At 59.8% G+C, this 230,686-nt stretch carries 196 protein-coding genes and 7 tRNA genes (2 of these 203 only partly in view); 113 read left to right on the forward strand and 90 right to left on the reverse strand.

All coding sequences use genetic code 11. The features are described from left to right. Positions 1 to 1,296 carry the 3' end of a cobaltochelatase subunit CobN gene (locus O8W32_07180; protein ID WII08946.1) on the forward strand. The gene continues 2,229 nt to the left of window position 1, outside the view, so the window shows 1,296 of its 3,525 coding nt (coding positions 2,230–3,525); its start codon lies beyond the left edge, outside the window; it ends in the stop codon at positions 1,294 to 1,296. Here the strand turns inward: O8W32_07180 and O8W32_07185 are convergent, their stop codons facing one another. Genes O8W32_07185 through O8W32_07195 form a run of 3 tightly spaced genes read right to left on the reverse strand, consistent with a single transcriptional unit; the run spans position 1,297 to position 4,336 of the window. After that, positions 1,297 to 2,088: an ABC transporter ATP-binding protein gene (locus O8W32_07185; GenBank protein WII08947.1), complete on the reverse strand. Its 792-nt coding sequence runs from the start codon at positions 2,086 to 2,088 to the stop codon at positions 1,297 to 1,299. Continuing rightward, a complete protein-coding gene (locus tag O8W32_07190; GenBank protein WII08948.1) occupies positions 2,085 to 3,254 on the reverse strand; it encodes an iron ABC transporter permease in 1,170 nt (389 codons plus the stop codon). Before O8W32_07190 ends, O8W32_07185 begins: the two co-directional genes overlap by 4 nt. Positions 3,255 to 3,265: 11 nt before the next feature. Beyond that, positions 3,266 to 4,336, reverse strand: a complete 1,071-nt coding sequence (locus tag O8W32_07195; protein ID WII08949.1) for a hypothetical protein — start codon at positions 4,334 to 4,336, stop codon at positions 3,266 to 3,268. An 86-nt stretch (positions 4,337 to 4,422) separates the two neighbouring features. On the opposite strand from O8W32_07195, the gene O8W32_07200 reads away from it, so the two are divergent. The 10 genes from O8W32_07200 to O8W32_07245 all read left to right on the forward strand — a co-directional run bounded on the left by O8W32_07200 (position 4,423) and on the right by O8W32_07245 (position 12,871). Next, entirely contained in the window at positions 4,423 to 5,454 is a 1,032-nt protein-coding gene (locus tag O8W32_07200; GenBank protein WII08950.1) for a hypothetical protein, read from the forward strand. Then, positions 5,438 to 5,923 (forward strand): hypothetical protein, encoded by a 486-nt coding sequence (locus O8W32_07205; protein ID WII08951.1) that lies wholly within the window; start codon positions 5,438 to 5,440, stop codon positions 5,921 to 5,923. Before O8W32_07200 ends, O8W32_07205 begins: the two co-directional genes overlap by 17 nt. Positions 5,924 to 5,983: 60 nt before the next feature. Continuing rightward, positions 5,984 to 7,156 (forward strand): ArsA family ATPase, encoded by a 1,173-nt coding sequence (locus tag O8W32_07210; protein WII08952.1) that lies wholly within the window; start codon positions 5,984 to 5,986, stop codon positions 7,154 to 7,156. A gap of 2 nt (positions 7,157 to 7,158) precedes the next feature. Next, a complete protein-coding gene (locus O8W32_07215; protein ID WII08953.1) occupies positions 7,159 to 7,965 on the forward strand; it encodes a hypothetical protein in 807 nt (268 codons plus the stop codon). Continuing rightward, positions 7,962 to 8,567 carry a TIGR00296 family protein gene (locus O8W32_07220; protein WII08954.1) on the forward strand — a complete coding sequence of 202 codons (606 nt, stop codon included), beginning with the start codon at positions 7,962 to 7,964 and terminating at the stop codon, positions 8,565 to 8,567. The genes O8W32_07215 and O8W32_07220 overlap by 4 nt, the downstream gene beginning before the upstream one ends. Beyond that, complete coding sequence (locus tag O8W32_07225) at positions 8,564 to 9,850, forward strand: dihydroorotase family protein (GenBank protein WII08955.1); 1,287 nt, start codon at positions 8,564 to 8,566, stop codon at positions 9,848 to 9,850. The genes O8W32_07220 and O8W32_07225 overlap by 4 nt, the downstream gene beginning before the upstream one ends. Continuing rightward, a complete protein-coding gene (locus O8W32_07230) occupies positions 9,825 to 10,949 on the forward strand; it encodes a YkgJ family cysteine cluster protein (GenBank protein ID WII08956.1) in 1,125 nt (374 codons plus the stop codon). Before O8W32_07225 ends, O8W32_07230 begins: the two co-directional genes overlap by 26 nt. Before the next feature lie 156 nt (positions 10,950 to 11,105). Then, positions 11,106 to 11,276 (forward strand): 50S ribosomal protein L37e, encoded by a 171-nt coding sequence (locus tag O8W32_07235; protein WII08957.1) that lies wholly within the window; start codon positions 11,106 to 11,108, stop codon positions 11,274 to 11,276. Between the two features lie 83 nt (positions 11,277 to 11,359). Beyond that, entirely contained in the window at positions 11,360 to 12,712 is a 1,353-nt protein-coding gene (gene purF / locus O8W32_07240; GenBank protein ID WII08958.1) for an amidophosphoribosyltransferase, read from the forward strand. Between the two features lie 86 nt (positions 12,713 to 12,798). Next, positions 12,799 to 12,871: transfer RNA gene (locus tag O8W32_07245), tRNA-Ala, on the forward strand. Positions 12,872 to 13,349: 478 nt separating this feature from the next. On the opposite strand, the gene O8W32_07250 is transcribed toward O8W32_07245, so the two are convergent. Continuing rightward, positions 13,350 to 13,913: a hypothetical protein gene (locus O8W32_07250; protein WII08959.1), complete on the reverse strand. Its 564-nt coding sequence runs from the start codon at positions 13,911 to 13,913 to the stop codon at positions 13,350 to 13,352. Between the two features lie 298 nt (positions 13,914 to 14,211). Here O8W32_07250 and O8W32_07255 point away from each other — a divergent pair, with 298 nt between their 5' ends. Then, complete coding sequence (locus O8W32_07255; GenBank protein ID WII08960.1) at positions 14,212 to 15,651, forward strand: nicotinate phosphoribosyltransferase; 1,440 nt, start codon at positions 14,212 to 14,214, stop codon at positions 15,649 to 15,651. Positions 15,652 to 15,743: 92 nt separating this feature from the next. On the opposite strand, the gene O8W32_07260 is transcribed toward O8W32_07255, so the two are convergent. Beyond that, positions 15,744 to 17,087 (reverse strand): MFS transporter, encoded by a 1,344-nt coding sequence (locus O8W32_07260; GenBank protein ID WII08961.1) that lies wholly within the window; start codon positions 17,085 to 17,087, stop codon positions 15,744 to 15,746. A gap of 177 nt (positions 17,088 to 17,264) precedes the next feature. Beyond that, a complete protein-coding gene (locus O8W32_07265) occupies positions 17,265 to 17,981 on the reverse strand; it encodes a polyphosphate polymerase domain-containing protein (GenBank protein ID WII08962.1) in 717 nt (238 codons plus the stop codon). Positions 17,982 to 18,046: 65 nt separating this feature from the next. On the opposite strand from O8W32_07265, the gene O8W32_07270 reads away from it, so the two are divergent. From O8W32_07270 to htpG, 4 genes are all read left to right on the forward strand, one after another. Next, positions 18,047 to 18,898 (forward strand): hypothetical protein, encoded by an 852-nt coding sequence (locus O8W32_07270; GenBank protein WII08963.1) that lies wholly within the window; start codon positions 18,047 to 18,049, stop codon positions 18,896 to 18,898. Positions 18,899 to 18,974: 76 nt separating this feature from the next. Further along, a complete protein-coding gene (locus tag O8W32_07275) occupies positions 18,975 to 19,670 on the forward strand; it encodes a DUF4956 domain-containing protein (protein WII08964.1) in 696 nt (231 codons plus the stop codon). After that, the gene (locus O8W32_07280) at positions 19,655 to 20,998 is read left to right on the forward strand and encodes a CotH kinase family protein (protein ID WII08965.1); all 1,344 of its coding nucleotides are present in this window, start codon (positions 19,655 to 19,657) and stop codon (positions 20,996 to 20,998) included. The genes O8W32_07275 and O8W32_07280 overlap by 16 nt, the downstream gene beginning before the upstream one ends. A 90-nt stretch (positions 20,999 to 21,088) precedes the next feature. Next, the gene (gene htpG / locus O8W32_07285; GenBank protein ID WII08966.1) at positions 21,089 to 22,999 is read left to right on the forward strand and encodes a molecular chaperone HtpG; all 1,911 of its coding nucleotides are present in this window, start codon (positions 21,089 to 21,091) and stop codon (positions 22,997 to 22,999) included. Between the two features lie 195 nt (positions 23,000 to 23,194). On the opposite strand, the gene O8W32_07290 is transcribed toward htpG, so the two are convergent. The 3 genes from O8W32_07290 to putP all read right to left on the reverse strand — a co-directional run bounded on the left by O8W32_07290 (position 23,195) and on the right by putP (position 26,562). Next, positions 23,195 to 23,404, reverse strand: a complete 210-nt coding sequence (locus O8W32_07290; protein WII08967.1) for a hypothetical protein — start codon at positions 23,402 to 23,404, stop codon at positions 23,195 to 23,197. 96 nt (positions 23,405 to 23,500) lie between these two features. Then, positions 23,501 to 24,688, reverse strand: coding sequence for an InlB B-repeat-containing protein (locus O8W32_07295; GenBank protein ID WII08968.1), 1,188 nt, complete (start codon positions 24,686 to 24,688; stop codon positions 23,501 to 23,503). A 266-nt stretch (positions 24,689 to 24,954) separates the two neighbouring features. Next, complete coding sequence (putP, locus tag O8W32_07300) at positions 24,955 to 26,562, reverse strand: sodium/proline symporter PutP (GenBank protein ID WII08969.1); 1,608 nt, start codon at positions 26,560 to 26,562, stop codon at positions 24,955 to 24,957. Between the two features lie 622 nt (positions 26,563 to 27,184). On the opposite strand from putP, the gene O8W32_07305 reads away from it, so the two are divergent. The 4 genes from O8W32_07305 to O8W32_07320 all read left to right on the forward strand — a co-directional run bounded on the left by O8W32_07305 (position 27,185) and on the right by O8W32_07320 (position 28,832). Continuing rightward, positions 27,185 to 27,787 (forward strand): hypothetical protein, encoded by a 603-nt coding sequence (locus O8W32_07305; protein ID WII08970.1) that lies wholly within the window; start codon positions 27,185 to 27,187, stop codon positions 27,785 to 27,787. A gap of 22 nt (positions 27,788 to 27,809) precedes the next feature. Then, a tRNA-Arg gene (locus tag O8W32_07310) sits at positions 27,810 to 27,906 on the forward strand. Positions 27,907 to 28,084: 178 nt separating this feature from the next. Then, positions 28,085 to 28,259 (forward strand) — tRNA-Trp (locus tag O8W32_07315). A gap of 144 nt (positions 28,260 to 28,403) precedes the next feature. Beyond that, on the forward strand, positions 28,404 to 28,832 hold the full coding sequence (locus O8W32_07320) for a universal stress protein (protein WII08971.1): 429 nt from the start codon (positions 28,404 to 28,406) through the stop codon (positions 28,830 to 28,832). Between the two features lie 97 nt (positions 28,833 to 28,929). Here the strand turns inward: O8W32_07320 and O8W32_07325 are convergent, their stop codons facing one another. The 6 genes from O8W32_07325 to O8W32_07350 form a co-directional block, all read right to left on the reverse strand. Further along, positions 28,930 to 30,294 (reverse strand): PFL family protein, encoded by a 1,365-nt coding sequence (locus O8W32_07325; GenBank protein WII08972.1) that lies wholly within the window; start codon positions 30,292 to 30,294, stop codon positions 28,930 to 28,932. A gap of 4 nt (positions 30,295 to 30,298) precedes the next feature. Beyond that, positions 30,299 to 30,574 carry an ACT domain-containing protein gene (locus O8W32_07330; GenBank protein WII08973.1) on the reverse strand — a complete coding sequence of 92 codons (276 nt, stop codon included), beginning with the start codon at positions 30,572 to 30,574 and terminating at the stop codon, positions 30,299 to 30,301. Next, entirely contained in the window at positions 30,571 to 32,130 is a 1,560-nt protein-coding gene (cimA, locus tag O8W32_07335) for a citramalate synthase (GenBank protein ID WII08974.1), read from the reverse strand. Before cimA ends, O8W32_07330 begins: the two co-directional genes overlap by 4 nt. Continuing rightward, positions 32,123 to 33,130, reverse strand: a complete 1,008-nt coding sequence (locus O8W32_07340; GenBank protein WII08975.1) for a homoserine dehydrogenase — start codon at positions 33,128 to 33,130, stop codon at positions 32,123 to 32,125. Before O8W32_07340 ends, cimA begins: the two co-directional genes overlap by 8 nt. After that, a complete protein-coding gene (locus O8W32_07345; GenBank protein WII08976.1) occupies positions 33,123 to 33,623 on the reverse strand; it encodes a homoserine dehydrogenase in 501 nt (166 codons plus the stop codon). The genes O8W32_07340 and O8W32_07345 overlap by 8 nt, the downstream gene beginning before the upstream one ends. Before the next feature lie 114 nt (positions 33,624 to 33,737). Then, positions 33,738 to 34,970 (reverse strand): ISL3 family transposase, encoded by a 1,233-nt coding sequence (locus O8W32_07350; GenBank protein WII08977.1) that lies wholly within the window; start codon positions 34,968 to 34,970, stop codon positions 33,738 to 33,740. Between the two features lie 199 nt (positions 34,971 to 35,169). On the opposite strand from O8W32_07350, the gene O8W32_07355 reads away from it, so the two are divergent. From O8W32_07355 to O8W32_07385, 7 genes are all read left to right on the forward strand, one after another. Further along, positions 35,170 to 35,628 (forward strand): universal stress protein, encoded by a 459-nt coding sequence (locus tag O8W32_07355; protein ID WII08978.1) that lies wholly within the window; start codon positions 35,170 to 35,172, stop codon positions 35,626 to 35,628. 102 nt (positions 35,629 to 35,730) lie between these two features. Then, entirely contained in the window at positions 35,731 to 36,528 is a 798-nt protein-coding gene (locus O8W32_07360) for a nitrogenase iron protein NifH (GenBank protein WII08979.1), read from the forward strand. Next, the gene (locus tag O8W32_07365) at positions 36,528 to 37,310 is read left to right on the forward strand and encodes a cobalamin biosynthesis protein CbiX (protein WII08980.1); all 783 of its coding nucleotides are present in this window, start codon (positions 36,528 to 36,530) and stop codon (positions 37,308 to 37,310) included. Before O8W32_07360 ends, O8W32_07365 begins: the two co-directional genes overlap by 1 nt. A gap of 12 nt (positions 37,311 to 37,322) precedes the next feature. Beyond that, the gene (cfbE, locus tag O8W32_07370) at positions 37,323 to 38,534 is read left to right on the forward strand and encodes a coenzyme F430 synthase (protein ID WII08981.1); all 1,212 of its coding nucleotides are present in this window, start codon (positions 37,323 to 37,325) and stop codon (positions 38,532 to 38,534) included. Then, a complete protein-coding gene (cfbD, locus tag O8W32_07375; protein WII08982.1) occupies positions 38,531 to 39,616 on the forward strand; it encodes a Ni-sirohydrochlorin a,c-diamide reductive cyclase catalytic subunit in 1,086 nt (361 codons plus the stop codon). The genes cfbE and cfbD overlap by 4 nt, the downstream gene beginning before the upstream one ends. 4 nt (positions 39,617 to 39,620) lie before the next feature. After that, complete coding sequence (cobB, locus tag O8W32_07380) at positions 39,621 to 40,955, forward strand: hydrogenobyrinic acid a,c-diamide synthase (glutamine-hydrolyzing) (protein ID WII08983.1); 1,335 nt, start codon at positions 39,621 to 39,623, stop codon at positions 40,953 to 40,955. 72 nt (positions 40,956 to 41,027) lie between these two features. Next, the gene (locus O8W32_07385; GenBank protein WII08984.1) at positions 41,028 to 43,400 is read left to right on the forward strand and encodes a UvrD-helicase domain-containing protein; all 2,373 of its coding nucleotides are present in this window, start codon (positions 41,028 to 41,030) and stop codon (positions 43,398 to 43,400) included. Between the two features lie 2 nt (positions 43,401 to 43,402). Here O8W32_07385 and O8W32_07390 read toward each other — a convergent pair whose 3' ends face one another. Both O8W32_07390 and O8W32_07395 read right to left on the reverse strand, forming a co-directional pair. Then, positions 43,403 to 44,053, reverse strand: coding sequence for a bifunctional precorrin-2 dehydrogenase/sirohydrochlorin ferrochelatase (locus O8W32_07390; protein ID WII08985.1), 651 nt, complete (start codon positions 44,051 to 44,053; stop codon positions 43,403 to 43,405). A 5-nt stretch (positions 44,054 to 44,058) separates the two neighbouring features. Further along, positions 44,059 to 44,859 (reverse strand): nitroreductase family protein, encoded by an 801-nt coding sequence (locus tag O8W32_07395; protein ID WII08986.1) that lies wholly within the window; start codon positions 44,857 to 44,859, stop codon positions 44,059 to 44,061. 53 nt (positions 44,860 to 44,912) lie between these two features. Here O8W32_07395 and O8W32_07400 point away from each other — a divergent pair, with 53 nt between their 5' ends. The 4 genes from O8W32_07400 to O8W32_07415 all read left to right on the forward strand — a co-directional run bounded on the left by O8W32_07400 (position 44,913) and on the right by O8W32_07415 (position 49,554). Then, positions 44,913 to 45,563: an HD domain-containing protein gene (locus O8W32_07400; protein WII08987.1), complete on the forward strand. Its 651-nt coding sequence runs from the start codon at positions 44,913 to 44,915 to the stop codon at positions 45,561 to 45,563. Between the two features lie 330 nt (positions 45,564 to 45,893). Continuing rightward, entirely contained in the window at positions 45,894 to 47,543 is a 1,650-nt protein-coding gene (locus tag O8W32_07405) for an AAA family ATPase (GenBank protein WII08988.1), read from the forward strand. 227 nt (positions 47,544 to 47,770) lie between these two features. After that, positions 47,771 to 47,846, forward strand: a tRNA-Glu gene (locus O8W32_07410). Positions 47,847 to 48,192: 346 nt separating this feature from the next. Then, positions 48,193 to 49,554 (forward strand): ATP-binding protein, encoded by a 1,362-nt coding sequence (locus O8W32_07415; GenBank protein ID WII08989.1) that lies wholly within the window; start codon positions 48,193 to 48,195, stop codon positions 49,552 to 49,554. Between the two features lie 53 nt (positions 49,555 to 49,607). On the opposite strand, the gene O8W32_07420 is transcribed toward O8W32_07415, so the two are convergent. The 8 genes from O8W32_07420 to O8W32_07455 all read right to left on the reverse strand — a co-directional run bounded on the left by O8W32_07420 (position 49,608) and on the right by O8W32_07455 (position 55,681). Further along, positions 49,608 to 50,423 (reverse strand): tetratricopeptide repeat protein, encoded by an 816-nt coding sequence (locus tag O8W32_07420; protein ID WII08990.1) that lies wholly within the window; start codon positions 50,421 to 50,423, stop codon positions 49,608 to 49,610. 33 nt (positions 50,424 to 50,456) lie between these two features. Beyond that, positions 50,457 to 51,284, reverse strand: coding sequence for a tetratricopeptide repeat protein (locus O8W32_07425; protein ID WII08991.1), 828 nt, complete (start codon positions 51,282 to 51,284; stop codon positions 50,457 to 50,459). 1 nt (position 51,285) lies between these two features. Then, the gene (locus tag O8W32_07430; protein ID WII08992.1) at positions 51,286 to 51,996 is read right to left on the reverse strand and encodes a tetratricopeptide repeat protein; all 711 of its coding nucleotides are present in this window, start codon (positions 51,994 to 51,996) and stop codon (positions 51,286 to 51,288) included. 52 nt (positions 51,997 to 52,048) lie between these two features. Then, a complete protein-coding gene (locus tag O8W32_07435) occupies positions 52,049 to 52,510 on the reverse strand; it encodes a hypothetical protein (GenBank protein ID WII08993.1) in 462 nt (153 codons plus the stop codon). Between the two features lie 24 nt (positions 52,511 to 52,534). Continuing rightward, positions 52,535 to 52,843 (reverse strand): hypothetical protein, encoded by a 309-nt coding sequence (locus tag O8W32_07440; protein ID WII08994.1) that lies wholly within the window; start codon positions 52,841 to 52,843, stop codon positions 52,535 to 52,537. 175 nt (positions 52,844 to 53,018) lie between these two features. Then, positions 53,019 to 54,179, reverse strand: coding sequence for an FprA family A-type flavoprotein (locus O8W32_07445; protein ID WII08995.1), 1,161 nt, complete (start codon positions 54,177 to 54,179; stop codon positions 53,019 to 53,021). A gap of 163 nt (positions 54,180 to 54,342) precedes the next feature. Then, entirely contained in the window at positions 54,343 to 55,065 is a 723-nt protein-coding gene (locus tag O8W32_07450) for a tetratricopeptide repeat protein (GenBank protein ID WII08996.1), read from the reverse strand. Positions 55,066 to 55,141: 76 nt separating this feature from the next. Beyond that, positions 55,142 to 55,681 (reverse strand): hypothetical protein, encoded by a 540-nt coding sequence (locus O8W32_07455; GenBank protein ID WII08997.1) that lies wholly within the window; start codon positions 55,679 to 55,681, stop codon positions 55,142 to 55,144. A 154-nt stretch (positions 55,682 to 55,835) separates the two neighbouring features. Between O8W32_07455 and O8W32_07460 the strand changes: the two genes are divergently transcribed. After that, positions 55,836 to 57,770 carry a histidine phosphatase family protein gene (locus O8W32_07460; protein ID WII08998.1) on the forward strand — a complete coding sequence of 645 codons (1,935 nt, stop codon included), beginning with the start codon at positions 55,836 to 55,838 and terminating at the stop codon, positions 57,768 to 57,770. 74 nt (positions 57,771 to 57,844) lie between these two features. Here O8W32_07460 and O8W32_07465 read toward each other — a convergent pair whose 3' ends face one another. After that, positions 57,845 to 59,791: a WD40 repeat domain-containing protein gene (locus tag O8W32_07465; GenBank protein ID WII08999.1), complete on the reverse strand. Its 1,947-nt coding sequence runs from the start codon at positions 59,789 to 59,791 to the stop codon at positions 57,845 to 57,847. 334 nt (positions 59,792 to 60,125) lie between these two features. Here O8W32_07465 and O8W32_07470 point away from each other — a divergent pair, with 334 nt between their 5' ends. Both O8W32_07470 and O8W32_07475 read left to right on the forward strand, forming a co-directional pair. Further along, positions 60,126 to 60,497, forward strand: a complete 372-nt coding sequence (locus O8W32_07470) for a hypothetical protein (GenBank protein ID WII09000.1) — start codon at positions 60,126 to 60,128, stop codon at positions 60,495 to 60,497. 56 nt (positions 60,498 to 60,553) lie between these two features. Further along, entirely contained in the window at positions 60,554 to 60,982 is a 429-nt protein-coding gene (locus O8W32_07475; GenBank protein ID WII09001.1) for a hypothetical protein, read from the forward strand. A 173-nt stretch (positions 60,983 to 61,155) separates the two neighbouring features. On the opposite strand, the gene dcm is transcribed toward O8W32_07475, so the two are convergent. From dcm to O8W32_07510, 7 genes are all read right to left on the reverse strand, one after another. Next, entirely contained in the window at positions 61,156 to 62,256 is a 1,101-nt protein-coding gene (gene dcm / locus O8W32_07480) for a DNA (cytosine-5-)-methyltransferase (protein WII09002.1), read from the reverse strand. After that, entirely contained in the window at positions 62,148 to 63,278 is a 1,131-nt protein-coding gene (locus tag O8W32_07485) for a PD-(D/E)XK motif protein (protein WII09003.1), read from the reverse strand. Before O8W32_07485 ends, dcm begins: the two co-directional genes overlap by 109 nt. Then, a complete protein-coding gene (locus O8W32_07490) occupies positions 63,275 to 64,006 on the reverse strand; it encodes a hypothetical protein (protein ID WII09004.1) in 732 nt (243 codons plus the stop codon). Before O8W32_07490 ends, O8W32_07485 begins: the two co-directional genes overlap by 4 nt. 54 nt (positions 64,007 to 64,060) lie before the next feature. Then, on the reverse strand, positions 64,061 to 65,074 hold the full coding sequence (locus O8W32_07495; GenBank protein ID WII09005.1) for a hypothetical protein: 1,014 nt from the start codon (positions 65,072 to 65,074) through the stop codon (positions 64,061 to 64,063). Beyond that, a complete protein-coding gene (locus tag O8W32_07500; protein WII09006.1) occupies positions 65,071 to 67,056 on the reverse strand; it encodes a hypothetical protein in 1,986 nt (661 codons plus the stop codon). Before O8W32_07500 ends, O8W32_07495 begins: the two co-directional genes overlap by 4 nt. Before the next feature lie 4 nt (positions 67,057 to 67,060). Continuing rightward, positions 67,061 to 69,940, reverse strand: coding sequence for a hypothetical protein (locus O8W32_07505; protein WII09007.1), 2,880 nt, complete (start codon positions 69,938 to 69,940; stop codon positions 67,061 to 67,063). A 230-nt stretch (positions 69,941 to 70,170) separates the two neighbouring features. Then, entirely contained in the window at positions 70,171 to 71,385 is a 1,215-nt protein-coding gene (locus tag O8W32_07510) for an ISL3 family transposase (GenBank protein ID WII09008.1), read from the reverse strand. Between the two features lie 833 nt (positions 71,386 to 72,218). Here O8W32_07510 and O8W32_07515 point away from each other — a divergent pair. From O8W32_07515 to O8W32_07555, 9 genes are all read left to right on the forward strand, one after another. Continuing rightward, positions 72,219 to 72,602: a very short patch repair endonuclease gene (locus O8W32_07515; protein WII09009.1), complete on the forward strand. Its 384-nt coding sequence runs from the start codon at positions 72,219 to 72,221 to the stop codon at positions 72,600 to 72,602. An 853-nt stretch (positions 72,603 to 73,455) separates the two neighbouring features. Then, entirely contained in the window at positions 73,456 to 74,832 is a 1,377-nt protein-coding gene (locus tag O8W32_07520; GenBank protein ID WII09010.1) for a hypothetical protein, read from the forward strand. A gap of 57 nt (positions 74,833 to 74,889) precedes the next feature. Next, positions 74,890 to 75,999, forward strand: a complete 1,110-nt coding sequence (locus O8W32_07525) for an iron ABC transporter permease (GenBank protein WII09011.1) — start codon at positions 74,890 to 74,892, stop codon at positions 75,997 to 75,999. 2 nt (positions 76,000 to 76,001) lie between these two features. After that, the gene (locus tag O8W32_07530; GenBank protein WII09012.1) at positions 76,002 to 76,793 is read left to right on the forward strand and encodes an ABC transporter ATP-binding protein; all 792 of its coding nucleotides are present in this window, start codon (positions 76,002 to 76,004) and stop codon (positions 76,791 to 76,793) included. A 385-nt stretch (positions 76,794 to 77,178) separates the two neighbouring features. Next, positions 77,179 to 78,555, forward strand: coding sequence for a hypothetical protein (locus O8W32_07535; GenBank protein WII09013.1), 1,377 nt, complete (start codon positions 77,179 to 77,181; stop codon positions 78,553 to 78,555). Positions 78,556 to 78,597: 42 nt separating this feature from the next. Continuing rightward, positions 78,598 to 79,692: an iron ABC transporter permease gene (locus O8W32_07540; GenBank protein ID WII09014.1), complete on the forward strand. Its 1,095-nt coding sequence runs from the start codon at positions 78,598 to 78,600 to the stop codon at positions 79,690 to 79,692. After that, positions 79,692 to 80,501 (forward strand): ABC transporter ATP-binding protein, encoded by an 810-nt coding sequence (locus tag O8W32_07545; GenBank protein WII09015.1) that lies wholly within the window; start codon positions 79,692 to 79,694, stop codon positions 80,499 to 80,501. Before O8W32_07540 ends, O8W32_07545 begins: the two co-directional genes overlap by 1 nt. A gap of 178 nt (positions 80,502 to 80,679) precedes the next feature. Then, a complete protein-coding gene (locus O8W32_07550) occupies positions 80,680 to 82,833 on the forward strand; it encodes an AAA family ATPase (protein ID WII09016.1) in 2,154 nt (717 codons plus the stop codon). Beyond that, positions 82,830 to 84,134: a hypothetical protein gene (locus tag O8W32_07555; GenBank protein ID WII09017.1), complete on the forward strand. Its 1,305-nt coding sequence runs from the start codon at positions 82,830 to 82,832 to the stop codon at positions 84,132 to 84,134. Before O8W32_07550 ends, O8W32_07555 begins: the two co-directional genes overlap by 4 nt. Here O8W32_07555 and O8W32_07560 read toward each other — a convergent pair. After that, positions 84,127 to 85,254, reverse strand: coding sequence for a metalloregulator ArsR/SmtB family transcription factor (locus tag O8W32_07560; protein WII09018.1), 1,128 nt, complete (start codon positions 85,252 to 85,254; stop codon positions 84,127 to 84,129). The genes O8W32_07555 and O8W32_07560 overlap by 8 nt on opposite strands. Positions 85,255 to 85,420: 166 nt before the next feature. On the opposite strand from O8W32_07560, the gene O8W32_07565 reads away from it, so the two are divergent. The 3 genes from O8W32_07565 to O8W32_07575 are packed head-to-tail and all read left to right on the forward strand — an operon-like array spanning position 85,421 to position 88,742. Beyond that, a complete protein-coding gene (locus O8W32_07565) occupies positions 85,421 to 86,764 on the forward strand; it encodes a hypothetical protein (protein WII09019.1) in 1,344 nt (447 codons plus the stop codon). A gap of 53 nt (positions 86,765 to 86,817) precedes the next feature. Next, the gene (locus O8W32_07570) at positions 86,818 to 87,966 is read left to right on the forward strand and encodes an iron ABC transporter permease (protein WII09020.1); all 1,149 of its coding nucleotides are present in this window, start codon (positions 86,818 to 86,820) and stop codon (positions 87,964 to 87,966) included. Continuing rightward, a complete protein-coding gene (locus tag O8W32_07575; protein WII09021.1) occupies positions 87,963 to 88,742 on the forward strand; it encodes an ABC transporter ATP-binding protein in 780 nt (259 codons plus the stop codon). The genes O8W32_07570 and O8W32_07575 overlap by 4 nt, the downstream gene beginning before the upstream one ends. Positions 88,743 to 88,889: 147 nt before the next feature. Here the strand turns inward: O8W32_07575 and O8W32_07580 are convergent, their stop codons facing one another. Further along, on the reverse strand, positions 88,890 to 90,107 hold the full coding sequence (locus O8W32_07580) for a metalloregulator ArsR/SmtB family transcription factor (GenBank protein WII09022.1): 1,218 nt from the start codon (positions 90,105 to 90,107) through the stop codon (positions 88,890 to 88,892). Positions 90,108 to 90,235: 128 nt separating this feature from the next. Here O8W32_07580 and O8W32_07585 point away from each other — a divergent pair, with 128 nt between their 5' ends. From O8W32_07585 to O8W32_07605, 5 genes are read left to right on the forward strand one after another with little or no spacing between them, the layout of a single operon-like run. Then, entirely contained in the window at positions 90,236 to 91,603 is a 1,368-nt protein-coding gene (locus O8W32_07585; GenBank protein ID WII09023.1) for an ABC transporter substrate-binding protein, read from the forward strand. 47 nt (positions 91,604 to 91,650) lie between these two features. Next, positions 91,651 to 92,376 carry a class I SAM-dependent methyltransferase gene (locus tag O8W32_07590; GenBank protein WII09024.1) on the forward strand — a complete coding sequence of 242 codons (726 nt, stop codon included), beginning with the start codon at positions 91,651 to 91,653 and terminating at the stop codon, positions 92,374 to 92,376. Between the two features lie 52 nt (positions 92,377 to 92,428). Beyond that, positions 92,429 to 93,472: an iron ABC transporter permease gene (locus O8W32_07595; GenBank protein ID WII09025.1), complete on the forward strand. Its 1,044-nt coding sequence runs from the start codon at positions 92,429 to 92,431 to the stop codon at positions 93,470 to 93,472. Positions 93,473 to 93,476: 4 nt separating this feature from the next. Then, a complete protein-coding gene (locus O8W32_07600; GenBank protein ID WII09026.1) occupies positions 93,477 to 94,256 on the forward strand; it encodes an ABC transporter ATP-binding protein in 780 nt (259 codons plus the stop codon). Between the two features lie 57 nt (positions 94,257 to 94,313). Next, on the forward strand, positions 94,314 to 94,907 hold the full coding sequence (locus tag O8W32_07605; GenBank protein ID WII09027.1) for a tetratricopeptide repeat protein: 594 nt from the start codon (positions 94,314 to 94,316) through the stop codon (positions 94,905 to 94,907). 14 nt (positions 94,908 to 94,921) lie between these two features. On the opposite strand, the gene O8W32_07610 is transcribed toward O8W32_07605, so the two are convergent. Then, on the reverse strand, positions 94,922 to 96,220 hold the full coding sequence (locus O8W32_07610) for a putative DNA binding domain-containing protein (protein ID WII09028.1): 1,299 nt from the start codon (positions 96,218 to 96,220) through the stop codon (positions 94,922 to 94,924). 180 nt (positions 96,221 to 96,400) lie between these two features. Continuing rightward, the gene (locus O8W32_07615) at positions 96,401 to 96,745 is read right to left on the reverse strand and encodes a type II toxin-antitoxin system PemK/MazF family toxin (protein ID WII09029.1); all 345 of its coding nucleotides are present in this window, start codon (positions 96,743 to 96,745) and stop codon (positions 96,401 to 96,403) included. 738 nt (positions 96,746 to 97,483) lie between these two features. On the opposite strand from O8W32_07615, the gene O8W32_07620 reads away from it, so the two are divergent. Both O8W32_07620 and O8W32_07625 read left to right on the forward strand, forming a co-directional pair. Further along, the gene (locus O8W32_07620) at positions 97,484 to 97,834 is read left to right on the forward strand and encodes a hypothetical protein (protein ID WII09030.1); all 351 of its coding nucleotides are present in this window, start codon (positions 97,484 to 97,486) and stop codon (positions 97,832 to 97,834) included. Next, positions 97,825 to 98,535, forward strand: coding sequence for a hypothetical protein (locus tag O8W32_07625; GenBank protein WII09031.1), 711 nt, complete (start codon positions 97,825 to 97,827; stop codon positions 98,533 to 98,535). Before O8W32_07620 ends, O8W32_07625 begins: the two co-directional genes overlap by 10 nt. Here the strand turns inward: O8W32_07625 and O8W32_07630 are convergent. Together O8W32_07630 and O8W32_07635 are read right to left on the reverse strand one after the other, a co-directional pair. Further along, a complete protein-coding gene (locus O8W32_07630; GenBank protein WII09032.1) occupies positions 98,504 to 98,776 on the reverse strand; it encodes a hypothetical protein in 273 nt (90 codons plus the stop codon). The genes O8W32_07625 and O8W32_07630 overlap by 32 nt on opposite strands. A gap of 188 nt (positions 98,777 to 98,964) precedes the next feature. Further along, a tRNA-Ser gene (locus tag O8W32_07635) sits at positions 98,965 to 99,051 on the reverse strand. Between the two features lie 317 nt (positions 99,052 to 99,368). Between O8W32_07635 and O8W32_07640 the strand changes: the two genes are divergently transcribed. Next, the gene (locus O8W32_07640; GenBank protein ID WII09033.1) at positions 99,369 to 100,394 is read left to right on the forward strand and encodes a transposase; all 1,026 of its coding nucleotides are present in this window, start codon (positions 99,369 to 99,371) and stop codon (positions 100,392 to 100,394) included. 23 nt (positions 100,395 to 100,417) lie between these two features. On the opposite strand, the gene O8W32_07645 is transcribed toward O8W32_07640, so the two are convergent. After that, positions 100,418 to 101,185: a carbon-nitrogen hydrolase family protein gene (locus O8W32_07645; protein WII09034.1), complete on the reverse strand. Its 768-nt coding sequence runs from the start codon at positions 101,183 to 101,185 to the stop codon at positions 100,418 to 100,420. A gap of 110 nt (positions 101,186 to 101,295) precedes the next feature. Between O8W32_07645 and O8W32_07650 the strand changes: the two genes are divergently transcribed. Beyond that, a complete protein-coding gene (locus O8W32_07650) occupies positions 101,296 to 102,078 on the forward strand; it encodes an NAD+ synthase (protein WII09035.1) in 783 nt (260 codons plus the stop codon). Next, entirely contained in the window at positions 102,075 to 102,476 is a 402-nt protein-coding gene (locus tag O8W32_07655; protein WII09036.1) for a hypothetical protein, read from the forward strand. The genes O8W32_07650 and O8W32_07655 overlap by 4 nt, the downstream gene beginning before the upstream one ends. An 11-nt stretch (positions 102,477 to 102,487) precedes the next feature. On the opposite strand, the gene O8W32_07660 is transcribed toward O8W32_07655, so the two are convergent. Beyond that, on the reverse strand, positions 102,488 to 103,093 hold the full coding sequence (locus O8W32_07660; GenBank protein ID WII09037.1) for a transposase: 606 nt from the start codon (positions 103,091 to 103,093) through the stop codon (positions 102,488 to 102,490). Between the two features lie 24 nt (positions 103,094 to 103,117). Further along, on the reverse strand, positions 103,118 to 103,690 hold the full coding sequence (locus O8W32_07665) for a hypothetical protein (protein WII09038.1): 573 nt from the start codon (positions 103,688 to 103,690) through the stop codon (positions 103,118 to 103,120). A 243-nt stretch (positions 103,691 to 103,933) separates the two neighbouring features. On the opposite strand from O8W32_07665, the gene O8W32_07670 reads away from it, so the two are divergent. From O8W32_07670 to O8W32_07705, 8 genes are all read left to right on the forward strand, one after another. After that, a complete protein-coding gene (locus tag O8W32_07670) occupies positions 103,934 to 104,584 on the forward strand; it encodes an InlB B-repeat-containing protein (GenBank protein ID WII09039.1) in 651 nt (216 codons plus the stop codon). A 24-nt stretch (positions 104,585 to 104,608) separates the two neighbouring features. Further along, the gene (locus tag O8W32_07675) at positions 104,609 to 107,482 is read left to right on the forward strand and encodes a carboxypeptidase-like regulatory domain-containing protein (protein ID WII09040.1); all 2,874 of its coding nucleotides are present in this window, start codon (positions 104,609 to 104,611) and stop codon (positions 107,480 to 107,482) included. Between the two features lie 37 nt (positions 107,483 to 107,519). Further along, positions 107,520 to 108,365 carry a hypothetical protein gene (locus O8W32_07680; protein ID WII09041.1) on the forward strand — a complete coding sequence of 282 codons (846 nt, stop codon included), beginning with the start codon at positions 107,520 to 107,522 and terminating at the stop codon, positions 108,363 to 108,365. Beyond that, positions 108,362 to 109,729 (forward strand): AAA family ATPase, encoded by a 1,368-nt coding sequence (locus O8W32_07685; protein WII09042.1) that lies wholly within the window; start codon positions 108,362 to 108,364, stop codon positions 109,727 to 109,729. Before O8W32_07680 ends, O8W32_07685 begins: the two co-directional genes overlap by 4 nt. 87 nt (positions 109,730 to 109,816) lie before the next feature. After that, the gene (cbiD, locus tag O8W32_07690; GenBank protein WII09043.1) at positions 109,817 to 110,965 is read left to right on the forward strand and encodes a cobalt-precorrin-5B (C(1))-methyltransferase CbiD; all 1,149 of its coding nucleotides are present in this window, start codon (positions 109,817 to 109,819) and stop codon (positions 110,963 to 110,965) included. Continuing rightward, positions 110,962 to 111,999, forward strand: coding sequence for a cobalamin biosynthesis protein (locus O8W32_07695; protein ID WII09044.1), 1,038 nt, complete (start codon positions 110,962 to 110,964; stop codon positions 111,997 to 111,999). The genes cbiD and O8W32_07695 overlap by 4 nt, the downstream gene beginning before the upstream one ends. Positions 112,000 to 112,071: 72 nt before the next feature. Further along, positions 112,072 to 114,045, forward strand: coding sequence for a precorrin-6A reductase (gene cobK / locus O8W32_07700; GenBank protein ID WII09045.1), 1,974 nt, complete (start codon positions 112,072 to 112,074; stop codon positions 114,043 to 114,045). A 17-nt stretch (positions 114,046 to 114,062) separates the two neighbouring features. After that, positions 114,063 to 115,409: a cobyrinate a,c-diamide synthase gene (locus O8W32_07705; GenBank protein WII09046.1), complete on the forward strand. Its 1,347-nt coding sequence runs from the start codon at positions 114,063 to 114,065 to the stop codon at positions 115,407 to 115,409. 41 nt (positions 115,410 to 115,450) lie between these two features. On the opposite strand, the gene O8W32_07710 is transcribed toward O8W32_07705, so the two are convergent. After that, entirely contained in the window at positions 115,451 to 116,233 is a 783-nt protein-coding gene (locus tag O8W32_07710; protein ID WII09047.1) for a ZIP family metal transporter, read from the reverse strand. A 128-nt stretch (positions 116,234 to 116,361) separates the two neighbouring features. On the opposite strand from O8W32_07710, the gene O8W32_07715 reads away from it, so the two are divergent. The 3 genes from O8W32_07715 to O8W32_07725 all read left to right on the forward strand — a co-directional run bounded on the left by O8W32_07715 (position 116,362) and on the right by O8W32_07725 (position 120,039). Further along, positions 116,362 to 116,745 (forward strand): CopG family ribbon-helix-helix protein, encoded by a 384-nt coding sequence (locus tag O8W32_07715; GenBank protein WII09048.1) that lies wholly within the window; start codon positions 116,362 to 116,364, stop codon positions 116,743 to 116,745. Between the two features lie 138 nt (positions 116,746 to 116,883). After that, entirely contained in the window at positions 116,884 to 118,626 is a 1,743-nt protein-coding gene (locus O8W32_07720) for a hypothetical protein (protein WII09049.1), read from the forward strand. 108 nt (positions 118,627 to 118,734) lie between these two features. Further along, complete coding sequence (locus O8W32_07725; protein ID WII09050.1) at positions 118,735 to 120,039, forward strand: cation:proton antiporter; 1,305 nt, start codon at positions 118,735 to 118,737, stop codon at positions 120,037 to 120,039. A 176-nt stretch (positions 120,040 to 120,215) separates the two neighbouring features. Here the strand turns inward: O8W32_07725 and O8W32_07730 are convergent, their stop codons facing one another. Then, a complete protein-coding gene (locus O8W32_07730; GenBank protein WII09051.1) occupies positions 120,216 to 120,386 on the reverse strand; it encodes a preprotein translocase subunit Sec61beta in 171 nt (56 codons plus the stop codon). A 124-nt stretch (positions 120,387 to 120,510) separates the two neighbouring features. Here O8W32_07730 and lysS point away from each other — a divergent pair, with 124 nt between their 5' ends. Beyond that, positions 120,511 to 122,061, forward strand: coding sequence for a lysine--tRNA ligase (gene lysS, locus O8W32_07735; protein WII09052.1), 1,551 nt, complete (start codon positions 120,511 to 120,513; stop codon positions 122,059 to 122,061). Positions 122,062 to 122,224: 163 nt separating this feature from the next. Here the strand turns inward: lysS and O8W32_07740 are convergent, their stop codons facing one another. Both O8W32_07740 and O8W32_07745 read right to left on the reverse strand, forming a co-directional pair. After that, positions 122,225 to 123,313, reverse strand: a complete 1,089-nt coding sequence (locus tag O8W32_07740) for a DNA topoisomerase IV subunit A (protein ID WII09053.1) — start codon at positions 123,311 to 123,313, stop codon at positions 122,225 to 122,227. Then, positions 123,310 to 125,358 (reverse strand): DNA topoisomerase VI subunit B, encoded by a 2,049-nt coding sequence (locus tag O8W32_07745; GenBank protein WII09054.1) that lies wholly within the window; start codon positions 125,356 to 125,358, stop codon positions 123,310 to 123,312. The genes O8W32_07740 and O8W32_07745 overlap by 4 nt, the downstream gene beginning before the upstream one ends. Before the next feature lie 310 nt (positions 125,359 to 125,668). On the opposite strand from O8W32_07745, the gene O8W32_07750 reads away from it, so the two are divergent. Next, positions 125,669 to 126,325, forward strand: a complete 657-nt coding sequence (locus tag O8W32_07750) for a hypothetical protein (protein WII09055.1) — start codon at positions 125,669 to 125,671, stop codon at positions 126,323 to 126,325. A 554-nt stretch (positions 126,326 to 126,879) separates the two neighbouring features. Here O8W32_07750 and O8W32_07755 read toward each other — a convergent pair. Then, the gene (locus tag O8W32_07755) at positions 126,880 to 128,115 is read right to left on the reverse strand and encodes a zinc ribbon domain-containing protein (protein WII09056.1); all 1,236 of its coding nucleotides are present in this window, start codon (positions 128,113 to 128,115) and stop codon (positions 126,880 to 126,882) included. Between the two features lie 60 nt (positions 128,116 to 128,175). Next, a complete protein-coding gene (gene mutM, locus O8W32_07760) occupies positions 128,176 to 129,006 on the reverse strand; it encodes a bifunctional DNA-formamidopyrimidine glycosylase/DNA-(apurinic or apyrimidinic site) lyase (GenBank protein ID WII09057.1) in 831 nt (276 codons plus the stop codon). Positions 129,007 to 129,090: 84 nt separating this feature from the next. On the opposite strand from mutM, the gene O8W32_07765 reads away from it, so the two are divergent. Next, on the forward strand, positions 129,091 to 130,203 hold the full coding sequence (locus O8W32_07765) for a GTP-binding protein (protein ID WII09058.1): 1,113 nt from the start codon (positions 129,091 to 129,093) through the stop codon (positions 130,201 to 130,203). Between the two features lie 74 nt (positions 130,204 to 130,277). Here O8W32_07765 and O8W32_07770 read toward each other — a convergent pair whose 3' ends face one another. From O8W32_07770 to hemA, 6 genes are read right to left on the reverse strand one after another with little or no spacing between them, the layout of a single operon-like run. Further along, the gene (locus O8W32_07770; GenBank protein WII09059.1) at positions 130,278 to 131,063 is read right to left on the reverse strand and encodes a uroporphyrinogen-III synthase; all 786 of its coding nucleotides are present in this window, start codon (positions 131,061 to 131,063) and stop codon (positions 130,278 to 130,280) included. Continuing rightward, positions 131,060 to 131,806: a uroporphyrinogen-III C-methyltransferase gene (gene cobA / locus O8W32_07775; GenBank protein WII09060.1), complete on the reverse strand. Its 747-nt coding sequence runs from the start codon at positions 131,804 to 131,806 to the stop codon at positions 131,060 to 131,062. The genes O8W32_07770 and cobA overlap by 4 nt, the downstream gene beginning before the upstream one ends. Then, complete coding sequence (hemC, locus tag O8W32_07780; protein ID WII09061.1) at positions 131,806 to 132,666, reverse strand: hydroxymethylbilane synthase; 861 nt, start codon at positions 132,664 to 132,666, stop codon at positions 131,806 to 131,808. The genes cobA and hemC overlap by 1 nt, the downstream gene beginning before the upstream one ends. Next, positions 132,663 to 133,940 carry a glutamate-1-semialdehyde 2,1-aminomutase gene (locus O8W32_07785; GenBank protein WII09062.1) on the reverse strand — a complete coding sequence of 426 codons (1,278 nt, stop codon included), beginning with the start codon at positions 133,938 to 133,940 and terminating at the stop codon, positions 132,663 to 132,665. Before O8W32_07785 ends, hemC begins: the two co-directional genes overlap by 4 nt. After that, the gene (gene hemB / locus O8W32_07790) at positions 133,937 to 134,941 is read right to left on the reverse strand and encodes a porphobilinogen synthase (protein ID WII09063.1); all 1,005 of its coding nucleotides are present in this window, start codon (positions 134,939 to 134,941) and stop codon (positions 133,937 to 133,939) included. Before hemB ends, O8W32_07785 begins: the two co-directional genes overlap by 4 nt. A 6-nt stretch (positions 134,942 to 134,947) precedes the next feature. Then, positions 134,948 to 136,198 carry a glutamyl-tRNA reductase gene (gene hemA / locus O8W32_07795; GenBank protein ID WII09064.1) on the reverse strand — a complete coding sequence of 417 codons (1,251 nt, stop codon included), beginning with the start codon at positions 136,196 to 136,198 and terminating at the stop codon, positions 134,948 to 134,950. A gap of 312 nt (positions 136,199 to 136,510) precedes the next feature. Between hemA and O8W32_07800 the strand changes: the two genes are divergently transcribed. The 4 genes from O8W32_07800 (at position 136,511) to O8W32_07815 (ending at position 141,113) form a co-directional block, all read left to right on the forward strand. Then, positions 136,511 to 137,464, forward strand: coding sequence for an ABC transporter ATP-binding protein (locus tag O8W32_07800; GenBank protein ID WII09065.1), 954 nt, complete (start codon positions 136,511 to 136,513; stop codon positions 137,462 to 137,464). Next, entirely contained in the window at positions 137,464 to 138,282 is an 819-nt protein-coding gene (locus tag O8W32_07805) for an ABC transporter permease (protein ID WII09066.1), read from the forward strand. Before O8W32_07800 ends, O8W32_07805 begins: the two co-directional genes overlap by 1 nt. A 75-nt stretch (positions 138,283 to 138,357) precedes the next feature. Then, positions 138,358 to 139,608 carry a histidine--tRNA ligase gene (gene hisS, locus O8W32_07810; protein ID WII09067.1) on the forward strand — a complete coding sequence of 417 codons (1,251 nt, stop codon included), beginning with the start codon at positions 138,358 to 138,360 and terminating at the stop codon, positions 139,606 to 139,608. 146 nt (positions 139,609 to 139,754) lie between these two features. Continuing rightward, positions 139,755 to 141,113 (forward strand): ATP-binding protein, encoded by a 1,359-nt coding sequence (locus O8W32_07815; GenBank protein ID WII09068.1) that lies wholly within the window; start codon positions 139,755 to 139,757, stop codon positions 141,111 to 141,113. 21 nt (positions 141,114 to 141,134) lie between these two features. On the opposite strand, the gene O8W32_07820 is transcribed toward O8W32_07815, so the two are convergent. Both O8W32_07820 and O8W32_07825 read right to left on the reverse strand, forming a co-directional pair. Next, positions 141,135 to 141,626 (reverse strand): cyclophilin-like fold protein, encoded by a 492-nt coding sequence (locus O8W32_07820; protein ID WII09069.1) that lies wholly within the window; start codon positions 141,624 to 141,626, stop codon positions 141,135 to 141,137. Between the two features lie 39 nt (positions 141,627 to 141,665). Continuing rightward, positions 141,666 to 142,874, reverse strand: a complete 1,209-nt coding sequence (locus O8W32_07825; protein WII09070.1) for an ATP-binding protein — start codon at positions 142,872 to 142,874, stop codon at positions 141,666 to 141,668. Positions 142,875 to 143,339: 465 nt separating this feature from the next. On the opposite strand from O8W32_07825, the gene thrS reads away from it, so the two are divergent. Next, positions 143,340 to 145,097 (forward strand): threonine--tRNA ligase, encoded by a 1,758-nt coding sequence (thrS, locus tag O8W32_07830; protein ID WII09071.1) that lies wholly within the window; start codon positions 143,340 to 143,342, stop codon positions 145,095 to 145,097. A 62-nt stretch (positions 145,098 to 145,159) separates the two neighbouring features. On the opposite strand, the gene O8W32_07835 is transcribed toward thrS, so the two are convergent. From O8W32_07835 to O8W32_07855, 5 genes are all read right to left on the reverse strand, one after another. Then, positions 145,160 to 145,480 (reverse strand): heavy metal-binding domain-containing protein, encoded by a 321-nt coding sequence (locus O8W32_07835; protein WII09072.1) that lies wholly within the window; start codon positions 145,478 to 145,480, stop codon positions 145,160 to 145,162. A 103-nt stretch (positions 145,481 to 145,583) separates the two neighbouring features. Beyond that, positions 145,584 to 145,895 carry a heavy metal-binding domain-containing protein gene (locus O8W32_07840; protein WII09073.1) on the reverse strand — a complete coding sequence of 104 codons (312 nt, stop codon included), beginning with the start codon at positions 145,893 to 145,895 and terminating at the stop codon, positions 145,584 to 145,586. Between the two features lie 95 nt (positions 145,896 to 145,990). Beyond that, positions 145,991 to 147,106, reverse strand: a complete 1,116-nt coding sequence (locus O8W32_07845) for a uroporphyrinogen decarboxylase family protein (GenBank protein ID WII09074.1) — start codon at positions 147,104 to 147,106, stop codon at positions 145,991 to 145,993. After that, positions 147,046 to 147,861, reverse strand: coding sequence for a B12-binding domain-containing protein (locus tag O8W32_07850; protein WII09075.1), 816 nt, complete (start codon positions 147,859 to 147,861; stop codon positions 147,046 to 147,048). Before O8W32_07850 ends, O8W32_07845 begins: the two co-directional genes overlap by 61 nt. Before the next feature lie 218 nt (positions 147,862 to 148,079). Beyond that, positions 148,080 to 149,393: an ATP-binding protein gene (locus O8W32_07855; GenBank protein ID WII09076.1), complete on the reverse strand. Its 1,314-nt coding sequence runs from the start codon at positions 149,391 to 149,393 to the stop codon at positions 148,080 to 148,082. Between the two features lie 151 nt (positions 149,394 to 149,544). On the opposite strand from O8W32_07855, the gene O8W32_07860 reads away from it, so the two are divergent. After that, positions 149,545 to 149,958: an SPASM domain-containing protein gene (locus tag O8W32_07860; protein ID WII09077.1), complete on the forward strand. Its 414-nt coding sequence runs from the start codon at positions 149,545 to 149,547 to the stop codon at positions 149,956 to 149,958. Positions 149,959 to 150,055: 97 nt separating this feature from the next. On the opposite strand, the gene O8W32_07865 is transcribed toward O8W32_07860, so the two are convergent. Next, positions 150,056 to 151,999 carry a VWA domain-containing protein gene (locus tag O8W32_07865; protein WII09078.1) on the reverse strand — a complete coding sequence of 648 codons (1,944 nt, stop codon included), beginning with the start codon at positions 151,997 to 151,999 and terminating at the stop codon, positions 150,056 to 150,058. After that, positions 151,981 to 153,012 (reverse strand): ATP-binding protein, encoded by a 1,032-nt coding sequence (locus tag O8W32_07870; GenBank protein WII09079.1) that lies wholly within the window; start codon positions 153,010 to 153,012, stop codon positions 151,981 to 151,983. Before O8W32_07870 ends, O8W32_07865 begins: the two co-directional genes overlap by 19 nt. Positions 153,013 to 153,089: 77 nt before the next feature. Between O8W32_07870 and O8W32_07875 the strand changes: the two genes are divergently transcribed. Next, complete coding sequence (locus O8W32_07875; GenBank protein WII09080.1) at positions 153,090 to 153,407, forward strand: hypothetical protein; 318 nt, start codon at positions 153,090 to 153,092, stop codon at positions 153,405 to 153,407. 66 nt (positions 153,408 to 153,473) lie between these two features. On the opposite strand, the gene cobN (O8W32_07880) is transcribed toward O8W32_07875, so the two are convergent. Together cobN (O8W32_07880) and O8W32_07885 are read right to left on the reverse strand one after the other, a co-directional pair. Further along, the gene (gene cobN, locus O8W32_07880) at positions 153,474 to 157,226 is read right to left on the reverse strand and encodes a cobaltochelatase subunit CobN (protein ID WII09081.1); all 3,753 of its coding nucleotides are present in this window, start codon (positions 157,224 to 157,226) and stop codon (positions 153,474 to 153,476) included. 313 nt (positions 157,227 to 157,539) lie between these two features. Then, positions 157,540 to 158,397: an aldo/keto reductase gene (locus O8W32_07885; protein ID WII09082.1), complete on the reverse strand. Its 858-nt coding sequence runs from the start codon at positions 158,395 to 158,397 to the stop codon at positions 157,540 to 157,542. Positions 158,398 to 158,545: 148 nt separating this feature from the next. Here O8W32_07885 and cobN (O8W32_07890) point away from each other — a divergent pair, with 148 nt between their 5' ends. Then, positions 158,546 to 162,289 (forward strand): cobaltochelatase subunit CobN, encoded by a 3,744-nt coding sequence (gene cobN, locus O8W32_07890; GenBank protein WII09083.1) that lies wholly within the window; start codon positions 158,546 to 158,548, stop codon positions 162,287 to 162,289. 61 nt (positions 162,290 to 162,350) lie between these two features. Here the strand turns inward: cobN (O8W32_07890) and O8W32_07895 are convergent, their stop codons facing one another. Continuing rightward, the gene (locus O8W32_07895) at positions 162,351 to 163,085 is read right to left on the reverse strand and encodes an ABC transporter permease (protein WII09084.1); all 735 of its coding nucleotides are present in this window, start codon (positions 163,083 to 163,085) and stop codon (positions 162,351 to 162,353) included. Positions 163,086 to 163,112: 27 nt separating this feature from the next. Beyond that, entirely contained in the window at positions 163,113 to 164,033 is a 921-nt protein-coding gene (locus tag O8W32_07900; protein WII09085.1) for an ABC transporter ATP-binding protein, read from the reverse strand. A gap of 247 nt (positions 164,034 to 164,280) precedes the next feature. Between O8W32_07900 and O8W32_07905 the strand changes: the two genes are divergently transcribed. From O8W32_07905 to O8W32_07935, 7 genes are read left to right on the forward strand one after another with little or no spacing between them, the layout of a single operon-like run. Continuing rightward, entirely contained in the window at positions 164,281 to 165,210 is a 930-nt protein-coding gene (locus O8W32_07905) for an ABC transporter ATP-binding protein (protein WII09086.1), read from the forward strand. A gap of 50 nt (positions 165,211 to 165,260) precedes the next feature. Further along, entirely contained in the window at positions 165,261 to 165,962 is a 702-nt protein-coding gene (gene cobI, locus O8W32_07910) for a precorrin-2 C(20)-methyltransferase (GenBank protein WII09087.1), read from the forward strand. 1 nt (position 165,963) lies between these two features. After that, entirely contained in the window at positions 165,964 to 166,725 is a 762-nt protein-coding gene (cobM, locus tag O8W32_07915) for a precorrin-4 C(11)-methyltransferase (GenBank protein WII09088.1), read from the forward strand. 1 nt (position 166,726) lies between these two features. Then, on the forward strand, positions 166,727 to 167,470 hold the full coding sequence (gene cobJ / locus O8W32_07920; GenBank protein ID WII09089.1) for a precorrin-3B C(17)-methyltransferase: 744 nt from the start codon (positions 166,727 to 166,729) through the stop codon (positions 167,468 to 167,470). 33 nt (positions 167,471 to 167,503) lie between these two features. Next, the gene (locus O8W32_07925) at positions 167,504 to 168,130 is read left to right on the forward strand and encodes a precorrin-8X methylmutase (GenBank protein WII09090.1); all 627 of its coding nucleotides are present in this window, start codon (positions 167,504 to 167,506) and stop codon (positions 168,128 to 168,130) included. Positions 168,131 to 168,167: 37 nt separating this feature from the next. Continuing rightward, the gene (locus O8W32_07930) at positions 168,168 to 169,058 is read left to right on the forward strand and encodes an ABC transporter ATP-binding protein (GenBank protein ID WII09091.1); all 891 of its coding nucleotides are present in this window, start codon (positions 168,168 to 168,170) and stop codon (positions 169,056 to 169,058) included. Continuing rightward, entirely contained in the window at positions 169,055 to 169,810 is a 756-nt protein-coding gene (locus O8W32_07935) for an ABC transporter permease (GenBank protein WII09092.1), read from the forward strand. Before O8W32_07930 ends, O8W32_07935 begins: the two co-directional genes overlap by 4 nt. 511 nt (positions 169,811 to 170,321) lie before the next feature. Here the strand turns inward: O8W32_07935 and O8W32_07940 are convergent. From O8W32_07940 to O8W32_07950, 3 genes are read right to left on the reverse strand one after another with little or no spacing between them, the layout of a single operon-like run. Then, positions 170,322 to 171,155, reverse strand: a complete 834-nt coding sequence (locus tag O8W32_07940; GenBank protein WII09093.1) for a tetratricopeptide repeat protein — start codon at positions 171,153 to 171,155, stop codon at positions 170,322 to 170,324. A 9-nt stretch (positions 171,156 to 171,164) separates the two neighbouring features. Further along, entirely contained in the window at positions 171,165 to 171,608 is a 444-nt protein-coding gene (locus O8W32_07945) for a ribonuclease HI family protein (protein ID WII09094.1), read from the reverse strand. Next, the gene (locus O8W32_07950; protein ID WII09095.1) at positions 171,533 to 171,955 is read right to left on the reverse strand and encodes an aspartate 1-decarboxylase; all 423 of its coding nucleotides are present in this window, start codon (positions 171,953 to 171,955) and stop codon (positions 171,533 to 171,535) included. Before O8W32_07950 ends, O8W32_07945 begins: the two co-directional genes overlap by 76 nt. A gap of 307 nt (positions 171,956 to 172,262) precedes the next feature. Here O8W32_07950 and O8W32_07955 point away from each other — a divergent pair, with 307 nt between their 5' ends. From O8W32_07955 to O8W32_07970, 4 genes are all read left to right on the forward strand, one after another. Beyond that, positions 172,263 to 173,408 (forward strand): hypothetical protein, encoded by a 1,146-nt coding sequence (locus O8W32_07955; protein WII09096.1) that lies wholly within the window; start codon positions 172,263 to 172,265, stop codon positions 173,406 to 173,408. A 9-nt stretch (positions 173,409 to 173,417) separates the two neighbouring features. Continuing rightward, on the forward strand, positions 173,418 to 174,437 hold the full coding sequence (locus O8W32_07960) for an iron ABC transporter permease (protein ID WII09097.1): 1,020 nt from the start codon (positions 173,418 to 173,420) through the stop codon (positions 174,435 to 174,437). After that, positions 174,431 to 175,225, forward strand: a complete 795-nt coding sequence (locus O8W32_07965) for an ABC transporter ATP-binding protein (GenBank protein ID WII09098.1) — start codon at positions 174,431 to 174,433, stop codon at positions 175,223 to 175,225. Before O8W32_07960 ends, O8W32_07965 begins: the two co-directional genes overlap by 7 nt. Positions 175,226 to 175,454: 229 nt before the next feature. Then, positions 175,455 to 176,576: an IS110 family transposase gene (locus O8W32_07970; GenBank protein ID WII09099.1), complete on the forward strand. Its 1,122-nt coding sequence runs from the start codon at positions 175,455 to 175,457 to the stop codon at positions 176,574 to 176,576. 534 nt (positions 176,577 to 177,110) lie between these two features. On the opposite strand, the gene O8W32_07975 is transcribed toward O8W32_07970, so the two are convergent. After that, positions 177,111 to 177,186 (reverse strand) — tRNA-Asp (locus tag O8W32_07975). Between the two features lie 208 nt (positions 177,187 to 177,394). Between O8W32_07975 and O8W32_07980 the strand changes: the two genes are divergently transcribed. From O8W32_07980 to O8W32_08005, 6 genes are all read left to right on the forward strand, one after another. Further along, positions 177,395 to 178,510 carry an iron ABC transporter permease gene (locus tag O8W32_07980; protein WII09100.1) on the forward strand — a complete coding sequence of 372 codons (1,116 nt, stop codon included), beginning with the start codon at positions 177,395 to 177,397 and terminating at the stop codon, positions 178,508 to 178,510. Between the two features lie 36 nt (positions 178,511 to 178,546). Continuing rightward, positions 178,547 to 179,629 (forward strand): iron ABC transporter permease, encoded by a 1,083-nt coding sequence (locus O8W32_07985; GenBank protein WII09101.1) that lies wholly within the window; start codon positions 178,547 to 178,549, stop codon positions 179,627 to 179,629. Between the two features lie 113 nt (positions 179,630 to 179,742). After that, positions 179,743 to 182,970, forward strand: a complete 3,228-nt coding sequence (locus tag O8W32_07990; protein WII09102.1) for an InlB B-repeat-containing protein — start codon at positions 179,743 to 179,745, stop codon at positions 182,968 to 182,970. A 50-nt stretch (positions 182,971 to 183,020) separates the two neighbouring features. Further along, on the forward strand, positions 183,021 to 184,127 hold the full coding sequence (locus tag O8W32_07995) for an iron ABC transporter permease (GenBank protein WII09103.1): 1,107 nt from the start codon (positions 183,021 to 183,023) through the stop codon (positions 184,125 to 184,127). Beyond that, complete coding sequence (locus O8W32_08000; protein ID WII09104.1) at positions 184,124 to 185,182, forward strand: iron ABC transporter permease; 1,059 nt, start codon at positions 184,124 to 184,126, stop codon at positions 185,180 to 185,182. The genes O8W32_07995 and O8W32_08000 overlap by 4 nt, the downstream gene beginning before the upstream one ends. Positions 185,183 to 185,227: 45 nt before the next feature. Beyond that, positions 185,228 to 186,235: a CBS domain-containing protein gene (locus tag O8W32_08005; protein WII09105.1), complete on the forward strand. Its 1,008-nt coding sequence runs from the start codon at positions 185,228 to 185,230 to the stop codon at positions 186,233 to 186,235. Positions 186,236 to 186,247: 12 nt separating this feature from the next. On the opposite strand, the gene O8W32_08010 is transcribed toward O8W32_08005, so the two are convergent. The 3 genes from O8W32_08010 to ppsA all read right to left on the reverse strand — a co-directional run bounded on the left by O8W32_08010 (position 186,248) and on the right by ppsA (position 191,162). Next, on the reverse strand, positions 186,248 to 187,111 hold the full coding sequence (locus tag O8W32_08010) for a DUF362 domain-containing protein (GenBank protein ID WII10052.1): 864 nt from the start codon (positions 187,109 to 187,111) through the stop codon (positions 186,248 to 186,250). 83 nt (positions 187,112 to 187,194) lie between these two features. Beyond that, positions 187,195 to 188,607 (reverse strand): amino acid carrier protein, encoded by a 1,413-nt coding sequence (locus tag O8W32_08015; protein WII09106.1) that lies wholly within the window; start codon positions 188,605 to 188,607, stop codon positions 187,195 to 187,197. Between the two features lie 221 nt (positions 188,608 to 188,828). Next, positions 188,829 to 191,162 carry a phosphoenolpyruvate synthase gene (gene ppsA / locus O8W32_08020; protein ID WII09107.1) on the reverse strand — a complete coding sequence of 778 codons (2,334 nt, stop codon included), beginning with the start codon at positions 191,160 to 191,162 and terminating at the stop codon, positions 188,829 to 188,831. Positions 191,163 to 191,400: 238 nt separating this feature from the next. On the opposite strand from ppsA, the gene O8W32_08025 reads away from it, so the two are divergent. The 5 genes from O8W32_08025 (at position 191,401) to O8W32_08045 (ending at position 195,920) form a co-directional block, all read left to right on the forward strand. Then, positions 191,401 to 192,783 (forward strand): ATP-binding protein, encoded by a 1,383-nt coding sequence (locus O8W32_08025; GenBank protein WII09108.1) that lies wholly within the window; start codon positions 191,401 to 191,403, stop codon positions 192,781 to 192,783. Between the two features lie 178 nt (positions 192,784 to 192,961). Beyond that, positions 192,962 to 193,519 (forward strand): 2-oxoacid:acceptor oxidoreductase family protein, encoded by a 558-nt coding sequence (locus O8W32_08030; protein ID WII09109.1) that lies wholly within the window; start codon positions 192,962 to 192,964, stop codon positions 193,517 to 193,519. Continuing rightward, on the forward strand, positions 193,520 to 193,804 hold the full coding sequence (locus O8W32_08035; GenBank protein WII09110.1) for a 4Fe-4S binding protein: 285 nt from the start codon (positions 193,520 to 193,522) through the stop codon (positions 193,802 to 193,804). After that, the gene (porA, locus tag O8W32_08040) at positions 193,801 to 194,976 is read left to right on the forward strand and encodes a pyruvate ferredoxin oxidoreductase (protein ID WII09111.1); all 1,176 of its coding nucleotides are present in this window, start codon (positions 193,801 to 193,803) and stop codon (positions 194,974 to 194,976) included. Before O8W32_08035 ends, porA begins: the two co-directional genes overlap by 4 nt. Beyond that, positions 194,973 to 195,920 carry a thiamine pyrophosphate-dependent enzyme gene (locus O8W32_08045; GenBank protein WII09112.1) on the forward strand — a complete coding sequence of 316 codons (948 nt, stop codon included), beginning with the start codon at positions 194,973 to 194,975 and terminating at the stop codon, positions 195,918 to 195,920. The genes porA and O8W32_08045 overlap by 4 nt, the downstream gene beginning before the upstream one ends. A 210-nt stretch (positions 195,921 to 196,130) precedes the next feature. Here the strand turns inward: O8W32_08045 and O8W32_08050 are convergent, their stop codons facing one another. The 5 genes from O8W32_08050 to pyrB all read right to left on the reverse strand — a co-directional run bounded on the left by O8W32_08050 (position 196,131) and on the right by pyrB (position 199,138). After that, on the reverse strand, positions 196,131 to 196,868 hold the full coding sequence (locus O8W32_08050; GenBank protein ID WII09113.1) for a DUF92 domain-containing protein: 738 nt from the start codon (positions 196,866 to 196,868) through the stop codon (positions 196,131 to 196,133). 74 nt (positions 196,869 to 196,942) lie between these two features. Beyond that, positions 196,943 to 197,209, reverse strand: a complete 267-nt coding sequence (locus tag O8W32_08055) for a hypothetical protein (protein WII09114.1) — start codon at positions 197,207 to 197,209, stop codon at positions 196,943 to 196,945. Next, a complete protein-coding gene (locus O8W32_08060; protein ID WII09115.1) occupies positions 197,206 to 197,733 on the reverse strand; it encodes an AAA family ATPase in 528 nt (175 codons plus the stop codon). Before O8W32_08060 ends, O8W32_08055 begins: the two co-directional genes overlap by 4 nt. Then, a complete protein-coding gene (gene pyrI, locus O8W32_08065) occupies positions 197,730 to 198,209 on the reverse strand; it encodes an aspartate carbamoyltransferase regulatory subunit (GenBank protein ID WII09116.1) in 480 nt (159 codons plus the stop codon). The genes O8W32_08060 and pyrI overlap by 4 nt, the downstream gene beginning before the upstream one ends. Then, positions 198,206 to 199,138, reverse strand: a complete 933-nt coding sequence (pyrB, locus tag O8W32_08070) for an aspartate carbamoyltransferase (GenBank protein ID WII09117.1) — start codon at positions 199,136 to 199,138, stop codon at positions 198,206 to 198,208. Before pyrB ends, pyrI begins: the two co-directional genes overlap by 4 nt. Before the next feature lie 100 nt (positions 199,139 to 199,238). Between pyrB and O8W32_08075 the strand changes: the two genes are divergently transcribed. Next, positions 199,239 to 200,945 (forward strand): DUF5591 domain-containing protein, encoded by a 1,707-nt coding sequence (locus tag O8W32_08075; GenBank protein ID WII09118.1) that lies wholly within the window; start codon positions 199,239 to 199,241, stop codon positions 200,943 to 200,945. A 345-nt stretch (positions 200,946 to 201,290) separates the two neighbouring features. On the opposite strand, the gene O8W32_08080 is transcribed toward O8W32_08075, so the two are convergent. The 3 genes from O8W32_08080 to O8W32_08090 form a co-directional block, all read right to left on the reverse strand. After that, positions 201,291 to 202,172, reverse strand: coding sequence for a DUF368 domain-containing protein (locus tag O8W32_08080; GenBank protein ID WII09119.1), 882 nt, complete (start codon positions 202,170 to 202,172; stop codon positions 201,291 to 201,293). A 385-nt stretch (positions 202,173 to 202,557) separates the two neighbouring features. Further along, a complete protein-coding gene (locus O8W32_08085; protein ID WII09120.1) occupies positions 202,558 to 204,465 on the reverse strand; it encodes a VWA domain-containing protein in 1,908 nt (635 codons plus the stop codon). Next, entirely contained in the window at positions 204,447 to 205,481 is a 1,035-nt protein-coding gene (locus O8W32_08090; GenBank protein WII09121.1) for an AAA family ATPase, read from the reverse strand. Before O8W32_08090 ends, O8W32_08085 begins: the two co-directional genes overlap by 19 nt. Positions 205,482 to 205,647: 166 nt before the next feature. Between O8W32_08090 and O8W32_08095 the strand changes: the two genes are divergently transcribed. The 5 genes from O8W32_08095 (at position 205,648) to O8W32_08115 (ending at position 210,254) form a co-directional block, all read left to right on the forward strand. Then, on the forward strand, positions 205,648 to 205,794 hold the full coding sequence (locus tag O8W32_08095) for a hypothetical protein (GenBank protein WII09122.1): 147 nt from the start codon (positions 205,648 to 205,650) through the stop codon (positions 205,792 to 205,794). Positions 205,795 to 206,030: 236 nt separating this feature from the next. Then, positions 206,031 to 207,059 (forward strand): energy-coupling factor ABC transporter permease, encoded by a 1,029-nt coding sequence (locus O8W32_08100; protein ID WII09123.1) that lies wholly within the window; start codon positions 206,031 to 206,033, stop codon positions 207,057 to 207,059. Positions 207,060 to 207,070: 11 nt separating this feature from the next. Beyond that, on the forward strand, positions 207,071 to 207,916 hold the full coding sequence (locus O8W32_08105) for an energy-coupling factor transporter transmembrane component T (GenBank protein WII09124.1): 846 nt from the start codon (positions 207,071 to 207,073) through the stop codon (positions 207,914 to 207,916). Next, positions 207,913 to 209,064: an ABC transporter ATP-binding protein gene (locus O8W32_08110; protein ID WII09125.1), complete on the forward strand. Its 1,152-nt coding sequence runs from the start codon at positions 207,913 to 207,915 to the stop codon at positions 209,062 to 209,064. Before O8W32_08105 ends, O8W32_08110 begins: the two co-directional genes overlap by 4 nt. Further along, positions 209,061 to 210,254, forward strand: a complete 1,194-nt coding sequence (locus tag O8W32_08115; protein WII09126.1) for an ATP-binding cassette domain-containing protein — start codon at positions 209,061 to 209,063, stop codon at positions 210,252 to 210,254. Before O8W32_08110 ends, O8W32_08115 begins: the two co-directional genes overlap by 4 nt. A 71-nt stretch (positions 210,255 to 210,325) precedes the next feature. On the opposite strand, the gene O8W32_08120 is transcribed toward O8W32_08115, so the two are convergent. After that, a tRNA-Gly gene (locus O8W32_08120) sits at positions 210,326 to 210,398 on the reverse strand. A 131-nt stretch (positions 210,399 to 210,529) separates the two neighbouring features. Next, on the reverse strand, positions 210,530 to 211,222 hold the full coding sequence (locus tag O8W32_08125) for an aquaporin (protein ID WII09127.1): 693 nt from the start codon (positions 211,220 to 211,222) through the stop codon (positions 210,530 to 210,532). Between the two features lie 251 nt (positions 211,223 to 211,473). Between O8W32_08125 and O8W32_08130 the strand changes: the two genes are divergently transcribed. Then, positions 211,474 to 215,091 (forward strand): tetratricopeptide repeat protein, encoded by a 3,618-nt coding sequence (locus O8W32_08130; GenBank protein WII09128.1) that lies wholly within the window; start codon positions 211,474 to 211,476, stop codon positions 215,089 to 215,091. A gap of 51 nt (positions 215,092 to 215,142) precedes the next feature. On the opposite strand, the gene truD is transcribed toward O8W32_08130, so the two are convergent. The 6 genes from truD to O8W32_08160 all read right to left on the reverse strand — a co-directional run bounded on the left by truD (position 215,143) and on the right by O8W32_08160 (position 221,020). Continuing rightward, on the reverse strand, positions 215,143 to 216,453 hold the full coding sequence (truD, locus tag O8W32_08135; protein ID WII09129.1) for a tRNA pseudouridine(13) synthase TruD: 1,311 nt from the start codon (positions 216,451 to 216,453) through the stop codon (positions 215,143 to 215,145). A gap of 2 nt (positions 216,454 to 216,455) precedes the next feature. Beyond that, positions 216,456 to 216,716 (reverse strand): DNA-directed RNA polymerase subunit L, encoded by a 261-nt coding sequence (locus O8W32_08140; protein ID WII09130.1) that lies wholly within the window; start codon positions 216,714 to 216,716, stop codon positions 216,456 to 216,458. Between the two features lie 35 nt (positions 216,717 to 216,751). Beyond that, complete coding sequence (locus O8W32_08145; GenBank protein WII09131.1) at positions 216,752 to 218,584, reverse strand: ATP-dependent DNA ligase; 1,833 nt, start codon at positions 218,582 to 218,584, stop codon at positions 216,752 to 216,754. A gap of 43 nt (positions 218,585 to 218,627) precedes the next feature. Next, positions 218,628 to 220,166: a helicase-related protein gene (locus tag O8W32_08150; GenBank protein ID WII09132.1), complete on the reverse strand. Its 1,539-nt coding sequence runs from the start codon at positions 220,164 to 220,166 to the stop codon at positions 218,628 to 218,630. Positions 220,167 to 220,240: 74 nt separating this feature from the next. After that, positions 220,241 to 220,573 carry an iron-sulfur cluster assembly accessory protein gene (locus O8W32_08155; GenBank protein WII09133.1) on the reverse strand — a complete coding sequence of 111 codons (333 nt, stop codon included), beginning with the start codon at positions 220,571 to 220,573 and terminating at the stop codon, positions 220,241 to 220,243. Positions 220,574 to 220,636: 63 nt separating this feature from the next. Next, positions 220,637 to 221,020: a carboxymuconolactone decarboxylase family protein gene (locus O8W32_08160; protein ID WII09134.1), complete on the reverse strand. Its 384-nt coding sequence runs from the start codon at positions 221,018 to 221,020 to the stop codon at positions 220,637 to 220,639. A 386-nt stretch (positions 221,021 to 221,406) separates the two neighbouring features. On the opposite strand from O8W32_08160, the gene O8W32_08165 reads away from it, so the two are divergent. The 6 genes from O8W32_08165 to O8W32_08190 form a co-directional block, all read left to right on the forward strand. Next, positions 221,407 to 223,035, forward strand: coding sequence for a hypothetical protein (locus tag O8W32_08165; GenBank protein ID WII09135.1), 1,629 nt, complete (start codon positions 221,407 to 221,409; stop codon positions 223,033 to 223,035). 67 nt (positions 223,036 to 223,102) lie between these two features. Continuing rightward, positions 223,103 to 224,461 (forward strand): helical backbone metal receptor, encoded by a 1,359-nt coding sequence (locus O8W32_08170; GenBank protein WII09136.1) that lies wholly within the window; start codon positions 223,103 to 223,105, stop codon positions 224,459 to 224,461. After that, positions 224,458 to 227,670 carry an iron chelate uptake ABC transporter family permease subunit gene (locus O8W32_08175; protein ID WII09137.1) on the forward strand — a complete coding sequence of 1,071 codons (3,213 nt, stop codon included), beginning with the start codon at positions 224,458 to 224,460 and terminating at the stop codon, positions 227,668 to 227,670. The genes O8W32_08170 and O8W32_08175 overlap by 4 nt, the downstream gene beginning before the upstream one ends. Further along, entirely contained in the window at positions 227,663 to 228,469 is an 807-nt protein-coding gene (locus O8W32_08180) for an ABC transporter ATP-binding protein (GenBank protein ID WII09138.1), read from the forward strand. Before O8W32_08175 ends, O8W32_08180 begins: the two co-directional genes overlap by 8 nt. Before the next feature lie 85 nt (positions 228,470 to 228,554). After that, on the forward strand, positions 228,555 to 229,244 hold the full coding sequence (locus O8W32_08185) for a hypothetical protein (protein WII09139.1): 690 nt from the start codon (positions 228,555 to 228,557) through the stop codon (positions 229,242 to 229,244). Positions 229,245 to 229,746: 502 nt separating this feature from the next. Beyond that, positions 229,747 to 230,686, forward strand: the 5' portion of a protein-coding gene (locus O8W32_08190) for an acetate--CoA ligase family protein (protein WII09140.1). It continues 1,163 nt past the right edge of the window; only the first 940 of its 2,103 coding nucleotides appear in the window; the start codon lies at positions 229,747 to 229,749; its stop codon lies beyond the right edge, outside the window.

Below are 230,686 nucleotides of genomic sequence, written 5' to 3' on the forward strand. Positions count from 1 at the left end.
GAAGAGGGTCTGCTGACAGCACTGAACGGAGGTTACATCGAGGCCGCCCAAGGGGGCGATTCTCTGAAAGATCCGGAAGTCTTGCCATCGGGGCGCAACATCGTGCAGTTCAATCCTTTTCATATTCCCACGCAGGCAGCTTTCAAGAGAGGTGCGGATGCCGCCCGCGATCTCATAGACCAGTACCGCCGGGACAGCGGCAGATGGCCCCGCCGTGTGGCCCTGGTTCTCTGGGGACTGGAGACTTCCAGGACGCAGGGCATGACAATAGGGCAGATCTGCGGGTATCTGGGTCTCCGCATGGTCTCTCAATCGGGAGACTTCGTTTCCCGCTTCGAGCCCATTCCGATTGAGGAGCTGGGGCGCCCCCGCATCGATGTCACAGTATCCATGTGCGGATTCTTCCGCGATATGTTCCCCAATCTCGTCACGGGGCTGGCAAAGATCTTTGAGACGGTCGGGAAGCTGGATGAGCCGGAAGAGCAGAACTATATCAAGGCCGGCGACCGCAGAAACCTTGAATATCTCTCCGTCGCTGGCTATTCAGGAAAAGAGGCCGAGGATCTGGCCTTCTGCCGCCTGTTCGGTCCTGAAAGGGGAGAGTACGGAACCTCGGTCACTGCTGCTGTGAAAAGTTCCTCTTGGAAAGAGGAATCGGAGCTGGGCGGCATGTTCATTGACAGTCTCCGTTTTGCATATACTGCAGAACGCCGGGGAGAAGACATCGCCGGCCTCCTGGAACATAACTACAGTGCCGTCGATGTTGTATCTCAGGTAAGGGACAGCAAAGACCGCGAGATCATTGATCTCGATCACTATTATGAGTTCCTCGGCGGGCTTTCCAAGGCAGTAGAAGTGAGTTCCGGCGCCAAACCGGAGGTCTACGTAGTGGACGACAGCGGTCCGAGAACGAAGACCGAGCCCGCCGCCCGTTCTTTCGAAAGAGGTCTCAGGACCCGCCTTCTCAATCCCAAGTGGATAGACGGGCTGCTGAAAACCGAATATCACGGTGCCCAGAAGATCAACGAACGTTTCGAGAACACGCTCGGACTTGCCGCTACAGTAGGCTGCGTCAATACGGGGGCTTTCAGCGACCTTCTGTCACGCTATGTCCTAGACAAGAATACCAGAGACTGTGTGAAGGCCAACAACCCTTGGGCTTATATGTCCATGATCAAAAGGCTCTCGGAAGCTTACGAACGCGGATACTGGAAAGCTACAGACGAAGAGCTCAATGCCTTGAAGAAGGAGTTCGAGGATGTCGAAGGGGAGTTGGAAGATGTTTCTGACCGCTGATCAGGCACGATCTGCGACACGGTCGTTCCCGTCATCATAAGCACGGACGAACAGCCCATGGCGGTCTTCCATTATCTCTGCAGACACTCCGTAAACATCCATGATCATCTTCGGAGTTATGACATCCTCAGGTTTCCCGATATCGTAGACGCTTCCGTTGTGGAGCACCATCACCTTATCAGAATATCTGATGGCCAGATTGAGGTCGTGCAGAGCGACCACGAGGCACGATTCCCGCTCCCTGGTAAGTTTCTTCATGATCCTCATCGTATCCTGCTGATTGCGCAGGTCGAAAGAACTGGTAGGTTCATCGAAAACATAGAACGACGGACGCTGTGCCAGAGCGCGTGCGATGAAGGCGCGTTGACGCTGGCCACCTGAGAGATTCTCGATATTGATGCCTGAATATGCGTTGACGTTCATGTCGATCATGGCCTGGGCGGCTATCTCGAGATCCTCATGCGTGTATGACCATTCGACATAAGGGCGCCTTCCGATGAGGACGAGATCGTAGACCGTGCTGTGCCCTGCTGTGCCTATCGTCTGTGGGACATAAGCAACAAGTTTCGCCATCTCTTTCGGGTCCATGGCCAGAAGGTCCCTGCCGTCAACCGTTACCGTGCCTGCTTTGGGAGGGATGACTCCGCAGAGGGTCTTGATGAGCGTGGATTTTCCGCATCCGTTGGGGCCCAGAATCGTAAGCAGCTCTCCGCTTTCTGCTGTGAATCCTACGTCCTTGATTACGCAATGGGGTCCGTATCCTTGGGCAATGCCTTCTGCTTCCAGTTTCACAGCCTATCTCCCCATCTTTTCCCGCTGATCATCCAGAGGAAGAAAATCCCGCCGATCACATACATGATTATCCCCACCGGTATCTGCTCAGGCCTGAGAATCACTCTGGAAATCACATCCGATACCATCAGAATGGACGATCCCAGGAGGGCCGAGGCCGGGATCACATAGCGCGTGTCGTTCCCTATCACCATGCGGATCATATGGGGTGCCATGAGGCCGATGAATCCTATCACGCCTGTGAATGCGACGCAGGCGGCCGATACCAAAGTGCATACGATCAATCCGTTGCGGCGCAGCTTGTAAACATCAAGCCCTACGTTTCTGGCGATCTCATCGCCTGCCGAAAGGCTGTTTATGTCCAGCGAAATCTTCTCGAGATAGATCGTGCAAATGATGACAATCGGCGTAAGCACGATCACCGCGCCCCAGGTCGCGTTCCACATGCCGCCCATGAGCCAGTTGGTTATCTTGCGGAGCGCTTCATCATCGGAAACATACTGCGAAAGCGATATGCCGGCCGAGAAGAGATAGCTGATGACCACTCCTGCCAGGATGAGCGTGGCACGGGAAGCATTCTTCGAAGCGATTTTGAGCACCAGCAATATGCTCACCAATCCGAACATGAACGCGAAGGCCACCAGCAGTATGTTTTCCGCAGAGGTGCTGGCGAACCCGAGGTTCCATTCGTCGTGGAACCAGCTCCCGAAAAGCTCGGAGCCAAACACGATGGTCATAGCAGCACCGAACGATGCCGCTGTCGAGACGCCCAATGTGAAAGGGCTGACGAGCGGGTTTCTCAGCAGCCCCTGCATAACTGTCCCGGCAGCTGCCAGGCTGAATCCTGTCAGCAGGCAGAGGAGCGTCCTCGGCAGCCGGGAATTCATCACTATGTCGTCGTACCAATCTTTCGACGGGAGGTCTACCCACGCAGGGAATATGTGGTGGAACACGACGGCCAATGTATCGGAGAACGGGATGTTCACGGATCCGATGGCCAAGGAGCAGACGAAGGCTATCGCGGCCGTAACCGACATCAGCAGGATGAACTGCGTTTTGCGTTTCTTCGAGGCGCTGTAAGATCCCTCTATGCGGTCCTGCTCCCTTTCCGTCTCCTTTGCCTTGACGAGGCGGTCTTTTTCTGCGGCCTCAGCGTTTTCGTCCATCGGAAACCCGTTCAGACCAGCCCGCTTACCTCGACCAGTAAGTTCTCGGTCGAATAATCGAGGCCGAAAGCCTCGTTGATCTCTGTTATCTTCTCTTCTGCCGTTGTTCCGGTATCTGCGCCGAACGCCTGCGCGTACAGGATTTTGGAAACGCAGCAGAGGGCACCGTTTACACAATCCGTCGAGAGCGCATAGACATGTTTGTCAGTGAAGCAGCTCAGTTTGGAGAGGTCGATCCCGTTGCCCGAGTCGAGGAACTTCTGCAGATTCTCTTCCGGAGTGTCCATGGTATAGAGGAACAGATATTCCAGCCCATGCTCCTTGTCGAAGTTCAGGATGACTTCCGGAGCCTGGTTGAAGTATACGGTGTCCTTGACATTCGGGTCGATGATGTGCGTGTACGATTTACCGGAAACTTCTTCGATGGTCTTCACAGCGGCAGAGGCATGAGTATGGTAGAACCCGGACGAGCTCATATAGAGGCAGAAATCCGCATCCGAGGTTGACGAAAGGTCGAAGCTCTTCGCGTAATCGCCGCATTCGTTGAAGATCTTCATGTATTTTTCATAATTCGACTGAACTGTTTCAGTGGAGCCGAAGAGTTTTACGAGAATCTTGAGGTTATCCTCTATGACGTAGGGGTCGGTCAGGTCAAGGTAGATGACCTCTATGCCCATTTCCTTCAATGCTTCCGCATTGGATAGACCCATGGTCACCGGGGTCAGGATGACCCTTGAATCATGCTTGAGCATAGTCTCTCCGTCAGGTTCCGAGTAGCTTCCTATGTTGTAGCTGTTCTCGAAGAATCTGGAGAACGTCATCCCGTATTTCGAATCAAGGCCTCCTACCTGATCTTCGACTCCGAGGATCTTCAGGAACACAGGGATGTATTTGTGCACAACCGAAACATTCTCTATCGGAACTTCCACGGAATGCGAAAATCCCGCAGTATCGGTGAACGTGTATCTGTCTGCATCGTCGCTGCCGCCATCATCATCCGAATTCTGGCTGACTGAGATGGCGACTACAGCAATTGCAGCTACGGCAACCACTGCAATAATGGCTAGGTACTTGCTGTTCATCGATTTTGCAGGGTCAGTACACTATTTTAATTGTTGGATGAATAATCCAATATAATTTATACGTGCTTCACCTACAAAAATTCCATATGCTTTCGAAAACAAACATGTGCATCGCAGTTGTGATGGCAGTGGCCGTGGTCGGAGCGCTGGTCATTGCATACACCTATTACAACGACGATGATGACGGCGAGCAAGCAGATGTTTCGCTCATGGCGGACAACCTCGTCGACAACTATGCCAGTAAATTCGGAGATTTCTATGTTGCCGACGGTGCAACCTCGGACAGCGCGACTGTGATGACCGATACCGGTTCTGCGCGCCTGGCCCACACCCAGATCGTCTACAGGAATTCAGATAGCGCAAAGAGCGATTATGAGACCTTGGCCGCAGCAGTTGCCGCCAAAGAAGGATTCATGGGGGCCACCCCCTCCCAGATCACCGGCATCGATACCGATGGATTCGAGGGATTCACGGCATACAAGATCGATGTTCAGGTGGGCACCATGACCAAGTTCACCATAGTCTATTTTGCAGCCTATAGCGGGAATGTGGTATTGGACGGCACCAACAACGGGCTGTACCATGCAGGCTCGCTTGCCACAGATTCCGAGTTCAAGAGCGTGTTCTCTGCCATTCAAAGTTCTCTTACCCAGTCATGCTCCAGGAGCGCGGCAAACATGGCGGCATATGTCGACGAATCCTACTCCGGAGGATTCGGCGATTTCTATGTTGTCGACGGTGCATCGGCCGATACAGCGTCTGCGCAGGCCGACACAGGCTCTGCCCGTCTGCCCTACAGCACAGTTACCTTCACCCTCGCCGATGATGCTGAGGCCCAGTACAATACCCTCGCGTCAGTTGTTGCCGCCAAAGAAGGATTCATGGGAGCCACGCCCTCCGAAGTGACGGGGATCTCAGGATTCGACGGCATCACAGCATACAAGATCGACGTTCAGGTGGGCACCATGACCAAGTTCACCATAGTCTATTTCGCAGCCTACAGCCACGGTGTGCTGATTGATTGCAGTAACACAGGTCTGTACTTCGCAGGCAGCCTGGCCGGAGACAGCGACATCGCCTCCGTGATGCAGGCGATATCCGATGCAGTCTATGCATGAACCGGCAACGGATGCCCTTTTGCTGAGAGATAGGTTCCTCAAAAGCTACAGGGGGCCTTTCGGCCCCTTCACGGCCGATGAGGGATCTGACGCAGGGTATGCCTCCGCTTCCTCTCCTGACGGGGAAAGCACGACCGCGGTCGTCTTCGAAATTTGTGCGGATCCGATCCCGGAATTCGCATCCAAAAAGCAATTCATAGAGTCCAAGCGCAAACGCCTGGGCCCTATGGGCAAATTGAAAGAGTTCGTTACCCCGGCAGGTTTTGACGAGTCGTACGGAGGCATACTCAATTATCACCTTCTCGGGAAGACGGGCGGATTCTTCTTCTACACGGGCCGGAAAGGGGACGTTGTCATCTTCATACAGGCATACCATACGGCCGGAAAGGAAACCATATCAGATGCCGACCGCGACGGGCTGATCCAGGCCGTCTTCGACACCCTGGCACGACTGTCGCATTGGAAATAATCCTGTGAGGCGTTGAGTAGGCAGATTTACTTTTAATCCTCATGCTGCATCCATGCAGCTATGAGGCTCATCATCTACAACGGCAAGGGAGGCGTGGGCAAGACCTCTGTATCGGTCGCCACAGCGCTCCGTCTGGCACAGAAGGGCCACCGCACCATGCTCATGAGCGTGGACACCGCCCACTCGGTGGGGGATTCGCTCGATGTCAGGCTGGGCCCGGAGATTGTCAACGTGGCGCCCAACCTGGATGCCTTGGAGATCGATATCGTCCACGAGATGAAGACCAAATGGAACTCCATCAGCGAGTACCTTCAGGCCTTCATGCTCTCCCAGGGGCTGGACGGCATCACCGCCGATGAGATGGCCATCCTCCCGGGGATGGAGATGGTGGCGGCCCTGCTCTACGTCCTGACGTTCGAGAAGGAGGGCAGGTACGATGTCGTGGTCATCGATACCGCTCCGACCGGGGAGACCCTCAGGCTTCTCTCGTTCCCGGATGTCTCCAACTGGTACATCGACAAGGTCTTCGCCGTCGTCTCCAGGCTCATGGGGCTGGCGAGGATGACTATAGGACATATGGTGGACTTCCCGCTGCCGACCAAGGAGGTAATGGACTCCGTCATGGTGCTCAAGGACCAGATGAAGCAGGTCAAGAGGATCCTCGAGGACCCCGAGAACACCACCGTCAGGCTCGTCCTCAACCCCGAGAGGATGGCCATCAACGAGACCCGCCGCTCGTACTCCTACATGTGCCTGTACAATAAGAACGTGGAGTGCCTGATCGTGAACAAGGTCATCCCGGCGGACGCCGACGGGGAGTTCATGAAGACCAAGCTCTCCGAGCAGGACGGCTACATGAAGATGATCGATGAGTCCTTCTCCGGCCTGAAGGTGATGAAGGCATACCTCATGAACACCGAGGTCCGCGGGAGGGACAGGCTGTGCATGCTGGCGGACCAGATCTTCGGCGATTCCGATCCCATAGAGACCTACAGCTCGGAGAGCCCGATGAAGTTCTCCACCGGCCCGGACGGCCTCACCGAGCTCAGGATCAAGATGCCCTTCGTCCCGAAGGACCAGGTGGAACTTTTTAAGGGCAAGGAGAACACTATCATAATCCATGCAGGGAGCCAGAAACGCACCGTGTCCCTCCCGACATCCCTCTCCGGAGCGGATATCGTGGGAGCGGACTTCGGCGGCCAGGCCCTCATAGTGAAATTCAGGAAGGAATGACCATGGCAGACGGCGCGAACGACGAGGACATCAGGAAGTTCGAGGAAGAGAACAAGGAGATGATCGATAGGATCATCGCCAAAAGGAAGGCCGAGGAGGAGGCCGCCGACAGGGCCCGCTTCGAGGAGATGCGCGGGCGCATAGAGGAGCAGGAGAGGCGCGCCTCGGCGGACGAGAGGTACCGGGCGGCGATGGCCCGCGAGGCCGAGGAGGAGCAGCGCCGCACCGCCTACGACGATGCCGCCGACCGCGCCTACAGTGCGTTCGGGGACGCCAGGGACAGGGCGGCGGATTTCGCCCGCGACCAGGAGGAGTACGCCTACAGGCGCTCCCGCGAGGCCAGGGACCGCATCCGCGACAGGTACGCGGACGAGCGCCGCTACGCCTTCGATGCGGCGGACGAGGCGAGGGCGAACATCAGGGACGACGTTGACCGCATCCGCAGGTACGCCAACGAGGACATGGAGCGCGTGTTCAGCCCCTTCACCGACCCGAAGTTCCAGCAGCACCTGGTCGGGGCCGGCCTGGAGGCCTGGATGGCGCTCAACTCCCTTCTCAGGAGCAGCAACGCGCCCGAGTTCATGAAGGATTTCGCCGACAGCGCCGACCGCAGCAAGAACATCGAGTACTGCCGCAAGAACGAGTACTGCCGGAGCAAGAGGAACCCGGACGCGCCGCGCTACCGCGAGGAGAGCGGGAACGGCCGGACTGAAAGCGAGAGGCCCGCCGGCGGCCCCACACCCATATCGATCAACATCACGGACACTTCCGGGAAGAAGGAAAAGGACGGAGAGAGCAAGGAGGAATGAGCCTGCTCACGGACGACGAGGGGGCCGCCGTCGTCAGGGCGGCCAGGGCCATGGTGGAGGCCGAGGCGGCCGGCAGGGACATCGTCCCTCCGGAGGGCCTCCCGGCCTCCATGGATGAGAAGAGCGGCGTCTTCGTGACCCTGGAGAAGGAAGGCAGGCTCAGGGGATGCATCGGGATCGTCATGCCCGTCTATCCCGCCCGCCAGGCCCTGATGTACGCGGCGAGGGATGTCTGCCACGACCCCCGCTTCCCCGCGCTCAGGGAGAACGAGCCTGCCTTGTGCACCGTGGAGGTCTCGGTCCTCACCCCGCCCGAGAAGATAGAATATTCGGATCCCAGGGACCTTCCCGGGATGATCGTCCTCGGCAGGGACGGCCTGCTGCTGAACTGCCGGCGCAACGCCAAGTCTTGCCGCAGCGCCGTCTTCCTCCCGCAGGTCCCGGGGGAGCAGGGCTGGAACGCCGAGGAGTACCTCTCCAACCTCTGCGAGAAGGCCGGCCTGCAGGACGATGCCTGGCTCTCCGGGGTCATCGAGTTCAGCAGGTTCTCCGCCGAGGTGTTCTCCGAGGAGGCCCCGTGCGGGAAGGTCGTCAGGGTATGACCCAGGAGCCGGAGACCGTCCTCTGCGGCAGGATGTACCGCGGAGGGGAGCTGAAGTACACCGAGGTCGGGATAACCGACGGGAAGATAGTCACCGTCGGGAGCTTGGTGTCCGGAGGGGAGGACAGGATCGAGCTCGGGTCGAGCATGACCGTGCTCCCCGGGTTCATGGACCCGCACGTCCATTTCCGCGATCCTGGGATGACCCAGAAGGAGACCTTCTCCACAGGGTCCCTGTCGGCCCTCTGCGGGGGCGTCACCTGCGTCCTCGATATGCCGAACACCAAGCCGGCGGTCACGGACATCGATACCCTCATGCGCAAGAAGGCCGCGGTCGCCGGGCGCTCGTACACCGACTACGGGCTGTTCGCCGCCCTCACCCCGGGGTGCCAGGCATCTCTCCTGGCACCGTATGTGCCGGCCTTCAAGCTCTTCATGGGCTCCACCACCGGGAACATCCTCTTCAACGACGATTCGGAGATCCCGGACGTCATGGCGGAGGTCGCCCGCACCGGCAAGGTGGTCAGCGTGCATGCGGAGGATGATAATTTCATCGCGAAGGGCATCGAGGAGAGATGCTGCCAGGACCATCTCCGGGACCGCCCCGCCGAGGCGGAGTACTCGGCGCTCAGGCGCCTGGCGAGGTACTCCGGCACCAACAGGATCAACATCTGCCACTGCACCAACGCCCCCCAGGCCGAGGAGGCGCACCGCCTGGGCTTCACCACCGAGGTGGCCATGCACCACCTCACTTTCTACACCGGGAGGTACGAGAGCGCCTTCTACAAGGTCAACCCGCCCATCAGGGACAAGGCGTCCCGCGACGGGCTCCGGGAGCTGTTCAGGCGCGGGGGGATCGACATGTTCGGCTCCGACCATGCCCCGCACACCCTGGACGAGAAATCTGCTGATTTCGATTCGGCGCCCGGGGGCATCCCCGGCGTGGAGACCCAGATCCCCATGGCCGCCGAGATGGTGAGGTCCGGGGAGATACCCCTGCGGCAGCTGGTCTCCATGGGCGCCGAGAACCCCGGCAGGATATTCTCGCAGCCCAAGGGGAGGATCGAGCCCGGGTACGATGCGGACTTCGCGATCTTCGACATGCGCAGGGTCACCGAGATAGACGCCTCCAAGCTGCATTCCAAGGCCGGCTTCACCCCGTACCAGGGGATGCGCGCGGTGTTCCCCGATACCGTTATAATAAGGGGCCAGGTACAGGTCTCAGAAGGGGAGCCCTGCGCGGAGCCCCTCGGAAGGGATGTCTGTGGCCGATTACGTGGTTGATTACTCCGAGGTCGCCGGGAAGAAGGCGGAATGCATCGATGGCTGCGGCATGTGCTGCCTGTGCCAGCCGGAGGTACTGCCTTCCGAGCGCGTCTATTTCAAGGAGAACCATCCCAAGGACCTGGTGAGGACCAGGGGCCCCGAGCCCTACACCGCCCTCGCCCTCAAGAAAGGCTGCGGGTCCTGTGTCTTCCTGAACGGGGACCGGCGCTGCAGCGTGTACGATCACCGGACCACATACTGCAGGCAGTACCCGTACCATCTCTACGCCTCGGACCGCGTGCAGGTGGAGCTTGACCTCTCCTGCCGCGGGCTGTGGACCGGCCGCGGGGCCTCCGCCCTGGACGAGGCGAAGGCGATCGTGGCGGCCGCCTCCGGACGGCTGTCCGAAGCGGTGAAGGACGCGTCCGCGGTCTACGAGGAGTTCTACGCCAACGCCCGCGCCGCCGGGGTCATGGCCGATTCGTCCATGCTCAGGATGTCCGTCTCGGAGCACCTGGACGATTTCACGGACCTCGGGTTCATATCCCAGATCCTCGCCCTCTCGGATTCAGATTCCGAGATGTCCATCTCCGGGGCCCTCAGGGGAGCGGCCTACGACATCAACGACCTGAACGACGCCGCCCGCGCGGCCGCCATGGAGTCCCTGTCCTCGGAGGACCCGGTCAACCTTCCCGTGTACTGCGGCGAGGACCTCTCCTGGAACATATTCTCGGCCACCGAGACCGAGGTCGCATGGAATGTCCTGGACGGCGAAGGGAACCTGGAGAGGAAGGGGACGGCGTCACCCAAGACGATAAGGATCAACGTCCCCAACGACGAGGGGAGGAAGGTCCTCGCCGACTACATCAGGGTGCTCAACGGCCGCGACAGCTTCCTCGGGAGCGTCTACTGGCTCATCGACGCCGACGGGTATGCTGACGACATGGCCAACGCCTATTACGGGAGCATCGCCACCGCCGTCCTCGACATCCTGTGGAGGACCGCCCTCCTGGACAGGTTCTTCGGCACAGGCTTCGGGGCCAGGGGCATCAGGGACGCGGTGATCTTCTACGACATGGACCGCCTGGACGCGCCTGCCATCGGAGCGTTCGTCTGATCCCTGCCGGGGCCCCTTTTTAATAGGATAACCTTTAATACTGACTGCTTTATCGCATGCCTGATAGGCTGCGGCCATGGCGCACAGAGCGCCTGAAGGACGCGGAGACGGCACACCTGCGGGCGGGGCCGCATAAACGATAAAGGAGACTTCGAAATGGGAGCAGGTACAGCAGCACAGGGAAGGCACAACAAATTCAAGACCCACATCCCCTGCCGCAGGTGCGGAAAGCGCTCGTACAACGTCAGGAAGGGCTACTGCGCTTCCTGCGGCTACGGCAAGACCGCCAGGATCAGGTCCTACGAATGGGCCAAGATCCGCGACTGAAAAGATCGGGAGAAACTGTTCAACGGATCATCATGGGACCTCGGCATCACTGCGGAGTAGTCGGCATCGCTGCCGATCATAACGTGGTACCTTCTCTGCAGAAGGTCCTCATGATAATCCAGAACCGCGGACAGGATTCCGCGGGGATCTCCGTCTACGACGGGATGAAGATCAGCACGGTGAAGGACGTCGGCCTGGTCCAGACCGCGCTTCCCAAGAGCCGCATCGAGAACCTTTCCGGCAAGACCGGCATCGGCCATGTCAGGTACGCCACCACTGGCTCCAAGGGGATCGAGAACGCCCAGCCGATGACCATGGTGGCCTCGGCGGGCATGATCGCTGTAGCGCACAACGGCGACATCACCAACTATGACAAGCTGAAAGCGAAGTACATGGAGTCCGGGTCCGCTTTCCAGACCAGCTCCGATACCGAGCTCATCATCAAGATCCTCAGCAAGAACCTCGGGCAGAACGGGGACTACATCGCGGCCATCCGCGCCACCATGGGCGAGATCGGCTGCGCTTACGCCCTCGCCCTCATGATCAACGGGCGCCTGTTCGGGATCCGCGACCCCTGCGGGATCAGGCCCCTCATCATCGGGAAGCTGGACGACGGGTACATGGTGGTCTCCGAGAGCGCCGCCGTCGATGCCCTCGGCGGGGAGATCGTCAGGGATGTCATGCCGGGGGAGATAGTGGAGCTGACCAAGGACGGCATAAAATCCTATCCTCCCAGGATAAAGACCGACAGGGCGTACTGCATGTTCGAATGGGTCTATTTCGCGAGGCCCGATTCCGTCATCGACGGCATGTCCGTATACCAGGTCCGCAGGAACATCGGGAGGATCCTGGCCAGGGAGCACCCGTGCCCCGATGCCGACCTCGTCATGCCTATCCCCGATTCCGGGAGGGCGCACGCCATCGGGTTCTCGAACGAGTCCGGAGTCCCGTATGAGGAGGGCTTCATGAAGAACCGTTTCGCCGAGAGGACCTTCATCCTCCCCGACCAGAAGGAGAGGGAGAAGGCCGTTGCGACCAAGATGAACCCCATCAAGAGCACGGTGAGCGGCAAGAAGATCGTCATCGTCGATGATTCCATAGTCCGCGGCACCACTCTGAAACAGCTTGTCACCATGCTCAGGAACGCAGGCGCCGTCGAGGTCCATGTCAGGATCGGGTGCCCGCCGATCATCGCCCCCTGCTATTACGGGGTCGATATGAAGACGAGGGACCAGTTCATCGCCAACAAGCATGATGTCGAAGAGATCAGGAAGATAATCGGCGCCGACAGTCTCGGTTATATCAGCGTCCCCGGCCTGGTCGAGGCGTGCTGCAAGCCCGAATCGGAGCTCTGCCTCGCCTGCGTCACGGGCGGGTATCCTACCCGCATAGACGGCGAGGTCCAGCGTTTCCAAGCCCGTCTCGACACAGAGTGAGCCGGATACTGGCACTATGTTCTCCCAGCAGCCTCCGCGGCTTGAGAATCTATAAATACAACCATATAATCAAGGGTTCATCAACTGGGCAGGTAGATCAGTTGGAAGATCGCTACATTGGCATTGTAGAGGTCGTGAGTTCGAATCTCGCCCTGTCCACCTTTTTATCACATCGATCGACGTCTGCTGACCGTATTGTCAGTCCGTTCCGATCAGACTCTGTACAGATTCTGTTGCATGGCATCCATTCTCACGGTCCACATGTTCCAGAATGGATGTCTGGGTGCAGTGGGACACAATTGCGACGGGGAGGATCTGAAACAGACCAACATGGCCAGGGTCACGGACGGCGATGGGATATCGGTGATGTTCGCATGCCCCAGGAAGTATAGCCGATATGGCGGTGATGCAATAGACAGTGCAGAACATTAAAGAGATGGAATGCAACGGTTCATGTTCATGGACAGGGTTCGAGGCTATGGCCAATATATCTGCCTTTAAATTCAGGTGCATAACTAATGTTATTCTCTATTAGCGTGATTGTGGGCTTCATGTAATTTTACTTCTTTCAACTGTCTATTTGGTTTTTTGAATTTTTTCATTCAATTCACTATACGATTTGATCATCATAACAATATCAATGCGTTATCTGTATTGAGATATCATCGTACGTCTTATTCGCTGTTAAAATGACGAAGTCCAACGAGTCGATATCTTCCAACTTAATTTTTCCGTTCAAATGGAGCTCTATCACAGCCGTTCCGGATCCTCCGACAGTAATTACTTCTGGAGATCCATTGGCCTTCGCTATGTAGATGGAATGCCCACCGTCCGGCCACGCTCTAACGTAAGCATATTTTGATGAAGTGTCATCATTGAAACTGCATAGGACTTTGTCAACATCAAGTCCGGCAGGAATGGAGAATTCTACCCCCATATCATCCGCCCCACCTACGATCAAATCGGCAACGATGGTTGCACTCAGTGAGTTCTTGTCCCGTGTAAGGAAGATTATTCCCTCTACAGAAGTGCCGGCATCGGAACATGCCGCATCAAATTTAGTGAGCGATGCGAGTCCGTTATTGACTGGATTCCGATACTCGTGATATCCTTCATCCTTATCCAATGCAATATACGCGATTGTTGTTATCAGGAGTACAAATGATAAAATTGTAATGTATATTTTATGATTCTTCTTCATTATATCGCCTAATATCACTATTCATACATATTGGAATATACATCCAACAATATTTAATCGTATCGTAAAACAGAATTGACAGATCAATTGTGTTTTATATTTCCGAGTCAGTCATACGCCGTTATCTTCTTCTGATGTGCAGGAAATTCGGGCCATTTTTTTGATTATGGGTCGCCTTTCCGCCTCAAGAGATGCGGAAACGTTCGGTTGATTGAAGCGACCGCCGGCAGAAGCGGACACAGGTTCCGTTCTGTCCGTGCAGAAAATTAAAATCGGCCGGCGCATAGCCGCACTAAGCATGAACAAGGAAAACCTCTCGCTTCTCTGCGATTTCTATGAGTACACGATGGCCAACGGTTACTTAGAATCCGGGATGGAGGATAGGAAGGTCTGTTTCGACATGTTCTTCAGGAATGTGCCGGACGGCGGCGGTTTCGCCATCATGGCGGGGCTCGAGCAGGCCATAGAGCGCATCGAGAACATGCATTTCGAGGAGGAGGACATCGAGTACTTCCGTTCCAAAGGAGTGTTCTCCGAGAGGTTCCTGGAATATCTCAGGAAGTTCAGGTTCTCCGGCGACGTGTACGCGGTCCCCGAGGGCACGCCCATCTTCCCCATGGAGCCTATCGTCACCGTGGTCGCGCCCGCGCCGCAGGCCCAGATGCTGGAGACCCTGCTCCTGATGACGATCAACCACCAGTCCCTGATAGCCACCAAGGCCAACAGGATCGTCCGCGCCGCCGACGGGAGGGGCGTCGCGGAGTTCGGGTCCCGCCGCGCCCAGGGTTCCGAGGCCGCTATCCTCGGTGCTAGGGCGGCGTACCTCGGAGGGTGCGTCGGCACCGCCTGCACCCTGTCCGACGAGAGGTTCGGAGTGCCGGCGAGCGGCACCATGGCGCACAGCTGGGTCTTGATGTTCGACTCGGAGCTCGAGGCGTTCAGGCAGTATTGCCGGCTGTACCCGGACAACGCCGTCCTGCTGGTGGACACCTACGATGCCCTCGGGCGCGGTGTTCCTGATGCGATAAAGGCGTTCAAGGAGGCCGGCATAACCAAAGGCGGCATCCGCCTCGATTCCGGGGACCTCGCGTTCCTGACCAGGAAGGCCCGTGCCATGCTCGACGAGGCGGGGCTGCCCGGCATCAAGATCGTGGCGTCGAACTCCCTTGACGAGTACATCATCAAGGACCTTATCGAGCAGGGTGCCTGCATCGACTCCTTCGGTGTCGGGGACCGGCTGATCACCAGCCACAGCAACCCCGTGTTCGGAGGGGTCTACAAGCTCGCCGCCGTGGAAGAGAACGGGAAGATCGTTCCCAAGATGAAGGTCTCCAACAACGTCGTCAAGATCACCACCCCGGGGCTGAAGAGGACGTTCCGCCTCTTCTCCAAGAAAGACGGGAAGGCCCTGGCAGACCTCGTCTGCCTCGCGGACGAGGAGATCGACCCGTCCCGGCCGCTGACCATCTTCGACCCAGACGCTCCGTGGAAGAAGAAGACCCTGACCGATTTCACCGTCAGGCCCCTGCAGGTCAAGGTCTTCGAAGGCGGGAAACAGGTCTACCAGAGCCCCGAGCTCAAAGAGATCAGGAGCTACTGCGCAGAGCAGATCGGCACCCTGTGGGACGAGGTCAAGAGGTTCTCCAACCCCCAGACCTACTACGTCGACCTTTCCGAGAAGCTGTGGAAGCTCAAGCGCTCCATGCTCGATAACGGCGGGGTCTACAGGCCGGAATGATCCGGCGCGGCCCGCCGTCCCTCGGAGGGGAAGCGGGCCGGAAAACGGAGGAGCGGACGCTCCTCCGGAATAGGTTTCGGTGTTCTCAGGTTTCAGTCGCTCTTCTCTGTCCTCCTCCCGAGCTTCAGTCCTTCGTCCTCATGCCCCTTCTCGACCGAGAGCAGAGCGCACACAAGGGCTATCACCATCATGACGAACGCCATGAGCCAGAGGTCCTGGAACTCGCCCAGGGTCTTGTCGGATATCACGAACCCTCCGATGGTGATGAGTATCGCGCCTCCGGCGAAGGGGAACAGGTTCAGGGCCGCCGTCGACGTTCCGGCCATGGCCACCGGGAAGAGCTCCTTGATCTGCGCGTAGGAGACCACGAAGAACCCTCCGAAGAACCCGAACAGGAAGTTGATGGCCCCCTGTATCGCCATATTGTCCATGCCGTCGTTGCCGGCTGTCAGCCATATGACCGCCCAGACCAGGGTGTACACGGCCGTTCCGAACACCATGACCTTCTTCCTGGAATGGAACACGCGGTCGGACAGCATGCCTGCCAGGGGGCACCCGAACACCATCCCGATGCCGACCATGGTGACCATGAGCGACGCCTCGGTGTTGGAGAAGTCGTAGATGTTCTTGTAGAACGATCCGGACTGGGACGCCTGCCAGAGCATGATGGTCCCGTACATGAAGAAGAACCATATCGCGAGGGGCCAGAACTTCCTGCCCCCGCCGAACGTCAGCTTCAGGGCCTCTACGGTGCCCATCTTGGCCGAGGTGGACTCGGTGATAGGCTCCCCGGTCTCCTCGGAGACGATCTCCTCGATGCTCGGGAGGCCGAGCTCCGAGGGGTGGTTCCTGACGAAGTACCAGCAGAGCAGCGAGATGACAGCGGTGATGACGGCGAGGACCAGGTAGGTGTTCTGGATGCCCAGGCTGTCCATCATCACGACCATCGGCGTGGCCGCGGCGATCCCTCCGACGTTCCCGACCAGGAGCAGGACGCCGCTCATGGAAGCGAACTCGTTCTTCCTGTACCAGACGGCCAGGACCTTCATTATCGGAATGTAGACGACCGCTGCGCCGATCCCTATCAGGAACTTCCCGGCGATCATCAGGTCGAACTCGCTGAAAGTGTCGGCCAGAGCGCTCAGCACAGAGCCCAGCGCGATCAGCATGACGAAGATGCTGGCGGCCTTCCTGGGACCCATCTTGTCGGTGAGTATCCCGCTGGGTATCTGCATCAGAGTATAGGCGTATAGGTAGGCCGATGCGAGCAGGGCGATCGAGGAGGATCCCACCTCGAACGAGTCCTGCAGGGTATCGGATATCGCACCTCCTGTCGTACGGTGGAAGTAGACGAAGAAGTACGCGATAGCCAGGACAATGAAGATGATCCATCTGTAGGACAGCATCTTCGTCTTCTGAGCATCGTCTATTGTCATACATATTCCTCCATTGTATTTTTACGACGAGGCTATCCAACCTCGGACTGATATCAGAATGTGTGTAATTAACAGGGTTTGCGAACATGTCTCCAGTATGTTTGTCAATAATAATTGGAATATGATATTACTGACAGCCGACATGTAAAAACTCATTATCTGGGATATGCTGCGCGTTCAGTCGCAGAGCTCCCAGTCGACTCTGTCGAAAAGGAGCTTCTTGTACGCATTGCCGTACTTCGAGAAGGACGACCTGAAGATCCTGTTCTCGGACATGGTATGTGCCAGCCACAGCGGGATAGCGGTCGCGGTCTTGATCTCCATGAGGGTCCCTCCGGGGATGAGCTCGGTGCCTCCGGCCGGCAGGGATATGTCCAGGCCGTCCAGGCGGGCGGTTATGCGCTCGTCGAAGGTGATCCTCAGGTCGAGGGCATCGTCCAGCGGGCGCAGCGCCTCCCTCTCGTACGACAGGTACATCGCGGGGCCGAGGCCGGGGTAGTTCCTGAACATGTAGGAAATCTCCCTCCCCACCTGGGTATCGGGGCCGCTCCCTCCCCTGTCCAGCCATTCCTCGGCCTCCGCGATCGGAAGTGCCAGGCGTCTTTTGTAGACGATCCCGAGGTACTTCTTCTTGAGCTCCACGAATATCCGGGAATCCGGCCCCGGGGCCCCGTAGGAACGGGTCCTGAGCTTCTCCTTGTAGGCGGGCTTCTCGATGGACCGGCGGGCGAGGATGAAATCGGGGGTGTCGTAGTAGATGTTGCGGATCTCGGTGCGCCCGTAGCTGTCGACGGCCATGCGCCCGTCCAGGACATCCAGGACGGCGCGCTTCTGCTCCGGGCTCATCACGTACTTCATCTCGACCCGCCTGAACGTAGACTGGTAGTCCGCCATGGTCCGACCCCCTTTCTATATCCGGAATGCGCACCCATTAATAATCTCCTGCCGTTAACCGCCCCGTGGATTGGTACATAGGAATACCTGTAGGCATGGCCCTGGTCATCCTGGGTGCCGTCTGGGTCGCCAGGGGCGTCAAGTGGATCTCGCCCAACAGCGGGGTCTCGCCGTATTATGTGGGGTTCCTCGCCGGCGGGCTGGTCTGCCCTCTCACGGTGTTCATCATCTCTGCGTTCTCCGATCCCGCCGCCGTGACCCGCAACACCTACGGGTCCGCCGTCGCCGCCCTGGTCCTCGCGCTCCTGATGGCGGTGCTGGTCATCGATGTGAACAACCTCAGCTTCAACCGCAGGATCGAGACCGTCACGGTGGCCGCCGGCACGGTCATCCTGGAGTACATGGCGCTCGTCGGGGACATAGGGTTCGCGGAGGCGCAGGCGGCAGTGGTGCTGCTGTTCCTGTTCATGCAGTTCGTGCACAGGAATCGGAAAGGCGCGGTCAGCGATTTCAAGGAGGGGGACGCCCCTCGGGCGAGGCCTGCCGGCAGGGACATGACTCTCACCCTGGTCGTCCTGGTCTCGGGCCTGGCCGTGTTCATATCCGGCTTCTTCCTGGCAGTCGACGGCGGAACGGATCTGGCACATGTGATATTCGGTGCCGGAGGCCCCCTAGAGTCCTCCCGCGGCTTCGACAGCGCATCGATGTGCGGGTCCCTCTCGGACAACATCGGGCCCTTCGGGTACGCCATCGTCGCGGGAGCGGTGCTGTCCCTGTCCTCCGCCATCCTGACGCTTTCTATGAGGCATGCCGGACAGAAGGCGCTCGCCGCCGGGACTCTGTCCGGAACGGTGTGCTTCACGTGCCTGTTCTCGCTTGCATCGGTCATGTTCCTCAATATGACGTTATACGGATGACCTGCTGACAAAGACGGCCGGCATGTCCACCGTGCGTCTTATTATCCTTGACGATTTCCCTGAAAAAGGAGAGAGAATGGGCGCGTTCTTCGACAACATCTTCAACAGTCCCTACATAAGCACCTTCACCGTCGAGCAGTTCCTGCTGGTGATGCTCTGCGCCGTGTTCGTAGGGATGATGATCTCCGTCGTCTACGCGTACAACAACGAGTACAGCGAGGGCTTCCTGATCACGGTCGCCATCATACCGGCCGTCGTGGCGGTCATCATCATGGTGGTCAGTGACAGCATCGGCGTGGGTATAGCCGTCGCAGGGGCGTTCAGCCTCGTCAGGTTCCGTTCGGTCCCCGGGAAGGCCACGGAGATCGGGGCCATATTCATCGCTATGGCCTCCGGGCTGCTCATAGGCACCGGCTACCTGGGCTTCGGGATACTTTTCGTCATGCTGATCGGGTTCTTCTACGTGGCCTATGAGCGCCTTTCCGGGAGGGAGCCCATCAGGAAGGACAACCGCAAGACCCTCAATGTCACGATCCCGGAATCGCTCAACTATACCGGGCTTTTCGACGGTGTCCTGAAGAAGTACGCCACCGAGATCAAGCTGACCAAGGTCAGGACCACCAACATGGGGAGCATGTTCCGCCTGACGTACGAGCTGGTCGTGGCGGACGACTTCGATTCCAAAGCGCTGGTAGACGAGATACGCGTCATGAACGGGAACCTGGAGGTCTCCGTATCGGACACGAAGGAAACGGAGTGGCAGAGCCTGTGAGAAGACCGGCGAAGGCAGCATTCGCTCTCATAGCCGCCGCGGCCGTGGTGACGGCGGGGCTGTGGGTATACAACGACGAGAGCTCATCGGAGCCGTACACCCTGCCGGCCATGACGATTGTGACGGACGGCTACGAGGACGTCGTCTCCAAGGAATACTACCTGGACTGCAGCATCTCGGTGTCGAACTGCGACCCAGACTATGAGCTCAGCAATGAGGATGCGGAGATAAAGGGGCGCGGGAACACCACCTGGTACGGCAACGACTACCACTGGTACGATACCAAGAAGAAACCGTTCAAGATCAAGTTCAGCGATCCCGTCGATCTCTTCGGCAGCGGGTCTGCCAGGGAATGGACGCTCATCGCCAATTACACGGACCAGAGCCTGAGCAGGGATTATCTCGCGTACAACACCGCCCTCCTGATCGGCATGTACGCCAGCAGCACCCAGTTCGTCAACCTCTGGCTCAACGGCGTGTACGAGGGGGTGTACCTGGTCTGCGACCAGATCGAGCTCGGGGAGGGGCGCGTGCAGGCCCTCGACGATTCGGGCGACCCGTACACGTACCAGTACCTCATGGAGCTCAACGGCTGGGTTCAGACGGACTACTCCGAGGGGGCGGTCGAGGGCAGGGACTATTTCGTGGCCGATGACCAGCCCTATGAGTTCAGCGACCCGGACGGGAGCGATCTGGAGGACGGCGTCTTCGAGACGGTCGAGGAGCTCTTCAACAAGGCCCTCTCCATGCTCCGGGCCGGGCCCGATTCATACAGTTTCAGCGAGATCCGGTCGGTCCTCGATACGGAATCCTTCGCCGAGACGTACATCATCAACGAGGTCTTCACGACGCAGGACATCAACTGGTCCAGCTTCAAGTTCCTGGTCTACGGGAACGAATGCACGGCGGACGGACTGACGATCTCCAGCGGGCCTGTCTGGGACTTCGATACCAGCTCCGGGAACACCAGGAACGAGCACAGCAAGGACCCGGACAACCTCTGGGCGGCCGAGACCAACGCCTGGTACCATTACCTCCTGAAGTACGATGAGTTCCGGACGCAGATCGCCGATATCCTGGAGGCCGACGAGATTGCGATCACGGAGCTCTGGGAGTCGCTGTACAGCGAGGAGATGACGCACAGCTCCGACTTCGATCGCAACTTCGACCGCTGGCCGGTCCTGGGAGTGTCCATCTGGTCGAACCCCCTCGAGTTCGTCCAGCTGAGGACGTGGGAGTCGCATATGGACTATCTCATCGACTGGCTGGAGCGCAGCCTGGACTACGTCGTGTCCTGCTACAGCGAGTATGCGGGCAGGACCTACTGACGGGATATCTCCCTGACGTTGTCAACCTCTAGTTCATAACATTTATATAGAAGGGCATTTTAATATTGAGTCGTTCAGACAGTGATCCGAATGGCGAAGAAACAGTTCAAAACGGAATCGAAGCGCATTCTGGATATGATGGTCAACTCCATCTACACGCACAAGGAGATCTTCCTCAGGGAGCTCATCTCCAATGCGTCTGATGCGATCGACAAGCTCAACTACAGGATAATGCAGGAACCGGACTCCAAGGTGAGCAGGGACGACTTCCGCATCGATGTGAAGGTCGACCGCGACAAGAGGCTCATCACCGTGTCCGATAACGGTATCGGGATGACCGCCGACGAGTTGGAGAAGAACCTCGGCTACATCGCCCACTCCGGCACCCTCGAGTTCAAGAAGGAGATCGGGGACAAGGACAAGGACAGCGAGGCCATCGGCCAGTTCGGCGTCGGGTTCTACAGCGCGTTCATGATCGCGGACGACGTGAAGGTCGTGTCCCGCGCCTACGGCAGCGATACGGCCAACGAGTGGGAGTCCGACGGCGCCGACGGCTACACGATCAAAGAGGCCCAGAGGGACTCGTTCGGCACCGACGTCATCATGCATGTCAAAGCGGATGCGGAAGGCGAGGAATACTCTGAGTTCCTGGAGACCGAGAGGCTCAGGGAGCTCGTGGAGAAGTACTCTGACTACATCCGCTGGCCGATCCACATGACCGTGGACCAGAGCGAGTGGAAGGAGACCGGCGAGAAGGACGAGAAGGGCAATCCCAAGAAGGACTACGTCACCACCAAGGTCGACAAGGTCGTCAACTCCATGGTCCCCATCTGGAAGAAGTCCAAGGAGGAGGCTGACGACGAGAAATGCTTCCAGTTCTACCAGGACAAGTTCCATGACTACGAGAAGCCCATCTCGGTCATCCGCGTGAACGCCGAAGGCACCGTCACCTACAGGGCCATGCTGTTCATCCCCTCCAAGGCCCCGTACGACTTCTACACCCGCGACTTCCAGCCCGGGCTGCAGCTGTACTCCAACGGTGTGCTGATCATGGACAAGTGCTCGGACCTCGTCCCCTACTGCTTCAGGTTCGTCCGCGGAGTGGTGGACTCGCCCGACTTCAGCCTCAATATCTCGAGGGAGGTGCTGCAGCACGATTCCCAGCTGAAAGCGGTCGGCTCCAACCTGACCAAGCAGGTCAAGAAAGAGCTCGAGAGGCTCATGAAGGACGAGCCGGAGAAGTACCAGCAGTTCTACGGCAGCTTCGGGAGGCAGCTTAAGTACGGCTGCGTCGACCAGTACGGCAGGGATGCAGATCTCCTCAAGGACCTGATAATGTTCGGGTCCGCGAAGGAGGGCAAGCTCATCTCGCTCGCCGATTACGTGAAGGGCATGCCCGAGGGCCAGAAGAAGATCTACTATGTCTCTGCGGACACCGTTGAGCATGCGAAGGAGCTGCCCCAGGCGGAGCCTGTGCTCGCCAAGGGATACGACGTCCTCGCGTTCACCGATGAGATCGACTCCTTCGTAGCCAATGTGCTCAGGGAGTACCAGGAGAAGGAATTCTGCAACGTAACTAACGAGGACCTTGGCCTGGAGACGGACGAAGAGAAGAAGGCCGCCGAGAAGAAAGACGAGGAGTTCAAGGAGCTCACGGACTTCGCGAAACAGACTCTCGGCGACGGTGTTGCGGCGGTGAAGATCTCGCACAAGCTGAAGAACCACGCCGTGCTCCTGACCACCCAGGGCAGCATAACCTTCGAGGTGGAGAAGTACTTCAGGGAGATGCCCGGCGCGGCCGGCGACGGCGTGAAAGCAGCAAGGGTCCTGGAGCTCAACTCCGAATCGGATGCCTTCAAGGCCCTGAACGAGGCGTTCAAGACCGATAAGGACAGGGCCGCGAAGATCGTGAAGGTCATGTACGGCCAGGCATGCCTGATGGCCGGCCAGCCGCTGGACGATCCTGTCGCGTACTCCGATCTCGTCCTCAGCATGCTCTGAGGGCAGGGAGCGATCTGACCAGGGTCCTGCTGAGGTTTCAGCCTTCATGGACGATCGGGCCGGAACCTCTTATCGGGATTCCGGCCTAAGGATGAAATCCGCGATCGCCGAGGATTTCAGCCTGTGCGGTCGTGCGGGCACCGGCATCCCGGAGAGGCCAGTGCCCTAACTTTCAATATTCTGACGGAGCGGTCATCAGTCGAAGATGTCCAGCAGGTCTCCGTCAGTGGCGATGACTGCGATTATCAGCAGGCCGACGACCACGACGATGATTCCTGCGATCAGGCTGAACGCCAGGGCCGCCAGGGATACAGCGATGTAAACTATCGCAATCAGGATGTAACCTGCTGCGACCAGACATTCCTTCACCAGGCTCTCGTTCCCTCTGTTCGTGGCGTACAGCATCAACCCGCCCAGGATACTGAGGATAACCCAGGCCGCTAAAGCATATAGTGCGAACTCTCCGTATGTGTAACCGAATATCTCTCCTGACATAATGCATCACCACCTGCCGTTGATTTCCTTCAGTGATGCTTCGAACGAGTAAAGGCCCGTAACATCGCTGGAGATCATCACCGTTATGAGTGTGTCTTTGGAAACTGTGAAGTTTATGGGGGCCCCGTCGACCGTCACCGTGACCGACACTGCATCGATGGTTCCCAGGAAGCTGTTGTCTATCAATCTGTATACTGCCTCTGCCGAGGGGGTTATCTGAGCGACAGTGCATGTAAAGGACCCGTTCATGCCTATGGTCTTTTCATCGTTTGCATCGCCGACGAGCTTACAGTCGGTCCATGTATAGATGTAATCATTGTTACCGGCGTAAGCGCAGCCTACTTTCTCGGACGTCAATACCGCTTTAATCAATTCCGCGCTCAAGCGGGAGTATGATTTGTTATCGTGATCGGCGGAGATATGGAACTTAAGCGTCACTGCCGCGGACCCGTCGCGCGAGTAGGTGAAGGAATCGTCGTCATTGCTATCAGTCCCGTTATCACTGAATGCCGTGATCTTCTGGGTATATTCTCCGACGAAAGATGTGCTGTCTACGCCGAAATCGATCTTCCAGCCCGTGTGCGCCGACAGTGCGATGTTGATCGCGTCCCTGATGGACGTTATCTTATCCTCTATCCATTCGTGGCCTTGGGGGTCGACATCTCCGCTTATGCTGTATACTAGCTCGGTGCCGACACGGGCGTTCAGCAGGCCCCATTCAGCCCATTGCGCATAGAGGATTGTGTCGGATGCAGGAACAAATCCTGTTCCGGAGGCATAGGATTCTCCGGAACCATCTTCTCTGGTGTTCCATCCCTTGAAGTACATGCCGTTTTTGACGGCTGGGGGTAAGACGTACGGCTTCCCGTCTACCACGTCTGCAGAATCAATGCCGTTCCCGCCGCTGGTGTTGAAGGAGATGGTGTAGACGTTGTTCCAGATTGCATGAAGAGTGAGGCCGGAGGTGAAATTGTATTCATTTCCCGGAAGGAATGAATCGCCGGTCCCGTCAGATCTGGTGTTCCATTCTTTGAAAGAGTGTTTGGCGAATGTCGGAACTGCGGCAGGTATCTTGGTCTTGCCATCTTCGTTTACTGCGACATTCCCGATATAGGAGCCGCCAGCAGAGTCGAAAGTCAGTTCCTCTTCGGCGGAACTGCCGTCATCTCCCCCCCCCCACGACGACGTATGCACCGGTTCCGACGCATACGGCCGCTGCGAGCAGGGCACCTATGATGTATATGGAATTCATCAAATCCAGGCGACAATCGCTGACACTATTTTAATAATTTCCTCGGATTCTCCCATCCAGTGGTTCTGCATCCGGAGGCATCTGCTCTCTGGCCACCTGATCTGGATGCCGGATCAATCCATGTCTCGATACGGTGCTTTCAGGCCCTTTTCCGGACTGTGCAGGCCGAGGATTGTTTAGGAAAGGCGGGCGAATGCCCGCCTTCGTTTCACTGGCCCTTTTCCTTGAGAGTCGTCTGGGGCCCAGAGACCTTGGGGTCGGATCCCCAGTCCGGGTCGTCCACGGCCGCCTCATAATCGTCGAACTCCTTCTCGATCTCTTTGCCCGCGCCGCCGGTCTTCACAGAGACGGCAACGGTGACGATGAAGGAGAGGACGAAGCCGGGAACGAGCTCATAGAGCTGGGAATCCCAGATGAGCCAGTCTCCTCCGGCGATGATCCCTCCGGCGATGAAGAACGTGTTCCAGATGATGACAGTGGCGAACCCTGTGGCCATCCCCCACATAACCCCCTTCGCATTGGTCTTCTTCCAGTACAGAGATAGGATCACAGCAGGGCCGAAGGCCGCTCCGAATCCTGCCCATGCGTAGGAGACGAGGTCCATGATGGCGCCGTCCTTATCGAGCGCCAGCAGCGCGGCGATGACGGCGATGACGATCACGACGCCCCTGGCGACCCACATGAGCTTCCTGTCGTCGGCCTTTTTCTTGAATATGTGGGTATAGAGGTCGTTCGATACTGCGCCCGAAGCGACCAGCAGCTGAGAGTCTGCAGTGGACATAATGGCCGCCAGCAGCGCAGCGTATATGATGGCCGCCAGGGCTGCCGGGAACATGGAGTCTGCGAGGACGATGAAGATGTTCTCCGGGTTGTCCAGCGCGGTTCCGCTGTCGGAGATGTACGCCCTGCCGATGATGGCCATGGCGCACGCGGCCGCAAGGCATATGACCACCCAGACCGTGGCGACACGCCTCGAGATCTTCAGGTCGGCGGGGTTCTTGATGGCGGTATACCTGACTATGATGTGGGGCATCCCGAAGTATCCCAGGCCCCAGGCGAGGCAGGATATGACCGTCGCGGCGGCGATCCCGGTCCCGCCGCTGTACAGCAGGCTGGTGAAGTGGTCCGGAGCGCGTCCGGTGCTCATCATGTCATCGAGGATGTCCGCCGTGCTGTCCCAGCCGCCGAGTTCGTTGACAGCGGCCAGGGGGACCAGTACGATGGCGAATATCATGAGTATCGCCTGCAGGAGGTCGGTCCAGCAGACCGCTCTGAACCCTCCGAGGAATGTGTAAACGATCAGAACGACCGCCCCGATGATCATGGCGGCCGTGTAAGTGAAGTCGGGGAAGATCATCCTGAACACATTGCCGGCCCCGACGAATCCGGATGCGACATAGATGGTGAAGAAAACGAGGATGATGACTGCGCTCACGGTCCTCAGGGCGCCGGTATCGTCGTGGAAGCGGTTTTCGAAGTATTCGGAGAGGGTAAGGGAGTTCTTCGCTTTTTCAGAATAGATCCTAAGCCTTTTGGCTATGAACAGCCAGGCAAGATAGGAACCGATCGCGAGTCCGATCCCGATCCACACCTGCCCCATGCCTGCCACGTAGATCGACCCGGGCAGTCCCATGAGCAGCCACCCGCTCATGTCCGATGCCTGCGCCGACAGCGCGGTGACGTAAGGGTTGAGGGAACGCCCGCCAAGGATGTAGTCCGACAGGTTCGTGGAGCGGTGGTAGAAGTAGTACCCGACGCCGATCACGATTATGAAATAGATGATGACGACGGCGAGCGTGACAGATTGGTCGCTCATTGGTTATGCCTCAATGTGCGCTCGGGATGGATTCATTGTTATATAATCAGATAGGCGCGTTCAGGCTGCGGCTGGATGACTTTATGCAGGCGGCAGGGCCCGATGATGTAATATGTTGGATGGATGGTTCGTCCATTATTTTAAATACCCTGAGTTCTTAAACGGAATCAAGGAAGGCCCGAGGTCTTCCCTCCTCTAGAAGCCGGTTCGGCTGAACGATGAATCCGTTCGCACCACATAACCCGTCCGAACCGGCATAGTCTTCACGTCGTTTTTTTATTGTTTTCCGGCGGGAATGCTCGAGGATCCGGTCTTTGTCGGTTGCCGATACCGGGCAGCGCATGATCCGCAGTGCATTCCGTATCGGCCTTATAATGGATGGATGCTATATCCATTAATTTATATACGCGCTATACATTATGCTCTATAGAAGGGACGGAATGCCTCTTCCTCCTCCAGACGCGTCCGCGGAGGCGGCGTTTGCCATTCGCCGCCGATTGCACAACCGCCGCGGATCTATTCGCACTCACCTGGCATTCCGTTCCCCTCTCCTCTGTCTAAACGGCCCTTTCCGTTACGTATAAATCCGCTTTTCTGCATGAGCGCATGAAGGGTGGATGGGATGGATGGCAGCATTGCTGAGTATGTTCTCCTGGCGGCCGGTGTATCCGCGTTGCTGATAGTGTTTCTGTACCTCAAGCACAGGGATTCCGCAGCGTACAAACTGATGGTGCTGGTCGGTATGGCCGCGGGCGCCGCCGCGATCTATACGGCCGCGATCAATTACGGGGAATGGACCGACGAGTGCGTCGTCATCTGCATCGTCGCTGGATATGCGATGGTGATCCGTCCGTTCAAGAACATCGATTTCGCAGCTGTGCTCGGAATCTTGGCTGTTTTGCTCGCGTATGCATACCTCGGCGAGATGACCGGGGACCTTGAGGGCCTCTCCCACGGAGCTCCGAGGATCATTGTCGCAGTCCTCGCGGGATCGGTCGTGTACATGATATTCAATTTCATCACGAAAGCGGCCATATTCATAGGGAAGGTCCTCAACTGGTGGCCTTTCCTGTTCATCATCGCTGTCCTCTGCATAACCGAGGCCGCATTGATCATGTCGGGTTCCGGCACCATGGTGGATCTCTATCACAAGTACTACGGGAGCGCATCGGGCGATCTGGCCTCTTTGGAGGCCCTGAAGTCCGCTGTGGTAAGTTTTAAATGATAGTACCAGATGGTGGTGCTAAGGGCCCGTGGCTTAGCCAGGATATAGCGCTGGCCTTCTAAGCCAGACGCCTCGGGTTCGAAAGTAGTGGCAAGCTACCGAAAGTCCCGACGGGCCCGCTCAGAGTCCGTCTGCGCCAAAAGGCGCCCAGAGAGGAATAACATGAAGAGAAGCTCACGCGCCTGGAAGAAACGCGGCAACCAGCGTTGGAAATGGCGCAAGAAGAAGATGAGGAGAAGAAAGAGAGCTGCAAAGATGCGCAAGCAGTGACGCCGACGCTCTCGGCGCCGCTCAATTGGGGATTTAGGCTAACCTGGTAGACTAGCGGGCTCCAGTTATGAGCGTGATTTGACTGAGTTTGCTGAAGTTATGATGAATAACTGGAGCGATGACTCATCAATTTCATGGGGAGGTAGCTCCTCCCCGTGGTGGAAACCCGCCCATGGGGGTTCAAATCCCTCAGTCCCCACCATACCGCATCTATGAGCGCTGCCCCGTATCGACGGGGAGACAAACTTTTCCTCCCGCACGGGACTTTTGAGATTTCTGCTTTTCTTTCCTGGACGCGAACCTGTGCGCGGTTCCGTTTAATTCTCCGTTCGGACATATTGAAATCATGTACGGCAAGATTCTCATCGCAGTCGACGGCAGCGAATCGAACAAGGCAGCGGTAGATCAGGGCCTCGGAATGGCCAAGATCTTCGGGTCCAAGGTCACCGCGGTCTCCGTGGCCGATCCGGGGCCGTCTTCCACCGTCCCCCGCGACAGCACGGCGGCCTACCGCAAGTCCATCCACGATGAATCCAGGTCCGCGCTCTGTTATGTCAAGGAGAAGGCGGATGCTCTGGGAGTGGATGCCGAATACAAGGTCGTCGAGGGGCATCCCAGCGAAGTGATCGTGTCGATGTCGGCGGATTTCGACCTCGTGGTGCTGGCCACCCTCGGCAAGACCGGGTTCCGCAGGCTGGCCCTCGGTTCGGTCGCGGAGACTGTCATCAGGTCTGCCAAGTGCACCGTGGTCGTCTGCCGCCCCTCGGAGAACTGAGGCCGGCCGCAGTTCCCTGCTGTATTATCTTAAAACGATCCGGATCCTCGGACGGGCAGTGCCCGCCCGAGGCTGTTCCGGCAGATGTGCCGGACGTTCAGTTCTTGAAGCTGTGTATCGGCGCGGGGATCCTTCCGCCGCGGGCGATGAAGTCAAGGCATCCGTAGCGGTTGACCGGCATGATCTTCGCGCTCCCCAGGAGGCCTCCGAGCTCGATGGAGTCGCCGGCCCTCTTGCCGATGACCGGTATGACTCTGACGGCGGTGGTCTTCTGGTTGACCATCCCGATGGCCATCTCGTCGGCGATGATCCCGGAAATGGTGGATGCGGGGGTATCGCCGGGAATGGCGATCATGTCGAGGCCGACAGAGCATACGCAGGTCATGGCCTCGAGCTTCTCGAGGGTGAGAGCTCCGCAGGCGGCGGCCTCGGCCATGGATGCATCCTCGGTCACGGGGATGAACGCGCCGGACAGTCCGCCTACATATGAAGATGCCATTATGCCGCCCTTCTTCACCTGATCGTTCAGGATGGCCAGCGCCGCCGTGGTGCCGGGGGCTCCGCAGCGTTCCATCCCCATCTCCTGGATGATGTCCGCGATGGAATCCCCGACGGCGGGGGTGGGGGCGAGGGAGAGATCCACGATGCCGAACGGGGTGTTCAGCCTCTTTGAGGCCTCTTTGGCCACCAGCTGGCCGACGCGGGTGATCTTGAACGCGGTCTTCTTGATGGTCTCGCAGAGGACCTCGAAGCTCTCCCCGTGCACCTTGGACACCGCAGTGCGGACGACGCCCGGTCCGGAGACGCCGACATTGATGACGCGGTCCCCCTCGGTCACGCCGTGGAAGGCGCCGGCCATGAAGGGGTTGTCGTCGGTGGGGTTGCAGAACACGACGAGCTTGGCGCAGCCGATGGAATCCCTGTTCTTTGTGGCCAGAGCGGTCTCTACGACCTTCTGCCCCATCAGCCTGACCGCATCCATGTCGATCCCTGTCTTGGTGGAGCCCAGGGATACGGACGAGCAGACGTGCTCGGTCTCGGCGAGGGCGTCGGGTATGGAGTCGATGAGGAGGCGGTCCGCCGACGTCATCCCCTTCTGGACGAGCGCGGAGTATCCTCCGAGGAAGTTGACCCCGACCTTCTGCGATGCCTTCTCCAGGGCCTTGGCGATCTCCACGAAATCTCCGGGGGTCTTGCAGGCGGGGGACCCGACGATGCCGATGGGGGTGACGGACACCCTCTTGTTGATCACCGGGATGCCGATCTCCAGGGCGATCTCGTCGCCGACCGAGACCAGGTCCTTCGCGCTGTCCGATATCTTGGAGTAGATGTTCTGGCACAGGTCGTCCAGGTCAGGTGTCATGCAGTCAAGGAGCGAGATCCCCATGGTGATGGTCCTGACGTCCAGGTTCTCTGCCGAGACCATCTGGTTGGTCTCGATGACCTCGTTCAGGTCTACCATGGTCTCAGATCCTGTGCATCATGTTGAAAACGTCTTCGTGCTGGGCCTTGATGGAGCATCCGACCTTCTTGGCGATGGAGTCCAGGTCCTCGGTCAGCTGCGGGAACGATTTCGAGTACTTGTCGAGGTCGACGATGAGCATCATGTTGATGTAGTCCTCGACGGTGGTCATGCTCAGGTCCAGGATGTTGATGTCGTTCTCTGCGAAGTAATTGCAGACGGCGGCGATGATTCCTGTGTGGTCCTTACCGACGAGGGTGACTACGGTTCTGCTGGTCATTTGGTTCTCCCTTCCTTCTCTTTATACACGGCGTATTCGACCGAATCCAATAATGCGTATAGCGAAGCTTCTATAACATTTTCCGATACGCCAACTGTGGTCCAGCTGCGCACCCCGTCCGAAGTGGTTATCAGCACCCTGACGGTGGATGCCGTGGCGGCCTTGGCATCGAGGACGCGGACCTTGTAATCGGTCAGCTTCATGCTGTCGATGACTGGGAAGAAGCGCGAGAGCGCTTTACGGATGGCGTTGTTGAGGGCGTCCACCGGTCCGTGGCCGTCGGCGGCGGTGTGCTCCGTCTCCCCCCGCAGGTCGGAGACCTTGATGCTGGCCTCGCTGGTTATGCCCCCGCCGGCGCCTGCATCGATGAAGAGGCGGAATCCGTCGAGGCGGAAGGCCGGCCTCAGCTCTCCGCGCATCTTCCTCACCAGGAGCTCGAAGCTGGCATCGGCGCCTTCGAACTGGTATCCCTCAGCCTCCAGGCCCTTGACGCGGTCGGCGATGGCGCCGGAGTCGGCGCCCTCCTCGATCCCGAGCTCGCGGAGCTTCTCGGCGATGCTCGCCTTCCCGGCCATGTCGGAGACCAGCACGCGGCGGGAGTTCCCGACCGAGGACGGGTCGATGTGCTCATAGGTGCGCGGGTCGCGGACCAGGGCGGAGACGTGCATCCCGCCCTTGTGCGCGAAGGCGTCCTCGCCCACGAACGGCAGGCCCGGAGGGCGGACGAGGTTCTCCACGTCGGCGATGCCGGCGGACAGCTGGGTCAATCTCTTCAGGTCCACGCCGAGGTCCATGCCCATTTTGGTCCCCAGGATCCCGGCGACGGTGCAGAGGTCGGCGTTCCCGCAGCGCTCCCCTATCCCGTTGACCGTTCCCTGGACCATCTCCGCGCCGGCCTTGACGGCGGCGACGGAGACCGCGGCGGCGAGGCCGCAGTCGTTATGGGCGTGAATGCCGACGGGGGCATCGAACTCTCCCGAGACCTTCTTCACGATCTCGGATACGCGGTCGGGAAGGGTCCCGCCGTTGGTGTCGCAGAGCACAAGCCAGTCGGCGCCTGCCGATACGGCCGCCCCGAGGCACTGCATCGCGTAGCCGGGGTTGGCGGCGTACCCATCGAAGAAATGCTCAGCATCGAACACGGCCTCTTTGCCCCTGTCTTTCAGGAAGCGGACGGAGCCGGAGATCATCTCCAGGTTCTCCTCCAGGGTCGTGCGGAGCGCCTTCTCGACATGGAAGTCCCAGGTCTTTCCGAACACGGTGCAGACGGTGGCCGGCGACGAGGCGAGGGCGGACAGGCAGGCGTCCTCGCTCTCCGGCACCCCAGCGCGGCGGGTGCTCCCGAAAGCGCAGAGCCTGGACCTTCTCAGTTCCGGCGGGTCTCTGAAGAACTCATCGTCGACAGGGTTGGAGCCCGGCCATCCTCCTTCGATGTACGGTATCCCGAAGGCGTCAAGCCGGCGGGCGACCTCGCGTTTGTCGGCGGCGGAGAACGATACTCCGTCCCCCTGGGCCCCGTCGCGGAGGGAAGTATCGTAGAGCCAGACGTCAGGCATGCCCGCGCCTCTCGTCCAGAATGGCGATGAGGTCGCTGAGGATTGCGGAGGCGGTCTCGATCTTACCGGCCCCTCTGCCGGTGATGGTGATGGGCCCGGCCAGGTCTGCTTCGATCTGGGCGATGTTCAGCGTCCCGCTGATGCTGAGCGGATGGCCGACAGGTATGAGCCTGGGACTTACTTCCAGCTTGGTCTCGGACACCTCTCCGATGAGGCGTATGACCATGTTGTGGGATGCGGCCTGGGCAACGGCCTCGGCCGTGATCTTGCTTATACCGGTGATCTTGACGTCGTTCACGGTGACCTTCTTGTGGAAGACCGAGTTGGCGAGGATGGTGACCTTGGCGGCGGTGTCGTAGCCTTCGACGTCGTTGGTCGGGTCGGTCTCCGCATAACCGAGCTGCTGGGCTTCCTTGAGCGCCTGCTCGTAGGGCTGCCCTTTGTCCATCTTGCTGAGTATGTAGTTGCAGGTCCCGTTGAAGATCCCGCGGATGGAACGGATGTGCTCCCCCACGAGGTTCTCGTGGCAGAGGTTGATGATCGGCATGGCGCCGCCGACGGTGCCCTCGAAGCGGAACTTGCAGCCGTTCTTCCTGGCAAGCCCGATGAGCTCGCAGAACCTCAGTGCCAGCGGGCCTTTGTTCACCGTGATCACATCCTTCCCGGATTCCAGGGCGCGGGTGATGTTCTTCAGCCCCGCACCGCCGGTCTTGATGTCAGTCGGCGTGACCTCGATCAGCATATCGTAGTCCGTCCGGGAGAGCAGCTCGGCAGAGTCGGAGTATCCGGTCTTGCCTACGGATCCGGTCTCCTTCTTCCGGTCTATAAGGGCCTGCAAATCCAGGCCTTCCGGGTCCGCCGCATATGTCCTCGAATCCATGGCGAGGACGATCTGCGGCATCTCCCCGTAGCGGCCGGTGAGGAAATCCCTTCTCCTGAGGAGGACCTCGGCGACCCCCTGGCCGACGGTGCCGAAGCCGGAGACGGCGATCTTAATCAAAGCCCAGCCCCCTGATGAGCATGAGGCCGTCCCTTTCCGAGGATGAGAAGAGGAACCTGTCGAGCTTGTCGCGGTCCTCATGGTCCCTGAGTTCAGCGGTGATGAGCGCCGTCCTCGAGTCGTCGGCGGAGTTTTTCGAGGTGTACGAAACATCCACGCTCTCGAAGTCGACAATTTTCGAGGCATTGTCGATGATGTCGTCCACGTATGCCGCCCCGAACTTGCCGAGGAGCATGTACTCGGCTGTGACCGTCTCGTAGACGGAGCCGAGCTTCGAGATGACGATGTCCTTGGACCTCCAGATGGCCTTAAGCTGGTCCAGCTCGCGGGTGGTCGAAACTTCGAAGGTAACGCTGACCAGGATCCTGTTGTTGACCTTCTGCTCGCGGTCGTGGACGACGCCCACGATGTTCCCGTCGACCATGGATATGGGCTCGAGGGACCCGACCAATTGGCCGGGGAGATCGCGGACGTACAGTTCGGCATTAACCATCATGGGGGCTCACCTCTTCGGTAACAGGCGTGTATGGCAGAGGGCATATTAAATAAGTGACAGGAAGGGGTTCTCTTTCATTTTGAGTGGAAACGATTTGGGGAAGGAACGCGCTCACCTCGGAGCCCCGTACAGATCCACTTTGCCTCTGGCACCGGTGAGATAACAAACGGCTATCAGGTTCTCGACCCGCTTGAATCCCCTGGCGCGCCTCTTGATGAGGGAGATCAGCGAGTTGGTCCCCTCCAGGAGGGCGTTGGACATCCCGGTGGAGAACCACCGGAGTATCCCCTCGATGTTCGCCTCCACGGTCTTGGCCAGCCTGGCGAACGGGCGGAAGCCCGAGCGCCCGGCCCAGGAGACCCATCCCAGGAGATGGTCCCTCGCGATGTCGGCATCCCCCATCGAGTACACCGACACCAGCGACTCCTTGAGCCTGTACGCATGGCCCAGTTCCTCGTTGTCCTCGCAGATCCTGTCCCTCAGCTCCTTCTCCCCGTCGGTCAGGCTGCCGGAGTTCCGGACCATCATGTACTTGACCTTCATGCGGTTGACCGCCAGCTTCATCTTCCCGAAGTTCACGTCGTTCATGGCGTCGTTGGCCAGCTTCACGAGGTGGAACCTGTCGAAGGTTATCCGCGCCCTCTTGAAGTAGCGCCCGATGCCTGAGACGTACGCCGCTCCGAAGTCGCAGGTGAAATCGGCGATGTTCGCCGCACGTCCCCCGTGCTCCGTCAGGAAATCCCTGAACTCCCCGACGGCGCCGGAGCCTTTGCCGGGGGTCACGAAGAGCACCCGATGCCGCACGATGTCCGCGAAGACGGTCACGAACGCATCGTGGCCGGAGAAGCACTTCTCGTCGACACCGACCGCCGTCACGTGCGACAGGTCCATGCCTTCCACCAACTTCCTGGCACTGTGCCTCACAAGGCGCCATATGCGGTTCGCGTCCTCGTGTATGAGGGCGGCCGCCGCGGATACCGCCATCTCCCTGCACATGGCCATGATCATGGACTCCATGGAGAGGGTGAAGTGCGAGTGGGGGCGGGCCCACGGGACGTCCGCCCTCCTGACGCCGCAGTCCGGGCAGTCCGTGCGCGGTATCCGCGCATGGATGTACAGGCGCCTGGACACGACGTCCAGGCTCCTCCAGGCCCTCTCCGGAGTACGGTCGTGTATCCGGCACATGCGCCCGCACTGCGGACAGGGCATACAGCTCCCGGGCGGCACCTCCACCCGCAGGTGGTCGTCCAGCTCCCCTCTCGCGTTCGGTTCGCTCCAGAACTCGGTCGCTTTCCAGGGAGGCACCAGTCCCAGGTGCTCCCCCATCATTTCGCATACGTCCATCGGACGTTGTACCGCGTTCCTTCCCCAAATCGTTTCCACTCAAAATGAAAGAGAACCCAGGAAGGGGCCCGCAGCTTCTTGTCCTGTGGGCCTTCCTTCCCTGAATGTGTTCGGTATTTCCATTGTTTCACTGAATTGTCGGACACGGCTCCGTTCAGGGATGGTTTGATATCCGCGTATCGGATATCATGCTCCGAATATGACCGAAGAAACCAGCGCAACACCGCTCTTCAAGAGAATCCTCATCGCGGTCGACGGGAGCAACAGCAACCATGCCGCCGTCGATACCGGCCTCGCCCTTGCCAAGCGCCTCGGGTCCAGTGTGACCGCGCTCTGCGTCTTCGACATCGGCAGCTACGGCAACTATGCCTCCTCAGACGGCAGCAGCCAGGAGCGCGACTACATCATAAAGATCTCCGAGGAGTCCCTCGAGTACATCATCCAGAAGGGGAAGGAGATGGGGGTCTGCGTCACGCCCAAGATCGTTTCGGGCCATCCGTATGAGGCCATCGTCGCCGAGTCCGAGAATCACGACCTTGTGGTGACCGGGACCCTGGGACGCACCGGCATGAGGCGGGCCATCATCGGTTCCGTCGCCGAGAAGGTCGTCAGGCTGTCCAAGTGCCCCGTCCTGGTCTGCCGCAGCCCCGAGGACTGATCCTGCCGAGAGGCCGCCCCATACGCGGCCCGGCAGGGCCTGTGCCCGCCGGTAACACGGGCATAGGTTAATCTTATTATCCAAGCGGTCATAACTCGACGCATGCGCAGGATCGCCGTGTACGGCAAAGGCGGCATCGGCAAATCTACGACGTCCTCCAACGTCTCCGATGCTCTGGCCGAGAAGGGCCTCAGGGTCATGCAGATCGGGTGCGACCCGAAAGCGGATTCTACGCGCCTGCTCACCGGCACGGAGAGGCCGGCCACCGTCCTCCAGAAGATGAGGGACGGAGGGGAGCTGGAACTCGATGACATCGTCGCCGAGGGGAGGCACGGCGTCCTCTGCGTGGAATGCGGAGGCCCCAGGCCCGGTATGGGGTGCGCGGGAAGGGGGATCATGGCCGCCTTCGCGGAGCTCGAGAGGCTGGACGCCATGGACGTCTGCCGCCCGGACGTCATCGTGTACGACGTCCTCGGCGATGTCGTCTGCGGAGGCTTCGCGATGCCCATAAGGAACGGCTACGCCAGGGACGTTTTCGTCGTCACCTCCGGCGAGATGATGTCGCTCTATGCGGCGAACAACATCGCCGAGGCCGTCGCCGGGTTCAGGGAGGACGGCTATGCTAGGTTCGGGGGGCTCATCCAGAACTCCCGCGGCGTGGCCGGGGAGGACGGACTGGTGGACAGGGCGGCGGCCGAGATGGGGTCCCGCACGGTCTACCGCGTCCCCAGGAGCCCGACCGTGCAGGAATGCGAGGCCCGGCTCACCACTGTGGTGTCCGGCGCCCCGGAGTCCGCCCAGGCGGACGAGTACAGGAAACTGGCGCAAACGCTTTACGACCTGTCCGAGGATGTCGCCGGCGCCATGCGCCTGGGTCCTCCCGGAGGATGTGATTGCTGATGGCAAAGGGTATACTTGTTGCAGGGTACGGAACCAGGAAAGGGAACCTCGAGGAGGTCATGGAGAAGCAGGCCGCGAGGATGAGGGCCAGGGGGATCCCCGACGTTTACATCGGGTACTTCCGCGTGAGCTCTCCGTCTATCCCCGAGGCCATGGAGAAGATGGTCGCCGCCGGCATCGACGATGTCCTCGTCATCCCCTATTATATCGCCGAGGGGAAGATGACCCGCACCCTGATCCCGGAGAAGCTGGGCCTCCCGTGCTCTTACGGTGTCACCGAGAAGTTCGGGAAACCGGTAAAAGTACGCACCGCCCCCGCTTTCGGCGCCGGCGACCTGCTCGCCAACATCCTCTGCGACAAGCTTGCCGATGCGGGCGCTTCCAAGGACGACGGAATCCTCGTGCTGGGACACGGGACCCTGGACCCCCTGTCCGGCAACACCGAGGCCGTTGCGGACGCCGAGGAAAGACTGAAGAGGTACGGGTTCAGGAACGTCGCCCACGCGTACAACGAGTTCAACGAGCCCAGCGTCGCGGACGCGGTCGCAGAGCTCGTCTCCAAGGGAGCGGACCGCATCGTCGCCGTCCCGATGTTCATCGCTATGGGCCTCCACCTCGGCGAGGAGATCCCGGAGCAGATCGGCATCCCGCCGTACTCCCCCGGAGGAGACATCGAGGCCGGCGGCCGCAGGGTCCATGTGGATTATCTCAGGCCGGTCGAGGACGACCCCCGCCTGTGCGATGTGATGATCAAGCTTGCCAGGGATTTCTACGGTATGTGAGGTACAGGGAACATGAAGGTTCTGGTTCTCGATCTGGTCCACGGGGGCAAGGTCCTCGCGGAGGAATACCTGAAGAGAGGCGACGATGTCACCGCCACGGACGTGTACCACGTCACGCCCCGCGACATCATGGGCGACCTGAAGCACAAGGGCGCCAGGGTCATGCTGGATCCCCCGGCCGAGCATTTCGACCTGCTGGTCCAGCCCTGCCACTGCGCCGACGCGTTCATCGGGCAGGCCACTTACGATAAGAGGATCTGGTACTCCGAGGCCGTGGGGGAGTTCATCCGCGACAAGAGGTTCCGCGTGGAGATCACGGGGGTCAAGGGCAAGACCAGCACCGCGTACATACTGGCACATATACTCTCGGAGCAGGGGAAGCACGTTTACCTGCACTGCTCCCGCGGCATGGGGCCGTACGCCAAGGGGAAGCATTTCATCACCGAGTTCAAGTCGATCGCCCCGCCGATGCTCCTGACCATGCCCAAGGGCGAGTACGACGTCATGGTCTGCGAGGTGTCCCTGGGAGGATCCGGGAAGGCGGATATCGCCGCCATCACCAACCTGGTCGGCAACCCCGGGATAGCCAAGAATACCCGGACTTCGGAGGACGCCAAGAAGTACGTGCTGACAGACAGGGGCGTGAACATCGTCGCCGAGGAGGAGCAGGGCATCTGGTCGAAGTACGGGAAGCCGCTGCGCACCTACGGGCACCGCGTGACGCCGATCGGCAAACCTGTGTTCGGGGAGCCCCTGAAGGTCTCCGTGGACTACCGCGGCCGGCACGAGGCCACTCTCAGGGCGGACTATCTGGCACTTCAGTACCTGAGGTCCTTCGACATCGCCTTGGAGATATGCGACGCCATGGGCGTCCCCGCCGAGACCGTTATCGATGCGATGGAATCGTTCCCGGGCGTCCCGGGCCGCGGGGAGGTCTCCGTCGAGAACGGGATCAGGTACCTGAAGGACAGGAACCCCGGGATATCCCACATGAGCATCGATTACCTGTTGTCCTGCCTGAAGCAGATGGACGTCCTGGGCAATGCCGTCATCATGATGGACCCGGTGAACCGCAAGGTCTGCGACAAGCTCGACAAGGACGAGATCGGGGAGGTCTGCGCCCGCTACGGGGTACCGATCGTGCTGACCCAGCCCGGAGAGGAGCAGAAGGTCCCCGAAGGGAAGGACACGGTCATCTGCATGGTCAAAGAGGGGTACCAGTGAGCGTCCCGGCCGTGATCCACCCCCGGCCGAACCCCATCGTGGCGGCCATGTACACCCTGCGCGACATGGACGTCGACGTCATCGTCCTGCACGGCCCGGCCGGGTGCAGCTTCATGGCCTCCCGCCCGCTGGAGAACGCCGGCGTCAGGGTGGTGACCTCCGCGCTGAAGGAGGACGACCTCATCTTCGGGGGCTCCGAGCCCCTGATACGCACGCTCAAGGAGGTCCGCGCCAAGTTCGACCCGAAGACCGTCGCCGTCGTAGGCACCTGTGCCAGCTCCATCATCGGCGACGACATCGCCGCCTCCATCCGCCGCGCGGGCATCGGAGGCACCGTGTTCGCCGTGGACTGCCACGGATGCCTTCCGGCCAACACCGAGGGGGCCATCCGCGCCCTGAAGGCGGGCGCGGCGGCGGGCATCATCCCCCAGGCGGAATGCGACCGGCAGACCGCCCTGCTGAAGGCCGCCACGGAGCTGGAGAAGCGCAGGGGGATGGCCGCGAGGACGTACCTGTCACCGGCGGTCAGCCCGACCAAGCTGCATGTGTGCAGGGAGATCGCGCAGGCCCTGAAGGACGGGAAGAAGGTGGCCGTCGTCATGAACGCCAAGAAGGAGCTCGCCTACCGCTTCGCCGACATGTTCGTGGCCGTGGAGGAGGCCCGCCGGAAGCTGGGCGGGAGCACGTTCTTCATGGCCAACATGGACAGGAATCTCGGCCTGCCCCGCATCCGCAGGTACTGCGACAACATCCTCGCCGAGCTCGATTCCGACGGCGTGAAGATAGACCGGATCGTCGGCGGCCTCGACGAGTACGCGGTGGTCGGCGACCGCATGCAGGCGGAGCTGGACGCGCAGAAGCCCGACCTCACCGTGGTCCTGGGAATCTGCCACGCCCTCCCCGGCCTGAAGAAGGAGGACATCCTCATCACCGACCAGCCCAGGGAGCTCGCGAACTACCTGAACCAGAACTTCCTGCAGGCGGTGGGCGAGGTTTCCAGCCACAACATGGTCATGGGCGCGACCGGCATAGTCCACCTGGAGACCGCAGACACCCTCAGGGAGATCGTCAGGGAGATGTGATCCCGTGAAGGGGATCGTCATATCGGGCACCGGCAGCGGGGTCGGCAAGACCAGCATAGCCACCGGCCTGATGTCGAAGCTGTCCAAGCAGTACAGGGTGCAGGCCTTTAAGGCCGGCCCTGACTTCATCGACCCGATGTACCACACGGCGGCCACCGGCCGCCCCGGCAGGAACATCGACTCGTTCATGATGGACGACGGCACCATCAGGAACCTCGTCGGCTGGGCCTCCCGCGATGCCGACCTCTGCATCGTCGAAGGGGTCCGCGGGCTGTACGAGGGGTTCACCGGCGACGGCGACATCGGGTCCACTGCGTACCTGGCCAAGCTCCTGGGCTTCCCGGTGGTCCTCATCGTCGACGCCGGGTCGCTGACCAGGAGCGCCGCCGCCATCGTCCGCGGGTTCAGGGACTTCGATCCCGGCGTGAAGATCGCCGGCGTGATCCTCAACAAGGTCTCCGGGAAGCAGCATGCGGACAAGCTCGATGCCGCCATGCGCGAATACTGCCCGGACATCAGGGTCCTCGGCAAGATACGGAAAGACAGGGAGAACACCCTGGGCCAGAGGTACCTCGGCCTCAAGACCCTGCATTCGTTCGAGAAGGGGGAGATCGAGCCCCTCGAGAGGCTGGCCGACGGGGTGGACACCGACATGCTCATGGGGATCGCCGAGGACAGCCCCGCCGACCTCCCGGACAGGTGTCCGTATACGGTCAGGAAGGCGGGCATGAAGGCCGCCGTCCCCGCCGACGATGCGTACTCGTTCTACTACCGCGAGAACCTGGAGTGCCTGGAGGCATCCGGGATAGAGGTCGAGACCTTCCGGCCGGCGGACGGGGAGGGCATGCCCGACGCCGACATGGCCTACCTCGGGGGCGGGTACCCCGAGCTGTACGCCGATGCGATCTCCGCCAACACCGATTTCCTGGAGGGCCTGAAGCAGATGTCCCTCGAGGGGAAGCCGGTCCTGGGAGAATGCGGCGGCCTGATGACCATGTGCCGGAGCATGAAGCTCAAGGACGGCTCCGTCCGCAGGATGGCCGGGGTCTTCGATGCCGAGTCCGTGTTCGTGGACGTCCGCCATGGACCCACGTACATGCTGGCGGAAGGACTGGAGAACAATCCCTTGTTCAGGGGGCCGATGAAGGGCCACGAGTATCATTATTCCGAGGTCGTCCCCGGGAAGGACGCGGAGCTCTCGGTCAAGGTGGACCGCGGCCTGGGGATCCGTGACGGGATGGACGGGCTGACAGTCCGCCGGAGCCTGGGGACCTACATGCACCAGCACGCGCTGTCCTATTCAGACTGGGCCAGGGGCTTCGCCGAAGGCTTCGAATGACGGCATGAGCGTCCGGGCCGGCAGGATTGGGGAATCGAACAGATAATATGCCCAGACTTCCAAACCCTTCTCATGGCGCGGAGGTTCCCGTACGCATCCGATACTGTGAAGGAGATACGCCGCAGGATCTCCGCAGCGAACGCCATGGTGCCTCCGAAAGGGGAGTTCCTGGAGCCGGACGAATGCGACCGCATGCTCGATGAGGCCGGCCGGCTCATGGATATGAGGGGCTTCTCGCTGTCCTCGGCCGCCGCCAAGGAGGCATACTCCGACCTGAAATTCGCCGTGAGAGGAGCGGTCGGCAGGATAGAGAGGCACAACGAGACCCTGGGGAAGGCCGAGGCCTCGGAAGTGGGCAGGATCATCAACCCGGTGGAAGGCCGCGACCTCGATGAGCAGCAGCTGCAGGCCATCGCCACCGATGTCAGGAGCAGGCTGGTGGTCGCCGGTGCCGGCACGGGGAAGACCACCGTCATCGTCGGGCTGGTCAAGTACCTCCTGGCCGCCGGGAAGGCCCGCCCGGAGGAGATACTGGCACTGTCATTCACCAACGCCTCCGTGAACGAGCTCAGGGCCAGGCTGCTCGCGGAGACGGGGGAGGAGGTGAAGGTTTCCACCTTCCATTCCCTGGGCATGGGGATCATCGAGGCCGCCGAGGGTTCCCGCCCGTCAGTGTCGAAGCTGGAGATGAGCAGGTTCGTCAGCGACTCCCTGGACATCCTCTCCGACGTTCCCGGGTACCTGGAGGAGGCGGCCGAGTTCATCTCCCTCTCCCGCGGGGAGAGGGACGAGTCCTCGTTCGGCAGCTGGGAGGAGAGGACGGCCTGGTACCGCCGCACCCCTCTGAAGACCCAGAAGGGGGAATCGATGAACCTCTCGGGCGAACGGGAGATCGCCGATGCGCTCTATTTCGGCGGGATATCCTACCGTTTCGACGGGCCGGGGGCGGGGTTCCTCCTCAACGGCAGGAAGGTCCGCGTCCTCTATGCGGGGACAGGAAGCGACGGGAAACCGTGCAGATGGTTCCTGAAGAACCGTCCGGGCGCCGAGGGCGAGTACATGAACGAGCTCGCGAAGAGGCGGAAGTCGGCCGAGGCGGAGGGGTGCAGGGTGATCGAGGTCACGGCAGGGGAGCGCCTGGCCGGGAACCTGAGGCCCCTGCTGAAGAAGAGGCTGGAGGCCACTGGTATATCTTTCTCCGACATCCACAGCGACCGCCTCGAGGCCGCCGTCAAGGACCCGGTCGTCCGCCTGCAGCTGGTGTCACGGCTGTCGTCATCGCTCATCCTCCTGCGCGATACCGGCAAACCTCCCGAGGAGGTCTATCCCGACGGGGGACCGCCCGCCGAGAGGCTGATGCTGATGTCGCTCAGGAAGCTGCTGGAGCCGATGATCTCCGCGTACACCGAGTACCTGCGCCGGGAGGGGGCGGTCGACTTCTCTGACATGCTCAACCTGGCCGCCGAGGAGGTCCGCAGCGGCAGGTACCGCAACCCGTACCGCTGGGTCATTGTCGACGAGTACCAGGACCTGGCCGGGCCGTCGTTCAGGCTGCTGAAGGAGCTCCGCGCCAGCTCCGATTATCATCTGTTCTGCGTGGGCGACGATTGGCAGTCCATCTACCGCTTCAACGGCTCGGATGTAGGCTACATCATGGATTTCGAGAACCACTGGGGAGGGGCGGAGGTGCTCAGGATCGAGCGCACGTACCGCTTCTCGGGGGAACTGCTCAATGCGAGCGGGAATTTCATCATGCGCAACCCCCGGCAGATCCCCAAGTTCCTGCAGGGAGGAGACGGGAACACGTTCCTGGAGGGCCTGTGGGTGCGCCACGGCGGCCCGCCGTTCCCGGAGCTGTCGGATGCGCTGGGGAAGCTTCCGCAGGGCGCCTCCGTCCTCCTGCTGGGGAGGTACACCTTCGACGAGAAGCTCCTGGAGTACACAGGCATCACCGCAGGGGATTCGGGCGACGATGCAGTGCTCTTCGAGGCGCGCCCGGACCTGAAGATCAGGTTCCTCACCGTGCACCGCTCCAAAGGCCTGGAGGCCGACTACGTGTTCGTCATCAACTGCCGGGACGGCCTCCTGGGGTTCCCGAACCTCATGGACGATTCTCCCCTGGCGAAGTTCCTGATGGCCGGGAAGGACGAATTCCCGCTCGCGGAAGAGAGGAGGCTGTTCTATGTGGCGGTCACGCGCGCCAGGAAGGGAACGTTCCTGGTGGTGGACCCGAAGTTGGAATCCCCGTTCGCGATCGAGATACTGGCCTCGGTCGCTGCGGAGAGGGGAGAGGAATCGCATCTCTGCCCCAAATGCGGGGCGCCGCTGACGCTCCGCGAGAGCAGGTTCGGAACGTTCTGGGGATGCAGCAGGTACCCGGACTGCACCTACACCCTGAACGTGGAGAGGAAGTCCCCGCGCCCCCGGAGAAGAGGGCGCAGATGAAGTCAAAGATATTTTTCCATTAACTTCTTGGCTTCCCTTTCAGCGCCGGCCTTGTCGCCGTTCCTGAGAAGATTCCAAACAGCTTCGTCGGCGAGCACCTCGGCGAGGTACTTGGCCCGGTCGGGCTGCCTGGACATCCTCTCCTTCAGGCCCTTCCTGAGCTCTGTGAGCAGGTCGAGCATATCCTCGTACTCGGGCCCCAGGAAGGCGTCGATCTTCGATGCGACGTAAGGGGGGAACGCGGGCGCCGAGCCCTCCGAGGACACGGCCACGGTGAAGTTCCTCTTCCTGACCGAGGACGGCAGCAGCAGGTCGCCCCCGCCGTGGGCGGAGTTGGCCAGCACCCCGCATCTAAGCGCCTCGTCCCTTATGGCCGCGTTGAGCTCCTGCGAGTTCGTGGCGGCGACCGCGGCGAAGGCGCCGTCGAGGTACCCTGCGACATCCTCCGGGACGACCTCGGCGAGGATCAGCCGGTCAACGACCTCCGATATGCCGTCGACGGCATCCTCGGCGATGACAGTGATGTCGAATCCTCTGAACTGCCTGCATTTGCGGTACGCGACCTCCCCTCCGCCGAAGACCACGATCCTGCGGTCCTTCGACGGCTTCAGGAAGACCGGCACCATCCTTGTACGCTCGTTTTCCTCTGCCATATAGATCAGCTCCAATGCACCGCTGTGCTCCGCGGCGGGACGGTCCTCGCGAACCTGATCCTGGGGTGCCCGCAGACGAAGACGCACTTCAGTTTCTTATCCCGCGGAACCTCCGGGAAGAATGCGGCGAACCTCTCCGGGTCCCTTTCGGCGGCCATGTTCATGAACAGGGAGTAGAACCCTCCCAATCCTTCTGCGCAGAGGGCTAGTTCCACCCGGGCCATGGCGATGAACGCATTTGCGTCTACCTTCGCGAACGTCAGTATGAGCTGCCTCCCCTCCCAGAGGAACGGGTGGCGCTTCGGGTCGGGACGGTCGCCTTCCATCCAGCGGCAGAACTCCCCGATCCTGGGGAGATTCCCGCGGATCGGCTTCAGGATCCCGTACACCATCTGCATGAAATCATCGAGCCTGTTCTCCAGGACCACGAACTCGACATCCTCGTAGTTCATTGCGGTCGGGCTCAGCGCCCCGGCCGCCAGCGCCGGTCTCAGTTCGTCTTCGGTCAGGTTCCTGTCGAACCAGCGGATGCTCCTCCTCTGCTCCAGGAAGTCCATGAACCGCCCGTAATCGACGGCAGGTTCCTTCCGGACCGGTTTCGGGTCGTAGTCCGAGCCCTTCACCGATATCGCTCCCTTCGGGCAGACGGCGAAGCAGTGGAAGCAGGCGAAGCACCTGTCGCCGGTGTAGACGGCCTTCTTCCCGCGGATCTCTATTGCGTTCCTGATGCAGACAGACACGCATCTCCCGCAGCCGACGCATTTCGAGGGGTCGGCCTCCAGGATATCAGATGCAAGGAACTCCATGGCGGATAATCGGCTTCCAGATATAGAAATACGGACACGGCATGACCGGGAGCATGGATGCGGACTGGGAGGCCAAGGCGGAGGCGTACATAACAGGCGTGTTCGCGGCAGATTCATCGGGGCACGACGTCTGGCACAGCATCAGGGTGTACAGGACGGCGATGTCCATCTGCTCGGAGGAGAAAGGAGCCGACCCGGTCATCGTCTGGGCCGCCGCCCTGCTGCACGATGTCGACGACAGGAAGCTGGGAGGGGACCCTGCGGGCCAGCCGAAGGCCAGGTACTTCCTTTTGAAGGTGCATGCGACCGAGGAGGAGACGGAAGCGGTGCTCAGAGCGATTTCCGAGGTCCCGTTCAAGGCATCCGGAACCGTCGTCCCTTCTTCGTTGGAAGGCAAGATCGTCCAGGATGCGGACAGGCTCGATGCAATAGGGGCGATAGGGATAGCGAGGGCCTTCGCCTACGGAGGGGCCCACAAGAGGCCGATGTACGACCCATTCGCGAAGTACAGCGGGGATCCGACCGAGGAGGAGTACCTGAGAGGGTCTCCCGATACCATATCCCACTTCCGCCAAAAGCTGCTGAAGCTGAAGGGCATGATGAACACGGAGGCAGGGAAGAGGATTGCGGAGCACCGCCATGAGGTGCTGGAGAGTTTTCTTGAGGAGTTCGCCGACGAGTGGGAGGGGAAGTTCCGAACGTAACAGGTCTGGATCCCCGGAAAGAGCATGCTGCCGCGGCACAGCATATGCTACGAGTTTCATGGATCGCTCATTCCGGATGTGCCAGACGCAGTTATATGCTATGAATCTGAAATTCAGCATCTGAAGAAATCCGGTCACAGCGATATTGGATCAGAGGCTGAGAGGACCCGGAATTTTGTTCGGCGCCGATGCTGAGTTCCCGCTGACTGCCGCATCCGGGTTATAAGTAAACCGTTTCCGCGTATGCTCTCCATGGGACATCTCGGTTCCGAGGATCAAAGAGAGAAAGGGAAGGACAGTGATTTAAACACGGCAATCGATTGGAAGTCCATGGAAGCGGCGATCGGCATCCAGAACTTCAGCGAGGTACGCGACAAGGGAGCGTACTACGTCGACAAATCGGAGCTCATCGGCAGGATCCTCGAAAAAAGGTCCACGAAGGCCTTCCTGTTCACAAGGCCCAGGCGCTTCGGGAAATCGCTAAACCTCAGCATGCTGGACGCCTACCTGAACCTGAAATACAAAGGGAATTCCTGGTTCGACGGGCTGAAGGTCTCCGAGCTCAGACCGGACGACCCGATGAAGAACTCCTTCCCGGTCATCTGCGTCGACATGAAGGGGATGTACGGATACGATTATTCCATGACCGTCGATTGCGTAAGCTCCCAGATGGCGAAAGTGTTCTGGAGGCATAATGAGTTGAGGGACTCCGAGGCCCTCAGTCCGGAACAGAGGGACGTCTTCCGGAGGCTGGCCGGCGGTAAGGGGAGCGAAGGCGAGCTCGAATCGTCTCTCCAGACGCTATCGATGCTGCTGGAGATTCATTATGGCAGGAAAGCGGTCATCCTCATCGACGAGTACGACACGCCCATCAACAGCACCTGCAGCCTGGACGATTCGAAGCGCATCCTGGGCTTCTTCCGCAGGTTCCTGTCGGACGCCCTCAAAGGGAACGACTCGCTGGAGTTTTCGGTCATGACCGGCATCATGCAGATATCGAAGGAGAGCATCTTCAGTGGGCTCAACAACCTCAGAGCAGACAGCATCCTGTCCGCCGGGTTCGACGACATGTTCGGGTTCACGGAGCCGGAGGTCCGGAAGCTATGCGCGGACTTCGGGCGGCCGGAGAGGTTCGCCGAGGCCAAGGAATGGTACGACGGCTACCGCTTCGGGAACGCAGACTTGTACAATCCGTGGAGCATCCTCATGTACGTCAGCGAGAAGTTCACGCCCGGGAAGTATTGGGCAGGAACCAGCGGCAACAGCATCATAGCGGATCTGGTGAACAACGTCGATCATGATATGTTCGGGGATCTCAAAATACTTGAATCGGGAGGTTCGATATCTGCGGATATCGAAATGTCCGTTACGTTCGAAGGTCTCCGCGACCCCGGCGGCAAGGACATCTACTCCGTTCTGGCCGCGTCGGGATACCTCCGCGCGGAGATGGACGGAGGCCATTACAGGCTCACCATCCCTAACAGGGAGATGCAGAAGGTCTACTGCGACGCCGTCATCGGGGCTCTTGGGAGGTTCAGGGACGTGAGGAAGCCGGTCGATGGCTTCTGCAGCGCTGTGCTGAAAGGAGACGTGAAGGCGATGGAAGAGTCTCTGCAGAATGTTCTGGACGCTCTTGCGAGCATTAGGATCCTCGATTCGGAGCACGTCTATCAAATGATGGTCCTCATGATGCTTGCTCGCCTCAGAGGCACCTGCGAGGTTGATTCCGACCATGAGGCAGGGGACGGCTACTACGATATCCGTGTCCTGAGCCTCGTCCCGAGGAGTCCGAGCATCATCATCGAGATCAAGCGCTGCAGAACCGCCAAGCAGGCCGAGACGGCGGCGAAGGCGGCGATAACTCAGATCCGCGACAGACGGTACTTCTCAGGTCTGAAGGGTGAGGCCATCCTTTACGGCGTTGCCTTCTTCGGGAAGAAGACGAAGATTGCCGTCGAGCGCATTTCCTGCGGTAGATGATGTTTCCCGGGATTACCTTTCCGAAAGTCGTCCGAGGGCGGTGCCCTTTTCTGCGCAACGACGAATCATGGAACGGCGGAGATACAAAAGTGTGGCTTCTGCCACATGCCTGCTGTCGAGCACTGACAGATTGTTTCTGGGATCAGATTTCAGCAATGCCTCGGGGCCTGGTTCACGGTTCTTCCAGCGTAACTATTATAAACAACATCTGAATGTGGAAGAATACTGCTCCTGTAGTGTAGCGGCCAATCATGAAGCCCTCTCGAGGCTTCGACATGGGTCCAAATCCCATCGGGAGCACCATTCTACTTTTCTTTGCTGGCTGTTCTGTGGCTTGTTTGCTGTCCGGCCCGTCTCGGATTCTGTTCCATGCGCTCTCGGATCTGTTCGAAAAGTATCTTGAATGCATTTGATTTAGTGGATCAAATGTCTTCTTGTTCGAAACACGGTGATTGATCGCTTGGGTTCATCAACCGCATTGCATAGAGACAATTCCTTCTGACTCTTGTTTCCAAAGCGGATCTATCGGATATTCTCTGGGCATGATTACATTCTCGTTCAAGGATTAGAGAAGTTCATATACAATTAATCTAATACAGATTAGACTAATTTAAATTAGACTAATATAGATTAGAAAGTTGGCAGCACTATGGAATTCATCGGAAGGAAAGAGGAATCGTCCATATTGGAGGACGAATATGGGAAGAGAAGCAGTCTCGTGATAATATATGGCCGTCGCAGGGTAGGCAAGACCGCTCTGATTGATAATTTTTTGAGGAATAAGGTTAATTCATTATATTTTCTGGCCACAGAAGAATCGTCGCCTTTGAATCTGGAAAGGTTCTCTTCATCTGTATCAAAGCTTCTGGGTATTCCGAGCGCCATGTTCCGGGATTGGGAGTCCGCTCTTGATGCGGCCACCAAAGGCAGGAAGACAGTCGTTGCTATTGATGAGTTCCAGTATCTGGCACAGGCCGATCCTGCTCTCCCTTCCGTATTCCAGCATGCATGGGATACAATCCTTTCCAAAAGGGGTGTCATGCTCATCCTGTGCGGTTCGTTCATAGGTATGATGGAGAAGTACACTCTGAACTACTCGAGCCCCCTGTACGGCAGGAGGACTGCATCCATCAAACTGGGCCCTCTGACGTTCTCGGACGTGTGCTCCGTCTCGAAGGGAATAGCGTACCGCAGTCTGGTGGAACGTTATGCCGTGACCGGAGGGGTTCCCCGCTATATGGAGATCATGAACGGAACTTCTCTGGAAGAGGATGTACGCCGTCATATCTTCAGCCGCAACGGCATTCTGCACGAGGAGCCTTTGTTCCTGCTCAAGGACGAGGTGAAGGACCCAGTAAACTACATCAGCATCCTCCGTACGATTGCTGCCGGTAACCGCAAAGTCTCTGACATCGCCGGCAGGATGGAGGTTCCCAGCAACCGCCTCAGCCCCTATCTCAGTACGCTGACGGATATGGAAATCTTGGAGCGTGCGGTTCCTGTAACGGAGAACAATCCCGAAAGATGCCGCAACGGGATCTATCGCATAAAGGATGGGCTGATCGGCTTCTGGTTTGCTTTTGTCTATCCATACATGGAGTATCTGGACAAGGGACATGCGGATGCGGCCATGGAGAACTTCCGCGCCCGTTTCGATGAGAGTTTCGCAAGTTTCGCTTTCGAGAACATATGCCGTGAAATCGCTGCGAATGAGCTGAAGGGATACCGGAAGACTGGTTCGTACTGGGACAGGGATACGGAGATCGATGTCGTGGCCGTGGATCCCGACGGAAGGAGGATATTCGCAGGCGAATGCAAGTTCCGCAGGGAGGAGAAGGTCACGGTGAAGGTGCTGGAATCCCTTAAGGCGAAATGTGCGAAAGTACGCGATTTCGAGGGATATTCTCTGGAGTACGGCATGTTCTCTGTATCGGGTTTCGATGAGAACCTCAAGGCAGAGGCTGAGAAGGAGGGCGTGAGGCTCTTCGACCTCTCGGGATGTCCGCAATGAGGGTGCGGTTTCGGACCTCTCGGATGTGCATGCCGCCGCACAGGATATGCTCATCAAGCGGTTTCCCGCCCTCGCTTCTTCTGGGACCTTTCCTTCTGGATCCTCTCGAACTCCCTGACGGCCGGGATGAACCCCGCCGCCGCGCCCTTCCTGAGCAGTTCCAGGGCCAGGGCCCTGTTCGGAGGCTTGATCTCGCCGTTCAGGTGCATGAGGGCCAGCCTGAACTGGGCGCGTTCGTCGCCCTTGCCGGCGGCCGACCTGAGCCAGCGCTCGGCCCTCGCCGTGTCCTTGTCGGTCCCTTTCCCGTCATGGTACATGTTGCCGACGGCCGTCTGGGCCCGGGGGTGCTTAAGCTTCGCAGCCTCGTAGTACCATCTGAACGCCTCGCGGTAGTCCTTGAACGTCCCTTCGCCGCGCTCGTACATCTGCCCCAGCTGGTACATCGCCTCCGCGGTGGAATGGGGCGCGGCCTCCTTCAGGATGGAGAACGCTTTATCGGGGTCCCGGGGGCAGCCTTTCCCGCGGCGCATCATGATCCCGGTCATGGCGCGCGCATCGATGTCCCCTTTGGCACCGGCCTCGGAATACCACCTGAACGCCTCCACATCGGAGGCCGGGACGCCGTACCCTCCGAGGCAGCGGTCGCCCATGTCGTGGCAGGCGTCCGCCAGACCGCCTTCGGCGGCCAGGCGGACCCATTCCGCGCACTGGTCGTCGGACAGGAGCCTGTACTCGGCGCCGATGAGGGCGACGGCGTACTCTGTCTCCGGGTCGCCCTCGGCGCGGATCCTGGCGAAGCAGCGGTCGGCGGCCTCCCCGTCGCCCCTTCCGACGGCGCCCAGCGCCTCTTCGACCAGGTCCCTGTTCATCGGGAGGTCTTGATGGAGCCTGCCGTTAAAAACTCACTGCTCGGAGCCGGAGAGCCTTTCCCTGGCCAGCTTCATGGCGTCCTTCGCGTCCTGCACTCCGGCCTTGGCGGCCTTCTCGAACAGCGACAGCGCCTTCTGCGGGTCTGCGGGGATCTCGTTGCCGTAGAGCAGCATGAGGCCGAGGTTGTACTGCGCCTCGGGGTGGCCGGCGTCGGACGCTTTCCCGTACCATTCGGCGGCCTTCTGCGGGTCCTTGGGGACGCCCTCGCCCTCATGGTACATGACGGCGAGGTTGTACATCGCGCGGGTCTCACCCGCCGCGGCGGCCTTGGAGCACCATTCGAACGCTTTCGCGTGGTCCTGAGGCACGCCTTCCCCGTTCTCGTAGAGGACGGCGAGGTTGAACTGGGCCCCGGAATAGCCCTGCTCTGCGGACTTCGCGATCATCTCGGCCGCGAGGGCATCGTCCCTCTTCGGGCCGGAGCCGTCCAGCAGCATGATCCCCATCTGGTTCTGGGCGCGGGCGTGCCCCTGCTCCGCGGCCCTGCTGTACCAGACGTAAGCTTTGGACAGGTCCTTGGCGGTGCCGTATCCCAGGGAATAGTAGTTGCCGAGGTGGTACTGAGCCTCGGCGTAGCCCTGCTCTGCGGAGTCGCTCATGAGCTCGAACGATTCCTCCGCAGTGTGCCCCAGTTCCGGGAAGTCGGAGATCACCGCGGCGGCCGCGAACTGGGCGACCGCATCGCCGTCGGCGGCAGCGGCCATGAACTCGGAGAGGGCACCGGAGTAATCGGAGGACGCCAGCAGCTCGGCGCCCTTCTTCAGGCGGGGGCTGCGGGCCCCGGGAGGATCGGAGGGCATGTCATTCTCCCTTCCCGGACCCGTTCATCTCCCTATCTATCCTGGCTATGATGGGGGCGGCGTCGGTGCGCCCGGCGGCGAACGCCTTCATGAAGTATTCCCGCGCGGTCTTCAGGTCCCTCTCGCACCCGTCTCCGGTCAGGAAGAGCTCGGCGGTGTCGAACTGGGCGTTGGCGAGGCCGCGGTCGGCGGCCGCCTTGCAGTAGGCGAACGCTTTCTCCCTGTCCTTCTCCACGCCTGCGCCCTCATGGTAGAGGTGCGCGATGGCGTATTCCGCCTCCACGACCCCTTCGCGCATGGCGTTGTGGTACAGCGCCGCCGCCTTCGCATAATCGCGGTCGCATCCGACCCCGTGCTCGTACATGGACCCGAGGTTGTAGACGGCGACCTTGCTCCCGGCCTCGATCGCCCTGCAGGTCCAGTACATCCCCCTCTCGGGGGAGTGCTGTACCTCCTTGTCGGAGCAGTACATCAGCCCCAGCTCGCACATGGCGTCCGCGCTGCCGTTCTCCGCGCCTTTGCGGAACCACATGAACGCCTTCTTCCTGTCCTTCGGGCATCCGATCCCGAAGTACAGCATGTTCCCGACGCGGAACTGGCACTCTGCGTCGCCGGCCTCCGCTCCCTCGGAGAAGAGCGAGAACGCCTTCCCGAAGTCCCTCTGCATGAAGGCCTCTTTGCCCTCTGCCAGGGGGCCCTCTGTCTCAGTCATGGGCGAATGATGGCGCGGGTTGTAGATAATACGTTCCCGCATGCGGGAGCCGTCAGAGACGGCCGTTCCGACCCTCGTCCCACTCTCTGAATCCGAATCCGTAGAGCCTCTCGTTCCAGTCCTCCCACTCGTGGTGCTCCTCCTGAACAGCGTCGAGGTCGAGCATCTTGGATATGCCGTAGAGGGTGATGAACCAGAGCTTGTAGTCCGATTCCTCGCAGCCGTCCTCGGTCTCGTGCACGTCCGTACTGTAGAGAAGGCCTTCCTTCTCTCCGCGCTCCAGGACTTTCTTGAACCAGGCGGGGCCGTGATGCCCGTCCCTGAGCCATTTGCGCTTGCCGAAGACGGCCTCAGCGTCGAATATGGACAGCGATCTGTCCCTGAAGTCCGCGTCGCGGTAGCAGTAGCAGAACCATACTGCCTCCAGCAGGGGGTCTGTCTGCCCCATCTTCCCGTCCTTGTACCTGATGGGCACGGAATCTTCCGTGGCCTTCTTTCTGTTGTTCCCGGCCATGGCCTCTCCTCCTTCGGCAGGCGCTCATTCTGCGGCGGCCTTCCCGCGCTCGGTCTTCCGGAGCGCCGCGATCTCGAGCTCGTCGGCCCTGAGCATGAGCTCGCGGGCGCGGACCGGGTCCTCGGTGCTGCAGTCCCCTTCCTCGTACATGCGGGCCATCTCGCGCACGGCGCTCGGGTCGTCGGAGATCTCGGCGCTGTAGTAGAGGGCCCTGGCGAAGCTTATGTCGCGGGGGACGCCGTTCCCCGACCAGTACATCCTGCCGAGGATGATGCAGGAGCGTGCATCCCCTATCCTCGGCATTACCGGAGTGTTCTTAGTTACGTTTTCCATGTAAGATAGATGGCGCCCGGAGTATTTATAATTACTTGTTATTACGTTTTATTTGTATTATGATTCCCGCGGGAATCCCGGGAAGGATCGCGGGAAAGAGGCCTGCGGAACGGAAACGGGCACAGAACGGAATGCCGGGAGAGGGCTGAGATCCGTCCCTCCCCCGGCGGCCGCTTCATTCAAGGAGGGATTTCGTCAGGCTCTCGATCTGCGCCATGTTCTCCTCGGTAGGCGCTGAGGAGATGGTAACATTATTCTCGGCTGCGGAGATGCCTTCGGCCTCGGACAGGATCTCCCTCATGATCTTCCCGGAGCGGGGGCCGAAGGAACCGTTCTCGATGATGCCGACCCGGCGGGAGCCGTACTTCTTGGAGACCAGCTCCTCCAGGAAGATCTTCATGCGGGGGTTGAGCCCGCCCTCGTAGGTGGTGGCGGCGACGATCATCGCCGGGTGCCTGAAGGCCGCTTCGATCGCGTACGAGGCGTCCTGCTCCATGAGGTCGACGAAGGTGGCGGGCCTGCCCATCTTCCTTGCAGTTTCCGCCGCATGCTCGGCGGCCCTCTTCGTGTTGCCGTAGAAGGAGGCGCAGATGACGGCGATGCCGTCATCCTCGGGCTCGTACGACGCCCATCCCCTGTAGATGGAGACGTACTTCCCGATGCCCTCCTCCAGGGGGCATCCGTGCAGGGGGCAGATCCTGGCTATGTCCAGCCCGGAGGCCTTGTCCAGGACCTTCAGCACGGCGGCGCCGAACTTCCCGACGATGTTGAAGTAGTACCGGCGGGCCCCTGCCATCCACTCGTAATCTGCTGAGCCGGGGCCGAAACGGCCCCAGGCGTCCACCGAGAACAGCGTCCTCTCGGCCGGAAGGTACGACATGATCACCTCGGGCCAGTGGACGTTGGGGGCCTCGATGAACTTCAGCTGCGTCCCCCCGCCCAGGTCGAGGACGTCGCCCTCCTTCACGGTGTCCGTCACCGCGGACATGTCGGCGTTCAGGAACTGGTTCATCATCCTCAGGGCCTTGGCCGAGGCGACGATCCTCGCCCCGGGGAACATGGAGAGCACCCTCTTCATGCTCGAGGAGTGGTCGGGCTCCATGTGGTGGACGACGTAGTAGTCCACGGTCCGCCCGCCGAGCGCTTCGAGGAGCTCCTCCGCCCACCTGTCCGCCACGGACTCGTCGGGGGCGTCGAGGAGGGCGGTCTTCTCCCCTTTCACGATGTAGGTGTTGTACGCCATGCCGTCGGGGACGGGGTACTGGGACTCGAAAGGGTGCCCGCTGAGGTCGTCCTCGGAGACTAGCGTGACGGAATCGGAGATCTTCCTGATCATGGTTAACGCCGAGGGGATTCGTCATGATGTATTAAACGGAACCGCGGAAGGACGGGGGCGCATGTCGCGGGAACAAGGAAAGGTCTCGGGCCTGCGCCCGCGGCCCGGGCAGAAGTCAGAGATAGGTCTGGAGGGAGGAAGGGCCGGCGCAGGGGGAGCGGTATCAGCGGATCCCCTTGGCCATCTCTCCTTTCACGAAGGCGATCCTGGGCTCGGCGTCCTTCACCCCGAGCGACCGCGCCTTCTCGAAATACTGCAGCGCGGTTGCATACGACCTCTGCACGCCGTCCCCCTCGAGGTACAGCACGCCGGTGTCGTAGCAGGCGTCAGGGTGGCCGGCATCTGCGGCGGCCCGGCACAGCTCCGCGGCCTTCGCGAGGTCCTTCGCGCACCCGTACCCGTTGTGGTACATGTGCGCGAGGCAGTATTCCGCCTGGACCACGCCGCGGTCGGCGGCCTGCTCGTAGAGCGCCACCGCCTGCGCGTAGTCGGTGTCCACGCCCTGCCCCCTCTCGTAGAGGGTCCCGAGGTTGTAGAAGGCCTGGGGGTAGCCGGCGCCGGCGGCGGCCTTCAGCCATTCGAAGGCCTTCCTGTCCGACTGCTGGACCCCGTTCCCGAGATGGTACAGCATCCCGGTCTCGTTCATCGCTGCGGGGGACCCCGCCTCGGCGGCCTTGCGGTACCAGATCAGCGCCTTCTTGGTGTCCGCCTCGGTCCCGCGGCCGTAGTAGTAGAGGCCGCCGAGGCGCACCATCGCCTCCGGGTTGCCCGCAGCGGCGCTTTCGAGGTAGTACTCGAACGCGCCCTTCCAGTCCTCTTTCTTGAAGCACTCAATGCCTGCCTGGAGGTCTCCGTCCTTCAGGTATGAATCGATGTCGTATGCCATCCGAACCGCTCTCTTCTGACGGGGATAAAGGCGGAGGTTGATATCATAGGTTGCGGACGTGTGCGGCCCGGCGCTCTCAGCGCCTGCCCGAGGCGGACTTCGCCAGCCCTGCGAGCGAGAGGATGAAGACCAGGGCGAAGCACGCCAGGGCCATCCATGCTCCGAGCTCGGGGGAGACGTCGTATGCGGTCTTCACGCCGAGGATGCTGTATTCGGTGGTGCCGAACCTGTCCCAGAGGACGAAGGCCGCGGTGACCCCGGCCCCGGCCAGGCCGAGGACGGTGCCGGCGGCCAGGGAGCCGGCGCCTTTGGATCCTCTTGCGAGCCCGGCGGCGCAGGCGATGACGGTCAGCGCCGCGATGATGATTGCGGCATAAGGCACGTAAACGTGCCAGTCGTCGACGGCGACGGTGTTCCCATCGCTGTCGATCTCGGTGAAGAACTTCTTCCCGGCGACATCGAGGCCTGTGCTGGAATCGGTGCTGGTCGCGTTCCCCAGCAGGCTGCTGCTCACGGTGACGGTCTCGGACGCCCAGTCGGCGAACACCGAGAACGCGGCCGCGGCCGAGATGACGATGACCAGCACGGCGATCATGGCGGATGCGTTGCCTTTCATTTCCCATCACATTCTCCCATCATGTTATCAGAGAGAGGCGATGCTGTCCGTGTTTATCAAACAGAGCCGGCGGCCGCCTCAGGTCATGGGAAATTGCCGCACGGAATGGGACCCGGCGCAACAGTGATTAACCGCCCCGACATGGCCCGTGCATATGGAAGAGCGGCCGGCGCTGGTTTCCCGTGACGGGAGGTACCACACGGACCTGCTGAGCGTGCCGCTCTACGGCAGGAGGTTCGGCAGGGTCCTGCCGTTCTCGGAGGGGCTGTCGGCCGTCAGGGACGGGGCCTCCGCGTACCACATCGGATACGATGGGGAGCCCGCCTACAGTGCCAGATTCCTCGATGCATACTCCTTCTTCGAGGGTCTGGCCGCCGTCAGGGATGGTTCGGGCTGGTTCCATATCCGGAAGGACGGCTCGCCCGCGTATCGGATGAGGTTCCGCTGGTGCGGGAGCTTCAGGGAGGGGATGTGCGCCGTCCGGAAGGAGGGCGGGAGGTACGCGTTCCTCGATCAGGGATTCAATGTCTCAGGGGATTTTCTTTGGGCGGGGGATTACTCGGAAGGTTATGCTCCGGTAATCTCCGCGGACGGGAAGGCGTTCCACGTCCGGAAGGACGGGGAGCCCCTCTACTCAGAGAGGTTCCTGGAGTGCGGGGATTTCCATGAGGGGATGGCTCCGGTCAGGGACGGCAGGGGATGGTTCAGGATCGACGCCTCCGGGAAGGAGATCGACCGGGAGCGTTACGGCAGCATCGTCTGCAAGGGCTGCGGGGAATGGAGGGCGGTCCGCGGGAAGGAGGCGCTGCTGCTGGCAGGCGGGAGAGTACATCATCTTCTTGACCTGCCCGGGAGAACCTCCCCGACGTACAGCGGCGATCCCTGGTGGTTCTCCGACATCTCCGGGATGCGCTGGGACTCCTGCGTGCTGGTCATGAGGCACTCGGCCAGGGACCGTTTCTCCCGCGCCGACTTCCAGATCCACTCCCCGTCCCTGAACGCGCAGGGGGAGTCGCTGGCGCGCGCCGCCGGCAGGGCCGTGAGGAAGGCGCTGGAGTATCACGGCTGCCGCCTCGAGGTGTTCTCCAGCCCGGTGCAGAGGTGCATGCAGACGGCAGGGTTCATCTCGGACGAATGCGGCGGCCCGGGCCCGGTGCCGTCGGAGGTCCTCGGGGAGCCCGGGACGCCGTTCGTGTCCGATGAGACCGCCGTCGAGCAGACATGGAAGGATTACCCCGTGTCCGAGATCACCTTCTGCGACCTCGCGGGCGCAGGCACGCCCGGGCTGTTCCCTCCTGAGAAGAACGCCGAGCTCCTGCTGAAGGCGCTGAGGCCGAAGCTGGAGGAGGGCGGGCTGCTGACCGTGTGCGTGACCCACGACCTGTACCTGATGAGGGTCATCGGCTACCTCGCGGGGAGGTACCCGGACGACACCTGGGCGGATTTCTGCGAGGGGTTCATGCTCATCAGGCGCGGGAAGGAGGAGCTCTTCGTTTGGAAGGGGAAGGAATACCCGCTGCCGGACAGGTTCCCGCGGAAGGAGATCGACACGGCGCCGCTGTGGAGAAGGAAAGAGCTCCCTTCCGAAGCATCTGGATCGTATGATCTCGGAGAAGGCATGAGGTTCGAGGGCGGATGGATCCTCGATGCCTCCGGGAGGAGGATCGGCGGGCCGTACGCCTGGGCCGGGAAGGCGGAGAACGGCATGGTGCCGTTCCGGCGGGAGGACGGCAGCTGCGGGCACATCGGGGACAATGGGATGCAGCCGTACCGGTTCAGGTTCGATGATGCCGATCCCTTCTCGGGGACGGCGGCGCCGGTATGGAAGGACGGCCTCGGGTGCACGTTCATCTCCGACGCGGGAGAACTGCTGCTGGATGACTGGCACATCGAATGCAGGCCTTACTCTGAGGGATATGCGGCCGCCAGGGATGCGGACGGGTGGCACCACATCGATGCTTACGGGAGGCCGCTGTACTCCGAGAGGTATGATGAAGCGGGGGAGTTCAGGAACGGGGAAGCGCTGTGCAGGGACGCCGGCGGGGATCTGTGGCTGGCAGACTCCGAAGGCAGAAGGACAAGACTGTAAATGTTGAGGGAACAGGGGTTTTAAGGATCAGATGCCCGGTCCCGGCGGCAGGGGCCCGGGCATCTGAATTTCATTCAGTCTTCTTTTTCTCCGCAGACCCAGATCGAGAACGGCCCTGCATCGCAGAACTCTTCGGACCATTCTTCGGCGGCCCTCTTCGCCTGATAGTCTGCATCATCATCCGGATGCACTGCCTCCGATACGATGTTCATCTTCCCATCGACCGCGATGGTCCTGTCTCCGTCCCTGACGAACGCCCCGTCCGGGCCGTTCCTGCCGGCGAGCGTCCCGCGGACCGTGCTTCCGTTCCGGGGGTACACCTTCCCGTCGGCCAGGTCGATGCAGACGATCCTGGAGGCGCTGTTCCAGACTGTTTCCCCGGTACCCTTCTCCGAAAGCCTGAGGAAGATGCGCTTCCCGTCTTCCGAGACCATCGCGTTGCCGGCGTTGCCTGATTCGGCATACGCGCCGGAATCATGGATGAACGTCAGCCCGTCAGGGGCGTAGAGCGTGTTCCTGCGGCCTTCTCCGGCGTTTATCCGGGAGAGCGTTCCCGTCTCCCTGTCGATCATCCTGACGCAGACGAGGGAGCCGGCCTCGCTGTCATCCTTGCCGAAGCAGCCGACCGCCGCATACTCGCTTCCGGTCCCGGGATAGACAGACGTGCTGCCCGGAGCGCTCGGCAGGAGCTCCCTGACGGCCTTGAGTCCATCTCCGGCCAGCTTCATGTAGGTGAAGCGGCGGGGGCGCTCGCGGTTCCCGGTAGGCCTGCAGGCGATCATGCGCGGCCCGCTTACCGCGAGCACCTCATCCGCAGGCACCCAGTCGGAGTACGGGCCCGCATCGACGGCCACGGACGCACCTTCCGCCGGCCTGATCGCGAGATCATCCAGGGACATCCTGCCGGGGGTGAGGATCACGGTCCCGTCTCCGATCTTCGGCACGCGCTCATTGACCAATGACAGCATCCCGCCGCCGCTGTACCCGCAGATCTGCCAGATCCCCTTGGCGGAGATATCGGTTCCCAGGCCGAGGAAGAGGATCGGCCTGCGCTCGGAGGGCCTTTTCATGAGCATCTCGGGCAGATGCATCTCCTCGGCATCTCCGTCCGGGCCTACAGTGAAATTCCTGTAAGTGTCGAAGACCCAGAACCTTCCGTTGTGCCAGATGGCGCGGGCGCCGGGGCTGAGCTCTTTATTCTTCGCGGCAGCCCCTTCCGCGCATGCTTTCGATCCGGAGGCGATGTCCAGGACCGCGATGTTTTTCCCTCCGCAGAAGAGCAGGCTCCCGTCGCTGCTCAGCGCCGAGACGCAGAAGCCCGAGCCGTCGGGGCCGTCAAGCCTGAAGCCTGCCGTCTGCTCGGGCTCCTCCCCGTCGATTCTGTAGGCGTACGCCCGCCCGCCGATGCAGAACGACACGCTGCGCCCGTCGTCCGACCAGGATGGCTCGGAAGGCTCTCCTTCGCAGTTGCTGAGCAGCTCAGCCATCTCCATGGTCTCGATGTCCCAGACCGAGACGCTGTCATGGTCTGCGACGGCGATGAGGGACGAGTCCGGAGAGAAAGAGTACTTCCTGCCCGGCCCGCGGGAGGGTATCGTGAAGAGGGGCATCATGGAGCCGACGGAGATGACCGTCAGCTCCCCCCTCCTTTCAAGGTTGGCCGCGAGGGCGCCGTCGCGGGAGAGGCCGATCTTCCCTGCTTTCATCGGGTATTCGGGGAAGATGCCGTACTGCGGGACGAACCCGAAGCGCCTGCAGATCTCCAGCAGCCTCGCGGTCTTCTCGGAGGGGAGATCGCCCTTGGTCTCTGAAGTGCTGTCCTTCTGCCTGCTCCAGGTCCTGAGGAGGCGGTCGGCGGCGCTGGCGGCCGCGCGGAAAACATGGTCCTCTTCCGGAAGGTTCTCGGGGTCGTCCCAGCTGCAGCAGGAGAAGACCACTTCCAGGCGGGCCTCGATGTTCTGGATCCTGAGCTCGTCGCTGTCGAGCCTCTGGGCCAGAGTGAGCTTTGAGAAGTCTGCCACGGAGTTCCCTCCTCAGAGGTTCCTGCCGTGTCCGCGGCCGGAGTCGTTCGTGAGCAGTACGTATCCTGTCAGATAGAATTTTGCAATCATCTTAACCAGTTCTCGCAGCGGTTGTTTCCAACCGCCACGGACAAACCGGACCACTCCCGCAAACCGGGAGTGAGGATGCGCACGGTCTTCGAAATCGCTGATTGCAGTATCGGCGGAGACGGTATAAAAAATTGACGAAAATGAGCGATTTTTCTCGGGAACTATCGCGTAATTGATGAGAATAAAGGACGAAACCCGACCGTCATCCCAGTCAAAGAGGCAGGTGGGATGCGAGAAGGATTTGATGTCCGAGCTCATAAAGGTCTGGGATTCCCCGGACCGGGTGATGATCCACGGCGGCACGGTTTACTCGGTCATCGAGACCGAGACCGCCATAGTGCGGAAGGCGTCCGGCAGCCGGAATCTCGGCGATCTGGATGACCCAGACGGCGAGTGGGAGATCATGCTCCCCAGGGACCCCCGCTTCGCGGAGGTCCCGGAGAGCATGAGGATGAAGGCGTGCGCCTGCTACGATGCCAAGAGCGCAGCAGAGGAGCGCGACAAGATGCAGAAGGCGCTCAAGGGCATCGAGGCGAAGCTCAGGGCGACGGACCCCTGGGCGGCCGTGAACAGCCTGAAGGGCATCGCGGCGGCTATGCCGAGTTCTTCGACCTGAAGGCCGAGGGCGGGAAACTGATCATCGGGAGGAAGCGCAACGCCGTATCGTTCGCGATGAACCGCGAGGGCATGTTCGTGATGTTCTCCTACGGCGTGGGATCGTGGGAGGAGATGATATCCGACTACGACTGCCGGGCCTATGTGGAGCAGGCGTTCCACGTCCTCAAGAACGACCTGGACGGCGGGCGCTGGCGCACCGCCGACCCTCAGACGGCCAGGGGCCGCCTGGCGGTCAAGTTCGTAGCGCTGATACTCTGGTTCACCCTGTCGGGGAAACTGCGGGACGCGGAAGGAAGGGTCCCGGTGCAGTCGGCGCTGCAGTCCCTGGACACGGCGATGGCGATAGGGGACGGCAGGAAGTGGAGGGTGACCGAGATCACGGCCAGGAGCCGCAGGCTCCTGGCGACCCTCGGCGTCCCGATGCCGGGGAGGATCGTCGAGACGGAGCCTTATGACTTCATCCCGAAGAAGTACCTAGATTGAGTGAGAATTTCGGAGTGAGAGCAGGGCGCAGGCCTCTGGCAATGAGCGGACCCAGCGGAAACTGGGCTTTGGTAAAGCGTATGTCAAACTCGGATTTTTACCACAAAAAAAGAACATCCAGAACCAACATCATATCTCCAGACATGTTGAAGAATCTCTGAATAAATCGAATATCAATCAATCTTAGTCAAATCATGGTTGTATTTTTTAGAGTCAGGCACACGCACTTTATAATTTTTAATCTCTTTTTTCGATTTCAAACTCTTCATCATCTCGAGACCGACATAGTAAACAACATCTATCGCCACGGAGTTTCCGAAAAGTTTGTATGCGTATGTTTTTGAGACATCGATTTTGAAATCATCAGGAAATCCCTGAATTCTTGCAAATTCTCTAGGCGTCAGGGCCCTTATATTCTCGCTGTTGATCGGAGTTTTCCTGTGTGTTTTGGTTGTCCGGTCATTGCCGATTTTATCATCACGGATAAGATTTCTTTCTCTTCCCATACCGCCGCCCATCAGTGTATTGGGAATGTCGCCTGGTTTCAAAATACAATAGCCGAAACCGCGGCCTTCCTCATGCTGTTTTTTCTTATGATTTTTCAGACAATCTAGATATCCTTGTGACAGATAATATTCGTTCGGAACCCTGACAGCAGTCATAACCGATTCCAGAGTTTTCTTGTCTTCCTCATTCGGAGTCGTCGGTTTCGGATAATCGAATTTATCTATTCCTAAATCCTCTCTAAAACCTACGATGTAAATCCTCTTCCTTTTCTGTGGAACCCCGTAATCCGAAGCATCCAAGATTTGAGGATCTGGTACATAATAACCTAATTTATTCAGGCGGCTCAGAATGTGTTCCAGGGTTTTTCCTTTATCCTGAGAGACAAGGCCTACCACGTTCTCGAGCAGGAAAGCTTTCGGTTTACATATTCCTAAGATTTTATCAATATAGTCGAAGAGTTTTCCCCGATCGTCCTTAAACCCATTTCTTTTTCCAGCCATGGAAAAGGCCTGACAGGGGAACCCTCCAACAAGGATGTCGAACTCGCCTAATTCTTTCTTAACTTGATCGGTTTTTTCCCACGGCAGTTTTGTAATATCTCCGTAGAGTTTGGGCTCGTCTCCGAAATTATCTTCGTAAACTTTTGCAGCATTCGGCTCTATTTCCGAAGCGAATACGCATTTTCCGCCGAGATCCTCCATGGCCATGCGCATCCCGCCAATTCCTGCGAAAAGGTCGATGAATCTGAAGTCGGGACTGTCTGCCATGAATCACTTTCCTCACATACCGCAATGCTATTAATTCGTTGCTTATGATTTAAATCGAGTACATGGGACGTTTTGAGTCCTGATAAATCAATCTCGTAACTGATTTTTCCGATATTCTTCGGCTTCTTTCCGTCGACGAACGCCTTGGTAATGTCAGGGAAATCTTCGTCAACTGGGAATACTTTCTCTTCAATCAGATTGTAAGCAAGTTTGTGTTCGCTGCTGTTTTTCACATTCAGTTTGTTTTCAATTTTGGAACAAAGATCATCTTTGCTGAATCCCAGGTTGACGAGACTGCTTACTACACTCTTTAAAGTCAGGTTACCGGTAGGCGTTGACTCGAACCTATAGAAAACTAGTGTCCCCGCCTTCATTACCTGATATTCTTCCGAAACGATAATCGACATCCCGCTGCGTTGAATTGTCGATTTAACTTCGAAATTCAGATTTTGAGTTCCGTTGGAGGCTATAACATCATTGATGTCGCCGTCTGGACCTACCCAAATGATATTCTGATATCCTTTGATTTTCAATTCTTTAAGGAGAAGAAGTTCTCCGATGATTTGATACGTTCTAGAATGCTTTTGTTTGTTTCCCACCAGTTTTTTCCAATTATCCGCCCATTCATCTGGATTGGCGATGTTGTTTTCCAGTGTCCCCGAACTGGGAAAGAGGAAAGATTCGCATACGCAGAGGAAGGAATTCTTCACATACCTTTCATTGCGGCAGCATAACATCAATCCCGAATGAACGGATCCGCTGAAGGAAATCTGCTCCGAATGTATCGACATACCGGAGAATTCCTCGTTGAAATCCTTATCTCCCGTACTGCATTCAATCAGGAAGCCTATTGTGCTGGAATTGTAGATTCCGAATAGAGCATGACCTCCGACAGTATTCTCAAACGGGTAATCCTTGCCTTTCACCGCATCAACAAGGAATGAATCCAGTTCACTCATTATCTTTGAACGGACATCCTCTAATCCAATCTCGTCATCGGAGATAATTGCTTTCTTGTTCATTTGCTCACTTCCTGAAACAGCTGTGAAACATATTCTGAGACTCCCCCGCTCATAAGTTCGGGCTCGGTTATCTGCATCCGGGCGATGTTAAGGTGGAGGACCCGACTCAGTAGATTGCCCGGCGCCATATCCTGCCTCATCATTCCAGAGTAATGGGTGATTATCTCATTGTATACTACAATTGGATACCCCTCACGTCCCGAACGCTCAACAATCTGGGAGATGTCGTCCGACTGATTGTACCTCAAAAGCTTCACCGTAGCGACCAGGTCGGCATCGAATCCCTCTCCTGTGTTCTGCCAGCTGAGGTAGAGATACCACCAGAGCATCTTACCGTAATATCTGCGTCTGTTGGCATAGAACCTATCAGGATTAAGCCCCGCTTTCCCGTCTTTCGTATAATAGGGAAAACGATCCATGATAATATCTGGAATGACAAATCTGTTTATATATAGCCAGATTTCATCATCGGAAGCATCGCGAACAGTGAATCCGTTTCTGTTGAGGATGCTCATGAACGTCCCCGCCATCTCTAGGTCCATGCCGTATTGCTGAGAATGGGCAAAGTAACTCCTGGTTGTGATCTTCTCTTTACAGACGTCGTACGCTTTTTTGATGTCGCTGCGGATTTCAGAATATTCGGCAGGGATTTCCGGATTCCTGATCAGTTCGATATTTTCATCATAGTACTCAGAATCCGAGTTCATCCGATTGACGAAATTCTTCATCTGGACCATTTTGTAGCGGCCCCAGTTCATCTTTTCATCTCCGAATACAACTTGTTACGTATCTTTTCGGAAAGATAGATTGCATTGTTCCCGTCTGTTTTGAAGTTCTTCAGCATTAACCAACATTCGGAAAGACTGTTGCTTCCCGACCCTGTCGGGATTTTGATTCAGTTTCAGCATATAACCAACATAAAGTGAAACACTGTCGGGTTCGACCCTGTCGGGATTCAGATTCAGGATTTCCTTCCATGATGCTTCATCCATCTCTGATTTCACTTTCTCTATTATTTGTAAAATCGCTTCGGCATAGATTTCCGACAGAGCCCATCTGTCTCCGCTTTTGCGTTCTGGATTGAGGCTTTCGAATCTTTGATGATTTGAATTCAGAAACAGGCACACACTGTCATTGAAACTGTCTTTGAACGGATCCGTCCATTCTGTTTCCAGTTTCCAGAGGAGATGGCTCTTCGAACTCTCGAAGGGAATCACCCGAGTCGGGAAATCATTAGGCTCTTTGTCCAGCATTACCGTGATGGGGACCCCGACATGTGCCAGAACTGTTCCTTCCATGTCTGCGTAGCCGGGGAGGACCGAATCTTCCCTCGTCTTCTTCAGATATAAGATGAACCTCATTGTAAATGAATCAAGAACCGTCTTAGGAGGTATTCTGAAGGAAAATGCCAATTCCGACCGTTCCTGCATTTCAGAGATCGATCCATCGAAGTGGATTGTTCTGCGCAGCGATGTTTTGATTGACGATATCACTGCTGCCACACCCAGTTCCGTTCCCGGTCCAGCTATTCCTGATTTTTTATCGAAAAAAACATTTGGCTTAGAGACCGTGCATTTACAGGAAACGCAGATTTCATCATCCTTAGTCCATTCGCTGTCAGCTCCCGGAAGTTCTATCATATCATCAGTTGATTTTTTCGACTTCGATATTTTGAGAATCTTCCCTTCTTTTTCAAACTCGAATTCCGGTTCTGTCAGAATGATCCCAGACCTGTCCAGAAGGACAGGACTTAGCTGTTTGTAGAAAGAGAATGAAACGTCCGGCATACCTGTCATCTCCTCCCGACAATGCTTATGATTGGCTCAATTGCGAACTCTGAACGGTGGATTTTGATTTTCAGGTAAATGGTTGCATGCGCATGCTCGGTACATACGAGCACCTCTGTGTTGTTAATCTCCGACCTTGCTTTCGAGACACCATTGCTTCTGAGAAAATCATTATCCCTATCCCCGCATTCTACGCTGAGAATCTCTGTGCTGAGAACCCAATACGGAAACTCGGTGCCGATGCTTTTTTTCCACTCCGCCTCTCCTACAAATGAACCGTCATCGCCCTGACCTGCAACTCCAAATTCGATGTTTACAGACTGGTAGGAATTCATATCAACTTCGACTGTCAATATTGTGCAGTCACAGGCCTGTTCGGTTCCGACAATTTTCAGTGCAGGTTCAGTCTTGATGTTCTTTGTTTTTCTGGAGGTGTTCCCTCCTTCCGAAGCGGGCACTGCACTCTGCCAGATGGAAAATCCTTCTGGAGGGAACAGAGCTTCTGCAACTCTCCTGCCATAAGTGATTTTTCTGCCGCGTTCCAGATCCCCGTCATCCCCAGCCAGACTTTCTTTGAGTGATCTGATTACACCTGAACGAATCCTGGAAATCAAATCTCCAATTTCCAGATTTCTTTTGTCTTCCCAATAATAATGGTCAGATTTCTCACAATCGCGGACGCATTCCTCGATTGTGCGATATTTGCTTCCTGGATATTCTTCGTTCTGATTCAATCTGAATACTGCAATGAGATATTGATTCTCATCCGTCTCAGGGATTGATTTGATGAATTTTTCATCATCATACGAATTGAACATCCCAGATTGTCTCACATAAAGGACGATGGGTCTGTTCCCTTTGATTCCCTCGCGATTGATTCCGCAAACGAGATAGGGGTTGTCGAATGTCTGTCCGCTGATTAAATTTTCTTTCGTTAGGACAGCCCATGCCAGATAGCCGACTTCAATCAATTTCTTTTTTTTGTTTATTGTCTGGATCGAGATTTTTTTCGATTCAATACGGAAATCCTCAATAGTTCCGCTGATGCCTGGGAATGTATGGTTATATATCTGCTGTACGGCTTTGAATGTCGGGAATTCCAGAATCACCGGCTTTCCATTGACCGATGGAAGCAGTAGCGGGGGATCGTGTTTTGTTCCCAACATCCTCGGGCAGTACCACTTTTGGATCTGCATACCAATATACGACTCTACAGAATTGGTCCACCAAGCTTTTCTGGCTTCGACATCATCTTCTGGCCAGGTTTCCCTCAGCAAGCCTCCGATGTCAACTGATGGAATGATGATTGACGTGCCAGTGTCCTCACCTTCATATGGCCTGAGTCCGAATATATCCAGTATATCAGAAATTTCCCTTTCATCGGTAATCGGGAGAACATCTGATATTCCTGAGTCTTCGACGACATTGCCCCATAGTGTTATCCCTAGCCAATTTTTCTCTTCGCAGATGCGAATGTCATCATTGATCCATACGCCAATCAGCCTGGATTCAAAAGCATCTTTAGTTGTGATGCGTGTATAGAAAATCGCCATGCCGCAGCCCAGGGAATAATAGATTGTTTTCCCTATACCCCAAGAGCCGCCGGATTCTTCGTGTTTCGAACTGTCCATTATCCCTTTGACCAGGTTGATAAAATTGCAGTCTTCCGGTGACTTTTCAGCATCTTTCATGGCCGTCGGGCCAGTAAGTCCAGTTGTTCCTCTGTCACGTATGCACAGAAAGTCCCCTGTCATTTTCAGAGCAGCCTGTTCCAGTGAATCGAAATGTGGGACCAATTCGAAGGGAGAGTACTTTCCGATGGTGAAATCTACCTGCACCGGCCCTGATTCTCTGTCGGCGGCATCGAGGCTGTTTTGAATGGATTCCCTGACCAACAGTTCTAGTCGTATCCTGTCTCCTGATTGGTTGATGTTTCTGATGGATGATGCTTTCAGAGAATAAATCCCTCTTTTCAGGTTGTATGCATCCACAGAATCATCTCATAGAATCCAGATACACGTAACCAGTATCCGTTGTATCGACTTCTCTGTCATCCCTTACGCCTGTCGGAATCAAGACTGTCAGTGTGACCACGTTAGATGGATATTCTTTTTCTTCATCGTTTGCTATGCCTATCAAAAGCAGGGGGGTTTTGTCCCAACCCGACTCTTTTCTGGCGATGTCTCTTTTGCCGACATCCCCGCTCTGGATGGCATCTTTGAACGTTCTGTTGTTTCCTTTGTTCCAATCAATATCGGCGGTCAGATGAATTTTATCTCTCACTGTTTTTATTTGTATAAGTTTATCATTGCGAATCTCCGCGCGCCTGTTTACAACATTGACCGTCTTTCCGTTTCCGAGATCAAAAATAGGATTGCTGAGAGTGACCAATTTATTCTTCCTGCCGGCAAGTACGATGTTGAAATCTTTGATTATTGAACGATCAATCATGCGCAACCAATGGAAACAACATTCTCCTGATTTTACATTCACTGGACCCGAGTCCGAATCGCCCTTCCTAAAGTCTGCCAAATAGTCCAATACTGCATTTTTATCTACCCCTCTGTAAAGGAGAACGGCGCCATCCATTGCCGGAGTGATTGAGGATTCAGAAATTCCGTTGAGAAGTTTTCTGGTTATCTCCAGATTATAGTCCAGGGATTCTTTGTCGCCGCGATATTTGCTGATTGACTTATCGAGTCCGTTTCCGAAAGACACTTTGATTCTAGTGTGCGCGGCGTTCTGCATTTTGTTTCTGGATGTCAAAGACTTCAGCATATGCGCCTCGGGAACGTCTTTTATTCTCACTGCAAACTCTCTGGGGGATATCGATTCGCGGCTGTGTTCAACAATCTCCGCCCTCAGGGAATCGTTGATGTCGTTCAGATCTTCATATGAAGTTATGGCCGTTCTGTCCATCCAGATTCTCGGCAGAAGCTCATACCCTTTCCTAAAGCCAAACCATCTGGCCATCTGAAGGAGAGTATCGGCCTGTTTCACTGTCCTCCTGAAATATGAAACCACCAGTCCTTCGATGGTTAATCCACGGGACAGTGTATTCCCCCCTATTACGATAAATGCGGGGGCATACTCTTCCACCTTATCTTTTTCGCTCGGATACACTATCCGAATGGTAAAATTGATTTCATTCCTGATTGGGTCGCTGTTTTTCGATGAGTTATCGACACATATGTGAATCTGTCTTGTATAAGTGTTGATTTTTTGTCCCGTTTCCTCGTCCTGAACAAAGTTGATGCGAGTAGGATCGGAATCGATGAGATAATCTATTTCAGACTTAATTCTCTCGAATTTCGGATAATCTCTGATCTCTGCGGTTGAATTATCATCTTCAGAATTTTCGATACCGTAATCGGGGACGCATTCTCTGAATGATTCGGGAGTCAGTGCTTTTGTCTGTATCTCATACTGTTCTCTGCAGAGGCTGCGGAGCTCGTCCTTGCAATTTTCGAGATAATATACTACAGCCCTGTCCACTGCAACATGCTCTCTGATTTTAGAATCCACGTTCATCAGCATGCTGACTGGCGTTATCTTGTCCTGCTTTTCCGAACGATTCCAATACCTTCTGATTGCAACACAACAGATGAACCAGGCAATGGCTTCTTTCATCGATGGCGGCATCATTTCAGGATGCCCCTCCAGATTCCCAATATTGGCTGGCATCTCTGTTTCGATGACCATTTTATTCGACAGGGCAGAATCATCTCCGGAGAATATCCTGTGAAGCCCCAGATAATAACTGGACGGAGTAAGAGCGAAAATGAAATCGGCAGGATATAAGGTCGAATTCTTATCCGGCGAATTGGTCTCACCCTCATTGAGAAGATTGGCATACGGAGTCGCAGTATAACATAGGTAGTTCACTGAGCGGAAAGGATCCATTCTCTTCCCACTAGTGGATTTTCCATTGATTAGATAGATTATCAAACGGTTGATCTTTGTTCTCTCATCATATGCTTCTATCTCTTCCTGTGTCATCGTTTCTTTTTCTTTATTGCTGAGCGTTTTGGTGTTGATACTGGCCAAATCTGCTTCGTCATCAATGACGATAAGGCGGATTTCCGACCGTTGGTTTCCTTTACGCTGAAGAGTGATCAACAAATCTCTGAGGCGGTCGCTGTTCTTCAGACAGACCCATAGATAGCGTTCGGGGCTGTTTTCATCTAGGCTCTGAAGTTCGTTGCTGGCGATATCGGCGGGCTTCCGCCCCGGTTCAATGATGTGCCAGTTATAGCGAAGCTTGTCAGATGGATCTTCGGCATCTCTCTTCAATTCGCTCTCCATTCTCGACTGGGTCTGTTCCCTGAGATTGTCGATGGTTCCAGAAAGTATCACGAACAGATTCCAACCGAGATCCGCCGCCATAGAAATAATCCCTATCATGTTGGCTGTTTTCCCAGATTGGACTTCGCCGAAGATCAGCCCTTCATTGGGATTGTTCTGGGCCGTATTGTCTTTAAGAAGTTCAACTACATTCCTAGATGATTCTTCCAATTCGGGAATGTTTTCAAATCCTTTTGATTCAAGTATGTGCTTATAATGGCCCCATTGAGTTTCTCTAGAGTCTGAAATCAAGCGAACTGTCCTTTCATTACTAGTAATTGTATTTTTTTTATCGAGGTCATAACTGGGCGCCGATCTTTCCTGGTATCTGACATATCCAGTCATGTAATTGTAAAATCCAGGATAATCAGCACGGCATATTTTCATCAGCGTTTTGAAATTATTTCCTCTTTCATCTTGAGGTATAGTGTCAGGATTATTTGACCAAAACAGCAGTTCTTTATTATCACATCCCATAGTATTGGCAGTTTCACGTATAGTTCTGTAAAATTCTTTCGGATGCTCTTCCATAGTAACACAAACTTGATTGTAATCCAATTGACCAGATAAATATCTTGATTGTTATTTTACGGTATTCGATAATTCAAATCTGATGAAAAGTGAGATTGCCTAGCACTGCCTTCGGCGGTCACGCTCACAAACAGTTTAGCATCGGGGTGTTGCCAACGACTCGTTGGTGACTGCATAGCAATTATTTTGGTTCTATAACATTTCGTGTGGAATCGGGCAGAGGAGCAGGCTCATAACGACCTGCAGCTGTCGCGGAAGAACACTATCCTTCCGAGACGCATCTCCTTCCCGTAACCTCTCGCCAATCCCTTGGACAGCTGCACCCTGCCGTTGAGGGATTCCTGGTAGCCGTTGTTGATGCCGGTCTCTATGGCCTTCAATATCCCTTCGAGATGCTTCTTCACGGTCTTGGCCAATGCTCTGAAACCCGCGGATCCTTCCTCTGCGGCCCACTGCGCCCATCTGACCAGATGGGCACGTGCCAGATCGATCTGCTCGTATGAGTAGTCGAACACCTGCCTGAGGGACTCCTTCATCTGATAGGATGTACCTACAAGCTCGTTGTCCTTGGTTATGTCCATGAGCTCATGCATCTCATCCGGACGGAGGTTCTCGGGGTTCTTCAGCAGCGCGTAACGGACGGATTTCCTCCTCTGGCCGTTGATCTGCGTCGATGCGCGGTCGCGGTCCAGATGCCTGTTGGCGATCTGGACCAGATGGAACGGGTCGTAGACCGGCTCGGCGTTGGGGAGATATTCTTTGGCGCCGGCGATGAACGCATCGCCGAAGTCCGTGGCAATCAGTTCGATGGCCCGCGGGTCGCCGTCATGTTCACAGAGCCAGACAGCGAATTCCCTGATGGTATCGGAATCCTTCCCCTTGGTTATGAACACGATATCCCCGGTATCGGCGTCGGTCACTGCCGTGATGTACTTATGGTGCTTCTTCGCCGCCGTCTCATCCACACGGATGCGCCTCAGTCCGGACAGGTCCATGGAATCGAGATGGCGGTCGACAACGGCCCCGACTATATCGTCCAGCACCTTCCAGGACACCTTGAGAAGCCTCGATGCCGCTGCAAGCGACATCTGTGCCATATGTTCGATGGCCGCCTCCATGAACCTCTTCGTATAGCTCACGCGCTGATCCGCCCAGGGTATGTCCGCCTGGGTTATCTTCCCGCACTTGGGACACATGCAGCGCGGTATCGCGGCATGGATGTAGCAGACGGTATCGTCCAGATTGGCATGTCTCCATACCCTGACCCTGGCGTCGTGGATCGAACGTCTGCATCCGCACTCCGGACATATTCCGGGGTCTCCGATGAAATCCATGTCGATGTGGGTGACCTTCACGTCATCCTCCACTCCTCCCCGGATCGCCGTTATTTTCCACTGATCGGTCTCCACCCCGAGGATGAATTTCATCGACTGCTCCAATGTCATCGGGGCGCATCCTTCGCCCTTCGGCGAAGGTGCCTTACAGCTCCTTTTGGCGCACACAGGTGCGTATGCGCATGATCGATTATGAGCCTGCTCCTCTGCCCGATTCCACACGAAATGTTATAGAACCATTATTTTGCTAGTATCGAGGTTGCGATAATGTGGAAATGAAGCCAGATGCGGTTATTCAAGCATCTCTTCCGCATCTTTTCACAACCTGTTCGTGCAAGAGAGGTCCACAGTCTGAAAGCGTTTATCCCTATCCTCTGACACGATCAATCATGTGCAACGACGTGTATGCAGACAGAATCCTGCCCTGTATTCCCGTCTGATTTCGGATTTCTCATCCAGATTTGTGTTCCGCAGCAAGGATGCGACCCCCAAGGATTCAAGTACGGCGGCGTCAACACATCTGTTTTGTATTACTCCTCTCGGCGACGTTTCTCTCTCTACCGCCCGGCTGCTTGTTCCCAGACGACTTCCCACGTATCTCAATTTGAAGAAGAAGTGCCATTTATTCTCAAAAGCTATCTGTGCTATAATCAGAATGACTTCAGATAATGTCCAAATTAATTTCATCTATGATTTGAGCAATCACTATAATATCTTTACAAACAAAACAAAAATTCTTCAATGAGCCAACATTCGGAAATTTTTGTCTCTGTTTTCACTGAAACACCCCGGATCTATCTTCGTCTTGTCTCTGAAAACTTTCAATTGCTCAGCCTCGAAATTGTTGAAGACAGAATCATAGTTTTCAAACTAACAATTGACTAATATGCTCCAGCCAATACACGGATGTGGACAACCATACCCCCGAACAACGCCACAGGAACATGGCCGCCATCAAATGTAAGGATACAGGGATTGAGGTGAAGCTTCGGAAGGAACTGTGGTCGCGGGGACTCCGCTATCGGAAGAACTGTAAAGATGTTCCGGGGAAGCCTGATGTTGTTTTCAAGAGGGCGAAAGTGGCAGTTTTCTGCGATTCCGAGTTCTGGCACGGGAAGGATTGGGAAACGAGAAAGAATCAGATCCATTCGAACCGCGATTACTGGATTCCAAAAATAGAGCGCAATATCGAACGTGACAGAGAGGTAAATGAGCAGCTGAATGAGATGGGGTGGACTGTCCTGAGATTCTGGGGGAAAACCATCGACAAAGAAACCGCTACATGCGCAGATGAGATAGAGCGCCTGGTGCATGAATCAAAACATTGACTTCAGGACCGGCGCAAATTCTAACAAGTGTCCTGAACTACGGGGTTAAAAACCCATGACTTTGCTTATTCCCCCGAAGTATTCTGTGAGCCGAGTTGACACTTGCGACATAAAGCGGATTGTCTGTCGAGAGCATCTTCGGGACTGCGGCAAATCGTAATAAGAGGCCTTTCGTTTATTTCATTCGCCAAACACAAACTGTCGAAAGGTCATTTCTTGCGATTGTTTCATCAGTCTTAAAGTTACGTCCTAATGGGCGGCATGTTGGGCCGGGAAATGATGAGTTTTGGTCTGCTACAAAATCAGGTTGCATACGAGGATCCTGAACTGAACAATAGTATTACAATGACTGTCGGCAACTGAAATTCTTGCTCATTTTAGGTACTTATTTGGGGTGAATTCACAATGTTCGGTCTGGTGATCTTCTCTAGCATTGTGGTGCCCATGGTTGTCGGGAGTCATAGGTTCCAGCTGTGCAATGGTTATACTTCATCCCTTGGCATCTCGCATGCCTATGAGAGTGTCAGGCGACTGTGGGGGACGACTGCGCTGAAATTCTATCCTTAGTATCTACTAGTTTACCCGTCGTGAATAACAGTATCTGTATGGCAAACATTGACTCAGGCGGATTTTGTCGTTTGTCAGCAATCAGAGCACCATCTTCTGCCGCTCTGTCAATGCTGTCCCTGAGGACGTAGAACACATGTTTAAAATAAATCACATCGAATTTTTTTTACTTTGGATAATCTGGTCAAATGAATCCAATTATTCCGAAAAAGTTTTATAACAGCTAATATAGTGTATTGTCCAATTGGATTATACATCCAATTGTGATATTATGCCTAAAAACCAAATGTACTTGCTGATCGGCGCCATCATCGTTGTAGTAGCAGTCGCAGCGGTTGCCGCCGTCGTGATCTCTGATGACGATGATGACAACAATAACGGGACGTCCAAGGAAATCGGGGAGCTCGGGACATATATCACCGTGTACGGAAACGCGAACAACGACCTGTACATCAACGACGGCGATATCGATCAGCTTCAGGCAATCATCGACAGCGAGAACGGATGGGAGAAGAGCAAATATCCCTATGCGGACGCAAACCAGGACGGCACTGTAGACTCTAAAGACATCGATTTCGTCAGGTCGATGATAAACGGCGACTCGATGCAAGTCTACTATGAGGATTACTACGGCGACGTCACTACCGTCAACTATCCTCTGACCAATGTCAATATCGCGGTCACATACTATCAGCAGGCCGAAGCATGTGCGGTACTCGGCGTGCTGGATGACGTCAAGGTCGTATCCAAGGCAGCCAGCGTGTATGGGACCATGTGGCCCACGCTCGCGGATGAAGTGGAGTGGGGGACTACCGGAAGCAGTGCAATCACCGACGACGCCGTCGAGAAATTCATCTCTAACAACGTGAAACTTGTCGTCTGCACCCCCAGGACGGAAAACCATGAACTTGCCACTGAATTGTTCGAAGAACGCGGCATCAGTTTCATCCAGCTCTGGTACAACGGGGAGTACTGCATCCCGACCATGATGACCATGGGATTCCTCATGGATAAGATGGACAAGGCCCAGGCGTACACAGATTACTGCAACGATACCATCAAAGATCTTACATCGAAGATCACCGACAGTTCCGCGAAGACGGCATTGGTGATCAGCGGTTACACCGCAGATACCGACAGCATCTCCATATTGGGAAATGAAAGGCACGGCACTTACGTTCTTATCAACAAATATCTTGCCAAGTGTTACACTGAAAGCGGAACGAACCAGTTCGGCTTCGTTTACCACAATGTAGAGTGGCTCATCACCAACAGCTCGAATTTTGATTACATTGTCTATGCGATGTCCGGCAACTCGGGCTACTCGGATGATCAGACAACGAACACGTACTACACCCAGAGCTCCTATAACGAGAAATTCGAGGATACTGTTTCTTATTTCATCAAAACCAACGCGTACAAGAACGGAAACATCATCGGAAGCGAATATCCCAACACCTTCGGATATTCTGCTTATGCGATTCTTCCGATTATCGCGGCCCAGATGTATCCCGATCTCTTCGATCTCAATGATGCATTCGATCATCTGCAGGAGTGGTTCGACAAGTACAATGTCGTCAACATCGACGTCAAGAAGAACGGCCCGATCACCTATACCGGAACCGTGTTCCAGGCGAGCTATCCCCAACTGGCCGTCAGCTGAATTCTGAGCAGGGAAACAACTTAGCGGCCGCTATGGCCGCACATCACGGGGCACAAAATGTCCGAAAAGAGCGACCGCATCATAGAGAATGCTGTGAACGCCTGGCTGGCAGATGACATCAAGATCAATGAGGTCTTGGTCAATTACCACAGGAATACACTCAAGAAAGTCTTCGTTATCGTGCTGTGTCTGACGCTAGCCGCCATAGTCGCTGGTTTTGCTATCACGATCGGAGATTTGCATGTAGGATTTTTCAATTCTTACGGAGTCATCCTCGCTCACCTCACGGGCGATGTAACCGACGATAACGCCGACTACATCATCTGGGAATGGAGGCTGCCGAGGGTACTTACCGGGCTTATTGCCGGGGCCGGGCTGGGCATCGCCGGAGCCGTGATGCAGTGCATTCTCAGGAATCCTCTTGCCGATCCGTATACGACAGGGATATCCTCGGGGGCTAGCCTGGGGGCTTCTATCGCCATAGGCCTCGGCGTATCATTCGTCAGCGGAGTCTATGGGACAGTCATCACCGCTTTCATATTCTCTCTCATACCGATGGCCATCATCATGGCGGTCTCCAAAATGAAGGGGGCAACGCCGACAACGATGATCATGGCCGGTATCGCCGTCATGTATATCTTCAATGCATGCACGATGATGATCAAGCTCTGGGTGGATCCCGATAAATTGGAGGAGATATACAGATGGTCGGTCGGAACGATCGACGGCGCCAAATGGGACCAAGTCTACGTCATGTTCATCGTGGTCTTTGCTGGATATGTCGCTGTCCAGCTGCTGTCCCGCCGCCTCAATGTTCTGTCTACCGGAGATGAAAGCTCAAGGTCAATCGGCGTCAATGCCAACCAGTTGAGGCTGCTGTGCATGTTCATCGTTTCGTTGCTGACTGCAGGCGTTGTAAGTTTCACCGGCCTCATCGGGTTCATCGGCCTTGTCAGCCCTCATATCGTCCGCCTGGTAATCGGTTCCGACAATCGTTTCCTCATTCCGGCTTCCGGAGCCTTCGGAGCTGCGCTACTGATACTTTCAGATACTGTAGGCAGAACGCTGATCGAGGGCACGGTCATACAGGTCGGCGTCATCACTGCGTTCATCGGAGGTCCGATGTTCCTGTATCTTATCATCAGGCAGAAAAAGGAGGAGATCTGAGCATGTCCATAATCTCTGTCGAAGATCTTCATGTGGGTTACAGTGAAGGTTCTGAGATTCTGCACGGCATCTCTTTCGAGATTGATGAGCCGGAATACGTATGCATCATCGGGCCGAACGGCGTCGGGAAATCTACTCTGATCAAAGCCGTCGGCGGCATAATAAAGCCCCGCTCGGGGCACGTGAAAGTATTCGACACAGACGTCGGAGAATACAGTCTGAGGGAACTGTCGAAACTCGTAGGATATGTCCCTGTTATCTCCTCCGATTTCAATGTTCTTTCCGTGCTCGATACCGTCCTGATCGGCCGCTATTCCCACCAGAAATGGCGCACGACGCAGAAGGACATCGCGATCGCCATGAAGTCGCTGAAAGCCATGGAGATCAGCGATCTTGCAGAACGCCGCTTCAACGAGCTGTCTGCCGGACAGCACCAGAAGGTCGCGATTTCCAGAGGTCTTGTGCAGGAGCCCAAGATTCTGATGCTTGATGAGCCTACTGCCAACCTGGATATTCGCCATCAGATTTACGTCTCGGCTTTTCTGAGGAAACTCAGTGAAAAGACCCAGACAACTTGTTTCACCGTAAGTCACGATCTCAATCTGGCTGCCAAGTACGCTACGAAGGTGATCGTCCTGCAGAGGCCCGGGAGGATATATGCGATCGGGAAGCCCAAGGATGTGATCACAGAGCAGATGATCCGCGACGTTTATGAGGTTGAGAGCAAGGTGATCGATGATAACGGGGTCCCTCACGTCATACTGGATGGTGTAATGGAAGAGTCGCACGAATGAGGCGCCGGTGGAAATGAAAATGCCGGGAAATTCTGTCTTGCTGGAGTCCATCAGGGATGCGCCCCCGCTTATGCTGCCGGCGGGCATGCTGCAGCCTGCGGAATCGGGCGCATCCTGTCATCATGTTTGAATTGTCAAATACAGCAGAGCATCAATCCAACATATGCCGGTCAGTGTTAACACAACTGCAATTGCGACCGATTCAACTCCCATGTACAGGGACCTGACCTTCTTTCGAAAATATGATTCTGACCTAACGGTTTCGTAAAAGTGCGCAATTCTCTGCGAATCCGTCCAACGGCGGAAATCCTATAATAGGGACATCAGGTCCGAACCTAAATGGATTATACATCCAGTGATTGACATGATGAAGAGCCAGATGTATATGATTGCAGGAGCTGTGGTCGTCATCGCGGTAATCGCGGCCGCCGCCTACGTTGTGCTGTCCGGCGATGATGATAGCGATGACGAGACGGCTTACGATCTCACGGTCACGCGCCTCACTGTCTTCGGCAACGCGGACAACGACGATGACCTCGACAGCGATGATGTCGTGTTCATCAATAAGATTGTCAGCGGGGAGGCCGAGTGGGACTCTTCGGCGAACCCATATGCCGATGCCGACGGGAACGGTGTCGTCGACAGCAAGGACGCCGACTACCTGAACGCCATAATCAGCAAGGATACGGCGGCCGCCCCGAAGATATTCTATGCGGACGTCAACGGCAGGATGGCCTCCGTTTCCCAGCCTGTCTCCAAGCTGGGCGCCGATTACTGGCCGACCATCGACGGCATCATCGCGATCGGGGCCCAGGGCCTCGTCACCTATGTCGACAGCGGGATCTACAACCAGCTGTCAAGCAACGCCCTCAAGTACAACACGCTGACCCAGAGTTCCGTGCAGAACTTCGGAAGCGGGTTCGGCACCGGCTATGATTTCGAGACGGTCGTGGCCACCGGGGTGGATGCGATGGTCTGCGGTTCTGCCGACATCTACTTCGTCGGGATCGAGAACAAGTTCGACGACAGCACCCGCATCGATATGATCAGGCTGCCGTTCTGGGAGGGCGACAGGGTCGACTCTGCCGTCATCACTCTCGCATACCTGCTCAACAACGACACGTACATCGCCAAAGCGAAGGAGTTCCTGAGCTTCGAAGACGGAATAACCCAGACTATCGAGAACGGCCTGTCCGGCATCACAGAGAAGGCCACTTCCCTCGTCATCTACATCGGTTCCTCGACCGAGAAGAACCTCGATGTCGAGATCGAAGCCAGAGGGTGCGGCAGTTTCGAATGGTCGGTCATGGGAGGAACGGACAACCTATCCTCCGACATCAACAGCTCCGGTGCCCTCAGGTCCGATTCCATGTACTATCAGACCGATCAGGATTATGTCATCAGCAAGAACCCGGACTACGTGTTCATCCTCGGGAAGGCAGGGTTCAACAGGACCGCCTCCGACTCGCAGGCCTCATTCGATGCCGGCGCGGCCTATCTGACCACCACCGACGCTTACAGGAACGGGCACATCTGGGTCTCCGGCTCCGGCGTCACTTCCGGAACCATGCAGAAGGTCACCGCCCTCCTGCTGGCCACGATGGTGTACGAGGACAGGTTCTCAGGTGTGGACGCGCACTCCTATCTGCAGGAGTTCGTCGACACCTTCACCCTCGCCAACGCAGGCGTCAGTTCTTCGGATGACGGGTACTACAACGTCCGCGAATCCGGGGAATGGATCTACAAGCCGACCTCGTCCTGAGGCGGAAAAGGGGCCGTAAGGCCCCGATTCTTCCATGATACCATGTGGGGAATAAGCAGCGACAGTTATGATCCCGAGAGCGGAGGCTCCAAGCGCGACTTCGTGATCTCCAGGTACGGGCGTTACATCCGTTTCAAGTTCCTCTTCATGGCCGTCTGCGCGGTCGTGGCCGTCTTTGTGTCCCTGTATGCGCTGACCGTCGGCGGATACCACATAGAGTTCGCCGAGACCTATCGGATCCTGGCGGACCACATACGCGGGGACGTCTCGGACCCTACGAAGGACCTGATAGTCTGGGACACCAGGCTCCCGAGGGTCATCACGGGGATAGTGGTGGGGGTCGCCCTTGCATCGGCGGGCGCCGTCATGCAGAGCATCATGAAGAACCCGCTGGCCGACCCGTACACAACCGGCATCTCATCGGGCGCCTCCTTCGGCGCCACCCTGGCGATGACCATGGGCTTCACCGTCGCCGGCGGTTCCGCCGGGCTGATCGTCAACGCCTTCGTCTTCTCGCTCATACCGGCGGCCATAATCATCCTGGTGTCCGGGATGAAGGGCGCCACCCCGACGGTCATGATCCTGTCGGGGATCGCCGTCATGTACATCTTCAACGCGTTCACGACGCTGTTCATGCTCCTCGCAGACCCAGAGGACCTGGCGGCAGTGTACAGCTGGCAGGTAGGGTCGCTCGGAAGGTCCAGCTGGGACTACATCCCGGTGATGACGGCCGTGACCGCCGCCGGGGTGCTGGCGCTCCAGTTCCTGGCGGGCAAGATCAATGTCCTGACCACAGGAGACGACAACGCGAAGTCCCTGGGCATCGAGGCCGGGAAGCTGAGGATATTCTGCCTCATCGTGGTGTCGCTGGTCACGGCCAGCGTTGTCAGCTTCACAGGGATCATCGGCTTCGTCGGGCTGGTCTGCCCTCATGTCGTCAGGATCTTCCTCGGCTCCGACAACCGCTATCTGATACCTGCCTCAGCGCTGTTCGGCGTGGTCCTCGTGCTCGTTTCCGACGTGGTCGGCAGAACCCTGCTGTACCCCACCGTCCTGCAGGTTGGAGTGGTCACTGCCTTCATCGGCGGCCCGATGTTCCTGTATCTGATAATCAAAGCGAACAGGAGAGCCCTCTGATGGAGATCGATGTTGCCGATCTGGAATTCTCCTACGGCATGGGGAAGAAGGTCCTCGACGACATATCGTTCCGTCTCTCGGACGCCGGCCTGATCTGCATCATAGGTCCCAACGGCGTCGGGAAATCGACCCTCGTCCGCTGCATGAACAAGATCCTGAAACCGACCGGAGGCACGGTGACCGTCGACGGGCGCGACATCTCCGAAATCAGGCTCAGGGAACTGGCTCAGCATATGGGGTACGTCCCCACATCCTCCGAGGACGATTTCCCGATGACCGTCTTCGACACGATACTCCTGGGAAGGACGCCGAAGCAGGCGTTCGGCACTTCCAAAGAGGATTACGACAAGGTCTACGACGTCATGGAGATGCTTGGCATAGAGGACCTGGCCATGAGGCCGTTCAACGAGCTCTCGGCGGGCCAGCACCAGAAGGTGGCCATCGCCAGGGGGCTTGTCCAGGAACCGGAGGTGCTGATCCTCGACGAGCCCACTGCGAACCTGGATGTGAAGCACCAGGTCGTCGTGCTGAAGATGCTGAGGAGACTGGCGGCCGAGAAGAAGATGAAGGTCGTTATGATCGTCCACGACCTCAATATAAGTGCCAGATACGCGGATAGGATAATCCTGATGTCGCCTCCGGGCATCATCAGGCAGATCGGGACCGCAGAGGAGGTCCTGACCGAGGAGAACATGGCCGCCATCTACGGGGTCCGCACGAAGATCATCACCGTCGAAGGCAAACCCCATGTCATCGTGCTAGACGACCTGGAAGGAACGGACCGAGGCCATCCATGTTATGGAACATGATCGGGCCCCTGCTTTCATTCATTTCTCGGACGGCCGCTGATGTCCCGCTAGAACTTTTTCTCTCCGATCGGCAGCGGTCCTCCTCAGGTCCGCGGCCGTTCAAAACTCCGTGAAATCAATTCCGGCTTGCTTCCTATAACAATGGATTATATATCCAACTCTACCCATCCCCCTTCAGATGTACCGTCTCGCCGTCTACGGCAAAGGCGGGGTCGGCAAGTCTGCCGTCTCCTCCAACCTCTCCTATCTGCTGAGCCTCCGCGGCCACAAGGTCCTCCACATCGGCTGCGACCCGAAGCACGACTCCACCCGCCTCCTGACCGGGGGCGTCCCCCAGCGGACCTTCCTGGACTGCATGGTGGAGAAGGAAGGCAGCGCTGTGCAGGAAGGGGAGAACGGGATCTCATGCGTCGAATGCGGCGGCGCCGAGCCCGGCATCGGCTGCGCCGGGAAGGGCATGACCGCCATGTTCTCCTACATGGAGGACCACACACCCGAGGGCACCGACATCCGCATCTGCGACGTCCTCGGCGACGTTGTCTGCGGCGGGTTCAGCGTCCCCATGCGCCGGAACAACGTCGACGGCATACTCATCGTCGTATCGGAGGAGTTCATGGCCCTGTACGCCGCCAACAATATCCTGCGCGGGATCGCCAACCTCAACGGCACGCCCTGCGTTCTGGGCCTGATTCTCAACAGCCGCGACCCCCAGGACCGCGCCAGGGCCGAATCTTTCTCCGCGGCCTCCGGGGTGCCGATCATCGCCGAGATCTCCAGGAGCCCCCTGTTCTCAAGGGCGGAGGCCGCCGGGAGGGCGCTCTGCGCCCTGTTCCCGGACTCGGAGCCTGCCCGTCAGCTCAATGCCCTGGCCGATGCGGCCGAAAGGGCGATGGCCGGGGAGCTGAAGGGAGTGAAGGCCTCCCCCCTGTCGGACAGGGCCATGACCCAGATCGCCGCCGGGCAGCCGGTCACCGACACCTCCGGCGCGGGCACCCGAAAGACCTGCGGCTTCGACTCCTACGACAGCGAGCGCGGGATCTCCTACCGCGGGAGGTTCGTCATGCCCGCCTGCACTTCGCACGGGGCCTTCGAGCTGCTGTCGGGCATCGTGGACGCCGCCGTGGTCATGCACGGTCCCCGGAACTGCGCCTTCCTGGACGAGTACGCCTGGGAGAGGGAGACCTATTGGACCTCGTTCTCCAGGGGAGGGCCCAGGGCCTGCAACGTCTACAGCAGCGGGCTGGACGGGCTCTCGTCCTTCGCGGGGGACGCGGAGGCCCTGCGGAATGCTGTCATGAGGGCTTATGCCGACGGGTTCAGGTGGATCTTCGTCGTTCGCACCTGCGCCTCGGAGATCCTCGGCTCCGACCTCCAGAGCATCATAGAGGATATGCATCTGGAAGATGCGCACGTTATCGTCATTCCCTCCGACAGGAAGTTCCTGGGCTCCAAATGGGGGTGCTTCGGCGGGGCCGCGGGGGTCCTGGCGGATCTGGTCGACTGGGACAGAGAGCCTGTGCCGGGCACCGCCGCCATGCTCGGCATGGGCGGGAGCATGGCATCCACTGCCGAAGGGCGCGCGGAGCTGGACAGGGTGCTGGGCGCCTTCGGCCTCAGGAGGGCGGCGGGGTTCACCGACACCGCCCGCATGGAGGACATCCTGTCGGTATCGGAGGCGCAGTACCTGCTGCAGGTGGAGCCCCGCGGGCTCTACTCGAAGATCGCGGGCGCGGTGAAGGAGCACAGGACGGTCCGCACGGTGCCGTTCATGCACGGCATGAGGGGGCTGGAAGGATGGGTGAACGTCCTATCTGAGATGACCGGGAAGGCAGGCGAAGGGGAGGCGTTCCTGGCGGCCGAGAGGAAGCGCTATGAAGAAGGGCTCTCCCGCCTCCGGCCGAAGGCCGCCGGGAAGAGGGCCCTGATCTACTCCAGGTCGGACTTCGACCTCGACTGGCACATCGATGTCCTGCAGGACCTGGGCATGGAGGTGGCGGAGGTCGCCCACTGGCCGGCGAACTTCGTCGACCGCGGGGAGCCTCCGTCGGAGCACCCGGAGATCCCCCGGGCCGAGGAGGTCCCGCTGTGCGCCCTCCGGGAGGAGGCAGAGAAGGTTTACGCGGACCTGATCGTCTCCGGTGATATGCGCGCCGGGAGGGCCGGCCTCCCGTGGACCGGCCTCGGCGAGAGGTATTACGGCACGGTTGGCGCCCTCGACTGGGCCGGGAGGATCGTGCGCTCCCTGCATCTCCCGCCGGAGGCGGTCGCGTACCGTTCGGACGGTCATGCCGGGTGCGGCGCCGGGAACGGTCCCGGGGGGTGCTGCGGATGAAGGTCCGGCCCGACGGCCTCATCGGGGCCGTCCTGGCCGCCGAAGGGTGCGGCCTGAAGGCGATGATAAACGGGCCCGGGGGCTGCCGCTCCCGCGCCCTGAACCTCTGGCGGGAGCTCTCCGAGGAGTATCTCGGCGAGGATCCCGGCAGCTGCCGCACCGAGTTCCTCTCCAGGCAGTCCGCCCTCCCCTGCACCTACCTCAACAGCGACGACATGGTCCTCGGCTCGGGAGAGAAGATCTCCGAGGGCCTGCGCTCGGTCCTGGCGGCCTCCCCGGGGGACATCATGCTCATCGACACCCTCGCCTCGGGCCTGCAAGCGGCGGACGAGATGAAGTCCATCCGCGACGCCGGCGCGGAAGGGAAGGTGCTCCTGGCCCCGCCGGAGCTTTCGTCGATGTCCGCGGCGGAAGGGTACGATGCCTCCGCTGCCCTCATCGCCGAGAGGTACGCAGGGGACGGAGGGGAGGGCCGGAGGCCCTCCCTGACCGTCCTCGGCTACACCATGGCGGACAGCAGCTGGCACTTCGGCATGCAGAACCTGCGGGAGCTCCTCTCATCGATGGGGATCGGCGAGGTGCATTTCATCGGCTGCCGTTCCTCCGCGGGAGAGGTCCCGGAATCCTTCCGGTCCTCCGCCGCCGTCGAGGTCCATCCGGAGAACAGTACTCTTACCGCGGAAGTGTACAGGAAGAGGGGGATCCCCGCCGTTGTCCCGAAGGCCGGTTCTCCGATAGGCTTCGATTCGGTGCGCTCCTTCCTCGAAGACGTCTCGGATGCGACCGGGACCTCCCCTGATGCGGCCTTCAAGAAAGTTCAGGAAGAGGAGGACCGCTGCCTGCGGGTCCTCCGCAACTGCGACAAGGACGCCCGCGCCTTCCGCGGGCAGTGCTGCGCCCTGTCCGGGATGCCCTCGGACACGCTCCCGCTCATGAGGTTCCTGCGGGACTGGTTCGGCCTGGTCCCCTGCTCGGTGAGGAAGCAGTACTGCGGCCCGTCCGTCTACGACGGGGAGGTCTCCGCGTTCCTGAAGGAGTGCGGGGCGGAGGAGGCCGCCGATGCCCGGCCCGACCCGTTCGCCACCGCCGTCTTCATGTCAGACGGCTACGAGGCGGAGGAGTACAGGCGGGAGCACTCCAGGTGCTCCTGCATGGGGATCTCCGCGCCGTATGCGCGCAAGGCGGAGTTCAGGGACTCCAGCCTGGTGGGGCTGGGAGGATGCAGGTACCTCCTCGACGGGATCATCAACGGCAGGGGAGAGTTCAGCTGCGGGCAGCCGACGATGGCGGACTTCAGGTGATCCTGCGGGATGACAGCGACCTCGCCGCCTCCAGCATGCACCCGACGGCGTCTGCGTCGGTAAGCGAGTACACAGAGGAACGCCCCGCTCTCTCAGCTCTCACGATGCCTCCTTCTTTCATGATCCTCAGATCATAGGAAACGAGGTTCTGAGGGAGGCCTGTCACTTCCTGGATCTCCTTCACGCTCATCGGCGACGCGCTCAGCAGGGCGGCGATGCGGATCCTGTCCTCCGTTGCCAAAGCGGACACGGCTGACTTGGCGCCTGTCATGCCGCTCTCGAAAGCAGGGTGTCTGTCCAGAACCTCATTCTGTCTGCAGCTGAACGGGGTGCGGGCGCAGACCGCATATGTCATCGGAACAGACATCTTGCCGAGCCGGGAAAGATAGGTGAAATGCTCGGAGTCTGTGCTCTCGATCTTTATCTCCTTGATTCCCAGTTCCATGAGGAACCAAGTCTCCCAGCTCGGCCGCCTTATCCGGTTGACATAGAGATTGCGGCATATGCCCCTGAGCCGCTGATAGTCGATGTTCCCGATGTCGGGGCGGATCTCGAGCTCCTCTTTGGAGTACTTAGTTCTCATGTAGTCGCTCCTCTGCCTGTACTCTTCGAGGGTCGTATCGAAGAAGTAGTTCCCGTCGGCTATGAAGAGGAATCCTCCCGGTCTCAGGAGACGCACCCATTCGCTGACTGCCTTTCCCGGGTCGCAGATCGTGAAAAGCGTGTCGTTGGCGACCACAGCATCGAAAGAGCAGCTTTCGAGACCGGGATTCTCAGCGTTCCCCAGAACGAAATCTATGTCGGCCCCGTAGTAATCCGCGTTCCACCTGGCCTGTTCCAGCATTTTAGGGCTTATATCCATCGATGTGACGTCGTGGCCCATGGCGGACAGGGTTATCGATGAGTAGCCGGCACCGGAGCCCATGTCTGCTATCTTCAGGCATCTCCCTGTTCCGACCATCCTGCTGAACATCTTCTCAAGGCAGTCGGATGTTTTAAGGTACATGCGGGTGGAGAGACCGTATCCGCGAGCGTTATCCTCCCAGAAGCCCGTCACTTCCTTCTGCACTTCCGCATCAGATATGCGGCCGATCACCTGCTCCTTGGTAAGATCGCTCATTCGGCCGGTTTCACTCCGTCAACCCGTTAATAAGGTCGGTCTTATTGGATTAATTTCCTGTCAAATCAAATTTTTTTGATAGATCTGCGGGCTTTCCGCAAACGCTTATATCCTGTCTCAAGGTCCGATGCATCAATTGGATTATACATCCAAATAAGGGGATAACATGAACATGAAGATACTGACCGTCGCAGCAGTGGCGGCGGTCATCGCGGTCGCAGCAATTGCGTTTGCGGTCATGGACGACGACAACGACAGCAGCAAGCCGGACCTGACAATCAGTGATGTCGACGGCATCAGGCTGATCGTCTACGGGAACGCCAACAATGATGACACGATCGATTCGAACGACCGTGCCATAATAGAATCCATAATCGACGGGGAGACTGTCTGGGACAGCAGCAAGGCCCCTTACGCGGATGCTAACGCCGACGGCACGGTCGACAGCAAGGACCTGGACCTTGTCGATGCGATCATCAACGGGACCGAGGGGACGTACGTTTACTACTCGAACTATCAGGGGCATGCTACGAAGGTGGCGTACCCGACCCCGACCGATAACGTCGGCACGATGTATTACCAGGCGGCGCAGATTTCCATCCTCTTCGGCATCTGGGACAATGTGAAGGCATGCGGAGTGACATCTCTGAACGACACCGCGAACCCCGGTTACGAGAGCAAGATTTCTTACGGATCCGGATACAACGTCGACCCCCAGACGGTCGTGAGCTCCGGCGTGACCACGATCATCTGCTACACTCAGACCGATACGACGGCGGCCGACATGGTCAACCTCGTCGAAACCACCGGATACGGGCTCAATGTCCTCTGCGTGAACCATGAGCATCTCCTGCAGTGCGTCTGCACTTACGGGTTCCTCTTCGGTCTGACAGACATCTCGGACAGGTATCTGGAACTGGCCGACAGGTGCTCCGAGAGCATCCAGGCATCGATGTCCGGCGTAGCCTCGCAGGACCAGCCCACCGTCACCGGAGTGATGCTCTACAGCACTGCCACGACGGAAAAGATCCGCGTGCTCGGATGGAATCCTGCAGGGAACACCCACAACCTCGCCAAACTGATCCACTCCGTGCCCAATGTCAACTGGCTGAGGGCAGACAGCGACGAATCTCCTGCATACGGCGTGTACGTCAAGACCGAATGGTTCCTGACGGAAAAGCCTGACTACATCCTCGTCGTCGGTTCGGGGCTGACATCATCCTCGATGACTGCGGAAGAGTGCCAGGAGACTTATCATGCGAAATGCAAGGAGGTCTTCGGGGAGACCGAGGCGTACAAGAACAACCATATCATATGCACCAGCAACGGGATGCTGAACACCTACTCTAACCCGCTTGTCTCTCTCCGCATTCTGTCCTACGTCTACAGCGAGATCGACAGTTCGCTTGCCGATGAGGCGTACAGTGCGTGGTATACGTTCACGCTGCACAAGGAGGGCGATCTCGCCACCGAAGGCATCTACGTGATCGGGTCCGCGCTTGATTCGTGAACCCGCCCGCCGGCCGGAAGGCCGGCGGACCGGAACCTGCGGCGTGATCCAATATGGCAGGAAGTGTTGAAACAGACCCTCTGATCGGCGATATTGTCCGCGAATCCATCCTTTCGTGGGATGATGCGGGGCCGGACAAGAAGAAGGAGCAGGTGCTGGACGGCTACCGCCGTTATTATGCCAGGCGGTGGATCTTCATATCGGCATGCGCCGCCGCGCTCATCGTCCTCTCCGGAGTATCGCTCACCATCGGGGATTACAAGATAGATTTCTTCAGATGCTTCTCCGTCGTATGGGAACACATCACGGGGAACGTCGGTACCTCTGAGGAGGCCAGGCTCCAGGATTATGTCATTTGGAACCTGAGGCTGACGACCGTATGCGGCGGCATAATCGCCGGAGTGGCCCTGTCGATATGCGGGGTCGCCATGCAGAGCATCCTCAAGAACCCCCTGGCGGACCCGTATACGACCGGGGTCTCGTCGGGAGCAGGTTTCGGTGCGACGCTGGCCATAGTCGCCGGATCATCCGTGGTCACCGACCAGTATGCTGTCGTCGGCAATGCGTTCATCTTCGCACTGGTGCCTACGGCGGTGATCCTCGCAGTCGCGAAAATCAAGAATTCGTCGCCGGCGACGATGATAATGGCGGGCGTCGCCGTGATGTACGTGTTCAATGCGCTGTCCACGATCATCAAACTGTGGGGAGACCCGAACTCCCTGTCGGCAATCCTGGAATGGCAGGTCGGATCCATCGGAGGCATATCGTGGAAGAACCTGACGCTCATGTTCTTCGCCACGGTGATAGGCCTGATCATAATCCAGTCCCTGGCCAGGGAACTCAACGTCCTGGCGACGGGCGAGGACAGCGCCAAGGCCCTGGGCCTGGACGTGGAAAGGCTCAGGAACCTGACCATGATCGTGGTGGCGCTGTTGGCGGCGGCCATCGTCAGCTTCACCGGTCTCATCGGTTTCGTCGGGCTCATAGCCCCGCATGCGGCCCGGATAATCATCGGAGCGGACAATAGGTATCTCGTGCCTGCATCCGCTCTCCTCGGTGCAGTCGTGCTGATCTCCGCAGAAATCGTCGGGAAGACCCTGATGTCCCCGTCCGTCATCCCGGTAGGGGTGATAACCTCGCTCCTGGGAGGCCCGATATTCCTCTGGCTCCTGCTTCGGCGCAAATCGGAGGTGTGGGGATGAAGCTGGAGATCAAAGGCATGTCGTACAGGTATTCAGGCGGCAGCTCGGTTCTCAGAGACATAGATCTGGAACTGATCGGTCCGGAGCTCGTCTGCATAATCGGACCCAACGGCGTCGGGAAATCCACCCTCGTGAAATGCATCAACCGCCTCGTGAGGCCCGGAGAGGGAACGGTCCTCCTGGACGGTGTAGATGTATCGTCATATTCCCGCAAGGACCTGGCCATGAGGATAGGGTACGTTCCGCCGGACTCGAGGGACATGTTCTCGATACCTGTCCTCGATGCCATCATGATCGGCAGGCACAACATCCAAGGATGGAGGAACACAGAGGCTGATGTGGATGCTGTCTACGGGATAATGAAACTACTGGGAATCGAAGACCTGGCTATGAGGAATTTCAACAGGCTCTCCTCGGGGCAGCGTCAGATGGTGAGCATAGCCAGGGGACTGGCCATGGATACGCCGGTTCTCATCCTGGACGAGCCGACCTCCAATCTTGATGTGCGTTATCAAGTGTATGTGACCGAGATGCTCAGAGGCATAGCCGAGAAGAAGGACAGGCTTATCATCATGATAAGCCACGATCTCAATATCGCGGCTAAGTATGCCGATGAGGTCGTCGTCATGTCAGAGCCCGGTATCGTGTACGCGCACGGCAGTCCGAAGGAAGTCATCACAAGGCAGACCGTCCGCGATGTCTATGGGGTGGACTGCGAGATCGAGGACCATTCGGGCATTCCGCATGCGGTCCTCGGTTCCGTTCTCAGGAAATGACCCTCTCGCGCCGATCATTCTATTTTGATGTACCAGATTCCGCCCCGAACCACGTAGGCGGGGTCGCAGATACTTCCTCGACAGGATCATCAACGGCAGGGGAGAGTTCAGCTGCGGGCAGCCGACGATGGCGGACTTCTGATGAAGTCAGGCCGAAGTTCGCTCCGGAGCCCGCCTGTCCTTCTTCTCGCGGATGACCTCGCACATCTCCACAATGTGCCTGATGCACTGTCTGTCCGACAGGCGGTAGAGAGTCTCCTTGCCGCTCTTCTCCGCTTCCACCACGCCGGCGTCCTTCAGGAACCGGAGATTATGGGAAGTTAGCGATTGGGAGCACCCTGATACTTCGGCCAATTGGCTGACGTTCAGCCTCCCCGCCATCAGAGCCGAGATCATGCGCATGCGCTTCTCGTCCGACATGGCCTTCAGCACGAGCATGATGTTCTTCTCGAAGGCATCCGCGTAGCCATGGATGCCCAGGACGTCGCCGGTGTCGATTATGGGATAATTGGTAGCGTCCTCCAGCGGGCTGACATTCCCGGCGGGCGACTTGGCGCTGATGACGAAGTTCGACGGCAGCTCCGTAAGGCCGTTGTGCGTGAGGACGGAATACGGCTGGCTGTCCAGCGATCTCACGCGGATGTCCGTCATCCCTATCCCCATGAAGGCGGAAACATCCCACGCCGGCCTTCTGGCACGGCTCATGGGGAGGTCCTTGGCGATGTCGCGGATGATGTTGAAGTCCACATGGTCCACGTTGGTCTCCGCATGCAGGCCGTCGTTCATCCCGTGCTTGGTCATCTCCATGTACCGCGAGCGCCGGCGGTAATCTTCGTCATAAAGGTCGAGGTAATAGTTGCCGTCTATCACCACTATGCTCCCTCCCGGAAGCAGGAGCTCTTTCCATGCCGAGTACGCGCCGGCCGGGTCGGTCAGGTTCCAGACCGTGTTGCGCGATACCGCCAGGTCGAAGGAGCCCTTCTTCAGAGGAGGGTCCTGGACGTCACCGAGGACGAAATCGATGTCGACCCCTGCCGCGGCGGCGTTCTCGCGGGCGCAGTCCAGCATTTCCGGGGAATTGTCTACGGCGGTCACCTCATGCCCTCTGAGGGCCAGCTGGATAGCGGTCAGCCCGGCGCCTGTTCCCATGTCGGCGACCCTGAGGCGGCGGTCGAGGTTGACGGAGCTGCCGATGATGCGGAGGATGCGGTCGTTCTCGCGCTCAAGGGATACGCGGGTGGCGCGGCTGTACCCTTCAGCGCGCATGTCCCAGTATCTGCGTATCCTCTCCTCCAGGGAGCCCTCGCACAGATGCTGGCCGCAGGCGTCGCTGTCCTCCGGAACGGCCATCTGATCAGATTCCATTTCTGTTGGAACTATAATCCAATCCATATAAATGAATATTCATTCATATGAAAACGGCCGCGCAGGATAGGTTTAAATCGGGACATGGGCAAGCAATCACTATTGGATGTATATTCCAAGTGATTGAAATGGACAATAAAATAATCGGAGCGATCGCCGTCGTGGCGATCCTCATAGCGGCGGGCGCGGCAGCCGTTGTTCTGATCAAGGACGACGGCGACGATAATGTCGCCGACAGCAACAGCATGGTCGGCCGCCTGACCGTTTTCGGAAACGCCAACAACGACGATTACATCAACAGCGATGACGTCGACGAGGTCAAAGCGATCCTCGCGGGCGAGAAGGAGCCGGTATACTTCAGCTGTTACAAGGAGTACAAGGGCAGCGTTGCCAAAAGGTCCTTCGCGGACGCCAATGCGGACGGGACGATCGATGAGACCGACCTGCAGCTGATCCAGGACATGGTCGACCGCAAGGAGGGCATGAAGATCTACTTCTACGATGTGGATGGGGTCATCAGCTCCTGCACCTATCCACTCACCACGGCGGCCGTCGGATACAAGAGCAACTACGAGTCGCTCAAGATCATCGGCGCGGTGGACACCGTCAAGTACATCTGCAACCAGGTCGGAGATAACGGAGCATACCACAAGTGGTATGCCGATTTCGACAATGATAACACGGAATGCTTCGGCAGCCGCTTCACTCCCGACTATGAGGTCATGAAGGACGATTCTCCGAGCTACATCCTTTCCGGCACCAGGGCCTGGTTCGATTCCAACATGGAGAGCACCGTGGCCCCCCTGGGGTGCGACGTGGTCCGCCTCCCGTTCTGGGAGGACAACCAGACCGTGCCTGCGATCATCACCCTCGGATACCTGACCGGCCACGAGGATAACGCCTACGCCTACGCTGAGAAGGCGGACGCGGTCTACAAGACCATCGAGAACGAGCTTTCCGGAGTTGAGCTCAAGGACAGGCCGCTGGTGTTCGCATCCTACAACGGCACCAGCATCTCGACCATGCATAACGGTATCCAAGAGCTCGTCACCCTGGCGGGCGGAAGGACGCCCATCGATGCCGGGTATACGAGCGGCAGCATTGACCTCGAGGAGGTCGCCGACAACATGAATCCCGACTGGATCGTCCTGGATACCTACTTCGGATTCCTCGAAACCTACACGACGCTCGAGGAGACCAAGAACAAGGAGGTCGATCAGCTCACCAATACCGACAACAAGTATGTCCAGGCCATCGACCACACCCAGGCCTACAAGAACGGCAATGTCCTGTTCCTGACCCAGGGCGTCTACATGGGGCCCGCCAGCTACATCTCGTGCGCGTACCTGGCCAACCATCTGTATCCGGACAGGTTCAGCTTCGACGTCGACGCGATGTTCGCCGACTACGTCTCGTCCTACCACTCCGACTACAGCGCCTCGGACTTCGCCGGCATCGAGTACTTCGACCTGGAGACCCTGAAAACCTACCTCTGAACGGGCAGGGAGGGGCTATGCCCCTCCCTGATGGTCATTGAGATAAAATGCAGCTTTCCGAAGATATCTGCAGATACTGGGACATGAGGAGCGACGGGTTCTCCGATGCCGTCCTCCATGAACTGGGCACCCGCGGAGAGGAGGTCTCCCGCGAAGTGGCGGGCAGGCTGGGGGTCGTTCCCGGCTCGCGCGTCCTGGATGTCGGATGCGGCCCCGGGTTCCTGTCGATCCTCCTCGCTCAGAGGGGCGCCTCGGTCACCGGGATAGATATGTCCGAGATGATGGTGCGCCGTGCCCGGGAGAATGCCGGTAACTTCGGCCTCGACATAGATTTCAGAGTGATGGACGCCCAGAAGATGGATTTCCGGGAAGGGAGTTTCGACGCAGCGGTCTCGCGGAGCGTGATGTGGGGCCTGACCGAGCCGGAAAGGGCATATTCCGAGATGGTCCGCGTCCTGAAGGCCGGCGGCCGCGGATACGTGTCGGACGGCAACTTCTACCGCCGGCTTTTCGATCCGCGTTATGAGTTCGTGCGGGGAGAGGATGCCTCCGGGCATGAGCGCTTCAACCGCGGCGGCGTAGACTTCGGCATCATGGAGAGGATCGCGGAAGACCTTCCGCTGAGCCGCGCCGACCGTCCGCAATGGGATTTCGGCGCATTGTGCCAGCTGGATGTTTCCGACATCGACGTCCGGATCTTCAGGAGGCCGAACGTCTCCGGCGTCCGGACGATCGCAGGATTCAGCGCAGTGTTTTCAAAAGGAGGGAACTGAGATCGAACCGACCGCAGAATCCGTCCTCCCGGCAGGCGAAGATTCCGCCGAGATGGAATCAGATTATCGTTTCTATATCCTGAAGAAGATCGCTTTCATCGGCATATGCATCGCCCTGATGGTCCTGGTGACAGGTTACGCGGTCACCGTGGGCTCATCGCATATCAGCATGGCGGATGTGTACCGCGACATCTGGTATCACGTGTTCGATCCGGACAGATGCGACGAGATGACGGACTGGGCTGTGTTCACCATCAGGCTTCCGCGCATCATGACCGGGCTGGTGGCAGGCATGTCGCTGGGAGTATCGGGCGCCGCCATGCAGAGCATGATGAAGAACCCGCTGGCCGATCCGTATACCACCGGGATATCGTCGGGTGCTTCTTTCGGCGCTACCCTGGCGATCGCCATGGGTATCACGGTCGCCGGCTTCGGCGGTTCCGTGGGGCTAGTCATCACCGCGTTCGTGTTCGCGCTGATCCCGGCGGCGGTGATCATCCTGGTGTCCTCGCTGAGGAACACCTCGGCCGCCACTATGATCCTGGCCGGTATCGCCGTCATGTATCTGTTCAACGCCTGCACCACGATAATCAAGCTCAGCATCTCCGAGCAGTCGCTCTCAGCGGTCTACCAATGGTCCATCGGCGACCTGAGCGGGTCCACCTGGACATCGTTCGACGTGATCCTCGCGTTCACGGTCGTGGGGACCGCTGTTCTGATGGCGATGTCGAAGAAACTGAACATCCTCATCACCGGCGACAAGAACGCCACCGCTCTTGGCCTCGATGCCCATAAGCTGAGGATCGTGCTGCTCCTGGTGATCTCCCTGATGGCCGCCTCGGTGGTCTGCTTCACCGGTATCATCGGCTTCATCGGCCTGGTGGCTCCCCACATAGTGAGGATCTTCCTCGGATCCGACAACCGCTACCTGATACCCGCGTCGGCGGCTTTCGGCGCCGTCCTGCTGATGGTTGCAGACCTTATATCGAGGACGATCATCGCCCCCACGTTCCTGCCGGTCGGAGTGATAACTGCGTTCATTGGATGCCCGCTGTTCCTGTACCTGCTCATCAAGCAGAGGAAATCGATGTGGTGATGCCATGAAGGTAGACCTCAGAGAACTGGAGTTCGGGTACGATCCGAAGGACCCCGTCCTGAAGGGGATATCATATGTCCTCGACAGGCCGGAGTTCGTCTGCATCATGGGCCCCAACGGCGTCGGGAAGTCGACCCTGATACACTGTATCAACAAGATCCTCAGGCCGACAGGCGGGGCAGTGTTCGTCAATGACATGGACGTTTCGAAGACCAAGCTTCGTGACCTGTCCTCACATATGGGATATGTTCCCGCGTCGAGCGAGGACTCCTTCCCGCTGACTGTCGTCGACACGGTCATGGTGGGCCTGCAGAACGATTATAAGTTCGGCGGGAACAAGGACGACCTGAAGAAGGTCCATGATGTCCTCAAGCTGCTGAAGATTGAACATCTGGCTATGCGCGATTTCAACGAACTCTCCGCCGGGCAACACCAGAAGGTGGTGCTTGCGAGGGGCCTGGTCAGGTCCCCGGAGATCGTCCTCCTGGACGAACCAACTTCCAACCTCGACATCAAGCATCAGATCGAGGTCACGAAGGTCCTGAGCAGGCTTCCGAAGGAAAAGGGGATGCTGGTCATCATGATCAGCCACGACATCAACATCACAGCGAAGTTCGCCGATCGGATAATCATGCTCCACGACGGGAAGATCTTCGCAGTAGGCACTCCCGAAGAGGTTCTGACGAAAGAGAACATAAGGACCGTCTACGGGGTCGACGCGGACATCATCCAGGTGCGCGGGAGGCCTCACGTGGTGCTGAACGATTCGATCGACGATGAATGAGCTCCCGGCGGCCGAGCTCCTGAACCCTTCAAATACGCCTGCTCCAATCCTCTCTCCATGTTCGGCCGCAAACCCAAATCTCCTGCGGACAAGGTCTTCAAAGAGGCATGCGAGCTCTACAAGAAGTGCGACTACAGCAAGGCGGCCGAGCTCTACCGCCAGGCCGCCGACCTCGGCAGCGCCGAGGCCATGTCGGACATGGGCCTGCTGTACTATCTGGGGCAGGGGGTCCCGCAGGTGAAGCAGTACGCCATAGAGTGGTGGACCAAGGCGGCCGAGGCGGGGGAGATGAAGGCGCAGCACAACCTCGGCACCGCTTACGCCTCGGGGGAGGGCGTGAAGCAGGATTTCGAGACCGCCAGGAAATGGTACGAGAAGTCTGCCGCCCAGGGCTACTACAAGAGCCAGTACTCCCTGTACCACATCTACGCCGAGGGGCTCGGCGTGCCGGTCGACACCGTGAAGGCGGCATCGTACCTCCGCCAGGCCGCCGACCAGATGTACCCCAAGGCCGAGAAGGAGCTGGGCCTGCTGTACATCTCCGGCGAGGGCGTCGAGGCCAGCCAGCGGGAGGCCGTGCGGTGGCTGAAGAGGGCCGCCAACCACGGGGACGAGTCCGCATTGGACGTTCTGAAGGAGATCAAGGACTGATTCCGGGTTCGGGATCAGTCGCCTTCAGGCTTCTTGGCCCGGGCCGTTCCTTCTGTCCCCGTCGGCATGTACCTGGTGCTTTTCCCAGCGCCGTATTTCGTTATCCTGCCCTGCTGCGAAAGCTCTCTGATCTTCGCGACCGCTTCATTCCTGCTCATGCCGAGAGTATCCTGCAGCTCCTGACGCGTGAACGTGCTGTGAGTCATCAGGAAACTGTCTGTCCTGTCCAGATACGATCCGATCGCCGGCAGGGTTATGGTGAATATCGAGGATCCGGATTTCACGGAAGGGGTCAGGCCGAACGGCATGTACTTGTCCATGATCCTGGGAAGCCCGGTGCCGAATGATTCTATCAATTCGAGCCTGTACATCACGTTGGCGAGGTTTCTGTTCCTCAGCGACGATACTCCGCTGAACAGATCGCTTTCCGTATAGTATGTGTAAAGCTCGCCCGGTGACACGATCGTCAGGCAATCCGGGTAGATGCTGATCAGTATCGTTCCTTCGCGGCTGTAGTCCCGGTGGACGACAGCGTTGAGAACAGCCTCCCTTACTGCAGCTTCAGGGAACTGCAGCGTGTCCTGGCGGTAGATGCCTGCAATGGTCGAGACCGTTCTGTTGTGGTCCATGATGTATTTTATGGCCTTTTCTGCCTGTTCCAGAGCGGATCCGTCTGCAATCTCACGATCGATGAACCTTGACTTGTGGTGGTCCGGGTAGGAGGCCATTTTTATGGGCTGGTCGAACTGATCGGAAAGGATGAATGCCAGATTGGTGTACTTGCCTCCCCTGACCATATGAAGGGCCTCCATGCGGTCCGCATCTAGTTCCAACTTCTTCTCTCCGGACACTTTCTTCAGGTAATCGAACGTGAGGTCCTGGCGCAGGGAGATCAGTTCACCGTACCGGGATGAGTACTCTTTATGCTCCAGGTGGCGGAACAGTCCCTCGCCGGTAGGCACGGTGAACGTCCCCACCCTCACGTAAATGCCGTTCTGGCTCATGTTCTTCCCGCAGAGACGGTAAGGTTTGCAGGCTCCCTCGCTCACATCGACCGATACGACGTCTTTATCGTCTATGCTCTCGATGCTGATCCTGCTCGCGGCGGAGATGTCCGGCATTATCATGCCGGCCATTTCCCGGGCGCATTTACTGCGCACTTTTTCCGGATCGGGCAGTCCGGCGGCCGTTCCGCCGCTGTCGATCCCAATGACAATCCTTCCTCCGGAGCCGTTGCTGAACGCGACCGCGGTCTTCAGCACTTCGATAGAATATTCCCGTTCCAAATCTGTCGATAGGTCTTCCTGCAACATGTCCCAGCTTCTGTTCTCTATCGGTTCCGATTGGACGAGTCCCGCAGGCCTCGGTCCGGAGCCCGGTATATTCCTGCGGACTGTGCGAGCTCCTGTTCTCAGCTTTCGATCCGTATTCGAATTATTCGAATTATACGTATCACGAATCAGACGAATGCATGAAGCACAGTCTGTTGATCCTTACCTCATCGCCGCGATGCACTTCGAGATGTCCTCATGGGACAGTTCGCCGAGCTTCTGCACGAAAGCGTCCGCGCCGGCTTCGGAGGGCTTCTTCACCTTCACCGCCGAGGGGCGGTCCTGCCCCGCGCGGGCAGGGTCGGAGAGCCTCGCGTCCAGGCCCCCGGACGCCGACGCGGGGACGAGCTCGTAGACCGTCCACGTCATCCCGTTCCGCTTCCCGACCACCACCGGGCGCCTCTTCTTCTCCGAACCCGGGAAGGCGGCGTCCGCCAGCCACACCTCCCACTGCCTCGGGGGGCTGCGGCGGGACTGCCCCGGGTTGGGCTTGTAATTGATCTTCATAATTCGGAGACCGCCGTGTCGGTTCATATCGGTTGCGATGGATGTCCGTGCGTTCAGGATGTCCCAGAGCATCGGCTGAGAAACCGAACTGCGGAAGATGCATCCGCACCTTTCTATCCGGGATTCGTTCAGAAAGGTCATCATCACCATGGACGGTGGGAAGAGACGTTATGATGAGGACGGGATCGAAAGGATAGGGCTCACAGAATTCCTGATGGATCCCGAAAGCGTCCGAATATGTTACGGATAATTTGCACATGTAACATTTTCTCGGAGTTCATCGGATGCCGGCGGGGTATGCGGAACAACTTCCCGGCATATGCCTTCCATTCGGGAGACTGCTCAATGTGCCAGGAGGGGCTGCGGCGGGATTGCACCGGATCTAGCCTGCAATCGATCTTCACGGATAAGGTGCCGCCGTGTCGGTTCATATCGGCCGCGAAGAGCGGAACTGGGTCCGATACATCCCGGGGCCCGGTATCTCCCTCTGTTTTTCCTTATTAGTATCTGTGCGCGTACGTGAGCAGCGAAGTGTCTGTACTTATGCCTGGCATATCTGTACAGAGAAGTTCTAGCTCTCTTCTGCCCGACTAAAATATTTATCAAACCCGAAGGTTGGGAACTCAAACCATGGCGGAGTTCATCATCTTCTTCATGCTCCTTTTCTACGCCCCTTACGCCCTGTTCCAGATCTACCTGATGTTCTCTTCCGTCATTTACGACAGCAGGTAGCCGTTCGTGAAGGAGAAGCCCCTGCCCGAGGCCAACGACGTCATAGTCGCGATAACCACCAACGGGATGGCCACGGACGTTGTCGAGAAGATCATACGCAAAGTGCGCAGCTACAATCTGGTCTCGGAGATCTTCGTCATCAAGGAGGCCCGCGACACCTTCAGATACTCATGCAGGGAGATCGTGGTGCCCGCGGAATACGTCTGCAAAGGGAAGTCCCGCAACAAGATGCGCGCGATGCAGTACGGTATCGAGGCGCTTCATGCGATGGGATACGGAAGGGGGGGGGGAAGAAGACTTACATCTGCCACCTGGATGACGACAGCGTCGTCGACAAGCCCTACCTCATGTACGTGAAGTACTACCTCAGGGCCGAAGGTGCGCAGGGATGCATACGCCTGAGGGCCTTCGGAAGGCATCTGTTCTCATCCCTTTCGGACCTCATCAGGATCTCCAACTGCGAGGCCTGGTGCAAGTTTTGCAACTCGAGGGGCACGCCGATGTTCGTCCATGGGGAGGGCATAGTGATACGGGCCGACGTTGAGTACGACATCGGATGGGACTACGGGACCTACGGGGCGGAGGACCTTCTGATGGGCCTGAACATCTCCAAGAAGTACCATTTCTCGCTCATACCCATCGGCAACATCTACATAGCGCCGCCCACCTCCACGAAGGATTATTACAAGCAGCGCAGGAGATGGTTCTGGTCGATCCTGAACAACGACGGCAAGATCAGGAAGCTGAGCCCCAGCACTTACCTGTTCTACATCTACATGTACATAAACGGGGTGCTGGGACTCATCATGCTGCTGGCGTTCCCGTTCATCCTCATGTTCACGGAGTTCAGCGGCCTGATGATCGCCGTATCCGTCCTGAACGTGGCCAGTTTCTACGCCTATTATCAGTTCGGGGCTTCGTACATGCATTCCCTGCCCGTATCCGTGCTGATGTTCATCCTGCAGGTCCCGGTGGCGTTCTATGACGGCCTGACGACGATATACGCGCTTGTGAAGAGGCCGGATTTCACGACCTTCGAGACCATAAAGAAGGTCTGAATCGTTTCTTTTCCGCATCGGAGTCCAGAACTGGGTCCAGGGGGTCGTACATCCTGTTGCGCATGATCAGCAGGTATGAGATCGCCGTGATGCCCGCGATTATGCTGAGCACCGTGAGCAGCAGGACGGCGAGGCCGAAATCCTCTAGGATGTTCCTGCTGACGAAGTATGATATGGCTGCGGAAACTACGAGCATCATCGTGAAGACGACGATCACGGCGCGCCCGAAGAGATCGCTCATGGCGCCGCCATCTCGCATCCATGTAATTAAACCATCCATCCCGGAACCGCAGACCCAGGCACGGCCGGCATAGGTATCTCCGAGAGCATCGGCGCAGATCCCCTTCAGGATATGCCGCGATCGGCAGGAGCAGGCATCTGCAACGGAGCATGACGCCGTGCTGCGCAGAGATGATGGATTAAAAACAATGGCGCCGAGAGGGAGATTTGAACTCCCGAGGGTATGCACCCACAAGCTTTCCAGGCTTGCGTCTTACCGGGCTGGGCTATCTCGGCCTCGTCCGCTCGTATCTGGTGCTTGATTAAAAAGGTTTGCGCGCTTTGGGCCTCATTGAAACCCTCTTCGATTTTTTCTTGATCCTGCGAGGCAGGGCAATCCGGGAGCGGGGATTCTTGGCATGCCGGGCAGTCAGCATCCGTCTCCGAGGCCGCTGTCCGGCTGAATTCATTGTATTTCTTTTTTGCGATAAACATAAATATATTATGTTTGGAGGACATATGGCGTAAGGGCAAAGAGCCAGACATTGGAGAACAGAGGAACGCCCCCTGTGAGTTGCGAACATAGAGGGGGCGGCCACCCGGAAGCGATTCGGATGACGAACGAAGATAGCGCTGACAGCATAGTTAATGGTATTGTGCCCCGCGGGAACCGCGGGGCCAACAGGGGGATGAGATATTCGAGGATGCCGGCCCGCGGCGACGCCGCCAGGGAGTTCGGCGAGACGGTCATGGCGGCCCTGGAGGCCGCCGGGGTGCCGGAACGCTCCTCGAAGTACAGCAACCGCATCTACTCGGACCGCCAGAAGCTGGCGGTCCTGGCCTTCATGGTCTGGTGCGGGATCGGGTACGGAGCGGTCCGCAGCGCCCTCGGCATGTACCGGGGCCTCCTGGAGGGTATCGGCCTGGAGCGCATCCCTGACGGCTCGACCCTGTGCAAGTTCCTGAAACGGACGGAGAAGAGCGTCCTGGAGACGGCGGTGAGGGCCTTCGCGGCCGCCGCGGACAGCCGCGCGATCGTGGCGGTCGACAGCACCGGCCTGTCCGATTTCGACCGGTCCGCCCATTACGAGAAGCGCCTGGACGACTTCGGGGCCAAGCGCAGCAGGTCGTTCACGAAGCTGTCGCTGGCGGTGGACACGGCGACGAGGATCGTCCTGAGCGCGTCGGCCTCCGCCGACGGGCACAGGAACGACACGACGTTCATGCCGGGGCACATCGCGGACCTGGCGCAATCGGGCATCAGGGTGATCTGGGTCACAGCGGACAAGGCCTACGATTCCTCGGACAACCACCGGCGCATACGGATAGAGCTGGGCGCCAGGGCGGCCATACCGGTCCGCCGCGGCGCTCCCGGCCGCGGCACGGCCGTCCACGGCCCGTACAGGCGCATGATGGAAGAGGCGCTGTCCGATCCGGACAGCGCCGAGAGCATGGTTTACAGGCGCAGAGCGATCGTCGAATCGACCAACTTCATGATCAAGAGGGCCGCCGGCCCTTCGGTATCGGCCAGGATACCGGCCTGCAAGGAAGGCCAGGCGATCCTCAAGGTGATCGCCTTCAACGTCCTGAGGGTCATCAGGCTGGGACGTGCGGAAAAGTTGCGGAGAGGGTTTCAATGAGACCCGCGCTTTGGGCGGGATTCTCACGGTATCCAGTGGATATCGTCCCTGAGGTCCCTGAGCTGGGGCCTCTCGCTGCGCGCGTGCTCCACGACGCTGCCGTCGGCGTAGGTGATGAGGACCTGCTGGTCCGCCCCGGCCTTGGCGATCTCGTCGCCCAGGGGGCTGTAGAGCGCCGAGCCGCCGAAGAACGGGTTGCCGTCGGCGAACTGCCCGCAGCTGTTGCAGAACACGGTGTAGACGGTGTTCTCCAGGGACCTGGCGGGCAGGATGGTCTCCATAGCCTTCCTGGATCTCTCGCTGGACGCCGAGATCACGATCACCATCTCCGCGCCGTGGACGGCGTAGAACCTGTGGATCTCGGGGAAGAACACGTCGTAGCAGATCTCGAACCCGATCTTCATCCCTTTGAAGGTCACCATGAGCGGGGCGCTGCCCCTCTCGAACCTGCTTTCGTCGTACGGGCCGAAATTGGCCGTGTACAGCTTGTCGTAGCGGTAGGTCTCGTTGGGGGTGATGAACAGCAGGGAATCGGTGACGCCGTTGTACCACTGCATGGGCGTCCCGAGCACGGCGGCGCAGTCGCGGTTGTTGCAGATCACCTGCAGCCGGTTGACCGCGGTCTCGGCATCCTCGCTGTCGAAGGAATCGTATCCGTAGCCTGTGAGGTACAGTTCCGGGAAGACGTAGAGGTCGGCCTGGTTCTGCATGATCGTGCCCTCGACCAGCCTGAGGTTCTCCTCCGGGGAGCCTCCTCCGGCCATCTGGCATATCGCGATCCTTATTCCCATGGAGAAGAATCTGGGTCATCGTTTATAAAGGAACCGCAGGAATGACGCATTTCCGCGGTGTACCGCGCGCGACGATTAATTAAATTAAGTTCCACCGCTATCAGCGCGCCATGGAGTACAAGGGGCTGAAGAAGGCGACTCTGGAGGATGCGGAGAGGATAGAGGCGTTCATCAGGGACGCCGTGAAGAGGGCCGGGGCCGAAGGCGCGGTCCTCGGCATATCCGGAGGGGTCGATTCCGCTGTCGTGGCTAAGCTCTGCGCCGATGCCCTGGGAGGGGACAGGGTCCTGTGCGTGTTCATGCCCACTGCCTCCACTCCGGGGGAGGACTACAGGCAGACCCGCTCCATGTGCAGGGAGTGGGGGATCCGCTACAACGCCATCAGCATCCAGCCGGCCGTGGACGTCTTCTCCGGCATGCTCCTGACCGGGAAGGAGGCCCCCCTCGAGAAGGGGAACATCATGGCCCGCTGCCGGATGATCGTCCTCTACGACAAGGCGAAGAAGGAGAACTCCCTGGTGGTCGGGACCACCAACAGGAGCGAACTCCTGATGGGCTACATGACGAAGTACGGCGACGGCGCCGAGGACATCATCCCCATGTACCGCCTCTACAAGACCCAGGTGTGGGAGATGGCCGAGGTCCTCGGCGTTCCGGACGAGATCGTCCGCAAGGTCCCCACCGCCGGGCTGTGGGAAGGGCAGACCGACGAGGACGAGATGGGCATAAGCTACAAGTCGCTGGACCTCGCCCTGAACGTCTTCGAGCAGGGCGGGTCCGCCGAGGACATGGCCTCGGCCGCCGGGATACCGGCCGGCAAGGCGCAGGAGCTCATATCCCAGATAAGGTCCATGGAGCACAAGCGCTCCCTGCCCGGGGTGCCTCCGGAATGAGCCGGGGGCCTGAGCCGACCGTTTACTGCCCCCGCTGCGGGAAGGAGGTCGTCACCCGCAGGGAGGCGTTCCCGAGGATGGTCGCCACCGCCGGGACGGGGTGGGCTGTCCTGGTCTTCCTGATCTGGTTCGTCTCAGGCAGCGCGGTCATGACGGCCGCCGCCGGGGTATTCTCGCTGCTCATGCTGTCCGCGGTGGTCATCGTTGCCGGCTCCGCGCTGGTGAAGTCGTGCCCGTTCTGCGGCATGACCGAGCCGGAGATGAAGCGCGCGGCAGACAGAACGGAGTCCAGGAAGACTGTGAAGAAGCGCCGATCGGGGATCCAGCGGATCTCGTTGCCTGCGGTTCGATTTTCACGGTTTTCAAATCCATTCACGACTGTGTTGAATAAGTCTTGACCCCCCATGTCTCAAGCCTTCAGCATAATCTCCCGATGGATGTCGTACAGCGAATACCGGTACTGCATCGTAAGACACATCCTGTCGAAAAGCCTGTTTGCTATGCGGTCGCTGTACAGTTTCTTGAACGCCGAGAAGAACGCTTCCACATGCCAGCGCGAGTTGTAACCGGTGATCCTATGTGCCAGCTTCTTCCCGAAGTGCCTGTCCAAATCCTTAAGCGCCTCGCGTCTGGGGAGCGTGTCGCAATCTTCGAATTTTTCCTTCAGATTGGGGCAGAATGCTATTTCCGCCTCATCCATGAACTCCCAGTTCGCCACGGTATCGTACGCGCTGTCCGCCGACACCCATTTCAGACGCACGCCGGTCCGAAGCGCCCCCGATACCAGGGGGGCCATCATCCGGGCATCGCCGGGTTTCTCCATGGTAGTGGCGAAGGCCACCACCTTTTTGGTGCGGAGGTCGACCATCGCGTGCTGTTTGATGAACCTCCGGTTGTTCGTCAGCCAGATATGTTCCAGATATATCCCGGGACCGGATATTCCTTCCCCGGAACCGTCGACGGCGGCGAAGATGTTCTCTCCGCCGACGGCCGATTTCAGAACCTTGACCTCCATGGATTCCCTTATCTTCTCCGCTTCCTAGTCCCTTTCCGCCTGGATATCGGCTTCGGCCTGCGAGGTCGGTATCATCCGGGGGGCTTTGTACTCCGGAAAGATGCCCGAACATATGATCCTGAGAGGGTCGAATTCTTCCCTGATCCCTCTGCCGGCCAGTATCACCGTCGCTTCGGAGATGACCTTCAGTCCGAATCCGCCCTTTTCGAACTTCAGCTGGGATTTGTGCAGGGTCGCATAGTTCGGTTCGGGGAGGCCCCGGGACTCCAGCAGGACGCTGGTCCTGCTGATGGTACGGCGGTAGCTTCTTTCGCCGTCCTCCTTGAGATATGAGAGATACAGTATCAGCGACGGCGGATATTCGTAAGGACGTCCGATCTTTCCGGGCGGATTCAGTATCTCCAGTTCCGCCGCCACCCGCTCCGGCTTAAGCCAGGTGTCCAAAATGCGGCCTTCCTTCAGGACCGCCTTGTCCAAGGCGGTCCAATGTCCTTTTCTGGTATCGTATTTCACTCCGAGCGCGTCGGCGTTCTTGCTGCGTTCGGGGTTTTTGCCCCCGCTCTTTTTATCCTTCCTCTCCCTTCTGCAACCTGTCATGAAAATGACACCCCTGGGAGGAGTGTCAAGCGTCGAAACTTGAGGCACCCCTCCCTACTTCTTTTCAACAACCTGCTGTCTGGCTATGCTGTTTTAAGCGATTTTCCTTATGCGTTTTATATATAAATATATGCGTAAAAACTAAATATTAAAACAATGAATAAAAACATACATTCAGGCCTAGAACAGACAAAAACCGACTCTCATTCAAAGAAAACGGAAGACGGACGGGCCGGATCTCCTTTGCCCGACTTATTCAACACAGTCGTGTCCGGCGGCGAGACGGTCAGGTTCGATGCCGTCTGGACCCCGATCAGCTACACAATAGTCTACGATGCCAACGGAGGAACGGCCGACCCGCCTGTGGACAGCAGCGTCTACATTGTGGGCGACCAGATATCCCTGGCCGACAGTTCCGTCCTCGGAAAGATGGGCAACAAGTCGGCGGTCGGCTGGTCCCTGGAGCGCGGCGACAGCAACTCCGCCATATCGGTGACGAAGTTCACCGAGGGGCTGGCGTCCAATGCGGATGCGGGAGGGATAATCACCTTCTACGCCGTATGGAAGGCCGGCCAGTGCAGAGTGAGCCTGGACCTGTCCGGGGTCTCCGTCTCCGGCGCCCCCTCCGACTGGACGGTCGCTGACGGAGTCTACACCAAGACGGTCGACGGCTCATCGGACCTGAAGGAGATACTTTCCGACTGGGACGGGGCATCCCTGTCCAAGGACGGGTACCACTTCGAGGGCTGGAACCGCACCAGCGGCACGGTGAACTCGGACATAGTGATATCCCCGGAGTTCGAGAAGGTCGACCAGAGCCTGATCTGGGTGCTGGCCGGCGTGCTGGCAGTGTTCGTGTGCGCGGCGGTAATCGTCGCGAGGATGAGGTCCTGAGGTGTGATGCAGATGCAGAACCATATGTCAGCAGCATGGAAGCGCGCGGCCGTTGCGGCCGCGGTCGTCATCGCATCGGCGGCCTTGGCCCTGGCGCTCTTCCCGGCGGAGGGATCGGAGGCGGCCGCCGTAGGCGGGCTGTCAGTCGATGTCTACGACCAGGACTCGGAGGACTATGGGTCCCTCGCCTACATGAACGAGAAGCTGCCAAGGTCGCTGGAGCCCGAGGAGTGGACGTTATCCGATCAGGGGTTCTGGTACGGCCTGTCATCCGGTTCCTCGGCGGGCAGCATCCTCACCTACTCTGAGACCGGCGCATCCCTGTCGGACATCAGGGGGGACATACGCGCCCGCCTGGGTCTCGGAAGCTCCGACGGGTTCGCGATCCTCCAGGTAATGTTCACATCGTCGTACGGAGCATCCGCGACAGTAGCCGTCGAGAAGGACGGGGTGCAGACGGAGATCTCAGGCAGTGACCGTGCCTCCGTGACCGTCGGCGGGGGGATACCCCTGTCTACTGCCATGCAGCATGCATGCATATTCACGGTCGGTTCATCGGAGAGCTGCGATATCCGCACAGGCTCGGTCTCCGGCACCTATTCCGCAGAAGTGGAGTCCGGAGGATATTCGATCTCGGCCCAGACATTCTTCGCGAGGGACTTCGTCAAAGTATCGGGGACCGTCGCCGATGCCTCCGGGAGCGCGATCGAAGGCGCATCCGTTTCCTACGCATCGGCCGGGGGAAGGACCGATACCGGCACCGTCAGCACAGCATCGGACGGATCCTTCTCGTTCAGAGTGCCGAAGGGATCGACGGTATCTCTGACCTCAGTGTCCTGCAGCGGGTACACGTTCCCATACATCCCGCAGCCCGGCACGGCGATCTCGGACACTGCGCTTCCCGAGGTGCGCGCTTCCGAGAAGACCCTCTGGGTCACTGTCTCGGATGCAGGGGGCGTTCCGGCGGCAGGCGTGGAAATCAATGCCGTATGGCTCATACAGAACGCGTCCTCCGACGACCCGTCGATGTACGACAAGTCGGCCGTATCCGGCATGTGCTCTGTGATATCCGCCACCGACAGCTCCGGCAGGGCCGGGATATCGTACACCGTCCCGAAGGGGGATACGGTGTACCTTTATGTCCGCGCCGTGAGCGGAAGCATCTATACTTTCCAGGCCAACGACGGCGACGGAGGGATCCTCGACGGCCTTCCGAAGACTGAGGGCAGCCCGTTCCCGTCGAGCCTTCTCGAGGGGAACGTTCTGTGGTCGCCTTCGTCCTCCGCAGAGATTGCCCTGACCGCCGTTGAGTCGTCTGTATCCGTCTCCGCGGAATCTTCCAACGGACGCCCTCTCAGGGATGCGACGGTATCGGCTGTCTGGTACTATCAGACGGGGAGCGGCAGCCCGTATGCGATAACCGATGATCCATCAACCATATCGACTGCCATCGCCGCCGGCCATGCCGCCGCTGTCGGGCCGACCGGCGCCGGCGGCCTGACCTCGGTGGTCTACAAGGTCCCGAGCGGCCTGCCGTCAGGATGCGCAGCATACCTCGTCATCTCGTTCGCCGGGTTCACGGCCGGGTCCCCCAGGGACGTGTACTCGTTCTCGGTCGCCGACATAAAAGCTGCTGACTCCTCGCCGTCCGGCATACCCGACCTGGCCTCCGGGAAGAACGGCACCGCCGTCCTCTCCGGGACCTTCACAGGGGTCGCATTGGCATCGGATGATGCGGCATACAAATGCTCCGGCACCCTCGCCGGCACCATGCCGCAGGGAGCATCCGCAGCCGTATCGTACGGGGCATCGCAGTCCAGCATGGCGGACCTCATCGTTCCGGCGTCCGACGGCACCTTCTCCTTCTATGTGAAGGCCGGAACGTCGGCGACCGTCACCTGGGCAACCGTCGATGGGTATGCTTTCAGCAACGACCGTTTCACGACGGCTGCCGCCTTCGCGGACTTCACGTATTCCTCAGAGGTGTCCGCGGTCCCCTCGTCCTTCGAGAGGGCGGTCCCCTCAGCCATCGGAGCGTACACGGTCTCGGGGCTCCCGTCCGGAGCAGAGGCCCTGTTCGCTTACACTGTCTCAGGCGCCGGCCACAGGGCTTCCTTCACCTCCGACGGCGGCAGCCTGCGGTTCAGCATCCTGGGATGGGAGGGCGATGCGGTGACCGGCCTGTCCGTCTCCTCCGAAGGGTACTATATGTCGGCCTCGGGGGCGGATTACACTGCGCATGCGATAGTGAAGAAGCAGATCGTGACCTACGCCTCACAAGGCGGTGCCCTGACGAGGAACAACACCGTACCGAACATCTCGCTGACCGTCTACTGCGACGGAACCCAGTATGCCAAGGTCAGCACCGGGTCGGACGGCAGGGCCACCGCCAGCCTGCCCCTGACCGCCGGCCTGAAGTACGTCTACGGGGATTACACGGTGACGGACCGGGTGTCCGAGGCCTCCGACCCGTTCGACGGGTTCCTTTCCGTGAACCTGTACGGGCTGGTGGACACCGAGACGAGCGTGGTCGTGCATGCCAGGTTCATGGCGGTGACGGCCGCAACCGAAGACCAGGCCCCGACATCCGTGGACCTGATTCCGGTGCAGGAGATAAGCGCGAAGACCGGGTCGGAGATACGCCTTGAGGCCCCCGACATGACCGGCTTCAGGTTCAGCGGCTGGATGCTGGACGGCAGCCTGGTCGGGACGGATGCGGTATGCACCCTGCCTGTGACCGCCGACATGGACGGCAAGGCCGTCGTGGCCGCGTACAGCGCAGAGCCTGAGGACAGCGGCAGCGGGATAGACCCGGCGGCCCTTGCCGTCGGGATGCTGGGAGTAGTGATCGCGGTGCTGGCACTTGCTTTCGTGCTCCTCCAGACCAGGAGGGTATGATCATGACGGCTGCAGACCGCGCAACGGAGGCGGAGATATGCTGAAGATACTTGGAACGAGCAGGGTAGACGACTTCAACAGGGTCGTCCTCGAGAACGGCGTGATGGATGCATTGGACATAACTCCGGGAGACAGCGTCCTGCTGTACCGGAGGGAGAACGAGAGCGGAGTGGGCTTATACAAATCGGAGGGGGCGGTCACCACAGACGAGCGCGACTGCCCGAGAAGGAACCATCTCAACGGCCTCCCTGTTGCCTTCAGGGCGGCGTTAGCCGTCTGCCTGGTCCTCGCCACCGCGGCCACAGCGTTCGCGGCGGCTGCCTTCTCAGACCTGTCCGATCCCCTGTTCATAGCCGTTGTGATCATGTGGGCCGTGACGGCCGCGCTGACCGTGTCCGCCATATCGCTGTCCAAGACGGTGGACAGGTACTATGAGTCCCAGGGATTCGCGACCGCCGGCAACCCGTACGTCAGGGACCGCCAGGTCGGCTTCTCGAAGCTCACCGGCGACGGGTACATCTACAGCGGGGAGATCTACATCAACAGCCTGTTCGGCTCCAACCCCTTCGAGGTGGAGGTCAATCTGAGCCTGAAAGACGGCCGCACCCTGCCTATCCTCACGGTCTGCTCCAAGTCCGTCCCGGGGTACAGCGTCTACAAGTTCAGGTTCAAGGAGACCTCGCTGTACGACGGGAGGTTCGATGTTACTATCTCTTATCAGTTCAGCGGGAAGAAGGCGGTCCTCGACGCCAAGTTCGATCTCATCATCGACGACAGCGGGAAGACGGTCATCTCCGACGGGCCTATCGACGCTGAAATGATATTCGATCCGCAGGATGTGCCCGCCTCAGAGGAGGTCCGGACCGAGGAGAGCGGAGCATGAGCGCTGACGTGAAGGAAGCGATCTCCAACAACCTCCTGCTCTACGGGCCCCCGGGCACAGGCAAGACGTACAACGTCGTCAACTACGCCGTGGCCATCATCGAAGGCAGGCCCCTGAAGGACGTCATCGCCGGCGGCTACGACCTGGCACTGAGGAAGTACGACCGGTACACGAAGATCAGGAGGATCGACTTCATGACCTTCCACCAGTCCCTCAGTTACGACGACTTCATCGAGGGGATTAGGCCTGAGGTCCGCGACGACGGGTCGCTCATCTACTCGCCGGTCCCCGGAGTGTTCTATTCCTTCTGCCACGATTCCAAGAAACCGGTGCATGTCGGGGACGGCGTGCCCAAGGACCTGCTGTCCGCCGATCCGGACGCCGCTGTATGGGCGGTGTCCCCAGGAGGGTTTGGTGCCAATCCGGCCAGGGAGAAGGCACTCTCGGACGGCAGCCTTCCGGCCGGATGCCTTCCGAAAGGGATAAGGCCGGGGGACATCGTCATCTCCATGTTCTCTCGCGGCTCGTCCGATGCAGTGGGGATCGTGAAGGATGTAGCCGGCACCGCTGCCTCCGTCGAATGGGCGATCGTGAGGGAGCAGGGCCCGCTGTGCGGCATCGAATCCGATGCACCGGCCCGGCTGAGCTGCACTGCCTCGGATTTCCTCGCCTCCATGGAGAAGGAGTACCCGGTCTTCGAGGACACGGGGAACTGCGTCTTCATCATCGACGAGATAAACAGAGGCAACATCTCGAGGATCTTCGGAGAGCTGATCACTCTGCTCGAATCCTCGAGGAGGCAGGGCATGCCCGAGTGCCTCGAGGTCTTCCTCCCCCAGCTGAAGGTCAAGTTCTCAGTTCCGCAGAAGGTGTACGTGCTCGGAACCATGAACACCGCGGACAGGTCCCTGACCGCGCTCGACACCGCTCTCAGGAGGAGGTTCCAGTTCGTCGAGATGATGCCGGACCCGGACGTGCTAAAGGGCATGAGGATCATGGACGTGGACCTCTCCCGGCTGCTGAGGACCATCAACAAGCGCATCGAGGCCCTGTACGACAGGGAGCATACGCTGGGTCATGCTTATTTCATACACATCAGGAACATGGATGACCTGGCCAAGGTGTTTACCAAGAACATCATCCCCCTCCTGCAGGAGTACTTCTTCGACGATTACGAGAAGATGTGCTGGGTCCTCGGCCATGCGGCGGACCCGAGAAAATGCGATTTCATAAAGCCCAGGAAGCGCACTAACTTCCAGATGATGTTCAACCTCCCGGACGTCTATGATATCGTCTCGAACCCGAGCGTCTACCGCGACCCCGAGTCATACATCGCCATCTACCGCGGAGAGGACGACAGCTGACCCCGGCGGACACCGAATCAATCCAACAATCGGCGGTCTGCGAATAAGATTAATGGGCCGGACCGATACCCTCAGCGGAGGCCGTCAATGGAACCTATCGGCGAGGAACAGGCGTTCGTGTACGTGGAGGGCAGGAAGCTCAGAAGAGGCTATACGACCGGAACATCGGCCGCGGCGGCGGCAGGCGCTGCCGCACGCCTGCTCCTCACCGGCGCTGCCCCGCCCTACATGCGCATACTGACGCCGAAGGGGATAGACGTGGCCGTCGAGGTGGTCTCGGCAGAGGCGACCCAAGATTGTGCGCGTGCATCCGTCCGCAAGGACGGGGGCGACGACGCCGACGATACCAACGGGGCGGAGATCTGCGCCGAGGTCTCCCGCATCCCGGAGGGTTTCGAGGTCGACGGGGGCAGAGGTGTCGGGCGCGTCACCCGCAGGGGGCTGGACCAGCCCGAGGGGAACGCGGCCATCAACCATGTGCCGAGGCAGATGATCGCGGATGCGCTCAGGGATGCCGCGGCCGCCGCCGGCTACGGGGGCGGGCTGAAGGCGGTCATAACCGTGCCGGAGGGGGAGGCCATCGCCAGGAAGACGTTCAACCCCCGCCTGGGCATCGTCGGGGGCATATCGATCCTGGGGACGTCCGGGATCGTGGAGCCCATGAGCGAAACCGCGCTCCTCGGGTCCATAAAGGCGGAGATGAAGGTATTCATGGCCCAGGGCAGGAAATATCTGCTCACGGTGCCGGGGAACTACGGCAAGGATTTCGCCAAGGCATATCCCGGCCTGGAAGGGGACACGCCAGTCGAGTGCAGCAATTTCATAGGGGATTTCCTGGACATGGCTGTCGAGATGGGCGCCGAAGGGGTCCTCCTCGTGGGCAACCTGGGCAAGCTGGTGAAGGTCGCCGGCGGCATCATGAACACCCATTCCCGGAACGCGGACGCCAGGATGGAGATCCTCGCGTCCAATGCGGTCATGGCGGGCGCGGACGCGGAGACGGCGAAGCGCATCATGGGCTGCATATCCACCGACGATGCCCTGGAGGTCCTCGCGGAGAAAGGGCTCATCGGGCCCACCATGGACATCCTGATCCCCAAGATTGAGTTCCATATGCAGCACCGCGTCAGGGGCTCCATTGCGACGGCGGCTGTCGTTTTCTCGACCGAGTTCGGGATACTCGGGGAGACTACGTCCGCGAAGGCCCTGCTGGCCAAGGTGGAGGCGAAAGAATGAAAGCAAGCGTGATAGCGTTCAGCACCAAAGGCTGCGAAACTGCGAAGAAGGTCGCGGAGGCGTTCCCCGAAGGGGCCGCCGAAGTGTATGCGAAGACGTCCATGGACACTCTCGGAGTCCAAAAGGTAGAATGCAGCATGCACAAATGGACCGAGAATGCGTTCGCGGAGGACGACGTCATCGTCTTCGTGGGGGCGATCGGCATTGCCGTCAGGGAGATCGCTCCGTTCGTGAAGAGGAAGGACCTCGACCCCGCGGTCATCGGCATCGATGAGCTGGGACATTACTGCGTGCCTCTACTCTCGGGCCATATCGGGGGCGCGAACGGGTATGCTGTGGAGATCGCCAGGAAGGTCGGGGCCGTGCCGGTCGTGACCACCGCCACCGACATCAACGGGAAGATCTCCATCGATGCCTGGGCGGTGACCAACGGCCTAGACGTCCAGAACCTCGGCGCTATCAAGGACGTCTCGTCTGCGGTCCTCTCCGGATCCCCGGTCGGCCTCGTATCGGACATCCCCGTCGCCGGGGAGGTCCCTGAGGAGCTGTCCGGCGGGAAGGATGCGCCCGTGGGAGTCTACATCGGCTACGATACGTCCGCGAAGCCCTTCCCGGCCACGCTGAGGCTGGTTCCGAGGACCTGCGCCGTCGGCATCGGCTGCCGCCGCGGCACGCCCGAGGAGGCGATCGCCGCCGCGGTCGACGAAGCGTTCGCGAAGATCGGGCTCCCGAAGGAATCCGCCTGCGGGTTCGCCACCATCGACCTGAAGAAGGACGAGGAGGGCCTGATCTCTCTGGCCGGCAGGAGAGGGCTCCCCCTGGCCTGCTATACGGCGGAGGAACTGAAGGAGGTCCCCGGCGAGTTCTCATCCTCCGGGTTCGTGAAATCGGTCACCGGAGTGGACTGCGTCTGCGAGAGGTCGGCGGTGAGGCTCGCCGGCGGCGGGAAGCTCCTCCTGCGGAAGCAGGCCGGCAACGGGGTCACCGTCGCCATCGCCGAAAGGGGCATCTCGCCGTCTTTCGGGAAGCGCTGACGGGAGCCTCAATCAATCCAACCCAGGCTTCCGCGCGTTATCCTATTAACGGGATAGCCCATATGCCGGAGCATGGCAAAGGCACTGGTCTTCGCGGGCACCACCGAAGGCGGGGACATAACAGAGGTTCTGGCCGCGGCGGGCGTGAAGGTTCATGCCTGCGTGGCCACCGAATACGGCAGGACATCCGTCCGGAAAGCGGAGGGCATCGAGGTCTCCGCGCACCCGCTGGCACATGATGAGATGCTCGCCCTGATGAAGGAGTATCCTGTGGTGGTCGACGCCACCCATCCCTATGCGTCGAGGATATCTCAGCACGTCAGGGAAGCATGCGCGGAGGCAGGCGCGGACTACATAAGGCTGGTCCGCCCCGGGTCCGATGCCGGCGGCGCTGTAATAGTCGGATCGGTCAGGGAGGCCGCCGAGTACCTCAGTGACAAGGAAGGGAACATCCTCGCCACGACCGGATCCAAGGAGCTTTCGGAGTACACGGCCATACCGGATTACCGGAACAGGGTGTTCGCCCGCGTCCTCTCGCTCCCCAAGGTGGCCGAGGAGTGCGCGGCCCTGGGGTTCGAGGGGAAGAACATCTTCCTCATGCAGGGCCCGTTCTGCGAGGAGCTCGACTACGGCATGCTCCTGCAGACCGGCGCCAAATGGCTGGTGACCAAGGACTCCGGCGTCCCCGGCGGTTTCGGCGAGAAGATGCGCGCCGCCGCCCGCGCAGGCGCCAGGGTCGTCCTCGTCGGCAGGCCCCCCGAGCAGCCGGGGCAGGGCTTCGCGGAGACCGTCCGCATCCTGGAGGAGAAGCTTGGTGTCCCTCTGCAGATGCCCAAGCGCCGCATCGCCGTCGTCGGCATCGGCGTGGGCCCCGGGACCGGCCTGACCTCCGCCGCGGCCGAGGCCGTCCGCTCCAGCGATCTCGTCGTCGGAGCAGGACGCATGCTGGCTATCCCGGAGGCCGAAGGCAAGCCGAAGCTCGAGGAATATGCCGCGCCGAAGATACTGGCATATCTGAAGGACCATCCCGAGTACAGGAATGCCGCCCTGCTGTGCTCCGGCGACGTCGGGTTCTACAGCGCCGCCCGGCAGATGCTGGAGCAGGCCGACCCGGAGGAGTTCGAGACCGAGGCCCACTGCGGCATCTCGTCAGTGCAGTACATGTGCGCCCGCGCGGGCATCCCGTGGCAGGACGTGAACCTGGTCAGCGCCCACGGAAGGGACGCGAACGCGGCGGGAGAGGTCAGGACCCACCCCGTATCTTTCCTGATACTGAACGGCGCCGAAGGGACCAGGGAGGTCTGCAGGCAGCTGAACGGGTACGGTCTGGAAGATGTATCGGTCGATGTCGGCTGCGACCTCGGATACCCGGAGGAGATGTTCGTCAGCGGGCATCCCGCGGACATCCTGAAGGCCGAGCTTGGCAATCTGTGCTGCGCCCTTGTGTTCAACCCGAGGCCCGACACCAGGGACCCGATCGGCATCCCGGATGCAGATTTCATCAGGGGCGATGCCCCCATGACCAAGTCCGAGATCAGGTCGCTGTCCGTGGCCAAGCTGAGGCTCTCCCCCGATTCCGTCGTCTACGATGTGGGGGCGGGGACCGGCTCCGTATCGGTAGAGATGGCGCTGGCGGCATACCGCGGCAGGGTCTATGCGGTGGAGAAGGAGGAAGCGGCCGCGGATCTCATCGATGCCAACAGGAAGAAGCTGGGGGCGCCCAATGTCGAGATCGTCAAAGGCTTCGCCCCCGAGGCGCTGGAAGGCCTTCCGGCCCCCACCCATGCGTTCATCGGAGGGTCCTCCGGGAACCTGAAGGAGATCGTCTCCTGCATCCTGGCCAAGAACCCGTCCTGCCGGATAGCGGTCAATGCCGTCACCCTCGAGACCCTCTCCGAGATCCTGGAGATACCCAAGGCCTGCGCCGCCGACCAGGAGGAGATCGTCTGCGTGAACGCCGCGGGCGCGAGGCATCTCGGCCGCTACAGCCTCATGACGGCGCAGAACCCCGTGTACATAGCGGTCTTCAGGGGGCGCGGGAACTGAGCGTCCGTCCCCGCGTGATGATCGCCGCGCCCTCGTCGGGGAGCGGGAAGACCACCGCCGTCTGCGGAATCCTGCAGGCGCTGGTCAACCGGAAGATGAAGGTCTCGTCGTTCAAGTGCGGGCCCGATTACATCGACCCGATGTTCCATGAGAAGGTCATCGGGACCAAGTCCAGGAACCTCGACAGCTTCTTCACCGACGACGGAACGCTCCGCTACCTGTTCGTGCGCGGGTCCGAGGGGACGGACATCTCGGTCATCGAGGCGGTCATGGGCTTCTACGACGGCAGGTCGACTGACTCCGTGATCGGCTCGTCGTATGAGATATCAGAGAAGACCCAGACTCCCGTGATACTGCTGGTCAACGGCCGCGGGGCTGCGATCTCCATCGCAGCTATGGTCAAGGGCTTCAGGGACTTCAGGCCCAACCTCATCAGGGGCTGCATCCTGAACAACGTCAGCGCCCAGACCTTCGCTTCGCTGAAGCCGGTAATCGAGAAGGAGACCGGGGTCGAAGTTATCGGATACATACCCAAGCTGAAGGACATGGTGCTCAGCAGCAGGCATCTCGGGCTTGTTCTCCCTGATGAAGTGGAGGAGCTCAGGGACGGCCTGAACAAACTGGCCGGCATCCTCGAGGAATCTCTGGACATCGGGAGGATCATCGAGATCGCCGGGACCGCTCCGGAGATCTCCGGCGAGGCTCCCGCCCACGGGAAGCTGGACAGGACGGTGAAGGTCGGCCTGGCCTCCGACGAGGCGTTCTGCTTCACCTATGCCGACAACATTCTGCTCCTGCAGGAGTGCGGGGCCGAGATCGTCCCCTTCTCGCCCATGAGGGATGCCCGCATACCGGACGGCGTGGAGGGCATAATCCTCTCCGGAGGGTATCCGGAGCTGCACGGCGCCGAGCTCAGCGGCAACACATCCATGCTCGAGGACATGCGCAGGAAGATCGGCGCCGGGATGCCCGTCCTCGCCGAGTGCGGCGGCTTCATGTACCTCCACGAGAGGATGGAGGACGCCGACGGGAAGGTATGGCCGATGGCCGGCATAATCAAGGGAGAGGTCAGGAACACGGGGCACCTGAAGAGGTTCGGCTACGTCACCCTCTCGTCGGAGGACCCGGGATCCATCATCGCAGGCGGGGTGAAAGGCCACGAGTTCCACTACTGGGACAGTTCCAACTGCGGCAGCTCGTGGAAGGGCGTGAAGACGTCCGGCAAGGTCTACGACTGCGGCCATGAGGAGGGGAACATATCGGTCGGGTTCCCTCATCTCTATTATTATTCCAATCCCGAAGTCCCCTACCGCTTCCTGAAAAGATGCGAAGCGTGGGGCTCCGGGAAGAAGGCCCGATTGTAAAACAGAACGGGCCGGAAAGGGGCCTGCGCCCCTCTCCCGGCTCAGATATCGACGCCGCCCATCAGCGATTCGCTGACCAGGGCGACGGCGAAGCAGATGGCTATCCCGATCAGGAAGATCAGCATCTGCGTGTTGTCCCTCTTCTCGTGGCGGAACGCCTCCGGGATCATGTCGCACATGGTCACGAAGGCGAAGATGCCGACGGAGAAGCACAGCGCGATGCCGGCGGTCTCGAGCCCGCCGGTGTCCATGGCGAAGTACGACACGATGGCGGCCAGCGGGGATATGGCGCTGAAAGCGACAAGGTACAGCCAGGCACGGTTGTGGCTGTGGGACATGAGCATGGTGGAGGACAGGGAGAACACCACCACGGACTTGTGGAGGCACAGGGCTATGAGCACCATGATGCCGACATCCTCTCCGGCGATGAACGCCGCCGCGAGGGCGAGGCCGTCGAAGAAGGAATGGATCGCGAGGCCGATGAAGGCCGAGAGCGACGTGATGTCGTGCTCCGTCTCCTCGCAGGCATCTTCTTTCATCAGATATTTCTTGACCAGGAAATCCGCTACGAACAGCAGGAGGAACCCGCAGAGCATGGCGACGGCCATGGTGTCCTCGGAGACTCCGTTGTCCCAGCTCCTCTCGAGGGCCTCCGGGAGCAGCATAAGGAACAGCACTCCGACCATCACTCCCGCGCTGAACGTGATCAGGCGGTGCAGGTCCCTGTGCTTCTCCCTTCCGATGATGAAGGGGATCCTCGCGGCCGCCAGGGTGACCGCGAATATGACCAGTGCGAACACTATGATCGCGGTGTCGTCGTTCATGCTCCGCCCATTCCCTTCTTTTATTATTAAAAGATGTTTGACTTGTTATTAACAAACGCTTCCGTGCGGCTTCTATGTTATTAATCGGTTTGCAATCTCTTAATAACATCCACATGTGTAACTCGGACATGGCGATTGTGAGCGTTTCCCTCAGCGAGGAGAACATTGCCGAGCTCGACAGGATACAGGAGACATTCGGATTCAGCGGGCGCTCGGAGGCTGTCCGTGCGGCCATCGCGTCCGAGATAGAGAAGATGGACGACATGGAGAATCTGAAAGGCCTGACGGAGGGGGTTCTCATCACCATCCGCCGCGACCATTCGGACCCGTGGATGAGCATAATCCAAGCAAAGCATCAGGACGCCATCAAGACGCAGCTCCATTCTCACCTGAAGAACAAGAAATGCCTCGAGGTGATGGTGATCTCCTGCGACGCCGAGGACCTCAAGGAGATGCTCCGGGAGATAGAGCGCACAGGGAAGGCGGACTACGTCAGATTCGTGAGCGGGTGACCCTCCGAGAACATAGCCAGATGCCGATTTTTTACAAGCGATGGCTTCCCGTCCGCGCGGCCGTCGCGCTCCGTCCAGCACATGCTCGGAGAATCTATTAAATATCGACTTTCCGATAGAGTTGGCGGATGGATTCAAATGCACTCGGGAAATGCATTAGCGGACAGCGTCAGCGCTGTTTTTTCGAAGATAGCCGGCAAGCTTAAGACTCTGGGGCGGCGCATCAGGCTCTCCGTCGAGAACGAGGACGAGGAGCTCGAGCCCAGGGACTTCAGCTCTCAGCGCACGGCCCGCATATCGTCTCCTTCGGCCCGCGGGCTCGGAGCAGGCTATGAGGGGAAGGACGGGAACGGCTCGCCCGTCTACATCAGGAAGCAGTCCGAGGACGCGGACTTCGGCGGAACGCCGGAGTACACGCCCGTGTACAGGCCGGTCTACGACGACCAGATGAAGGGCTTCGAGACCACCGAGGCCCCCGCCGCCGAGACCGATGAGGACATGCCCTTTATGTTCCAGAGGAAGAGGCCCGAGTACAAGCGCGTCGATTATACCAAGACCGAGGTCATCACAGGCGAGCCGATCAACCAGTACAGCGATGATGCTGTCCCCGACGGTCTCATGGACATAGGGAAGACCGCGCCCGCCGAGGCAGCCCCTGCAGCGGAGGTCCCGGAGGTCCCTGTCGCTGCCGCTGTTTCCGATCTGACCGAGGAAGCGCCCGCTGCCGAGGTTTCCGCAGAGGTTCCCGAGGCCCCTGTCGCCGTCATCGAGGAGGTGCCTGCAGAGCCTGAGGCGGCTCCCGTCACAGAGATTCCCGAGGTTCCAGCGGCTGTCAGTGTCTCCGACCTGACCGAGGAGGCCCCCGCCGTTCCTGCGGCAGCAGCATCGGAAGCTCCTGCCGAGGCTGCCGCTGTTCCCGAGGCGGAGGTCCCTGAGATTGCTGAGGTATCCGTTCCCGCCGAGCCTGCAGCGGAGGTCCCCGAGGCACCTGCAGAGGACTCTGCCGAGCCCGAGATCAGCACTGACGACATCATGTTCCAGCTGGCCATCGCAAGCACCGACGCAGAGGCCCTCTATGCCGCGATCGAAGAGGCAAGCGCCTTCGTCCGCCCCGAGGCCATCGCGGCCGAGCAGTCTGAGTACGAGGAGAGCAGCGTAGACGCGGCCCTCCTCAGCGAGGCCGCTGAGGCGGTTCCCGCAGCAGAGGTCCCCGCCGCCGCTGAGGCGCCTTCCGAGCCGGAGCAGCCCGCACATCCGTACAGGATCCCGGAGACCGGCATGCTGGCACTTCCTGCCGCGGTCTCCGTCGAGGCCCTCGGTGCGCCTGCAGCCTCCGCGCCTGCCATCGCCGCGGCGGCCGAGGTGCCTGTCCTGCCCGCTCCTTCCGCATCCGCGCCGGTCACCAGCACCGTGGTGGCCGTTCCCAGGCTGCCCAAGAAGACCCTCGAGGAGCTCGAGGCGGAGGCGTCCGAGCGCCAGCCCTTCCCGGAGCCGTCCTCCGAAGGCATCGCGGCCGGAGAGGACATAGACTACATCGTCCCCTCCTCGCCGCTCAATGTCGCCGAGACCAGGATGACCGGCACCGTGTCCGGCGTCAGGACCAGGACCGTCACCGAGATCGTCGACCTCGACCGCGACCTGCTGTTCACGGCCAGGGGCGACATGCTCAGCGACGAGATCCTCTCCATGGACTGCACCTCCGACGATGACTCGGAGCTCCCCGAGGACGGCCTCGAGGGCTATGACCGCAGGTTCAAGATCAGGATGAAGCCCCAGCCCAGGGAGGCTCCCCGCGCCGCAGTCCAGATCCCCCCGGTCCTGATGAAGATGGGGTACGTCCCCTACCGCTTCACCGGCGACCTGAGGTCCCTGAGGCACTGAACCTGCCGGGCCTCCCCGGCCCGGAAACATCTTCCGCTGTTCCTTTTCCGTCATTCCGCGCGCGCGGACTCGTGCGTTTTATAAGCCCAATCCAGATATCTCTTCCCCATGGAACTGCTTCCGATCCTTCTGATGCTGGTAGTGCTCTTCTTCTTGGCACGCATCGGAAACCGTGTCGTTGAGCACTTCGGCATCCCCGGCCTTATCGGGGAGATAATCGTCGGCATAATCATCGCCAACCTGACATTCGGGGACTGGTCGCTGCTCGAGGACGGCCTGGAACTGATCATGCCGGAGCCCGGGGAGGACTCCACGAACACCAATTATTCCGTGCTCTATGCTCTGAGCGAGCTCGGCGTCATCTTCCTGCTGTTCTCGGTAGGCCTGGAGACCAAGGTCAACGACCTGCTGAAAGTGGGCAAGAGCGCCATGTACGTCGCGGTGCTGGGTGTCATCGTCCCGTTCATCCTCGGATACGCCTACATCGAGCTCAACGACGGGAACTTCCACCATGCGATGTTCCTCGCCGCCGCCATGGTCGCCACCTCCGTGGGCATCACCGCCCGCGTCATCAAGGAGATGGGGATGATGAACAAGCTCGAATCGAGGATCATCATCGGCGCCGCCGTCATCGATGATGTTCTCGGCATGATCGTCCTCGCGATCGTCAAAGGGGTCGCAGGGACCGACGGGGGCATATCCGTCGGAGCAGTGGCCGAGGTCATAATCGTGGCCGCGGTGTTCGTCCTCGTGGCCATCGCCTTCGCCAAGTACGCCATGCCGAAGATAGTGGACAAGGCGGCCGGCTACGCGAGGAGGAAGGAGAAGACCCAGGGAGTCGATGTGTTCGCCATCGCCATCCTCGTCTGCCTGTTCATGGCCTGGCTGGCGGAGTCCATCGGCCTGGCGGCCATCATCGGGTCCTTCCTCGCCGGCATGCTGTTCGCCGATTACGCCGAGAAATGGAACCTCAGCCACAAGGTGGACGTGCTGACCACCTTCATGATCTCGTTCTTCTTCCTCCACGTCGGGATGCAGGTCAACATCAGCGACTTGAAGGACACCGAGGTCATCATCGAGGCGGTGGTGGTCATAATACTCGCGGTGATCGGCAAGTACGTCGGCTGCGGGCTCGGCGCCAAGGCCGCGGACAGGAGCCTGTCCAAGAGCTCTGTCAACATCGTCGGCGTGGGCATGATCCCCAGGGGAGAGGTGGGCATAATCGTCGCCTCCATCGGCCTGAACACCATCGTGGACGGCGCGCCTGCGCTTTCCAACTCCCTGTACACGGTCATCGTGCTGATGGCGGTCGCCACCACCATAATCGCGCCTCCGATCCTCTCGAAGCTGTACGCGAAGAAGTACCCGCCCGAGGCCATGGAGCTGGAGACGGACAACAACTGCCCCATCTGATGAAGGGGCGCCGGGCCTAACGGCCCGGAACATTTTTTATTTTCTTTTTCAGCCGCAAGGAATAGGTTCCGGCGGAACAGACCCAGCAAGATAACAGGCCGATGATAATTATTGCAGCGGATGCTTCGCGCATCCGCCGGTTCTTTAAGAAAATAGGGGCGATGCCCCAGTCCCGCTCAGTTCACAGGGATGAACACAGGCAGGACGATGATGAGGATGGTGAAGGCTATCGCGAGGGCGACGACCGTCCTGGGGCCTACCTTGATTCCTTTCTGATCTTCGGAGTCGAAGTACCTCATCAGCCCTGCGGACGATGAGAAGGATTGGCCCTTGTCTTCTTTTGCCATTGCGCTTTCGTATCATAGGACCGTATTTAATATATTCCCTTATAGGCGCGGAAACGGATCCTCCCGGACGCCCGGATTTGGGCAAATAATTTTTATAAGATACACCTAGACGCGCACGATCGCAATGCACTGGGCAGACGTAATCGCCAAGGACATCGCCGAGAAGGCGGAGCATCCCCTCATCGCCACCGGCATCAGTCCCACCGGCATCATTCATGTAGGCAGCCTCAGGGAGGCAATCACCGGAGAATCCATCAGGAGCGCCGTCGAGGGGCTCGGGAAGGACGTCAGGCTCATCTACCTCATCGATTCCTTCGATCCTCTCAGGAAGAGGTACGATTTCCTTCCGGCGGAGTACGAGAAATACGTCGGGATGCCCATCTGCAGGATACCCTGCCCCTGCGGGAAGCACAAGAACTACGCCCACCACTTCGTGCAGCCTTTCCTCGATGCAGTCAACGACCTCGGGGTCCACTGCGAGATCATCTGGACCTCCGACCTCTACAGGGAGGGCAAGTTCGACAAGGCCATCGACCTGACGTTCAAGAAGAGGCAGCAGATCATCCAGATCCTGCACGAGGTCTCCGGCAAGCCCGCCGACCCCAACTACGCCCCGTACAACCCCATCTGCTCGAAGTGCGGCAGGTACACCAAGCCCATCTTCGACACGTACGAGTACCCGTACGTCGAGTACCAGTGCAGCTGCGGGTTCCACGGCAAGGCTGACATCCGCACGGACGACGGCAAGCTGACGTGGAGATGCGAGTGGCCGGCCAAGTGGATGATCTTCGGCACCTCCGCCGAGCCCTTCGGGAAGGACCACGCCGCCGCTGGAGGGTCCTACGACACCGGGAAGAGGATCGTCAAGGAGATCTTCGGATGCGAGCCCCCGTACCCCGTGCCCTATGAGTTCGTCCAGCTCAAGGGCGTCGGGCAGATGCACAAGTCCACCGGCTCGTCCGTCACTGGCCTCGACGCCATCAAGATGACCCCTCCCGAGGTCCTCAACTACCTGTTCCTCAGGGTCCTGCCGTCCAGGGCCATCGATTACGACTCCGGCCTGGGCCTCCTCGACATGGCCGACGAGTACGACCGCATGGAGGTCGCCTACTTCACCAAGCAATACTCCGAGGCGGAGGAGAACGCCGTCCGCGCCTACGAGATCGCTCAGCACAACCACGTTCCCAAGAGGCAGCCCGTCGAGGTGTCCATGAAGCACCTGTGCAACGTCGTCCAGATGGCCCCCGGCGACTTCGAGAAGCAGCTCGAGATCGTGAAGAGGACCGTCGACCTCTCCGATGCCTCTGCCGACGACATCGCAAGGCTGAAGGTCAGGTGCCAGTGCCTCGAGTTCTGGCTGATGGCCTTCGCTCCCGACGTGGTCAAGTTCTCGATCCAGAAGACCATCCCCGCAGGCACCAAGCTCATGATGAACGACAAGGGATTCCTGCAGTCCCTGGTGGCGAGGATGAACGACTGCAACTGGGATTCTGACACCATCGTCAACATCATATCCGAGTGCGGGAAGGCCTCGCCCATCGGCATGAAGAACGCTTACAAGGTCATCTACAACCTCATCATCGGCAAGGACAGGGGGCCGAGGCTCGGTCCCTTCCTGGCCTCGATGGACAAGCAGTTCGTCATAAATAGGTTCAATCAGGCCGCTTACAACTGAGCGGCCCCGGGGGACCGGGTCCCCCGATTTTTTTTCCATTTCATCCGAAGCATGCGCGGACGTGGATCGCCCGCGGGTGTCCGAAATAAGGCCTGTATGTCTGTCAGGCGGTCATGCCGGGACATGACGGCCGTCCGATATCAGCGGACGGCCGCATCCACCGTCACAGCAGACCGAGGGCGCTCAGCTTCTCGGGGAGGTACGTATCGGTTACGTAATCCAGCCCGTACTTCGCCAGCGCCTGCTGCTCAGCTTTCTTCCCCATGTCGAGCATGGCGTGGATCTCGCTGTCCCAGAACTCGTCGTTGAACCTCGGGTCGGAGAGCTCCGCATGGAGGGCCCCGATATCCTTGTCGTTCAGCTTGTCGGTCGGGAGGTCGTAGTTTAGGATGTCTGACGCGGTGATGCCGATGAACTGGGCGGTGGGAGTGGCCAGGTAATCGGAGATGTGCGCGGTCTTGATGGCCCCGTAGGCGACGGAGGCGAAGATCCTGAACGACCACGGGTCGCCGTCGGTGAAGACCACGACCGGGAGGCCGTTCTCCTCGTTCAGTCTCTTTATGAGCCTCCTGGTGGACCTGGCGGGCTGTCCGGAGAGGTGGACGAGGCAGCAGTTCGCCCTCTCGGGGAAACCGTTCTCGATCAGCCTGGCGTACATACCTCCTGTCTCCAGGGCCATCACGAACTTGACGTCCTGGCTCTTGATCTGGAAGGTCTCGTTCTCGACGCTGTAGGGCACGGCGAAGCCCTGCTCGGACACATCGTCCATGCAGTTGATGTCCTTCATGCCCTTCTTCGTCATGGTGCGGAAGGTGACGTTCCCGTAGACGTGCGCGCCGGACTCCTCGGGCCTGAGCTTGAAGTCCTCCCTCATGCAGTGGGTCATGGTCTCCAGGTCCTCGGCCAGGAGGTTGCCTTCGTCCTGTGTGTGGAACTTGGCCGCGTACCAGCCCTCGGAGATGTAGTACATCTCCCTTAGGGTGGAGGACTTGTTCTCCCTGATCATCTCGTTGATGAAGTCGGTGGTGTAGGCCGTCCTCAGCATGGTCGTGGCGCCCTGGGTCGTCTTCGCGGTCCTGACGGTCTTCATGCTGCCGTACTTCCAGACCTGGGTCATGGGGTCGAACTCGATGTTCCTCTTCGACCTCAGCGGGAGGGTCATCGTGGGGATGTCCCCTCTGTCCAGGGCATCGTACACACCGGTGGCGACCCCCGTGAGCTTCTCCATCGCGTCCTTCTGCCTGTCGTTCATTCGTCTCCCTCCTCTTTCTCGAATTCCTCTTCTTCCAGTTCCTCCTCCTTCTCGGACTCTTCGTCGGAGTCGTCCGCCGGGACGTCCTCCTCCGACTCGGTTATCTCCATGCCCTTGATGCCCCAGTCCCCGGGCAGGGCCTCGGCGCCCATGACTATGACAGGATTGATCCCGGAGACGTAGATGTCGTCCGGGTCGAAGGTGTCGGCCATCTCCCCGGTGAGCTCGAAGGAGATCTGCACGGACTTGGAGGATTCCAGGTCCCTCACCACCCACTGCGTCTTCCCTTCCTCGTTCGAGGAGTCGTAGAACGGCGATCCGGTCACGCGCTCGTTGACGCAGTCGGCTGGGAGCGCGGCATGGAGCATGAAGGTGTGGGGGCGGACCGTGTAGTTGTAGATGGTGTAGCTGATCGCGTACCCCTTCTCGGTTTTCTCCTTCTTCGGCTCTATCCATACCACGTTCATGATCTTCGTGATGGTGCGGCTGAGGTCAGGCACCGGCCTGCCGAGCTGGGCGGAGATCTTGTTCGCCAGGTCCGGGAGGATTTTCTGGACGATGTCGAACTTCTCGTGGGTCTTGCTCTTGCGCTCCATCTTGTTCAGGTGCGACTTGAGGTTCCTGGCGACCAGCCTGAGGGCGTTGATGATCTCGTCGTAGATCTCCGGGATGGAGGCGATGGCCTCCTTCCCTTCGGAGGTGAACGGGACCTTGGTGGATGCGACGTGCACGAGGATGATGGCGGGGCCGAACGGCATGCCCTTCCCGCCTCTCTGCTCCAGGCCGTACCTGCGCCAGTCGAAGTCCTGGACGGCCTTGGTTATGACGTCCGCGCCCTGCTGGTAGAGCAGGGGGACGCGGTTGGCGAACCTCATGATGGTCACCTGCCCGTCCGAGGGGATCTCGCCTCCGTAGACGATGCCTGCTTCGACGGTGAACGGGTTCCCGGACACCGCATGGGCGGGGCGGGTGACCGGGGTCGCGTAGTATTCGGGGCGCAGTCCGTCGAGGATGTGCATGAGCCCCTTCTTGATCAGTATGTCCCCTATGGGCGAGAGGCAGTCGGCGGGCGGCTCCATGATCTTCGTGTCCGCGATGGCCGAGATGAGCTTCATGCTGCCCTCGCGGCCGAGGTCCGCCGGTTTCGATGCGGGGTCGACGCCTGCTTTCTTGCAGATGTCGTTGGCGATGCGGGCGGTCATCCTGCAGAAGTCGTTCTTCAGGAAGTCCCTGACCGTGGGCTGCTCCGAAAGGGAGGAATAGGTCATCATGTCGCCTATCTCCATGCCTTTAGGATGGGGCTTGATCTCGACGGCCTTCGGCGGCATGATGTCCGTCGCCCTCTCGAAGGTGTAGACCTTGCCGTCGGGGTCGTGGAACTCGATCCTGGCATGGGGGTTGACGATGGCAGTCTCCTTCAGATACTCGAAGATGGACTGCTTCCCGGTGATGTAGCGTCCTTTGGTGGTGTACTCTATGAGCGTCCCGTGGGCCTTGTCGACCCAGGGGAACGGGCGGTCGTTGGTAACGATCGGGCGGTTGGTCTTCGTATCGACGGCGATGTCCATCTCCCAGGCTACCTCATCCTCGCCCTCGATCCTCGAAGCGATGTGGGCGGGCCTCCCCGTCGACACGTTGGCGTACATGACGGTGGCGGAGATCCCGATACCCTGCTGCCCCCTGGACTGCCTCATGGCGTGGAAGCGGGAGCCGTAGAGCAGGCGCCCGAAGACGTTCGGCATGGCGCGGTGCACGATGCCGGGCCCGTTGTCCTCGATCGAGACATGGAAATCCTCGTCGCCGACCTTCGATATCTTGACAATCACGTCAGGGAGGATCTCGGCCTCCTCGCAGGCATCCAACGAATTGTCGACCGCCTCCTTCACTCCCATCAGGAGCGATTTGGCGCGCGAGTCGAATCCGAGGATTTGCTTGTTCTTCTCGAAAAATTCGGTGACGGAGATCTCATGCTGTTTGTCGGCGAGCTCCTCCGCGGTAGCCCTCCGAGTCCTGGACGCCTTTGCCGTCCCGGTATCGTTTCCCATCGGACCTCCAATGGGATTGAAGTTTATTATCGTTGCCCAGGATATCAGCGGTATATCATCTGGCACATTGTTTCGGCATGGCATATGCCAGCATACGGTGGAGTCTGCCTGCGGCCGATACGGGGCAGAGAAGAGAGGGCATGCAGGAACCCTGCGGCGATAGCCAGAAGTGCAATTGAACATGCCACAATCAGACGCTGTTTTCAGGGAATCAAATTGTACGAATATAATACCCAGAGAATTGGCGCTTCTACATTTTCGGAATCAGTAAGACCAACAATATTCATATAGGAAAAGCAATTCCGTACTCATGTCATTCCTTGACGACACTAAAACCGTAGGAACGGCAATATGGGCTATCGGTATCCTCGAGATCATCGCAGCCATCATCCTCTTCGTCGGAGCATTCGTCGATGACGACATGAACGACGAGGTTGTTGGCTGGGTTATCCTCGGAGTCGGAGAGCTCATCTGCGCCATTATCTACTTCGCATTCGGACAGCAGATTCGCGGTGGAAAGCAGGTCCACAACAAGATCATCGACAAGCTCGAAGTCACCTCCGGCGAGGACACCTCCTCCAAATTCGGAGTCCTGACCCAGCTCGTCCACGTTGTCGGATACACCACCGTTGTTATCGGTATCTTCTACATCATCGGGTCCTTCGGATTCGACGACATCGGAGGAAGCATCGTTACCGGAATCATCGATCTGATCATCGGTATCATCATCCTCTGGGTCTACAAGAAGATCACCGACGGCAACGTCACCACCTTCGACAAGGTCATGTGGGTCGTCCTCATCGTCGTCTTCATCATCTGCATCATCTCGGCTCTGCTGAGCATGTTCGGCGGCGACGGCGTCGGGCTCATCATCTCCCTGATCGTCGGTATCCTCAACTTCATCGTCTACATCTGCATGCTCGTTTGGATGTTCGACGCTGACGTTAAGGCCAAGTTCGGAATGTGAAACCGATTTAAACTGAAAATGGGCGCCCTCGGGCGCCCAACCTTCTTTTTCTTCTTCTCTATAATTCTGTGATGCCGGGTATACTCCGGAAGCAAGTCTGCGCCGATCGGCCCCCCTAATAGGAATCCCATCTGCAGTGCTGTGCTTCACCGACGTCTTCTGTGCCTTTATCCACGGCTGTTCCTCCTATCCGCGCTTGCAGTGCCTTCAGAGGGCTGTTAGATCGGGTGACAGTCAGGGCTCTCCGACACCCTGAGCATACAGTATATTTCCATTGCATCCGCATTCCGCATTCTTCTGTATGGCCGGCTGTGCACCCTTGCAGGACCAGCATACGGCCGTGTGCCGGCAATCGTTTCAAATCTGCGCATGGTGCGGGTGTTTGCGGTCGACGGGGCAGGCACATTCAACGGTGTCTGCCATCTGTGATGCGTGCATCGTAATGAGGCTGAGGGGCTGGGGCCCTGTTCATCAGATCTCAGCATAGAACAATGAAAACCGCCCCTGTTCGGGGCCAAAGGGTTTCGGGGGGGAGCTCCCCCCGTTTTGCAGCTTCAGAGCTTCCTGCCGCACTTGGGGCAGACCTCTGCGCCGTCAGGCAGCTCGCATCCGCATCCGGGGCAGACGGCCCTCTCGGATACTTTCTCGATGCTGCCGTCGGACTTCACGATGTCCTGCTCCTCGCCGTCGAACTTGGCTCCGCACTTGGGGCAGACCTTGGCATCGGAGGGGACCTCGGCGCCGCATTCGGAGCACTGGAAGAAGTCGGTCTTCTTCGGCTTCATGGATTCGGGGCGGTTGATGTAGGTCCCGCACTTCCTGCACTTGATCTCTCCCGGGAGGATCAGCGCGCCGCAGTTGTCGCACCTGCCGTATCCCTGGGGGTACAGCCTGCCTTCCTTCTCCATCTTGGACCTGGTCTTGTTGACCCTGTCCCTGATGAGCCAGACCATTCCGACTATGAGGAAGAACATGATCATGACGTACAGCATGGCATCGGCGCATCCGACGAAGCTGGGGCCGTTCTTGTCCGCTCCGGTGTAGCCGGTGAGGCTCGCGGTGGACACAGAGCTGCTGTCGAAGGCCCAGTCCGATGCGCTGTCCCTGTAGGTGTAAACGGCAGTCCCGGAGGACTCATCCTTATCGAAGCAGGTTCCGACGATCAGGTCGAGCTCCCAGAGGGTGTCGGTGCTGAGGGTCTTCTCGTTGAGGGTGAAGACTGCGTGCCCGGTGGTGCCGGACTCGTTGGTGACGGTCACCGTATTGCTGCTCGCAGGCGCGGTCGCGCCGCTTTCGATGGTCTTGATGACATAGGCGTCGGCCGAGTCGGCCCGGGGATAGGTGAACAGGATCTGGTTGACGTGCGCAGTGTACAGGACGATGGAGTCGCCCTCGTATCCTTCGGTGTTGTAATCGAACTCGACGGTGTAGATGCCGTCATCGGTATAGGTGTACGTTACATTGGAGAATGCGCCGTGGTCGCTCGGGGTCTTGTCGCTGTTAGCGTCGATGAACTCGGGGGCCACAGATAGACCGCCTACGACGATCCCGACGACAGCGAACACAGCTCCGAAGGCCGCGATATCCCTGGTCTTGACCTTAGTCAGCCTGGGGAAGATGTAGAGGATGACGGCGGTCAGCAGCCATCCGATGACCGATCCTCCCAGTCCGATGCAGAGGATTATCAGGCCCAGCGCGAAGGCGATGATCATCGCCACGAACTGTTTGGTGGTGATCGAGCGGAACACTGTTTTGTTCCAGTCGATGCTGCCTCCCTTTTTGTCTGCCATGGTCGGGAGTTATCCCACCTGTTCATATAAAGATACCCGACAGGCTCTGGACGGGCGCTATTACAGCTTCCGGGGCTGGCATTCGGGGCACCAATAGGCGCTCCTGCCGCAGATGCGCGAGCGTATCAGAGGCGTTCCGCACACGGAGCACGGTTCCCCCTCCCGTCCGTAGACGTTCAGGTAATCGATGTCGTAATACTTCCTTCCCTTTCCCCCGAGGTAGTCCTCGGCGGTGACAGCGTTCTTGGCTATCGCGAACTCAACGGTCTCGCGTATGCAGTGCGCAACAGCATCCCAATCGCTCGGGCTCAGCGAAGAGCACGGGTCCAGGGGGCAGATCCCGGCGCGGAACAGGGTCTCGCCCGCCCAGATGTTGCCGAGGCCGGCCACTGCGGACTGGTCCATGATAGCGGCCTGCACAGGCGTGCTCCTGCCGGACAGCGTCATGCACAGGTATTCGCCGGTGAGAGATAGGTCGCCGGGCTCCGGGCCCATCGAGCCGATCCCGGAACAGTCATCCTTCTCCCCCTTTCCGAAGACCCAGACTGCTCCGAAGCGCCGCATGTCCGAGAAACGCATCTGCGAGCCGTCATCGAAGGAGGCCGTGATGTGCGTGTGCTTCTCTATAGGGAACTCTGCGGGGCAGACGTACAGTTGCCCCGTCATCCCGAAGCGGATGACCGCGGTAATTCCGCTGTCATGGCTTATGATCAGCGCTTTCCCGCGCCTGCCGATCCCCGTCACGGTGCTCCCCTCCAGCATCCGCATGCCCTCCGGCGTCGTGTTCTTCAGTATGCGGGTGCCGTCGGCCTTCACTGAGACGATCCGGCGCCCGACGGCCAGAGGGGCGACGTTCCTCCTGACCGTTTCTATCTCGGGAAGTTCTGGCATATTGATGCGTTATATGCTGAGGACGGTTAAAAACGATAAGCCCTTAATATGCGATACCAATCAGCAGGGCAGGAGGCGTGACGGATGGCGACGATCGAAGAACAGATTGAAGAGCTCGAGAAGGAGATCTCCAACACCAAGAAGAACAAGGCCACCGAAGCGCACATAGGCAAGCTGAAGGCGAAGATAGCCAAGCTCTCCATGGAGAGGGAGCACAGGCTGGAGCAGTCGAGGGCAGGCGGAGGGACCAGAGGGTTCTACGTCAAGAAGGCCGGCAACGCGACGGTCGCGCTGGTCGGTTTCCCGTCCGTGGGAAAGTCCACGCTGCTCAACCAGCTGACCGGGGCGCATTCCGAGGTGGGAGCGTATCACTTCACCACCCTCGATGTCGTGCCCGGAGTCATGGAATACAACCACGCGAAGATCCAGATCCTGGATATGCCGGGGCTGATCAAGGATGCATCCCGCGGGAAGGGAAGGGGAAGGGAGGTCATCGCGGCCGCCCGTTCCGCAGATATCATCCTGCTCGTCGTGGACATCTTCAACCCGGACCTGAGCGTGCTGATGAAGGAGCTCTACAACTCCGCCATCAGGCTCAACCAGTATCCCCCGGACGTCAACATCACGACGTCCCAGTCGGGAGGAATCATAGTAAAGCCGACGCTCAAGCTGACCAAGATCGACGTCGATACCATCAAGGACATGGTGGCGGCCTATGGCCACATCAACGCCACCGTCGTCGTCCGCGAGGATATCGACGTGGAGCAGATGCTGGATGTTCTCGCAGGCAACCGCGTCTACATCAAGGCGGTCATGGCCATCAACAAGGTCGACCTGGCCAAGCCCGGCCAGCTGGAGGCGGTCATGGAGATGCACAAGGCGTACAAGAGCGTCGGTGTCTCCGCGGCCACCGGCTACAACATCGATGCCCTGAAGCAGGAGATCTACGACCAGATCGACATGATCAGGATCTACCTCAAGCCGCAGGGGCAGGAGGCCGACATGAAGGAGCCCCTCATCGTCAAGAGGGGGAACACCGTCGGCGATGTCTGCGAGCTGATCCACAGGGACTTCAGGAACGCGTTCCGTTATGCCATGGTCTGGGGCAAGAGCGCTAAGTTCCCCGGGCAGACCGTCGGAATGGATCATGTCGTGGAGGATGAGGACATCCTCTGCATCATAGTCAAGAGGTCCTGAGACGGATCTGGGATTTTACGGCCGGACAGGCGGCGGAAAGGCCGCCGCCGGCCGCTGTTTTCAAGAAACCGGTATCAGTCGCTGCCGGCGAAGCGGCCTGCAACAGTATCCAGCATTCCGGCGAATGTGGATTTCTCCGGGATCGCGTCGGGCGCGAACCCCTGCCTGCGCATGGATTCCGCCGTCGGCCTGCCGATTGCCACCTTGAAAGTGCCGTTCAGCGCTTCGGCGGCCCTGTCCTTCCCGCACCAGTTCTCAAGCTCGCTGAGGAAAACCCTGAACGATTCGGGGCTGGTCATGAGGAGGGCGTCGAGCGTGCCGGACGATGCTTTGTCCAGGAGCCTCTCGGTGCATCTCTCCACCGGCGCCGGGACCATGCTGTAAACAGGTTCGTCCAGGACCTCTGCCCCGGCGTCCTTCAGGATCTTGGAGATCCCCTTCCCGCCGTCCGACGAGCGGAGGAGCATGACCTTCTTGCAGGACACCTCGTCGGCCAGTTCGCGGGCGACGCCCTCTCCCGAGTAGACCTCCGGGACGAGGTCGGTCTTCCTGCCGGAGAGCCTGAGGAGGGCATCCTCGGTGGTGCTCCCGGTGCAGGCGACGTTGGTCTTGGACAGCAGGGCATTCAGCCCTTCCGCCCCGTAGCGGCCGGCCATCTGCTCGGCAGCGGTGACCGATGCGAAAACTGCGAAGTACACCTGTCCGGAGCCGAGCTCCTTCTCGACCTCGGCGAAGACTTCCGGGTCTCCGGGGACGGGATCGAGGGACGGCGCTCCGAAAGGCTCGAACCCCGCATCGCGGACGGCCTTCTCCCCTTCGGGCAGCCTCGCCCTCGGGCGGGTGAAACCGACCGAGGTCATGCGAGGTCACCGAGGACTGCCCTCAGCTCGACAACGGACCCGACGACGATTATCCCCGGAGTTTCCGCATGCTGGGTCTTTATGGTGTCCTCGAGTTTCCCGACAGTGGTGACGAACACCTTCTGGTCGGGGTGGGACCCTTTGGAGATGACCGCCGCAGGGGTGTCCGGGGAGGTCCCTCCCTCGATGAGCCCGCGGGAGATGTTCCCCGCATTGTCGAGCCCCATCAGGATGACCAGGGTCCCGTGCCCTTCGGAGAGCGCGGTCCAGTCGATCCTGTCCTTATCGCGGTCGGCCTTCTCGTGGCCGGTAATGAAGGTGACCAGCGAAGCATGGTCCCTGTGGGTCACCGGTATCCCGGCCAGTTCGGGGACGGATATGGCGGAGGTGACGCCGGGGATGACATGGACTTCCACGCCCGCCTTTCTGAGTTTCTCCGCCTCTTCCGCGCCCCTTCCGAAGAGGAAGGGGTCGCCGCCCTTCAGGCGGACGACGGTCTTGCCCTGTTTCGCATATTCCACCAGCAGGTCGTTGGTCTGCCACTGCTTCAGGTGGTGGTCCGCCGCCCTCTTGCCGGCATCGATAAGCTCGGCATCGCTGCGGCATTCCTTCAAGAGCTGCTCGGTGTCGAGGGCGTCGTACATGACGACGTCGGCCTCGCGGAGCGCCCGCAGGCCCTTGACGGTGATGAGCCCCGGGTCGCCGGGGCCTGCGCCGATGAGGTAGACCCTGCCGGCCGTCATCAGGCATTCCCCTTGAGCCTGGCGGCTATCTCCGCGATCTTCGCTTCGGATTCGGAGACATCGAACGACGTCATCACCCTGACCGGGACGTCCGGTATGAACGAGACGGCGATGAGGGACACCGTGCTGCCGTTCAGCTCGGCGTTGATGCCCACGGGCGAGGAGCATCCGGCACCCATCGCGCGGAGGATGCTCCTCTCGATGCCGACCTCGGTGCGGGTCTTGGCGTCGTCGAGCTTCCTGAGCTTCTCGATGGTCGCAGCATCGTCCGCGCGGCACTCGATGCCGATGGCGCCCTGCCCGGCGGCCGGGACGAGGATGCGCTTGTCGACGGGGTTCACCTGGTACGATATGCCGAGCCTGTCCAGGCCGGCCTTGGCCATGACGATGGCGTTGTACTCGCCGGCCTCCAGCTTCGAGATCCTGGTGTTCATGTTCCCGCGGAGGGTCTTGATCCTGATCGTGGGGTTGAACGCCCTGATCATCCTCTCCCTGCGGACGCTGCTGGTCCCGAGGATGGTCCCGCAGACCATCTTGTCCAGAGGCAGGGGGATAGTGGCATCGCGCACGTCCGCCCTCGGGAGGACGGCGGCCACGGTGAACCTGGGGTCTATCTTCGCGGGTATGTCCTTTAGGGAGTTGACCGTGCAGTCTATCTCCCCGGCGGCCAGGGCCTCCTCCAGCTCCTTGACGAAGACGCCGATCCCGCCCATGTTGGCCAGGTGGGTGGTCACGTCCTTGTCGCCGTGGGAGGTTATCCCGACGATCTGGCACACTTCTGCGCAGGCCTTCTCGAAGGCCGCTTTGAACTCTTCTGCCTGGGCCATGGCCAGGCTGCTGGTCCTGCTCCCTGCTTTCATTCTGATTTCACCTTACCGAGGAAGTCGCCGAAGCACTCGGAGATCTTATTGCACGCTTCTTCGTCATGCGCGGTGGAGAGGAACGAGACCTCCATGGCGCCCGGCGCCATGTAGATGCCGCGGCGGAGCATGAACTCGAACATCTTCCCGAACATGGCGCGGTCGATCTTCTGGGCCTCCGCGCCGTTCCTGACCTCGTCGACCCCGAAGAACACTGAGAACATGGACGCCACGGAGTTGATGCATCCGCGGACGCCGCTGTCCTCGAGCCTGTCCCTCATCGAGGCGACCAGGCCCTGGGTCGTCTTCTCCAGGCTGTCGTACCTCCCGCGCTCGGACATGAGCGTGATGGTCTCCAGGCCTGCGGCCGCGGATATGGGGTTGCCGGAGAACGTCCCGGCGACGTAGACCGGTCCCTGCGGAGCGACCATGGACATGATGTCCTCCCTGCCCATGAACGCTCCTGCCGGATAGCCTCCGCCGATGATCTTCCCCATGGTGGTCATGTCGGGAGTGACCCCGTACCTGCCCTGGGCGCTCTTCGGGCCCAGCCTGAACCCGGTGATGACCTCATCGAAGATGAGGACGGCGCCGTGCTCCTTGGTGATCCTGCGCATGTCCTGGAGGTACCCTTTCTCGGGGGTGACGACGCCGACGTTGCCCATGACGGGCTCCATGATGATCCCGGCGATGTCCTCGTTCTTATCGAGGAGCGATTCGAACTGCCCGGCGTCGTTGTACTCGACGAGGTAGGTGTTCTTCACGTCCTCCGGGGGCACTCCCAAAGAGCTCGGCATGTTCTCCGCCGATCCCGAGCCGGCCGCCACGAGGACGGTGTTGTGCGCCCCGTGGAACCCGCCGTTCAGCTTGACGATGCCGTTCTTCCCGGTGAACCCGCGGGCGGTGCGTATGGCATGCATCGTCGCCTCGGTCCCCGAGTTCTGCAGCCTGCACATGGCCGCGCTGGGGACGGCCGAGGTGATCCTCTCGAGGAGCTGGGTCTCCGGGTGCGAGGGGCATCCGAACACGGAGCCCTTCTTGGTCTGGTCGCGCACCGCCTTGGCCACGCGGGGGTCGGAGTGCCCCAGGATGAGGGGGCCGTACGCCATGCAGAGGTCGATGTACGTGTTGCCGTCGATGTCGGTGATGCGGCATCCCCGGCCGCTCTCCATGACGATGGGATAGGGCTTGAACGCCCTGACGGGGGACGAGACGCCCCCGGGGGTTATCCTCTTCAGCAGGGCGTACTCGGTCTCGGAGTTGGACGTCCTCATTGGATCCCCTTGAGCATCCTGGCGGCGTCTTTGGCGTAGTAGGTGATGATCATGTCGGCGCCGGCGCGCTTGATGCCGATGAGGGATTCCATCATGATCCTCTCCTCATCGATCCATCCGTTGGCGGCGGCCGCCTTGATCATGGCGAACTCTCCCGATACCTGGTAAGCGCAGATGGGGACGGGGAACGTATCGGCCGCTTCGCGGACGACGTCAAGGTAGGGGCCGGCGGGCTTCACCATGATGATGTCCGCGCCCTCGTCGAGGTCCTCGGAGATCTCCCTCAGCGCCTCGCGCCTGTTGGCAGGGTCCATCTGGTATGTGGCGCGGTCCTTCCTGGCGTGGCAGGCGCAGGACGGCGCGGAGTTGGCGATGTCCCTGAACGGGCCGTAGTAGGCGCTCTGGTACTTCGCGGAGTAGGCCATTATGGGGGTGTTCTGGAACCCGGCGCAGTCGAGCGCGTTCCTGATGGCGTCGATCTGCCCGTCCATCATCCCGGAGGGGGCGATGATGTCCGCTCCCGCCTTCGCCTGGGACACTGCGATCTTCCCGTAGAGCTCGACGGTGGGGTCGTTGTCGACGTCCCCGTCCTCGCGGAGGACGCCGCAGTGGCCGTGGTCGGTGTACTCGCACATGCAGAGGTCGGCGATGATGACCAGCCCCTCGCCCTCTTTCTGGGCGGCCCTGAGGCCGCGGATGGCGGTCTGCACCACTCCGGTGTCGGAGTAGGCGTCCGAGCCGACGGAGTCCTTCTTCGCGGGGACCCCGAACACCAGGACCGAGGTGACGCCGCTGCCGAGGATGTCGTCGAGTATCTCCCTGTACCCGGAGAGCGGGTAGGTGGGAACGCCCGGCATCGATGCGGTGTATTTGATCTCGTTTATGTTCGCATCGAAGAATATAGGCAGAATGAGGTTCGAGGGGTCGAGCCTGGTCTCCCTCACGAGCGATCTGATCTCCGGTGTCTGTCTGAGCCTTCTTCCTCTGTTGATAGGGAACATTGTGATTCACTCCTTGCCGGACGGTGAGAAGAGCTTCGAGGCGGCGTCCACAACGTCGTCCTCCCCGTTCAGTGCCGCCTTCCTGAGGTTCTTGATGATGTCCGCACTTAACTGTTTTATTATCGCGCGCGTGAGAGCGTCCACGGTCTCGTCTGGATCGGCCCCGTTGGACAGCGCATGCTTGGCCTTCTCGGCCTCGGTCTGCCTGATGCGCTCGGACATCATGCCGATGCCGCGGATGACCGCATCGGCCGCCTCGGTCTTCCGGTCCTCGGCGATCTTCGCCATCTCCTGCTGGATGATCTTCTCGGCCGCGGAGATCTCCTTCTTCCTGCGCGCGACGTTCTCCGCCGCGATGGCGTCGAGGGATGCCATGGTGGAGAGCGTGACGTTGGGAACGCTGCCGGCGTCCTTCGCGACGTTCGTCGGGACGGAGACGTCGATCAGGAGCAGGGGGCGGTCCGGCCTCGAGGCCATGGCATTCTCCACCATCTCCCTGCTGACGACGTCATGGTGGGCAGAGGTGGCCACGAGCACGAGGTCGCTGCCGGCTATCATCTCGGTCAGGCGGTCCATGCCGACCGCGGTCCCTCCCAGTTCCTTCGCGAGCTCGCGGGCCCTCTCGAAGGTCCTGTTGGAGACGAAGACCGTGCGGGGGCCTTTGCCGGCCAGGTTCTTGGCGATGAGCCCGGCCATGTCGCCCGCTCCGATGATCGCGATGTTCTTCCCCTCGAGGGAGCCGATCTTCTTCTCAGCGAGCTCTATGGAAGCGTACCCGACCGACACAGCCCCCTTGTTCAGCTCCGTCTCGGTCCTGACCTTCTTGCCGACGACGATGGCGTTGTTGAACAGAGAATAGAGCACGCGCCCGACATGGCCTTCCTTCTGGGCCTTGGCGAATGAGTCCTTCACCTGGTGCTGGATCTGGTCCTCTCCGACTATGAGCGAGTCGATCCCGCAGACCACGGTGAAGAGGTGCTTTATGCACTCGTCGTCCTGCAGGATGTACCAGAAGTCCCTATGCTCATAGGGGATGGCCTTCCTGACCGTCTCCTCCATGCGCAGGCGGACGGCGTGGTTGTCGTCTGCCGCGGCGTATGCCTCCAGGCGGTTGCACGTGCGTATGACCACATATTCCGATACATCGGGATCGTTCTCGAGGTCCTTCGTGACCGCTTCCTCAAGCCCGGGTATGATCTCGGTAAGGCACTCCATCCCCCCGGCGGAAGAATGCGTGATATGAAGGCTGACCAGCATTGATGTACCTCCGCAGCAGGGTCGCGTCCCGTGTTACGGACAATGTGTGTTCGTATTCGGCTTGGATATATATGGTAATCGGCAGGATGCACGGGATTACAATCCACCTTATGATGTGCCAGATAAGAAAAGCTATAAAGTGTGCGCATCGCGCATACTGTTGCGGGAACAGTCGGCGGAACCCCCTGTCCGGCCGAATCTGGGCGGCTGCTAAGGCATCGGAAACGTGCAGAACAGAATTGTATTATTGTAATTTAGTCATCCTTAAATAAACACTTTCACTTGATGTCCGCATGGAAAGGAAGTGGTCTCATGACCGAAACGGAAGCGCCGATATCCATTCAGGATCTGCGCAAATCATACAGGAACGGCTTCACAGCCGTCGACGGGCTCAGCCTGGACGTCAGGAAGGGGAGCTTCACCGGGCTCCTGGGCCCGAACGGGGCCGGGAAGAGCACCACGCTCAAGATCGCCTCCGGGCTGGTGCCCCCGACGTCCGGCCGCGTGCTGCTGAACGGTTTCGATGTGGCCTCTGAGCACAGGAAAGCGCTCAAAGACGTCGGGACCGTGATCGAGACCCCGGAATACTATGCCTACCTGACGCCCAGGGAGACGTTCTCCTACATCGGCGGGGTCATCGGCATGCGCAGGGAATCGGTCGCAGCCCAGACCGATGCCCTGCTGGAAGAGGTCAAGATGTCCGAGTGGGAGGACAAGAGAATAGGGACCTTCTCCAAGGGGATGAGGCAGCGCATCTCCATCGCGCTGGCACTTTTGAACGATCCGAATGTGATCATCCTCGACGAGCCCACTTCCGGGCTCGATCCCCGCGGCATGGCGGAGATGAGGGAGATCCTGAAGAACATCAGGAACGGCAAGCCCGGGCTCACGGTGCTGATGTCATCGCACATGATGCACGAGGTCACCGATCTATGCGACCGCATAGCCATGGTGAACCGTGGGAGGCTCCTGGTGCACGACGACAAAGAGAAGGTCATCGGAGGCTCCGGCGACGAGCACCGCCTGAGCATCAGGCTGGCCGGCGGGGCCTCCCCGGAGGCCCTGGAGGCTGTGCGCTCCGAAGTGTGCATAGAATCGGCCGAGGTCAGCGGGACCGCCATCGAGGCGGTCATGCGCGGGAACGATGACTCCGCAGCGGATCTCATCGCAGCCCTGGTGGCCCGCGGGCTGCGCCCCTGCTCCGTGTCCGAGGATGAGAATGCTCTCGAGAACAGGTACCTCGAGATGATCCAGGAGTCGGGATGATGGCGGCTGAATTCAAGTCCCTGTCCGGGCATGTATCGGGGTCCGACATCTGGGACAGTCTGAGGCAGGCGGCCGTGGTGTCCGCCAACGAGATGCGGAAGTTCCTCCGCGGGAAGAAGCTGCTGCTGTTCGCCGCGATGGTCGCGGCGGTCGTGGCCCTGATGACCTATGCCATCGCCGCGTTCTCCGACAATACGAGCGCCTCGTTCGTGAGCACGGCCTTCGCCACCTTCGCCTATCTGGTGGTCATAATTGCCGCCGCCCTCTTCGCCGCGCCGGCCGTCGCCGGCGAGTACGAGGACCGCACAGCGCTGATACTGTTCACCAGGCCCATCGGCAAGATGTCGATATTCCTGGGAAAGACCGCGGCCGCACTCCTGGTCACCATGGTGTTCACCGCCGTCTACTACTGCGTCTCCGCGGTGCTCTCGGCGGCCATCTGCGGAGGGGTCACCGGGAACCACTGGGCCTCCATGGGACTGGCCCTGGCATACTGCGCCGCGTCCGTGGGCATAGCCATGCTGTTCAGTGTCGTCCTCAGGAGGTCGAGCACCGCGGTGGTGATGACCATCATCTTCCTGACCCTGATCGCCGGTGTCCTGACCAACGTCTTCGAGATCGGAGGGATAGAAGATCCGTGGTACCTTCTGGAGTACTGCTCCGACGATATCGTCTTCGCGATCGACGGCACCTTCGACATGATGGGGACCCAATACGTCCGCGACGTGGATCTGATGCGTTCGGCCGCCGTGATGGTCATATGGGGGCTGGCGGCCTGGGCGCTGGGGTACCTGGCGTTCAGGAAGAAGGAGTACTGAAGGGAAGGGGCCCGGTGCCCCGCCCTTCTCTCTTCCTGCGCAATTATTTAATCGGTGTGGGGCGTGCGACGCCCTATGATACAGTGTCCCCGCGGCACGAGGGATTTCCTGCCGGACGAGCTTGAGAAGAGAAGGCACTACGAATCGGTACTGCGCGGAGTGGCGCGGAGGTTCGGGTACCGCGAGATCGAGACCCCCATCTTCGAGGAGGCCGAGCTCTTCATACTCAGGTCCGGCCCCAATGTGATGAAGGAACTGTACGCGTTCAAGGACAAGGGAGACCGCGAGATCGCCCTCAGGCCCGAGATGACCGCTCCGGTCATCCGCGCCTTCGTCAACGGCATGGGCTCCTATCCCAAGCCGATAAAGCTGTTCTACTTCGGCCAGTGCTTCAGGTACGAGCGCCCCCAGGCCGGGAGGTACCGCGAGTTCTTCCAGTTCGGATCGGAGATCATCGGCGCGGCCACTGTCGAGACCGATGCCGAGTCCATCGCCATGGCGGCATCCATGATCAAAGCGCTGGGTCTCAAGGATTACAAGCTCCGCATCGGGCACATCGGGGTCCTGAGGCAGAGGATCGCGGACATCGGCGTGCCGGCCGAGAAGACCGCCGAGGTGCTCCAGAAGCTCGACAAGAAGAACTATGATGAGTGCAGGCCGCTCCTGCAGTCCATGGGTGTGAAGGATGAGGACATCTCGGGCCTGTTCGAGCTGACCGAGACCGTCGGCGGGACCGAGGTCCTCTCCAAGGTCCCCGGAGAGGCCGGGGACTACCTCCGCTCCCTGACATCCATCCTGGAGAAGATGGGCGTGAAGGACGTGGAGATCGACCTCGGCGTCGTCCGCGGGCTCGACTACTACACGGGGATGGTCTTCGAGGCCGAGGCCCCCTCGCTGGGCGCCGAGAAGCAGATCTGCGGCGGCGGCTCGTATTCCCTATCGGAGCTTTTCGGCGGGGAGAAGGTGTTCTCCACCGGGTTCGCCATCGGCTTCGACAGGATCCTGCTGGCAATGGAGAGGGAGGGCATCGCCTACGAGCCGGAGGGGATCGATGCTTACGTCATCCCCGTCTCCGACGATGTCCGCGCGGACGCCGCCGGCATCGTCACCGCCATCAGGGAGGCCGGCGCCTCCGCCGACGTGGACATCATGGGCAGGAAGATGGCGAAGGCCCTGAAGTACGCGGACTCGGTGAGAGCCAGATGTGCCGTCATCGTGGGCAGGAAAGAGCTCGACAGGGGCTGTGTCGTCCTCAGGGATATGAAGACCGGAGAGCAGTCCGAGGTCCCCCTGGCCGAACTGGCCGGGAAGTTCGCTCAGGAGTGAGCGGCGGTCCTGACGGAGGGGGAAACGCCCCTCCGATTTTAGGCTCAATTTAATTTAACTTCGAAAAATGTTATCAAACTTACAAAATCATAACCATATTTTGCAACGATTCTAACATTTTTATAACTTAAAATCAATAACGTTTTATGAGACGCTTGATCGAGAAGAGCTTGAAGGAGTGGAAGGACTCCCACAGGCGCAAGCCTCTGATGATATTGGGCGTCCGCCAATGCGGGAAGACCTACTCGATGAAGGAGCTCGGCCGCAGAGAATTCCCAGATTATGCATATTTCAACTTCGAATCGGACGAAGGAGGCAGATTGAAGGGCATCTTCGAGAAAGGGCTCGATACCAGCAGGATAATCGACGATCTTTCATACGTACGCGGGAAGAGGATCACGCCGGACACGCTGATAATCTTCGATGAGATTCAATATTGCATGAGGGCGATCGCCTCGCTCAAATACTTCTGCGAGGAGGCTCCGGAGTACTACATTGTCTGCGCAGGTTCTCTGCTTGGGGTCAAACTTCACGAATCCACGGAGGGAAGGTCAGGCGATTATTCGTTCCCTGTCGGGAAGGTTCGGTTCATGAACATGTACCCTATGAACTTCGCCGAGTTCCTACGCGAGACCAGAGGGGACCTGTACGGAGATCTCGCAGAGAACATATCCGCGGGAGAGACTGTGCCAGACGCTGCGATGTCTGTTCTCGAGGAGGCTGTCCGCGAGTATTGGCTTGTGGGAGGCATGCCGGAGTCGGTCGCGGTCTGGAAGGAAACCAGGGATATCGAGGCGGTGAGGGAGGTGCAGAAAGACATCGACATGTCGTACCTCATGGACTTCTCCAACCATGCCCCGGAGGATTTCCCCAAGCTCAGCGCCATATGGAATTCCATAGCCAGGCAGAACGCCAAGGGGAACGAGCGTTTCTTCTTCAACGAGGCCGTCGAAGGCTCGAGGGCGGGACAGCTCAAGGATGCGCTGCAATGGCTCATCGATGCGGGGCTCGTCTACCGCTGCACAAGGGTATCGAGCCCGGATGTTCCGCTCACCGACAGGGAGGACAGGAACATCTTCAAGCTGTACATGGCCGACGTGGGTCTGATGACCTTCAAGTCCGGAGTGCCGGCGAAGGCGGTCGGGAAAGAGGAGGAAGCCTACGGCCTTTTCAGAGGAGCCCTGGCGGAGAACTTCGTCCTCACGGAGATGATATCATCGTACGGGACCGAGAAACCGTATGATTACTGGAAGAACGACAGGGGCATCTCGGAAGTGGACTTCCTGCTGGATATGGGCGGGGAGACGATCCCCATAGAAGTGAAATCCGGGCGTGTCCCGCGCCTGCGCAGCATGGAGCAGTACATATCCCTCTACAATCCGCGCGTCGCTGTGCTGGCGTCGTTCAGGAACCTCGGCGGCGAAGGGAAGCTCCGCTCCGTCCCCCTTTATCTGATGTGGAGGGTAAAGGATTTCATCAGGAATCCGGAGCGATCCCGGCCCTGATGATCAAATCCAGGTTCATTTTCAGACAGCAATCGGCGCCAGGACAACAGAGGCGGTGCCATCCCCGAGCGCCTCGGCAAGGCCCGACAGATCATCGATCCTGCCTATCTGGGTATAGCTGTGCATCCCGGTATTGGCATGGTCCGCGTAGAAGATCATAAGGCAATTTCCGCGATACAGCGAGATGTCCCCGGCATGGATCGTTCCGGGCCGGATGTCGCTGACAGGGAGGTCCGTTTCCAGGCAGCAGTACTTCCCGCTGCTGTTCAACTCCTCCATGCTCAGTTCCATCGGCTGCTCCCGCAGCATGGACAGGAGAGATCCTGCGGCCTCGTTATCATAGAGGGTCGCCGTGAACTCAGTCCCGTTCACCGTCACCGAGATGCGTTCATCGCCGAGCTCCGCACCACCATCCCCTCCATTATCTCCGCCGGCGTACGATATGAAGACGCCCACCAGGATCACCGCGGCGAACATCAGGGCCGCTGCTGCCGACAGGTCGCGCTTCTCCATGCAGCGCCATGCCCTTTCCATCGGAAATCGATTGCGGAGTTATTGGACGAACAGGTCGTCCTTGGAGAGGAACTCCTCGAGCCCGCAGCATCTTACCCCTTTGTCCGTGAATCCGCTGTACGGACCGGGCTCCAGCAGAACCAGGTATTTGGGGAACGAATCGTCAACGGAATCCAGGGAGGAGAACTCGCGCGCCATGGTTTTCTCGGACTGGATCGTCTGGCAGACCTGGATGTATATCCGGCGGTCATCCTTCACGGCGACGAAATCTATCTCCTTTCCGCCGGGATCCCCTACGTAAACATCGAATCCTCTGCTGAGGAGATCAGTGAAGATTATGTTCTCCATGTGGCCGGGGGTATCGTTAACGCGGTATCCGATGAGGGCGTGCTTGATGCCGATGTCCGTGGCATAATACTTGTACTTGGACCCGATGATGCGGTGCCCTCTCAGATCGTATACGCTGGCACGTATCAGGATGTTGGCGTTCTCGAGGTATTCGAGATAGGTGTATACAGTGGACACCGAAACCGAGCTGCCGGCCGATTTCATGGACTTGTAGATGTTGTTTGCCGAAACATAGCTCCCGATGGTGGAAAGCACGAAACGCAGCACTTCGGTCAGGGCCGATCTTCCCCTCAGGGAATATCTTTCCTCTATATCGTTGGCGATCGAGGTGCTCACGATGTCCCTGATGATGCCCATCGATTCATCGATGCCCTCCGGCATGCGCCAGAGGGACGGCATCCCGCCGACCCTCATGAAACGTTCGAGAACATCGCCGGTTCCGCCGAATTCCCTGCGGAAATCCAGGCATTCCCTGAATGAGAGAGGGTACATGCGGATCGAATTGAACCTCCCTCCCATATGGGTCGAATAATCGGATGAAAGCAGGCTCGAGTTCGATCCGGTCACGTAGATGTCGCATGCTCCGCGGGCTATCAGGTCTCTGAGTGCCAGGTCCCAGCCTTCGATGTTCTGTATTTCATCTACGATGAGGACGTTCCTGCCTTTTCCGTCGATCCTCGAATTCACTTCCCCGAGGAATTTCTTCCAATCCCGCAGGTCGTAGTTTTCAGCCAGTTCGGTGTTTATGTAGATGACGTTGCAGTCTTTCAGCCCGGATGCGTACAGCTTGAGCGCAGATGATTTCCCGCATCTGCGGATGCCCACCAATACTTTGGCAAACCCGTTCCATGCGTGCGCCGCCAGCCTGTCCATGTACAGGGGGCGCTGAATCAGTTTCATTTCCGGTTCCACAGTCATGTATAGTCGAACACATCCTTAAGGCTTTTCGAATTTTTAATACAAGTATAAACAATGCGAAAATATCGCTGGAATTTTTAATACGAAGATAAAAACCTAAGTGGGTTCGATACACGATTTTGAGATTCTCTCCCTCGCAATCCCAATCGGCCGGGAGCCCAAACGGTCTGCTGTGCCGGCTGGATCCATCGCGGCCTCAGCAGAGCCAGGCATGGAAATCCGGAGGTTTTTCCCTCGGAGAAGAGGGATCCGGCCCTTTTTCTTGTTAAAGTCATTCTGATCGGGTCGGTGCCTGAGGCATGTTCGCGGAGGAGGCCGTATCCCAGCCTGTGCGGTTCGGCGGATGGGACACGGGAATCATCTGAGCGGCAGCCCCGAAGGTAATATATGGGCCCTTCCGATAGCCGAGACCAACGCCTGTTGTATGGGCGGGAAGGGAATACCCAAATGAAAGCGTTATACAGCGACGGCACCGTGAGGGAGGCCGAGGACGGCCTCTCCGTGCTGAGGCACACCACCTCGCATATCCTCGCGCAGGCCGTCAAAAGGCTCTGGCCCGAGACCAAACTGGCCATCGGTCCCTCGATCAGCGACGGATTCTATTACGACATGGACCGCGAAGGCGGCTTCACTGCAGACGACCTGACCAAGATCGAGGCCGAGATGAAGAAGATCGTGAAGGAGAACCTCAAGCTCGAGACCTTCACCCTTCCGCGGGCCGAAGCGATCAAGTTCATGGAGGAAAGGCACGAGGACTACAAGGTCCAGCTTATCAAGGACCTCCCCGAGGACGCCGTCATCAGCTTCTACAAGCAGGGCGAGTTCACCGACCTCTGCGCCGGGCCGCACGTGCTCTACACGAAGCAGTGCAAGGCGTTCAAGCTCACCTCCGTCGCAGGCGCGTACTGGCGCGGCGACGAGCACAACAAGATGCTCACCCGCATCTATGGCACCGCCTTCGAGAACAAGGAGGACCTCGACAAGTACCTCGCCATGATGGAGGAGGCCAAGAAGAGGGACCACCGCAAGCTCGGCAAGGAGCTCGGCATCTTCATGATGTCCGACGAGGGGCCCGGGTTCCCGTTCTTCCTGCCTAACGGTGTCACGCTCAAGAACACCCTCATGTCCTACTGGAGGGAGATCCATATCCCCGCCGGCTACAAGGAGATCTCCACCCCGCAGATCCTCAACCGCCACCTGTGGGAGCAGTCCGGCCACTGGGACCACTACAAGGAGAACATGTACACCACCAGGATCGACGACGAGGATTACGCCATCAAGCCGATGAACTGCCCCGGCAGCACCATCGTCTTCGCCAGCGAGTCCCGCTCGTACCGCGACCTCCCGCTCCGCCTGGCGGAGTTCGGTGTGGTGCACAGGCATGAGAAGTCCGGAGAGCTCCATGGGCTGTTCCGCGTCAGGTGCTTCACTCAGGACGATACCCATATCTACGTCACCCCCGAGCAGATCGAGGACGAGATCTCCGCCATCGTGAAGATCATCGACAAGGTGTACAAGCAGTTCGGCTTCAAGTACCACGTCGAGCTGTCCACCCGCCCCGAGAACTCGATGGGCTCCGACGAGGACTGGGAGAACGCGACCAACGGCCTCAGGCATGCCCTGGACGACATGCACCTGCCCTACGTTGTCAACGAGGGCGACGGCGCGTTCTACGGCCCCAAGATCGACTTCCACCTGGAGGACTCCATCGGGAGGACCTGGCAGTGCGGAACCATCCAGCTGGACTTCCAGCTGCCTCAGAGGTTCAATCTGGAGTACGTCGGCGCCGACGGGCAGAAGCACTGCCCCATCATGATCCACCGCGTCGTCTTCGGAAGCGTCGAGAGGTTCATGGGGATCCTCATCGAGCATTACGCCGGGAAGTTCCCCGTCTGGCTGGCGCCTGTGCAGGTCAAGGTCCTCTCGGTCTCCGAGAAGAGCAGAGACTATGCCGCGAAGGTCGCTTCGCAGCTGCAGGCCGCCGGCATCCGCATCGAGAACGACGCCCGCGACGAGAAGATCGGCTACAAGATCCGCGAGGCCCAGCTCCAGAAGGTCCCCTACATGGTGATCATCGGCGAGAAGGAGGCCGAGGAAGGCACCTCCGTCGCCGTCAGGAGCCGCGACAAGGGCGACCTCGGGTCGTTCAGGACCGAGGACTTCATCGCCCTCGTGAAGAAGCAGACCTCTGAGAGGAAGGACTGAAACCTTTTCCCGGTCCCTCCGGGGGCCGGATCATTTTTCCAGGCCGCAATCGCGGTCTGTTTTCAAAGATAACAAAATATGCGCCCGAAAGGCCGGACGCTTCGGCCTAAGATGTTTCTTCGGTCGAGGAAGGACACGGCGGTGCCGTAGGCCAGCACCTGGTTGCGGCGATGCTTCTCTCCCCCGGTCTCGGTGACGGATAAGCTCACCGCCACCACTGCGTCGGCATACATCTGCCGGGCGCAGTCCTCGAGATCGGAAAGTGCCTCGTCGTAGCACTCAGAGAGGGATTTCTTGCGTTCCTCTCCTCCGCCGGTTCCTTTCGCTATGCCGATGATCATGAAGTTCTTCCCGGGAACCTCTTTGGTTGTTGTTACGATCATCAGCACAGTGATGGCTGAACTGCTGGAAATAGTAATCGGATAGTATGTCTGGATTATTTTGACAAGCTCTATCAGAGGGAGAAATGATGTTCTAGAGGACGGCTCAGACGAACCTGACCGCTGTCCCGTAGGCCAGGATCTCGGCCGCTCCCGCCATGATCATGGATGTGGTGATGCGCATGGCGATGACGGCATCGGCGCCTTTGGCCTCGGCATCCTCCTTCATCCTCTCGATCGCTGTCTCGCGTGCCTTGGTGAGCATCTCGTTGTATGCGACTAGCTCCTTCCCGACGATGGACCTCAGTCCCTGAGTGAAGTCGCGCCCAATGTTCCTGGTCTGTATGGTGTTGCCCATGGCCAGGCCGACGATCTCATAGTTCCTGCCGGGAATCTCGTTCGCGGTTGTGAAAATCATATGAATAATCGATTGTGTATCATGATATTATACCTATCGTGTGAGATAATAACCGGGCGGCGCCCCCTGCGGAAGAGGCCATCCGCCCGTCGGTTTCACCGATCCTCGGGGATATCTATCGGATATCTGCCGTACTTCTTGGCCGTATCGAAGAACGCATCGACATTGGCCAGCGGGACATCGAGCGGCCAGTCGCAGCCGGTCCAGTAGATGTACCCTCCGCCCGGGGCGGCATCCCTTATCGCCTTCTTCCCCTCGCGCTCGATCTTCTCCGGCGTGCCCTGAAGCAGGGTGCCTGCGGGATTGATGTTCCCGGCGATGCACTGCCTCTTCCCGATCCTCCTCTTGACCTCGGCCAGGTCGTCCGCGTAGTCCAGGCTGATGTAGCTCGCGCCGATCTCGCAGAGGTTGTCGAGGCGGTCCATGGTGAGGCCGCAGATGTGGTAGTGGTGGGCGTACCTGTCCTTGTACCTCCTGATGGCCTCCGACTGCCTCTTGGCGTAAGGGAGCCCGAACTCCCTGAAGGTCTCCGGCGAGATCATGTCTCCGGAGCATGTGGGGTCGGGCGTGTAGATGTGGTCCGCGCCCGCATCGATCTGCGCCTTGTCGAACTCTATCGCGGCGTCGCAGCAGAAGCTTATCAGCTCCTTCACCTCGTCCGGCTCCTCGAACATGAAGGCCATCATGTCCTCCACGCCGAGGACCACGCCGGCCAGCGTCAGGGGCCCGCGGGTGAAGCCGGTTATGAACACGTCGTCCTTCCGTTCGTCGTGGAGCTTCTTATCGAGCTTGCGGATCGCCTCCAGCTGCTGCGGCATCTTCCCGTCCTTCTCAGGGTCCGGGAAGTGCAGGTCGCGCCATTTCTTGGGGTCATCGATGCAGGGGTCCACGACAGGCACCCCCCAGTAGGTCTCATGCTCCTTGCAGCCCAGCGGTTCCGCCATGATGTGGGCGCTCATCCTCGAGTGAACGAAGTCATGGCCGAAGCGGTCGAGCGCGCGTATCTGCGACTCGACGAACACGTCGGTGTTTCTGACCCACTGCGGGTAGCTCACATCCTTCTCCTTCTTCCCCATGCGGGACAGGTTATCGCCCGCCAGGTTGATCGACCAGTTCATGGTGTCGAACATCGGCACCCTGTCGGGCTCCTTCAGGTCGATCGCACATCTGATCCTCTCTCCGTGCGACATCGCGTCGCGTCTGTCCTCCATCGCTGCGCCTCCTTCACTATATCGTTCCATTCGGAGCGTATCCTCTTCCAGTCCCAGCCTTCCAGCAGCCTGTCCGCGATGGGAGGCGTCTGAGGGGCCTTCTCGGAATATATCCCGAGGTCGTATGAGTTGGCGAACTCCCTGGTGACCGCGCTTCCGCAGCCCATCAGGGGGACGTCGATGCCCTTCTCCTTCATCATGGCCGCCTCTTTGGGAAGGGCGTCCATGGTCGTGGTCATGAGGGCGGTGCCGCTCATGAAGAGCGGCCTGATCTCCGCCGCTTTGGCCACCGCTTCGGTTGCCGGAACGTCCTTGCCGAGGTCGACGACCTTATAGCCTGCGGCCCTCATCATGACCGCGGCGATGTTCTTCCCTATGTCGTGGGGGTCGCCCTCGACCGCATGCATGATGACCGTCCCGCGGGCCTCCCTTCCGCCGGGCATCCTCGCTTCGGCGACCGCTATGCCTTTGGTCATGGTCCTGGAGGCCATGATGACCTCCGGAAGGTAGTAGATCCTCTGGGCATAGAGCTTGGCCACTATCTGCATGCCCGCCACCAGCCCGAGGTTGATGGCGTCTGCCGGAGCCTTGGTCTCCAGCGCTTTCTCCGATGCTCCCTCGATCTCTTTGATCTTGAAGAACACCACTTTCTCTGCCAGTTCCCGGTAGACGGGGTCCTCCGGGAGCATCCTGTCCGCGACCTCCCTCGGGGTCTCGGCCGTCCTCTGCTCGAATTTATCGATGCTGTCTGCCATTTCCCGCACCTTGGTTTCACTACCTCGGCGCGGAACCTTAAAGCGGACCGCGAACAGCCGGAGAACAGGCTCGGAGACAGCCGAAATAGGGTCCGGACGGCTGTCTGGGAGCGGTGCTGCAGTGCCCGAATCACAGCGTTCGCAGGACCGGCTAAATAAGCACACAGCGATAAACAGGGATTGATCCGGCGGCCGGGCCTTCCGCCGGTCATGTTTTCTCAGACGAGCAGTTCTTTGGGCCCGATGAGGATGACCCCTTCCTTCTTGGCCCTTTTCACCAGTTCGCTGTCGAATCCGGAAATCGAGAACAGCGTCATCTTCTTGTTCTTCAGGCCGCGCATGCGCTCGGACCGTTCTATGAGCATGTCGAGAGCGCCGGAGTCGACCTTCCCGTTCCTGAACTTGCAGTCGCAGACGTAGTTGGTCTCTCCGTCGGTCCCGACAAGGGTGATGTTCGCGGTATCCTCCCCGACAATCCACCATCCGCCGGTCTTGGTGCAGCCCATCTTGTGCTTGAGGTATTTGGCGCAGAATGTGCGGAACCTGAGCTCGAGGAACATGCCCGTCTCGGCGGAAATGTTCCTGAAGTCCGGGTTGTCCGCGTATATGAGGTTGGGATTGTTCCTTATGACACCGTGGTAGAAGGCGAGCAGGCTGCTGGTTACCATGTAAACAGGCTTCTTCGGGGCGCTTCCCATGGGGACAATCCTGGAAACGAGATGCTCCGCTTCCATCTTCTTGATGTATATGTCGCAGAGCTGCCTCGAGATGCCCTCGTCCTCTGCGATGTCGATCGGCCTTCCCTCGCCGTGAGCTATGTCGGAGAGTATGGCGGAGCAGTAATCATAGGGGACGGACGACCTCCTGACGAGGTTCTCCGCCTCCATGCACAGCCTGGGGTACGGGCCCAGGAAGCATTTCTCGACAGACGCCTCATAGGTGCCTTTGTTCATCAGCGCGCTGTAGACGGGCACGCCCCCCACAGTCAGATAGGTCATGCACGAGTCGAGAGGCTCCATCTTGGGATGGAGGGAAGCGGCGTCCTCGCGGCCGAGAGGCCAGATGGTGATGACCCTGATGTCTTTCACAGCGAGTTTCGCGGTGCGCTCGGCCGCATGGGCCGGCCATCCGCAGAGGATGAGCATGTCGCCTTTCTCGGCCGCCTTCTCTGCGAATTTGGCCAGCTCCGGGGCGAACCATTCGGCCTTGGGGTTGCCGATACCGTCGATGGCGATCACGCGGGCGCCGTCAAGATATGTGGACAACTGATCGAACGCCTGCGCGAGCGTCGCCGCCTCGGGAACGCTCTCTCCGGTGCAGGCGCGGATGGCCTCAGTGATGCAGGAGACGGTCTCCGAGGGGCTCCCCTCCGGGAGCTGCACCCTTATGCATTCCTTCCCGGTGCAGAAGCGGCGCACCAGGCTCGAAGTCCCGGTGCGCGATTCTCCGGTGACAAGGCACACCCTGCGGTCGGACCTGTAGATGTCCCCGAGCTCACCCAGCTCCTTTTCTCTTCCGACGAATGCTGACATGAGTGAACAGAGGGCAATTGCAGTAGATAAAACAGACTAGAATTATTTGACAAGAATGCTCTGTATAGATATCGAAATGAATATGTCAACCATATTGGGATATATTCTTCTCCATACTCAATATTGTTTGATGCATCCCGTCCGCTGACGGATGCTGTTCTGCCTTGAGACTCTTCTGCAGTATGAGCAGGGAGAGTTCAAGATCCCAGAGGATGCCGAGCCCGGGGTGATCTACGACGGATGCAACTGCGGGGCCTGGCACTTCACTATCCTTCCCACAGGAGATGTCTATGCCTGCAGGAGGGTCGCGGATTCAAAGGTCGGCAATGTCTTCAATGACGGGATTTCGAAGCTCTGGTACGGCGAGATGGAGAAGTACAGGGATTACACGAAGTTCAGGAAGTGCTCCAAATGCGAGCTCCTTCCGTGGTGCCGCGGCTGTCCTGCAGTCGCCAAAGGGACCTACGGTTCCTTCTACGACGCCGATCCCCCGTGCTGGAAGAAGAGGAACGACATCACCGGCGAAGCCCTTCCCGGATCCGGTTCCGAGGATATCGTTTCGTGAGTCCTGCCGGCCGCTGAAATCTTTCGTTTCCCGATCGCTGGGTAATTCCGGATACAGACATACGATACATGGTCGGCAGCGAAGAGAGAAGATCTTCTCATCTGTCCACGGCAGCCCTGACACCTTCCGCCAGCCTGTCGGCGTCAAGGTCCTCCAGGCGGAAATAGCGTGCTTCCAGGGCCGCGGCGAGCTTCTCGGCGTTGTCGAAGTGCGGGAAGCCGGCGCCGGCGTCCACTACGATCCACCTCACGCCGGGGATTCTCAGGTTCTCGGCGGTCTTAAGCGCTTCGGCGTTCGCGTCCGCTCCCTGAGCCACCGGGACGTTCGCGCGCCCGTCCGTCACGAGGACGATGAAGCATCTCTCACCTATGTGGGTCCTGGCGTACGAGGTCATGTACTCCCCGGCGCGGACGAGCGCTTCCCCGAGCGGGGTCTTCCCACCGGTCGGGAGGTCCTCGAGCTTCCTGTAGCTGTACTCCACCGATCTCGTCGGCGGGAGCACCATCTCGGCTGAGCTCCTGCGGAAGGCCATCAGGCCGATCCTGTCCCTCCTGACGTAGCTGTCGCGCAGCATGGAGAGCACTGCCCCCTTGACGGCGGCCATCCTCTTCCTGACCCCGAGGGAGCCGCTGGCATCGACCAGGAACAGGAGGGTGGCCCCGCTCCTTCTCTCGCGCACCTTCTCGCGGATGTCGCGGTCCTCGATGGCTATCGACAGCCCGTCTTTGTGCCTCTCACTCTGGTAGGGCGCGGCTGCGCGGATGGTGGCATCGAACGCGATATCGGACGGATGCCCGGATGGGATCTTGGCACGTGCGTACCTTCCGGTTCCGTCGGCGGAGACGGCCACGGCGCGGCGCCCCTTGCGGGCCTTCGTACGCGAAGGTACGCGTTCGCGCGAATCAAGATAATCTATGACACGGAACTGCCTGCCGATCTCGAAGAGCATCTCGCCGATGTCAGGCATGCCGTTCTGAGGAGGTTCGTTCTTGTCCCTGTCCTCCCCATCGTCCTGCCGGGTGTCCTGATCCTGCCGGTTCGGGGGCTGTTCCCCGCTGCCCTGCGGAGGTTCCCCGCTGTTCTTCTGACCGTTCTGATCTTCGCTCTCGTTCTGTTCGTCATTATTCTTCCCGTCGTCCTGCCGGGTATCTTCATTTTGCTGATCCCGGGGAGGTTCGGGGGGAGGCCGGTCGTAGCTGCGCCTGTGGGGGAGGCAGAGGACGGCCGCCTCCTCGACGTCCTTCTTCATGACCGAGTCGCGCCCGTTGAGGGCGGCGATGGCCTCGGCGCATTCCACCATGGCTATGTCCCCGCGGGAACCTTCGGCCCCGACCTTCTGGCACAGTTCGCATACGACGGAGATGAGCTCATCCGATACCGTCACCATCGGCAGGATGAGGGCGGCCCTCGAGACCTTCTCCCTCTCTTCCTCCTGGGACTTCTCGAAGCGCTGTGCCAGGCCCTCGGGGTCCGACGCAAGCTCTGCGTTCCTGGAGACGATGAGCCTCCTTTCCTCCCCGGTGCAGTCCGCCGAGTAGGCGCAGAGGTCGAAGCGGTCGAGCGCATGGTCCGACAGGTCGCTGTCGTCCGGGTTCATGGTGGCTATCAGGGTCGTGGCGCAGGGATAGGATCCGGAAACGGGCCCTCTCTCGACGCGCACCGTCCCGGTGAGGACGGCGTCCATGATGCCGGCCAGCATGCCCCTGTCCATCAGGTTGATGTCATCGATGTACAGGATGTTCCCGTCGGCGCGGGAGAGGAGGCCCTTTTCCATGGCCGGCACTCCCGTCCTGACCGTCTCCTCGACGTCCAGCCCTCCGAACAGCTGCTCTTCGGTGACGTTCAGGGGGCAGTTGACGATCTTCTTTCCCGTGAGCCCGGCGGCCGCCCTGGCCAGAACGGTCTTGGCGGTCCCCTCGCCGCCCCTGAGCAGGACGGTGCGGATGCTCGGGCTGACGATCGCGCATTCCAGCGCGCGCTTGGCGTCGTCCATCCCGACGACGGCGGTGAACGGGAGGCCGTTCACAGGTCCTGAAGGCATTTCTCGAGCTCCGCAGTGTCGAGACCTGCTTCTTCGAAGGGGCGCCTCTTGAGGCGGTGCGCCAGCACCAGCTCGGCTGTGGCGCGGATGTCGTCCTTGGACACGGACTTCCTGCCTTCGAGGGCCGCATTGGCCTTGGCGGCCTTCAGGAGGGTGATGTCGGCGCGGTGCCCGTCGACTCCGAAATGGATCATCACAGAGACGACCATGTCGACGATGCTGTCCCCTGCTTCGACTTCGGGGAGGATCTCTCTCGCGCGGGTGAGCCTGGCACATGTATCGTCAAGTTCCTGTCTGCACGATTCGATGTACTTCTCGGGGTCCGAGTCGTATTTCACCCTGCGTTTGACGACCTCGGCGCGGTTCTTCACGTCCCTCTCGCCTTTGATGTCCACCGAAAGGCCGAACCTGTCCAGGAGCTGGGGCCTGAGGTCGCCTTCCTCGGGGTTCATAGTTCCGACGAGAACGAACCTCGCCGGGTGGGAGAAGGACACGCCTTCCCTCTCCACGTAGTTCACGCCCATGGCCGCGGAGTCCAGAAGCAGGTCCACCAGATGATCGTCCAGCAGGTTGACCTCGTCCACGTACAGGATGTTGCCGTTGGCGGAGGCCAGTACCCCGGGCTCGAACCGCCGCTCCCCGGTCTTGAGGACATGCTCGAGGTCGAGCGTCCCGGCGACCCTGTCCTCGGTGGCGGACAGGGGCAGGTCGATGACCCTCATGCGGCTCTGCACGGGCTTCAGCTCCTCCCCGCGCTCCAGCCTCTCGCGGCAGTAGGGGCAGTAGCGTTCCGGCCGGCCGTACTCGCAGCGGAAAGGGCAGCCTTCCACGACGGTGCGGTAAGGGAGGACGGCGTCAAGCGACCTGACCGTGGTGGACTTCGCTGTTCCTTTCTCGCCTTTGATGAGGACGCCGCCGATGCCCGGATCGACCACATTGAGCAGCAGCGCCCTTTTCATGCTCTCCTGGCCGACGATCCTAGTGAATGGGAATACTGAAGGTTCCTGGGACATTTCAACGACCTATATCGATTGGATTAATAATCCAGTATAGGCATCCTTCTTATGAGTTTTTGCAATGGAGGCTCATCATGGCGGACGGAAAAGTGATCGATAAGAGCAAAGAACCGGAGAAGGCGGAGCCCATGGACTCCCGCCAGAAGAAGCTGCTGGCCATCGGGTTCGGGGTCTACCTGCTGATGGTGCTGGCCATCGTCGCGGTGTACATGGCGACGGACGATGAGGATACCAGGATGATGGGCATGTACTCGGTATCGACCGCGCTGGTGTTCTTCACCCTGATCTTCGCGGTCTTCGTCTACCGCGGGTCCGCTTCGGACGAGTACCGCTGCAGGTACGGCGACAAGCTCTCCGACGAAGAGAAAGAGGACTGGAACAAACGGCCGTGAAGCGTGCCCGGCCGCCGGCCTCTCTTCCGGAGGGATTATCGGCGGTGTGTCTCTCTCGAAGCGCACTCATCTGTCGGTCAGTTCCTCGATCCTCTCCTCGGATTCGAGGTAGAGGTCCTTGATCTTCTGGCGGTATTCATCGGAAGCGTTCCACAGGCCTCTGTCGATGGCCTCCTGCAGCCTGTTCAGGATGTTCATCTCGGCGTACGGATTGACCTCTTCCATCCATTTCCTGGTGTCCTCGTCCAGGAACTTGTCGGTAAGGCCCTCGTACATCCAGTCCTCGGCGGCGTCCGAGGTGGCCCCCCAGGCCATGGTGTACTCGGTAATGTTCGCCATCTCGGCCGCTCCCCTGTACCCGTGCTCCTTCAGCCCGTTTATGAACTTCGGGTTGAGCACCTTCGAGCGGAAGACGAACCTAAGCTCATCCTTGGTGCTGCGGACCTTGGTCCTCTTAGGGTCGGAGCCGTCGCCCATGAAGGTCACAGCGTCCTTCCGCCCGTAGGCGCGGACGAAGGCGTTCATCCCTCCCAGGTATTCGTAGACGTCGTCGCAGTCCAGGAGATCTATCTCCCTGTCAGGCATGTTCTTCACTGTTACGCCGACCTTGGAGAACCTCTTCACGAACTCGTCCCTCATCTTCTGCCCGTAATTGCCTTTCTCGTAGCCGTTGGAGCACCAATCGATGTAGACGTCGGCAAGGTCCTTGACATCCTTCCATGCGCCGGTCTCGATGGATTTGTTCACTCCCGTGCCGTAGCCTCCCGGCGGAGCGCCGAAGATCCTCACCGAGTTCCTGCGCCGGGCCTCGTCCGGCGTCAGGCCGGCGGCGATGCCGTCCACGATGTCCTTCCTCAGGTTGGCGGCGAGGGCGTTGTCCTCATCATCCTCGTCGAGGGCGGCCACGATCTTCACCGCATCGTCGATCATGTCGATGAGATTGGGGAAGGTGTCGCGGAAGAGCCCGGTGATGTTCACAGCAACGTCGATCCTGGGCCTTCCGAGCTCGGACAGGGGCACCGGCTCCAGGCCGACGACCTGCCCGCCGGCGGATGACCAGACGGGCTTCACGCCCATGAGCCAGAGGATGTACGCCATGTCGTCCCCGCCGGTCTTCATGGTGTCCGTCGCCCAGATGATGAAGCCGACCTCCCGGGGATACTCCCCCTTCTCGGCGACGTACTTGTCGATCATCTCGTCGGCCATCCGCTTCCCAATCTCCCAGGATGCCTTCGTCGGGACGGTGTCCGGGTCCAGGGAGTAATAGTTCCTCCCGGTCGGGAGGATGTCGGCATTGCCGCGGGTCGGGGCACCCGAAGGGCCGGGCAGGATGTACTTCCCGTCCATGCCGTCCAGGAGGCACTGCATCTCGTCCCCCATGCGGCGGACGTTGGGGACCACCGAGGAGCACATGAAATGCACCGAGCCCTTCAGATCATCCGATACCTTCCCGTGCAGCTCCCTGAGATGTGCCAGGCACTGATCCTCATCGAACGAGACCGAATCGCAGAAGGATATGAAGCCCTGCACTTCGGCGTCGATCCTGTCGACGGCAGCGGAGTTCAATTCTCCCGAGGGGAGGCTTCCGGAAGGATCGGAGATGCACCTCTGGATATCCGTACCCTCGTCCTCCGCGAAGGCGTCGCGGAGGCTCCTGACGTCCCCGTTGTCGAGCCTCATCAGCGAATAGACGGTCTCCAGGAAATGCCCGTTCTCGGGGACCTTTCCGAGCACGTGCAGGTCGGCCCTCACCAGGGCGTCCTTCACCTCCGAGATGTAATCGTGGAGCTTCACGATGTACGGCTCGAAGCCCTCCGGTCCCGGATCCGAATCGGCAAGGCCCAGGTCGTTCAGCATCTTGGCGTCCCTGGCGGCCTCGTAGATGTTCTTCACCATCTCCCGGCGGCGCTCGGCGTCGTTCGTGCCCTTGTTCCGGAAGTACTCCTGCAGCGGGACCTCCACCTTGGCTATGTCGTCGTATCTGCCGGCGCGCGCCATCGACGGCGGCATGTGCCCGTCGAGCACCGACTCGGCGCGGCGCTTGCACTGGATCCCCTCGCCCGGGTCATCGATGATGTAGATGTAGAGGTTCGGCACATTCCCGAGCACGACATCGGGGTCGCATTTGGCCGAGAGCCCGACGTTCTTCCCGGGGAGCCATTCCAGGGTCCCGTGGGTCCCGACGTGGATGATGATGTCCGCTTTGAACACGTCCCTGATCCAGCGGTAATATGCCAGATACTGGTGCTGGGCGAACAGCAGCGGGTCGTGGATGCTCTGCTCGAACTTGTCGGCCATGCCGCGGAGGGGCTGGTAGCCGATGAAGACGTTGCCTTTGACGAGCCCGGGGATGATGATCTTCCTGCCGTCGGTGCAGATCTCCCCGGGAGGCTCCCCCCAGTCCTTCTCCATCATGGCGCGGTCCCATTCCGGGACCTGCGAGTACTCCCGGAGGTAGTCGTCCCTGTCCACGAGGTCCGCGGCCTTCTTCCTGACCGTCTCCAAGGACATGGAATCGAGGTCGTTGGTGACGTTGTCCAGTATCTCCCCGATGAGCTCCTTCCCGTTCTCCGGGACGTTCTCCACGCTGTACCCTTCCTCTTTCATCCTCCGGAGGAGGCCGGCGATGCTCTCCACGGAGTCGAGGCCGGCGGCGTTCCCGATGACCCCTGAGTTCGCGCGCGACTGCCAGAGGAGGATGGCCACCCTCTTGTCCTTCTCCGGGATGTGCCTGAGGCGCGCCCAGCGGTATGCCAGGTCCACGGCGGCCTCGATGCGGTCGGGGATGGCGATATTCCGTTTCATCCCGCTCTTCTTCGGCGTGTAGGCTATCGGCACGGCGATGATGTCGCCGTCGATCTCCGGGAAGGCGACGTTGTTGGTGATCTCGTGCTTGCCGAGGCCGACCTTCTCTGTCTCGTAATCGGCGTAGTCCCCGGTTATCGTCATGGTGTGGATCATCGGGACGCCCAGCAGCGAGGCGTAGTAGTTGTCGGCGTCGGCGATCCTGACGCCCTCCCCCTCCCTGGAGTTGTACATTACGGAGAACGAGGTATGGACCAGGACGGCGTCCGGTATCGGGCTGCCGTCGTCCCTGAGGAAGTACTTCCTGAACGTCGCCTTCGTTCCCTCCTCGCCCTCGGTCTTGTAGGATACCGCCGAGAAGAAGACGGGGAGCGCGTTCATGCCCCTGCGCTCGATCTCGTCGGTCAGGGCATCCACCGCGGCGAGGTTGTCATAGATCCAGAGGGTGCTGGCGAACAGTATCCCTACGGTCATCTTCGAGGGATCGAGGGTCCTGAGGTAATCCTCCTTCGAGATGTTCCTGTCCATCCCCTTATGATAGATGCCGTCCTTCCTCTGGGTCTTCGGTTCCGGGGGCACGGCATCGGTCTTCCCGAGCCCGTGCGCCGCGTACAGCACCATCCCCCAGTCGTTCTCCGGCCCGCGGGAGGCCGCGTACCTGCAGATCTCCCGGTATTCATCGTCCCTCCCTCTGAAGAGGTCGCGGTTCATCAGCGTGACCTCGGCGTTGCCGCTGAACAGCAGCACCCACCCGGGGCATTTCTCCAGCGCCTTCCTGTAGCGGTCGAAGCGCTTGAAGCGGCAGGTGTCCGACATGCACCGGAAGTAGACGAAGTCCGCCTGCTCCGTGCGGTCCTCCAGCTCCTTGTATACGAGGACGTCGTCGTCCGCTTCCTCCGCGTTGATCGCATAGACATCGGGCTCGATCCCCAGTTCCCTGAGCTTCTCCGCCGGGGCTGCGAGCACCTTCGCGTCAGCCGTCTGCAGAGACAGGACGACGATTCTCATCTTCATAGTTGGATGATATGTACAACTCTTAGAAAACGATGTCTGACGGGGAGGTACCGGCCCCGGAGCATCCATGACTGTCCCTTCTGCTCCGGGGCCTCCTATCTCTCTCCCTTGGACGATGGGCCTGCACAGGCAGGTCCGCTCCCGGAACGGCCGCTCAGGAGGCGATCGGCACGTTCCGGGCCTGAGCAGTTTGCGCTTATGAGTATAGAATGATGCCGTCCGAAGGATTGATGAACCCTTCAGAGAGCCTGTCCGGTCCCGCCGGTCCCCTGCAGGGATCCAGGGCGGGCAGGCAGGCTCTTGATGCTTTTTTTCAGTCTGCGGGGCTCCACGAGGTGAAGTTCCTGACCAGCCCCTCATAGGTCGCATTGTAGAACTTCTTCCTCCCTTCCATTTTCCTTATCTCTGCCATCTCGGCATCGGTGAGCTCGAAGTCGAAGATGTCGAAGTTGTCCTTCATGTGCTTGGGGTTGGTGGTCTTCGGGAACACGATGTTCCCCTCCTGGATGTGCCATCTCAGGATGATCTGCACATTGCTCTTGCCGTACTTCTTCCCCAGTTCGGTGAACAGGGGCTCCTCGATGAGCCCTTTATCCCCGTGCCCGATCGGGTACCAGCTCTCGATCCTGATCCCGTAGGGCGCGATCTTCTTCTTCAGTGCGGTCTGCTGCCAGTAGGGATGGCATTCCACCTGGATGACGGACGGTTTAATCTCCGACTCGGAAAGGATCTTATCGAGGCGGGGGCCGTCGAAGTTGGAGATCCCGATGGAGCGGACGAGCCCCTCCTTCTTCGCCTTCTCCAGGCCGCGCCATGCGCCCATGGTGTCGCCGACCTGCTGATGCAGGAGGACCAGGTCTACATAGTCTGTCCCCAGGCGCCCCAGCATCTTCCGGACGCCTTCATAGCTCGCTTCCTCGCCGTATTCGGACGGCCAGAGCTTGGAGGTGATCCAGATCTCGTTCCTGGGGACGCCGCTCTCCCTGACGCCCTCGCCGACGCTCCTCTCGTTCTGGTACGCGTGGGCGGTGTCGATGTGGCGGATGCCCATGCCGAGTGCATCCTTGACCGCGTTCACCGTTTCGGGCCCCTCGGGGACCATGAAGACGCCCAGTCCGAACTGGGGGATCCTGCTGCCGTCGTTCAGAGTAACATATGACTGCTCTGCCATTCTTCTGCCTTCAAAATAGCATACACTATGTTGCTTATAATAGTGTGCACAGAGCCGGCGACCTCATGGCCCTCGTTCCGGCCCTCAATCCACATTTGTTGATTGGATTATACATCCATAAATAGTGCCCGGCGGATTAAGGGGAGGAATGAACAGGATCTGCGTCCTCGGGATCGGCTCGCATACCGGCTTCCTATACCTGAAACCCGTCGCCGAGCTTCGTTCAGAAGGATTTGACATAGAAGTTCTGGCAGGCGACTCATCGGAACTGGACAGCGATCCGGAGAAACTGGCTAGGTTCATGTCGGAGGCCCGCGGCTGCTGCGTGATCCTGGTCGCCGCGCATGGGGATGTGACCTTCTTCCGCCACTGGGACGCGTTCAGATCGCTCGCGCAGGAGGAGCGGATCCCGATAGCCGTAGCAGGGGTCAGCAAAGAGCTCGACGGACCCTACCGGTCCCTCTTCACCGGTCCTGCCGAAGAGCGTGAGAGGGTGAGGCTGCTGATGGAGGTTGGCGGCGACGCCAACCTGCGTTCGGTCCTCATCTGGTGCCTGAAGAACTTCGGCGGTAGGCCGGACCTAGAGGTTCCTCCGCCCGAGCTGCCTCCGGCCCAGGGCGTGTACGTCCCCGGAAGGAAGGAGGCCCTGACCCTGGAGGAGGGCCTGAAGGATGTCGGGAGGTCCGGAAGGCCCGTCATCATGATCCTGTTCGTGGACGCATACTATATCAGGCACAACACCGGCGCCATAGACTTCCTGCACAGCGAGGTCCGGAAGGCCGGCGGAGAACCTGTCTGCGTCTTCCTGCACACCTATCCCGACCCTGCGACCGGGTCGCTGGGCATCTCGAGGATCGTGGACACCTATCTGCTCCGCGATGGGAAGCCGATCATCGACGCCGTCATCAACACCATGGGGTTCTCGCTGTCCGTCATCGCTGTGCCGGGATGCGGGGAGCAGAAGGCTCCCGATGATTTCCTTTCCCGCCTCGGCGTTCCCGTGATCCAGGCGATAAACCTCTACGGCAGCGCGGATGATTGGAGGAAGAGCCCGTTCGGGCTCTCGGCCGCGGACATCGCGATGAGCGTCGTCTCCCCGGAATACGACGGGGACATCGACGGCGTCCCCTACTGCGGGACGGAGAAGTCGGAGGACGGGGAATACAGGCAGGCCGCGATACCGGACCGCTGCGGAGCGCTCGCGGAGATGGCCGTGAGATGGGCAAGGCTGCGTCATATCCCCGAGAAGGACAAGAAGGTCGCCGTCCTCATCTACATGTACCCTCCGAGGCAGGACCTGGCGGGCGGAGGGTACGGCCTTGACACCATGGAGAGCGTCTGCCGGATCCTGGCGGAGATGAAGCGCCGCGGATACTCGGTCGACTGGGTCCCGGAGGGGTCCAAGGACCTCGCGGACAGGCTCCTGGCGGGGATCACCAACGACGACAATTGGCACTCCGATGAGCAGATGCGCAAGGCCGCGGTGGACCTGGTGTCCCCTGAGCAGTACGCGGAATGGTTCTCGGAGGTCCCGGAGAAGGTGCGGAAAGCATTCATCGATGCGTGGGGGGACCCTCCGGGGGACATCCACACCCTGGACGGGAACCTGGTCCTGCCCGGCATCATGGACGGGAACGTGTTCATCGGGTTCCAGCCGGACCGCGGGAAGTGCACCTCGGAGGCCTACCACGACCCGGACACCGCGCCTCCGCACCAGTATCTCGCTTTCTACCGCTGGCTCAAGGATGTGTGGAAGGCGGATGCACTCATCCACGTCGGGACCCACGGAACCCTCGAATGGCTTCCCGGGAAATCGGCCGGGCTGTCCTCGGAGTGCGATCCAGACATCATCCTCTCCCGGATGCCCAACATCAACCCCTACATAATCGATAACCCGGGCGAGGGGATGCAGTCGAAGCGCCGGCAGTACGCGGTGACGACCACCCACCTGATCCCGGCGATGGCCCGCTCCGGAGGCTACGACGAGATCAACCGCCTCGAGCTGGCGGTGCAGCAGTACCTGCAGGCACGGGACCAGGGGCAGGCGGACAAGCTCCCGGCCATCTCCGCGGAAGTTCGGAAGATGTGCGCGGAGATGAACATGCTCGGGGACCTGGCACTTTCGCCTGAATGCTCCGATGAGACCCTCGACGCGCAGATGGACCGCCTCTACGACTACATCCTCGAGGCCAAGGATGCCATGATCAAGGACGGGCTTCACATCCTCGGCGACGTCCCGGACGGGAAGAGGATGGCGGAGACCGTGTACATGCTGGTCCGTTCCAGGAACGGCGATGTTCCCTCCCTGAGGGAATCCGTCGCCCGTGCCCTCGGGTTCGAACTCAATGATCTTCTGAAGGATGCCTCCGCGGTCCTGCCCGACGGCAGGGTCAGCGGGCAGGCGCTGCAGGAGATCGATGACGGGGTGTTCTCCCTGATCGAAAGGTCCCAGAGCGCCGGTTTCGATACGGATCAAGCCTTGGAGGAGGCCCGCCGCATGTTCCCCGGAGCCGGCCCTGACCTGGAGGAGGCGGTGCGCTTCATGTGCGGTTTCGCAGTCCCGGCGGTAAGGAGGATGGGTGACGAGATCGGGAACGTCATGAAGGCCCTTGACGGGGGATTCGTCCCTCCCGGGCCCTCCGGCTGCCCCAACCGCGGCCGGGCGCAGATCCTCCCAACAGGCAGGAACTTCTACTCCATCGACCCCGACGGGATACCTTGGAAACCGAGCTGGGACATCGGTTCGGCCATGGCCGAGCAGATGGTGGAGAGATACGTTTCCGACCACGGGGTGTACCCCCGTTCCGTAGGCGTCGTCCTGTGGTCCACCGACACCATGAAGACGGGCGGCGACGACGTCTCCTACATCCTGAAGATGATGGGCCTCCGCCCCGTGTGGGCGGACTACGGGGGCCGCGTGAAAGGTCTGGAGATCATCCCCTTGTCGGAGCTGAAGAGGCCGCGCGTCGACGTGACGGTGAGGATCAGCGGCCTGTTCAGGGACACCTTCCCCAACCTGTGCGTGATGATCGACGACGGGGTACGCAGGATAGCGGAGCTCGACGAGGACGATGAGGACAACTATCTGGCGGCCAACGTCCGCCGGGACACCGTCGAGGCCATCGCGCAGGGGATCCCGCCCGACCGCGCCCGCAGGGAAGCGTCGTTCCGCGTGTTCGGGGATGCTCCGGGCGTCTACGGCGGAGGGGTCAGCGAACTGATCCAGACCGGCAGGTGGGAGAGCACGAAGGACCTGGGCGAGGCCTACCTGGCCAAAGGCGGCTACGTCTACGGCAGGAGGCAGGCCGGCGAGGCCCGCCCCGACCTGTTCAGGAAGCGCCTGTCGGGGATGGACGCGACGGTGAAGAACCACAACACGCGCGCCGTCGACATGCTGGACATGGACGACGACATGGACTACCTCGGAGGCTTCAGCGCTGCCGTGGAGGCCGTCCGGGGGCAGAGGCCGGAATCCTACATGGGCGATTCCTCCGATACCCAGAATCTGAAACTTAGGACGTCCCGCGAGGAATGCGCCTTCATATTCCGCAGCAAGATCGACAACCCGAAGTGGCTGGACGGCCTGAAGGAGCACGGCTTCGCCGGCGCCAAGGAGCTCTCGAAGCTGTTCGATTACACCATGGGATGGTCGGGGACCTCGGGGATAGTCGAGGAGTGGATGTACACCGACCTGGCGGAGCGCTTCGTCCTGGACAAAGGCACGAGGGAATGGATCAAGGACGTCAACCCTTACGCGATGGCCGCCATGCTGGCACGTCTGTACGAAGCGAAGAAGAGGGGTTTCTGGAACCCCGATGATGCTATGATGTCTGAGCTGAAGGACGTCTACCTCGAGTTCGAGGAGAGGATCGAGGAGATCACCGACAGCTGACGGCGGATCCCGGGCGCACAGCGGAAAGGCAGAGGCCCGCCCTTCCGGGCGGGAAGAGGTTTCAGACCTTCCTGTTCTTGATCAGGTACAGGTCGATGAGGTAGAACGCCGCCGCGAAGCAGGCGAGCACTCCCAGCGCCCAGTACGGGAAGGAGTAGATGTCCAGGGCGGCGGACCTGATGCAGACGCTGGCCTCCGTGAGGGGGAGGGCGTAGAGCAGGGCCTGGGCCCAGCCGGGCAGGGCCGCGACCGAGAAGAAGGTGCCGCAGAGGAAGGTCATCGGGGTGATGACGACGCTGCTGAATGTGGCCATGGACTGATGGGACTTGGCGAGCAGCGCGGCGGTCTCGCCGAGGAGCGAGAACGTGAAACACGACAGGAGCACCGAGACGACGAGCAGCGGCGTGAGGTTCATGTACGACGGCTCGAGGGCGTATCCGATGATGAACATCAGGGAGCAGCTCAGCAGGCTCTTGCACATACCCAGCACCGTTTTGCCGATGATGATCGCCGAGTTGCTCAGCGGGCACATCATCATCTCGTCGAAGCTGCGGTAGTACAGCCTCTGGACGTTCATTCTCGTCGATGTGGAGGAGAACGAGGACGAGAGCGATGTCAGGGCGATGATGCCGGGGATGACGAAGTCGATGTACGGCACCGTCACGCCCTCGACCTCCACGTCCTGGGCGTCCAGCCCGTACCCGAAGGCGATGAGGTAGAGCACCGGCAGCATCAGGCTGGAGATCAGGATGTTGACGATGTTGTGGCGCATGAACCTGACGTCCGACCAGGCCACGGCGTAGACCTCGGAGAAGAACGACGTTCACATCCCTCCTTTGCCGGCCTTGGCATCCCCGTCGCCGTGCTTCTTCAGAAGGAATCCGTTATCCCCGATCTTGTTCCCGGTCATCTCCACGAAGGCATCCTCCAGGTTGGTCCTCCTGACGGTGACGGTGAACTCGGTGCCGAGGGTCTTGGAGAAGGCGTCCGCTTCCTCCCTGCTCCCGAAGTAGCGGTACTGGGTCTTCTTGTCGGGGCCGAAGTATTCCACAGTGGCGGTACCGATCCTGCGGGCCAGCTCCTCCGGGGTACCCTCCGCGATGATCCTCCCCCTGTCTATGAAGCCCACCCTGGTGCACAGGGACTCGGCCTCCTCTATGTAATGGGTGGTCAGGAATATGGTCATCCCGTCCTCGTTCAGCCTCCTCAGGAGGTCCCAGAGGCCTCTCCTGGCCTGGATGTCGAGCCCGACGGTGGGCTCGTCCAGGAACAGCAGCTTGGGACTGTGGACCAGGGCGCAGATGATGGCCACCCTCTTCTTCCACCCGCCGGACAGGTCGTCGACCTTGTAGTCGTAGTACTCCCTCAGCCCTATGTACTCGGCGAGCTCCTTGATGCGGCGCTCGCGGTCCGCCTTGGGCATCTGCTGGTACAGCGCGTGGGACATCATGTTCTCCCAGACGGTCAGGTCCTTGTCCAGCGAGATGTGCTGCTGGATCACGCCGATGGCCGCCTTGGCCTCCCGCGGCTCCTTCACGATGTCGTGCCCGTCTATCTTCACAGTCCCCGAATCGAACCCTGTCAGGGTGCTCAGCACGCGCACGGTGGTGGTCTTCCCCGCTCCGTTGGGCCCGAGGAAGGCGTACATCTCCCCGCGCCTGACGCGCATGCTGATGCCGTCTATGGCGGTCTTGCCGCCGTATTTCTTCACGAGGCCGTCGACCTCGATTATGCAGTCATCCAAAAGTCACACTTCCGATATCGCGATTCTGATTGGATTATACATCCTACCTATATATCGGATTCAGTCGCCAAGCCGCGGTGCTGCCGTCATCAGAGATGCGGGCCTGATACGGATCGATGCCTTTTCTTTCAGATCATGCAACGATAATGAGTTGCAGAGTTCGCTATCATATAGAGAAAAAAAGCATCGCCTATGCATCATGCAGGTTCGTCAATCATTAATACGGAATCTGCGTTGACGGTGTTAATTGGATATATGTTCCATTGGAGGGGTTCCCGCGGAGATCAAAATCGACGGACTGACATTCTCGTATTCCAGCACCCCGGTGCTGAAGGACATCACTCTCGATCTGACCGGGCCGAAGTTCGTATCGATTCTGGGCCCGAACGGCGTCGGGAAATCCACCCTGATCCACTGCATCAACAAGATCCTGTCCCCGACCGGCGGGACGGTGATGCTCGACGGCAAGGATGTCAAGGACATCACGATAAAGGAGATGGCCAAGCAGGTGGGCTATGTCCCCTATTCCGCCAACGACACGTTCCCCCTCACGGTCGTCGACACCGTCCTCATGGGAAGGCACCCCCACAGCAAATGGGGGTCCCTGGACAAGGACCTGGACATAGTGTACGACACTCTCAAGATGCTCGGCATCTCCCATCTCGCCATGAGGAACTTCAACGAGCTCTCCGCCGGCCAGCATCAGAAGGTCATGCTGGCGCGCGGGCTGGTCCAGGAGCCCAAGGTGCTCCTGCTGGACGAGCCGACGTCGAACCTGGACATCAGGCACCAGCTCGACGTTACGAAGATGCTGAAGAGGCTGTCCGATGAGAAGGGGATCCTGGTCATCATGATCAGCCACGACATCAGCATTGCGGCGAAGTTCTCCGACGAGATCATCATGCTCAGGGACGGGGCGATCTACGCCGCCGGCACTCCCAATGAGGTTATCACCGAGCCCAACCTCGAGGCGGTGTACGGAGTGAAGTCCCGCATCGTCGATGACGACGGGCGCCCGCATGTGATCCTGAAGGACGCGCTGCCGATGGACGACCTCATCGAGAGCGGCGATACCCCGTATCCGGCCATGAACCGCGCCATAAGGTCCAAGAAGGGCACGGGGGATGCGGGTGCGGCAGGCAGCCAGGTGGCCGCTGACGGTTCGGACAGCGACTGATACCGGCCGAGGCATCGAAACCCTTTACCGACGATATAGGAGAATGAGTAATGAGAGGCAAGCTCTACGGAGTGGGCGTGGGGCCGGGAGACCCGGACCTCATGACCCTCAGGGCGAAGGATGTTCTGGAAAAGTGCAGCGTTATCGCCTATCCAGTCAGGAAGCTCGGCGAGGAAGGCGTCGCGCTGAACATCATCAAGCAGCGCGTGGACATCAGCGGCAAGGAGATCGCCGAACTGCTCTTCAGCATGGATCCTGACGACGAGGTCAGGAAGAAGTGCAGGGCAGAGGCCATGGCCAAGATGTGCCAGATGCTCGACGAAGGCAGGGACATCGCGATGGTCACCCTCGGCGACGTGGCGGTCTACAGCACTTACATGTACATTGACAGGGAGATCCGGGAGCGCGGTTACGAGACCGAGGTCATCCCCGGCATACCGTCGTTCTGCCACGGGGCCGCCCTCGCGCGCCTGCCCCTCATGATCGGAGAGGAGAGCCTCGCCGTCGTCTCGATGGCCAAGCACAACCTCGCCAAGGCGGAGAAGGCGCTGGATTCCTCGGACAATATCGTCCTCATGAAGGCGTTCTCGTCCATCTCAGACATCGCGGCGATGATGCGCTCCCGCAGCATCCCCCTGGACCGGGCGACGGTCATGAGCAATATCGGCATGGCCGACGAGTATATCGGACCCCTCGATCCCGAACGTTCTTACGGTTATTTCACGACCGTTCTCATCAAGAAAGGCGAGTAAAATGGAGAAAGTGCATTTCATCGGAGCCGGTCCCGGAGACCCTGAGCTCATCACGATAAAAGGAAAGAAACTGATCGACCAGGCGGACGTCATCATCTACGCCGGCTCCCTCGTCAACCCCGCGGTCCTCGCCGGGAGGAAGAAGGATGCCGAGGTCCACGACAGCGCCTACATGAACCTCGACGAGGTCATGGACGTGATGATCCCGGCGGCCAAGGCCGGGAAGAAGGTCGTCAGGGTCCACACCGGGGACCCCTCGATCTACGGGGCCATCCGCGAGCAGATGGTCAGGCTCGACGCCGAAGGGATAGAGTACGACGTCATCCCCGGAGTCTCCTCGTTCTGCGCCTCGGCCGCGGCCGTGAAGAAGGAGTTCACCCTCCCGTCGGTGTCCCAGACGGTCATAATCACGAGGATGGAGGGCAGGACCCCCATGCCGGACGGCGAGAAGCTGAAGGACCTCGCCAGGCACCACGCCTCCATGTGCATCTTCCTCTCTGTGGGCTTCATGGACGAGCTAACCAAGACGCTGCTCGAGGCAGGATACGCCCCAGACTGCCCCATGGCGGTCGTCTACAAGGCCAGCTGGCCGGAGCAGAAGATCCTCTACGGCACCGTGTCGGACATGGCCGAGAAGGTGAAGGAGAACAAGATCGAGAAGACCGCCATGACCATGGTCGGCGGGTTCCTCGGGGACAAGTTCGAGCTCTCCAAGCTCTACGACAGCCATTTCACCACCGGCTACCGCAAGGGGACCGACTGAGATGGCCGGGAAGCTCACCGTCGTCGGCTTCGGCCCGGGCGGCAAAGAGGACATGACCCTGCGCGCCGTCCATGCCATCGAGGACGCGGACATCGTCACCGGGTACATCACGTACGTCGATCTCCTGAAGGAGTTCTTCCCCGATAAGACGTACAAGGCCACCGGCATGATGAAGGAGGTCGACCGCTGCCGGTCCGCCATCGAGGACGCCGCGTCCGGGAAGAAGGTGGCCATCGTCAGCTCCGGCGACTCCGGCATCTACGGCATGACCGGGCTGGTCTACGAGCTCGCCGAGGAGATGAAGGCCGGGATCGAGATCGAATCCGTCCCCGGCGTGACCGCCGCCTCATCGAGCGCTTCCGTCCTGGGCGCGCCCCTGATGCACGACACCGCCCTCATCAGCCTGTCCGATCTCATGACCCCCATAGAGAAGATCATGGACAGGGTAGATGCGGCCGGAAAGGCGGATTTCGTCATCGCGCTGTACAATCCCAAGAGCCGCAGCAGGACCGAGTACCTGGGACAGGCGGCCGACATCCTGCTGAAATACCGTTCCCCCGAGACTCCCGTGGGCATCGTGAGGGACGCCGGCAGGAAGGACCAGTCCAAGACCCTGACGGTGCTCGGGAAGCTGAAGGACGCCGATGTGGACATGTTCTGCACCGTCGTCATCGGGAACTCCCAGACGTACGTCAGGGACGGGCTGATGATCACTCCCCGCGGATACCGCGGGAAGAGGTTCTGAGAAACCGTTTCAATGATATAAGGAGAGAGAAGAATGACATTCGAGATAATGACGCCCCGCGAGATCGAGGCCAAGAGCATGGAGACCATAACCAAGGAGCTCAACGGGCGCACCTGGCCCGAGCCCGAGTTCTCCATCGTCAAGAGGTGCATACACACATCCGCCGACTTCGACTACGCCGACAACCTCTGCTTCAGCAAGGATGCGGCGAAGATCGGCGTCGAGGCGCTGAAGAACGGAGCGGACATCGTCACCGACACCAAGATGGCGTACTCCGGCATCAACAAGAACCGCCTCTCCGCCTTCGGCGGGACCGTCCACTGCTTCATATCCGACCCGGATGTCATCGAGGAGGCGAAGGCCAGGGGATGCACCCGCTCCACCGTCTGCATGGAGAAGGGGGCCAAGCTCGGCAAGCCCACCATCTTCGTCATCGGGAACGCGCCGACCGCCCTCATCGAGCTGCACAGGCTCATCAACGAGGAAGGCCTGAAGCCGGCCCTCATCGTCGGCGTCCCCGTCGGCTTCGTGAACGTCGTCGAGGCCAAGGAGCTGATCATGACCGACGATGTCCCCTACATCGTCGCCAAGGGCAGGAAGGGCGGCTCCAACATCGGGGCGGCCATCATCAACGCCATGATGTACACCATGGGGCGCTGAACGGCGTTCTGCCTCTGCACTCCCGGACGGCGAGCAAGTGCCAGACAGCGGATGCAATGCCATAGACGCCCGCGGGATAACCGTCAGGTTCGGGGACTTCACCGCAGTGGATCACATCGATATATCAGTCCGCCGCGGGGAGATCTTCGGATTCCTGGGCCCGAACGGCGCTGGGAAGACGACCACCGTCAAGGTCCTCACGACCATGATGAGGCCCGCCGAGGGGGAGCTGTCGATCGAGGGGATCAGCACGGCGGAGGACCCGAGGGCGATCCGCTCGGAGATCGGCGTCGTCCAGCAGCATATCGCGCTGGACAAGGACCTCACGGTCCGCGAGAACATCGTCTCCAGGGCAGTGCTCCACAAGATGCCCCGGAAGGACATCGGCCCCCGCCTGGAGGAGCTCTCGGACATGATCGGCATGACTCCGTACCTCGACAAGAAGATCTCCGACCTATCGGGCGGATGGAAGAGGAAGGCCGCCATCATCGGCGCGCTCATGCATTCCCCGAAGATCCTGTTCCTCGACGAGCCCACGGCCGGGCTCGACACGCAGTCCCGGCACATGCTCTGGGACATGATCCAGATGCTCAACCGCGCCGGGGTGACGGTGTTCGTGACCACCCATTACATGGACGAGGCCGAGTCCCTGTGCGATCGCGTGAGCATCATCAGGAAAGGGCGCATCATGGAGACCGGGACCCCGAAGGAGCTCTGCGACCGCCTCGGCAGGTTCACCGTCGAGTACGACGGGGACAGTGGCAGGAGGGAGTACAGGTTCTTCTCCTCCAGAGAGGAGGCCAAGGATTTCTTCGGGGAGCAGGAGAGCAGGAACCCAGTCATCAGGGGAACGCATCTTGAGGATGTGTTCCTCGAGGACACCGGGAGGGACAACATGAAAGTCATAGAGAAGGCGCTGCGCATATGACCCTGATCGGCGACATATTCCGCGTTGCGCTTCCGGACATGTACTATCTCAGGCGGAACATCCTCGTCCTGCTGGCCACCTCCATAGTCACTCCGCTGCTGTACCTGGTGGCGTTCGGGTACGGACTGGGGAACGGCATAACAATGGACGCGGACGGGAAGACCTTCGAGTACATCGCCTACATGGTGCCCGGTGTCGTGGCCCTTACCACTGTGACCTCGTCGTTCACGACGGTGTCGAACAAGCTGATGATCCAGAAGCGGTTCTACGAGAGCTTCGACGAGATGCTCCTCTGCCCCATAACCAAGACATCGCTGGTGCTCGGGAAATCCGTCCTGGGTATCGTGAAGTCCGCGCTCTGCGGGAGCATCATGCTGGTCCTCGGGTCCTGCCTGAGCGGGGACATGCACATCACCGCCGGCCTGATAGGCTGCATGCTCCTCTCCTGCATGACGTTCTCGCTCCTCGGCGTCGCCGCCGGGATGATCATCCCGGACCTGCCGTCGATGAACCTGTTCAACAGCTTCGTCATCCTGCCGATGACCTTCCTGTGCGGCACGATGTTCAGCATCGATTCCCTCCCGGACACCGCCGCGGACATAATCTGGTGCCTCCCGCTGACCCACACCTCCGAGTGCCTCAGGGCCTGCGCGCTCGGCCTCGATTTCCCCTGGATATCGCTGGCAGTCCTGATCGCCTACGCCGTCGCGTTCTACCTCCTCGGGATGTTCGCCCTCAGGAAATCCGAGTGAGGTCTCCGCTGCCTTCCGGGAACGGCATGCCGATATACGGACGCGGCCATACCCATAGCGGGGATCCGCGGATCGCCGGTGAACGGGCATGAACAGAATGAGAGCAGACGACGATGTGATGTCCGATGCCGTCAGGCTGCAGAAGGTGAACGAGGTCCTGGATAGGCTGAAGGCCCTGTCCGCGGACCACGTGCTGCTCATCGAGGGCCTGAAGGACAGGCGCGCCCTCAACGCCGTGGGCATTCACGGGGACATGTTCCAGATACAGTCGTCGGGAGGCCCGGCCGCCGCCGCGCAGTACGTGCAGGAGCACGGGGGGAAGGCAGTAATCCTGACGGACTGGGACAGGCGCGGCGGTTCGCTGGCGTCCGATCTCAGGGACCTCCTGGGGCCGGATGCGGATACCGACGTCCGCGCGGACCTGGCGGCCCTCTCCCGCCACTACATAAAGGACGTGGAATCGCTGGATTCCTTCATAGAGCGCCTATCGGCCTCGGAAGAGCGACGGGGCTCAATCGGCCTTCTTCTTCCGCCTCATCTTCAGGTCGGGGACCGGGAGCCCGAGCTCGGAGAGCCTGACCGCGGCGTCCGCGTTGCCTTTGGAGGCGGCCTCGGTGTACAGCCTGACCGCGGTCTCGCGGTCCGTCTCCTCGATCATGCGGGCATACCTGGCCTGAGCTTTCGTGTATCCCGCTTTGGCCGAGGCCTCCAGATACGCTGTGCCCTTCTTCTTGTCCTTGGCCTCGGTGTCCAGGAAGATCTCCGCCAGGCGGTACAGGGCCCGGGGGCTGCCGGATTTCTCCAGCCAGACGGCGGCGAGCTTCAGGTTCCTGTCCGTGCCCTTGCCGAGCATGTAGAACTCCCCGAGGTTGGTCATCCCGCGCCTGTTCCCGGCCTGGGCGGACCTCACGTACCAGGCGAAGGCCGCGGTCCGGTCCTGGATGACGCCGTTCCCGTAGTCGTACATCACCCCGATGTTGCACATGGCCCGGGCGTTCCCCATCTCCCCGGCGGAGATGTACAGCCTGGCGGCCTCGGGCTTGTCCTTGGAGGTGTTCAGCCCGATGGCGTGGCAGTAGGCGAGGTTGCGGGTGCCGGAGGCATCGCCCAGGCGGGACGCCTCCCCGAAGAGCTCGATCGACCTCGTCCTCTGCTCGGCGCTGCCGTCGGCGAATATGTCCCCCAGGAGGACCATCGACGCAGGGTCCCCGGCGGAGATGTTGGCCTCGAGGAGGGCCACGATCTCCGGGTCCCCCGGGGATGATGAGGAGAGCTCGAGAGCTTTGGAGAAACGGCCGCGGATGAGGGGGTCGCCCGATCCGGACTGCAGGGGAATGTCCAACATGGATCCCCCCTACTGCTTTCGGTAAAATAACCGGAACCGTCGTTGGATTCGATGCCTGTCCATCTCGGCGTTCAGGAGGGCGTCCGCGCGGGGAATCATGCGCTCGGAGCGGCGGACGTTGGTGAACGTGTGGTGCGGGATGAGCGAGACCAGGTTCTGGGCGTCGTCGTGGAGGGCCTTCATATCGGGGGATTTGACGGCGTACTGCCCGGTCATCTGGCGGATGACCAGCTGGGAATCCATCACGAACTCGACATCATCGAACCCGAGCTCCAGGCATTTGGAGATCCCGGCGATGAGCCCGCGGTATTCTGCATAGTTGTTGGTGTGCACGCCCAGGAACTCAGCGTGCTCGTGCACGACCTTCCCGTCGACGGTTATGACGATGGCATAGGCGGATTTCCCCGGGTTGCCGCGGGACCCGCCGTCAGAATAGGAGCATACCTTCGGCATCGGTAGGTCAGCTCTTTGGCGATCCTGTTGTGCGAGTCGACGAGGATGACTTTGGCGGAGATCGGGCTGTCGGTGAGCTCGTATCCCATGATGATGACCTTGTCGCCGACGGAGGCCAGCCTGGCGGCCGCGCCGTTGAGGGCGATGATGCCGGAACCCCTCTCCCCCGGGAGGATGTAGGTCTCGAAGCGGGCGCCTGTCTCGACGACGGCGACGGTGACCCTCTCCCCTACCAGCATGCCGCTGCGGTCGATGAGGTCGGCGTCGATGGTGATGCTCCCCTCGTAATCGAGCCTGGCCTCCGTGACGGTGGCCCTGTGGATCTTGCTCCTGAGCATCCAACGCATGGATATCCCATCCCCGTTCCTTCTTTAAAGTTTCCTGTTCATGTCCGAATCGGTACATCAGTAACACGAACGGAATATTATTTATACACAATATACAGATAACATCTGCAGGAAGAAACGTATTACTAAAGGCCGTGAGGCGTTCGGGCCCCTGTGCTCGCCTCCTTTCAGGGGCCCGTTCCCGGTTTCCGCGCGTCTGTGTTCCATTGCCGTTCTATTATTATCAGTTTAATTAAGAATGCACATTTTATGCATAATTAATTTTTATAATGTAACATTTATATCGGATTCCGTATGTAATCCCGTGATGAAAAGCAGATTCCTGGTATTGGTGCTGGCGGCCGTTCTCGCTGTCCCGGCATTTTCCGTTATGGCGGCGGACGGTTCTTCCGCGGATACCTCGGACGGAACAGAGAGCTCCGGGTTCGAGATAACGTACACCCTCAAAGGCACCGAATACACAGTATCGTATGACGGGCCGGACGACAAGGCCGTCATATTCGGCTATGCCGTCGGCAAGACCGTGGACCAGGCAGGGATGTACTCCAAGATCTACGCCGCCGGCCCCTATGCCAACAACGCCCTCGCAGAGGACGGGAACGAGAAGGTCCAGCGGCTTCCGTCCCTGTACAATTCCGGGAACATCGACCAGATATACACGACCCTGGTGCAGGCGGCGGAGAAAGGGTACCTGGACAAGGAGAACACGACGGTCATCCTGACCACGTACATCGATAATTCGCTGAACCTCAGGAACAAGCTTACCGAGGCAGGCTTCACGCACATCCTGTTCTACGGCAGCATCGAGAGCTACGACCAGGTGGTCTCGTGCGTCTCCGACATCGAGAAGGCGCTCGGATCGTCCGAGGGGCTTGCGGACAGCATGACCCAGACGGAAGAAGAAGTGACAGCTGCCCTGAGCGGCGCCGAGAAGAAGGACTTCATTTACCTCTGGTACAGCAGCAGCAACGGCTGGGGCGCCAAGCAGTCCGGACTCGCCGTCACCCTGGGCGAGACCGCCGCCGGGAACAATGCGGGGTACACTTCCGACTCGACCTCAGGCACCTACTACAACGAGAACTTCATCATCCAGTGCCTTTCGTCGTATCCGGACTGCGTGATCGTCCTCGACAGCGGCTATGTCCGCAATTACGAAGGGTCGGCGGAGAAGTTCGTGGAGGAGTTCATGGGCGGATCGATCGGAAGCCATACCATCTTCGTCTGCGAGCAGGAGTGGAACAACTACGACCCGCAGTTCGCCGACGGCCTGAAGGCGTTCGCGACCGCGCTCCATCCGGACATCTACTCTGAGAGCGATGTGAAGGTCTACAGCAGCTCGGATTTCGAAGACGGCAGCAGCGGCAGCGGGATCGGCGCTGCAGTCTACGCCGGCGCCGCTGCCGCCGCCATAGTCCTGGTGGGGGCCGTCCTCTGGCTCCGCTCCAGGCACTGAGGCATCCCCTTGGCCGAGGAATGGGGAAGGCGCACCAAGGCGCTGGCATGCGCCGCCGTCCTGGCGGCCCTGCTGGTGCTGGCGGTGTTCCTGGACCTGTCGTATGCTCCGGACCCGATACCCTTCAGGAGGGTATGGGACGTCATCTGCGGGAACGGGACCTGGGCCGACAGCTTAATCGTCCCGATGAACGCCGAACGCGTATGCATCGGAGCGGTGGTGGGCTCCGGCCTCGCGGTCGCAGGCGCGGCAATGCAGGCCATGTTCCGCAACCCGATGGCCTCGCCGTACATACTGGGTCTTTCCTCCGGGGCCTCCCTGGGGGCCGCTTTGGGCATACTCTTCGCGGTACCGTTCATCCCTGCGGTCGTCAGCACCCCCGTCCTCGCCTTCGTTTTCTGCCTCCTGACCATGTTCCTGGTCTACGGGGTGTCGAGGATCGGAGGGGTCACCCATACGGAGACGCTGATCCTGACCGGGATCGCCGTCTCCTCCCTGATGTCAGCCGTCGTCTCGTTCCTCACGTTCATATCGGGCGACAAGATGGAGGACATCGTGTTCTGGACCATGGGCAGCCTGTCCCGCGCGGACTTTGGCGAGACCGCGGCGGTCGCTATCCCCGCGGCCGCCGGGATGATCATCATCTACTCCTACGCCAAGGACCTCAATGCCATGATGATCGGCGACTCCCACGCCATGGACCTGGGGATAGATGTGGCGAGGACCAGGCTGGTCGTGCTGGTCGCCTCCACGCTCGTCACCGCTTCCGCGGTCGCCTTCGCCGGCTCCATCGGTTTCGTCGGGCTCATAATCCCGCACATTTTCCGCATCCTCCTGGGCCCGGACAACAGGATCCTCATCCCCATAAGCGCCCTCGGAGGCGCAGCGTTCCTGATCTTCTGCGATTGGCTGGCCCACGTCGTCGCCGAGCAGTACGGGGTGCTGCCCATAGGCATACTCACCGCGCTGGTGGGCGCCCCGTACTTCATCTATCTGCTGAGGGTCAGGAGGAACGAGGTGGGATGGTGAGGGACCTGCGCGCCGAGGGGCTGCATTTCAGGTACCGCGAGAAGCCAGTCCTGGACGGTGCCGACCTGGACATCCGCGAAGGGGAGGTCTTCGGGATCCTGGGGCCGAACGGTTGCGGGAAGACCACCCTGCTGAAGAACCTGAACAGGAACCTCTCCCCCGAGTCCGGGAGGGTGCTGATCGGGGACGACGACATCGCCGGCATGGCCAAGAAGGACATAGCCAGGGAGATCGCCGCCGTGCCGCAGGGGAACGAGATCAGGTTCTCATTCACTGTCAGGGACATCGTGGCCATGGGTAGGATGCCGTTCCAGAGGCAGTTCGAGGGGGAGAGCCGGTCGGACGGGGAGATCATCGACCGGGCGATGCGCGATGTCGGTATCTGGGACATGCGGGACAGGCACATCAACGAGATGAGCGGGGGCGAGCGCCAGACGGTGATCATCGCCCGTGCCCTGGCCCAGACCCCGAGGTACCTCCTGATGGACGAGCCCACGAACCACCTGGACATCAACATGCAGTTCGAGGTCCTCGATCTCGTCCACAGGCTGTCGAGGGAGAAGGGCATGACGGTGGTGATCGTGTCCCACGACCTGCCGATGGCCGCCCGCTACTGCGACAGGGCGGCGCTCATCGCAGATCATAAGGTCATGTGCTGCGGAACCCCTGAGGAAGTTCTGACGCCGGAGAACATGAGGCTGGTGTTCGGTGTCGACGCGGAGCTCACGAAGGATTCCAAGACCGGGATGAACAGCGTTATCCTGCACGGATCGGTCCGCAGAAGCTGATGCCTGGCACATTAAGGGTCTAATCGGTTCCGGATGCTCAAGGCGAAATCAGAAAAGAGCGCTCAGACAGATGAGTATAGTGGAAAAGACCGCCCCATTCAAAAAGCGACCTGCTGATTCATAGTTGCAACAAAAAACCGCAGGCCGAGAGGAATATCGCCGACCTGAGATAAAGATTGGCGCCTCGGCAGGCCTCCGGGGAAGGTTGCGGCAGGGAGGCAAGGAAAGCTTGAGGATAGCGATCGGGATGGACCTGCACAAGAAGACCGCGGTATGCTGCGCGGTCCATGCGGGCCCGGGGAAGCCGAGCGAAGAAGAGGAGGAGTTCCTGAGGCGCTTCAACAGGGACCACGGCACGCAGCCGTCGGAGCCCGAGGACATAGCGCGGATCGCGGAGGCGCTCCGCGGGCATGAGGCGCATGTCCTCATCGAGAACTCCACGAAGACGCACGAGACCTACTGGGTCCTGACCAACCTCGGGATCGACACGGTCGTGGCGCAGGCCCAGGACCTCTACCGGATCACCAAGTCCGTGAAGAAGACCGACGCCAACGATGCGGCCGAGCTCGCGGGGTACATGCGGCGGAGGCTGAACGGCGAGCGCGAGTTCGCCGTCTGCAAGATGCCGTCCCCGGTCTGGATGGAACGGCGCGAGATATGCCGCGCGGTCCTCGCGGAGAAGAGGCACCTGGCGGACCTCAAGCGCCGGGCCAGGATGCACATGCTCCTCCACGGGATCAGGCTGAGCAAGGATTACTCCGACATCTTCTCGAAGAAGGCGATGAAGGAGATGTGGGACTCGAGGGACACCTGCCTGAGGCTCCTCGTGTCGGAGGCGAGGTCGATAAAGGCCCGCACCGACGAGGAGGCCAGGCTGATCCGGGCGACGTTCGGGCACATCACCGACTTCGATCTGGTGATGAGCATCCCGGGGTTCGGCGCGGTCTCGGCCGCGTACGCGGTCTCTATGATCATCGACGTGAAGCGCTTCGGGTCGTCGGCCCAGCTGGCGGCGTACTTCGGCCTGGTGCCGAAGGTGCGCGAATCGGCGGAGACCTCGCACCGGTGCGCGACCACGCACCGCGGCGACAGAGAGATGCGCAGGCTGCTGTGCCAGTCGGCGATCGTCCACGTCCGCACCGCCGAGGACTCGGTGGTCTCGGCCCTCTACAACAGGCTGAGGGCGAGGGGGGTCTCCCACCGGGAGGCCCAGGTGGCGGCCGCGCGCAAGCTGGTGACCGTGGTCTGGTCGGTGCTGAGGAACCGCAGGCCCTTCAGCACCGACAGGGAGCTCCTGGAACGCTCCGCCGAGATGGCGGAGGAAGCGGAGGGGGATCCGGCGGCGGACTGAACCCCTGATATGCGGGCGCCGAGCGCGGGCATCCCGGGGCCTTAATCGCCGAGCACCATTTGGCCGCCGCATCAGCGGCAGGCCGAAGCAAAAGATGGCGCAAAGCCGAGGGACAGCCGGATACGCGGTGAGGTCCTCCGTCCCGGAGGGGCGGATGGGCGTGAATAAGATGGCGGCCCGGCGGAGATCCCGCCCGCACGAGAGCTGAGGCACAGCACCTGCAGAAGGCGGTCGCACAGCGGAAGCTACGCAAAGTTTAACCAAAACGGGGCTGATAATGTGGTTGGCGGGCGCTGCCTGAATGGAATAAGCAAAAGATGGCGCAAAGCCGAGGGACAGCCGGATACGCGGTGAGGTCCTCCGTCCCGGAGGGGCGGATGGGCGTGAATAAGATGGCGGCCCGGCGGAGATTCCGCCCGCACGAGAGCTGAGGCACAGCACCTGCAGAAGGCGGTCGCACAGCGGAAGCTACGCAAAGTTTAACCAAAACGGGGCTGATAATGTGGTTGGCGGGCGCTGCCTGAATGGAATAATTGGCGTCCCGGATGGAATTCGAATCCATGTCGGGGCCTCGACAGGGCCCCATGATAGGCCACTACACTACCGGGACGGCTGAAATGACCTATTGATATGTGCTATTTAATGGTTGCTGAATCGAAGGGGCCGGGCCTGGAATACAGAGGCCAGTACCGGTTCTTGCCTATGCTTCGAAACACGGAATTCCGAAGGAAAACGGGACTTGCAGCATACAGTATATCACAAATGGATGATACAGCCAACTATAATAATCGGAACATCTATGGGCCCGTGTTCTGAGCATGAAAGGCAATGGACCTGCGGACGGAGCAGTCGGAGAACCCGGCGGCTGTGAGATGATGGAGGCATATGCCAGATATACCGGCCGCAAGGTCATATTCATCGCTGTCTGCATTGTCGCGATCTTCTGCCTGTTCTTCGTTTCTCTCATGTACGGTACGCTCGACCTCTCCGTGAGGGATGTGTTCAATCTCTTCTGGGATCACCTTTCGGGCAGGACATACGACCGTATACAGGAGAATGATGAATGGTTCTCGGACAGGATCCTCTGGGAGTACCGTGTCCCGCGCGCCCTGTTCTGCATAATCGCCGGTTCCTCTCTCGCGGTGGCGGGCGCCGTCATGCAGAGTGTGATGAAGAACCCGCTCGCCGATGCGTACACTACCGGAGTATCTTCAGGAGCGATGTTCGGTGTGGCGGTCGCTATGGTCCTGGGCCTTTCCGTCGGGGGCGGGTCCACCGGAGGCGGCGTGGTCATCAACGCCATGGTGTTCTCGATGATCCCGGTGATCGTCATGGTAGCGATGGCCCCTTTCTTCAAGGAGTCCCCCGCATCCCTGATTCTGGCGGGAGTGGCCACTTCCTACCTGTTCAATGCTATGACGACCCTCATCCTGGTGACCTCGGATTCCGCCGATCTCCAGACCGTCTACCGCTGGCAGGTCGGCTACCTTGCGGATATCCGCATGGATTCTATCCTGCCGACGTTCCTGACGGCGGCGATCGGATCAGCGATTCTCATCCCCCTGTCCAGGAAGCTCAATCTGATGGCCATGAGCGATAACGAGGCCAAGGCCCTCGGGGTGAACGTCAACCTGCTGAGGATCGTCTGCCTGGCCGTCATGTCATGCATGGTCGCGACAGTTGTCAGCTACGCTGGGATAATCGGATTCGTGGGCCTGGTGGTGCCTCATATCGTGCGCATGGTCATCGGTTCGGACAACAGGTTCGCCCTTCCTGCATCGGCGGTCTTCGGGGCGCTGTTCTTCCTGTCCTGCGACATCATCTGCAGGGCGAACTATTGGGGCGGCGAGACGCCTACCGGCGTCATCACCTCTCTTGTCGGCGCTCCGATCTTCATGTTCCTGATCGTGAGATCGAAGAAGGGGATGTGGTGAGATGGCGGGAGCGGCGATATGAATTTGGAGATAACGATGCCGGATCCGAAAAGGATCTATAAAGCATCGAAAAGGCGGAGCCTGCTCCTGACTCTGGCGGTTGCCGCCGCCTGCATCATCGTGGCAGTCTATTCTCTCGGGATAAACGCCTATGACATGACCTTCTCCGATGCCTGGAGCGTGTTCATAGACCATCTGAAGAACGGAAGGCCGGAGAGAGTCGTCGGAGATCATGACAGTTACGTCACCTGGCTGACGGACTATGTGGTGGTCTACAGCAACGCTTCCCGCATCGCCGCGGCCGCGGCCGTCGGGGTGATCCTCTCGGTCGGCGGATCCGTGATGCAGACGGTGACGCACAATCCTCTCACCGAGCCCTATACCATCGGGATATCGTCGGCCGCCCTGCTGGGTTACAGCATCGCCATGGTCTACGATGTCTGCATCCTGCCTTTCGCGTCGGGGGATGCAGCGGAGATAATCAACGCTTTCGTGTTCTCGCTGATGCCGGCATCGGTGATCCTCTTCATATCGGTCTTCAGGAAGATGACGCCGATGATGATGGTGCTGATCGGCATCGGGATGATGTACTTGTTCTCGGCGTTCAGCACCTTTGTGCGCTTCAATGCGTCCGAGGAGGACCTTAAGACCATCTACGATTGGACCGTCGGGAGTGTCGGGAGTGTCGATTGGGACCAGACGGCGATCCTCTTGATCGCCGCAGCGTTGCTGGCACTTCTGTTTATACTCGTATCTAGGTCGGTGAATGTTCTTGCCACGGGGGATGATGAGGCACATGGACTCGGCCTTAATGCCGTCCTGTTCAGGGTGTTCTGTTTCGTGGCAATCTCGGTGGCAGTGGCCATCGCAGTATGCTATACCGGGACCATCGGTTTCGTTGGTCTGGTCGCGCCTCATATTGCCAGGCTGTTCACGGGAAACGACAACCGTCTTCTCATACCCGCGTCGGCGGCCGTGGGGGCCCTCATGATTATCGCCGGGGATACGCTGGTGAGATGGCTTCCTGGTGGCCTCCCGGTCGGAGTGATCACGGCCATCATAGGGAGCCCGCTCTTCCTGTACTTCCTATACAGGCAGCGTAAGAACTCGCTCTTCTGAGCATCTGGCATTGTGCATATTGGATGATTATTCCAATATATTTATAAGGGATTCATGGTTACTTGGACGTAAGCTCCAACAGTCTCATTGGATTCTGGAACAGCGTGATATCTATGGAAAAGAAGTTACTGTACGCCATCATCATCGGAGTCATCGCCGTCGTAGCGGTGTCCGCGGCGGCCGTTGTCATATCATCAGACGATGATCATGATGACAACAACGGGGGCGACAGCACCCTCGCAGTATCCGTCTCCGACCTGAATGATGCCAAACTCAAGATTTTCGGTAATGCCGACGGAGACGGCGACATCGATCAAGATGATGTCGACGCCATACAGAAGCTCATTGATGATTCGGGATACCTGGCCATGGCCGATGCCGACGGAGACGGCGACATCGATGAGGACGACCTGAACATCATCAAAGCGGTCGTTGACTGGAAAGACGGGGATGCTCAGGTCTCCCTCCTCAATGTCAACTATCATGACACCGACGGCAACGGGACAATGGACACAGAGCTTGTATCCACCAAGTTCCCGGTGACCTCAGCCATAATGACCGCTTCTAGCAACGATGCCCTGCTCGTCTACATGCTGGATAAGACAGACATCATTCATGGAGCTTCGTACAGTTACAGTGCCAAGAGTGCTTATGCCTCCATGGACATCACTCTCTTCGGAGACAACCTGCTGGACACCTCCAAGGTTGCCAAGATCGGAAGTTCGTCGACTTCAATCCCTATCGAGGACGGAACAACATCCAGCGGAACGGCGTACACTGGGTCTTCTAAGATCATCAAGGATTACGGCGTTACTGCAGTTATCACTGACTGGAACCGCACTTATATCACTAATGAAAGCGAATATGAGAAAACAGGTGTCGATGTCATCAGGGTCGCTGCGGCATCTCTCGATAAAGACGTTTACACCAACTCAATCCTCACACTCGGTTTCTTCACTCAATCGCTCAGCAAGGCCGCCGAAGTTGTATCTGCTTACGATGCGGCGTTCGAGAGCATTGATTCCAAGGTTTCCGGGATCTCTGATTCTGACAAGGTTTCTGCCGTTGCCTCCTCGATGAGCGGCTATATATCCAGCGGCGGTTCCGATTATACCGACGTCATCGTCAGGGCCGGAGCGAAATTCGCACTTGAAGGATATGATTTCGGCAGTTCTGCAAGCGTCAAGCCCAGCCCTGACCATCTAGACATCTATCAGAACTACAGTTTCGATTACATCGTCCATCTCAGGACCGTTGCCGGATATGCTACATCGACGGATGACGGTCTGAGTTACGCCCAATCTGTCTACAAGACATATTCTGACTCATTCAACCTCTGGGAGAACTACGGCATATCAGGAAGCCAGATTCTGGTGTCCGGATGCGTACCTGTGCCTGTAAGAGTAGCCCTGACGGCATACGCCCTATACGGCTCCTCCGATTATTCGGACATCTTCACCCTGACTTGGGCGAACGAGATCAGCCAGAGCTTCATCAACCTGTTCTCGGGAGACGCCGCCAATCTCACTGCCGGAGAACTGACTCTCGTCATCAACTCCAGCGATGACACGTATTCGACCATCACTTACAATATGAACGGATACACCAACAGTCCCCTCAACCCGACCAAGTACAGAGAGGGAGCCAAGGTAACTCTTTCCGATCCAATTCTCAGCGACGACAAGCATTTCGACGGCTGGTACACGGACTCTGAGTTCACCACCAAGTTCGGAGGAATCACAGCAGATACCACTGGCGATATTGTCATCTATGCCAAGGTTGTCGATGGGTTCACCGTGACATTCGATGCTCAGAACGGCGCATCAGACGCAGTCACGAAGGTTTCCTACGCCGATGGCTCTACTGTCAACGTTCCTCTGTATAAGCACGGAAGCAGCAGTTACGTCGATGTTCCTGAGTACAGCGGGCACACATTCCTGGGCTGGTACACCGACAGCGGGGAGAAGTACTCATTCACGACAGCCGAGACGGAGAGCTTCACGCTGACCGCCAAGTGGCAGGTCACCGAGGCTGCCAACATCTATCTGAAGGTCCTCGGGAACGCCAACAAGGACCTGACCATCGACGTTGATGACGTTGCCATTATCAATGACATCATCGCTGGAACGAAGACCTATGACGATTATCCATATGCGGATGCCAATAACGACGGCAAAGTGGACAGCACTGACCTCGATCTGGTCAACGCCATGATCGCCAAGACCGACGGCACCACTGTCTACGTGGACAATCTCGACAGGACCGGGGCCAGGACCATGACCCAGATCACATACCCGCTTGACAACATCGTCTTTTACGGGACCAACATAATCTATCCTGCAATGTACGTCGGAGCAGCCGACCACACTGCTGGGTACTTCGGGAAACTGTCCTATGCGAATTCGGAATCGGCGCTTCCCTCATCGGGAGCGAAACAGCTCGGCACAGCGGCAAGGTCGATCACCCCTGCAGATTGGAAGCAGTTTACCACACTTGCGAGCGAGAAGACCATCGGTGCGTTCGTCGTGGACTTCAGCGGCATTTCGGCGATCACCAACACGTTCCAGAGCGATCTTGACAAGGGAGGCATACCCATGCTCAGCTGGGGATCGGCAGATGTAAGTGCCGATGCATACTCTGCTCTCACTTTGGCCTTCCTCTTCGGAGGAGATAATGCGGAGATCGGCGAGAAATATGCGCAGAAGACTATCGATGTCATCGATGCGATCGCGCAGAAGGTCTCGACCATGTCCGACAGCGAGAAGCAGTCGTATATCTCGCTGAACATGTACATCTACATCTGTGAGAATGATTCGACGTTCAACACCAGTGCTACTACTGCCGGAGGTGTTCCTTACTACACCATCAACAAGAACTTCGCCAGCAAATATGCCGGAAAGAACTCAACGAAGATGGACAGTACCGAGGCATTGTCCAACTATACGGATGTGGACAAGCTGATAAACAACCGTTCGATTGATTTCGGCACAGATGTCAATGATACTATCGTCAGCACCTGGACACACTCGAATAATGGTGTCAGCTCAGAAAAGTACTTCTCCAAGTACCTCGAGAAACTGTACTATGTGAACAACCTCCTGCCTGCAGGAGCCAAAGTTGCATACATGGCTTACGCTCTTTACGGAGACACTCTTAGCGGAGATTCCGACAGCAGCACCGTGTTCTCCAAGGAGTGGGCGGACTCAACCCTGCAGTACTTCATCGATATGCATCTGGCGCCGTTCCAGTACGATTCTGACGGCACCACTGCTTATCAGACAGTGGACAGCATCGTGACTGTTTTTGGCTACAGCGACTATCAGGCAGCCAAGTCTGCTTGATCTGAAACAGGGAGGGGTTCACCCCTCCCATCTTAACTTCTGAGATTTCCATGGGCATTTCTGCAATCGAATCAAGCGAGGACATAAAGATCGTATACCGCCACCAGATCGCTAGACGCATCCTCCTTCTGGCGTTCTGCATAGCCGCGATGATCCTTTTCATCGGGATGTTCTCGCTGGCAGAATATGATTCGATCTCGATCTCCGAGACATACAAGATCATCTGGAACCACCTCATGGGCACCACCTATGACGTCCACAGCGAGGACATCACCGAAAGGAGATACTTCTGGGCGGATCGTTTCATCTGGAACACGATCATGCCGCACATCTGCGCAGCCATCCTGGCTGGCGGGGGGCTGGCTGTATGCGGGGCCCTTATGCAGGCCATCATGAACAATCCGCTTGCCGATCCCTACAGCACAGGCATATCATCTGGGGCTGCCTTCGGTGCTGTGGCGGCCATCATATCGGGGATATCCATCTCCACCGTGGAAGGAGAGATGGGCATCGTGACCAATGCATTCGTCGGGGCCATGATTCCGGCGGTCATCGTGATCATCTTGTCTCAGAGGATCAATATGACCCCGGCGACGCTCATCCTCCTGGGAACTGCTGTTTCCTATTTCTTCAACTCCCTGACCACTTATGTTATGGTCACCGCAGATGCCGATACCCTGAAATCGGCCTACCTGTGGCAGGTCGGTTCGCTCGACAGCATCGATTGGAACGGAACGTACGTCATGGCGGCAGTGACCATCGTGGGAAGCATCATCGTCCTGCTGCTGTCCAACATACTCAACGTGATGTCGCTGGGCGACAACAGCGCCAAGAGCCTGGGGATAGATGTCCATAAATTCCGCATCATCTGCCTGACCCTGATGGCGGTGATGACAGCGGCCATCGTCTCCTTCACCGGCATCCTCGGGTTCATCGGGCTGGTATCTCCTCATATCGTGAGATTGGTCATCGGATCGGACAACAAGTTCGTGATACCGGTCTCTATCGTTGTGGGGTCATTCCTGCTCCTGCTCTCCGATTATCTTGCGTTCCAACTTTCCGACATCCCCGTAGGCGTGATACTCAGCATCATCGGGAGCCCGGTGTTCTTCCTCCTGATCGTGTTCCAGGGGCGCAGGACGGGGGCGATCTATTGAGCCTGAGGGAGGAATATGGCAGGAGCTGCCACCGTAAAGTGCTCTTCACGGCAGGTCTGGTACTGCTGGCAATTCTATCGTTCTTCCTGACCCTGGGATTCGGTGTCTATGATATCTCCCTCGTGCACTCATGGGAGGTCTTCATTGGGCACCTGACGGACAACATCGCCGATCCGGACGGCGACTATTACATCTGGGGAGAGTACATAGGAAGGGTTTCACGCGCCATCGGGGCGATCTTCGTGGGCGCCGCGCTTTCGGTCGCGGGCGCGGTCATGCAGACCGATTTCAAGAACCCGCTCGCCGAGCCGTACACCATGGGGATCGCATCTGGCGCCTTCCTCGGCGCAGTGCTGTTCCTCGTTGACGGTTTCTCCGTATTGCCGTTCGTCGATGACAATCTGGCACTAGTGGCAAATTCTTTCGTCATGTCGCTCGTTCCGACGGCCATCATCGTCATCGTGGGGTTCTTCAGAAAGATGACGCCGACAATGATGATACTCACCGGGATCGCCGTAATGTTCCTGTTCAGCTCCATTTGCCAGTTAATCCTGGTGACCGCGCCTTCCGAGAACCTTTCTGATGCCTATTCATGGCGTGTCGGCTCGTTATCCAGGATCACGTGGGACAATCTGCCGTACATCGCGTCCGTATCATCGGTGCTGATGGTCCTCACCTACCTGTTCTCAGGAAAGCTCAACGTCCTCTATGCCGGGGACCGCAGCGCCCAGACCTTGGGGGAGAATGCAGGGAACGTCAGGATCGTCACTCTAATCCTCGTTTCGCTCCTGACCGCTTCGGTCGTCTGCTTCGTCGGGACGATCGGGTTCATAGGTCTCGTGGGGCCACACGTGGCCAGGATCTTCGTCGGTTCCAACAACCGCTATCTCCTGCCCGCCTCTGCCTCCTTCGGGGCCGCCTTCATCATACTGGCAGATACCCTGGCGAAGATTTCCGGTCCGAACGGGCTTCCTGTAGGGGTGATCAGCTCGATGGTCGGTGGACCTCTCTTCATCTGGATCCTCATCCGCCAGCGCAAAAGCGCATGGGCCTGATCTCCGCGAAAAACGATATAGCCCCAAGGCAATGACCAATCTGTCATGGCAGCGACAGTCGGCGATTACATGGTTCGCGACGTCCAGTACGTCGCGCCGAACATGACCGTTGAGGAAGTGAAGGACAGGCTCATCAACTCGAACTTCCACGGTTTCCCCGTGGTCGAGAACGGCTATCTCCTGGGATATGTCACCGCCAAGGAGCTGCTCCGCTACATGGACACTCCCAAGGCGAAGCTCCGCTCCGTCATGTCCCGCGGGACCCTCTGCGTCATACCCTCGATGAGCATCGACGATGCCACCCGCGTTCTCTTCCGCTACGGGCTGCGGAACCTCCCTGTCGTGGACGAGGAGAAACGCCTGGTCGGCATCATCTCGAACATCGACATCGTGAGGTCCCAGATCGAGAAATCCCGCCCCGGGAAGGTCATGAACGTTAAGAACTTCATGGAGCAGCAGAACGGCATCACCATGAGGATCCACAATGAGGAGATCCCCATCGACCAGATGATCCCCACCCAGAAAGAGGTGTACATGGATGAGCTCGTCGGCCGCCAGTACGAGATCAAGAGAGGCCTGAACGAGCCCCTTATCGTCATCAAGAGGCACAACGGCTATCTGGTTGTGGACGGGCACCACCGCGTGATGGCCGCTAAGCGCCTGGGCATGAAGACCTTCAAATGCATCGTCCTCGAGCCCAACAACCTCGACATCCCGCTGGGACTGGAGACCACTGCCGAGAGGTGGGGCCTTCACACGCTGGACGACGTGAAGATCATCGAGGGCTCCAAGCACCCGTTCATGGAGGTCACCACCATGCTCCTGCCCAAGGAGCAGGCGGAGAACATCAACCAGATCCTCATGGAGAGGATGGAGGAGGACCCGGGGCCCGGCGTCCCCTCACCCCTCTCGCCGAGGGTCATGAAGAGGCCTGCAGCGAAGAAGGAACCGAAGACCCAGGATCCTGCGGAAGATGCGGCGGAACCTCCCAAGAAGAAGGCCAGGCCGTCCTCCAGGAAAACGCCTGCGAAGGCTAAGGCCAAGAAGGCCTGAACGGTTTTCCCTTCAGATCCTGATCAGCTCGTACTTCCTGGAGCCGATGCCTAGGGCCTCTGCGGCCTCCACTGTATGGATGCCGTGCTGGCGCTCGATCCTCTCCACCAAATGGTCTCTTCCCGGGTCCTTCGACGTGTAAACGAGGTCCAGGCAGGCCTGGTCGATGGCAACAGGGTCCGGCGAGGCCAGGGTGCCGATGTCCTTCATGCAGGGATCCTCCGCTTCTGCGACGCAGTCGCAGTCGACGGAGAGGTTCTTCATCACGCTGACGAAGGCCAGGTTCCCATTGAAGCGGCGGACCACGGCCGACGCCGCGTCTGCCATGGACTCCAGGAAGAGGTCCTGCTCAGTGGAGAAGTAGTCTCCGTCGGGGCTTCCCGCGCCGTGGATGTAGGCCTTCCCGTGGGATGAGGCGCAGCCGATGGACAGCTGCTTGAGCGCTCCGCCGAACCCTCCCATGGGGTGCCCCTTGAAATGTGCCAGCACCAGCAGGGAGTCGTAGTTCTTCAGGTTCTTCCCGACATAGTCCTTCTTGATGACATTCCCGTCGGGGATCTCCAGGACATCGTCCGGGCCCTCGGCGTCCATGAGGTCGAAGTCGAACGTGTCCCAGCCGTGCTCATGGATTAGCTTCCGGTGCTTCTCGGTGCTGTCCCTCTCGCCCGGGTAGGCGGTGTTGCACTCGACCACGGTGCCGCCGGCGGCCTTCACCGTCGGCCGCCAGAAATCCGGGGCCAGGTAGTTCTGGTTTCCCTCCTCCCCCGAGTGGACCTTGATCGCGATCTTCCCGGGAAGCTCTTTGCCGAGCGCCCTGAACGCCTTCAAGGCGTCCTCGGGTGCCGTGCCTTCGGTGAAATAGACCTTGGATGCCATAACCGTCACAGTGTAAAAAATGGCATCGGCGGTATTTTTCCGTTCTGCTCATGCATCCCGGCCTGTGGGCCGGGGAAATGGTTTCAGTCTTCCTTCTTCCAGGCGGTTATCCCGCTCTGGTCGGAAAGGCACGAGGGGTCGAAGACGGGCTCCTCCACGCCCTCCTTCTTCTGCCTCCGGTAATCCCGGAAGGCCTCTGCGCCGCGGCGGTACAGCTTCAGGATCAGGTAGGCGTTGAAGAACGCGCAGACCGCCATCATCACGTCGAGCGCGATGAACGCGTAATCCGAGGAGATCCAGCTGAAGACGAAGACGACGATGATCACCAGCAGCTTGAGCCCCAGCTTGGCCGCCTTATGGTCCCCGAACATGAGCAGGTTGCCCTCGGCCACCACTATGTCGGACATGAGGCAGGTGAACGCGAAGACGAACATGAACACGGTCAGCAGCGCCGGCGCGAGACCGCTTCCGATGGTGTCCTTGAAGACCTCCTGGAGGCAATCGATGGAGTCTCCGTCCCCGCCGATGAACGCTCCCACGTCCGCATAGGACAGGAAGACAAGGGCGGTCAGGGTGCTGACCAGGGTGTCGACCAGGACGCCGAACGCCTGGGTGTAGCCCTGCTGGGCAGGGTGCTTGACATCGGCGATGGAGGACAGGTTGGTGATGGTGCCGATACCTGCTTCGTTGGACCACACTCCCCTCCTGAGGCCCCACATGATCGCTGTTCCGATCCCTCCGCCGATGACTGACGGCGGGGAGAGGGCGTCGCCGAAGATGCTGCCGAACGCGTCGAGTATGCCGTCGCCGCTGAGGGCGATGGACACGATGCACATGACGAACCAGCCGAGCGCCATGGCCGGGACGATCCATACCGACATGTCGGCCACGCGGTACACGCCGAGGAACACGATCACCGCGGCCAGGGAGGTGATGAAGATCGCAGTGAACCACTGTCCGTCGATGTCGTGCTCGTCGAAGAGGCCGTTGAGCGCCTCGGCCATGGACACGGCCTCGCCGGAGACGTACCCTACGAGGTACATCAGGATCATGATGAACGCCAGGGCCAGGCCGAGCTTCTTCATGCCGAGCCCGTGGAACATGGTGTAGGCCGGGCCTCCGCGGAATCCTCCGTCCTCTTTCGGCGTCTTGTAGATCTGGCCGATGGTGGTCTCCAGGAAGCTCGTGGCCATGCCGATGGCGGCGAACACCCACATCCAGAAGATCGCTCCGGCCCCGCCGGCGATGATGGCCGTCACCGGCCCGGCAATATTGCCGACGCCGATGCGCGAGCCCATGCTCATGCAGAAGACATGGAACGAGGAGATCTTCCCCGGGCGGGGTGTTTTGTTCAGGTCGAAGGTTGTGCGCACCATCTCCCCGAGCCCGCGGAACTGGACCCCTCTGAGGAGGACAGTGGCGAGGACCCCGATGGCGGCTATTACAGCAAAGGCGATGTACCAGATGTAATCGTCGATCGAATAAAGCGAATCCACTAACGACATGGGATGCCTGGTGCGGATAGCATGACGTATTAATCACCCTTGTCATTAAAATGTTAGAATAATGCGGAATCCGAAGACACAATTGCGGAAACGCGATAAAATCTATACGATAATCGCAGATGAGCCAGGACGTCCGCGGATGCCGCAGAGCGACCGGTCAGGAACAGAAGGAGACCGGCCCTAAGGGCCGGGGAAAAGGTTTCAGGGCCTGCTCACTGGGTCCTTTCCCTTACGGCCCTGAGGAGCATCCTCTGCTCTGCGGAAGCGATGATCCTCTTCGTCCTGACGAAGGTGTCGGGGTTCAGGGAGATGCAGTCGATCCCCTGCTCCACGAGGAACTCGCAGAACTCGGGGTAGACGGAGGGGGCCTGCCCGCAGATGCTGACGTGGTTGCCGTTGGCGTGGGCGACCTTGATGAGGTGGCTGATGGCGGCCTTCACGCCGGGGTTCCTCTCGTCGAAGTAGCCCATCTTCCCGAGGATGTCGGAGTCCCTGTCGCAGCCCATGGTGAGCTGGGTGAGGTCGTTCGAGCCGATGGAGAACCAGTCGCAGTACTTGCAGAACTCCTCGGCCATGAAGATGTTCACAGGCACCTCGGCCATGAAGTAGAGCTTGAAATCGGGGCCGCGGTAGAGGCCGACGGACTCCATCATGGCGGTGATCTGCTTGACCTCGCCGATGGTCCTGACGAAGGGCAGCATGACGTTGACGTTCTTCATGCCCATGTCGTCCCTGACCTTCTTGATGGCCTTCAGCTCGCACATGAACGCCTCGCGGTAGTTCTCGGAGACGTACCTGGAGCATCCCCTCCATCCGATCATGGGGTTGTCCTCGTTGGGCTCGAACTCGGCGCCGCCCCTCATGTCGCGGTACTCGTTGGTCTTGAAGTCGCTGGTCCTCAGCGTGACCGGCCTGGGGTAGAACGCCCTGGCCACTTTGGAGATTCCGTCCGCGAGCTTGTCGATGAGCTCCTGGGCCCTTCCCTCCTTGATGACAGCGAGCGGGTGCTCTCCGATGTAGTTAGTGAAGAGGAACTCGGACCTGAGCAGGCCGACGCCGTCGCAGGGCAGCTGCGCGACCTCCTCGGCCTTCGAGGGCATGGACATGTTGACCATGACCTTGGTCCCGGTGATCGGGACGGGCTCGGAGAACGCTGCGGGCGCGGCGGCGGACGGAGCGGACGCCTCCGGCGCGGCCTTCTTCTTGATCTCTCCGCGGTAGACGGTCCCGGTGGAGCCGTCGACGGTCACGACCTCGCCGTTCTTCAGGGTCTCGGTGGCCTCGCCGGTTCCGACGACGCAGGGGGTCCCGAGCTCGCGGGAGATGATGGCCGCGTGGCAGGTCATCCCGCCCTCGTCGGTGACGATGGCGACGGACCTGCTCATGGCGGGGACCATGTCGGGCATGGTCATCTTGGTCACAAGGACGTCGCCGTCCTTGATGACGTCCAGGGACATGCCAATGCTGTAGATGCAGACCTTCCCGGTGGCCATGCCGGGGCTGGCTCCGAGACCGGTGAGGACGACGTCGCCGCCGGCGATCTCTGCCTCGGTGGATTTCTCCTCGCTCCCGCTCCCGATGGCGGTGATGGGCCTTGCCTGGACCAGGTAGACCTTGTCGTCCTCGATGCACCACTCCATGTCCATGGGCCTGTTGTAGTGGATCTCGACCTGCCTTCCGATCTCGGCGACCTCGAGGATCTTGGCATCGGTGATCTTCTGGACCTTCTGGAGGTCCTGGGGGATGTCCTCCTTGACCGCGCCGCCCTGGGGGCCGCGGATGTACTTCCAGGTCTGCTTGGAGATCCTCTTCTTCGTGATGGCCATCTTGGACTTGTCGATCTGGAAGGTGTCGGGGGTGACCTCGCCGCCGACAACCGCCTCTCCGAGCCCGTAGATGCCCTCGACGATGATGTTCTTCGCTCCGTTGTGGGGGTCCACGGTGAACATGATCCCCGAGTATTCGGAGTTGACCATCTTCTGGACGACGACGGCCAGCTTGACGTCCTCGTGCGAGTATCCCTGCTTCTCCCTGTAGGAGATGGCGCGGGCGTTGAAGAGGGAGGCCCAGCATTTCCTGATCTTGTCGAAGAGGTCCTTCTCGTCCTTGACGTTCAGGTAGGTGTCCTGCTGCCCGGCGAAGGACGCATCGGGGAGGTCCTCGGCGGTCGCGGAGGACCTGACCGCAACGAACCCTTTCTTCCCGTCCAGGAGCAGCTTGTAGTTCTCCTTGATCTGCTTCTTGAGGTCGGCGGGGATCTCGTGCTGGGCGAAGAGGTCCTGGATCTTCTTGGATGCCGCTACAAGGGTGTCGTCGGAGTCGGGATCGACCTCCTTGATGGCCTCCATGATCTTCGGCATGATTTTGCTGGATTTTATGAAATAATCATAAGCAACAGTGGTCAGTACGAAGGCGTGGGGCACCGGGAACCCGGAGGAGGTGAGCTCTCCGAGGTTAGCTCCTTTCCCTCCGACGACGGGGACGTCGCCGACGCGGAGCTCGTTCGAATCAATGATCATCCTTTTCTCGATATTAGAGTCGACCATGGAAATCGCCATTCTGGAACTGGTTTCGCGGCACTCGCCGCACTGAATGAGAAATCCTGTTCAGGCGCTTATAAAGCTGATGGGGGACGCACGTTCTTAGGTGGTCTCAGAAGGGGGTTCTGCGGCTGTTTTCCATCTTTCCGAAGGGTGTTCGGGGGATTTCCGCGGTGTTTCCCAAAAAATATAATTATTAATATAATAATACAAATTATATAAATCTCGGTCTCGGAGGCCCGCCATGCCCGAAGCTCTTGTCGGAAGGAGGAAGGAGATGCTGATCCTGGAGAACCAGTTCCGTTCCGAGGGGTCGTCGCTGGTAGCGGTCACCGGCAGGAGGCACTCCGGGAAGACCGCGCTCCTCACTTACTTCGCGTCCAGGCACCCCAACACCCTCTATTTCCCGGCCAGGGAGGAACCGGCATCCAGGAACCTCGCGTACTTCAGGCGCGCTGCCGGAGAGTTTCTCAATGATCCTTCGGCGGCCGCCGATGCCGACTGGAACCGCACGTTCAGGGCGCTGGTGGGCGGGAGGAGGTCGCAGAAGGTCGTGGTCATCATCGATGACTTCGACAGGATAGGCAGGAAGGACCCTTCGTTCCCGCCTCTGGTCCGCTACATCTGGGACACCGTCCTGAGGAATTCGCGCACCATGCTGGTGCTGAGCGGTTCTTCTTTCGCTGAAATGGAACGTCAGGTGACCGATTACGATGCGCCTCTCTTCGCTGCCATGACCGCCCGCATAGACGTGCGTCCGCTTGCATACGAGGCATGCCGCGAGCTCCTGGGCGGAGAAAAGGCGGGGAACGCACTGGAATACTACGCGGCCGCCGGCGGGACCCCGCTCTTCCTGAAGCGTCTGGCCCTGCATCAATCCGTCTCCGAAGGAATCTCGGAGGAGCTGCTGGTGCCCGGGGGCTCTCTCTGCAGGGAGCCGATGGAGGCCCTCCGCGCGGAAGTGGCCGATCCAGGCGTCTACGTATCCGTCATGACCTCGATAGCCACCGGGCACCGCCGCCTCCTGGACATCTCAGAGGACCTGGGCATCCCGCAGACGGGGCTGACCAGTTACCTTGCCAACCTGGTCTCGGCGGGGATCGCCGAGAGGGAGGTCCCGGTCCCGGGAGGAGGTAAGAAGGGGAGGTACTGCCTCTCAGACTCCCTGTCGGAGATATGGTTCGGCTGCGTCAATCCGAATCTGGCACTGCTGGAGACCGGGCGCAGGTCCGCGCTCACGGCGATGATAAGCGCCAAGCTGAGGGACGACATGGTGCCGAGGGCGTACCGCCGGGCATGCACCGAGAGGCTGTGGGAGATGTCGTCGTCCGGCGTCTGGGACTTCGCGCTCACCGAGGCGGGCGGATGGTGGGACCGCGAGGCGGAGATCGGGGTCTGCGGCTATGATGCGTCCGGGAGGAACCTAGTCGCAGGCGACTGCTCCCTGCGGGGTCGCCCAAAGGGGCTGCAGGACATTGAGGAACTGGAGGCGGCATCGGAGAGGGCGGCGCGCCAGCTCCGTGCCGGGGCGGTGTACTGGGTGATATTCTCGCCGGACGGCTTCGATCGGGAGTTGGAGGCCAGGGCCGCCTCGGACCAGCGTATCCGCCTGGTGCCTCTGGAATGATATTAGGGGAGCCTAAGAATATTGGTGTTTTACGTAATCAGTTCTACGGAAAACGTAAACTTGAACATTCCATCCGTCAGAAATGGGCATTTTTTCTGCGAAATCCTACGAAAAACACAGCATTCCATATACAAGGGTTTAAATGATATGGCATAATCTTCGGTCAAGGTTGTTCTAAATGGACACAGAGATTTGCTGGCACGGAAGAGGCGGTCAGGGTGTCGTCACCGCGAACGAGATCCTCGCCGAATCTGTCATTTATTCCGGAAAGTACGTCAAGGCGTTTCCCGAGTTCGGGCCGGAGAGGATGGGCGCACCCATCAGGGCCTTCGCCCGCATCTCCGACCAGCCTGTCAGGGTCCATACTCAGGTCTACGAGCCTGACATCGTCATCGTCATCGACCCCACCCTGATCGGCAAGGTCGATGTGGCTAAGGGCCTCAAGAAGGGGGGTTTCATCCTCGCCAACTTCGAGGGCACCCCCGCCGAGCTCCAGAAGGCCATCGGCACCTCTGCTGAATGCCACACGGTGAACGCATCCAAGATCGCCCTGGAGGAGATCGGGAAGAACCTCGTCAACACCGCGATGCTCGGGGCCCTCATAAAGATCAAGCCCATCATCCCCTACAGCGAGATGGAGGACCACATCACGGACAAGTTCACCGGGAAGCTCTCGGACAAGCTGATCGTGAAGAACCTCGCCGCCCTCAAGAGGGCATACGAGGAGGTGCAGTAAATGGTCAACCTAGCAGGATACAAGGATCTCATCATTGGCAGCAGGGTGATCGAGCCCGGGAACTCCGAGAAGTTCCACACCGGCGACTGGCGGTCCATGGTCCCCGTCATCGACCCCGACAAGTGCATCGACTGCCTTACCTGCTGGATCTACTGCCCTGACAACTGCATCCTCACCCAGGACAACAGGGTCACCGGCATCAAGCTGACCCACTGCAAGGGATGCGGCATCTGCGCCAAGGCATGCCCCAGGCAGGCCATCGTCATGAAGGAGGACATCGAATGAGCAGCAAGGTCGGAAAGGACATCGCCATCAACGGCGACGGCGCCGTCGCCCTCGCCTGGAAGCAGATCAACCCCGACGTGTGCGCGGCCTACCCCATCACCCCGCAGACCATCATCGTCGAGGATTTCGCCAAGTACGTGGCCAATGCCGAGGTGGATACCGAGTTCGTGGACGTCGAGTCCGAGCACTCCGCGCTCACCCTCTGCACCACCTCCTGCGCTGCCGGCGCCAGGACCTTCACCGCCACCGCGTCCCAGGGACTCGCCTACATGTGGGAGATGCTCCCGATCACCGCGGCCATGAGGACCCCGGTCATGATGGCCGTCGCCAACAGGACCGTCAGCGGACCTATCAATATCAACAACGACCACGGCGACGTCATGTCCGCCAGGGACACCGGATGGCTCTCCATCTTCGCGGAGAACGTCCAGGAGGCCTACGACATGAGCGTCATCGGCCCCAAGATCGCCGAGAACCCCGAGGTCCAGCTTCCTATCCTCGTGAACCTCGACGGTTTCATCCTGACCCATGCCATCGAGAGGATGACCCCCCTCGAGACCGATCAGGTGAGGGCTTTCGTCGGCCCGTTCAAGCCGTTCCACCCGCTGCTGGACACCGACCACCCCACCACCCACGACCTGATGGACGGACCTCTGTTCTACTTCCCGCACAAGTACCAGATGGTCATGGCCATGGAGAAGGCCAAGTCCGTCGCCCAGGACGCCTTCGACGAGTTCGCGGAGATCTCCGGAAGGCAGTACCATCTAGTCGAGCAGTACATGTGCGACGACGCCGACACCGTGGCCATCGTCCTCGGTTCCTCCTTCGGCACCATGAAGGAGGCCGTCGACAGGCTCAGGGGCGAGGGCATGAAGGTCGGAGTGGCCATGCCCAGGGTCTTCAGGCCCTGGCCCGCCGAGCAGATCGCCAAGCTCATCGACGGCAAGAAGAACGTCATCGTCATGGACAGGCACCTGAGCATCGGAGCCTACGGCCCGATGTTCCCCGAGGTCTGCGCCGCGGCGACGCTCAACTCCAAGGTCCCGAAGATGTACAACTTCATCTACGGTCTCGGAGGGGCCGACACGCAGGTATCTGACTTCATGGGCGTCTTCAAGGAGGCGTCCGAAGGAAGGGCTGCCAAGGTCAACTATGTGGGGGTGCACGAATGAGCGGACTTTCACTGAAGGAGCTCAACAACATACCCGAGAGGCTGGCCTCCGGGCACAGGCTCTGCGCCGGATGCGCGGAGTCGATAATCGCCAGGCAGGTCCTCATGGGGACCGAGAAGGACGTCGCGGTATCGGTCTCGACCGGATGCTTCGAGGTCTCGACCACCATCTTCCCGTACACATCCTGGAAGGTCCCGATGGTCCACACCGCCTTCGGTAACGGGGCCGCCGCCTGCGCCGGCCTCGAGACCGCCTACAAGTCCCTGAAGAGGCAGGGGAAGACGGACAAGGACATCAAGTTCGTCAACTTCGCCGGAGACGGTGCGACCTACGATATCGGCCTGCAGTCCCTGTCCGGCGCCATGGAGAGGGGGCACGAGATGGTGTACGTCTGCTTCAACAACGAGGCGTACATGAACACCGGCATCCAGAGGTCCTCCGCCACCGAGAGGGGAGCATCCACCACCACCTCGTGGAACGGGTCCGTCTCCTACGGAAAGAAGGAGTACCCCAAGGACATGACCGCGGTCATGGTCGCGCACGGCATCCCGTACGCCGCCCAGGCCGCCCCGCATGCCTGGAGGGACATGGTCACCAAGGCCAACAAGGCGTTCGAGTGCGGAGGCCCTGCCTTCATCAACGCCCTGTCGCCCTGCCCCAGGGGATGGAGGTTCGCCCCCAGCGACACCATCGCTATCTCCAAGCTGTCCGTCGAGTGCTGCATCTGGCCTCTCTACGAGGTCGTCGACGGCGAGTATTCGATGTCCGCCGAGTCCAGGAGGATCGCCGAGAACCCCGACCTGAAGAAGCCCATGTCCGACTGGTTCGCGAGCCAGGGCAGGTTCAGGCACCTCAAGGACGAGAGGTGGGCGCCCGTCGTGGAGGAGATCCAGAAGGACGTCGACAAGAAGTGGGCGAAGCTCCAGAAGCTCTGCGGGCTCTGAGAGTTCGGACAAAACCTTTTCGAGGGCCCGGATCCCCGGGCCCCCGGCGGCATTGCCTTTCGGTTTTAGGCATGCCGTCCGAGATGTTTTTCGATGCAATCCCGGTGTGCTCTGCTTAATTTGTATAAACGGCCGGAACCGAGACGCCGGCACTATGGATGAGAAATCTTGGAGTGGCTGGTATCGGAACCTATTCCGGGGCCTGCCGTTTCATGCGGCCGCGAAGTAGATCAGAAACCCTACGGCCCCGCCGGCGAAGGCGGTGACGCAGTTGTTGCCATACTTCGAGATGAGCCCTTTGTTCTCGAGAACCGCCCCGACGACGCTGTCGAGGAGGTTCCCGATCATCCCGCAGACCGCGGGGATGAGGAAGAGGAGATCGAAGTCCCCGAAGACGAAGAACCACGCGATGAAGGCGTAGATGAAGACAGCGATAAGGGAGGACAGAAGACCCAGGCGGGAGATTCCGCCGTTGATACCGGGCTCTGTGCGCTTCATGGTGGTGATCATCCACACCTTGTCGTCTAGCACCCCGATCTCGCTGGAGACCGTATCGGCCATGGAGACGGCCACCGCTGAGATGAAGGCGCAGGCCAGAAGGTCGGCCGTGTCTCCGCCGCCGAACGTGCTGTCGGTGAGATTGACGAGAGCGATGGCCGCAGGTGCCAGGCCCACGCCCAGGATGTTCAGGGCAGAACGCTCGCCTTTCTTCCCTTCCTGGAGTCCTTTCTCCTCCTTCTTGCCGATATCGATCATGGTCGCGGCGAAGGCGACGGCCGGGAAAACCAAATATGCCAGCAGCCACCAGATCGAGCCGCAGAGCCCTATGATGCATGCTGAGACGAAGGCTGCGGCGGCGCCGTCCTTGGTCAGCAGGCCCCGGCGGAAGGCCACTGCTGACAAGACAGCAGATAAAGCCAATATAGCCAGAGCCTCGAGCGCATCCATGCCAGGAGATTGACGTCATCGTATATAACGAGGCACTGGCCTTTATGCCGGGATTCGCTGGCACATCGGGGGCTTCAGCGGACCTTCTCCAAGAGCTCGGTGGCGTCGGAAATGCATTTGGCGCGGTCGGTCTGCGGAAGGAACATGACCTTCCCCTGGGAATAGAGGGTGGTCTCCATCCCGTTCCAGTCGAAGACGAGCATCATCTCGTCCCTCTCCTTGATCGTACAGCCCTCCGCCTCCAGTATCTTCGCGGCCCTGTCCATGTCGATGTCCAGGATATCGGCGGAGATCGCCATGAGCGCCTTGCCCCCGCAGAGCCTTGCCGTGGTGAACCTCATAGCAGGGACCCCAGCAGCTGCGCGGACCTGGAGCGGAAATCCTCGAGGGAGGACATGTTCTCGATGGTGAGGTCGGAAAGGGCTATGACCTCGGCGGACCCCCAGGATATCTCGCGGGCGTCGCGGGCATCGAACTCCGCCATGTTCCGGGGAGCGTCCTCCCTGCCACGCTTCACCAGTCTGGCATATCTGGTCTGCGGGGAAGCGTGGACGGAGACCACGGTCACCTCTCCGTGCTTCCGGAAGGCTCTGACCTCGTCCATGCTGCGGCATCCGTCGATCATGAAAACATCTCCCTCGGCCTTTTCGACGGCCCTCTTCGCCCAGATGTCGGTCCCGCGCTCATTGCGTTCGTTCCCTGCGAACTCGCCCATGCCGATCCCGCGGGCCTCGGCCCCGGATGCGGCATAGAACTCCCTGACCAGGTCCCCCATGCGGACGAAGGGGATGCCGGCCGCCCGGCCAGCGGAGAGGAACTCCTCCTTCCCGGCCCCGGGCATGCCGGCGACGACTATCATCTTCATAGAAGGTTTTCCGAGATGTTGTTGAGGGTGCGGTCGCAGTACACGCACCTCAGCTTCGGCGGGTTCCTGCACTCGACCCAGAACTTGGGGGAGACAGGCTCGCCCTTGTTGGTGATGCAGTTCGGGTTGCTGCACCTGACAAGCCCCTCGACCTTGTCGCCGAGCTTGACGTCGTACTTCTCCGCGACGTAGTAGTCGCGGATGATGGAGATGGTGGCCTCGGGGGCGAGGAGGGCGATCTTGCTCACCTGGGTCTCATCGAGCTCGATGTCCTCGATCTTCACGATGTCCTTCCATTTCTTCCCGGGCTTCTCGGTCCTGACGTGCATGCCGATGCTGATCCCGGAATCAATGTTGTTCTCGTTCACGCCGAGGATCTTCAGGACGTTGAGCGCCTGCCCGTTCTCGATATGGTCTATTACGGTGCCGTTCCTGATCGGCGGGATCTTGATCTCCATGTCCTCTGCTTCGTTCATATCTCTCCCCCCAGTATGGAGCACAGGATGGCCATCCTGACCGGCACGCCGTTGAACGCCTGCTGGAAGTAGCGGGCGTGCGGGGTGCTGTCGACCTCCGTCGCGATCTCGTTCACCCTCGGGAGAGGGTGCATGACGATCATATCGTCCTTGGCGTTCCTGAGCATGGCGTTGTCGATCCTGTACGTCCCGGCGACCTTCTGGTATTCCGCAGGGTCGGGGAACCTCTCCCTCTGGATCCTGGTGACGTAGAGGACGTCGGCGTCGCCGATTACGTCCTCCAGCCTGTCGGTCCTGCGGGGGTTGCAGCCGTGGCTCTTTATCCTGTCGACGATGTCCTGGGGCATCTGCAGGCTGTCGGGGGCGACCAGGGTGAGATGGACGCCGAAGTTGGTGAGGGCCTGCGCCAGGGTGTGCACGGTGCGTCCGTACTTCAGGTCGCCCACCATGGTGACGTTGAGGCCCTCGAGCGATCCCTTGGCCTCCTTCATGGTGAAGAGGTCGAGCAGCATCTGGGTCGGATGAGATCCGGCGCCGTCGCCGGCGTTTATGACCGGGTTCTCGGAGACATCCGCGGCCAGCCTGGCGGCCCCCTCGTAGGGGTGCCTGAGCACGATGACGTCGCAGTAGGCATCGACCATCCTGATGGTGTCCGCCAGCGTCTCTCCTTTGGCGATGGAGGTCATGGACATCTCGGACACGTCGATGACGTCGCATCCGAGGCGGTAGGCCGCGCTCTCGAAGGACAGCTTGGTCCGGGTGGACGGCTCGAAGAAAAGGTTGCCGAGGATCTTTCCGTCCAAGGCGCGTTTGACCTTCTCCCCTCTCGCATAGGGGACCATCTTCTTCGACAGGTCGAGGATGTACTCTATCTGGTCCTTGCTCAGGTCCCGGATGGAGACGAGGTCCTTGTCATAAAGCGATTCCATGGATGCTGATGGACGACGCGCGTATTAACCCTTTACCTGCAGGGACCGGACGGACGCCCCCAGGCTCATTTTCTTATAAATGCGAGCGATAGCACCGCGCATGTTGGATGTCATCTGCAGGTCCCAGAGGGGCAGGGCCTGCAATTACGGCAGGGAGGGCGCCGCCCTCAGGACGCCCCTCCTGCTGAAGACCGGGGCGGAGGGCGTTACCGGCGTGGTGCTGGACGGGAGAGGCCGCACGGTGCGCATCCTGGGCGCCGAGGTCTCGGTCGACCCGAAATGCAAGACCTCCGCCAATTCCGGCGTCTCGGCCGAGGCGCGGACCAAGGACGGCATCTCCGTCCTGAGGTTCCCCCTGCGCGGCGACGAGGTCCTTCCGGATGACTCGGAGGTCCTCATCATCCCCAACGGCTTCGATTTGAAAGAGGATTTCCGCGCTCTCTGCGACCAGATGGTCAAAGCTCGCGAAGTGGCAGGGTTCGGACGCCTGCTCGGCGTGCTGGGCCTTGCCGAGCCCGCCGACCTGGCGCTCCTCATCTACATGGGCGTCGACATCGTCGACGACGGCTGGTGCAGGGCGGCCGGGACCTGCGGCATGAAGCTCATCTCCGAGGGCAGGATCGAAAGCAAAGGCGACTTCTCCGAGGAGAACGTCCGCGCCATGGAGGAGGAGCTCTCCAAGGTCGATGCGTTCCTTGGTGCCGGCAGGCTCAGGGAACTCGTCGACCAGAGGTCGTTCTCCTCGCCGGTGGAGGTGGCCGCCCTCCGTGTCTTCGACGCCGAAGGCTACGCCTACCAGGAGGAGTGCTTCCCCACGGTCGGGACCAGGTTCTCCTGCAACACCGTCCAGGCCCTGAGGAGGCCGGACATCGTCAGGTACGAGAGGATGATGGCCGAGCGCTACGTCCCGCCCGAGCACAAGAGGATCCTGCTCCTGCTCCCGTGCTCCGCGAAGAAACCGTACCACACTTCGAAGACCCACAAGCTCTTCGCATCGGCGATCCACACCGCCCCGCACGACACCCTGGTCCATGAGGTCATCGTTACCTCCCCGCTGGGAGCGGTGCCGAGGGAGCTTGATGCCATGTACCCGGCGAACTCCTACGACATCCCGGTCACCGGCGAGTGGAAGCCGGAGGAGAAGGAGAGGATACGCCGGATGCTGAAGGACCTGGTATCCAAAGGGCATTACGAGAAGGTCGTCTGCCATCTCGGCGAGGACAGGGAGCTGGTGGAAGGGCTGTTCGGCGATACCGAGGTCATCGACACTGTCGTCGGGGACCCCGTGTCCCCCAAGTCCCTGGAGAACCTTGACAAGGCGCTCAGGTCCGCAGCCGCTGACATGGAGCCTGTCGATTACATGATCGACAGGAAGGAGACCATACGCTCCGCGCTCGGGTTCCAGTTCGGGAGGGACGTTGCCGATGCCATAATGGACGGCAGCACCTACGGCGTCGGAAGGTTCCCCTATTGGAAGATCTTCAGGGACCTGCCGGAAGGCAAAGGCAGGATCCAGCTGGGCATGATGTCCCCGGAGAGGGGGATGTTCTCCCTCACCATGGACGGCGCGCGCATCCTGGCCGGCATGGGCAGGAACACTGTTCAGATTCAGGATTTCCCCCTGAAAGGCAGCCTCTTCGCTGTCGGGGTCGAGAAGGCCGACCCGTCGCTGCGCATCGGCGACGAGGCCGTAATCGTCTGCAACGGGGACGTACGCGGGGTAGGGGTCGCCGCCATGTGCGGGCGCGAGATGGAGCAGCTGAAGCGCGGGATCGCTGTGAAGACCCGCCACAAGCTGGAAGGCTGAGGGGCCCCGTCAGATTCGGTCAGAATCGGCGACCCCTCCCGATTCCGCTTATATACCGTGCAGGCGTGAAGAGGTATAGAGGAAAAGGGAGCGGTTCCCCATACCTGCTCTTTCCCTCGGCCCGCACAAAATTCCATCCATCCTATCCCTAAATATCCCGTGCGGGCCATTCTTTTTCTCTGCGGACATCCGGGCCCGTTGCTCGGACCGTTCCGCCGGAGCTGTTCACTGTGCTCCGATGCAGGCATCGGAATGCACCGAATTAGAGGCCGGGTATGTCCGCCTGCATGGTATGATGCGGAGAGGCCGTCGGTATCCTGCTGCCGATTTCATGAGTCCCAGATATCAGATCTTATCCGGATCCGGGTCGGGCATGTTCATGTCCTGGAGGTCGCCCTTCCTGAGGAACCAGATGCTGACTGCGAGCCCGATGATGAACGCCGCAGCCCCTCCGACCGCATGGACCCATCCGTCAATATCGGCGATCGTGGAGAAAGCGACGGTGACAAGCGATCCCGCCGTGAGGCCGAATATGAGGCATCCGGTGAGGCGGTGGTGCTTGGTAAGGGCGTACTGCACGACCTTCGAGAATCCCAGCACCCCTATGATGGCTCCGAGCGCCAGGGGCAGCAGGAGGGCCGCGTCCATGTTGCTGATGCTGTCCGTGAAGGCGGTGAAGAGGCCGAACACGACCAGGACGGTCGAGTGGCTGATGCCGGGCATGAGCGCCGAGACCGCTACTACGAGCCCTACCGCGAACATGATCGCCATATCCGCTGCGGAATGACCCAGCTCGGTGTCTCCGCCGTTGCCCATGAGGTCGGCGGCCAGCATGGAGCCCATGATGATGAAGCCGACGGCGGTCGCGATCCATTCGTTGCGGCCGAACCTGCCTTTATCGGGCTCGGTCATCTTCCATACCGCCGGCAGCTGCCCGGCGATGAGGCCGGCGAACAGGAACAGGGATTCCGTGGGATAACGGTCCATAGCGCCGCTGAGGATCTTGGCGGCGATGAGGGTCCCGATAAGGACCCCGGCCACCAGATAGAGGATGAACCAGAAATCCTTCTTCAGGTACACGCGCAGAAGGGCCAGGTCGCGGACGATGCGCTCGTAGATGCCGAAGCATACGCAGATGACCGCGCCGCTGATGCCGGGGAGCATGGCCGTGATGCCGACCAGTATCCCGACCACGACTTCCTTGAACCCGCGGAAACGTTCTGCCATTGCGCCTTGTCATCCGGTCTTTTTATATAAACGAGTGAGTCGCAGAGCAATCTGCCCCATATGGCCATATATGGAACGGATATCGGCCATCATCAGTGCCAGATATCTCTAGTGCTTCGCATCGTAAGGCCGTCCGGCACCGAGTCCTCTTTGCGGGACAGAGGCCTGCGATACGGTATCGGGATCGGCGTTCGATCAATTCGGGACAGCAATAAAGGATCTCGGCGATGAAGGAGAAAAAGTATCTTCCGACTTGTTTCAAAGAGGCTCTGAAACGCGGATATATCCGGAAACGAATCCCGGGCCTGCTGAAGTCCGAATGAAGCGAGGCCGCGGCCAGGCCTAAGTTTGGGGCCGGGGGCAGATGCCCCCGGGAGCATCCCGATCAGTCCCAGATGTCCACGGTATCCTCTTTCTTCTCGAGGTCGTCCAGGAGGAAGAACCTTCCCCGGAGGGCCTTGGCGAGGTCCTTCGGAGCGTCGTTCTTGGTGAACCCGAGGCCGGTGTCGATGACGATCCAGTCGGCGTTGGGGATGCGGACCTGCTCCGCGATCTCGATGCTCTCCTTGATGGGGTCCTTGGAGGAGTCGAGGGCCAGCGTCGATTTCCCGTCGGTGATGAGGACTATGTGGCACCTCTCGTCGCCGTGCTTGAGGGTGTACGGCATCATGTACTCGTACACCCTGATCAGCGCCTCCGAGAGCGGGGTCCCCTGTCCGACGGCGATGTTGTTGATGATCGGCTCCAGCTGCTCAATGGCCCTGGTCGGGGCGAGGACGAGCTCGATCTGCTCCTCGTTGAAGGTCATCAGCCCGACACGGTCCCTCTTGACGTAATGGGTCTCCAGCATGGAGATGATGGACGCCTTGACCTTGGACATCCTGTTGCGTATGATGAGGGACCCGCTGGTGTCCAGCAGGAACAGGAAGGTGGAGGAGACCTGCTTCTGCCTCACCTTCTCCCTGAGGTCCTGCTTCTCCAGCTTCACGCCGGGAGTCGGGTCGGCCTCGTGCCTGCTCTTCTGGTACGGCGCGGCGGCGCGGACGGTGGCGTCGAAGGCGATGTCGGTGCAGGTGCCCCTCGGGATCCTGGACTTGATGTACTTCCCGTTCCTGTCCTCGGTCTCGACGTACTTCCTCTTGGCGGCGTCGTCGCCGGCGCGGAACCCTTCGGAGTCCTCCGCTTCCAGGAGATCGATGGCCTCGAAGGTCTCGCCGACCTCGGACACCACGTCCTCCAGGTCCTCGGATTTGATGAACCCGACATCGACGCTGTTCTTGGAAACAGATTCGGTCTGCTCGTTCATCTTCTTGACGATCTTGGCCTCCTCGGTCTCCCCTTTCTCGTCCTTGATGAACCTGCGGATGCCGCCGAGCGGGTTGTAGCCCGTCTCGAGCGGGTTGTACTCCTTCTTCTCCTTCTTCTTCGGCATCACGGTGCGGCGGTGGCCCAGGCAGAGCACGGCCGCGCGGGCGGTGTCCTTCTTGCTGACCATTCTCCTGCCGTCGAGCGCGCAGAGGGCGGCCGCGGCGTAGGCGGTGGAGAGGGCCCCCCGGCAGCCTTTGACGCCGAGCGAGGTGCAGATGCGCGCGATGCTGCGCATCTGGGTCTTCGGGATGCGCACCTCGGGGAGCCGGCGCCTCGCCTCGGCGACCTCCTTCGAGATCTTCTCATCATCGCCGGCGAACAGCTTCTCGAGCCTGCTGTTCCCGTCCCCCAGGCCGAGAGCGCGGCGGATTATCTCCTCCGCCCGGCTCTCATCCTTCTGCCTGCGCATGGAGACGCTTATGTCGAACATGTCGAGGACGTGCCTGTCCAGGTACCTCCTGGTGGAGTTCATGCTCGCCAGGAGCTTCGTCTGGCAGCCGTACTCGGCCGAGATGTTCTCCCTCTCGACGCGCACCCGCCTGGAATGCACCGAGTCCAGCATCTGGATCAGCAGGCTGGTGTCGAAGAGGTCGGCGTCGTCCATGTAGATGTAGTTCCCGTCGGCGCGGTTCAGGAGGCTCTCGGCCATCTCGACCTTCCCGGTGGCGATGGCGGCCTCCATGTCTATGGCCCCGAAGATCTGCTCCCCGGTGGCGTTCAGGGGGACGTTGACGACCTTCCTTCCCGGGTCGATGCAGGGGACCGAACGCGCGATGGCTGTCTTCCCGGTTCCGGAGAGCCCCCTGATGAGGACCGCTTTTATTCCGGGGCTGACGGCCGCGCAGAGGACGGCGGTCTTCGCCATCTCATTGCCGACGATGGCCGAGAAGGGGAACACGCCGGCGTTCACATCGACGCCAGGCATTTGCGTACCCCGGCCTCGTCGAACCCGGACTTGTCGAAGGCCCTCTTCTTCACCCTGTGGGCGAGCACGAGCGCCGCGACGGCCTCCATGTCCTCCTTGGTGATCTTGTCCCTTCCTTCGAGGGCGGCGTTGGCCCTGGCGGCGCGGATGAGGGTGATGTCCGCCCTGTGCCCCTCCATGTTGTAGTTCATGGAGATCTTGGCCGCCATGCGGACGGCGTCATCGTCGGCGGGGATCTTCTTCACGAGATTCCTGGCGGCCTCGATCTTCTCGGTGAGCTCGTTCAGGCTGTCCTTCTCGGCGGCGACGTACGCCTCGGGATCGGCGTCGAACGCGATCCTGCGCCTGATGACCTCCATCCTGGTCTCGATGCTGTCCTCCGCTTCGACCTCGACGGAGAGGCCGAACCTGTCCAGGAGCTGGGGCCTCAGATTGCCTTCTTCAGGGTTCATGGTTCCTACGAGCACGAACCTCGCGGGGTGGGAGAAGGACACGCCTTCCCTTTCCACATAGTTCACGCCCATGGCCGCAGAGTCCAGGAGCAGGTCGATGATATGGTCATCCAGGAGGTTGATCTCATCCACATAGAGTATGTTGCCGTTGGCGCTCGCCAGGATGCCGGGCTCGAACTTCTTCTTCCCGGTCTTCAGGATGTACTCGATGTCGAGGGTCCCGGACACCCTGTCCTCGGTGGCGTTCAGGGGAAGTTCTACGACCTTCATGGGGACGTTCACGGTCTCGAGCTTCTCGCCGGCGGCGATCCTCGCCTTGCAGTCGGCGCACAGCCTCTTGGGGAAGCGCGGGTCGCAGCGGTATGCGCACCCTTTGACGGCAGGCCTGGAGGGCAGGAACTGCTCCATGGACCTCACCGCAGTGGACTTCGCAGTTCCTTTCTCTCCTTTGATCAGCACTCCGCCGATCGTGGGGTCGATGACGTTCAGGAGGAGCGCCCTTTTCATTTTCTCCTGCTTTACAATCTTCGTGAACGGGAACAGTGTAGTCTCAGTCTCTTCCATTTTGACATTCTCCGCCGCGTCCGCAAGGGCGCATATGCACCAATGAACTATCCAGCAGTATATACTATATCCGTTAATCAGATGAATTGCCTATGGCCGTCGGGAACCGTGCGCGCCGATATCCGTATTAACGCCGTGCAGATGCATGCTCAGGAGAAAGATAATCATGAACGCGCAGAACAGCAATGATGCACCGGTTCAGAAGATGGATAAGGCCGAGAGGAAGGAGATGAAGGCCAGGAACAAGGCCGCTAAGCTCGACAAGGCCTCGAAGAGCCTCTACAAGAACAAGACCTTCGTGAACAAGCACTGAAACGCCGCGGGGCTCTCCGGGCCCCGCATTTCCATCGGGCATATGCCCTTCAAACGGACGGGGTCCCGCCCGCTATCCCTCTTGATTTATTACTTTCTTCGATAATGTATATATAATGTGGTCAGTTATCGCTTTGTGATATTGGTTATTATATCCAATCAGTGATTGGGGGCCGTCTGTCGGCCATGTGCCCGCGCAGTCAGGGCGCGGGAACAGGGGGTAAATGTCTGCACATAATGGAAGGTTACCTCCCGCTGGAATGGTGCATCATCTGGTATCTCGTGATGATCCCGTTCGTGGTGCTGGGGTTCAGGAAAATTGTCAGGATCGTACGTTCGCATCCGGAGCAGAGGATGCTGGTCGCTCTTTCGGGGGCGTTCATATTCCTGCTCTCGTCTCTTAAATTGCCGTCCGTCACCGGATCGAGTTCGCATCCGACAGGGACGGGGCTCGCAGTCGTCCTCTACGGGGTGTTCGTATGTTCTTCGCTCTCTATGATCGTCCTGATATTCCAGGCCCTGCTCCTCGCTCACGGAGGCATAACAACCCTGGGAGCGAACTGCGTTTCTATGGGTATCATCGGGCCTGCCGCCGGGCTTCTGGCATGGAGGCTGCTCAGGGGGCTCCGCGTCAGGGTCGTCCCTTCGATGTTCGCGGCGGCGTTCTTCGCCGACCTCACGACCTATGTGGTCACGGCGGTCCAGCTGACCATCTGCTACCACAGCAACGGATGGGGGGCGGCGTTCACCGACTTCATGACCACATATGCTGTGACCCAGATCCCCCTTTCGTTCGTCGAGGGCATGCTGTTCGCCATGTTCGCGAAGTACCTGCTCATCACCCGCCCGGACATCTTCGGCCAGGACAAGCCGGACAAGCCGATCAACTGGAAGGCGTACGCGGCCGGGTTCGCAATTATTGCCGTCGCTGTGGTGGGGATCCTCGCCTACGGGGACTCCCAGGGCATGGACTTCGGCGGGTCGGACGATGCCGGCTCCGGCGATATCGCGGACAACAACGGCGGGAGCTACGAACCGTGGACATCCGGAATCTGGGGGGACTACGAGCTCCCCGGCGAGACCGAATCGATGCTGTTCGCCCTTCAGGCGGCCATCGGCGCCCTGATCATCGGTTACTTCATCGGGATACAGCATGCCAAGAGAAAGCTGTCCGATAATGCCCCGCCCGCGAGGCCGCTGCCGGCCGCCGGCGATGGGGAGAAGAAGGACGAAGAGGACATCCTCGAGAAGATCTACGAGTTCTGAGGTGGGGGAAGATGGCGCGCGGGCTCATAAGCGACCAGGTGGAGATGGACGAGCTGGCATACAGCTCGCGCATGGTCGACTGGTCCCCCCTCGGGAAGCTCCTGTTCACCGTGCTCCTGCTGGTGACCGGGCTCCTGACCAAAAGCATAGCCGTCCCGATGGCCGCGTTCTGCATCGGGCTGGGCCTGATGGCCTACTCCACCAACATGAAGCTCCCGCCGATCATAGCGTTGGCCATCGGCGAGGCGGTCCTCATAATGGTCATCGGCTGCGGGATGATCTCCATCCTCGGCGACAAGTCCCAGCCTGCTCTGATGGAAGGGAAGCTGCTGTGGTTCGACATGTACATGACCGAGGACAGCTTCAACCAGGCCTGGCTGGTCTTCTTCAGGGCGGTGGCCGGCGTGACGCTCATGCTGGCCTTCGCCAGCTCCACGCCGATACCCCATCTGGCGCAGGCGTGCAGGAAGCTGCATCTGCCCAGGGAGATAATCGAGATCGTGGTGCTGATCTACCGCTACGCCTTCCTCCTGCTGGAGAGGATGCTGGTGCTCATCAAGGCCGCCCAATGCCGCCTCGGGTACAACGGGGGAATGCGCACGATCAGAGCTTATGCGGGGGCCATGGTGGGGACTTTCCTGTTCTCCATGGAGATCGCCGAGAAATCCGACGCGGCCCTGGCGAGCAGGAACTACCTGGGGGTTTTCCCCGTCTACAGGCGCCCCAAAGGGATCTCGGCCGCCTGGGTCATTGCATCCATGGCATGCGCGGCATGCCTCTGGTGCTTCGGAGAGTATGTTATCGATTGGAACGGGATGGCCGAGCTCTTCTCGCCGCTTTTCGGGTGGGACCTGTGAGCGGCAGCGTCTTCAGGCTGGAAGGCGTGTCCTACAGCTACGGGGGCACCGACCGCAAAGCTCTGGATAATGTCACGCTCGATATAGAGGAGGGGAGCCGCACCGCGATCCTGGGGGCCAACGGGTCCGGGAAGTCCACTATGTTCTATTCCATGGACGGAGTGTACAAGCCGTCGGAAGGGCAGGTGCTCCACCGCGGTAAGCCGATCTCCTACACGGTCCCGGGGCTCACCCGGCTCCGCGCGGATGTCTCCGTCGTCCTGCAGAACCCCGACGAGCAGATGTTCTCCTCCACCGTGGAGGACGACGTCGCCTTCGGGGCGGTGAACACCGGCGCCACCAGGAAGGACATCGACAGGAGGATAGACGGGGCTCTGCGCCTGGTCCGCATGACCGAGTACCGCCGCGTCCCGCTGCACCAGCTCTCGGGAGGGCAGAGGAAGAGGGTATCGATAGCCGGCGCCCTCGCCGTCCGTCCGCGGGTGCTGATCATGGACGAGCCCACCGCCGGCCTGGACCCGCAGGCGTACATGGAGGTCATGGAGCTCGCGGAGAGGCTCCGTCTGATGGGCGTCACCGTGATAATCTCCACCCACGACGTGGACCTGGCATATTCATGGGCCGACAAGGTCCATGTGATGAACGCCGGGAAGCACGTCTACGAGGGGAGCTCCGAAGGGTTCTACGGGGACCCGGCCGCCGTCCGTGCCTGCGGGCTGTTCAGGCCGGCGGTCTACGAGATGAACGAGGCCCTGTCCAGGATGTCCGGGTCCGGGCCCGATCCCTACCCGAGGACGGTCGGGGAGTACCTGGCCAAGTTCGGGGGCTCCGGGAAGGCCGGCACGGTCCATTGCGTGAGCTGCCCCTCCGATGGGGAAGGCGTCGCCGGGAGGTACGCCGAGGAGGTCGCCAGGGCGGGAGAGGATTCCCGCCGCGGCATCACCGGCATGGACTCCAGGGACGCGGTCTCGGCCGCCCGCCTGAGGGCGGACTTCTACTTCGGCGGGATAGATTCCTGCCTCACCGAGGCCGTCCTCGGGAGGGATTCCGTGCTGGTGTTCGATAAGGTATATGCCCCGCTGGTGAAGGAGAGGGCGGAGAGGATCAGGAGCTTCGGCGCCGATGTGGGACTGGAGGGCGACATATGACCGATGTTCCCATCATGGAGCTCAGGGACGTCGATTTCAGCTACGGCCGCGGGAAGGGGAAGGCGCTGGACGGGCTGAACCTGAAGGTCCGCAAAGGTTCCAGGACCGCGGTCATCGGGGCGAACGGCGCCGGGAAGTCCACGATGTTCTGGAACATGAACGGGATCTACCGCCCCGATTCGGGCGAGGTGCTGTACGACGGCGTCCCGCTGAAGTACGGCCGCCGTGCGCTCACCCGGCTACGCTCCGACGTCGCCGTCCTCTTCCAGAACCCCGACGAGGTGCTGTTCCGTCCCATCGTGGGGCAGGACGTGGCCTTCGGCCCGGAGAACATGAAGCTCCCGAGGGACGAGGTCGAGTCGCGCGTGTCCGAGGCCCTCCGCATGGTCGGCATGGAGGAGTACCGCGACCGCCCTGTCATGAAGCTCTCCTACGGCCAGAGGAAGAGGGTGGCCATCGCCGGCATCATCGCGATGAAGCCCCGCCTCCTGATCATGGACGAGCCCACCGCCGGCCTGGACCCGCAGATGGCCTCTGAGGTCATGGAGATAGCCAGGCAGCTGAACGAGGAGGGCGTGACCGTGGTGATGGCGTCCCACGACACCGATCTGATCTACTCCTGGGCGCAGGAGATTCATGTCATGAGGCACGGGAAGTGCGTGTACTCGGGAGACCCGGAAGGCTTCTTCTCGGACGGGACCGCCGTGTACCTGGCCGGGCTGATGCCTCCGCGCATATTCCTGATGAACAGGGGGCTCTGCGAACTGCGCGGGAAGGACCCGGCGCCTTATCCGAGGACCTATGCCCAGCTGATCTGCAAAACTGCCGAGGGCAGGGGTGACGCCGGGAAGTTCAACATCCTGCCGGTCCCGAACGGCTGCGATGTCCTAGATGTGAAGGACTCCCTCTCCGCGGCGGGGTTGCTGGAGGTTCCGAAAGGTATCTGCGGAAGAAGTGCCAGATGCACCGAGGGGCTCCTGACCAGGGCACGCATCGATTATGTGTGCGGAGCGGCGGACGCCTGCATGGCCAGAGCGATGGAGGGCACCGACACGGCGCTCATATGCGACCCCGCGATGGTTGGCTGCGTCCTGTCCTCCCTGGAGTTCTCCGAGCGCTGCGGATGGGGGACGATACCTCACGAGGTCCTCCCCGAGTGCGTGCACAGGGGCAGGAAGTCAGAGGACTGACCGATCCCGGGGATCCGTTGGCTTTCTATGGAATGCCCGGAGGAAGCAGGAACGGACCAAAACAAGATGAGTGCATTCGTCGGGATTCGAACCCGAGTAGCAAGCTTGGAAGGCTTGAATCCTAACCAGCTAGATTACGAATGCGCTTAGGCATCGGATATTTTGAATCCGTATATAACACTTTTCGACAGGCGGAGGAGTCCAGCCAGAACGGCCGGGCCGTAATGGAAAAAAGGGTTGGGGGACGGGGATGCCCGTCCCCCGGGTTTTGCTGCTCAGGCTTCCTTCTTGGGGTCGCAGAGGACGTACTTCCAGACGGCCCAGGCGATCGCAGCGCCGATGAGGGGTGCGATGATGAACACCCAGACGTCTCCGGCGTTGCCGACGTCGGCGATGGCGTCGACGATAGCGGGGCCGATGGACCTGGCGGGGTTGACGGAGGTTCCGGTCAGGTTGATCCCGATGAAGTGGACCATGGTCAGGGTGAGGCCGATGAAGAGTCCGGCGTACTTGTCCATGCCGTTCTTGGCAGTGGCAGCCAGAGCGACGAGGACGAAGACGAAGGTCAGGACGACCTCGATCAGGATGGAGTATGCGACGTCGTCCTGGACGAGGTGGTTGGATCCGACGTTGGCGAGATCGTCGAGAGCGCAGTCGTTCATTCCCATGGCGAACAGGGCGACGACGAAGGCTCCGATGATGGCGCCGATGACCTGGAAGATGAGATAGAACACAAACTCGGTCCAGGTGATCCTCTTGTCGAGGGCCATGCCGAGCGAGACAGCGGGGTTGAGGTGGCAGCCTGAGATCTGTCCGACGGTAACCGACATGACGACTACAGACAGACCGAAGGCGAAGGCGGTGGCCACGAGGTCGCCGGTCAGGACAGCGGTCCCTACACCGGCGAGAACGAGGACGAAAGTGCCGACCAGCTCAGCCATGTATTTCCTTATTTCAATTGCATCCATTTTATGCCCCCTCTGCCTGAGCAGAGAGTATCCTGCCAACCTCCCAGACCATATTAACGCTTTTTCATCGTACTGATACTGGAAACTACTGTCTCTAACATCTGGCACATTATGTAAGCCCGATCCCCCCATACTGGCGGAAAATCATGCTCCCGCCTGCTGGCACATAATAAACGGATGCGTCCGCATTCTAAGCGGGCCTTTTTCCATACCTACAAATATTAATTATAAGGCAAAGCTTAGCCCGTGGCATGAACGGAAGGCCGGTCTTCGGCAATAAGACCGAGACCGAGGAATGGGAAGCCGTCCAGAGGATCGACCGTGCTAAGGACAAGGTCAAGGCCCTGTCCGACATCGTCGTCAAGATCACGCTCTCGGACGTGCCTGTGCACTCGGCCATCCTCACAGATGTCATCAACAGGGTAGCGGAGCACGACGATGTCGATGACTGGGAGAACGTCCTGAAAGATCTGGTGGCCAAGAGGCGCCCGCAGGATACCCGCCCTGTGCTGGCGGCGGCCGAGTACTGCATCAAACTGGGCAGGGCGGACCTCGCCAAGGAGTATCTGGACACTGTCAAGGAGACCTCGGACGTGCCCATGGCCTGCGTGGCCTGGGCCAAGTACTTCGAGCTCGTAGGGGACGTCAAGAGCGCCGTCAGGCAGCTCTACACCGCGATATCCAGCGATCCCTGCTGCAAAGAAGCCTACACGATGCTCGAGAAGCTCGATCCGGAGAACGACTGGGCGGACCTGCTGGCCTGCGAGTGCATCTGGGCCAAGGAGCCGTTCGACGAGCCCCCCGAGAAGAACACCCCCGAGCACGACCTCTACGGGATCTACCATGAGTGGTTCGTGGACGGCGGGGAGAAGGCGATCCACGCCCAGACCCTGCTCACCAACCACAAGCTGTTCAACGAGGGCGAGAGCATGTTCCTCATCGTCCGCGCCAGGATGGCCGTGTCGGGCCGCGATTGGACCGTCGCCGAGAAGATGTACAGCGCCGCCACCGCTGGCAGACGCGTCGGGCCCGCCATGCTCTGCGAGATTGCCGAGATGTACGCCGCCCAGGGCGATTACGGGAAAGCTCTCTCCAAATACCGCGATGCCGAGGCCAGCGATCCCGGGTCTGCCAGGGTGGCCATGGGCCTCATCGACTCCTACACAGGCCTCGGTAAGGTCAACGAGGCCGTAGAGGTCACGAAAGAGTTCCTGCCTTCCGAGACCTCCGGTTACGATGCCTACCTGCATGTGGCCGATATACTGCTGAAGAAAGGATACCTCGACGAAGCGTACTCCAACGCCGAGAGCGTGTTCATAACATACCCCAACGACTGCAGGACGTCGGTCCTCCTCTCGAAGATCTCCATGGCCCGCGGGGACACGGTGTCCGCCGGGAAGCAGGCCAAGGATGCGGTCCATGCCGATCCCAAGGACCCGGAGGCCCTCGCCCACATGTCGAAGGTCTGCCTGGCCGCAGGGGACATAAAATCCGCTGTCAAGTACGGCAGGAAGGCTGTCAAGTACGGCCCTTCCAACGTCAATGCCCACATCTCCCTGATGGAGGCGTACCGCCAGTCCGGGGACAGCGGCAAGACCATCTCGGAGTGCCAGGCTGTTCTGGCGCTCGACGGGGGCAACAGCGAGGCATCCGACACCCTGGCGAGCCTTCAGTTCGAGGCGTCGCAGCGCACCCGCACCGACGACCTCTCGTCCAAGATCGAAGGCGAGGACGCGTTCGTCCAGAAGCTCGGCGACCTGATCTCCGCCGGGGACTACGACGAGGCGCTCACCCTTTGCTCGACCCATGAGTCCCAGTTCGGGGGGCTCGCCATCGTCCGCCGGCTGAGGGGCAACGCGGAGTACGCCCTCGGGGAGTACGCCAAGGCGTCCGCATCGTATGCCAGCGCCGTCGCCGTCCAGCAGGACGCCGAGACCTGGTACTCCAAAGGCATGGCCGACGAGGCCCTCGGGGACCTGGAATCGGCCGAGTCGTCCTATGACAGGGCGATCATGATGGATATCAAGAACGACAAGTACTGGATATCCAAAGGGTGCGTCCAGGAGAAGAAGGGCGACCGCGCCGAGGCCGTCAAGTCGTTCAACCGCGCCATCGAGCTGAACCCTGTCTCCTCGTACGCCCTGGCGAGGAAGGCGGCCATCTTCGCCGAGGAAGGCCGCTACGAGGACGCCCTGCACTACCTGTCCATGGCGGGCATGGTGGAGCCCAACAACGACGCCATCTACGCCCTGCGCATGAAGATCTGCCTGAAGGCCAGCAGGTACCGCGAGGTCATCGACATCGGCACCAAGCTCCTCAGGAGCAAGAGCGAGCCCGACGACACCATCGTCTACTGCATCGTGCAGGCTTACATCGGCTCCGGCGACACCTCGGGGGCCGAGAAGGTCCTGGAGAAGCCGCTCAGGAACAATCCCGAGTCGGAGATCCTCATGCGCGCATCGAGGGACCTCTACGTCGCCATGAGCAGGAACGATGAGATCATCCAGGTCTGCCGCTCTCTCCTCAGGGTGGCGCCGCACGACAGGGTGACCAAGAAGGACCTCGCCGACGCCCTCTTCCGCACCGGGAAGGGGGAGGAGGCGGCGTCCATCTATGCATCCCTCAACGAGTCCGCCTCGACGGAGAAGATCGACGAGGCCGGCTCCATGAAGGACCCGGAGGCCAACATGGCGGTTGCCAGGTCGCTGATGGAGGCTAGGGATTATGTCGGGGCCGGGAAGATGGCCGACCGCGCGCTCAACGCGGACCCCAACAACACCGACTACATCCTGTTCAGGGCGTCGCTGTACCGTGTCAGCGACAGTGCCAGGATAGCCGAGGCCTATCTCTCGCAGAACATCCAGAGGAACCCGGCGGCCGCCCCGCTGTACGTGTACGCGGGCGACCTGCGCGTGGAGGAGAAGGATTACGAGGGGGCCATCGAGGCCTACAACAAAGCGATGGAGAAGGGCATCAAATCCGCTTCCCTGTATGACAAGCTGGGTTCCGTCCAGAAGGCCATGGGCAGGACCGACGCCGCCATGCAGAGCTACGAGGCGGCGCTCAGGCTCGACCCGAAGGACGATTCCGCCGGGAAGGAGCTTGCGAAGCTGCAGATCTCCAAGAAGATGTACGACAGGGCTCTCATGACGATAGACAACGCCCTCGCCGTCCATCCCAGCTCCGACGGGTTCGCCATCAAGGCGTCCGCCTGTCGCGGGCTGAAGGACAGGGACGGCGTGAAGGACGCCTACTCCAAGTTCATCGCCTATCCCAACCCGGCCGAGGAGGACGTCAGGGCGGTCATCGCCGCGCTGAACAGCGTCAACCTCAGGGCCGAGGCGGACAGCATGAAGGACGGCATATCGCAGGAGGCCGTCAAGGAGACCCACCTCGTCCCGCAGAGCGTCATGAGGACCGCGGAGCGCATCATGCGCCGCGCCTACATGATGGGCCTGGCTATCGACGACCAGGACGTCCTCGACGCCATCGGCGCCGATGAGAGCGAGGCCGCGGTGGCCTACCTGAAGAACATCCCCGAGTACGGCGAGGTGGTCTACGGGGCCGCCGGCTACGAGAGGATGGAAGCGCTGTCCAGGAACGCGCTGGTCAGGTCCAAGGTCGAGAAGATGTCCGACATCACCGTCGAGAAGGCCTACATGGCTGGCGGCGCCAGGGATGCGGAGGAGGCCAAGCTCCTGGTCGGCTACATACGCAGCTGCCCCGAGTCCAAGCTCCCCAGGGAGATTCCCGACGAGTACGCCTCGATCGTCCCGAGCGTGACCAAGAAGGACACGCCGGAGCAGGTCATGAGGGACAAAGGCGTCGGGTACTTCGGCGCGAGGATCATCCTCTCGGCCGTGGAGTGAAAAACTGCCCCCCCCCGGCCGATTCTTTTCAGGCCGGGGAGCGTTCAGCCCTCAGTAATCCGTGATCTCGGATTTCATGAACTCGCGCATGAGGCAGGTCGCGTAGTTCCCTTTGGGCAGGAAGAACTTCAGGGAGTAAGAGTTCCCGGATACTTCGTAAGAGAGGTCCCTGACCGGGCAGAGGATTTCCCTCCTGCCGCCTTCCGAGCTGCAGTGCGGCAGGCCGGGAATGATGAAGTTGTCGGGCTCGAGGCCCTGCTCCTCCACGACCTTCCTCTCGATCTCCCCCATCTCTCCGTCCGCGAACTCGCTCGCGGAACCGAACAGGCACCCGGTGACGAACGCCCTGCCGAGCCTGACCTGCCTGTCGACCAGGTCGATGTTGGCATCTGTGGCCCTCACGGGCCTCTCATGCATCGGTATGCCGTCAGGGTCCAGCGGGATGACGATGTCCCCCACGGCAGGCCTGTTGATGGGCATCCCGGCCGCGATGCGCCTGCTGAGCATGATGTTGAACAGGTACGACTGGTAGGCGTGGACGAACATCATCTGCAGGTTCACAGGCATCTCCGCGATGGCTCCGACCCAATCGCCCGGGCGGTCCACCATGTGCATGACCATGGTCTTCTCGAAGCTCATCGCTTCGGGGATCTCCCCGACCAGCGGCCCCCAGTCGTCCGCGGCCGCCAGCTTCTCTCTCATGCCGAAGGCGGAATCGTCCTTGGACGCGTTCGTCGCCGGGTCGCAGACATAGCATCTGACCGCACCTTCGATATCCCCGCGGACGAGATGCTCCCCGACGAGATGGGTTATGGGCCTGACGATGCCGAACCTCTGAACTCCGTAATAGTTCGGGAAGCCTCCGACGGTCCCGATCTCCGCCGCGACGCTGCTGACAGAATCCTCGATCTCCGCTTCCGACATATCGCAGCCGGAGACCCTGATCCTGAAATCGTTGCCGGAGAGGTCCCCGAGCTTCAGCCCGCGGTTGGAGGTGTAGACATCGGATATGCTGATGTCCTTGAGGGACAGCCTGCCCAGGATGTCCGGCGAGCCCAGGAAGGACATCAGCTGGGTGGTGACGGCGCGCTTGTCCTTGGTGCCGGCGAAGCCGATCCTGTCGCGCGATATGCCCAACTGGCGGGACATCAGGCGGATCATGCGGTTGGTCTCCCAGTTGCGGGCGGTCACCGTGGCTATGGTGAAGCGCCCGTTGTCGGCCGGCTCCGGTCTGGAAGAGACCTCGGTGACGACGAAATCCTCGGGGGCGGCCTTGATGCGGCCGCCGGTGCCCGCGCCGCCCGTGAGGTAATAGAGCATGCCGACGTCCGCTTCGGCGGTGCGGCATTCCCTGAAGGCCATGTTCACTCTTCGATTTTGCTGAAATAGGCTGCGACCGCCTCGGCGGCCTTCTTCAGGGCCGCTTCGGGAGTGCCGGAGGAGACCTTGATCTCGAGGTAGGGGTCGTCAAGGTCGGGATGGTCCTCGATGTACCTGCTGTAAACGACGTCCTTGTCGGAGTTGAGCTCCTGAATCAGGGGCTCCACAAGGGTTGTGCTTGAATCTTTGAGCCCGATCCTGAGGGTCTTGCCCTCGTCGGACCTGGTCACAACGTACATCTGCATGTTTGGCCCATCGCGCGTTTTATTATAAAGGTTTGTCACTCGTCCGCGGAACCGTTCTCCGATGCCCTCTCGGCCTCTTCCACGCTTTCCACGTCCCTCTCGTCCTGCATCTCGTAGAATTCGACGATCTCGGCGGCGGTGGTGCACTGCTCGGGGGTCTTGTCGTCCCTCACCCTGCCGGTGAACCTGGGGAACCTGAGGCCCAGCCCCGAGCCCTCCTTGACCGCGCCGCGGGCGATGGTGTGGATGGGGCTGATGCTGATGTCCGCGGCGGTGACCTCGAGGACCAGCCCAGGGACGAACCACACGTCCGGCACCATCTCGGCGTCCACAGATGACGGCCGTCCCTCCGACCTGTACTTCTCCAGCATTCCCGGCAGGGCGGCCAGGAACGCATCGTCGAACCCGGTCCCCAGCTTGCATGCGGTGCCCCACCTTCCCGTGTCTGGGTCATATGCCGCCATCAGCAGGGCGCCGTAGACGCCGGCGCGCTTGCCCATGCCGTAGAACGCCCCCACGACGGTGAGGTCGAAGCTGTCGACGAGGGCCTGGGTGTAGTCCTTCTTGTACTTGATCCAGAGGAACCCCCTGGAACCGGCGCGGTACACGGAGTCCTGGGCCAGGGATTTGGCCATGATGCCCTCGCATTTCGACCCGATGGCGGTGTCGAAGAACTTCTGGGCCTCCTCCTCGGACCCTATGACCGCCCTCTCTGAATAACCCAGGCGGTCGTACCCGTCCCCCTTCGACTCCGAGAACGAGGACTCGAGCATCATCCTCCTGTAGGGGTAGGGCTTGAGGGTCAGGTCTTCGCCGTCGCGGTAGAGCATGTCGAACATGAATATGCGCACGGGGACGTCCTCGACGGCCTTGGACATGCCGTGCTTCTTCCTCCTGTGGGTCACGTTCTGGAACGGGAGGAGCCCGTCGGCGGCGGGGTCGTAGGCGACGCACTCGCCCTCGACTATGGCCTCCTTCCCCTTCAGCTGGGCGGCCAGCGCCTCCCCGATGTCCGGGAAGTTGGGGGTCAGGTCCTCCAGGCGGCGGGAGTAGAGCTTCACGAAGCCGTCCGGGCCCTTCCTGATGTGGGCCTGCACGCGGATGCCGTCGTACTTGTACTCGAAGGCGCACTTCCCGCCCATCCTCGCCATGATGTCCGGGAGGGACCTGAGCCTCTCGGCGAGCATCACCTTCACCGGGCTCCCGACGGCCACCTTTATCGCGCGGACCCCGTCCATGCCCTTCTCCGCGAGCGTCTCGGCCACCAGGCCCATGTCGCAGGTGATGTTGAACGCCCTCTCGATCTCCGGGCGGTCGTCCTTCGACGCGAAGGCCTGCGCCAGGGCGTCCATGACGGTCATGGAGCCGGCACCCACCCTCATCCTGCCGGTGACGATCCTGCAGAGGTAGCGGGCCTCCAGCGGGCCGGAGTCCGAAAGCATCCTGGCGAGGATCTTGGTCTTCCGGTCCTGGGAGTCCTTCCCGGAGGCGGACTCTATCTTCAGCAGGGAATCTACTACTCCTTCGAAGGTCAGCGGCTCGGAGAACAGGGTCATCTGCTTCTTCTTCTGGGTCAGCACCTCGGCGACCTCTCCCGGGTCCCCGGTCCTGACCCACATGTCCTCGACCTCGGAGAGGCTCCTGCCCGATACCGAGGAGATCGCCCTCAGGACCAGCTTGTCGGCCATGCCGAGCTCCAGGGGGACGAAGTCCGGGTGCAGCCTGCCCACCGACAGGTAGATCGTCTGCCTGATGTACTTCGGGTCGATCTCCGAGAAGTACCCGGCCAGTATGTCGGTCATCTCCAGTCTGCTCGATGTCGATTCGAGCCTGTCGAACGTCTCCGCCAGTTCGCTGAAAAGCATCATCTTCCCCATCCTCCGTCATCATATCAAACATGCCGCCGGGCCGTCAGAAGTACGTCTGGCCGGAGCCCACCCTCGGCCCCTTGGACAGGGACCTGCTGAGAGATTCCAGCCTCTGGCGCATCATCTCCTCCTTCTTCTTGCTGGCCTTCTCGACGGCCTCGTCCATCGTGCCCTTGGCCACCAGCACGTAGACCTCGCCGTCGCTCTTCCTCCCGGTCCTCCCGCGGCGCTGTATAGTGCGGATCTCCGACGACACGGGCTCGTAGAAGATCACCGCATTGGTGCTGGCTATGTCGAGACCCTCCTCGCCGACGGAGGTGGAGACGACCACGTTAAAGTCTCCGCTGCGGAAACGTTCCAGCATCTCGATCTGCTCGCTCTGCCTCAGGCCGCCGTTGGCCTGCCCGATGAGCTTGGCGACCCTCGCGCCGTTCACCAGGGCGAGCTTCTCGCTGAGGATGTCGCAGGTCTCCCTGTACTGAGCGAAGACCAGCACCCTGGGGCTCTCGCCCGAGGCGATGACGCGCGACACCAGGCCCATCACCTGCGAGATCTTCGGGTGCCCGACATTGCTGCTCTCCGCCATGTGCCAGGCGTGCAGGTATCCCTCGTCCTGGGTCAGCTCGCGGTCGGCCTTGGACGCTCCCGGGGCCTCGGCATCGGCGTTCACCTTGGACAGGAACTTCCTGAGCTGGGGGATCCCCTGCGTCTCCGCGAGCTCGATGGCGTAGAGGAGCTTGATGCAGGCCGAGGTGAGGACCAGACCGCGGAAAACGGTGTAGGTCCTCTCCCCCCTGCCCAGGCGCATCTGGAGGGACGATTGGATCGAGAGCATGTGCTTCTTGGACGCCGGCCATCCCGGATCGGTGAGCCTGAGGGCCACCAGGTCCCCGAAGTACCCGTCGAGCACTTTCTTCAGCTCCGCGGAGATGTCCGTAATCTCCTGCGGCAGGGTGACCTCGATCCTGTTCACATAGGTGTCGTGCACGTAAGGGGAGACGTCCGGGTCGTCCTCGGTGCGCATCTCGATCCTCACCAGGCCCAGGTTCCTGCAGACCTCCTCGATCCTGGAGGCGTCGCTGCCAGGGGAGGCGGTCATGCCGAGGGTGCGGCAGCCGGCCGGGATGTAGCGGGCGACGTTCACGTAATCGTAGTTGCCGGTGGCGCGGTGGGCCTCATCGAATATGACCATGCCGAACCCGGATAGGTCGTAGACTCCGTTGTCGAGGTCGTTGGAGACCGATTGGGGGGTGGAGACCGTGAACCCGCTCCCGGCTATGACCGCGGCCCTCTTGGGCGGGCGCATCTGCCCGTTGAGCATCCCCACGGAGATGCCGTCCAGCATCGATGAGAAGTACTCGCTGTGCTGGTCGACGAGCGGCTTGGTGGGCGCCAGCATGAGCACTTTCTTCCCTTCGGAGAGCACCCTGGCGGCCGCCAAAAGGGCGACGGCGGTCTTCCCCAGCCCGGTGGGCAGGATGACGAGGGTGTTCTGCCTGAGGCATTCCGCGGCGATCTCCGACTGGTAGCGTCTGTCCTCCAGTCTTCCTTCGGCGATGCCCGGCATGCGGACATACTGCATATACCCAGGTTATCGGCGGTTTATTAAAAAGGATTATCGGGCCGCCCGATCGGGGGCAGGCCCGACGGAAGGTTTCAGTAGGAACCGCATCCGCCGCCGCAGGATGCGCAGCCGTTGAAGTTGGGGTTGCGTATCGAGAGGCCGGTGCCGAAGTTCGGGTCGTCGACGAACTCGATGACGCACTCGTCGAGGGCCTTGGCGGTCTCGTCGTCATAGAACATGTCGAAGCTCTTCGCGGTCTTGTCGACCTGCTCCCCCTCGGAGGGCTTCTCCTGGAAGGACATCCCGAACTGCGGGCCGGAGCATGCGTACCCGGAGAGGTAAACCTTGATACCCCATCCGGTCTTCTGGTTCTTCTCGAGGAGCTCGTCGATGAACTTCTCCGCTTCAGGGGTTATTGTAACCATGATTTATGATTAGTCAGGACTGCTATAAAAATGTTAGGTGGTACCTAAATCAGCCTGTATGAGTCACTCCACATCCATGCCGTAAACGTCCGCGAACACGCGGAAGGCGTACGACTGGCTCCTTGTCATGCACATGTAGCCGGCTATCTCGAGGACCTCCAGGATCTCGTCCTTGGTGGCGCCGAGCGCGGCTGCGTTCCTGATGTGCTCCTTCATGCAGTACTGGCCTCCGAGCGCGGCTGCGGCGGCGAGCGCGACCAGTTCTCTTGTCTTTTTATCCAGGCTTCCCTCGCCCTCGAACAGCTTCATGCTCAGCTCGGCGTTGGGGACGAAAAGGTCCGGGCGTTCCGAGAGGACCTTGTTCACCAGGGGGACCTTCCCGCGCGTCTCCTCTATCGTTTTCAGGATCCCGTCGGCCTTCTCTCTAAGCTTCTCTTTGTTCTCCATGCCTGATGATAGATGCGCATGATGTCATTCTTTTCCCTGCAGATGGAGGTCTTCTCCAACTTGGATTGATAATTTATACCGTGCGCGGGATACTTCGCCGGGGAAAACGAATGCTGAAGACCACCAAGATTTTCATCGGCATCATTGTCGTCGCCGCCGTCATCGCGGCGGCCTGCTTCCTCGTCTTCTACGAGTGAACTGCCGGCCCGTTCCGTGCGGGCCGGAAACGCCTTCCGCTCCATGCCTTCTGCAGATGATCCCGGAACGCTGTGTCCAGATGCGGAACGTTCGTTCGCCAGGTTTGGAAGATACGTCCAATCGTTTTTATAATCTGATTAAGTTATCGAGTCCAGCAAAGCGTGGTAATAATGCTGAAAACGACGAAATTGTTCATATCACTCATCGCCGTCTCCGCAATAATCGCCGCGGCGGCCGGGGCCGCCGTCTACGATGATTCCGACGGGGCGCATGAATACGACGGTTCCGTGCTCATCGAGGATCAGTACGGCGTCTATTTCTGGGCCCACGGCGACGGGGACGACTACGGAGAGGTCATAAAATCGATCGACGGCACCCGCGGCCTCGATATCGATTACACCGAGAGCAGCTACGGTGTCATGGTCAGCGGCATCAACGGACTGTCCCAGACATCGGATTACTCCGGGTATTGGGCATTGTACCAGTACGATGACGGCAAGTGGGTCTACAGCAAGGTGGGCCTCAGCAGCGTCTCCACGGATGACTGCGAGTACATCGGCCTGTTCTATGTGAACTGCGATACATCCACCTACGCGGTCACCGCGGGCGGGCCCGACAACGTCGAGGTCCCGAAGGTCTGGAAGGCTGCCTACTTCACCGGTTCCCACAACGATGTCGTGTTCGCTATCCAGTCGCAGTCCGGCATGTACATGTACGTCAACGGCCACGGCGACACGGTGTTCGACGCCTTCACGGATGCTGCTGAAACCTATAACATCCCCTTCGAGGCCAGCCATTCCAAGTACGGCGACGGCATCCAGTCCCTCTTCGGCCTGTCGATGAGCTCTGCGACCGTCGGCGACAAGACCGTATGGACCTACTGGGCGCAGTTCGTCTCGAACAACAACGGCCCCTGGGCGTATGCGCAGATGACGATGGAGAAGCTCAGCACCGCAGTGTTCAGCCAGGTCGGCATCGCCTACGGCGACGGTTCCGAGATCACCGCCCCGCTCTATTCCCAATCGTCCGAGAAGGCATCCTCGCTGATCCTCATCGAGGACCAGTACGGCATCTACAGTTGGCTTTCCGCCGACAGCGGCGAGTATTCGACCTATGCCGACATGCTCGTCGGCCTCGACGGGAAGAACGGGTTCGACATCGATTATACGAAGGGCAGCTACTTCAGCATCAACTCGATCAACGGGCTGGCGAACGACTATTCGAAGGCCAGCGAGAGCATCTACTATTACTGGGCCACTTACGTCTATGATGACGGGAAGTGGATCTACAGCGACAAGGCCGTCGACGGCCTCAGTACCTCGATGCACGATGTCATCGGCCTGTTCTACGTCAAAGGGACCATGGCAGGAACAGAGGAAGGAGGGCCCGAGAATGTTATCGTTCCGAACATCTCCGATGCCGCTGCCTGGAACGGATCTACCGACGGCACGGTTTTCACGATCCAGTCCGAATCTGGGTACTACTTCTACATCAACGGGACCGGGAGCACGGTCTTCGATGCGTTCAGCGATGCCGCAAAGGATTACAACCTCCCCTTCGAGGCCAGCCATTCCAAGTACGGCGACGGAATAAAGTCACTGTTCGGCCTGGCGATGACCTCCAAGACCGACGGTACCACTACCACATGGACATACTGGGCGCAGTATGTGCTCGATGAAGCCGGCTCAGTCTGGGATTACTCCAGCTATACGATGGAGAAGATCAGCACTTCCGACTGCTCGCAGATGGGCATCGCCTACGGCACCGGCAGCATGGGCGTGGGAGGCATCACCGCCCCTGTCTACAGCAAAAGCTGAAAACCGAATGTTTTAAGGGAACAGGCCCGGGGCCTATAGGTCCCGGCCCCAGTTCCGGAGTGATATCATGGAGGGGACCCTGTGGAAGACCGTTCTGACCGTTGCGCTCCTTCTGACGGGATGCGCCGTCGGCGTAGCAGCCGTTCCGCACTCCTCCGCATCGTATGCCGCAGGGATCATCCTGGATTTCGGCGGCTATGACATCGATTACATGGGCCTCGAAGATTCCGGGGAGAACGCCGTCTCGGCGCTGGACAGCATCTGCGCCGGCAAAGGTTACGAGGTCGTGTATTCTGAAGGCTCGTCCGTGCCGTCGTCGGTGAACTCCCTGCCGGCTTCCGGGTCATCGGCATCATGGTCGCTCTTCGTCACATATACAGGCGATACAGGATGGACCAGATGGTCCGGGGATCCCGCCGATGTCTCCGTGGGGGACTTCGCGGCGGTCTGCTGGGGCCTCTGCGGCGAGGGGGAATACCCGACGCCCGGCGTCGATGCGACCGGCACATGCTACTACGGTTACGGGCAGTGCATGCGCATCGTCTCCATGTCGCCGTCCTGCACCGAGACCATCGCCGCCGCCGGCGCCGAGGGCCTGATAGTGGCCACGGACAGTTACAGCAACTATCCTGTGTCTGTAACCGAAGGGAAGAAGAACGGTTCCATATCCGAGATCGGAGGGTACACCAACCCGAGCTTCGAGACGGTCGCGGCCCAGAACCCTGACCTGGTGATAGGCATGGGGGACCAGTCCGTGCATCTGTCGATCATCGGCAAGATGCGCACCCAGGGCGTGAACTGCCTTGCGGTCTACGATGCGTCCACGGTCGAGGAGATCGAGGTCAACACCTACATGATCGGCGTAGCATGCGGCTACGAGATGCATTCGGTCCAGACCATCGGCCAGATACAGGATGCCCTCGACGAGCTGGCGTCCCTGGTCTCGGCCGGTTCTACTGACTCAGGCGTCATGGTCGCCCTCTCATCGGCCAAGTCGCCGTGGGTGGCGGGAGGCAGCACGTACGTGTCGGACGTCATCGCGCGCGCCGCATGCAGCAATGTTTACTCCAGTCTCAGAGGCTGGGTCCAGGTGAACAGCGAAACGGTGGCCGAATACAATCCGAAGTGCATAATCGTGGTATCGTCGGACTACGAATGCTCCGAGAGCGGCTACAGCAAGATGCTGAGCTCCCTGAGCGCAGAATGGCGGAGCACCGATGCCTATGCGGACGGGAACATCTATCTGCTGACGGACGGGGCCACGGACCTGGCCTCCAGGCCGTCCACGCGCATAGCGCAGTTCGAGGAACTTATGTGCAGGATCCTCCAGCCCGCTATATTCACTGACATAGAGATCCCGCATTGGATCGGGGATGATTACACGGACTATCTGACATATACAGCAGAGCTGGGATTCGCATCATGAACGGCCGGCGCCTGGCCGCCGTATTGGCGGTCCTGGCGGTCATACTGTCCGGCGCGGCCGTGCAGGCATCGCAGGGCTCCGATGCGGACACGGGCCTCTGGGTCCTCATCGACGAGGGCGACGGCGACACGTATTGGGCCGCCGCCGACCAGACCCAGACGACGGTCGGAGGGGTCCTGCAGTCGGCGGCCGAGAGCCTCGGCCTGGAGTACTCGGCAAGCGGCGGCGCCGTCACCGTCGGCGGCATGAGCGAGGTAACGGTGGGCGGATCGGAGCATTCCGAGACCAGCTCATGGAGGTACTATGTCTGGGACTCCTCCGGGGAATGGACGGACATGACCTCATCATCGTTCCTGTCAGAGGCCCCTGCCGCATCCAGCGTCGCGCTGGGATTCTATCCGGCCGGCACCGTCCCCACCGAGACCCCAGACGACATGTCCTCTTGGACCATGATCCGCGGGAACTCATCGCTCACCAAGGTCCAGGGAGGGGACGACACCTCCGGGTCCGGCCCGGCCACCGCGATGTCCAAATCCCTGGGGCAGAACTTCGTCGACGCCAATCCCCTCATAGCCCGCGGATGCGTCTACGTGGTCTACGGCGGATATTACAGCGGGGACAGCATGCCCACGCTCTACTGCTTCGACAGGTACACCGGCGCCGAGAAATGGCATGTGTCCTCGCCCGAAGGCGTCGGTTACGAGACCCAGACAGGTGCCATCGCCGGAAACTACTACTATTGGCCGGTCACCAACGGCCACATCCTGAAGGTCCCCCTGTCCGGCCCCGGCACCGAGAGCTACACGGTGGAGGTATCCTCGGTGCTGACGGGTTCCTCAGGCTCCCTGACGGTCAGCGCCGTAGAGTACAAGCTCAGCTCGGGATCGTCGTATGTCTCGGCGGAGAAGGAGGAAAGGGACACCGACGTGTTCATCATCCCGGCGGAGATCGGATCCGCCTATGACATCAATGTGACGTCGGACGGCACGGTCTACCATGGGACCGTGACAGTATCGTCCTCATCCAAGGGCGGGGTATCGGTCTCCTTCGACGGAGACTCGATCAAATCCTATACGGACAGCACCGCCCCCGCATACAGCGACGTCAGCAGCGCCTATGTGATGAAGAAGTTCGCCGCCTTCGACAGCTCCCGCACCATAGAAGGGCGCTCGATGTACGCCACCGGCGTTGCATCCATCACCGTGTGGGGAGGCGCCCTGTTCTTCGGCACCTCCAGCGGCTACACCTATGCCATGGACTTCGACCTGAACGTCCTGTGGAGGACGGACACCCTGGGCCAGAACTACTACGACTGCCCCTCGGTCTCCGGCGGGAACGTCTATCTGGGGAACTACAACGGGCAGCTTTACGTCCTGGACGCCGCCACCGGCGATGTGAAGGCCAGTGCCAGCATAGCATCGTATGCTTCCAAGGTCTACGGCAGCGGCGGGAGGGTATGCTCTCCTGTCGCCGTCGGGGACCTCATCTTCATGAGCGTCTCGGACGGGCTGGGGATGAACAGCGTCCAGGGAGGGCTGCGCGTGTACAGGTTCGACGGCTCGTCCCTGACGGAGGTCCTCAGCGACGACTCCGTCGGCCTGTCGTCCACCTTCATGACCTATGTCAGCTCCGAGGACGGCTCCTGGGTCTATTTCCTGTGCGACAAGGGCCTCTGCAGGGTCTCCGCCGACGGGAGCGGGGCTGCGGAGACCGTGGATTCCGATGTCAGCGGGATCCGCGGCTCGCCCGTGAACGTCGGCGGGAAATACCTGGTGTACCAGGACTATGCTTTCAGCAGGAACGGCAGCGGAGGGACAATCCATGTGGTCTCATTGGACGGGGAGGAGGTCGGCAGCATATCCCGTCCGTCCGACATCGACCAGTGGACGATGACCTCGGTGCTGGTATGCGGGAGCATGATATACATCGGCACCGACGGAGGATTCGCGATCCTGGAGTCCGACCTGACCGTGGGGGTATCGTCCGCGGGGGACAGCGGGGGCCTGCCGGGCTGGGCCATCTGGGCCGCGATCATCCTCATCGCGCTGGCGGCGCTGGCGGCGACGGTCATCCTGCTGGCGCGCAGGGCCGGGAAGCCTCCGGGGAAGTACCTGTCGGAGAAGCTCGGGGAGATGAGCGGGTTCCGCAACGAAGCCCTCTCCAAGACCGCGGCGAACAAGCGCCGCCTGCTCTTCGTCCTCATCCTGGGCACGGCCCTGGCCGCCGCCGCGTTCCTCTGCTGCCTAGCCTTCGGCCCGTCCCACAGCATGTCGCTGTCCGAGGCGGCCGGCAACCTGGTCTCGGCCATAGACAAAGGCGGGAAAGGGCTGACCAATGACGAGCTCTATGTCTACGAGTCACGCCTGCCCAGGGCCATCGCCGCCATGGCGGTGGGCATGGGCCTCTCGGTCGCAGGGTGCATGTACCAGGCGGTCATCAGGAACCCGCTCGTCGACCCGTACATAATGGGAGTGTCCTCCGGGGCCGGGACCTTCGCGGTGGCCGCCATCGCCAGCGGGTTCACCCTCTGGGGGCTGCTCAGCAGCTCGAACTTCATGGTGCCAGTCCTCGCCGTGATCGGGGGCCTGCTGGCCTTCGGCCTCACGATGCTCATCGCCGTCCTGGCCGGGAGGACCTCGACGTCGTACGTCCTGGCCGGAGTGGTCATCGGGCTGGCATTCTCATCGATCCAGACGGTGATACTGACCACTTCCGATTCCGAGGACCTGCAGAACGCGGTCTCCTGGCTGTACGGAAGCTTCACATCCGTCGACTGGGACAATGTCTGGCTCATATTCTTCCCGACGGCCTTCATGTGCGCCGCCTCTCTCCTCTGGGCCAAGGAGCTCAACCTGGTCCTCCTGGGGGACGACAACGCCCAGCAGATGGGGCTCAACGTCAGGAGGTTCGATGCGGGGATGCTGATCCTGGCGTCGGTGCTGACATCGGTCTGCGTGGCCTTCGTCGGCATCATAGGCTTCGTCGGTATGGTCGTTCCCCACATCTGCAGGATGATCCTGGGAAGCGACCATCGCCTGGTGCTGCCGGCGTCCATCGTGCTGGGGGCGGCCATGATGCTCCTGGCCGACCTTCTCGCCAGGATGATCATGATCCCGCAGGAGCTGCCGGTGGGGGCCATCACCACGGTGATCGGCGTCCCGCTGTTCGCCTACCTGCTCATCAAAAGGGGGAAGATGTACAGTGGATGAGGTAAAGGCCCCGTTGCTGGAGGTCAGGGACCTGTGCAAGACGTACGAGAACGGCTACAGGGCGGTGGACGGAGTGTCGTTCAGCCTGCCGGAGGGGCGCCTGGTCGGGCTCATCGGGCCCAACGGGTGCGGGAAGTCCACCATGATGAAGTGCATCAACAAGATGCACCAGATCACCTCCGGGGACGTCCTCATCGACGGGGTATCCGTGAAGGGCCAGACCCCGAAGCAGATATCGAAGCAGGTGGCGAACGTCCCTGCCGAGCTTAAGAACAGCTTCGGCCTCTCGGTGTCAGATACGGTCATGCTCGGGCGCTATCCCTACCTGAGGAACCTGTGGTGGGAGACCGACGAGGATGAGACTGAGGCGGTCGACGCCATGAAGAAGTTCGGCGTCTACGGCCTCCGCGACCGCAGGATCGACATGCTGTCCTCCGGCGAGAGGCAGAGGGTGCTCATCGCGAAGGCCTATGTGCAGAAGCCGAGGCTTATGCTTGTCGACGAGCCCACGTCGCACCTCGACATGAAGTACAAGCTCAATGTGATGGAGTACCTCAAGGGACTCACGGGCGGCAACATGACCGTCCTCGTCGCCGAGCACGACATCTCCCTCATGGCGAGGTACTGCGACATATGCCTCATAATGAAGAAAGGGCATCTGGTGGCCTCCGGCGATCCCAAGAAGGTCATCACCGAGGACCTGATCCGCGACGTCTACGACGTGGAGGCGACCGTCGGCCTCGACCGCGAGGGCGAGATCTACGTGCTGCCGAAGAGGTACGTCGGGAAGGACTTCTGACCGTTGCCGCTGACTGCCGCATCCCCCGTTCATAAACCGTCCTGAACACTCCTCTTCCGCGCCCTGAGCGGTGCGGAGAGAGCCAATGAACGACAATGAAGAGCTGACCGCGGTCTTCGCGGAGGTCGGTAAGAAGTACGGGTTCGAGACGGTGAAGGCGGAGTTCATGTCCTGCCGCGATTTCAAGGTCAGGTGGCAGATGAGCTACCGCTGGGCCGATTTCAAGGTGTCGGACTACATGCGCAATGCCCCGCGCGAGGCAGTTGAGAGCCTGGCCAACACCATCTTCGGGAAGATGGTGAGCGGTGAGGACAGCGTCTACGAGAAGATCATAATCGATTACGTCTCGTCCCCGAAGTTCGTCGAGACGTACCAGCCGCTGTACCTCAGGAGGAACAGGGACCTGACGCATTCGCCCCTGGGGAAGAACAGGGACCTCGGGGAAGCGTACGAGCGCCTGATCGGGCTCGGGCTGGTCGAGCGCGACCCTGCGGTGTGCCTGACGTGGACCAAGGAGCCGATACCGACGGGGAGGGCCGCCAGGTGCTCGGTGCTGATGAAGGTCGTGGCGGTCTCCTCCCTGCTCGACGACCCGAACATCCCGGAGGAGTGCCTTGATTACGCACTCTACACGGAACTATGCAGGATCTCCATCGGCTTCGACCCGAACGGGGACAGGAACCGCCTGCTGATGCCGAAGCTCACCGAGAAGTACGGCAGGGAGAGGTCGAAGGAGGCATCTGACGGGCTGAAAGCGGTCCAGATGTACGTATGACGGTGCCGGGCCGCAGATGCACGGATGCCGGAGAACGCCCGGGACGGGCAGAAGTGTCCCCCGGGCGCTAACACGCCTTTTCACGGCCCGCTGTAACGGCGGTCTCCGGGCACTGACGTACGCCGGGGGTATGTGTCGGACCCTGCGTTGGCCTCCGGTCATCGTCCGCGGCGTCACGCCGCAACTACCGCAGGAGCCCAATACGAGATTGGGACAGGGCCTCTGTCGGCCGCCCCGTACGCGTTGCGTTCACTGATCGCGCACCCCGGTCAGGGCGGTACAGTATTCCATCCGCAGGCGCGTATAATACCGTATCCTACGACGATGGACGTACAAAAGGTTCGTCGATAATGCCTGCAATACGTCAAATGTCCGAATTCGAAAATTTAACCGCCCAATTATTACGAAAAACGTGGAAACACTGCAGAAATAAGGCTTATTTTTTCGAATTTCACAGTCTAATTGATTAGCCTTATTAATGAGAAGTTTATACTGCCGATTTATGATAGAATTCCTCAACCCAGAAGGAGTTGCCGTCATAGGCGCATCCGACAACCCCTCCAAACTAGGGGGGATGCTCGTCAAGAACATGCTGAACGCGGGTTACGACCCAGAGAAGCTCTACCCCATAAATCCCAAGGGAGGCATGATCCAGGGAGTAAAGGCGTACGCTTCCCTTGCCGACGTGCCGGCCGACAGGAAGATCGACCTGGCCGTGGTCGCGGTGAAGAACACCTTCGTTCTCCAGGCCCTCAGGGACTGCGCGGCGCGCGGAGTGCACTGCATGAGCATCCTCACCGCGGGGTTCAAAGAGGACTCCCCCGAGGGAGCGAAACTGGAGAAGGAGCTCCTGGCCGAGGCCAAGGCGAACGGCATCCGCATCTGCGGCCCTAACTGCTTCGGCGGCATGAACATCAGGAACCACGTCAACTACACGTTCTCGCACCTCCTCCCCCAGCCCGGGAACATCTCCATCATGTCCCAGTCCGGGGCCGTCGGGTCGTCCATCCTCGACTGGTCCTGCGCTAACGGAGTGGGGCTTGCCAACTTCGTGACCTTCGGGAACAAATGCGACCTCGACGAGGCCGACTTCCTGAAGTACTTCTCCGAGGATCCCAACACCAAGGTCATCGGGATCTACGCCGAGGGCATCGCGAACGGGGAGAAGTTCATCTCCGCGGTCGAGAACATGCCCGTGAAGAAGCCCATCGTCATCTTCAAATCGGGCAAGACCGCGGCCGGTTCCAAGGCCGCCTCGTCCCACACGGGGTCCATCGCGGGCTCGGACGCCGTCAACAACGTCGTCTTCAAGAAGCTCAACATCCACAGGGCATTCGACCTCGACGAGCTGTTCGACGCGCTCCTCGTGTTCTCCTGCTGCAGCCCCATGAAGCAGGACGGTATAGGCATCATCACCAACGCCGGCGGACTGGGCGTCATGT

The sequence above is a fragment of the Methanomassiliicoccales archaeon LGM-DZ1 genome, from assembly GCA_030168595.1.
GTDB lineage: Archaea > Thermoplasmatota > Thermoplasmata > Methanomassiliicoccales > Methanomethylophilaceae > Methanomethylophilus.

Excerpts from the sequence above, each read along its gene's own strand:
- O8W32_07725 (WII09050.1), top strand. The coding sequence starts at position 118,735 with ATGGAACTGCTTCCGATCCTTCTGATGCTGGTAGTGCTCTTCTTCTTG.
- O8W32_07360 (WII08979.1), top strand. The coding sequence starts at position 35,731 with ATGCGCAGGATCGCCGTGTACGGCAAAGGCGGCATCGGCAAATCTACG.
- O8W32_07710 (WII09047.1), bottom strand. The coding sequence starts at position 116,233 with ATGAACGACGACACCGCGATCATAGTGTTCGCACTGGTCATATTCGCG.
- O8W32_07990 (WII09102.1), top strand. The coding sequence starts at position 179,743 with ATGGAAAAGAAGTTACTGTACGCCATCATCATCGGAGTCATCGCCGTC.
- O8W32_08055 (WII09114.1), bottom strand. The coding sequence starts at position 197,209 with ATGAGGTTCACCACGGCAAGGCTCTGCGGGGGCAAGGCGCTCATGGCG.
- O8W32_07495 (WII09005.1), bottom strand. The coding sequence starts at position 65,074 with ATGACAGGTATGCCGGACGTTTCATTCTCTTTCTACAAACAGCTAAGT.
- O8W32_07445 (WII08995.1), bottom strand. The coding sequence starts at position 54,179 with ATGATCAGGAAGATCTCCGATTCCGTCACGCTAGTCTCCGAGGACGAC.
- O8W32_07540 (WII09014.1), top strand. The coding sequence starts at position 78,598 with ATGTGGGGAATAAGCAGCGACAGTTATGATCCCGAGAGCGGAGGCTCC.
- O8W32_07485 (WII09003.1), bottom strand. The coding sequence starts at position 63,278 with ATGAACAAGAAAGCAATTATCTCCGATGACGAGATTGGATTAGAGGAT.
- O8W32_07675 (WII09040.1), top strand. The coding sequence starts at position 104,609 with ATGTCAGCAGCATGGAAGCGCGCGGCCGTTGCGGCCGCGGTCGTCATC.
- O8W32_07565 (WII09019.1), top strand. The coding sequence starts at position 85,421 with ATGAACATGAAGATACTGACCGTCGCAGCAGTGGCGGCGGTCATCGCG.
- O8W32_07870 (WII09079.1), bottom strand. The coding sequence starts at position 153,012 with ATGTCCCAGGAACCTTCAGTATTCCCATTCACTAGGATCGTCGGCCAG.
- O8W32_07655 (WII09036.1), top strand. The coding sequence starts at position 102,075 with ATGAGCCGGGGGCCTGAGCCGACCGTTTACTGCCCCCGCTGCGGGAAG.
- O8W32_07570 (WII09020.1), top strand. The coding sequence starts at position 86,818 with ATGGCAGGAAGTGTTGAAACAGACCCTCTGATCGGCGATATTGTCCGC.
- O8W32_07630 (WII09032.1), bottom strand. The coding sequence starts at position 98,776 with ATGAGCGATCTCTTCGGGCGCGCCGTGATCGTCGTCTTCACGATGATG.
- O8W32_07555 (WII09017.1), top strand. The coding sequence starts at position 82,830 with ATGAAGGTCCGGCCCGACGGCCTCATCGGGGCCGTCCTGGCCGCCGAA.
- O8W32_08005 (WII09105.1), top strand. The coding sequence starts at position 185,228 with ATGGCAGCGACAGTCGGCGATTACATGGTTCGCGACGTCCAGTACGTC.
- O8W32_07550 (WII09016.1), top strand. The coding sequence starts at position 80,680 with ATGTACCGTCTCGCCGTCTACGGCAAAGGCGGGGTCGGCAAGTCTGCC.
- O8W32_07200 (WII08950.1), top strand. The coding sequence starts at position 4,423 with ATGCTTTCGAAAACAAACATGTGCATCGCAGTTGTGATGGCAGTGGCC.
- O8W32_07940 (WII09093.1), bottom strand. The coding sequence starts at position 171,155 with ATGTTGGACATTCCCCTGCAGTCCGGATCGGGCGACCCCCTCATCCGC.
- O8W32_08075 (WII09118.1), top strand. The coding sequence starts at position 199,239 with ATGTTGGATGTCATCTGCAGGTCCCAGAGGGGCAGGGCCTGCAATTAC.
- dcm (WII09002.1), bottom strand. The coding sequence starts at position 62,256 with ATGGCAGACAGTCCCGACTTCAGATTCATCGACCTTTTCGCAGGAATT.
- O8W32_08085 (WII09120.1), bottom strand. The coding sequence starts at position 204,465 with ATGCCTGGCGTCGATGTGAACGCCGGCGTGTTCCCCTTCTCGGCCATC.
- O8W32_07825 (WII09070.1), bottom strand. The coding sequence starts at position 142,874 with ATGAAACTGATTCAGCGCCCCCTGTACATGGACAGGCTGGCGGCGCAC.
- cobM (WII09088.1), top strand. The coding sequence starts at position 165,964 with ATGGAGAAAGTGCATTTCATCGGAGCCGGTCCCGGAGACCCTGAGCTC.
- hemB (WII09063.1), bottom strand. The coding sequence starts at position 134,941 with ATGTTCCCTATCAACAGAGGAAGAAGGCTCAGACAGACACCGGAGATC.
- O8W32_08140 (WII09130.1), bottom strand. The coding sequence starts at position 216,716 with ATGCAGATGTACGTTGTGACCAGGTCCGACGAGGGCAAGACCCTCAGG.
- O8W32_07755 (WII09056.1), bottom strand. The coding sequence starts at position 128,115 with ATGGCAGACAAAAAGGGAGGCAGCATCGACTGGAACAAAACAGTGTTC.
- O8W32_07835 (WII09072.1), bottom strand. The coding sequence starts at position 145,480 with ATGATCGTAACAACAACCAAAGAGGTTCCCGGGAAGAACTTCATGATC.
- porA (WII09111.1), top strand. The coding sequence starts at position 193,801 with ATGAGCAGCAAGGTCGGAAAGGACATCGCCATCAACGGCGACGGCGCC.
- O8W32_07815 (WII09068.1), top strand. The coding sequence starts at position 139,755 with ATGAGACGCTTGATCGAGAAGAGCTTGAAGGAGTGGAAGGACTCCCAC.
- htpG (WII08966.1), top strand. The coding sequence starts at position 21,089 with ATGGCGAAGAAACAGTTCAAAACGGAATCGAAGCGCATTCTGGATATG.
- O8W32_07505 (WII09007.1), bottom strand. The coding sequence starts at position 69,940 with ATGGAAGAGCATCCGAAAGAATTTTACAGAACTATACGTGAAACTGCC.
- O8W32_07600 (WII09026.1), top strand. The coding sequence starts at position 93,477 with ATGAAGGTAGACCTCAGAGAACTGGAGTTCGGGTACGATCCGAAGGAC.
- O8W32_07740 (WII09053.1), bottom strand. The coding sequence starts at position 123,313 with ATGAACGACAGGCAGAAGGACGCGATGGAGAAGCTCACGGGGGTCGCC.
- O8W32_07995 (WII09103.1), top strand. The coding sequence starts at position 183,021 with ATGGGCATTTCTGCAATCGAATCAAGCGAGGACATAAAGATCGTATAC.
- O8W32_07430 (WII08992.1), bottom strand. The coding sequence starts at position 51,996 with ATGACTGAGACAGAGGGCCCCCTGGCAGAGGGCAAAGAGGCCTTCATG.
- O8W32_07730 (WII09051.1), bottom strand. The coding sequence starts at position 120,386 with ATGGCAAAAGAAGACAAGGGCCAATCCTTCTCATCGTCCGCAGGGCTG.
- O8W32_07935 (WII09092.1), top strand. The coding sequence starts at position 169,055 with ATGACCCTGATCGGCGACATATTCCGCGTTGCGCTTCCGGACATGTAC.
- O8W32_07785 (WII09062.1), bottom strand. The coding sequence starts at position 133,940 with ATGAGGACGTCCAACTCCGAGACCGAGTACGCCCTGCTGAAGAGGATA.
- O8W32_07420 (WII08990.1), bottom strand. The coding sequence starts at position 50,423 with ATGAACAGGGACCTGGTCGAAGAGGCGCTGGGCGCCGTCGGAAGGGGC.
- O8W32_07525 (WII09011.1), top strand. The coding sequence starts at position 74,890 with ATGTCCGAAAAGAGCGACCGCATCATAGAGAATGCTGTGAACGCCTGG.
- O8W32_07590 (WII09024.1), top strand. The coding sequence starts at position 91,651 with ATGCAGCTTTCCGAAGATATCTGCAGATACTGGGACATGAGGAGCGAC.
- O8W32_08175 (WII09137.1), top strand. The coding sequence starts at position 224,458 with ATGAACGGCCGGCGCCTGGCCGCCGTATTGGCGGTCCTGGCGGTCATA.
- O8W32_07820 (WII09069.1), bottom strand. The coding sequence starts at position 141,626 with ATGGAGAAGCGCGACCTGTCGGCAGCAGCGGCCCTGATGTTCGCCGCG.
- thrS (WII09071.1), top strand. The coding sequence starts at position 143,340 with ATGAAAGCGTTATACAGCGACGGCACCGTGAGGGAGGCCGAGGACGGC.
- O8W32_07770 (WII09059.1), bottom strand. The coding sequence starts at position 131,063 with ATGACCTCGGTCGGTTTCACCCGCCCGAGGGCGAGGCTGCCCGAAGGG.
- O8W32_07345 (WII08976.1), bottom strand. The coding sequence starts at position 33,623 with ATGGTTAATGCCGAACTGTACGTCCGCGATCTCCCCGGCCAATTGGTC.
- O8W32_08050 (WII09113.1), bottom strand. The coding sequence starts at position 196,868 with ATGGATGCGCTCGAGGCTCTGGCTATATTGGCTTTATCTGCTGTCTTG.
- O8W32_07800 (WII09065.1), top strand. The coding sequence starts at position 136,511 with ATGACCGAAACGGAAGCGCCGATATCCATTCAGGATCTGCGCAAATCA.
- O8W32_08170 (WII09136.1), top strand. The coding sequence starts at position 223,103 with ATGGAGGGGACCCTGTGGAAGACCGTTCTGACCGTTGCGCTCCTTCTG.
- O8W32_07805 (WII09066.1), top strand. The coding sequence starts at position 137,464 with ATGGCGGCTGAATTCAAGTCCCTGTCCGGGCATGTATCGGGGTCCGAC.
- O8W32_07365 (WII08980.1), top strand. The coding sequence starts at position 36,528 with ATGGCAAAGGGTATACTTGTTGCAGGGTACGGAACCAGGAAAGGGAAC.
- O8W32_07205 (WII08951.1), top strand. The coding sequence starts at position 5,438 with ATGCAGTCTATGCATGAACCGGCAACGGATGCCCTTTTGCTGAGAGAT.
- O8W32_08185 (WII09139.1), top strand. The coding sequence starts at position 228,555 with ATGAACGACAATGAAGAGCTGACCGCGGTCTTCGCGGAGGTCGGTAAG.
- O8W32_07980 (WII09100.1), top strand. The coding sequence starts at position 177,395 with ATGAAAGGCAATGGACCTGCGGACGGAGCAGTCGGAGAACCCGGCGGC.
- O8W32_08030 (WII09109.1), top strand. The coding sequence starts at position 192,962 with ATGGACACAGAGATTTGCTGGCACGGAAGAGGCGGTCAGGGTGTCGTC.
- O8W32_07330 (WII08973.1), bottom strand. The coding sequence starts at position 30,574 with ATGACCAGCAGAACCGTAGTCACCCTCGTCGGTAAGGACCACACAGGA.
- pyrI (WII09116.1), bottom strand. The coding sequence starts at position 198,209 with ATGAACGAAGCAGAGGACATGGAGATCAAGATCCCGCCGATCAGGAAC.
- O8W32_07965 (WII09098.1), top strand. The coding sequence starts at position 174,431 with ATGGTGAGGGACCTGCGCGCCGAGGGGCTGCATTTCAGGTACCGCGAG.
- O8W32_07450 (WII08996.1), bottom strand. The coding sequence starts at position 55,065 with ATGGCATACGACATCGATTCATACCTGAAGGACGGAGACCTCCAGGCA.
- O8W32_07535 (WII09013.1), top strand. The coding sequence starts at position 77,179 with ATGATTGCAGGAGCTGTGGTCGTCATCGCGGTAATCGCGGCCGCCGCC.
- O8W32_07855 (WII09076.1), bottom strand. The coding sequence starts at position 149,393 with ATGTCAGCATTCGTCGGAAGAGAAAAGGAGCTGGGTGAGCTCGGGGAC.
- O8W32_07840 (WII09073.1), bottom strand. The coding sequence starts at position 145,895 with ATGATTTTCACAACCGCGAACGAGATTCCCGGCAGGAACTATGAGATC.
- O8W32_07230 (WII08956.1), top strand. The coding sequence starts at position 9,825 with ATGTCTGTGGCCGATTACGTGGTTGATTACTCCGAGGTCGCCGGGAAG.
- O8W32_08090 (WII09121.1), bottom strand. The coding sequence starts at position 205,481 with ATGGAAGAGACTGAGACTACACTGTTCCCGTTCACGAAGATTGTAAAG.
- O8W32_08025 (WII09108.1), top strand. The coding sequence starts at position 191,401 with ATGCCCGAAGCTCTTGTCGGAAGGAGGAAGGAGATGCTGATCCTGGAG.
- pyrB (WII09117.1), bottom strand. The coding sequence starts at position 199,138 with ATGGAATCGCTTTATGACAAGGACCTCGTCTCCATCCGGGACCTGAGC.
- O8W32_07610 (WII09028.1), bottom strand. The coding sequence starts at position 96,220 with ATGTTGCAGGAAGACCTATCGACAGATTTGGAACGGGAATATTCTATC.
- O8W32_07765 (WII09058.1), top strand. The coding sequence starts at position 129,091 with ATGGCGACGATCGAAGAACAGATTGAAGAGCTCGAGAAGGAGATCTCC.
- O8W32_08125 (WII09127.1), bottom strand. The coding sequence starts at position 211,222 with ATGGATGCAATTGAAATAAGGAAATACATGGCTGAGCTGGTCGGCACT.
- O8W32_08145 (WII09131.1), bottom strand. The coding sequence starts at position 218,584 with ATGATGCTTTTCAGCGAACTGGCGGAGACGTTCGACAGGCTCGAATCG.
- O8W32_07490 (WII09004.1), bottom strand. The coding sequence starts at position 64,006 with ATGAAGAATTTCGTCAATCGGATGAACTCGGATTCTGAGTACTATGAT.
- O8W32_08045 (WII09112.1), top strand. The coding sequence starts at position 194,973 with ATGAGCGGACTTTCACTGAAGGAGCTCAACAACATACCCGAGAGGCTG.
- O8W32_07355 (WII08978.1), top strand. The coding sequence starts at position 35,170 with ATGACCGAAGAAACCAGCGCAACACCGCTCTTCAAGAGAATCCTCATC.
- O8W32_07290 (WII08967.1), bottom strand. The coding sequence starts at position 23,404 with ATGCTGTACGCCACGAACAGAGGGAACGAGAGCCTGGTGAAGGAATGT.
- O8W32_07845 (WII09074.1), bottom strand. The coding sequence starts at position 147,106 with ATGGAGGACAGACGCGACGCGATGTCGCACGGAGAGAGGATCAGATGT.
- O8W32_07645 (WII09034.1), bottom strand. The coding sequence starts at position 101,185 with ATGGGAATAAGGATCGCGATATGCCAGATGGCCGGAGGAGGCTCCCCG.
- O8W32_07265 (WII08962.1), bottom strand. The coding sequence starts at position 17,981 with ATGGCGGACTACCAGTCTACGTTCAGGCGGGTCGAGATGAAGTACGTG.
- O8W32_07515 (WII09009.1), top strand. The coding sequence starts at position 72,219 with ATGGCCGCCATCAAATGTAAGGATACAGGGATTGAGGTGAAGCTTCGG.
- O8W32_08130 (WII09128.1), top strand. The coding sequence starts at position 211,474 with ATGAACGGAAGGCCGGTCTTCGGCAATAAGACCGAGACCGAGGAATGG.
- O8W32_07435 (WII08993.1), bottom strand. The coding sequence starts at position 52,510 with ATGGCCGGGAACAACAGAAAGAAGGCCACGGAAGATTCCGTGCCCATC.
- cimA (WII08974.1), bottom strand. The coding sequence starts at position 32,130 with ATGCCTGACGTCTGGCTCTACGATACTTCCCTCCGCGACGGGGCCCAG.
- O8W32_07860 (WII09077.1), top strand. The coding sequence starts at position 149,545 with ATGCTGTTCTGCCTTGAGACTCTTCTGCAGTATGAGCAGGGAGAGTTC.
- cobJ (WII09089.1), top strand. The coding sequence starts at position 166,727 with ATGGCCGGGAAGCTCACCGTCGTCGGCTTCGGCCCGGGCGGCAAAGAG.
- O8W32_07305 (WII08970.1), top strand. The coding sequence starts at position 27,185 with ATGGATGGCAGCATTGCTGAGTATGTTCTCCTGGCGGCCGGTGTATCC.
- O8W32_07685 (WII09042.1), top strand. The coding sequence starts at position 108,362 with ATGAGCGCTGACGTGAAGGAAGCGATCTCCAACAACCTCCTGCTCTAC.
- O8W32_07455 (WII08997.1), bottom strand. The coding sequence starts at position 55,681 with ATGAAAGGCAACGCATCCGCCATGATCGCCGTGCTGGTCATCGTCATC.
- O8W32_07985 (WII09101.1), top strand. The coding sequence starts at position 178,547 with ATGCCGGATCCGAAAAGGATCTATAAAGCATCGAAAAGGCGGAGCCTG.
- O8W32_07715 (WII09048.1), top strand. The coding sequence starts at position 116,362 with ATGGCGATTGTGAGCGTTTCCCTCAGCGAGGAGAACATTGCCGAGCTC.
- cobA (WII09060.1), bottom strand. The coding sequence starts at position 131,806 with ATGACGGCCGGCAGGGTCTACCTCATCGGCGCAGGCCCCGGCGACCCG.
- O8W32_07250 (WII08959.1), bottom strand. The coding sequence starts at position 13,913 with ATGAAGAAGAATCATAAAATATACATTACAATTTTATCATTTGTACTC.
- O8W32_08035 (WII09110.1), top strand. The coding sequence starts at position 193,520 with ATGGTCAACCTAGCAGGATACAAGGATCTCATCATTGGCAGCAGGGTG.
- O8W32_08150 (WII09132.1), bottom strand. The coding sequence starts at position 220,166 with ATGCAGTATGTCCGCATGCCGGGCATCGCCGAAGGAAGACTGGAGGAC.
- O8W32_07750 (WII09055.1), top strand. The coding sequence starts at position 125,669 with ATGTCATTCCTTGACGACACTAAAACCGTAGGAACGGCAATATGGGCT.
- cbiD (WII09043.1), top strand. The coding sequence starts at position 109,817 with ATGGAACCTATCGGCGAGGAACAGGCGTTCGTGTACGTGGAGGGCAGG.
- O8W32_07660 (WII09037.1), bottom strand. The coding sequence starts at position 103,093 with ATGGAGGTCAAGGTTCTGAAATCGGCCGTCGGCGGAGAGAACATCTTC.
- O8W32_07220 (WII08954.1), top strand. The coding sequence starts at position 7,962 with ATGAGCCTGCTCACGGACGACGAGGGGGCCGCCGTCGTCAGGGCGGCC.
- O8W32_07955 (WII09096.1), top strand. The coding sequence starts at position 172,263 with ATGAAAAGCAGATTCCTGGTATTGGTGCTGGCGGCCGTTCTCGCTGTC.
- O8W32_07545 (WII09015.1), top strand. The coding sequence starts at position 79,692 with ATGGAGATCGATGTTGCCGATCTGGAATTCTCCTACGGCATGGGGAAG.
- O8W32_07945 (WII09094.1), bottom strand. The coding sequence starts at position 171,608 with ATGCCGAAGGTATGCTCCTATTCTGACGGCGGGTCCCGCGGCAACCCG.
- O8W32_07405 (WII08988.1), top strand. The coding sequence starts at position 45,894 with ATGGAAGCGGCGATCGGCATCCAGAACTTCAGCGAGGTACGCGACAAG.
- O8W32_07215 (WII08953.1), top strand. The coding sequence starts at position 7,159 with ATGGCAGACGGCGCGAACGACGAGGACATCAGGAAGTTCGAGGAAGAG.
- O8W32_07395 (WII08986.1), bottom strand. The coding sequence starts at position 44,859 with ATGGAGTTCCTTGCATCTGATATCCTGGAGGCCGACCCCTCGAAATGC.
- truD (WII09129.1), bottom strand. The coding sequence starts at position 216,453 with ATGGCCTTCAGGGAATGCCGCACCGCCGAAGCGGACGTCGGCATGCTC.
- O8W32_07390 (WII08985.1), bottom strand. The coding sequence starts at position 44,053 with ATGGCAGAGGAAAACGAGCGTACAAGGATGGTGCCGGTCTTCCTGAAG.
- cfbE (WII08981.1), top strand. The coding sequence starts at position 37,323 with ATGAAGGTTCTGGTTCTCGATCTGGTCCACGGGGGCAAGGTCCTCGCG.
- ppsA (WII09107.1), bottom strand. The coding sequence starts at position 191,162 with ATGGTCGACTCTAATATCGAGAAAAGGATGATCATTGATTCGAACGAG.
- O8W32_07625 (WII09031.1), top strand. The coding sequence starts at position 97,825 with ATGTACGTGAAGTACTACCTCAGGGCCGAAGGTGCGCAGGGATGCATA.
- O8W32_07615 (WII09029.1), bottom strand. The coding sequence starts at position 96,745 with ATGAAGATCAATTACAAGCCCAACCCGGGGCAGTCCCGCCGCAGCCCC.
- cobI (WII09087.1), top strand. The coding sequence starts at position 165,261 with ATGAGAGGCAAGCTCTACGGAGTGGGCGTGGGGCCGGGAGACCCGGAC.
- O8W32_07255 (WII08960.1), top strand. The coding sequence starts at position 14,212 with ATGAACAAGGAAAACCTCTCGCTTCTCTGCGATTTCTATGAGTACACG.
- O8W32_07885 (WII09082.1), bottom strand. The coding sequence starts at position 158,397 with ATGGCAGAGCAGTCATATGTTACTCTGAACGACGGCAGCAGGATCCCC.
- O8W32_08060 (WII09115.1), bottom strand. The coding sequence starts at position 197,733 with ATGAAGATGATAGTCGTCGCCGGCATGCCCGGGGCCGGGAAGGAGGAG.
- O8W32_07560 (WII09018.1), bottom strand. The coding sequence starts at position 85,254 with ATGAGCGATCTTACCAAGGAGCAGGTGATCGGCCGCATATCTGATGCG.
- O8W32_07720 (WII09049.1), top strand. The coding sequence starts at position 116,884 with ATGCACTCGGGAAATGCATTAGCGGACAGCGTCAGCGCTGTTTTTTCG.
- O8W32_07530 (WII09012.1), top strand. The coding sequence starts at position 76,002 with ATGTCCATAATCTCTGTCGAAGATCTTCATGTGGGTTACAGTGAAGGT.
- O8W32_07680 (WII09041.1), top strand. The coding sequence starts at position 107,520 with ATGCTGAAGATACTTGGAACGAGCAGGGTAGACGACTTCAACAGGGTC.
- O8W32_07325 (WII08972.1), bottom strand. The coding sequence starts at position 30,294 with ATGGTAGACCTGAACGAGGTCATCGAGACCAACCAGATGGTCTCGGCA.
- O8W32_07580 (WII09022.1), bottom strand. The coding sequence starts at position 90,107 with ATGGAATCTGATCAGATGGCCGTTCCGGAGGACAGCGACGCCTGCGGC.
- O8W32_07865 (WII09078.1), bottom strand. The coding sequence starts at position 151,999 with ATGCCTTCAGGACCTGTGAACGGCCTCCCGTTCACCGCCGTCGTCGGG.
- O8W32_07705 (WII09046.1), top strand. The coding sequence starts at position 114,063 with ATGATCGCCGCGCCCTCGTCGGGGAGCGGGAAGACCACCGCCGTCTGC.
- O8W32_07235 (WII08957.1), top strand. The coding sequence starts at position 11,106 with ATGGGAGCAGGTACAGCAGCACAGGGAAGGCACAACAAATTCAAGACC.
- O8W32_07585 (WII09023.1), top strand. The coding sequence starts at position 90,236 with ATGGACAATAAAATAATCGGAGCGATCGCCGTCGTGGCGATCCTCATA.
- O8W32_07260 (WII08961.1), bottom strand. The coding sequence starts at position 17,087 with ATGACAATAGACGATGCTCAGAAGACGAAGATGCTGTCCTACAGATGG.
- cobN (WII09081.1), bottom strand. The coding sequence starts at position 157,226 with ATGAAGATGAGAATCGTCGTCCTGTCTCTGCAGACGGCTGACGCGAAG.
- O8W32_08095 (WII09122.1), top strand. The coding sequence starts at position 205,648 with ATGAACGCGCAGAACAGCAATGATGCACCGGTTCAGAAGATGGATAAG.
- O8W32_07695 (WII09044.1), top strand. The coding sequence starts at position 110,962 with ATGAAAGCAAGCGTGATAGCGTTCAGCACCAAAGGCTGCGAAACTGCG.
- mutM (WII09057.1), bottom strand. The coding sequence starts at position 129,006 with ATGCCAGAACTTCCCGAGATAGAAACGGTCAGGAGGAACGTCGCCCCT.
- O8W32_07210 (WII08952.1), top strand. The coding sequence starts at position 5,984 with ATGAGGCTCATCATCTACAACGGCAAGGGAGGCGTGGGCAAGACCTCT.
- cobK (WII09045.1), top strand. The coding sequence starts at position 112,072 with ATGGCAAAGGCACTGGTCTTCGCGGGCACCACCGAAGGCGGGGACATA.
- O8W32_07195 (WII08949.1), bottom strand. The coding sequence starts at position 4,336 with ATGAACAGCAAGTACCTAGCCATTATTGCAGTGGTTGCCGTAGCTGCA.
- O8W32_08115 (WII09126.1), top strand. The coding sequence starts at position 209,061 with ATGACCGATGTTCCCATCATGGAGCTCAGGGACGTCGATTTCAGCTAC.
- O8W32_08100 (WII09123.1), top strand. The coding sequence starts at position 206,031 with ATGGAAGGTTACCTCCCGCTGGAATGGTGCATCATCTGGTATCTCGTG.
- O8W32_07350 (WII08977.1), bottom strand. The coding sequence starts at position 34,970 with ATGGACGTATGCGAAATGATGGGGGAGCACCTGGGACTGGTGCCTCCC.
- O8W32_07605 (WII09027.1), top strand. The coding sequence starts at position 94,314 with ATGTTCGGCCGCAAACCCAAATCTCCTGCGGACAAGGTCTTCAAAGAG.
- O8W32_07650 (WII09035.1), top strand. The coding sequence starts at position 101,296 with ATGGAGTACAAGGGGCTGAAGAAGGCGACTCTGGAGGATGCGGAGAGG.
- hemC (WII09061.1), bottom strand. The coding sequence starts at position 132,666 with ATGAAAGCAGGGAGCAGGACCAGCAGCCTGGCCATGGCCCAGGCAGAA.
- O8W32_08105 (WII09124.1), top strand. The coding sequence starts at position 207,071 with ATGGCGCGCGGGCTCATAAGCGACCAGGTGGAGATGGACGAGCTGGCA.
- O8W32_07385 (WII08984.1), top strand. The coding sequence starts at position 41,028 with ATGGCGCGGAGGTTCCCGTACGCATCCGATACTGTGAAGGAGATACGC.
- O8W32_07275 (WII08964.1), top strand. The coding sequence starts at position 18,975 with ATGGGCGCGTTCTTCGACAACATCTTCAACAGTCCCTACATAAGCACC.
- O8W32_08160 (WII09134.1), bottom strand. The coding sequence starts at position 221,020 with ATGGAGAACAAAGAGAAGCTTAGAGAGAAGGCCGACGGGATCCTGAAA.
- O8W32_07400 (WII08987.1), top strand. The coding sequence starts at position 44,913 with ATGGATGCGGACTGGGAGGCCAAGGCGGAGGCGTACATAACAGGCGTG.
- O8W32_07950 (WII09095.1), bottom strand. The coding sequence starts at position 171,955 with ATGCGTTGGATGCTCAGGAGCAAGATCCACAGGGCCACCGTCACGGAG.
- lysS (WII09052.1), top strand. The coding sequence starts at position 120,511 with ATGCACTGGGCAGACGTAATCGCCAAGGACATCGCCGAGAAGGCGGAG.
- O8W32_07190 (WII08948.1), bottom strand. The coding sequence starts at position 3,254 with ATGGACGAAAACGCTGAGGCCGCAGAAAAAGACCGCCTCGTCAAGGCA.
- O8W32_08155 (WII09133.1), bottom strand. The coding sequence starts at position 220,573 with ATGGTTACAATAACCCCTGAAGCGGAGAAGTTCATCGACGAGCTCCTC.
- O8W32_07745 (WII09054.1), bottom strand. The coding sequence starts at position 125,358 with ATGGGAAACGATACCGGGACGGCAAAGGCGTCCAGGACTCGGAGGGCT.
- O8W32_07225 (WII08955.1), top strand. The coding sequence starts at position 8,564 with ATGACCCAGGAGCCGGAGACCGTCCTCTGCGGCAGGATGTACCGCGGA.
- O8W32_07575 (WII09021.1), top strand. The coding sequence starts at position 87,963 with ATGAAGCTGGAGATCAAAGGCATGTCGTACAGGTATTCAGGCGGCAGC.
- O8W32_07850 (WII09075.1), bottom strand. The coding sequence starts at position 147,861 with ATGGCAGACAGCATCGATAAATTCGAGCAGAGGACGGCCGAGACCCCG.
- O8W32_07595 (WII09025.1), top strand. The coding sequence starts at position 92,429 with ATGGAATCAGATTATCGTTTCTATATCCTGAAGAAGATCGCTTTCATC.
- O8W32_07665 (WII09038.1), bottom strand. The coding sequence starts at position 103,690 with ATGACAGGTTGCAGAAGGGAGAGGAAGGATAAAAAGAGCGGGGGCAAA.
- O8W32_07520 (WII09010.1), top strand. The coding sequence starts at position 73,456 with ATGTACTTGCTGATCGGCGCCATCATCGTTGTAGTAGCAGTCGCAGCG.
- O8W32_07925 (WII09090.1), top strand. The coding sequence starts at position 167,504 with ATGACATTCGAGATAATGACGCCCCGCGAGATCGAGGCCAAGAGCATG.
- O8W32_07440 (WII08994.1), bottom strand. The coding sequence starts at position 52,843 with ATGGAAAACGTAACTAAGAACACTCCGGTAATGCCGAGGATAGGGGAT.
- O8W32_07470 (WII09000.1), top strand. The coding sequence starts at position 60,126 with ATGTCCGAGCTCATAAAGGTCTGGGATTCCCCGGACCGGGTGATGATC.
- O8W32_07475 (WII09001.1), top strand. The coding sequence starts at position 60,554 with ATGAACCGCGAGGGCATGTTCGTGATGTTCTCCTACGGCGTGGGATCG.
- O8W32_07875 (WII09080.1), top strand. The coding sequence starts at position 153,090 with ATGGCGGACGGAAAAGTGATCGATAAGAGCAAAGAACCGGAGAAGGCG.
- O8W32_07640 (WII09033.1), top strand. The coding sequence starts at position 99,369 with ATGACGAACGAAGATAGCGCTGACAGCATAGTTAATGGTATTGTGCCC.
- putP (WII08969.1), bottom strand. The coding sequence starts at position 26,562 with ATGAGCGACCAATCTGTCACGCTCGCCGTCGTCATCATCTATTTCATA.
- cobN (WII09083.1), top strand. The coding sequence starts at position 158,546 with ATGAACAGGATCTGCGTCCTCGGGATCGGCTCGCATACCGGCTTCCTA.
- hisS (WII09067.1), top strand. The coding sequence starts at position 138,358 with ATGATACAGTGTCCCCGCGGCACGAGGGATTTCCTGCCGGACGAGCTT.
- hemA (WII09064.1), bottom strand. The coding sequence starts at position 136,198 with ATGCTGGTCAGCCTTCATATCACGCATTCTTCCGCCGGGGGGATGGAG.
- O8W32_07425 (WII08991.1), bottom strand. The coding sequence starts at position 51,284 with ATGCCCTCCGATCCTCCCGGGGCCCGCAGCCCCCGCCTGAAGAAGGGC.
- O8W32_07320 (WII08971.1), top strand. The coding sequence starts at position 28,404 with ATGTACGGCAAGATTCTCATCGCAGTCGACGGCAGCGAATCGAACAAG.
- O8W32_07415 (WII08989.1), top strand. The coding sequence starts at position 48,193 with ATGGAATTCATCGGAAGGAAAGAGGAATCGTCCATATTGGAGGACGAA.
- O8W32_07510 (WII09008.1), bottom strand. The coding sequence starts at position 71,385 with ATGACATTGGAGCAGTCGATGAAATTCATCCTCGGGGTGGAGACCGAT.
- O8W32_07460 (WII08998.1), top strand. The coding sequence starts at position 55,836 with ATGGAAGAGCGGCCGGCGCTGGTTTCCCGTGACGGGAGGTACCACACG.
- O8W32_08010 (WII10052.1), bottom strand. The coding sequence starts at position 187,111 with ATGGCATCCAAGGTCTATTTCACCGAAGGCACGGCACCCGAGGACGCC.
- O8W32_08080 (WII09119.1), bottom strand. The coding sequence starts at position 202,172 with ATGGCAGAACGTTTCCGCGGGTTCAAGGAAGTCGTGGTCGGGATACTG.